At 63.0% G+C, this 230686-nt stretch carries 193 protein-coding genes, 8 tRNA genes and 1 pseudogene (1 of these 202 cut by a window edge); 122 read left to right on the top strand and 80 right to left on the bottom strand.

The features are described from left to right. The 3 genes in view from QD172_RS07020 to dctP are tightly spaced (at most 10 nt apart) and all read right to left on the bottom strand, a layout consistent with a single transcriptional unit that may run on beyond the window. Nucleotides 1-402: the 5' portion of a TRAP transporter large permease gene (locus QD172_RS07020; protein ID WP_077374881.1), read on the bottom strand. 876 nt of this gene lie to the left of the window's left edge; the window shows 402 of its 1278 coding nt (coding positions 1-402); the start codon lies at nt 400-402; the stop codon falls past the left edge of the window. 10 nt (nt 403-412) lie between these two features. Further along, nucleotides 413-994 carry a TRAP transporter small permease gene (locus QD172_RS07015; protein WP_077374878.1) on the bottom strand — a complete coding sequence of 194 codons (582 nt, stop codon included), beginning with the start codon at nt 992-994 and terminating at the stop codon, nt 413-415. After that, nucleotides 994-2220 (bottom strand): TRAP transporter substrate-binding protein DctP, encoded by a 1227-nt coding sequence (gene dctP / locus QD172_RS07010; protein ID WP_279855331.1) that lies wholly within the window; start codon nt 2218-2220, stop codon nt 994-996. The genes QD172_RS07015 and dctP overlap by 1 nt, the downstream gene beginning before the upstream one ends. 356 nt (nt 2221-2576) lie before the next feature. Here dctP and QD172_RS07005 point away from each other — a divergent pair, with 356 nt between their 5' ends. The 3 genes from QD172_RS07005 (at nt 2577) to trxC (ending at nt 6059) form a co-directional block, all read left to right on the top strand. After that, nucleotides 2577-4220 carry a choline dehydrogenase gene (locus tag QD172_RS07005; protein WP_077374875.1) on the top strand — a complete coding sequence of 548 codons (1644 nt, stop codon included), beginning with the start codon at nt 2577-2579 and terminating at the stop codon, nt 4218-4220. A gap of 155 nt (nt 4221-4375) precedes the next feature. Further along, nucleotides 4376-5365, top strand: coding sequence for a putative sulfate exporter family transporter (locus QD172_RS07000; protein ID WP_255303127.1), 990 nt, complete (start codon nt 4376-4378; stop codon nt 5363-5365). Between the two features lie 256 nt (nt 5366-5621). Continuing rightward, nucleotides 5622-6059, top strand: a complete 438-nt coding sequence (trxC, locus tag QD172_RS06995) for a thioredoxin TrxC (protein ID WP_043331344.1) — start codon at nt 5622-5624, stop codon at nt 6057-6059. Nucleotides 6060-6236: 177 nt separating this feature from the next. Here trxC and QD172_RS06990 read toward each other — a convergent pair whose 3' ends face one another. Further along, nucleotides 6237-7007, bottom strand: coding sequence for an SDR family oxidoreductase (locus QD172_RS06990; protein WP_279855330.1), 771 nt, complete (start codon nt 7005-7007; stop codon nt 6237-6239). 467 nt (nt 7008-7474) lie between these two features. Here QD172_RS06990 and QD172_RS06985 point away from each other — a divergent pair, with 467 nt between their 5' ends. Beyond that, nucleotides 7475-7840 carry a hypothetical protein gene (locus QD172_RS06985; protein WP_077374866.1) on the top strand — a complete coding sequence of 122 codons (366 nt, stop codon included), beginning with the start codon at nt 7475-7477 and terminating at the stop codon, nt 7838-7840. A gap of 164 nt (nt 7841-8004) precedes the next feature. Here QD172_RS06985 and QD172_RS06980 read toward each other — a convergent pair whose 3' ends face one another. The 6 genes from QD172_RS06980 to QD172_RS06955 form a co-directional block, all read right to left on the bottom strand. After that, nucleotides 8005-8340 carry a zinc ribbon domain-containing protein YjdM gene (locus tag QD172_RS06980; RefSeq protein ID WP_077374863.1) on the bottom strand — a complete coding sequence of 112 codons (336 nt, stop codon included), beginning with the start codon at nt 8338-8340 and terminating at the stop codon, nt 8005-8007. Between the two features lie 199 nt (nt 8341-8539). Then, entirely contained in the window at nt 8540-9451 is a 912-nt protein-coding gene (locus QD172_RS06975) for a hydroxymethylglutaryl-CoA lyase (protein WP_279855329.1), read from the bottom strand. 6 nt (nt 9452-9457) lie between these two features. After that, nucleotides 9458-11719 carry a biotin carboxylase N-terminal domain-containing protein gene (locus QD172_RS06970; RefSeq protein WP_279855328.1) on the bottom strand — a complete coding sequence of 754 codons (2262 nt, stop codon included), beginning with the start codon at nt 11717-11719 and terminating at the stop codon, nt 9458-9460. Between the two features lie 106 nt (nt 11720-11825). Continuing rightward, the gene (locus QD172_RS06965) at nt 11826-12644 is read right to left on the bottom strand and encodes an enoyl-CoA hydratase-related protein (RefSeq protein WP_279855327.1); all 819 of its coding nucleotides are present in this window, start codon (nt 12642-12644) and stop codon (nt 11826-11828) included. 83 nt (nt 12645-12727) lie between these two features. After that, on the bottom strand, nt 12728-14335 hold the full coding sequence (locus QD172_RS06960) for a carboxyl transferase domain-containing protein (RefSeq protein WP_077374851.1): 1608 nt from the start codon (nt 14333-14335) through the stop codon (nt 12728-12730). Nucleotides 14336-14377: 42 nt separating this feature from the next. Continuing rightward, entirely contained in the window at nt 14378-15547 is a 1170-nt protein-coding gene (locus tag QD172_RS06955; protein ID WP_077374848.1) for an isovaleryl-CoA dehydrogenase, read from the bottom strand. A gap of 396 nt (nt 15548-15943) precedes the next feature. Here QD172_RS06955 and QD172_RS06950 point away from each other — a divergent pair, with 396 nt between their 5' ends. From QD172_RS06950 to QD172_RS06940, 3 genes are all read left to right on the top strand, one after another. Then, the gene (locus QD172_RS06950; RefSeq protein WP_279855326.1) at nt 15944-16684 is read left to right on the top strand and encodes an ATP-binding cassette domain-containing protein; all 741 of its coding nucleotides are present in this window, start codon (nt 15944-15946) and stop codon (nt 16682-16684) included. Continuing rightward, nucleotides 16681-18258: a glycine betaine ABC transporter substrate-binding protein gene (locus QD172_RS06945; RefSeq protein ID WP_205632736.1), complete on the top strand. Its 1578-nt coding sequence runs from the start codon at nt 16681-16683 to the stop codon at nt 18256-18258. The genes QD172_RS06950 and QD172_RS06945 overlap by 4 nt, the downstream gene beginning before the upstream one ends. 181 nt (nt 18259-18439) lie before the next feature. Next, nucleotides 18440-18616: a hypothetical protein gene (locus QD172_RS06940; protein ID WP_279855325.1), complete on the top strand. Its 177-nt coding sequence runs from the start codon at nt 18440-18442 to the stop codon at nt 18614-18616. A gap of 197 nt (nt 18617-18813) precedes the next feature. Here QD172_RS06940 and QD172_RS06935 read toward each other — a convergent pair whose 3' ends face one another. The 7 genes from QD172_RS06935 to QD172_RS06905 all read right to left on the bottom strand — a co-directional run bounded on the left by QD172_RS06935 (nt 18814) and on the right by QD172_RS06905 (nt 25711). After that, nucleotides 18814-19671 (bottom strand): ABC transporter ATP-binding protein, encoded by an 858-nt coding sequence (locus QD172_RS06935; protein ID WP_279855324.1) that lies wholly within the window; start codon nt 19669-19671, stop codon nt 18814-18816. Continuing rightward, complete coding sequence (locus QD172_RS06930; protein WP_279855323.1) at nt 19668-20759, bottom strand: iron ABC transporter permease; 1092 nt, start codon at nt 20757-20759, stop codon at nt 19668-19670. The genes QD172_RS06935 and QD172_RS06930 overlap by 4 nt, the downstream gene beginning before the upstream one ends. Before the next feature lie 197 nt (nt 20760-20956). Beyond that, on the bottom strand, nt 20957-22261 hold the full coding sequence (locus tag QD172_RS06925) for a TRAP transporter large permease subunit (protein ID WP_077374839.1): 1305 nt from the start codon (nt 22259-22261) through the stop codon (nt 20957-20959). 1 nt (nt 22262) lies between these two features. Next, entirely contained in the window at nt 22263-22820 is a 558-nt protein-coding gene (locus tag QD172_RS06920) for a TRAP transporter small permease (RefSeq protein ID WP_077374836.1), read from the bottom strand. Between the two features lie 186 nt (nt 22821-23006). Further along, nucleotides 23007-24026, bottom strand: coding sequence for a TRAP transporter substrate-binding protein (locus QD172_RS06915; RefSeq protein WP_084208089.1), 1020 nt, complete (start codon nt 24024-24026; stop codon nt 23007-23009). A 224-nt stretch (nt 24027-24250) separates the two neighbouring features. Then, the gene (locus tag QD172_RS06910; RefSeq protein ID WP_176503108.1) at nt 24251-25162 is read right to left on the bottom strand and encodes a LysR family transcriptional regulator; all 912 of its coding nucleotides are present in this window, start codon (nt 25160-25162) and stop codon (nt 24251-24253) included. 108 nt (nt 25163-25270) lie between these two features. Next, nucleotides 25271-25711, bottom strand: coding sequence for a VOC family protein (locus QD172_RS06905; RefSeq protein WP_077374827.1), 441 nt, complete (start codon nt 25709-25711; stop codon nt 25271-25273). A 290-nt stretch (nt 25712-26001) separates the two neighbouring features. Here QD172_RS06905 and QD172_RS06900 point away from each other — a divergent pair, with 290 nt between their 5' ends. The 3 genes from QD172_RS06900 to QD172_RS06890 are packed head-to-tail and all read left to right on the top strand — an operon-like array spanning nt 26002 to nt 28477. Then, nucleotides 26002-26769 (top strand): 5-oxoprolinase subunit PxpA, encoded by a 768-nt coding sequence (locus QD172_RS06900; protein ID WP_084208091.1) that lies wholly within the window; start codon nt 26002-26004, stop codon nt 26767-26769. After that, complete coding sequence (locus tag QD172_RS06895; RefSeq protein WP_136938725.1) at nt 26769-27515, top strand: allophanate hydrolase subunit 1; 747 nt, start codon at nt 26769-26771, stop codon at nt 27513-27515. Before QD172_RS06900 ends, QD172_RS06895 begins: the two co-directional genes overlap by 1 nt. Further along, nucleotides 27512-28477 carry a biotin-dependent carboxyltransferase family protein gene (locus tag QD172_RS06890; RefSeq protein WP_279855322.1) on the top strand — a complete coding sequence of 322 codons (966 nt, stop codon included), beginning with the start codon at nt 27512-27514 and terminating at the stop codon, nt 28475-28477. Before QD172_RS06895 ends, QD172_RS06890 begins: the two co-directional genes overlap by 4 nt. Before the next feature lie 482 nt (nt 28478-28959). Here QD172_RS06890 and QD172_RS06885 read toward each other — a convergent pair whose 3' ends face one another. The 3 genes from QD172_RS06885 to QD172_RS06875 form a co-directional block, all read right to left on the bottom strand. Next, on the bottom strand, nt 28960-29934 hold the full coding sequence (locus tag QD172_RS06885) for a class I SAM-dependent methyltransferase (RefSeq protein ID WP_279855321.1): 975 nt from the start codon (nt 29932-29934) through the stop codon (nt 28960-28962). A 34-nt stretch (nt 29935-29968) separates the two neighbouring features. Continuing rightward, the gene (locus tag QD172_RS06880; protein WP_279855320.1) at nt 29969-31678 is read right to left on the bottom strand and encodes an AMP-binding protein; all 1710 of its coding nucleotides are present in this window, start codon (nt 31676-31678) and stop codon (nt 29969-29971) included. 181 nt (nt 31679-31859) lie between these two features. Then, nucleotides 31860-32297, bottom strand: coding sequence for a MerR family DNA-binding transcriptional regulator (locus tag QD172_RS06875; RefSeq protein ID WP_077375619.1), 438 nt, complete (start codon nt 32295-32297; stop codon nt 31860-31862). A 355-nt stretch (nt 32298-32652) separates the two neighbouring features. On the opposite strand from QD172_RS06875, the gene QD172_RS06870 reads away from it, so the two are divergent. From QD172_RS06870 to QD172_RS06840, 7 genes are all read left to right on the top strand, one after another. After that, nucleotides 32653-34233 (top strand): CoA-acylating methylmalonate-semialdehyde dehydrogenase, encoded by a 1581-nt coding sequence (locus QD172_RS06870; protein WP_279855319.1) that lies wholly within the window; start codon nt 32653-32655, stop codon nt 34231-34233. 98 nt (nt 34234-34331) lie between these two features. Continuing rightward, nucleotides 34332-35498: an acyl-CoA dehydrogenase family protein gene (locus QD172_RS06865; protein WP_136938721.1), complete on the top strand. Its 1167-nt coding sequence runs from the start codon at nt 34332-34334 to the stop codon at nt 35496-35498. Nucleotides 35499-35552: 54 nt separating this feature from the next. Next, the gene (locus QD172_RS06860; RefSeq protein ID WP_077374805.1) at nt 35553-36371 is read left to right on the top strand and encodes an enoyl-CoA hydratase; all 819 of its coding nucleotides are present in this window, start codon (nt 35553-35555) and stop codon (nt 36369-36371) included. Further along, nucleotides 36368-37552, top strand: coding sequence for an enoyl-CoA hydratase/isomerase family protein (locus QD172_RS06855; protein WP_077374801.1), 1185 nt, complete (start codon nt 36368-36370; stop codon nt 37550-37552). The genes QD172_RS06860 and QD172_RS06855 overlap by 4 nt, the downstream gene beginning before the upstream one ends. An 85-nt stretch (nt 37553-37637) precedes the next feature. Continuing rightward, a complete protein-coding gene (gene mmsB, locus QD172_RS06850; RefSeq protein ID WP_084208097.1) occupies nt 37638-38552 on the top strand; it encodes a 3-hydroxyisobutyrate dehydrogenase in 915 nt (304 codons plus the stop codon). A 63-nt stretch (nt 38553-38615) separates the two neighbouring features. Then, the gene (locus QD172_RS06845) at nt 38616-39029 is read left to right on the top strand and encodes a rhodanese-like domain-containing protein (protein WP_279855318.1); all 414 of its coding nucleotides are present in this window, start codon (nt 38616-38618) and stop codon (nt 39027-39029) included. A 167-nt stretch (nt 39030-39196) separates the two neighbouring features. Beyond that, complete coding sequence (locus QD172_RS06840; protein WP_279855317.1) at nt 39197-40582, top strand: MATE family efflux transporter; 1386 nt, start codon at nt 39197-39199, stop codon at nt 40580-40582. Between the two features lie 162 nt (nt 40583-40744). Here QD172_RS06840 and QD172_RS06835 read toward each other — a convergent pair whose 3' ends face one another. After that, nucleotides 40745-41032, bottom strand: coding sequence for a pyrimidine/purine nucleoside phosphorylase (locus QD172_RS06835; protein ID WP_077374792.1), 288 nt, complete (start codon nt 41030-41032; stop codon nt 40745-40747). Between the two features lie 76 nt (nt 41033-41108). Next, nucleotides 41109-41942: a pyruvate, water dikinase regulatory protein gene (locus tag QD172_RS06830; RefSeq protein ID WP_077374789.1), complete on the bottom strand. Its 834-nt coding sequence runs from the start codon at nt 41940-41942 to the stop codon at nt 41109-41111. 394 nt (nt 41943-42336) lie between these two features. Between QD172_RS06830 and ppsA the strand changes: the two genes are divergently transcribed. Both ppsA and QD172_RS06820 read left to right on the top strand, forming a co-directional pair. Beyond that, nucleotides 42337-44724 carry a phosphoenolpyruvate synthase gene (gene ppsA / locus QD172_RS06825; RefSeq protein ID WP_255304432.1) on the top strand — a complete coding sequence of 796 codons (2388 nt, stop codon included), beginning with the start codon at nt 42337-42339 and terminating at the stop codon, nt 44722-44724. A 462-nt stretch (nt 44725-45186) separates the two neighbouring features. Beyond that, a complete protein-coding gene (locus tag QD172_RS06820; protein ID WP_218015147.1) occupies nt 45187-46452 on the top strand; it encodes a dicarboxylate/amino acid:cation symporter in 1266 nt (421 codons plus the stop codon). Nucleotides 46453-46551: 99 nt separating this feature from the next. On the opposite strand, the gene rraA is transcribed toward QD172_RS06820, so the two are convergent. Beyond that, the gene (gene rraA / locus QD172_RS06815; RefSeq protein WP_077374783.1) at nt 46552-47052 is read right to left on the bottom strand and encodes a ribonuclease E activity regulator RraA; all 501 of its coding nucleotides are present in this window, start codon (nt 47050-47052) and stop codon (nt 46552-46554) included. 332 nt (nt 47053-47384) lie between these two features. On the opposite strand from rraA, the gene QD172_RS06810 reads away from it, so the two are divergent. Beyond that, nucleotides 47385-48005 carry a porin family protein gene (locus tag QD172_RS06810; RefSeq protein ID WP_077374780.1) on the top strand — a complete coding sequence of 207 codons (621 nt, stop codon included), beginning with the start codon at nt 47385-47387 and terminating at the stop codon, nt 48003-48005. A gap of 172 nt (nt 48006-48177) precedes the next feature. Here QD172_RS06810 and acnB read toward each other — a convergent pair whose 3' ends face one another. Beyond that, nucleotides 48178-50781 carry a bifunctional aconitate hydratase 2/2-methylisocitrate dehydratase gene (gene acnB / locus QD172_RS06805; RefSeq protein WP_077375609.1) on the bottom strand — a complete coding sequence of 868 codons (2604 nt, stop codon included), beginning with the start codon at nt 50779-50781 and terminating at the stop codon, nt 48178-48180. A 405-nt stretch (nt 50782-51186) separates the two neighbouring features. Between acnB and QD172_RS06800 the strand changes: the two genes are divergently transcribed. From QD172_RS06800 to QD172_RS06790, 3 genes are all read left to right on the top strand, one after another. Next, nucleotides 51187-51675, top strand: a complete 489-nt coding sequence (locus tag QD172_RS06800) for a DUF1289 domain-containing protein (RefSeq protein ID WP_084208100.1) — start codon at nt 51187-51189, stop codon at nt 51673-51675. A 70-nt stretch (nt 51676-51745) separates the two neighbouring features. Next, nucleotides 51746-52447: a tRNA-(ms[2]io[6]A)-hydroxylase gene (locus QD172_RS06795; RefSeq protein ID WP_279855440.1), complete on the top strand. Its 702-nt coding sequence runs from the start codon at nt 51746-51748 to the stop codon at nt 52445-52447. 94 nt (nt 52448-52541) lie between these two features. Next, a complete protein-coding gene (locus QD172_RS06790) occupies nt 52542-56456 on the top strand; it encodes an AAA family ATPase (protein ID WP_077374774.1) in 3915 nt (1304 codons plus the stop codon). A gap of 131 nt (nt 56457-56587) precedes the next feature. On the opposite strand, the gene QD172_RS06785 is transcribed toward QD172_RS06790, so the two are convergent. Together QD172_RS06785 and QD172_RS06780 are read right to left on the bottom strand one after the other, a co-directional pair. After that, the gene (locus QD172_RS06785) at nt 56588-57355 is read right to left on the bottom strand and encodes a UDP-2,3-diacylglucosamine diphosphatase (RefSeq protein ID WP_084209638.1); all 768 of its coding nucleotides are present in this window, start codon (nt 57353-57355) and stop codon (nt 56588-56590) included. A gap of 156 nt (nt 57356-57511) precedes the next feature. Next, a complete protein-coding gene (locus tag QD172_RS06780; RefSeq protein ID WP_043331309.1) occupies nt 57512-58006 on the bottom strand; it encodes a peptidylprolyl isomerase in 495 nt (164 codons plus the stop codon). Nucleotides 58007-58242: 236 nt separating this feature from the next. Here QD172_RS06780 and QD172_RS06775 point away from each other — a divergent pair, with 236 nt between their 5' ends. Further along, nucleotides 58243-59922, top strand: coding sequence for a glutamine--tRNA ligase/YqeY domain fusion protein (locus QD172_RS06775; protein ID WP_077374771.1), 1680 nt, complete (start codon nt 58243-58245; stop codon nt 59920-59922). Nucleotides 59923-60124: 202 nt separating this feature from the next. Then, nucleotides 60125-61507, top strand: a complete 1383-nt coding sequence (gene cysS, locus QD172_RS06770; protein ID WP_279855439.1) for a cysteine--tRNA ligase — start codon at nt 60125-60127, stop codon at nt 61505-61507. 104 nt (nt 61508-61611) lie between these two features. Here cysS and mtnN read toward each other — a convergent pair whose 3' ends face one another. The 3 genes from mtnN to QD172_RS06755 all read right to left on the bottom strand — a co-directional run bounded on the left by mtnN (nt 61612) and on the right by QD172_RS06755 (nt 63817). After that, nucleotides 61612-62322, bottom strand: a complete 711-nt coding sequence (mtnN, locus tag QD172_RS06765) for a 5'-methylthioadenosine/S-adenosylhomocysteine nucleosidase (RefSeq protein ID WP_279855316.1) — start codon at nt 62320-62322, stop codon at nt 61612-61614. A 79-nt stretch (nt 62323-62401) separates the two neighbouring features. Further along, entirely contained in the window at nt 62402-63271 is an 870-nt protein-coding gene (gene folD, locus QD172_RS06760; RefSeq protein WP_279855315.1) for a bifunctional methylenetetrahydrofolate dehydrogenase/methenyltetrahydrofolate cyclohydrolase FolD, read from the bottom strand. A gap of 276 nt (nt 63272-63547) precedes the next feature. Beyond that, the gene (locus tag QD172_RS06755) at nt 63548-63817 is read right to left on the bottom strand and encodes a hypothetical protein (RefSeq protein WP_279855314.1); all 270 of its coding nucleotides are present in this window, start codon (nt 63815-63817) and stop codon (nt 63548-63550) included. A gap of 131 nt (nt 63818-63948) precedes the next feature. Between QD172_RS06755 and QD172_RS06750 the strand changes: the two genes are divergently transcribed. From QD172_RS06750 to QD172_RS06705, 10 genes are all read left to right on the top strand, one after another. Further along, nucleotides 63949-64025, top strand: a tRNA-Pro gene (locus QD172_RS06750). 87 nt (nt 64026-64112) lie between these two features. Then, a tRNA-Arg gene (locus tag QD172_RS06745) sits at nt 64113-64189 on the top strand. A gap of 93 nt (nt 64190-64282) precedes the next feature. Next, nucleotides 64283-64357 (top strand) — tRNA-His (locus tag QD172_RS06740). 68 nt (nt 64358-64425) lie between these two features. Beyond that, a tRNA-His gene (locus tag QD172_RS06735) sits at nt 64426-64500 on the top strand. 314 nt (nt 64501-64814) lie between these two features. After that, on the top strand, nt 64815-66164 hold the full coding sequence (gene tig / locus QD172_RS06730; protein ID WP_077374765.1) for a trigger factor: 1350 nt from the start codon (nt 64815-64817) through the stop codon (nt 66162-66164). A gap of 136 nt (nt 66165-66300) precedes the next feature. Beyond that, nucleotides 66301-66921: an ATP-dependent Clp endopeptidase proteolytic subunit ClpP gene (gene clpP / locus QD172_RS06725; protein ID WP_065392597.1), complete on the top strand. Its 621-nt coding sequence runs from the start codon at nt 66301-66303 to the stop codon at nt 66919-66921. 84 nt (nt 66922-67005) lie between these two features. Beyond that, nucleotides 67006-68298 carry an ATP-dependent Clp protease ATP-binding subunit ClpX gene (gene clpX / locus QD172_RS06720; RefSeq protein WP_077374762.1) on the top strand — a complete coding sequence of 431 codons (1293 nt, stop codon included), beginning with the start codon at nt 67006-67008 and terminating at the stop codon, nt 68296-68298. Nucleotides 68299-68532: 234 nt separating this feature from the next. Further along, complete coding sequence (gene lon / locus QD172_RS06715) at nt 68533-70941, top strand: endopeptidase La (RefSeq protein ID WP_084208104.1); 2409 nt, start codon at nt 68533-68535, stop codon at nt 70939-70941. 178 nt (nt 70942-71119) lie between these two features. Beyond that, on the top strand, nt 71120-71392 hold the full coding sequence (locus QD172_RS06710) for an HU family DNA-binding protein (protein WP_065392603.1): 273 nt from the start codon (nt 71120-71122) through the stop codon (nt 71390-71392). Between the two features lie 259 nt (nt 71393-71651). Further along, entirely contained in the window at nt 71652-73466 is a 1815-nt protein-coding gene (locus QD172_RS06705) for a SurA N-terminal domain-containing protein (protein WP_279855313.1), read from the top strand. 191 nt (nt 73467-73657) lie between these two features. On the opposite strand, the gene QD172_RS06700 is transcribed toward QD172_RS06705, so the two are convergent. After that, entirely contained in the window at nt 73658-74614 is a 957-nt protein-coding gene (locus tag QD172_RS06700) for a LysR family transcriptional regulator (RefSeq protein WP_279855312.1), read from the bottom strand. A 263-nt stretch (nt 74615-74877) separates the two neighbouring features. On the opposite strand from QD172_RS06700, the gene QD172_RS06695 reads away from it, so the two are divergent. The 3 genes from QD172_RS06695 to QD172_RS06685 all read left to right on the top strand — a co-directional run bounded on the left by QD172_RS06695 (nt 74878) and on the right by QD172_RS06685 (nt 78876). Further along, nucleotides 74878-75876: an NADP-dependent oxidoreductase gene (locus QD172_RS06695; RefSeq protein WP_077374747.1), complete on the top strand. Its 999-nt coding sequence runs from the start codon at nt 74878-74880 to the stop codon at nt 75874-75876. Between the two features lie 380 nt (nt 75877-76256). After that, on the top strand, nt 76257-77408 hold the full coding sequence (locus QD172_RS06690) for an iron-containing alcohol dehydrogenase (protein WP_084208106.1): 1152 nt from the start codon (nt 76257-76259) through the stop codon (nt 77406-77408). 211 nt (nt 77409-77619) lie between these two features. Continuing rightward, on the top strand, nt 77620-78876 hold the full coding sequence (locus tag QD172_RS06685; RefSeq protein WP_279855311.1) for a CobW family GTP-binding protein: 1257 nt from the start codon (nt 77620-77622) through the stop codon (nt 78874-78876). Between the two features lie 29 nt (nt 78877-78905). On the opposite strand, the gene QD172_RS06680 is transcribed toward QD172_RS06685, so the two are convergent. Genes QD172_RS06680 through queC form a run of 4 tightly spaced genes read right to left on the bottom strand, consistent with a single transcriptional unit; the run spans nt 78906 to nt 81533 of the window. After that, complete coding sequence (locus tag QD172_RS06680; protein WP_084208108.1) at nt 78906-79193, bottom strand: YkgJ family cysteine cluster protein; 288 nt, start codon at nt 79191-79193, stop codon at nt 78906-78908. Beyond that, nucleotides 79190-80089, bottom strand: a complete 900-nt coding sequence (locus QD172_RS06675; RefSeq protein WP_176493420.1) for a 6-carboxytetrahydropterin synthase — start codon at nt 80087-80089, stop codon at nt 79190-79192. Before QD172_RS06675 ends, QD172_RS06680 begins: the two co-directional genes overlap by 4 nt. Nucleotides 80090-80097: 8 nt before the next feature. Further along, nucleotides 80098-80790: a 7-carboxy-7-deazaguanine synthase gene (gene queE, locus QD172_RS06670; RefSeq protein WP_141392331.1), complete on the bottom strand. Its 693-nt coding sequence runs from the start codon at nt 80788-80790 to the stop codon at nt 80098-80100. Then, nucleotides 80790-81533: a 7-cyano-7-deazaguanine synthase QueC gene (gene queC, locus QD172_RS06665; RefSeq protein WP_279855310.1), complete on the bottom strand. Its 744-nt coding sequence runs from the start codon at nt 81531-81533 to the stop codon at nt 80790-80792. Before queC ends, queE begins: the two co-directional genes overlap by 1 nt. Before the next feature lie 442 nt (nt 81534-81975). Here queC and QD172_RS06660 point away from each other — a divergent pair, with 442 nt between their 5' ends. Continuing rightward, nucleotides 81976-83700, top strand: a complete 1725-nt coding sequence (locus QD172_RS06660) for a GGDEF domain-containing phosphodiesterase (RefSeq protein ID WP_139345447.1) — start codon at nt 81976-81978, stop codon at nt 83698-83700. A gap of 131 nt (nt 83701-83831) precedes the next feature. Here the strand turns inward: QD172_RS06660 and QD172_RS06655 are convergent, their stop codons facing one another. Next, a complete protein-coding gene (locus QD172_RS06655) occupies nt 83832-84791 on the bottom strand; it encodes a LysR family transcriptional regulator (RefSeq protein WP_077374722.1) in 960 nt (319 codons plus the stop codon). Between the two features lie 436 nt (nt 84792-85227). Between QD172_RS06655 and QD172_RS06650 the strand changes: the two genes are divergently transcribed. The 4 genes from QD172_RS06650 (at nt 85228) to QD172_RS06635 (ending at nt 90164) form a co-directional block, all read left to right on the top strand. Beyond that, nucleotides 85228-86559: an MATE family efflux transporter gene (locus QD172_RS06650; protein WP_279855309.1), complete on the top strand. Its 1332-nt coding sequence runs from the start codon at nt 85228-85230 to the stop codon at nt 86557-86559. Nucleotides 86560-86881: 322 nt separating this feature from the next. Next, on the top strand, nt 86882-88141 hold the full coding sequence (locus tag QD172_RS06645) for a D-amino acid dehydrogenase (protein WP_279855308.1): 1260 nt from the start codon (nt 86882-86884) through the stop codon (nt 88139-88141). A 160-nt stretch (nt 88142-88301) separates the two neighbouring features. Continuing rightward, complete coding sequence (locus tag QD172_RS06640; protein WP_077374712.1) at nt 88302-88685, top strand: RidA family protein; 384 nt, start codon at nt 88302-88304, stop codon at nt 88683-88685. A 228-nt stretch (nt 88686-88913) separates the two neighbouring features. Beyond that, nucleotides 88914-90164 (top strand): LysR family transcriptional regulator, encoded by a 1251-nt coding sequence (locus QD172_RS06635; protein WP_279855307.1) that lies wholly within the window; start codon nt 88914-88916, stop codon nt 90162-90164. A gap of 116 nt (nt 90165-90280) precedes the next feature. Here the strand turns inward: QD172_RS06635 and QD172_RS06630 are convergent, their stop codons facing one another. The 3 genes from QD172_RS06630 to phhA all read right to left on the bottom strand — a co-directional run bounded on the left by QD172_RS06630 (nt 90281) and on the right by phhA (nt 92762). Then, nucleotides 90281-91474 (bottom strand): amino acid aminotransferase, encoded by a 1194-nt coding sequence (locus tag QD172_RS06630; protein WP_077374706.1) that lies wholly within the window; start codon nt 91472-91474, stop codon nt 90281-90283. A gap of 1 nt (nt 91475) precedes the next feature. Then, on the bottom strand, nt 91476-91814 hold the full coding sequence (locus QD172_RS06625; protein WP_077374704.1) for a 4a-hydroxytetrahydrobiopterin dehydratase: 339 nt from the start codon (nt 91812-91814) through the stop codon (nt 91476-91478). A gap of 66 nt (nt 91815-91880) precedes the next feature. Further along, nucleotides 91881-92762 (bottom strand): phenylalanine 4-monooxygenase, encoded by an 882-nt coding sequence (gene phhA / locus QD172_RS06620; RefSeq protein WP_176503094.1) that lies wholly within the window; start codon nt 92760-92762, stop codon nt 91881-91883. A 461-nt stretch (nt 92763-93223) separates the two neighbouring features. Between phhA and QD172_RS06615 the strand changes: the two genes are divergently transcribed. After that, nucleotides 93224-94783, top strand: coding sequence for a sigma-54-dependent transcriptional regulator (locus QD172_RS06615; protein ID WP_084208116.1), 1560 nt, complete (start codon nt 93224-93226; stop codon nt 94781-94783). 232 nt (nt 94784-95015) lie between these two features. Continuing rightward, the gene (locus tag QD172_RS06610; RefSeq protein WP_279855306.1) at nt 95016-95615 is read left to right on the top strand and encodes a MarR family transcriptional regulator; all 600 of its coding nucleotides are present in this window, start codon (nt 95016-95018) and stop codon (nt 95613-95615) included. A gap of 99 nt (nt 95616-95714) precedes the next feature. On the opposite strand, the gene cfa is transcribed toward QD172_RS06610, so the two are convergent. Further along, a complete protein-coding gene (cfa, locus tag QD172_RS06605; RefSeq protein ID WP_077374696.1) occupies nt 95715-96893 on the bottom strand; it encodes a cyclopropane fatty acyl phospholipid synthase in 1179 nt (392 codons plus the stop codon). 451 nt (nt 96894-97344) lie between these two features. Next, on the bottom strand, nt 97345-97722 hold the full coding sequence (locus tag QD172_RS06600) for a hypothetical protein (protein ID WP_077374692.1): 378 nt from the start codon (nt 97720-97722) through the stop codon (nt 97345-97347). A gap of 419 nt (nt 97723-98141) precedes the next feature. Between QD172_RS06600 and fdhA the strand changes: the two genes are divergently transcribed. Then, entirely contained in the window at nt 98142-99350 is a 1209-nt protein-coding gene (gene fdhA, locus QD172_RS06595) for a formaldehyde dehydrogenase, glutathione-independent (RefSeq protein WP_176493415.1), read from the top strand. 126 nt (nt 99351-99476) lie between these two features. Here the strand turns inward: fdhA and QD172_RS06590 are convergent, their stop codons facing one another. Continuing rightward, the gene (locus QD172_RS06590) at nt 99477-100853 is read right to left on the bottom strand and encodes a PLP-dependent aminotransferase family protein (protein ID WP_279855305.1); all 1377 of its coding nucleotides are present in this window, start codon (nt 100851-100853) and stop codon (nt 99477-99479) included. A gap of 166 nt (nt 100854-101019) precedes the next feature. Here QD172_RS06590 and QD172_RS06585 point away from each other — a divergent pair, with 166 nt between their 5' ends. Then, nucleotides 101020-101898: an EamA family transporter gene (locus tag QD172_RS06585; RefSeq protein ID WP_279855304.1), complete on the top strand. Its 879-nt coding sequence runs from the start codon at nt 101020-101022 to the stop codon at nt 101896-101898. A gap of 141 nt (nt 101899-102039) precedes the next feature. Continuing rightward, nucleotides 102040-103278 (top strand): acetylornithine deacetylase, encoded by a 1239-nt coding sequence (gene argE / locus QD172_RS06580; RefSeq protein ID WP_347882025.1) that lies wholly within the window; start codon nt 102040-102042, stop codon nt 103276-103278. Nucleotides 103279-103324: 46 nt separating this feature from the next. On the opposite strand, the gene QD172_RS06575 is transcribed toward argE, so the two are convergent. Then, nucleotides 103325-104263, bottom strand: coding sequence for a LysR family transcriptional regulator ArgP (locus tag QD172_RS06575; protein WP_077374680.1), 939 nt, complete (start codon nt 104261-104263; stop codon nt 103325-103327). 161 nt (nt 104264-104424) lie between these two features. Between QD172_RS06575 and QD172_RS06570 the strand changes: the two genes are divergently transcribed. After that, the gene (locus QD172_RS06570) at nt 104425-105030 is read left to right on the top strand and encodes a LysE/ArgO family amino acid transporter (protein ID WP_077374677.1); all 606 of its coding nucleotides are present in this window, start codon (nt 104425-104427) and stop codon (nt 105028-105030) included. 355 nt (nt 105031-105385) lie between these two features. Next, entirely contained in the window at nt 105386-106468 is a 1083-nt protein-coding gene (gene hppD / locus QD172_RS06565; protein ID WP_279855303.1) for a 4-hydroxyphenylpyruvate dioxygenase, read from the top strand. Nucleotides 106469-106638: 170 nt separating this feature from the next. Here hppD and QD172_RS06560 read toward each other — a convergent pair whose 3' ends face one another. Next, nucleotides 106639-107124, bottom strand: a complete 486-nt coding sequence (locus QD172_RS06560; protein WP_077374671.1) for an Lrp/AsnC family transcriptional regulator — start codon at nt 107122-107124, stop codon at nt 106639-106641. Between the two features lie 511 nt (nt 107125-107635). Here QD172_RS06560 and leuA point away from each other — a divergent pair. Then, nucleotides 107636-109360: a 2-isopropylmalate synthase gene (gene leuA, locus QD172_RS06555; RefSeq protein WP_084208120.1), complete on the top strand. Its 1725-nt coding sequence runs from the start codon at nt 107636-107638 to the stop codon at nt 109358-109360. Nucleotides 109361-109818: 458 nt separating this feature from the next. Further along, nucleotides 109819-111009: a sodium/glutamate symporter gene (gltS, locus tag QD172_RS06550; protein WP_279855302.1), complete on the top strand. Its 1191-nt coding sequence runs from the start codon at nt 109819-109821 to the stop codon at nt 111007-111009. A 144-nt stretch (nt 111010-111153) separates the two neighbouring features. Here gltS and QD172_RS06545 read toward each other — a convergent pair whose 3' ends face one another. Next, nucleotides 111154-112650, bottom strand: a complete 1497-nt coding sequence (locus tag QD172_RS06545) for an SLC13 family permease (RefSeq protein WP_279855301.1) — start codon at nt 112648-112650, stop codon at nt 111154-111156. A gap of 526 nt (nt 112651-113176) precedes the next feature. On the opposite strand from QD172_RS06545, the gene galE reads away from it, so the two are divergent. The 15 genes from galE (at nt 113177) to ihfA (ending at nt 130416) form a co-directional block, all read left to right on the top strand. Next, nucleotides 113177-114196, top strand: coding sequence for a UDP-glucose 4-epimerase GalE (galE, locus tag QD172_RS06540; protein WP_084208121.1), 1020 nt, complete (start codon nt 113177-113179; stop codon nt 114194-114196). Nucleotides 114197-114363: 167 nt separating this feature from the next. Then, nucleotides 114364-115194 carry a 3'(2'),5'-bisphosphate nucleotidase CysQ gene (cysQ, locus tag QD172_RS06535; protein ID WP_077374657.1) on the top strand — a complete coding sequence of 277 codons (831 nt, stop codon included), beginning with the start codon at nt 114364-114366 and terminating at the stop codon, nt 115192-115194. 25 nt (nt 115195-115219) lie between these two features. Further along, a complete protein-coding gene (locus QD172_RS06530; RefSeq protein WP_271302243.1) occupies nt 115220-117115 on the top strand; it encodes a phosphoethanolamine transferase in 1896 nt (631 codons plus the stop codon). A 1-nt stretch (nt 117116) separates the two neighbouring features. Then, nucleotides 117117-118469: a UDP-glucose/GDP-mannose dehydrogenase family protein gene (locus QD172_RS06525; protein WP_077374648.1), complete on the top strand. Its 1353-nt coding sequence runs from the start codon at nt 117117-117119 to the stop codon at nt 118467-118469. Then, on the top strand, nt 118466-119608 hold the full coding sequence (locus tag QD172_RS06520; RefSeq protein ID WP_077374646.1) for a glycosyltransferase family 4 protein: 1143 nt from the start codon (nt 118466-118468) through the stop codon (nt 119606-119608). The genes QD172_RS06525 and QD172_RS06520 overlap by 4 nt, the downstream gene beginning before the upstream one ends. Before the next feature lie 155 nt (nt 119609-119763). Then, the gene (locus QD172_RS06515; protein WP_077374644.1) at nt 119764-120276 is read left to right on the top strand and encodes a DUF2489 domain-containing protein; all 513 of its coding nucleotides are present in this window, start codon (nt 119764-119766) and stop codon (nt 120274-120276) included. Between the two features lie 111 nt (nt 120277-120387). Beyond that, nucleotides 120388-121542 (top strand): amidohydrolase, encoded by a 1155-nt coding sequence (locus QD172_RS06510; RefSeq protein ID WP_279855300.1) that lies wholly within the window; start codon nt 120388-120390, stop codon nt 121540-121542. Nucleotides 121543-121820: 278 nt separating this feature from the next. Continuing rightward, entirely contained in the window at nt 121821-122696 is an 876-nt protein-coding gene (locus QD172_RS06505) for an OmpA family protein (protein ID WP_065392602.1), read from the top strand. A gap of 346 nt (nt 122697-123042) precedes the next feature. Then, the gene (thrS, locus tag QD172_RS06500; RefSeq protein WP_084208127.1) at nt 123043-124941 is read left to right on the top strand and encodes a threonine--tRNA ligase; all 1899 of its coding nucleotides are present in this window, start codon (nt 123043-123045) and stop codon (nt 124939-124941) included. Nucleotides 124942-124975: 34 nt separating this feature from the next. Further along, nucleotides 124976-125515: a translation initiation factor IF-3 gene (gene infC / locus QD172_RS06495; RefSeq protein WP_077374638.1), complete on the top strand. Its 540-nt coding sequence runs from the start codon at nt 124976-124978 to the stop codon at nt 125513-125515. Between the two features lie 100 nt (nt 125516-125615). Further along, nucleotides 125616-125810, top strand: a complete 195-nt coding sequence (gene rpmI / locus QD172_RS06490) for a 50S ribosomal protein L35 (protein WP_043335648.1) — start codon at nt 125616-125618, stop codon at nt 125808-125810. Between the two features lie 45 nt (nt 125811-125855). Further along, nucleotides 125856-126209, top strand: a complete 354-nt coding sequence (gene rplT / locus QD172_RS06485; protein ID WP_043335644.1) for a 50S ribosomal protein L20 — start codon at nt 125856-125858, stop codon at nt 126207-126209. A gap of 357 nt (nt 126210-126566) precedes the next feature. After that, on the top strand, nt 126567-127586 hold the full coding sequence (gene pheS / locus QD172_RS06480) for a phenylalanine--tRNA ligase subunit alpha (protein WP_176493407.1): 1020 nt from the start codon (nt 126567-126569) through the stop codon (nt 127584-127586). A 56-nt stretch (nt 127587-127642) separates the two neighbouring features. Further along, a complete protein-coding gene (gene pheT / locus QD172_RS06475; RefSeq protein WP_279855299.1) occupies nt 127643-130027 on the top strand; it encodes a phenylalanine--tRNA ligase subunit beta in 2385 nt (794 codons plus the stop codon). A gap of 26 nt (nt 130028-130053) precedes the next feature. Continuing rightward, nucleotides 130054-130416 (top strand): integration host factor subunit alpha, encoded by a 363-nt coding sequence (gene ihfA, locus QD172_RS06470; protein ID WP_103751403.1) that lies wholly within the window; start codon nt 130054-130056, stop codon nt 130414-130416. A 138-nt stretch (nt 130417-130554) separates the two neighbouring features. Here ihfA and QD172_RS06465 read toward each other — a convergent pair whose 3' ends face one another. Together QD172_RS06465 and QD172_RS06460 are read right to left on the bottom strand one after the other, a co-directional pair. Then, nucleotides 130555-131949, bottom strand: coding sequence for a TrkH family potassium uptake protein (locus tag QD172_RS06465; RefSeq protein ID WP_240704230.1), 1395 nt, complete (start codon nt 131947-131949; stop codon nt 130555-130557). Continuing rightward, complete coding sequence (locus QD172_RS06460; protein ID WP_084208131.1) at nt 131946-132599, bottom strand: TrkA family potassium uptake protein; 654 nt, start codon at nt 132597-132599, stop codon at nt 131946-131948. Before QD172_RS06460 ends, QD172_RS06465 begins: the two co-directional genes overlap by 4 nt. Nucleotides 132600-133007: 408 nt before the next feature. Here QD172_RS06460 and QD172_RS06455 point away from each other — a divergent pair, with 408 nt between their 5' ends. Continuing rightward, the gene (locus QD172_RS06455) at nt 133008-134465 is read left to right on the top strand and encodes a sodium-dependent transporter (protein ID WP_077374627.1); all 1458 of its coding nucleotides are present in this window, start codon (nt 133008-133010) and stop codon (nt 134463-134465) included. 184 nt (nt 134466-134649) lie between these two features. On the opposite strand, the gene lapB is transcribed toward QD172_RS06455, so the two are convergent. From lapB to QD172_RS06440, 3 genes are all read right to left on the bottom strand, one after another. Further along, complete coding sequence (lapB, locus tag QD172_RS06450) at nt 134650-135828, bottom strand: lipopolysaccharide assembly protein LapB (protein ID WP_084208132.1); 1179 nt, start codon at nt 135826-135828, stop codon at nt 134650-134652. After that, nucleotides 135829-136134, bottom strand: coding sequence for a LapA family protein (locus QD172_RS06445; protein ID WP_077374623.1), 306 nt, complete (start codon nt 136132-136134; stop codon nt 135829-135831). Between the two features lie 119 nt (nt 136135-136253). After that, on the bottom strand, nt 136254-136550 hold the full coding sequence (locus QD172_RS06440) for an integration host factor subunit beta (RefSeq protein ID WP_077374621.1): 297 nt from the start codon (nt 136548-136550) through the stop codon (nt 136254-136256). 268 nt (nt 136551-136818) lie between these two features. On the opposite strand from QD172_RS06440, the gene QD172_RS06435 reads away from it, so the two are divergent. Both QD172_RS06435 and QD172_RS06430 read left to right on the top strand, forming a co-directional pair. Further along, nucleotides 136819-137094 carry a succinate dehydrogenase assembly factor 2 gene (locus tag QD172_RS06435; RefSeq protein ID WP_077374619.1) on the top strand — a complete coding sequence of 92 codons (276 nt, stop codon included), beginning with the start codon at nt 136819-136821 and terminating at the stop codon, nt 137092-137094. After that, complete coding sequence (locus tag QD172_RS06430) at nt 137054-137848, top strand: hypothetical protein (protein WP_279855297.1); 795 nt, start codon at nt 137054-137056, stop codon at nt 137846-137848. Before QD172_RS06435 ends, QD172_RS06430 begins: the two co-directional genes overlap by 41 nt. Here the strand turns inward: QD172_RS06430 and nadB are convergent, their stop codons facing one another. Further along, nucleotides 137849-139582, bottom strand: coding sequence for an L-aspartate oxidase (gene nadB, locus QD172_RS06425; RefSeq protein WP_279855296.1), 1734 nt, complete (start codon nt 139580-139582; stop codon nt 137849-137851). Beyond that, nucleotides 139579-140847 carry an FUSC family protein gene (locus QD172_RS06420; protein WP_279855295.1) on the bottom strand — a complete coding sequence of 423 codons (1269 nt, stop codon included), beginning with the start codon at nt 140845-140847 and terminating at the stop codon, nt 139579-139581. The genes nadB and QD172_RS06420 overlap by 4 nt, the downstream gene beginning before the upstream one ends. 440 nt (nt 140848-141287) lie before the next feature. On the opposite strand from QD172_RS06420, the gene QD172_RS06415 reads away from it, so the two are divergent. Continuing rightward, nucleotides 141288-142685, top strand: coding sequence for a class II fumarate hydratase (locus tag QD172_RS06415; RefSeq protein WP_279855294.1), 1398 nt, complete (start codon nt 141288-141290; stop codon nt 142683-142685). A gap of 140 nt (nt 142686-142825) precedes the next feature. Here QD172_RS06415 and glpD read toward each other — a convergent pair whose 3' ends face one another. After that, nucleotides 142826-144328 carry a glycerol-3-phosphate dehydrogenase gene (gene glpD, locus QD172_RS06410; protein ID WP_084208136.1) on the bottom strand — a complete coding sequence of 501 codons (1503 nt, stop codon included), beginning with the start codon at nt 144326-144328 and terminating at the stop codon, nt 142826-142828. A gap of 97 nt (nt 144329-144425) precedes the next feature. On the opposite strand from glpD, the gene QD172_RS06405 reads away from it, so the two are divergent. Then, on the top strand, nt 144426-144794 hold the full coding sequence (locus QD172_RS06405) for a hypothetical protein (protein ID WP_279855292.1): 369 nt from the start codon (nt 144426-144428) through the stop codon (nt 144792-144794). Nucleotides 144795-144874: 80 nt separating this feature from the next. Here QD172_RS06405 and QD172_RS06400 read toward each other — a convergent pair whose 3' ends face one another. Continuing rightward, complete coding sequence (locus tag QD172_RS06400) at nt 144875-145657, bottom strand: DeoR/GlpR family transcriptional regulator (RefSeq protein ID WP_279855291.1); 783 nt, start codon at nt 145655-145657, stop codon at nt 144875-144877. 420 nt (nt 145658-146077) lie between these two features. Between QD172_RS06400 and glpT the strand changes: the two genes are divergently transcribed. From glpT to QD172_RS06365, 7 genes are all read left to right on the top strand, one after another. Next, nucleotides 146078-147421: a glycerol-3-phosphate transporter gene (gene glpT, locus QD172_RS06395; RefSeq protein ID WP_077374603.1), complete on the top strand. Its 1344-nt coding sequence runs from the start codon at nt 146078-146080 to the stop codon at nt 147419-147421. An 88-nt stretch (nt 147422-147509) separates the two neighbouring features. Next, nucleotides 147510-149003 (top strand): glycerol kinase GlpK, encoded by a 1494-nt coding sequence (gene glpK, locus QD172_RS06390; protein WP_279855290.1) that lies wholly within the window; start codon nt 147510-147512, stop codon nt 149001-149003. A 1-nt stretch (nt 149004) separates the two neighbouring features. Then, on the top strand, nt 149005-149727 hold the full coding sequence (locus tag QD172_RS06385; protein WP_077374599.1) for an MIP/aquaporin family protein: 723 nt from the start codon (nt 149005-149007) through the stop codon (nt 149725-149727). A gap of 198 nt (nt 149728-149925) precedes the next feature. Further along, nucleotides 149926-150648: an aquaporin family protein gene (locus QD172_RS06380; RefSeq protein WP_279855289.1), complete on the top strand. Its 723-nt coding sequence runs from the start codon at nt 149926-149928 to the stop codon at nt 150646-150648. Between the two features lie 302 nt (nt 150649-150950). Next, nucleotides 150951-151027, top strand: a tRNA-Val gene (locus tag QD172_RS06375). Nucleotides 151028-151064: 37 nt separating this feature from the next. Further along, nucleotides 151065-151141 (top strand) — tRNA-Val (locus QD172_RS06370). A 40-nt stretch (nt 151142-151181) separates the two neighbouring features. Next, nucleotides 151182-151258, top strand: a tRNA-Val gene (locus QD172_RS06365). A 90-nt stretch (nt 151259-151348) separates the two neighbouring features. On the opposite strand, the gene QD172_RS06360 is transcribed toward QD172_RS06365, so the two are convergent. The 5 genes from QD172_RS06360 to QD172_RS06340 form a co-directional block, all read right to left on the bottom strand. Then, nucleotides 151349-152380: an alpha/beta hydrolase gene (locus QD172_RS06360; protein WP_279855288.1), complete on the bottom strand. Its 1032-nt coding sequence runs from the start codon at nt 152378-152380 to the stop codon at nt 151349-151351. 160 nt (nt 152381-152540) lie between these two features. Continuing rightward, the gene (locus QD172_RS06355) at nt 152541-153029 is read right to left on the bottom strand and encodes a GAF domain-containing protein (protein WP_077374593.1); all 489 of its coding nucleotides are present in this window, start codon (nt 153027-153029) and stop codon (nt 152541-152543) included. Nucleotides 153030-153233: 204 nt separating this feature from the next. After that, entirely contained in the window at nt 153234-154052 is an 819-nt protein-coding gene (locus QD172_RS06350; RefSeq protein ID WP_077375588.1) for a MetQ/NlpA family ABC transporter substrate-binding protein, read from the bottom strand. A gap of 160 nt (nt 154053-154212) precedes the next feature. Then, a complete protein-coding gene (locus tag QD172_RS06345; protein ID WP_077374591.1) occupies nt 154213-154866 on the bottom strand; it encodes a methionine ABC transporter permease in 654 nt (217 codons plus the stop codon). Continuing rightward, nucleotides 154847-155890 (bottom strand): methionine ABC transporter ATP-binding protein, encoded by a 1044-nt coding sequence (locus QD172_RS06340; RefSeq protein ID WP_279855287.1) that lies wholly within the window; start codon nt 155888-155890, stop codon nt 154847-154849. Before QD172_RS06340 ends, QD172_RS06345 begins: the two co-directional genes overlap by 20 nt. Before the next feature lie 622 nt (nt 155891-156512). Between QD172_RS06340 and QD172_RS06335 the strand changes: the two genes are divergently transcribed. The 6 genes from QD172_RS06335 (at nt 156513) to QD172_RS06310 (ending at nt 161882) form a co-directional block, all read left to right on the top strand. Beyond that, nucleotides 156513-157124, top strand: coding sequence for a riboflavin synthase subunit alpha (locus tag QD172_RS06335; protein WP_136938677.1), 612 nt, complete (start codon nt 156513-156515; stop codon nt 157122-157124). Between the two features lie 300 nt (nt 157125-157424). Further along, on the top strand, nt 157425-158726 hold the full coding sequence (locus QD172_RS06330) for an NCS2 family permease (RefSeq protein ID WP_279855286.1): 1302 nt from the start codon (nt 157425-157427) through the stop codon (nt 158724-158726). Then, a complete protein-coding gene (locus QD172_RS06325; protein ID WP_077374582.1) occupies nt 158726-159271 on the top strand; it encodes an adenine phosphoribosyltransferase in 546 nt (181 codons plus the stop codon). The genes QD172_RS06330 and QD172_RS06325 overlap by 1 nt, the downstream gene beginning before the upstream one ends. 171 nt (nt 159272-159442) lie before the next feature. After that, a complete protein-coding gene (gene gpt / locus QD172_RS06320) occupies nt 159443-159940 on the top strand; it encodes a xanthine phosphoribosyltransferase (RefSeq protein ID WP_077374580.1) in 498 nt (165 codons plus the stop codon). 1 nt (nt 159941) lies between these two features. After that, on the top strand, nt 159942-160655 hold the full coding sequence (gene ung / locus QD172_RS06315; RefSeq protein ID WP_141392391.1) for a uracil-DNA glycosylase: 714 nt from the start codon (nt 159942-159944) through the stop codon (nt 160653-160655). Nucleotides 160656-160691: 36 nt separating this feature from the next. After that, entirely contained in the window at nt 160692-161882 is a 1191-nt protein-coding gene (locus QD172_RS06310; protein WP_279855285.1) for a glycosyltransferase family 4 protein, read from the top strand. A gap of 63 nt (nt 161883-161945) precedes the next feature. Here QD172_RS06310 and QD172_RS06305 read toward each other — a convergent pair whose 3' ends face one another. After that, complete coding sequence (locus QD172_RS06305) at nt 161946-162881, bottom strand: glycosyltransferase family 8 protein (RefSeq protein WP_176504101.1); 936 nt, start codon at nt 162879-162881, stop codon at nt 161946-161948. Nucleotides 162882-163046: 165 nt separating this feature from the next. Here QD172_RS06305 and QD172_RS06300 point away from each other — a divergent pair, with 165 nt between their 5' ends. The 4 genes from QD172_RS06300 (at nt 163047) to QD172_RS06285 (ending at nt 167181) form a co-directional block, all read left to right on the top strand. Further along, complete coding sequence (locus tag QD172_RS06300; protein WP_167592976.1) at nt 163047-163667, top strand: sulfotransferase family 2 domain-containing protein; 621 nt, start codon at nt 163047-163049, stop codon at nt 163665-163667. Nucleotides 163668-163815: 148 nt separating this feature from the next. Next, a complete protein-coding gene (locus QD172_RS06295) occupies nt 163816-165024 on the top strand; it encodes a glycosyltransferase family 4 protein (RefSeq protein WP_279855284.1) in 1209 nt (402 codons plus the stop codon). Nucleotides 165025-165148: 124 nt separating this feature from the next. After that, a complete protein-coding gene (upp, locus tag QD172_RS06290; protein ID WP_077374565.1) occupies nt 165149-165778 on the top strand; it encodes a uracil phosphoribosyltransferase in 630 nt (209 codons plus the stop codon). A 122-nt stretch (nt 165779-165900) separates the two neighbouring features. Further along, complete coding sequence (locus tag QD172_RS06285; protein ID WP_279855282.1) at nt 165901-167181, top strand: uracil-xanthine permease family protein; 1281 nt, start codon at nt 165901-165903, stop codon at nt 167179-167181. A 145-nt stretch (nt 167182-167326) separates the two neighbouring features. Here QD172_RS06285 and QD172_RS06280 read toward each other — a convergent pair whose 3' ends face one another. Genes QD172_RS06280 through QD172_RS06270 form a run of 3 tightly spaced genes read right to left on the bottom strand, consistent with a single transcriptional unit; the run spans nt 167327 to nt 171844 of the window. Further along, nucleotides 167327-168013, bottom strand: coding sequence for a helix-turn-helix domain-containing protein (locus tag QD172_RS06280; protein ID WP_279855281.1), 687 nt, complete (start codon nt 168011-168013; stop codon nt 167327-167329). Nucleotides 168014-168053: 40 nt separating this feature from the next. Then, nucleotides 168054-170315: a cache domain-containing protein gene (locus QD172_RS06275; RefSeq protein WP_279855279.1), complete on the bottom strand. Its 2262-nt coding sequence runs from the start codon at nt 170313-170315 to the stop codon at nt 168054-168056. After that, nucleotides 170312-171844: a sigma-54 dependent transcriptional regulator gene (locus tag QD172_RS06270; protein ID WP_279855278.1), complete on the bottom strand. Its 1533-nt coding sequence runs from the start codon at nt 171842-171844 to the stop codon at nt 170312-170314. Before QD172_RS06270 ends, QD172_RS06275 begins: the two co-directional genes overlap by 4 nt. A 548-nt stretch (nt 171845-172392) precedes the next feature. On the opposite strand from QD172_RS06270, the gene QD172_RS06265 reads away from it, so the two are divergent. From QD172_RS06265 to QD172_RS06220, 10 genes are all read left to right on the top strand, one after another. Further along, a complete protein-coding gene (locus QD172_RS06265) occupies nt 172393-173322 on the top strand; it encodes a substrate-binding domain-containing protein (RefSeq protein ID WP_279855277.1) in 930 nt (309 codons plus the stop codon). Nucleotides 173323-173348: 26 nt separating this feature from the next. Next, nucleotides 173349-174023 carry an ABC transporter permease gene (locus QD172_RS06260; protein WP_205632739.1) on the top strand — a complete coding sequence of 225 codons (675 nt, stop codon included), beginning with the start codon at nt 173349-173351 and terminating at the stop codon, nt 174021-174023. A gap of 176 nt (nt 174024-174199) precedes the next feature. Then, complete coding sequence (locus QD172_RS06255; protein WP_279855276.1) at nt 174200-174892, top strand: ATP-binding cassette domain-containing protein; 693 nt, start codon at nt 174200-174202, stop codon at nt 174890-174892. A gap of 95 nt (nt 174893-174987) precedes the next feature. Then, nucleotides 174988-175737: a molybdenum cofactor guanylyltransferase MobA gene (gene mobA, locus QD172_RS06250; RefSeq protein ID WP_279855274.1), complete on the top strand. Its 750-nt coding sequence runs from the start codon at nt 174988-174990 to the stop codon at nt 175735-175737. A 464-nt stretch (nt 175738-176201) separates the two neighbouring features. Further along, nucleotides 176202-176825, top strand: coding sequence for a molybdopterin-guanine dinucleotide biosynthesis protein B (gene mobB, locus QD172_RS06245; protein ID WP_191237472.1), 624 nt, complete (start codon nt 176202-176204; stop codon nt 176823-176825). Nucleotides 176826-176860: 35 nt separating this feature from the next. Continuing rightward, a complete protein-coding gene (gene glp / locus QD172_RS06240; protein WP_279855273.1) occupies nt 176861-178231 on the top strand; it encodes a gephyrin-like molybdotransferase Glp in 1371 nt (456 codons plus the stop codon). A gap of 167 nt (nt 178232-178398) precedes the next feature. Then, nucleotides 178399-179214 (top strand): cyclic pyranopterin monophosphate synthase MoaC, encoded by an 816-nt coding sequence (gene moaC / locus QD172_RS06235; protein WP_279855272.1) that lies wholly within the window; start codon nt 178399-178401, stop codon nt 179212-179214. 1 nt (nt 179215) lies between these two features. After that, nucleotides 179216-179779: a molybdenum cofactor biosynthesis protein MoaE gene (locus QD172_RS06230; protein ID WP_077374541.1), complete on the top strand. Its 564-nt coding sequence runs from the start codon at nt 179216-179218 to the stop codon at nt 179777-179779. Then, the gene (gene moaA / locus QD172_RS06225) at nt 179776-180765 is read left to right on the top strand and encodes a GTP 3',8-cyclase MoaA (protein WP_084208155.1); all 990 of its coding nucleotides are present in this window, start codon (nt 179776-179778) and stop codon (nt 180763-180765) included. The genes QD172_RS06230 and moaA overlap by 4 nt, the downstream gene beginning before the upstream one ends. A 238-nt stretch (nt 180766-181003) precedes the next feature. Continuing rightward, entirely contained in the window at nt 181004-181291 is a 288-nt protein-coding gene (locus QD172_RS06220; protein WP_077374537.1) for a hypothetical protein, read from the top strand. A gap of 214 nt (nt 181292-181505) precedes the next feature. Here the strand turns inward: QD172_RS06220 and QD172_RS06215 are convergent, their stop codons facing one another. Next, the gene (locus tag QD172_RS06215) at nt 181506-183086 is read right to left on the bottom strand and encodes a ribonuclease J (protein ID WP_084209644.1); all 1581 of its coding nucleotides are present in this window, start codon (nt 183084-183086) and stop codon (nt 181506-181508) included. A gap of 363 nt (nt 183087-183449) precedes the next feature. Between QD172_RS06215 and purU the strand changes: the two genes are divergently transcribed. Continuing rightward, complete coding sequence (purU, locus tag QD172_RS06210; RefSeq protein WP_077374535.1) at nt 183450-184304, top strand: formyltetrahydrofolate deformylase; 855 nt, start codon at nt 183450-183452, stop codon at nt 184302-184304. A 117-nt stretch (nt 184305-184421) separates the two neighbouring features. On the opposite strand, the gene QD172_RS06205 is transcribed toward purU, so the two are convergent. After that, the gene (locus tag QD172_RS06205; protein ID WP_279855268.1) at nt 184422-185390 is read right to left on the bottom strand and encodes a LysR family transcriptional regulator; all 969 of its coding nucleotides are present in this window, start codon (nt 185388-185390) and stop codon (nt 184422-184424) included. A gap of 181 nt (nt 185391-185571) precedes the next feature. Here QD172_RS06205 and trpB point away from each other — a divergent pair, with 181 nt between their 5' ends. The 4 genes from trpB to QD172_RS06185 all read left to right on the top strand — a co-directional run bounded on the left by trpB (nt 185572) and on the right by QD172_RS06185 (nt 190791). Further along, on the top strand, nt 185572-186807 hold the full coding sequence (trpB, locus tag QD172_RS06200) for a tryptophan synthase subunit beta (RefSeq protein WP_077374435.1): 1236 nt from the start codon (nt 185572-185574) through the stop codon (nt 186805-186807). A 125-nt stretch (nt 186808-186932) separates the two neighbouring features. Next, nucleotides 186933-187772 (top strand): tryptophan synthase subunit alpha, encoded by an 840-nt coding sequence (gene trpA, locus QD172_RS06195; protein ID WP_084208158.1) that lies wholly within the window; start codon nt 186933-186935, stop codon nt 187770-187772. 470 nt (nt 187773-188242) lie between these two features. Continuing rightward, on the top strand, nt 188243-190618 hold the full coding sequence (locus QD172_RS06190) for an EAL domain-containing protein (RefSeq protein WP_279855266.1): 2376 nt from the start codon (nt 188243-188245) through the stop codon (nt 190616-190618). Between the two features lie 96 nt (nt 190619-190714). Further along, nucleotides 190715-190791: transfer RNA gene (locus QD172_RS06185), tRNA-Arg, on the top strand. Nucleotides 190792-191071: 280 nt separating this feature from the next. On the opposite strand, the gene QD172_RS06180 is transcribed toward QD172_RS06185, so the two are convergent. After that, a complete protein-coding gene (locus QD172_RS06180; RefSeq protein WP_164850279.1) occupies nt 191072-192241 on the bottom strand; it encodes a glycosyltransferase in 1170 nt (389 codons plus the stop codon). A 326-nt stretch (nt 192242-192567) separates the two neighbouring features. On the opposite strand from QD172_RS06180, the gene QD172_RS06175 reads away from it, so the two are divergent. Together QD172_RS06175 and QD172_RS06170 are read left to right on the top strand one after the other, a co-directional pair. After that, the gene (locus QD172_RS06175) at nt 192568-193425 is read left to right on the top strand and encodes a methyltransferase domain-containing protein (RefSeq protein ID WP_279855265.1); all 858 of its coding nucleotides are present in this window, start codon (nt 192568-192570) and stop codon (nt 193423-193425) included. A gap of 72 nt (nt 193426-193497) precedes the next feature. Beyond that, nucleotides 193498-194553, top strand: a complete 1056-nt coding sequence (locus QD172_RS06170) for a methyltransferase (RefSeq protein ID WP_279855264.1) — start codon at nt 193498-193500, stop codon at nt 194551-194553. A gap of 45 nt (nt 194554-194598) precedes the next feature. Here QD172_RS06170 and QD172_RS06165 read toward each other — a convergent pair whose 3' ends face one another. Continuing rightward, the gene (locus QD172_RS06165; RefSeq protein WP_077374288.1) at nt 194599-195138 is read right to left on the bottom strand and encodes a GreA/GreB family elongation factor; all 540 of its coding nucleotides are present in this window, start codon (nt 195136-195138) and stop codon (nt 194599-194601) included. Nucleotides 195139-195381: 243 nt separating this feature from the next. Here QD172_RS06165 and QD172_RS06160 point away from each other — a divergent pair, with 243 nt between their 5' ends. The 6 genes from QD172_RS06160 to cysN all read left to right on the top strand — a co-directional run bounded on the left by QD172_RS06160 (nt 195382) and on the right by cysN (nt 201367). Next, nucleotides 195382-196071: a hypothetical protein gene (locus tag QD172_RS06160; protein WP_176493333.1), complete on the top strand. Its 690-nt coding sequence runs from the start codon at nt 195382-195384 to the stop codon at nt 196069-196071. A 152-nt stretch (nt 196072-196223) separates the two neighbouring features. Next, a complete protein-coding gene (locus tag QD172_RS06155) occupies nt 196224-196862 on the top strand; it encodes an NUDIX domain-containing protein (RefSeq protein ID WP_077374282.1) in 639 nt (212 codons plus the stop codon). A 268-nt stretch (nt 196863-197130) separates the two neighbouring features. Continuing rightward, entirely contained in the window at nt 197131-197577 is a 447-nt protein-coding gene (locus tag QD172_RS06150; RefSeq protein WP_077374279.1) for a DUF1249 domain-containing protein, read from the top strand. Between the two features lie 234 nt (nt 197578-197811). After that, complete coding sequence (locus tag QD172_RS06145; RefSeq protein WP_279855262.1) at nt 197812-198546, top strand: metallophosphoesterase; 735 nt, start codon at nt 197812-197814, stop codon at nt 198544-198546. A gap of 279 nt (nt 198547-198825) precedes the next feature. After that, entirely contained in the window at nt 198826-199737 is a 912-nt protein-coding gene (gene cysD / locus QD172_RS06140) for a sulfate adenylyltransferase subunit CysD (RefSeq protein WP_084208199.1), read from the top strand. Nucleotides 199738-199915: 178 nt separating this feature from the next. Further along, nucleotides 199916-201367, top strand: a complete 1452-nt coding sequence (gene cysN, locus QD172_RS06135) for a sulfate adenylyltransferase subunit CysN (protein ID WP_084208200.1) — start codon at nt 199916-199918, stop codon at nt 201365-201367. Nucleotides 201368-201598: 231 nt separating this feature from the next. On the opposite strand, the gene QD172_RS06130 is transcribed toward cysN, so the two are convergent. Next, the gene (locus QD172_RS06130; protein ID WP_279855260.1) at nt 201599-202816 is read right to left on the bottom strand and encodes a globin domain-containing protein; all 1218 of its coding nucleotides are present in this window, start codon (nt 202814-202816) and stop codon (nt 201599-201601) included. Between the two features lie 257 nt (nt 202817-203073). On the opposite strand from QD172_RS06130, the gene norR reads away from it, so the two are divergent. Next, nucleotides 203074-204819, top strand: coding sequence for a nitric oxide reductase transcriptional regulator NorR (gene norR / locus QD172_RS06125; RefSeq protein ID WP_279855259.1), 1746 nt, complete (start codon nt 203074-203076; stop codon nt 204817-204819). Nucleotides 204820-204914: 95 nt separating this feature from the next. On the opposite strand, the gene cmoB is transcribed toward norR, so the two are convergent. Further along, nucleotides 204915-205943, bottom strand: coding sequence for a tRNA 5-methoxyuridine(34)/uridine 5-oxyacetic acid(34) synthase CmoB (gene cmoB, locus QD172_RS06120; RefSeq protein ID WP_279855258.1), 1029 nt, complete (start codon nt 205941-205943; stop codon nt 204915-204917). A gap of 31 nt (nt 205944-205974) precedes the next feature. Further along, nucleotides 205975-206721, bottom strand: coding sequence for a carboxy-S-adenosyl-L-methionine synthase CmoA (cmoA, locus tag QD172_RS06115; protein ID WP_279855257.1), 747 nt, complete (start codon nt 206719-206721; stop codon nt 205975-205977). A gap of 204 nt (nt 206722-206925) precedes the next feature. On the opposite strand from cmoA, the gene pgi reads away from it, so the two are divergent. The 6 genes from pgi (at nt 206926) to QD172_RS06085 (ending at nt 215700) form a co-directional block, all read left to right on the top strand. Beyond that, nucleotides 206926-208629, top strand: a complete 1704-nt coding sequence (gene pgi, locus QD172_RS06110; protein WP_279855256.1) for a glucose-6-phosphate isomerase — start codon at nt 206926-206928, stop codon at nt 208627-208629. A 139-nt stretch (nt 208630-208768) separates the two neighbouring features. Next, entirely contained in the window at nt 208769-209515 is a 747-nt protein-coding gene (locus QD172_RS06105) for a YqiA/YcfP family alpha/beta fold hydrolase (RefSeq protein WP_084208206.1), read from the top strand. A gap of 154 nt (nt 209516-209669) precedes the next feature. After that, nucleotides 209670-211550 carry a DNA topoisomerase IV subunit B gene (gene parE, locus QD172_RS06100; RefSeq protein ID WP_077374248.1) on the top strand — a complete coding sequence of 627 codons (1881 nt, stop codon included), beginning with the start codon at nt 209670-209672 and terminating at the stop codon, nt 211548-211550. Between the two features lie 125 nt (nt 211551-211675). After that, nucleotides 211676-213952, top strand: coding sequence for a DNA topoisomerase IV subunit A (gene parC / locus QD172_RS06095; protein ID WP_279855255.1), 2277 nt, complete (start codon nt 211676-211678; stop codon nt 213950-213952). A gap of 67 nt (nt 213953-214019) precedes the next feature. Further along, nucleotides 214020-215231: a phosphoserine phosphatase SerB gene (serB, locus tag QD172_RS06090; RefSeq protein WP_077374242.1), complete on the top strand. Its 1212-nt coding sequence runs from the start codon at nt 214020-214022 to the stop codon at nt 215229-215231. A gap of 220 nt (nt 215232-215451) precedes the next feature. Next, a complete protein-coding gene (locus QD172_RS06085) occupies nt 215452-215700 on the top strand; it encodes a TIGR02647 family protein (RefSeq protein WP_077374239.1) in 249 nt (82 codons plus the stop codon). 108 nt (nt 215701-215808) lie between these two features. Here QD172_RS06085 and QD172_RS06080 read toward each other — a convergent pair whose 3' ends face one another. Next, nucleotides 215809-216168 (bottom strand): 5-carboxymethyl-2-hydroxymuconate Delta-isomerase, encoded by a 360-nt coding sequence (locus QD172_RS06080; protein WP_077374236.1) that lies wholly within the window; start codon nt 216166-216168, stop codon nt 215809-215811. 174 nt (nt 216169-216342) lie between these two features. Further along, nucleotides 216343-217446 (bottom strand): EF-P beta-lysylation protein EpmB, encoded by a 1104-nt coding sequence (gene epmB, locus QD172_RS06075; RefSeq protein WP_279855254.1) that lies wholly within the window; start codon nt 217444-217446, stop codon nt 216343-216345. Between the two features lie 156 nt (nt 217447-217602). On the opposite strand from epmB, the gene efp reads away from it, so the two are divergent. Then, nucleotides 217603-218169, top strand: a complete 567-nt coding sequence (gene efp, locus QD172_RS06070; protein WP_077374233.1) for an elongation factor P — start codon at nt 217603-217605, stop codon at nt 218167-218169. A gap of 162 nt (nt 218170-218331) precedes the next feature. After that, complete coding sequence (gene epmA / locus QD172_RS06065; RefSeq protein WP_279855437.1) at nt 218332-219366, top strand: EF-P lysine aminoacylase EpmA; 1035 nt, start codon at nt 218332-218334, stop codon at nt 219364-219366. A gap of 484 nt (nt 219367-219850) precedes the next feature. Here the strand turns inward: epmA and asd are convergent, their stop codons facing one another. Continuing rightward, the gene (gene asd, locus QD172_RS06060) at nt 219851-220759 is read right to left on the bottom strand and encodes an archaetidylserine decarboxylase (RefSeq protein WP_279855253.1); all 909 of its coding nucleotides are present in this window, start codon (nt 220757-220759) and stop codon (nt 219851-219853) included. Between the two features lie 154 nt (nt 220760-220913). Continuing rightward, nucleotides 220914-221807 (bottom strand): rhodanese-like domain-containing protein, encoded by an 894-nt coding sequence (locus QD172_RS06055; RefSeq protein ID WP_077374227.1) that lies wholly within the window; start codon nt 221805-221807, stop codon nt 220914-220916. A 477-nt stretch (nt 221808-222284) separates the two neighbouring features. Here QD172_RS06055 and QD172_RS06050 point away from each other — a divergent pair, with 477 nt between their 5' ends. Continuing rightward, a complete protein-coding gene (locus QD172_RS06050) occupies nt 222285-223619 on the top strand; it encodes an NCS2 family permease (RefSeq protein ID WP_279855252.1) in 1335 nt (444 codons plus the stop codon). Nucleotides 223620-223719: 100 nt separating this feature from the next. Here the strand turns inward: QD172_RS06050 and QD172_RS06045 are convergent, their stop codons facing one another. The 7 genes and pseudogenes from QD172_RS06045 to QD172_RS06015 form a co-directional block, all read right to left on the bottom strand. Continuing rightward, on the bottom strand, nt 223720-224007 hold the full coding sequence (locus QD172_RS06045; protein WP_077374218.1) for a hypothetical protein: 288 nt from the start codon (nt 224005-224007) through the stop codon (nt 223720-223722). Nucleotides 224008-224226: 219 nt separating this feature from the next. After that, complete coding sequence (locus QD172_RS06040) at nt 224227-226434, bottom strand: EAL domain-containing protein (protein WP_279855251.1); 2208 nt, start codon at nt 226432-226434, stop codon at nt 224227-224229. A gap of 149 nt (nt 226435-226583) precedes the next feature. After that, complete coding sequence (gene nth, locus QD172_RS06035; protein WP_077374212.1) at nt 226584-227219, bottom strand: endonuclease III; 636 nt, start codon at nt 227217-227219, stop codon at nt 226584-226586. Between the two features lie 134 nt (nt 227220-227353). Further along, nucleotides 227354-228064 (bottom strand): electron transport complex subunit E, encoded by a 711-nt coding sequence (locus tag QD172_RS06030; RefSeq protein WP_084208213.1) that lies wholly within the window; start codon nt 228062-228064, stop codon nt 227354-227356. Then, entirely contained in the window at nt 228057-228836 is a 780-nt protein-coding gene (gene rsxG / locus QD172_RS06025) for an electron transport complex subunit RsxG (RefSeq protein WP_279855250.1), read from the bottom strand. The genes QD172_RS06030 and rsxG overlap by 8 nt, the downstream gene beginning before the upstream one ends. Beyond that, nucleotides 228833-229873: an electron transport complex subunit RsxD gene (rsxD, locus tag QD172_RS06020; RefSeq protein ID WP_279855249.1), complete on the bottom strand. Its 1041-nt coding sequence runs from the start codon at nt 229871-229873 to the stop codon at nt 228833-228835. The genes rsxG and rsxD overlap by 4 nt, the downstream gene beginning before the upstream one ends. Nucleotides 229874-229964: 91 nt before the next feature. Continuing rightward, nucleotides 229965-230686: pseudogene (locus QD172_RS06015) on the bottom strand (hypothetical protein); the annotation flags it as partial.

Raw genomic sequence — 230686 nt, 5'->3', positions numbered from 1 at the left:
ATAGCCATTCTTGACCATCTCGGGCTGCATGATCGAGCCGATGGTGGCGGTGGTGCCGGCGTTGGAGCCGGAAATCGCCGCGAACAGGCCACAGGCGCCGAGGGTCGACATGCCCATGCCGCCGCGCATCCAGCTCAGGGTCGAGTAGGCGAAGTCGGAGAGTCGCTTGGCGATCCCCGCCGCATTGATCAGGTCCCCCGTGAGGATGAACAGCGGCAGCGCCAGCAGGCCGAAGAAGCTCAGGCCCTGGAAGAGGGTGACCCCGACATTGGCCAGCGTGAAGTCGATCACTAGGCTGGTGCCGACCACCCACAGGCCGATGACGAGGAAGATGGGCACTCCCAGCAGGAAGAAGGCCGTCACGCCCGCCGTGATCAGGGAGATCCAGATGCTGTCAGTCATGATGACCTCCTCAGTCCATGATGGACGGTTGCAGGTTGAAGGACTCGCCGCGGCGATAGCGCGCCCAGTCGGCGTAGAGATTCTGCAGCACGCGATAGATGATCATCACCCACGCCAGCGGCGTGGCGAGGTAGAACCACCACTGCATGACGTTGTCGGTGCCCGGCACGATGGCGTAGTTGTCATAGGCCAGCGTCACCTGGGTGGTGGTGAAGTAGATCACCATCAGCCCGAAGCCGATCCACAGCACGGCATCCAGAATCAGACAGGCGAACTGGCCACCGCGCGGCAGCTTCATGCGGATCTCGTTGAGGCTCAGGTGAGTGCGCTTCTTGACGTTGAGCGAGGCGCCGAACCAGGTCAGCCACAGGAACAGCAGCACCGGAATACTGGTGCTCCAGGGGGCCTGCAGGCCGAAGAAGAAGCGCCGGATGACTTCGACGAAGATGATGCCGGCCATGCCGGAATAGGCGATCAGGATGACGACCTGTTCCAGATGGGCATCCAGCCACAGGAAGGGACGCGCCCAGGGCGCGGCCTTCTTGATGGCGGGGTGCTTGGTCGGTTGGCTGAAGATGGTGGTATCGCCCATTACCCCCTCCACCAGCGCTGCGGCTTGACGTTGACGGCGGCAGTGTCGCGGGAGATCTCACGCGCGACGGCATGGATTTCCTGATAGATGTCGAGACCGCCGGACCACTTGTTGAGGCGCTCACGCCATTGCTCCCACGGCTCGGGATTGAATTCCGGCGAGCACATCTGTTCGGCACGTGAGCGTTCGGCATCCGACAGCGGTGCCACGCGCACGTTGTTCTCGGCGAAGACGGTGCCGGGGGCGGGGTGCTCGGTGGCCCCGACGATCTCGAAGCGCCCGGCCTCGTTCATGCCCTGGGTGAAGATCTGCGCGCAGTAGGCGGACTCCATCACCTGGTCCTGCAGTTCTGCGCCGAGGCTGTCGAACTTGGGCAGGCTCATGCCGGTGTGCTCGGTGCCGGCGAAGAAGCGCAGGTCGACGGCCTGGGAGACCACCGGGGCCATGCCGGCGTAGGCCACGGCGCTCATCCAGGTCTCGGCGCCATCCAGCAGGCCCTGACGCAGGCCATCGAGAGTCTCTTCCCAGGCGACCGGCACCGGATTCAGGCCCAGCTGCTCCATGGCGATCCGGCCCATCTGGGTGCCGGTGACGCGGTTCTTGGTGCCCTTGAGCTGGTCGATGCTGGTGACCAGCGGTTTGTCCTGCCACTTGAGGCCGAGCATGATGCCGCGCAGGTCACAGTGGGTGAACAAAAACTGCAGGTTGTGGCGCTGGCGCAGGGGTTCACGCAGCAGCTGCTCGCTCTTCCTGTGATAGAAGAAGTGGAACATCGAGGCGACGGTGGGGAACAGATAGGCGAAGTCGAGCACGTTCAGGTAGGGCGCGCTGCCCGAGGAATTCTGGGTGGAGGCCGAGTAGATGTCGACGATGCCCTGCTGGGTCTTGGCCACGCAGTCCAGCTGGTTGCAGACCTCGTTGCTGCCCATGAATTCGACGCGGATGGCGCCGTTGGTGCGTTCCTCCAGATCCCGCGCGAAGAACAGCTGGCCGGACTTCTGGATATCGAGATTGCGCTCGTTGAAGCCCGAGGCACCGAAGCGCAGCTGGAACTTGGGCGCTGTCTTGTAGCGTTTCTGCTGCTCCTGATCGGCGGCGCGCGCCAGCGTGGACGCGGTAAGACCTGCGCCGAGGCCGGTGGCGGCCAGCAGGGTCGAGGTCAGGCCGAAGCGGCCCGAGATGTCGAGAAAGTCACGGCGTGACAACTTGTTGAGTGGCGTTGGCATGGTAGTGCTCCCGGTGTTGTGTTTGCTTTTGTGGTGGGATGCAGTCTGGGCTGAACGCAGTGGAATCTGGTGTTCCCTGGCGTCATGACACCTGTTGGCGTCTTTTTCTTGTGGTGTCTTTTCACACGTGACAAAAGCGAGCGTGTGACTGGGTTCCGCTTCGGTTCCGCTTCGGTCCCGGTTCGGTTCCGCTTCGGGGGGCGTTTCACATCCCTTGCCGGCGCGAGACAAATCTCAATGTAGGGCAGTTCTTGTGCTTTGGCAAAATAAACGAGACGTTTTGTTTCGTATTTGACGAAACATGCTTTCGATACCATGATTACGAGACAATATGTCTCAATATGGTTGAGAAAATAATGAAAACAACACGTTACGCCAATGCAGACGCCAAAGCCTTCTATGACTACATCGTGATCGGGGCGGGTTCCGCCGGTTGCGTACTGGCCAATCGTCTCACCGAAGACCCTTCCATCAAGGTGCTGCTGCTGGAAGCGGGTGGCTCGGACTGGAATCCGTGGATCCATGTGCCGGTCGGGTATTTCAAGACCATGCACAACCCCGCCACCGACTGGTGCTACCTGACCGACCCGGATGCCGGCATCAATGGTCGTCGGCTGCAATGGCCGCGCGGCAAGGTGCTGGGGGGGTCCAGTTCGCTCAATGGCCTGCTGTACATTCGTGGCCAGCGCGAGGACTACGACGACTGGGCCGCCGAGGGCAATCAAGGTTGGGACTATCAGTCGGTCCTGCCATATTTCCGCAAGTCGGAGTGCCAGGCGCGGGGGGCCAACCAGTGGCATGGGGCGGATGGCCCACTGCATGTCTCGGATCTGCGCCTCAAGCGAGAGATCGCCGAGCGCTTCATCCAGGCTGCGGTGGAGGCGGGGATTCCGCTCAACCAGGACGTCAATGGCGAGCGTCAGGAGGGGGTGGGCTATTTTCAGCAGACCACGTATCGGGGCCTGCGTTGCAGCACGGCCAAGGCATTCCTGCGTCCGGCGCTCACGCGCAGCAATCTGACGCTGGTCAAGCATGCTCACTGCCGTCGGGTATTGCTGGAAGGCAAGCGCGCGGTCGGGGTCGAGTACGAGGTGAAGGGCAATGTCTGCTCGGCGCGGGCGGAGCGCGAAGTGGTGCTGTCCAGCGGCGCCATCGGCAGTCCGCAGATCCTGCAGTGCTCCGGCATCGGGGACCCTGAGCATCTGGCCAGTGTCGGGGTGGAATGCCTGCATGCGCTGCCGGGCGTCGGGGAAAACCTGCAGGACCACCTGCAGGTGCGGCTGGTGTTCAAGACCCAGTGCCGCACCCTCAATGATGAAGTGCGCAGCCCGATCAAGAAGCTGGCGGTCGGCACCCAGTACCTCTTCACACGCACCGGCCCGCTGACCCTGGCGGCCAGCCAGGTGTGTGCCTTTACCCAGTCACGCGAGGGGCTGACACGCCCGGATATCCAGTTCCACATGCAGCCGCTGAGTGCCGACAAGCCCGCCGATGGCGTGCATCCGTTCTCGGCGTTCACCTCGTCCGTATGCCAGTTGCGTCCGCACAGCCGCGGCCATGTGCGCATCACCAGCGCGGATGCCAGCGTCTATCCCTCCATCCAGCCCAACTACCTCAGTGCCGAGGAAGATCGCCGCGTGGTGGTGGACGCCATCAAGGTGGCGCGGCGTATCGCCCGGGCGGCACCGCTGGCCGCCGTGATCAGCGAAGAGTACGTGCCCGGCGTGCAGTACGAGAGTGACGAGGAGTTGCTGGAGGCCGCGCGCCAGTTCAGCCAGACCATCTATCACCCGGCGGGGACCTGCAAGATGGGCCACGACCCGCTGGCGGTGGTGGATGACGCGCTGCGAGTGCATGGCCTGCACGGGTTGCGGGTGGTCGATGCCTCGATCATGCCGGTGATCGTCTCGGGCAACACCAATGCCCCGACCATCATGATCGCCGAGAAGGCCGCTGACATGATCAAGGCGGCTCAGCGCGAGATGGCGCAGGCGAGCTAGCAGGTACCGGCATCTGTCATCTTCCAGGGCAGGGCTCAGGCCCTGCCATCCTGCTTGCCTTTTCATGGGATATTCGCGTGGCCAATCACGACAGCTCATCACTTCACGACACATCGACACCGCCTACCCGTCTGTTGCGGAATCTGGAAGGGCGCGTGCGCATCATCATGCCGGGCCTGCTGATCTGCATCCTCATCGCGCTGGCGACCACCTTCATCGCCGATCATTACGGCGGCCCGACGCTGCTGTATGCCTTGCTGTTCGGCATGTCGCTGCACTTTCTCTCCGAGGACGGACCCTGCAAGGCGGGGATCGAGTTCGCCTCCAAGACGGTACTGCGCCTCGGCGTGGCGCTATTGGGCGTGCGCATCACGCTGGAGCAGGTCGCAAGTCTCGGTGTTGGCCCGGTGATCACGGTGGTGCTCGGGGTGGTGGCGACCATCGTGTTCGGCGCGCTGCTGGCGCGCGTGATGGGGCTGGACCGTGACATGGGGCTGTTGACCGGTGGCTCGGTGGCCATCTGCGGAGCCTCGGCGGCGCTGGCGCTGTCGGCGGTGATGCCGCGCAACGCCACCAGTGAGCGTCACACCATCATGACCGTGGTCGGGGTGACGACCCTCTCGACCGTGGCGATGATCACCTATCCGCTGATCGTGCGGCTGCTGGGGCTTGAGGATACCGAGGCCGGCATCTTCCTCGGCGGCACCATCCACGACGTGGCCCAGGTGGTGGGGGCGGGCTACATCATTTCCGAGCACACCGGCGATGTCTCCACCTTCGTCAAGCTGCTGCGCGTGGCGATGCTGGTACCGGCGGTGATGGTCTTCATGCTGCTGTTTCGCAGTGCACGCCAGGCCAATGGCGATGAGGGGGGCAAGGTGCCGATGTTCCCCACCTTCCTGATCGCCTTCGTGGCTCTGGTGCTGATCAACAGCCTCGGCTGGGTGCCGAGCGTCGCCGTGGAAGGCTTCACCGACCTCTCACGCTGGTGTCTGGTGGCGGCGATTGCCGCGCTGGGCGTCAAGACGTCGTTTCAGAAGCTGGCGGTGGTGGGCTGGAAGCCGGTGATCCTGATGGTGGTGGAAACCCTCTTCCTGCTGGTGCTGGTGACGCTGTGCATCAAGTTCGGGCTGGCCAGCGTGTGACCTGACGGCATGGGGCACACGGGGGATGAACGACACGGGCCCTGCCATGACTGGCAGGGCCCGTGTCGCCGATGAGGGAATATCCCGAGGGGGCAGATGCCAGCCCGTGAGCGGCTGATACAGCCAGCCAATCAGGGCGATAAGATGCTTCAATTGCTTATCGGTCCACGAGTCGTATGATCTGCGCTATCGGTACGCGTCTGACGCTGAGCCGTCAGCGCAGCGCGCCGCATCCCCATTTCTCTGGAGTCCGATCATGTCTGAATCCCTCGTGCTGGCCTGTCCGCAATGTCTCGCTCTCAATCGTGTGGCCACCGCGCGTCTGGATGACAACCCCAGCTGCGGCAAGTGCAGCGCCGCCGTACTGCCCAAGGAGCCGCTGGAACTGACCAGCGACAACTTCGAGGCCCTGGTAGTGCGCAGTGAAATGCCGGTGGTCATCGACTTCTGGGCCAGCTGGTGTGGCCCGTGCAAGATGATGGGGCCGATCTTCAATGAGGTCGCGGCGCAGATGGGCACCCGCGTGCGCTTCGCCAAGATCGACACCGAAGCCCAGCAGGCGCTGGCTGGTCGTTTCGGCATCCGCAGCATTCCGACGCTGCTGGTGATGAAGCAGGGCAAGGAGCTGGCGCGCGAATCCGGCGTGATGCAGGCCGGTCAGCTCAAGCAGTGGCTGGCACCGCACGCGGTGTGACCACGGCCCGCGCGAGAGAAGTCCGCAGTTGAGCGTTCAGGGAAACCCGGACGCAGCTCAAGAACTGACAACGCCTGACGTGCAATCGCGTCAGGCGTTGTCGTATCAGTCGGCGTTGTCGTCTCAGTCGGCCTTGTCGTATCAGTCGGCGTTGTCTTATCAGTCGGCGTTGTCTTATCAGTCGGCGTAAACCATCTTGCGGGTCATGCCGCCATCGACGACATGATTCTGACCGGTGATGAAGCCGGCCTTTTCCGAGATGAGGAAGGCCACCAGCGCGGCGATGTCATCGACATGGCCGACGCGTCCGACGGGATGCTGGGCGTGGTCTTCGTCACTCAGCGACTCCGCCTCACCGTCCTTCTGCAGGTGGCTTGCATCGATCCAGCCCGGACTGACCGCATTGACGCGAATCTCCGGCCCCAGGCTCATCGCCATGGCGTGGGTGAGGGCGACGACTCCGCCCTTGCTGGCGGCGTAGGCTTCGGTATCCGGCTCGGATTGCAGGGCGCGGCTGGAGGCCAGATTGACGATGCTGCCGCCGGTCTCGCGCAGATGGCGCGCGGCGTGCTTGGCGGTCAGGAAGCTGCTGGTCAGGCTGGTATCCAGTACCTGATGCCAGCGCTCAAGGGACAGTTCCTCGAGCTTGCCCTGGAAGGGGTCGGCGATCGCGGCGTTGTTGATCACGGCGTCCAGGCGCCCGAAGGCCTGGCAGGTGGCCGCGATGCTGGCGGCGACGGCGTCTTCATTGCGCACATCCACGGCCTCGACGCGCAGGCTGTCCGGCTCGCCGTGGGTCGCGGCGTGACTCGCCAGATACTGCTCGCCCGCCCGGGCGTCGATATCCACCACCGCGACTCGCCAGCCATGGGCGAGCAGGTAGTCACTGATGCCGCGTCCGATTCCCTGGGCACCGCCGGTGATATAGGCCACTTTGCGTGTCATCATCGTGAAGTCTCTTGCGTTCTGGGTGGGGAATGTCCTTCATGGTCTCTCGTCCTGCCGGGTCTGCCACGTCGTTTCCGACGTGGCGCCGGCCTTCGACATGGCGACCCTGACCTGTGTCCTGATCGAGAGGATGACAAGCGGGGCATGCGAAAGCATGACGTGACGAGACATTGCCATCATGCCAGCTACTGGTCGAGTGCCCCGTGGCAGACGCGACGACCTGATGAGACTGGCTGATTCTGTTGGTCTGTCCGCCTTGGCGACTTATCGCTTCGTCTAACAGCTGTCACACTTGGTACTGAAGTATTCGGAACTTCGCATTTACCCCCTCGCGAGTGGTGATCCGTCGTCTGGCCGTGTCAGGGGACGGGAACCCCTGCGCGACAGGATTGCCTGAAAGACGCCATCCCCGAATTTTCAGGAGCGCTGCCCATCACGGGAAATGGGCAGCGACATGAGGAACGAACATGAAGGATCACAGGCAACGCGGACTGATGGTGGGCGTGGCGATGCTGCTGGCGCTGGCGAGCGGCTGTGACGAGCTGGGTGCGCCGCGCCCTGCCAGTGTCACCACGCTGCTCGAGCACTCGGAGGCCTGGCAGGGCGAGCAGGTGGCCGTGCAGGGCAGGATACGCAGTGAGCAGGTGCCGGAGCGCTATTGGCTGGAAGGCGCCGGGCAGCAGCGTATCGAGCTGCATCCCCCCGAACGCATCGGTGCCTATCTCGGGCGCGAAGTCCAGATCAGCGGTCGTTTCGAATTCAAGGTGGGTGGGCAACGGCTGATCGAGATTTCCAACGTCACGCCCCTGGACAAGCCGACTCCCAAGCAGTGAGTGCTCACGGACCCCCGGCGAGAGCGGGTGTCTTGGAGCATCAGCGCATGAAGCCCCGCCAGAGCAGACTCTGGCGGGGCTTCATGGTTCATGGTTCATGGCTCTTTATTCAAGGTTCATGGCTCATGACGCTTCTCTGGTGTCGCCAGAGGCACTCGAACCGCTCAGGCCTTCTTCACGAACATGGACTTGAGCTTCATCGGGCCGACGCCATCCACCTTGCAGTCGATGTCGTGGTCCCCTTCGATCAGGCGGATGTTCTTGACCTTGGTCCCGACCTTGACCACGGAGGAGGTGCCCTTGATCTTCAGGTCCTTGATCACGGTGACGGTGTCGCCATCCACCAGCTCGTTGCCGTTGGCATCACGATAGACCGGCCCGGTGTCCTCGACGACGGCCTCCTTGGACCACTCGTGGGCACACTCCGGGCAGACGAACTGCATGCCGTCGTCGTAGGTGAATTCGGAATTGCAGGCCGGGCAGTTGGGGAGGGCGCTCATCTCGGTGTCCTGAAGTCTGTCCCGCTTGTGTCGTGCACCTGCGGGGGGCGCGGCGCTCAAGGCAAGGACATGCGATGGAAAGGCGCGCATCGGGCTCAAGCGGTGCGCGGAAGCCGGCAAGCCTACACCGATTGCGGGCAGATGGCCCGCTGCTGCGGCGCTTGGTCGCAATTCCGACGGCAACCTTCCCCGCTCGCCATCAGCCGTTCGCCATCAGGGCCTGGCCGACGCGTGAGCCATTGGGGCGCCCGAGCTTGCGGCTGATCCAGTCGCCGGTCGCGGCCAAGCGTGCCAGATCCACGCCAGTGTCGATGCCCATTCCCTGCAGCAGATAGACCACATCCTCGGTGGCGACATTGCCCGAGGCCCCCTTGGCATAGGGACAGCCCCCCAGCCCGGCCACCGAGCTGTCGATCACCGCGATGCCTTCTTCCATCACCGCGTAGAGGTTGGCAAGCGCTTGCCCATAGGTGTCGTGGAAGTGGGCGGCGAGGCGTTCGACCGGCACCTCGCGGCTGACGCGCTCCAGCATCTGCTTGGCCTTGAGCGGGGTGCCGGTGCCGATGGTGTCCCCCAGCGAGACTTCATGACAGCCCATGTCACGCAGCTCACGCGCGACCGCCGCGACCTGCTCAGGGGCGATCTCGCCCTCATAGGGGCAGCCCAGCACGCAGGACACGTAGCCGCGCACACGCACGCCGGCTGCCGCTGCACGCGCCATCACGGGGGCGAAGCGCTGGAGAGATTCCGCGATCGAGCAGTTGATGTTGCGCTGCGAGAAGGACTCGCTGGCCGCACCGAACACCGCCACCTCACGCACGCCACACTCAAGCGCCGTCTCCAGCCCCTTGAGATTGGGAGTGAGGGCGGAGTAAGTGGTCACTCCGCGGGTGTCATGCTCGGCCAGTGCCAGCATGATCTCGCGATGGTCCGCCATCTGGGGTACCCAGCGGGGGGAGACGAAACTGGCGGCTTCGACATGGCGCAGGCCCGAGTCGGCAAGGCGCCGGATCAGTTCCAGCTTGGTCGTCGTATCGACATGGCCGGGCTCGTTCTGCAGGCCATCACGCGCGCCGACCTCAACGATACGTACGCTGTCAGGAAAGTGCATGCTCACTCACTCCTTGGCGTCGTCAGCCGTGAATTCCAGCAGCACGTCACCCTGGGTGACGCTGTCGCCGGCACGGAAGTGGAACTGCGCGACCTGACCATCGGCGGGCGCATTCATGGTGTGCTCCATCTTCATGGCCTCCATCACCATCAAGGGCGTGCCGGCCGTCACCGCGACGCCAGCCTCGACCAGCTGGGCGACCACGGTGCCATTCATCGGGGCGTTGAGGGTCGCCTGGGTCTCATGCTGCGCGTGGTCGACGGCGTCCGCGCGGCGCCACAGCAGGCGCGACTCGGACGGGAGTGCGTCGCTGCTCTGCGCGCAGGTCAGCACCAGCAGCTCGCCGCCACGCGCCGGGGCGTGACTGGCCTGATAGCGACGACGGTGCCCGTCCAGCGTCACGGCGATGGCATTGCCGGCAAGACGCGACAGGTGGCCATCAAGGCTTGTCGTCTGGCGCTTCCCGTGAGAGTGGGTGCTCACTTCCATCTGCCAGCCCGAGGCAGGCACAGGGGCGTCGTTCACGCTCGCGGGCCCGCCCGAGGCACGCGGGCGGCGAGCGATGACCTGGGCCACCTTGTCGCTATGTTCTTCGCATTCGGCGTCCCCGGGCAGGCAGAACGCCAACGTCACCTGGTGGGGCGTGCCATTGCGCCAGCCATCACGGCGCTGCCAGGGGCTGGCGGGCTGGGTCGGCGCGGACGAGTCAGACGCGTCATCGCTGTCATTGAGGCGTGCCAGGGCCAGCAGGGCACTCGTCGCCAGCGTGCCGGGGTCCAGCTCAGGCGTCGGAAACAGACTGGCGTGGTGACGCTCGATGAAGCGGGTATCCAGATGGGCGGCGCGGAAATCCGGATGCGCCGCCAGTCGCGTCAGGAAGGCACGGTTGGTGGTGACACCACGGATCTCGAGCGCCGCCAGGGCACGCAGCAACGCATCGAGTGCCTGTTCACGGCTCGGGCCGAAGGTGATCAGCTTGGCCAGCATCGGGTCGTAATGCATCGAGACGTCATCGCCCTCGGCGACGCCGCTGTCCAGACGCACCTTGAGGGCCGTCGAGCCGGAGGCCTGTTGCGCGCTCTCGACCTCGGCACCGGCAAGTCCGGCGCCGATGAGATCCAGTCGGAAGCGTTCCAGCAGACCGGTGGCAGGCAGGAAGTCGTTGTCGGGGTCCTCGGCATAGAGCCGCGCCTCGAAGCTGTGACCCTTGAGCTCAAGCTCATCCTGCTGGCGGGGCAGTGGCTCGCCACGCGCGATGCGCAGTTGCCATTCGACCAGGTCCTCGCCGGTGATCATCTCGGTGACGGGATGCTCGACCTGCAGACGAGTATTCATCTCCATGAAGTAGAAGGCGCCATGGCTTTCGCTGCCGGGCTGCGGGGCATCGAGCAGGAATTCGATGGTACCGGCGCCGACGTAGCCGATTTCCCGTGCGGCGCGTACCGCGGCCTCGCCCATCTCGCGGCGCAGTGCCGGTGTCAGGCCGGGTGCCGGGGCTTCTTCCAGTACCTTCTGGTGACGACGCTGGACACTGCAATCGCGCTCGAACAGATAGACGCCACTGCCATGACTGTCACAGAACACCTGAACCTCGACGTGGCGCGGCTGGGTCAGATATTTCTCGAGCAGCATGCGCTCGTCGCCGAAGGCCGCGCGGGATTCGCGTCGGCAGCTGTCCAGTGCTGCCTGGAATTCCCGTGCCTGCTCGACCACGCGCATGCCCTTGCCGCCACCGCCGGCGCAGGCCTTGATCAAGACCGGGTAGCCCATGCGGTCGGCTTCGGACTGCAGTAGCGCGTCACTCTGGTCATCGCCGTGATAGCCGGGCACCAACGGCACGCTGGCGGCCTGCATGCGCGCCTTGGCGGCCGACTTGTCGCCCATGGCCGCGATGGCACTTTCCGGCGGGCCGACGAAGATCAGTCCGGCCTCGGCCAGGGCGCGCACGAAGCCGGCATTCTCGGACAGGAAACCATAGCCCGGGTGCACGGCATCGGCGCCACATTGGCGGGCTGCCGCGATGACCTTGTCGACATCCAGATAGCTCTCCCTGGCGCTGGCAGGGCCGAGGCGCACGGCTTCGTCGGCTTCCCGCACGTGCAGGGCATTGGCATCGGCATCGGAGTAGACCGCAACGGTCTGGATGCCCATGGCGCGAGCGGTGCGCATCACGCGGACCGCTATCTCACCTCGGTTGGCGATCAGCAGCTTGCGGATCTCACCGCAACCGGTGGGCAGTCGCTGTTCAGTATCGCGATTGACGTTCATGGCAAGATCCCGTGGCGAAGTGGAAAAAGGGGGCGGTCGCAAGGCGTGTCTCAGCAGAAGACCGAGGGTGGCTCAGGACGTTGTCCGCGAGTCGATGAAGGGCGCGTCATGATGATGCGCTGTCGTCGTCGGATGGCGCCCAGGGCGGGCGAGTCCCGGCGAAGAATGCCGCCAGTCCAGCCTGTCCCTGTTCACTGACCCTCAGCTGACTGATCACCTCACAGCAGCGTGTCTGACGCCGGGTGTCGTCGTCGGCGACGGCCACCTCGGCGAGCAGGGCCTTGGTGGCGCGGCTGGCCTCGGGCGAGGTCGCCAGCAGCGTGCTCACCATGTCGGCGACGCGCGCCTCCAGCAATTCATCACTGCACACGTCATGCACCAGCCCCAGCTGGTGGGCGGTGTGGGCATCGATGACTTCCGCGGTCAGTGCATAGCGGCGCATCTGGCGCATGCCGATGGCGCGCTGCACGTAGGGGCTGATCACCGCCGGTGCCAGGCCGATGCGCACCTCGGAGAGACTGAAGCGTGCGCGTTCGGCCGCCAGCACGATGTCGCAGCAGGCCGCCAGACCCACGGCGCCGCCGAAGGTGGCCCCCTGCACGCGGCACACGCTGGGGCAGGGCAGTTCATCGAGCAGCTGCATCAGGCGGGCAAGCTCCCGGGAATCGGCAAGGTTATCCTCGCGCGAATACTCGACCATGCGCTGCATCCACTTGAGGTCGGCCCCGGCCGAGAAGCTCTTGCCTTCGGAGGCCAGCACCATCACGCGTACCTCGCCCTGACTCGCCAGGGCGTGCAGGTGCGTCAGATGGCCGTTCAGCGCCTTGATCAACCGGTCATCGAAGGCGTTGTGCACCTCGGGGCGCGCCAGGGTCAGAGTGGCGACACCGCGCTTGTCGATCTCGAGTCGGCAGAATTCAGTCATCGTCACCTTGTCCAATCAGTTAGCCAATGGATCATCATTCATCCAATGAGTCGGCTGTCAGGGCGTCTCTCTGGTTGAGCGAATCACATGCGGAAGACACCGAAGCGACTCTCCTCTATCTCGGCATTCATCGCGGCGGCCAGTGACAGGCCGAGAATGTCGCGGGTCTGCAGCGGGTCGATCACGCCATCGTCCCAGAGTCTGGCGCTGGCATAGCAGGGGTGGCCCTGATGCTCGTATTGTTCGCGCACCGGTGCCTTGAAGTCCTCCTGTGCCTGTTGCGGCCAGTCGCGGCCCTCCCGCGCATGCTGCTCATACTTGACCTGGGCCAGCACGTTGGCCGCCTGCTCGCCGCCCATCACCGAGATGCGTGCGTTGGGCCACATGAACAGCAGGTTGGGGTCGTAGGCGCGGCCACACATGCCGTAGTTGCCGGCGCCGAAACTGCCGCCGATCAGCACCGTGAACTTGGGGACCCTGGCACAGGCCACCGCCGTCACCAGCTTGGCACCGTGCTTGGCGATGCCCTCGTGCTCGTAACGTGAGCCGACCATGAAGCCGGTGATGTTCTGCAGGAAGATCAGCGGAATCTTGCGCTGGGCGCACAGCTCGATGAAGTGGGCGCCCTTGACGGCACTTTCCGAGAACAGCACGCCGTTGTTGGCGATGATGCCCACCGGATGGCCGTGCAGGTGAGCGAAGCCGGTCACCAGTGTCTCGCCGTAGTAGCGCTTGAATTCATCGAAGTCCGAATCATCCACCAGCCGACCGATCACTTCGCGCACGTCATAGGGCTTCTTGAGGTCCGTGCCGACGATGCCGTAGAGCTCGTTGGGGTCCAGCCGAGGTGGGCGGGATTCGCGCAGCGCGAGCTGCCCCTTGCGCTGCCAGTTGAGGCGCGAGACGGCTCGCCGTGCCAGTTGCAGGGCGTGGGCGTCATTGTCGGCGAAGTGATCGGCCACGCCGCTGATCTTGCAGTGCACCTCGGCACCACCGAGTGCCTCGGCGCTGATGTCCTCGCCGGTGGCCGCCTTCACCAGCGGCGGGCCGGCGAGGAAGATGGTGCCTTGCTCGCGCACGATGATGGATTCATCGGCCATCGCCGGAACGTAGGCGCCACCGGCGGTGCATGAGCCCATCACCACGGCGATCTGCGGAATGCCTTCGGCGGAGAGCGTCGCCTGGTTGTAGAAGATGCGGCCGAAGTGATCCCGGTCCGGGAAGACCTCGTCCTGATGGGGCAGATGCGCGCCACCGGAGTCCACCAGGTAGAGGCAGGGCAGGCGATGCTTGCGGGCCACTTCCTGGGCGCGCAGGTGCTTCTTCACCGTCAGCGGAAAATAGGTGCCGCCCTTGACGGTGGCATCGTTGGCGACGATGACGCATTCCACACCGCTGACGCGGCCGATGCCGGTGACCAGCCCCGCGCCGGGCACCGGGCTGTCATAGACGTCATGCGCCGCCAGCGCCGACAGCTCCAGGAAGGGTGATCCCTCATCGATGAGGTGGTCGATACGTTCCCGCACGAACAGCTTGCCGCGCGATTCGTGGCGTTCGCGGGCCTTGTCGCCACCACCGGCGGCGACGCCGTCCAGCAGCTGGTGCAGGCGCTCGACCTCGGCCTGCATCGCGGCATGATTGGCACGGAACTGGTCGCTACGCGGATTGATCAGGGAGGTCAGAATGGCCATGCGGCAGCTCCATCAGCGAAGGGAAACGGATGGTGTGGGGCGTCATGCGCTTTCATTGAACAGCTCGCGGCCAATCAGCATGCGGCGTATCTCGCTGGTGCCGGCACCGATCTCGTAGAGCTTGGCATCGCGCAGCAGACGGCCGGTGGCGTACTCGTTGATGTAGCCATTGCCGCCCAGCAGCTGGATGGCATCCAGCGCCATCTGGGTGGCCTTCTCGGCGCAATAGAGAATGACGCCGGCGGCGTCCTTGCGCGAGGTCTGGCCGCGATCACAGGCGCCGGCCACGGCGTAGAGGTAGGCGCGGCAGGCATTCAGCGTGGTGTACATGTCGGCAATCTTGCCCTGCACCAGCTGGAACTCGCCGATCGCCTGGCCGAACTGACGGCGCTCATGCAGATAGGGCACCACGATGTCCATGCAGGCCTGCATGATGCCGATGGGGCCGGCGGCGAGCACGGTGCGCTCGAAGTCCAGCCCACGCATCAGGACCTTCACGCCGCGATTGACCTCGCCGAGCACGTTCTCGGCCGGCACCTGACAGTCCTGGAAGACCAGTTCGCAGGTGTTGGAGCCGCGCATGCCCAGCTTGTCGAGCTTCTGCGCGGTGGAGAAGCCGGGGAAGTCGCGTTCGATGATGAAGGCGGTGATGCCCTTGGAGCCGGCGTCCGGGTCGGTCTTGGCATAGACGACCAGTGTGTGGGCATCCGGGCCATTGGTGATCCACATCTTGTTGCCGTTGAGCACGTAGTGGTCACCGCGCTTCTCGGCCTTGAGCTTCATCGAGACCACGTCCGAGCCTGCGCCGGGCTCTGACATCGCCAGGGCACCGACATGCTCACCGCTCATCAGCCTGGGCAGGTAGCGCGCCTTCTGCTCCGCGCTGCCGTTGAGCTTGATCTGGTTGACGCACAGGTTGGAGTGGGCCCCATAGGACAGCGCCACCGAGGCACTGGCCCGCGAGATCTCTTCCATGGCGATGCAGTGCGCCAGATAGCCCATGCCACTGCCGCCATCTTCCTCGGGGACGGTGATGCCCAGCAGGCCCATGTCGCCGAACTTCTGCCACAGGTCATCGGGGAAGGCATTGCTGGCGTCGATCTCCGCGGCGCGTGGTGCGATCTCGTCGCGGGCAAAGGCATTGATCTGCTCACGCAGCAGGGTGTGTGTCTCGTCGAGTCCGAAATCCAGCGGCGTATAGAGGCTGTGCATGAGCGGGCATCCTTTGCAGCGATGAGATGAGAAGCGCTTCGAGCGTCTTGACTGTGCGTGCAGCCACGCGACAGGCGAGGCAGTGTGCATGGCCGGTGCAGGCGGTGGGAGATTCGTCAGTGACAGCCCGCCTGAGGTGGCTCTGGAATCACTCTAGAGTAAAGTTGACGTTAACGTAAAGGTTATCATCATGCGCTTTGACCAAGGTCGCAGGCAGTGTCAGCTGACGTGTGCTGGCTCTTGGGATCGCGCGGGCACTCACGCCGGCACTCACGCCGTGACCAGAGTCGCCTGACCTGCGTGTCACTGTTAATCTGAATGGCAGGCAAAAGGCCTGACCGACGGGCAGGCGCCGTCATCGTTGCCCACCTCTCACCTGCAAGAAGGATCTTCTCGATGAGTGATGCTCGCGCCCCGGCGGTTCGCTTTCGCGATCTGCACAAGGGCTTTTCGGGTCAGCGATTGTTCGAAGGCATCGACCTCGAACTGCCGCGTGATCGTATTACCGCGCTGGTCGGTGCCAGTGGCTGCGGGAAGTCCACCTTGCTGCAGCTGATCAACGGGCTGATACGTCCGGACAGCGGCGAGGTACAGGTCTTCGGCAAGGGGGTGGACTACGCCAATCTGCCCGCCATGCGCAGACGCATCGGCTACGCCGTCCAGCAGATCGGCCTGTTTCCGCACCTCAGCGTGCGCGACAACATCGCCATTCTGGCGGACCGCGAAGGTTGGACGGCGGACAGGGTCAAGGCGCGCATCACGCGGCTGTTCCAGATGATGGACCTGGATCTGGCGCTGTTGACGCGTTATCCGCATGAGATTTCCGGCGGGCAGGCGCAGCGGGTCGGCCTGTGTCGCGCGATGATGCTGGAGCCTCCGCTGCTGCTGCTCGATGAGGCCTTCTCGGCGGTGGACCCGATCACGCGCATCGAGGTGCATGCCCAGTTCCAGCGCATGCAGCAGGAAGAGCCGCGCAGCGTGGTGATGGTGACCCATGACATGAATGAGGCGCTGAGTCTGTCCGACCACATGGTGGTGATGGCACCCGGCGTGGTGCTGCAGGCTGCCAGTCCCGAGACGATCACCAGGGCGCCAGCGGATGAGCGCGTGGCCCGACTGCTGGAGGCACGCGCATGAAGACGCTGATGACGACTCCCGTCCTGCAACGTTCGCGCCGCGGGCTGTCCGGCGCGCTGATGATCGCCGGCCTGGCGCTGGCGAGTCTGGGGGCCCTGGTGAGCAGCCCGCTTGCCAGCGCGGAAGAGGAAGCCGCGGCATGGCCCGAGGACAAGCCCATCGTGGTGGGCTCCAAGGCGGATCGCGAAGGCCATCTGCTCGGCGAGATCTTCGCCCAGGTACTCGAGGATGCCGGCTTCACGGTCGAGCGTCGTCTCGGGCTGGGGCAGACCATCATCACCTATCAGGGGCTGGCGGAGGGGGAGCTGGATGTCTATCCCGAGTACACCGGCACCCTGGCGCACGCCATCCTCAATCTGGACAGCGTGCCGCCGCTCGACAAGCTCGATGCTCTGAGTCGTGAACGGGGGCTCAGGGTGCTCAAGCCATTGGGCTTCAACAATACCTATGCCGTGAGCATGCGGCGTGAGCAGGCCGAGTCGCTGGGCATCAGGACGATCGGTGATCTGGCGGATCACCCGGAGCTCTCGATCGCGATGTCGCATGAGTTCATCAAGCGCTCGGATGGCTGGCCGGGGCTGGCGGATGCCTACGCGCTGCCGCAGGTGCCCCGTGGCATCGAACACGGCATCGCCTATCAGGCGCTGCGCGAGAGCAAGATCGACGCCACCGATGCCTACTCCACCGAGGGTGACATCCAGCGCTTCGACTTCGTGCTGCTCGACGACGACCAGGGCTATTTCCCCGAGTATCTGGCGGTGCCCTTCGTGAATGCCGCCTTGCCGGAGAAGGCTGTCGCGGCGCTGGATCAGCTGGCGGGCAGTCTCGATGAGGACAGCATGCAGGCGCTGAATGCCGAGGTCTCCACCGAGGAGCAGAGCTTCGCCCAGGTGGCCAGCCGCTTCATTCAGGAACAGGGCATCACCACCGAGCAACGCGAAGTCAGTGGCGCCAAGTGGGACAAGCTCGGGACCAATCTCATCGAGCATCTGCAGTTGACGCTGTCCGCGCTGCTGCTGGCGTGTTTGGTCGGTCTGCCGTTGTCACTGCTGGTCTACCGCAATCCGAAGGTCTCGCGGGTCGTGCTCTACGTCACCGGCCTGCTGCAGACCATCCCCTCCATCGCGCTGCTGGCGTTGATGATTCCGCTGTTCGGGATCGGGGTGGTGCCGGCGGTGATCGCGCTGTTCGTCTACTCCCTGCTGCCGATCATCCGCGCGGCCATCACCGCACTGCTGACGGTGGACCCGCTGCTGGTCAAGGTGGCGCGCGGGATGGGGCTGACGCGCCGTGAGCAGCTGCGTCACGTCATCCTGCCGCTGGCGACGCCCAATCTGCTGACGGGGATCAAGACCGCCGCCATCATCAACATCGGTACCGCGACCCTGGCGGCCTTCATCGGCGCGGGCGGGCTGGGCGAACCCATCGTCACGGGACTTTCGCTCAACGACTATGATCTGGTGCTGTACGGCGCGATTCCGGCGGCGCTGCTGGCCATCTGCGCGGAGCTGTTGTTCGAGTTGTTCGAGCGCATGGTGATTCCGGCGCATATGCGCGGGCTCAAGGCGCGTTGATCTGGACCGGGGCCGGAAAAACCCAGACAGGCCCGTCGCGATTGTTGTACACGGTGTGCAGCAATCAAGGAAAGGCGTTGCGCAGGATTATCGTTGGCCGCCGATGTGAGTAGAGTGAACGCCATAGTGAAGACTCGCTGACAGGAGTCTTGTGTAGCGAACCTTGAATTGGAGACGTCTCATGCGTATCAAGAATCTGTTCCCGATCGCGCTGGTCGCGGCCACCCTGGCACTCGGCGGCTGTGGTCTGTTCGATCATGGTCATGGCGGCCACGGCGGCGGCCACGGCGGCGGTCATGGTGGCGGCCAGCAGCACGGCATGATCGACACCGGCTCTCAGGCCTCCCACCTGTCCTGAGTCTGCGTGAGGGCTGATGGCCCCGTGAAGAACCGCCTCCGACGCATGCGTCGGGGGCGGTTTTTTTTGTCTTCGCCAGAAGGCAAGAGGCGGCTGGCCAAGAGCGCTTGCGAACGCGGAGCGCCTGACAGAACGCAAAGCGCCAGAAGGGACGGGAAGAGCCGGCAGGGCTGGAAGAGCGGGAAGAGCTGGCAGGCCTAGAGTGCGTGAAGGGCCACGATGGCGGGCGGGCTGCCATCCTCTGGCCAGTCGACCCGTGCCTCGATGGCGTAGACCTCGCGCAGTCGCTCGGCGCTCAGTACCTCGCGCGGCGGGCCGCTGGCCGCCAGACGCCCGCGATCCAGCAGCCAGAGCTGGGCGGCATGCCGCGCGGCCAGGCTCAGGTCATGCAGCGCGACGATCACGATGCGCTGACGGTCGCGGGCATCGCGGCCAAGCCAGTCGAGCACCGCCAGCTGGAAGTGCAGGTCCAGGGCGCTGGTGGGTTCATCCAGCATCAGCAGCGCCGGCTCGCGTACCAGCGCCTGCGCGATGGCGACACGCTGGCGCTGTCCGCCGGAAAGCTGCCCGAGTCGTCGGGAGGCCAGCGGGGTCAGCTCCAGTGCACTGACCAGCGCCTCGCAGTGGCGCAGATTGGCCTGCTCGTCCAGATGGCCGGCCAGGCGTCTCGCCAGCAGCAACGACTCGAAGACCTCAAGCATCGCGCCGCCTTCACTGAGCTGCGGCAGGTAGCCGATACGTGCCGCGCGCTCGCGTGGCGTGAGGGACGCCAGTGCCTCCCCGTCGAGACACAGCTGGCCGCTGGCCGGCAGCAGCCCGGCGATCGTCTGCAACAGGGTCGATTTTCCGGCACCGTTCGGGCCGAGCAGGGCGGTCAGCTCGCCACGGTGTGCGCGCAGCGTGCCCGGCATGTCCAGCACCGGATGCCCCCCGCGCAGGACGCTGAGATCCTGAAGCACGAGCCCCTGGTCATCGAGAGCGCCTTCGACGCGAGACTGCGCGAGGCGGGCTGGCGCGTTGGATTCGGCGGTGGGCACGTCATGTCGCTGGTTCATCCGTCGTGTCCTCGGCGCTTGAGCGTCAGGCTGACGAAGAAGGGCAGACCGATCAACGCGGTGATCATGCCCAGTGGCAGCAGCACGCCGGGGATGAGCGAACGGCTGAGGATCGAGGTCAGCGACAGCAGCAGGGCGCCGATCAGCGCCGAGAGGGGCAGCAGGCGCTGTTGCTGCTCACCTACCAGCAGGCGGGCGATGTGGGGCGCGACCAGGCCGATGAAGCCGACGCTGCCGACGAACGAGACGGCGGTGGCGGTCAGAAGCGCCGTGCACATCAGGCCGCTCAGACGCAGGCGGCGCACGTCCACGCCCAGCGCACGGGCCTGGGCTTCCCCCAGGCTCAGGGCGGTCAGCTCGCTGCGTCGACGATGAAAGACCACCGCACACAGCGCGATCACCAGGCTCAACACGGCCAGGCGTGACCAGCTGCTGCGCTCGAGGCTGCCCATCGACCAGAAGATCAGCTGCTGCAATGCCTCGGGCGAGGCGACGAACTGCAGCACGCCCAGCAGGGCATTGAAGAAGAACATCAGCGCGATGCCCAGCAGTACCAGAGTCTGTACGCCGACGCCGGGCAGGCGCTGTGCGCTCCACAGCACCAGCGAGGCCCCCAGCGCGAAGAGGAAGGCATTCAGCGTGACCCCAAGCCCCGCGCCTGCGAGGCTCTGCCATGCGGGCAGCACCAGCTGCACGAGGTCGAGATGCAGGATCAGGCCAAGCCCGGCACCGACGCTGGCCGCCGCCGAGACTCCCAGCGTGAAGGGGTCGGCCAGCGGGTTGTGCAGCAGGGTCTGCATCTGGGCACCGGCCATGGCCAGGGAGGCGCCGACGGTCACCGCCATCAGCGCGATGGGCAGGCGCAGTTGCCAGAGGATGGCGTGGGCGAGCGGATCGTTCGCTTCGCTCTGCCACAGTGCGGGCAGCAGACGCGCCAGGGGCAGCTCGCCACTGCCCTGGCTGATATCCAGCAGGCAGGCGGCCAGGACCGCGAGGCCACTGGTCCAGAGCCACAGGGCCCCATGGCGCTTTCGACGGCGCCAGTCGGCGATGGGTGAGGTGACGGGCGAAGTCAGGGAGTCGGGCACGGTGAGGTCCGGCGGTGGCGTGTCAGTGTGAAGCACGGGCGGCAGCCTGAAGCGCTTGCGTGTCACAAGCCTAGCGACTTGGCGTGGGAAGGAGAAGCCACGAAAAAGACCTCCCCGAAGGGAGGTCTGGAAGAGGACGACGCCCCGGGAGGGGATCTGTCTGCCGTGACAGTGCGTCGGGGACGTGGAGGGCCGGATCAGCCGTTCATGGCCTGGGGCAGATAGAGCACGATTTCCGGGAAGAGGTGCATCAACACGATGGAGAAGATCATCAACAGGAAGAACGGCAGCGTCGCCTTGGTGATGGTGATGATGTCCTTGCCGGTCAGGCTCTGGATCACGAACAGGTTGAAGCCAACCGGCGGGGTGATCTGCGACATCTCGACCACGATGATCAGGTAGATACCGAACCAGATCAGGTCGAAACCGGCGGCTTCGATGACCGGCATGATGATGGAGGTCACCAGCAGGATCAGCGAGATGCCATCCAGGAAGCAGCCCAGGATCAGCAGGAACAGCGTCAGCACCACCAGCAGCATGGTCGGCGACAGCCCCAGGGTGGCGATGCCTTCGGCCAGCTGCATCGGAATCTGGGTGAAGCTCATCGCGGAGGACAGGAAGGAGGCACCGGCGATGATGAAGGCGATCATGCATGAGGTGCGCAGCGCCGCGAACAGCGATTCCTTGAAGGTGGCGGCGCTCATGTGGCCATTGAGTCGCGCGATGATCAGCGACAGCACCACGCCGACCGCCGCCGCTTCCGTTGGTGACGCCAGGCCACCGTAGATGCTGCCGAGGATGCCGCCGATGAGTGCCAGCAGCGGAATCAACTGGGCGCTGTTGCGCAGCTTGGCCATGAAGCTCATGTGCGGCTCATCATGGCCGGCACGGCCCTGCGGCTCGCCGACGACCTTCGACCAGATCGCCAGATAGCCCATGAACAGGGCCAGCAGCAGCATGCCCGGCAGGACACCGGCGATGAACAGGCGCGAGATGGACTGCTCGGTGACCACGCCGTAGACGATCATCATGATCGACGGCGGAATCAGCAGACCGAGGGTCGAGGCGCTGGCGAGGGTACCGATGGCCAGATTGCTGTCGTAGCCGCGACGCTCAAGCTCCGGCAGGGTCATCTTGCCGACGGTGGCACAGGTGGCGGCGGAGGAGCCGCACACGGCGGCGAACAGCCCGCTACCGATGATGTTGGAGTGCAGCAGGCGGCCCGGCAGGCGATTGAGCCACGGTGCCAGCGCGCGGAACATGTTGTCGGCGAGTCCGGAGCGGAACAGGATCTCGCCCATCCACACGAACATCGGCAGGGCGGTCAGGTCCCAGCCGTAGCTGGCACCCCAGAAGTCCGAGGCCAGGATCGGGCCGGTCTCGAAGCTGGAGAAGAAGGTCAGCACGATCCAGCCGGTGCCGATCAGCGAGAAGGCGACCCACACGCCGCCGCCGAGCAGCAAGGCGAGGGCCAGCAGAGTGACGAGGATGAGTGTCAGCATGTCATTCGGCTCCGTCTTCGGGCTCGGGCGCCACGTAGCGTGAGGGCGCGGTGAAGGCGGTGCGCAGCGTGGCGATCAGTGTCTCGAGAATCGCCAGGCACAGAAGGCCGGTACCGGCGACCAGCACGCTCTGGGGAATCCACAGCGGCAGGGCCAGCAGGCCGGAGGAAATGTCGTGGTACTCGAGGCTCTCGCCGACCAGCAGTACCAGTTCATGGGTGATCAATACGCTCAGGCTCAGTGCGATCAGCAGCGCCAGGCTCTCGACCCACACGCGCACGGCGGGCGGCAGGCGATTGATGACCAGCGTCACGCGGATGTGCGCGTGGTGCGTGAAGGTATAGGCGAGGCTCAGGAAGGTGGCGCCGACCAGCAGGAAGGCGGCCATTTCCGAGACGCCGGAGATCTCGAAGCCGAGACGTTCGGCACCGAACATCACCAGGATGGCGTCGATCAGGCGCAGGAAGACCTGCAGGCTGACCAGGGTGCAGATCAGCAGCATGCAAGCTGCCGCACCCCACGCGCCGAGGCGATAGAGTCTGTCGAGGAAGTAGGTCATGACATGCACTCACAGGGAAGGTGAGGGTGGCCACGCGATGCCGTGTCGGGGAGACCCGTGTCGCGTCTGCCAGCGGGCAGAGGCTGACAGGGGAGCGACGTGATCATCGCGTGGCGGGGTGACGATACCGGCCAGGTGCCGAGCGTTCAGTTGATGGGACGAACGCCCGGCGCTGGCAGGCGGGGCTCAGGCATCGAGATCGGCGCGATAACGCTCGAGCAGCTGCTGGCCTTCATCGCCGGCGCGTGATTTCCAGTCCTGGAACAGCTTGTCACCCGCGGCCTTGAGGTCTTCGGACAGCTTCTCGTCCGGCTCGGTGATGGTGAAGCCATTCTCGGTCAGCACCTTGGCGCTCTCGTCGGCATCGGCCTTGCTGGCTTTCCAGCCGCGGGTCTCGGCGGCCTTGGCGGCGTCCAGCACGGCCTGCTGGGTGCTCTCGTCGAGGCGATCGAAGGCGCGCTTGTTGACGAAGACGATGTTCTTCGGCAGCCACAGCTTGGCGTCGTTGTAGTGCTTGACGTAATCCCAGGCCGACATGGACTTGCCGGTGGAGCTGGAGGTGATCATCGCGTCGACACGGCCGGTGCTGAAGGCGGTGGGGATGTCGGCTTCTTCGGTCTCGGTGGGCTTGCCGCCGACGTTCTCGACGAAGCGCTGGGTGTTGATGTTGGGCGCGCGGATGCGCAGGCCCTTGAGTTGGGAGACGTCAGTCAGGTCGAAGTCGGTGTAGATGCCCTGGGCCGGCCAGGCGACCGCGTACAGCGGCATCAGGCCTTCCTTGGCGAACAGCGCGGTGATGTCCGGCTTGGAGGCCTGCCAGAGAGCGAAGGCTTCCTCGTAGCTGGAGGCGACGCCCGGCAGGGTGTCCAGCTCGTAGACCGGCGATTCGTTGGACAGGATCGACAGGAAGATCTCGCCGGCCTGGACGGTGCCGCGACGCACGGACGGCTTGATCTCGCCGTGGGAGATCAGCGAACCGCCGCTGTGCACGGTGATGCTCAGCTCGCCATCGGTGGCCGCGGTGACCTCCTCGGCGAACTGCTTGGTGTTCTTGGTGTGGAAGCTGGCATCGCCATACGGAGTGGCGAGGTTCCACTGTGCCGCGAGGGCCGAGCCACTGAAGGCCAGGGCACCGGCGGCTGCCAGTCCGATGAGGGTACTGGAGGTGGCAGATTTGCGGGTGAGGGAGTCGCTGGGCTTACGCATGTCTAGTTCCTCATTATTATTGAATGTTGTCGGCAGACGATTTCATTCTTCAAGTGACAGGCCATCCCGTCCAATCGTTAATTCTGATTCACAGTATCGATGAAATCTTTCATCGTGTCGTCGCATGAAAGCCTTTGGCGATATTGTTAGACCTTGGTCTGACGCTGATCTGATGCAGGGCGGGGCGCGATCAACCCTGACTCAGCGCATGGCAGGCGGCCTGATCAGGGATCGGCATGCGCGTGTTGCTGCGAGTAGGTCTCGGCACACTGGCGGCCGAGGCGTGCCACGCTGGCGCAGAAGTCGGGGTAATTGGCATTGCGCCAGATGGCCTCATAGACCATCGGCGGCAGCGGGGTCTCGAGTGGTAGACGCACCAGTTCGCCGTGATTGATCACGTCCTCGACGGTGGCGACCGGCAGGACACCGATGCCCAGTCCTTCACTGCTCATGCGCAGAATGGTCATCAGGGTGCTGGTGCAGTGCACCTTGGGTTGGGTGATGCCCTGTTCGGCGAGGTAGCTGACAAGCTCCGTATAGGGACGGGCCTGCTTGCTGAAGGAGATGAAGGGGGTTCTGGCGAAGCATTCGCCGTCCTGGGCCAGCTGCTCGGCGAGGGTCGGCGAGGCGAACATGCCCATCTCGAAGGTGCACAGCGGTGTCTGGGTCGCGTAGGGGCCCATGGCGGCGCTGTCCATCGCGAACAGCATGTCGAGGTCATTGTCGGCCAGGCGCTGATGCAGAAAGGGCGAGATGTCGACGGTCATTTCCAGCGTCAGCTTGGGGTAGCGCTCGGCCAGCTGGCGCATGAAGGCCGGGAACCAGCTGTTGGCGATGGTCTCGATGACGCCCAGACGCAGCGTGCCGGAAAAGGCGCCTTCCTCCTGAAACAGGCGCATGGCTTCTTCGCGCCCGCTCAACAGGCGTTCGGCATGCGCGAAGAATTCCCGACCGCGCAGGGTGGGCTGGATGGGGCGGGTGGCACGCTCGAGCAGCGATTCGCCGACGGCGGCCTCAAGACGGTTGATGCGGTCCGAGATGGAGGGCTGGGTGAGGTGCAGCTTGGTCGCGCCCTTGCGGAACGAGCCGAGCCGCACGACCCAGACAAAGGCCTCGAGTTCCTTGAAATCGAACATGACAGATGCCCCGTGAGAATCGTTGAGACCGACCATCTTGCCGCATGCCGTGCAGGGCGTCAGCTTTCATCACCGGGCATGCCCCGCACGAGACGCGGCGCGGGACCTTCACTTGCGAAACAGCTGGCTCTCGCGGTCCTTGAAGGCCTTGAACTCCAGCGCGTTGCCGGTGGGGTCGAGGAAGAACATCGTGGCCTGTTCACCGGGCTCGCCCTTGAAGCGCACATGAGGTGCGATCTCGAATGTCACGCCTTCGGCAGTGAGACGATCCGCCAGTGCCTGCCAGGCCTCCATCTCGAGTACCACCCCGAAGTGCGGCACCGGGACGCCATGCCCATCGACCGGATTGCGGTGCTGGGCGAGCGGGTTGTCAGGGTCGGCCAGTGCCGGGTTCAGGTGGCAGACGAACTGGTGGCCGTAGAGGTCGAAATCGACCCAGCTGTCCGAGGAGCGTCCCTCCGGACAGCCGAGGAATTCGCCATAGAAGCGCCGGGCTTCGGCGATGTCACGCACTTGAATCGCGAGGTGGAACGGATCACTGACGGCCATGTGGAAATTCCTGTTGTTGTGGGTGGTTCCGCCAGACAGGACGCGTCGGTCGCCTGAGTCAGGCCGGCATTCGGAGAGATGACGGCCCTTTCGTGGCTGTCCGGGGTGCCCCAGACAGAAGCATGTGGCGGTCTGACAGGCAAGCGGATGATTGACTGGGCTTTCATACCTTCTGGTAATGAAAGATTTCATCGATATAACGAATCACAAAATACGATTGGATACCGAGGCATGGCCTTACTTAGAGTGGAGGGATAACAACACACAAGATCATCCTGCGAGGTGTCTCAATGTCCCGTTCCGCTCCCTCCCTCCCTCTGCTCAATTGCGACATGGGCGAAAGCTTCGGCAACTGGAAGATCGGCCTCGATGACGAGGTCATGCCCTACGTCGATTGCGCCAACATCGCCTGTGGCTTCCACGCCTCTGACCCCACCATCATGCGCCGCACCGTGCGGCTGGCGGTCAAGCACGACGTGCGCATCGGCGCACATCCCGCCTATCCGGATCTGCAGGGCTTCGGGCGTCGCTCCATGGCCTGTTCGCCTGCGGAAGTCGAGGACATGCTGCTCTATCAGATCGGCGCGCTCGACGGTATCTGTCGCGCCGAAGGCACTCGCGTCCAGTATGTGAAGCCGCATGGTGCGCTCTACAACGACATGGCCGCTGACCCGACGCTACTGCGCGCCGTCATGCAGGCCGTGGTGCGCTATGACGCCAGCCTGCCGCTGATGGTGATGGCGACCGCCAATCCGGCACCGATGCAGGCACTGGCCGACGAGATGGGCATCACGCTGTGGTTCGAGGCCTTCGCCGACCGTGCCTACGACTCGCGCGGTCACCTGGTCTCGCGTCGTGAGCCCGGCGCCGTGCATCACGACAGCGAGGTGATCATCGCCCAGTCGGTGACGCTGGCGCGCGGTGAAGCCCTCACCGACAGCAGCGGCGGTGATCTGGTGCTCAGTGCCGACACCCTGTGCGTGCACGGTGACAACGCCGAGTCCGTGGCGGCGGTGCGTGCCATCCGTGACGCCTTCGATGCGCTGGCGGGTGCCTGATGGCTGGGGGGAATAGCCACGAACGTGGCTCGTCACCGCAACTGCGCCTCGAGACCGTCGGCATGGACTCGCTGATCATCCGGCTGTTCGACCGCATCGAGGAATCCAACATGGCCTGGATTCTGGCCGCTGACGGGGCCTTGCGTGAGGCCTTCGGCACGGCGCTGGTGGATCTGGTGCCGTCCTATACCACCTTGCTGCTGCACTATGACGTGGCGGCACTGGAAGAAGGCGAGGTGCGTGCCCGTATCCAGGCGGCCCTCGAGAACCTCGCTCCGCAGAGCGGTCAGCAGGGCCAGCTGCACGAGGTGCCCGTCTGGTACGACGACAGTGTCGGTCCGGAGCTTGCGCCGATCGCCGCGCGTCTCGGCATCAGTGTCGAGGCGTTGATCGAACGGCATGGCGCGCATGATTACTGCGTGTTCGCGCTTGGCTTCGCCCCCGGTTTCGCCTTCATGGGCGTGCTGGAGGAGGCATTGACCACACCGCGCCTCAAGACGCCGCGCCAGAAGATCGCCCCCGGCAGCGTCGGTATCGCCGACCGTCAGGCCGCGATCTACCCGTCCCGCTCTCCCGGTGGCTGGAACATCCTGGGCCGCACGCCCATCACGCTGTTCGGTCGCAACGAGGCCGGTGAGCCGTCCAGTCGCTTCATGCCCGGTGATCGCGTGCGTTTCGTTTCCGTGAGCCGAGAGGAATTCGTTCGTCTGGGCGGCGATGTCACCCCGCTGGAGGAGCGCGCATGAGTGCCGACAACGACAAGCGCGTGAGACTCGACGTCGAGCGCAGCGGTGCCCTGGCACTGGTACAGGACGCGGGACGCCTGGGTGTCCGCCATCTGGGCGTGACCCAGGGCGGCGCGGCGGACTGGGTGTCACTGGGCTGGGCCAACTGGCTGCTGGGCAATGCCCCGGATGCGCCGGGACTCGAGATCACCATGGGCGGCGGCCTGACCCTCAAGGTCGGGCAGGCGGGCACGCTGGCGCTGTGTGGCGCTGATCTGGCGGCGACACTGGATGGTGAGGCGTTGCTGCCCGGGCAGGCCTTCGCCGTGACGGCGGGGCAGGTGCTCAAGTTCGAGCGTCCGGTCGCCGGGCTGCGCGCCTATCTGGCCTTCCCGGGTGGGCTGGATGTCGCCCCGGTGCTGGGCAGTGCGGCCTGTACCGTGCGTGATGGTCTGGGCGGGCTGGATGGCGAAGGCCATGCACTGGCCAGCGGCGATGTGCTCACGGCGGCCGGCAATGAACTGTCGCTGCGCGAGTTGCCGGCGTCGGCACAGGCATGGCAGCAGTCGCTGCCCCCCGAGGAGGGCGAGGCGCTCGAACTGGCGCTGGTGGTAGGCGCCCAGATTGCCGAATTCAGCGGCGACAGCCTCTTTCGCGCCTTCAACCGCGACTGGGCAGTGGACGGACGCGCGGATCGCATGGGCGTGCGTCTGACCGGCCCGCGTCTGGAGCGTGACGGTGCCGGGATGGTCTCCGAAGGCATTCCGCTGGGCGCGGTACAGGTGCCCGCCGATGGCCAGCCGATCATCCTGCTCAATGATCGCCAGACCATCGGCGGCTATCCGCGCCTTGGCGCGCTGACGCCACTGGCCTGCGCGCAGCTCGCCCAATGCGTGCCGGGCACCAGGGTGCGGCTGGCGGCCGTGACGCCGGGACAGGCGCGCCAGGATCACCTCGCGGCACTGGCCGCCTGGCAGGCCTGAGGGCTCGCTGATCCAGTGCGCCATGCCGTGCCGATGAACTGACGGACGGCGTGTCGGATCAATGGCTCGCACCGGCAGGAATCGAGCTGACAGCACGAGCAGACAAAGCGAGCAGACAAAAAAAGGGCCTCCAGATGGAGGCCCTTTCGGTTTTCCCGTGAGGGAATCTTTGATGCAGTCGGCGCGGATTGATCAGATCAGCGCCTTGATGAACAGATTCCCGGAGAAACGGTGCGCGAGCATCGGGAAACTGTGCACTGGCACATGGAAATGAAAGACATGCTCCAGTGCGGTCATCATGGTGAGGAAGACCCTCTTGCATGACGACGGATAACGAACGGCTTATCCCCCGAACGGGACTGTACTGGCAAGAATAACGGTTGATGACAGTGGATGCCAGTCATTTACGAGCGGTGTTTTCTAATTTTTTTCACGCCGGTATCGGACTGGCCTCACGCGGGAAACCTCCAGGCTCATCACCGTCATGGATGGCGGCGCTTGCGCAGTCGCCACAGGTGCACTTCCAGCCAGCCGGCCTCCAGCGCCTCGGCCAGATTGTGCTGCATCGTCGGGAAATGCGGCCCGAAGATCAGCTCCGGTGTCAGCGCCTGGCTGGCACGCTGGACGGGCGAGAGTGGGGGCTGGCCGGGGGCGCCGGGGGAGGGTGTGCGCAGACGCCGCGCCTGCCAGGCGAGCACCTGAGGCGTCAGTTCGGCGTGCGCCTCGACCTCGAAACCACTGTTGGCCATCGCCTCGTGCAGTTCCTCGCAGCTGGCCAGGTGATCGGCGCGGGGTGTCAGTGCCCAGGGCACCGGCAGCTGCGGACGCTCATGGAAGGCTTGTGCCTGGACGCTGAGCACCGGCTCATGCAGCACCAGATAGCCGTCATCGTTGAGGCAGTCATGCCACTGACGCAACACGTCGGTCTTGTCGCTCAGATGGACCAGCAGGTGCTGGCTCAGGATGCGGTCGACATGTCGCCCCGTCAGGGCGGGATGCAGCTCGGGATAGCAGGCGTCACCCTCCAGCACTCGGATACGCTCGCGCAGGCCGGTGGCACGGTTGAGCGCGATGGCCAGCTGGCAGAGGCTCTCCGAGAGATCCAGGGTGGTGACGTGATGCCCGACGCTGGCATGTTGACTGACCAGCATGCGTGCCAGTCCGCCGAGCCCGGCACCGGGCTCGAGAATCGCGAGTGGCATGCCCTCGGGGGTCTCGAGAGCCGCCATCGCCAGCAACTCGCGGCTGCCGGCCGCGCCTCCCAGATGCAGCTGATCCAGCCCTGCCAGCACCGAGGGCGGCAGGACGGGCTCAGGATGCGCCTTGATCAATGCCTCGAGTGCCTCCTCCAGTGCCGCGTGATGCCGAGGGGGCGCGTAGTGCGCCACCTGGGCACAGGCCGTGCTCAGGTGGCGAGCGGAGGAGGCGTCATCGCCTCCCGGCGTGTCGTGACTCATGCGCTTGTTCTCCGTGGCCCTCCGAAGTGCCCGTTCATGCCTTGAGACCCAGCTCCGCCGTGGCGGTTTCGCGCATCTTGAATTTCTGGATCTTGCCGGTGACGGTCATCGGGAATTCCTCGACGAACTTGATATGGCGCGGCACCTTGAAGTGGGCGATTCTGCCCTGGCAGAACGCCTTGAGGCCTTCGGCATCCAGCTGCTCGCCTTCCTTGAGCTTGACCCAGGCCATCACTTCCTCGCCATAGCGCTCATCGGGCACGCCGATCACCTGCACGTCCGACACGGCAGGATGGGTGTAGAGGAAGTCCTCTATCTCGCGGGGATAGATGTTCTCGCCACCGCGGATGATCATGTCCTTGATGCGCCCGACGATGGTCACGTAACCGTCCTCATCGAGGGTGGCGAGATCACCGGTATGCATCCAGCGGCCACTGTCGATGGCCTTGGCGGTGGCGTCCGGGTTGTTCCAGTAGCCGAGCATCACGCTGTAACCGCGTGTGCACAGCTCGCCCTTCTCGCCGCGCGGGACCACCTGGCCTGTCTCGGGGTCGACGATCTTGATCTCCAGATGGGGATGCAGGGTGCCGACGGTGGAGACACGCTTGTCCAGCGGTGCCTCGCGGGTGGTCTGCAGACTCACCGGGCTGGTCTCGGTCATGCCATAGGCGATGGTGACCTCGCGCATGTGCATGCGCTCGATGACCTGGCGCATCACCTCGATGGGGCAGATGGAACCCGCCATGGTGCCGGTGCGCAGGCTGGAGAGATCAAACTCGTCAAAGCGCGGGTGCTCGAGTTCGGCGATGAACATCGTCGGTACGCCGAACATCGCGGTGGCGCCTTCCTCGCTGACCGCCTGCAGCGTGGCCAGCGGATCGAAACCCGCCTCGGGGTAGATGATCGTCGCCCCGTGGGTCAGGCAGCCCAGATTGCCCATCACCATGCCGAAGCAGTGATAGAGCGGCACCGGCATCACCAGTTTGTCGTGCTCCGTGAGATTCATGCGCTCGGCGACGAAGAAGCCATTGTTGAGGATGTTGTGATGCGAGAGCGTGGCCCCCTTGGGGGCCCCGGTGGTGCCGGAGGTGTACTGGATGTTGATCGGGTCATCGAAGGTCAGGCTGGCCTGCAGTTCTTGGAGTGTCTCGAGACTGACCTCTCCGGCGCCGCCCAGCACATCCTGCCAGTGGAGCATGCCGGGCAGGGCATCCTCGGCCTCGAAGCAGACCAGACGCCTGAGGTCCGGCAGCGCGCCATTGTGAATGCCATCACGGCCGCGGGCCTCCCTGGCCTCAGGGAACAGCTCCTCGAGGATCGAGACGTAGTCCGAGGCCTTGAAGCGTGCCTGGAAGATCAGCGTCGCCGCGCCGGACTGCTTGAGCGCATAGGCCAGCTCATGGCCGCGATAGCTCGGGTTGAGATTGACCAGCACCGCGCCGATCTTGGCGGTGGCGTACTGGATCAAGGTCCACTCGGCGCGATTGGGTGCCCAGATGCCGACCCTGTCGCCGCGCTCGATCCCCATCGCCAGCAGGCCGCGCGCCACGCGCTCGACCTCTGCATGCAGCTCGGCCCAGGTGTAGCGCAGCCCCTGATGACGGCTGACCAGAGCGTCGCGCTCGGGCCAGCGCGCGGTGATGCGATCGAGACAGTCACCGATGGTTTCCCCCATCAGGGGAGTGTCGGAGAGGGTGCTCAGATAGCTGAGAGACTGGCGTGTGGCAATGGCGTCCTGTGACATGGCGTTGTCCTGTGTCCCTGGTTGTTATTGGTGTGGCAAGGCGTATTCAGGGGGAGCCGCCCGGCGGGCGGTCACGCCGCCAGGGGGCGGCGGCGTGAATGTCATGGTGCTTGTTGTCGTTATCGGTCTTGCTGTCGTGATGCTCTCAAAGGTGTTGGAAGAGGGTGACGGGTGTCGCGCATCATCCGTGTGTCGTCAGGCGGGCCAGCGCTTCCCGCGCCCGCGTCTCGACATCGTCCAGCTCGCGCTGCATGGCGGTGAGGTCGCGCAGCTGGCGCTCCAGTCCTTCACGTTTCTCGGCCAGGATGTCGAGCAGCCTCGTGAGCTGCTTCTCGCCGCCGCCATCCGCGGCATCGTAGAGATCCACCACCTCGCGAATCTCGGCCAGCGAGAATCCCAGCCGCTTGCCGCGCAGCGTCAGCTTGAGGCGCACGCGGTCCTTGTCGTGATAGATGCGCGTTTGGCCGCGTCGCTGGGGATGCAGCAGGCCTTCCTGCTCATAGAAGCGGATGGTGCGTGTGGTCACGTCGAAATGACGTGCCAGCTCGCCGATGCTCCAGGTGCGTTGGGTCGGGCGAATGGCGTCGCTGGTGCTGGTGGCACTCAGCAGGCCTTCCATGCCGACGCCATCGTCCGGACTCTCGGAGGCTGTCGGGTTCTGGGTGTCAGGCGTTGAGGTAATCATCGTATCCGTCATGGGCACTGCCGCTCCGAATGCTGTGTGCGCCGAGGAGATGGCATGCCCCTCTGCGCAGTGGATGCCAGCGGCGTCTGGCCGTGAATTTTCTACAGACTAGCATTGTTTACGTTAACGTAAAGGGTAATAGTATTTGCAGCCAACCAAGCAGATGCTAGGTTGAGTCAGATCGCAATGTCGGCTTGCCGCTTTCGGCAAGATGGCTATGGCTGACGTCTCCGGCTCTGCTGACACGCCGTCCTTCACCCAATAACAACAGACACAGGAATGCCACGTCATGTCTTCGACTACCCTCACGTCCGCAAACGGCTCGCTTGAGTTGCTGTCACGACTGCGCGCCGTCGTCGCCGGTGACAGCGCACCACTGGTATTGCCACAGCTGATCAATGGCCAGTTTGTCGCAAGCTCCGCCGATCAGCACCTGAGCGTGACCAACCCGGCCACCAACGCTGAAGTGGCGCGTGTTCCACTGACGCCGCTCAGCGAACTGGACGAGGCGCTGGTGCATGCCGAGAAGGCCTTCCAGCGCTGGCGCAACACCCCGGTGCCGACCCGTGCCCGTCTGATGCTCAGCTATCAGCATCTGCTCAAGCAGCACCATGACGAGCTGGCCGAGATCATCTCCCATGAGCTGGGCAAGACCTTCGAGGACGCCAAGGGCGATGTCTGGCGCGGCATCGAGGTGGTCGAGCATGCCGCCAACATTCCGAGTCTGCTGATGGGCGAGACGGTGGAGAACGTCGCCACCGGCATCGACAGCTACTCCGTGACCCAGTCGCTGGGTGTCTGCCTGGGCATCACGCCGTTCAACTTCCCCGCCATGATACCGCTTTGGATGTTCCCGCTGTCCATCGCCTGCGGCAATGCCTTCGTGCTCAAGCCTTCCGAGCAGGTACCGCTGACCACGCTGCGTCTGGCGGAGCTGTTCATGGAAGCGGGAGCGCCCGAGGGCATCCTGACCGTGGTGCAGGGCGGGCGCGATCAGGTCAATCACCTGCTGGCCCACGAGACACCGCGCACCGTGAGCTTCGTCGGTTCGGTACCGGTGGGGCAGCACATCTATCGTACCGCCACCGACAACCTCAAGCGCGCCCAGTGCTTCGCGGGTGCCAAGAACCACATGGTGATCATGCCGGACGCTCCGGCGGACCAAGTGGTGAATGCGCTGGTCGGGGCCAGTGTCGGTGCGGCGGGTCAGCGCTGCATGGCGATCTCGGTGGCGGTCTTCGTCGGTGATTCGAAGGCCTTGATCGCTCGGGTGCGTGATGCGCTGGCCGAGGTGCGCCCCGGTGCCTGGAATGACAAGGGCGCCAGCTACGGACCGCTGATCTCGCCGCAGGCGCTGGAGCGCGTGACGGGCTGGATCGGGCAGGGCGTCGAGGAAGGGGCCGAGCTGCTGCTGGACGGTCGCGGCATCTCGGTGGCGGGCTATCCCGACGGCAACTGGCTGGGGCCGTGCCTGTTTTCCAAGGTGACGCCGGAGATGGTGCTCTATCGCGAGGAGATCTTCGGGCCGGTGCTGTGCTGCATGGAGGCGGCGGATCTGTCCGAGGCCATCGAGCTGATCAACAACAACCCCTACGGCAACGGCACTTCCATCTTCACGCGTTCCGGCGGGGCGGCGCGTCGCTTCCAGAATGAGATCGCGGTCGGTCAGGTCGGCATCAACGTGCCGATTCCGGTGCCGCTGCCGTTCTTCTCCTTCACCGGTTGGCGCGGCAGCTTCTTCGGCGATCTGCATGCCTATGGCAAGCAGGCGGTGCGCTTCTATACCGAGACCAAGACGGTGACGGCGCGCTGGTTCGATGATGCGCCGGCCGAGGGCAATCAGCCCAACTTCTCTATTCAGATGCGCTGAGGGCTCTCTTCACAAGACCGCTGATGGCTCTCTTCGCAAGCCCGCCGAGGACTCGGCGGGCCTGGAGATAAAGAACAAGGACAACAGGAGGCAGCTGCATGAACTTTTCGCTGACCGATGACCAGCGTGCCCTGCAGGAGGGCGCGCGTGCCTTCGCGGATGCCGAGCTTGCCCCGCATGCCGCCGAGTGGGACGCCACGGCCCATTTCCCCATCGAGACGCTGAAGAAGGCGGGTGAGGCGGGCTTCATGGGGCTCTATGTCCCCGAGGAGCATGGCGGTCTTGGCCTGCCGCGTCTGGACAGCTCCATCATTCTCGAGCAGCTGGCCACCGGCTGCATCTCGACCACCGCCTACATCACCATCCACAACATGGTCGGCTGGATGATCGCGAGCTTCGCCAGTGACGAGTGCCGCGAGCAGTGGGTGCCGGCGATGGTGGCGGGCGACAAGCTCGGCTCCTACTGTCTGACCGAGCCGGGCAGCGGCAGTGATGCCGCCAGTCTGCGCACCCGCGCCGAGCGTGACGGCGATGACTACTACCTGAGTGGCTCCAAGATGTTCATCTCCGGTGCCGGGGCGACGGACGTGCTGGTGGTGATGGCGCGCACCGGCGAGCCGGATAGCGGCGCGGCGGGTATCTCGGCCTTCGTGGTGCCAGCGGATGCCGACGGCATCAGCTACGGCAAGAAGGAAGACAAGATGGGCTGGAACAGCCAGCCGACCCGGCTGGTGAGCTTCGATCGCGTGCGGGTCCCGGCGGGCAATCGTCTGGGCGAGGAGGGCGAGGGCTTCCGTTTCGCGATGAAGGCGCTGGATGGCGGACGCATCAACATCGCCACCTGCTCGCTGGGCGCGGCCCAGAAGGCGCTGGAGCTGTCGCGGGATTATCTCGGCGAGCGCAAGCAGTTCGGGCGCGAGCTGGCGCAGTTCCAGGCCCTGCAGTTCAAGCTGGCCGACATGGCCACCGAACTGACCGCCGCACGCACCCTGGTGCGACTGGCGGCCTTCAAGCTCGATGAGGGTGACGGCGAGGCCAGCGCCCACTGTGCGATGGCCAAGCGCTTTGCCACCGACATGGGCTTCGAGGTCTGCAATCAGGCACTCCAGCTGCATGGCGGCTACGGTTATATCCGCGAGTACCCGTTGGAGCGGCTGGTGCGGGACACCCGTGTGCACCAGATTCTGGAAGGCACCAACGAGATCATGCGTCTGATCATCGCGCGCCGTCTTCTGACGCCGGGGATGATCGAGTCGCTGGCGTAACGGCGCCTCCACTTCAATTCGTCAGTGGTTACCACCTTTTCAGGGAGTTACGTGATGTCATCCAATCAAGGGCCATGCCTCGTTCTCGAGAAGGATCGTCATATCGCCCGTGTCACCATCAACAATCCGCCGGCCAACACCTGGACGGAGGCGTCCTTGATCGAGCTGGAGCAGTTGCTCGATGAGCTGGAGGGCGATGGCAGCGTCAGTGCGGTGGTGATTACCGGTGAGGGCGACAGGTTCTTCTCCGCCGGCGCCGATCTCAAGACCTTCGCCGACGGTGACAAGGGCGTGGCCGCCACCATGGCGCGCCGCTTCGGGCTGGCCTTCGAGCGGCTGGCCAACTTCCCCGGCGTGACGATCGCCGCCGTCAACGGCTACGCGATGGGCGGTGGGCTTGAATGCGCGCTGGCCTGCGATATCCGTATCGTCGAGCGTCAGGCGAAACTGGCGCTGCCGGAGGCCAAGGTCGGTCTGCTGCCGTGCGCGGGCGGCACCCAGCACCTGCCGTGGCTGGTCGGGGAGGGCTGGGCCAAGCGCATGATCCTGTGTGGTGAGCAGGTGGATGCCGAGACCGCCGGCCGCATCGGGCTGGCCGAAGAGGTGGTCGAGACCGGCCAGAGCTTGGAGCGCGCGCTGGCGATGGCCGAGAGCGTCGCCAACCAGAGCCCGAGTGCGGTGGCGCGCTGCAAGGCGTTGATCATGTCATCTCGCCATCGCGGCATGAGCGATGGCCTGCGCATGGAACGCGAGCTGTTCGTCGAGCTGTTCGATGACCCCAACCAGAAGGAGGGCGTGAGTGCCTTCCTGGAGAAGCGTGCACCGCAGTGGGTCTCGCATCAGAAAGAGGTGAAGGGAGGAGGGCGCTCATGAGCCAGATAGAAGGTGTCACTGCCAAGGCCGCGACCGATGTCGAGGCGCCCGTGGTGTTCGAGACGCGTCGCGCCCGCGACGGCAAGCAGCTGGGCATCATGCGCCTGAATGCGCCGCGCTCGCTGAATGCGCTGTCGCTGGCCATGATCGAGCGCATCGAGGCCCAGCTGGATGCCTGGGAGCTGGACAGCAGCATCGCCATGGTGTGGCTGGAAGGCGCCGGCGAGCGTGCGTTGTGTGCCGGTGGCGATATCGTGGCGCTCTATCAGGCGATGACCACCGCACCGGCAAGCGAAGGCGCAGACCCTCTTGAAGCGCTGGAGGATTTCTTCGCCACCCGCTACTTCACCGCGGAATACCGGCTCGATCACCGGCTGCATACCTTCCCCAAGCCGCTGCTGGTGTGGGGCGGCGGCATCGTGATGGGCGGCGGCATGGGGCTGTTCGCCGGCGGTTGCGAGCGCGTGGTCACCGAAAGCTCACGGCTGGCGATGCCGGAGGTCAGCATCGGTCTGTACCCGGATGTCGGGGCCAGCTGGCTGCTCAATCGCCTGCCGCGTGGCATCGGCGAGTATCTGGGAGTGACCGGCGCGCAGTTGAATGCCCGCGATGCGCTGGATCTCGGGCTTGCGACACGCCTGATTCCCGACGCGCAGCGCGAGGCGCTCAAGCAGGCGCTGTGCGAGGGGGAGTTCGGCCGTCACCCGTCGCGTCATCTGAGCCAGGTGCTGAGCGAGTTCGAGCGCCGTGAGCTGGCGCCGCCGGGACAGGTCATGCCGCTCTTTGATCATCTTCAGCAGCTGGTCGCCGGGCGCGAAGTGCTGAAGGCCTGTCAGCGGATCCTCGATGATCCCCAGGCGCGCAGTGACTGCAATGCATGGCTGAACGCCAATCGCGAGCGTCTGGAAGCCGGCTGCCCCAGTTCCCCGCATCTGGTATTTCGCATGCTGGCACGCCATCGCCACTCCTCGCTGGCGGAAGCCTTCCGCGACGAGCTGACCCTGTCGGTGCGCTGCTGCATGGGCACCGAGCTTGCCGAAGGAGTACGCGCCCTGCTGATCGACAAGGACAGGCAGCCGCAGTGGGCCTATGCCTCGATCGCGCAGGTCTCCGAGGAATACATCGACGGCTTCTTCGCGCCGCTGTGGGAAGAGGACGAGCATCCGCTGATGGATCTATAAGCGCGCTTTTCAGCACGGGCGGCAGGTGCGGACATGCCGCCGGACGCCAATGACAACAAGAACCTGTTCACAAGGAAGCATTGCCATGACATCCATCGGTTTCATCGGGCTCGGCAACATGGGCGGCCCCATGGCCCTCAATCTGGTCAAGGCCGGCCATGAGGTGAAGGTCTTCGATCTGGTCGAGTCGGCCATGAGCCAGCTGGTCGAGGCGGGTGCCTCACGCGCCGAGTCGCCACGCCAGGCGACAGAGGGCGTTGACGTCGTCATCAGCATGCTGCCGGCGGGGCAGCACGTGCGAAAGCTCTATCTGGGTGACAAGGAAGACGGCGAGGGTGGCCTCTTGGCGACACTCGACGCTTCGGTACTGGTGATCGACGCCTCGACCATCGCGCCGGATGATGCCCGGCTGGTCGCTCGCCATGCCGCCGAGCGTGGCATCACCTTCATGGACGCCCCGGTGTCGGGCGGGGTCGGTGGCGCACGTGCCGGCACCCTGAGCTTCATCGTCGGTGGTGAGGCCGACGGCTATGCGCGTGCCGTGCCGCTGCTGGAAGTGATGGGCAAGAATCTGTTCCATGCCGGCCCGGCCGGCAGCGGTCAGGTCGCCAAGATCTGCAACAACATGCTGCTGGGCATCCTGATGAGCGGCACCGCCGAGGCGCTGGCGCTGGGGGTCAAGAACGGACTGGACCCGGCCGTGCTCTCGGAGGTGATGAAGCAGTCCTCCGGCGGCAACTGGGCGCTCAACGTCTACAACCCCTGGCCCGGGGTGATGGAGGCGGCACCTGCGTCCAACGACTATCAGGGCGGCTTCCTGGTGGACCTGATGGCCAAGGATCTCGGCCTTGCCTGGGAAATGGCGCTGGGCTCGAAATCGGCAGTGCCAATGGGCTCCCAGGCGCGTAACCTGTTCGCCCAGCATGCCGCCCAGGGTGCGGGACGTCTCGATTTCTCGAGCATCCAGCGTTTCTATCGTTGCGGCGAGGCGGATGTGTGAGGTGTCACGCAGGCGGTGAGTGGCATGCATCATCAGGATGATATCATCTGCAAGGAGGACCCCATGATTCGACCGGTCAGTGAGCTGGTGGCAGCGGCCGAGAAGGAGATCGACACCCTGTCGCCTGAGGCGCTGCGTCAGGCGCTGGAGGAGTCTCGCGCAGGCGGTACACTCCTGATCCTGGTGGATATCCGCGATGTGCGTGAGCTGGAGCGGGAAGGCCGCATTCCCGGGGCCATCCATGCGCCACGCGGCATGCTGGAGTTCTGGGTCGACCCGGCTTCGCCCTATCACCGTGCCGATTTCGCCCGTGAGGGACGTTATGTGCTGTTCTGCGCCGGCGGACTGCGCTCGGCGCTGGCCACCAAGTCGCTCAAGGACATGGGATTCGGGCCGGTCGCCCATCTCGGGGGTGGCTTCGCGGCCTGGCGTGAGTCGGGAGGCGAAGTCATCTCGCCCTTCATGCAGGGCAACTAGTCCGGCTTGCAGCCCCCTGAGCCGCAAGGGAACTGCTCTCGCCGCGCGGATGTCTTACACTGTGCCCGTCCTGCACGACGGATTGCACGACAGATCGTACGATCGATAGCCCCCGATGGCCCCGCAGGCAGCTCGCCTGACGGGGCCGTTTACTGTCCGGAGCCTGCATGCCTGAGCCTGCCAACCCCACGTCCTCTTCCTCTGCCAGAAGCCCGTCCCCGCGTGGTCGGCGTGACCTGCTGCGTGATCCGATCGCCTCGACGCTTGCCCGCATGACGGGGCCGGTGATCGGCGGCATCGTCACCATGATGCTGTTCAACCTGGTGGATGCCTGGTTCATCGCCCAGCTGGGCACCGCGGAGCTGGCGGCGGTCACCTTCACCTTTCCGGTGACCTTTGCCGTCATCAGCATCGCCATCGGTCTGTCCATCGGCACCACCGCCGTGGTGGGGCGCAGGCTCGGGCGTGGCGAGTTCGAGACGGTCAAGGCGCGGGCCACGGATGCCAGTCTGCTGGGGCTGCTGCTGGGCGTCATGATGATCGTGGCGGGGCTTGTCAGCATCGGGCCGCTGTTCGGGCTGCTGGGGGCCGATGACACCCTGATGCCGCACATCCAGGACTACATGCAGGTGTGGTACTTCGGGGCGCCCTTCGTGTTGCTGCCACGCGTGCTGGGCAGCGTGCTGCGCGCCGAGGGCAATACCCTGGTGCCCTCGCTGGTGATGGCGGCGGCAGGGGGTCTCAATGCGCTGCTCGACCCGCTGCTGATCTTCGGCGTCGGCGACTGGCAGGGCATGGGGGTTGCGGGCGCGGCGCTGGCCACGGTGCTGTCGTGGCTGGCGATGACGCTGGGCTTGCTGGCATTGCCATTGTTGCGCGCGCGGCTGGATCTGCATCAGCTGTCGCTGACACGTCTGATCACCTCATGGCGAGAAGTGGGGGCCATCGGTTTGCCTGCGGCCATGACCAGCGTGATGACGCCGATCGCCACGGCGCTGGTCACGCGGATCGTCAGTCAGCATGGTCATGCCGCCGTCGCGGCCTATGGCATCGGTTCACGCATCGAGTCACTGGCGCTGATTCTGGTGCTGGCACTCTCGATGACGCTGTCACCCTTCATCAGCCAGAACGATGGTGCCGGGCAGCACCGGCGGGTATGGCGAGCCATCCACGGCATACTCGGCTTCATTCTCGTCTGGCAGCTGGTGGTCTGGTTGGGGCTCGGGCTAGGCGGTGAGTGGATCGCGGCGCGCTTCGCCGAGAGTCAGGAGGTCGCGGGACTGGTCAGCACCTATCTGTGGCTGATTCCCGCCGCCCTCGGGGCACAGGGCGTGATCATTCTCGCCAATTCCAGCCTCAATGCGCTGCACAAGCCGCGCCGCGCGATGATGCTCTCGCTGGTGCGTCTGTTCGCCTTGCTGGTGCCGCTGGCCTGGCTGGGCGGCGCCCTGTATGGCGTGATCGGTATCTTTGCCGGGGTAGCGACAAGTTACCTGTTGATGGGTGGTATCAGTTATCTGGCGCTGCGCTCGGTCCTCAGGCAGCGCGCCTGAGCCTGGTAGCGAGAGACAGTCGTCGTGACGAAAAAAAGCCGCCGTGGCCCGAGAGGGTACGGCGGCTTCTTCATGTCTGGCTTTCAGCGCCTTGGGCGGCTGTTTACCAGTGCCTCAGGCGGCTGTTTTTCCAGTGCCTTAGGCGGCTGTTTTCCCAGTGCCTTAGGCGTCTTCGTACTTGCACAGATAGGCGGATTCGACCGTAGTGCGCACTTCGAAGCTCTGGTTGGCTTCGACGATGAAGCTTTCCCCGGCGGCAAGCTGGTACCACTCTTCCGCACCCGGCAGCAGTACCTGCATGTCGCCGCTGATCAGGGTCATGTATTCGCGCTGGCTGGTGGAAAACACGAATTCGCCGATGGCCATCACGCCGACCGTGGCAGGCAGATCTGCGCTCTGGAAGGCGATGGAGGCCACCTGGCCGTCGAAGTAGTGGTTGGTGTGGAACATGGGGAGACTTCCTGCGTGAGTAGGGGGGTTGTTGTGGTCGATGTGTGTTGTTGGGGGCGTAACGTAGCGACGGGTATCAGCGTGGTGAGAAGCGGCGTGCCAGGCCGGTCTCGGCGATCATGCGCGTCGAGATCTCTTCGATCGAGAAGCGCGTGGTATCGATGTAGGGCACCTTGGAGCGGCGGAACAGCGCCTCGGTCTGCTCGACTTCCTGCAGACACTGGTCGATCGAGCAGTAGCGACTGTTGGGGCGACGCTCGGTACGGATGGCAGCCAGGCGGCGCGGGTCGATGGTCAGTCCGAACAGCTTGTGGCGATATTGCGCCAGTGACGCCGGCATCTTGAGGGTGCCGGATTCGTCGAGATCATCCTCGGTCAGCGGGTAGTTGGCCGCGCGGATGCCGAACTGCAAGGCCAGATACAGCGAGGTCGGGGTCTTGCCGCAGCGTGAGACGCCGATGAGGATGACGTCGGCCTTGTCGTACTGGTGGGTGCGCGCTCCATCATCGTTGTCGAGGGCAAAATGCACCGAATCGATGCGGTTCATGTAGACATCATCCTGACCGATGGAGTGGGTCTTGCCGACGCTGTAGGACGAGTGGGTATCCAGCTCCTCTTCCAGTGGCTTGAGGAAGGTGGAGAAGATGTCGACCTTGAAACCGGAGGATTCCGAGATGATGTCACGGATGTCCTGATCGACGATGGTGTCGATGATAATGGGGCGCTCACCGTCCGTGGCGTGGGCGCTCTCGATGGCCTTGACCAGCGCCGTGGCCTTCTCGGAGGAGTCGATGTAGGGCTTGGTCACCATGCGGATGTCGGTGTTCTCGAACTGGGCCAGCAGACTGCGTCCCAGTGTCTCGGCGGTGATACCGGTTCCATCGGAAATGAAGAAGGCGGTTCGGGTCATGACGGGCACTCGTGAAGAACGAATCGAAGACACAACCCGGCGCAGGGTGTCGTCTCGTGAAGTCCCAAGTGTCGGCGTTCACTGTCGTGCTTGCAATATCCGGCGGATGGCCAGTGGTGCGATATGGGAAATCTCGTGTTCCCGTTCTCCGGCAGAGTAGCCCATGACTACATTCCTGTAGCGGCCGTTTCTGGCTTGTCGACATGTTCGGCGACGATGGCGACAGAACGCCTGAAACAGTCTCAGGGTTGTAGTCCTCCTCCACTGACTAGCCGGTTAGACCAATGGCTAATACTAGAGAGAGCTTGTTAGGGTGGCGTCATTGCTGAACGGAAGGCGGTTCAACGTCCTCCATCGGTCATTCGTTTCCATCCATTGGTACCAGGGGGTTCCCTTGTCACAGCAAGCCACATCCGAATACGTCGTCGATTTCGATCAGCTCGGCATGAACGATGTTGATCGCGTTGGCGGCAAGAACGCCTCGCTCGGTGAGATGATCTCCAATCTGGCCGATGCCGGTGTCACCGTGCCCGGCGGCTTTGCGACTACCTCCTTTGCCTATCGCGAGTTCCTGGCTCACGAAGGCCTCGACAAGCGTATCAATGCCGCCCTCGATGCTCTCGATGTGGATGACGTGGTCGAACTGGCGCGCGTCGGTGCCGAGATTCGTCAGTGGATCATCGATACGCCGCTGCCGCCGGCCTTCGAGGCCGAGATGGAACGTGCCTATGCCGAGCTGCAGGCCAGGCACCCGAATTTGAAGGTTGCCGTGCGCTCCTCCGCCACCGCGGAAGACCTGCCGGACGCTTCCTTCGCCGGTCAGCAGGAAACCTTCCTCAACATCGAAGGCTTCGACAACATCAAGCGTGCGGTTCACGAGGTGTTCGCGTCACTGTTCAACGACCGCGCCATCTCCTACCGCGTGCACAAGGGCTTTGATCACTCGCTGGTCGCGCTGTCTGCCGGCGTGCAGAAGATGGTGCGCTCCGAGACGGCCGCTTCCGGCGTGATGTTCACCCTGGACACTGAATCCGGCTATCGCGACGCCGTCTTCGTCACCGGCTCCTGGGGCCTGGGCGAGACCGTGGTACAGGGCGCGGTCAACCCTGACGAGTTCTATGTCCACAAGACCACGCTGGCAGCGGGTCGCCCGGCGGTACTGCGCCGCAACCTGGGCTCCAAGCTGATCAAGATGGTCTACACCGACGACACCAGCGCCGGGCGTTCCGTGGCGACCGTCGACGTGCCGGTACCGGAGCGTCATCGCTTCTGCATCAGCGACGCCGATGTCGAGGCACTGGCGCGCCAGGCCATGATCATCGAGAAGCACTACCAGCGTCCGATGGACATCGAATGGGCGCGTGACGGCGATGACGGCAAGCTCTACATCGTCCAGGCGCGTCCGGAAACGGTCGTCAGCCAGGAAGAGGGCGGCAATCTCGAGCGCTTCCAGCTGCGCGAGAAGGGCCGCACCCTGGTGACCGGGCGTGCCATCGGTCAGCGTATCGGCCAGGGCGCGGTGCGCGTGATCGACAACCCGGAGCAGATGGACAAGGTGCAGGTCGGCGACGTGCTGGTCACCGACATGACCGACCCGGACTGGGAGCCGGTCATGAAGCGCGCTTCCGCCATCGTCACCAACCGTGGCGGCCGTACCTGCCACGCGGCGATCATCGCGCGTGAGCTGGGCATCCCGGCCGTCGTCGGCTGTGGCGATGCCACCTCGGTGCTCGCCGAAGGCCGCGAAGTGACGGTCTCCTGCGCCGAAGGCGATACCGGGCATGTCTATGACGGCATCCTCAACTTCGACCGCACCGTCACCAGCGTCAACGAGATGCCGGAGATTCCGTTCAAGATCATGATGAACGTCGGCAACCCGGACCGCGCCTTCAGCTTCTCGCGTCTGCCGAATGCCGGTGTGGGCCTGGCGCGTCTCGAGTTCATCATCAACCGCATGATCGGCGTGCACCCCAAGGCGCTGCTTGACTACGCCACCCTGCCCATCGACCTGCAGCAGACCATCGATGCGCGCACCGCCGGCTACGCAAGTCCGGTCGACTTCTATGTCGACAAGCTGGTCGAGGGCATCTCCACCCTGGCGGCCGCCTTCCACCCGCAGAAGGTCATCGTGCGCATGTCGGACTTCAAGTCCAACGAGTACGAGAACCTGATCGGCGGCAAGATGTACGAGCCGGGCGAAGAGAACCCGATGCTGGGCTTCCGTGGCGCCTCGCGCTACGTGTCCGACACCTTCCGCGACTGCTTCGATCTCGAATGCCGTGCCCTCAAGCGTGTGCGTGACGAGATGGGGCTGACCAACGTCGAGATCATGGTGCCCTTCGTGCGTACCACCGGCGAGGCGGAGCAGGTCATCAAGCTGCTGGGCGAGAATGGCCTGGTGCGTGGCGAGAACGGTCTGCGCGTCATCATGATGTGCGAGCTGCCGACCAACGCGCTGCTGGCGGATCAGTTCCTCGAGCACTTCGACGGCTTCTCCATCGGCTCCAACGACCTGACCCAGCTGACCCTGGGACTGGATCGCGACTCCGGCATCGTCGCTCACCTCTTTGATGAGCGTAATCCGGCGGTCAAGCAGCTGATGTCGATGGCGATCCGTGCCTGCAAGGCGCAGGGCAAGTACGTCGGCATCTGCGGCCAGGGGCCGTCGGATCATCCGGAGCTGGCCAAGTGGCTGATGGAAGAGGGCATCGACAGCGTCTCCCTCAACCCGGATTCCGTGCTGGAAACCTGGTTCATGCTGGCGGACAAGGAACTGGCCTGATCCCGCTCGCGAGCGGATGTGATGCCCAGCCTCGGTATCTGATCCCGTGAGAGGCCCTAGGCTGGCGCACTACCAGATGCTGGCGCCAGTCGCCGGCTGATCTAGCGCCCACTGCACATAATGTGCGGTGGGCGCTTTTCATTTTCTCGCCCGAAAACTGAATGGATGGTCAGCTCGCGACACTAGACCAATGGTGTAGAAACCGGCAGAAGCATGTCAGTTCGTAACAAATAGCAACAAAATGATCTCGAATCCGCGACTAAATGATGATCATCCTGCCTCGTGTGGAAAAGGCAGTCATTTATAATCCCAGCCACCCCGCTGACCACAATATCCATGGTGGCTATGAATCCATGATGACCATGCATCCATGGTGACCATGACGGCAGGCCTCACCGGTAGCCAGCAATGCGGTGGCACGCAACAACCGACCTTTCAGACACAATCCAAGGTAGTCGTAACGTGAAACAGTCTTTATGGAAGAACATCGGCGTCCAGGTAGTCATCGCCATGATACTGGGCGCTGGTGTAGGCGCTTACATGGGCGAGAGCGCCGCGATGTTCGCGCCACTCGGTGAGCTCTTCATTCACCTGATCAAGATGCTGGTGGTACCGCTGATCGCGGTCTCCATCGTGTCGGGAGCCGCCAATCTGGGCGATAGCCCTTCTGCCGGCAAGATCGGTCTCTCCACCTTCGCCTTCTTCATGCTCACCTCAGCCGTGGCGGTGATGCTGGCGCTGGTGATGGGGCATGTGTTCCAGCCGGGCAGTGGGGTGGATCTGGAAAGCGCCAAGGGCATGTTCTCCAACGCCTACGCCGACAAGGGCAGCGTGCCGGGCGTGATGGATACCATTCTGGGCATGGTGCCGACCAATATCTTCGGCGCACTCACCGATGCCAACATCCTGCAGATTCTGGTGTTCTGCCTGTTTCTCGGCATTGGCCTGTCCAAGACCGGCGAGCGTGGCAAGCCGCTGATCGAAGGCCTGAATACCGTCATCGAGGCCTTCGTGTGGATGATCAACGTGGTGATGCTGATCGCGCCGATCGGCGTCTTCGGTCTGATGGCGGATGCCGTCGGCACCTTCGGCTTCGATGTGCTGACCCTGGTGATGAAGCTGTTCCTCGTCTACATGGGCGCCATCCTCATCTATGGCTTCGTGTTCTACCCGCTGGTGGTCAAGTTCGGCTCTGACGTGCCGCTGGGTCGCTTCCTGTCGGTGATGAAGAAGCCGCAGGCCGTCGCGCTGTCCACGGCGTCCTCCATGGCGACCCTGCCGGTCAACATGGAAGTCTGCGAGAAGGAGCTGGGCCTGAAGAATGCCACGACGGCCTTCGTGCTGCCGCTGGGCGCGACCATCAACATGAGCGGCAACGCCATCTATTACGGGCTGGTGGCGATGTTCTTCGCCCAGGTCTTCAACGTCGATCTCGGCTTCTCCGCCTACGCCGCCATCGTGTTCACCGCAACCCTGGGTGCCATCGGTCAGGCTGGCGTGCCGGGGCCGTCGTTCCTGGTGGTTGCCGTGCTGCTGGCGGCCGGCATTCCCATCGAGGGCCTGCCGCTGCTGTTCGCGCTGGATCGTATCTTCGACATGACGCGTACCGCGCTCAACATCACCGGTGACGCGGCCTGCGCCGCCGTGGTGGATCGCTTCGCGCGTGCCGATGATGCGGTCGCCGAGCGCCAGGACACTGCAGCAGGTGAGCCGGTCAGCGTGCGCTGAGACAGACACGACTGACAGGAAAACGCCCCCGCAGCCAGAACGGTTGCGGGGGCGTTTTCATTGGGGGCTTGAACGGTTCGACCGGTGGTCGGGAACCGGTCAGGGCGTCGGCTGGGTGCGAATCAGCGCTTCCTTCGAGGTGACGATGCCGTTGTTGTCGGCATAGAGGAAGTCGCCCGGCACGATGGTGACACCGGCAAAGGTGACCGGGATGTCGCGCTGGCCTTCGCCACGCTTGATGCTGGGACGCGGGTAGCAGCCCAGTGCCTGCACGCCGAGCTGGGTGGCGTGGATCTCGTCGACATCACGGATGCAGCCATACATGATCACGCCGGCCCAGCCGCTCTTGGCGGCCTGCTCGGCAAGCATGTCGCCCAGCATGGCGCAGCGCATCGAGCCACCGGCATCGACGACCAGCACGCGCCCTGCACCGGGTTCCGCGACTGCCGCCTTGACCAGCGAGTTGTCCTCGAAGCACTTGATGGTCACGACTTCGCCGCCAAAGGACTCGACGCCGCCGTAGTTGATGAACAGGGGCTCGAGGACTTGCACATCAGGGAACTCATCGCAGAGATCGGGGGTGGAGATGGAGTGCGTCATGTCGGATTCCTTGTGCTGGGCGGCCCGGTGAGGGTCGCTTGGGGACGGAGCGCTGGCGATTGCTGCAATGCCACAACGTCGAGAATGCCCGATACGCCAAGGCTTTGCACCTGTGCGAAGGGCTAAGCGGGCCTCGGGCGCGTGCAAGCGAGGGACGGGAGGGTCACGAGGGCATGTTGCTGACTGGCGACGTGGGAAGTAGTGAAAACGCCACTCTTGAAACACCGTTCGATATCTACCACGATGCTCCTGCACCCATGGCAGGCGACGTTGAACCAGACTGCCTCTGGCAGGTATCCGCCTGTGCCGCCCATTGGATCAAGGAGCAACACATGAGCAAGTCACGTCTTCTGGCCGCCCCGTTGGCCACCGTTTCCTTCGCCGCTCTCGCTCTGGCGCTCAGTGGTCACGCCCAGGCGGCAGGCAATGCCACCGAAGGGCTCTATATCGGTGCCGGTACCGGTTTTTCCAGCCTGAAGAACGATGATTCCGATGAGGCCGGCGATTTCATCGACTCCGGCAGCGATGACTTCGACGTGGATGATGACGACAACGTCTACAAGGCCTTCGTGGGCTATCAGTACAACCCGTACTTCGCCACCGAAGCCTTCTATACGGATCTCGGGACCGTTCAGCTCAAGGGCAATGACTTCGGCAATACCGATCTCAAGTCCAAGGCCTACGGTGTCAACGTGGTGGGTATCCTGCCGATCGGCCAGTACTTCTCGCTGTTCGCCAAGGCGGGCATGGCCAAGTGGGAAACCGATGTCGACGGCAATCTGGGCGATTCCAGTGTCGACCTGAAGGACAATGACGGCTTCGACCCGGTCTATGGTGCCGGTGCCCAGGTCAATCTCGATCCGTTCCTGATCCGTGCCGAATACGAGCGTTATGACTTCGACAGCGACTATCAGGTAGATGCCTTCACGGCCTCTGTCGGTTACAAGTTCTAGGCCGAGCAGGTCGTCAGGCCGTCTCGGGCGGCGGGCGAAACGCTAGGCATGAAAAAACGGGCCGTCCCTGATGGGGCGGCCCGTTTCGTTGTCTCGCTGGCAGCTCTGGCGTGACCAGTGACGGCTGCGGTCCAGAGAGGCGCCGGACATTGGAGCCCGGCGCCTCGCCTGATCAGGCTTCCTGAGTGACCGGAATCACGTTGGAGGCGGCATTCTGGAACTCTTCGATCTCATGGAAGTTCAGGTAGCGATAGATCTCGCCGGCCATGGCATCGAATTCGCCCATGTAGCCCTGATACTCCTCGACGCTCGGCAGACGACCGATGACCGCGGCGATGGCGGCCAGTTCGGCAGACGCCAGGAAGACGTTGGCGCCGTCGCCCAGACGGTTCGGGAAGTTGCGCGTGGAGGTGGACACCACGGTGGACTTGGCAGCCACACGTGCCTGGTTACCCATGCACAGTGAGCAGCCTGGCATTTCCATGCGCGCGCCGGCACGGCCGTAGATGCCGTAATAGCCTTCGGCGGTCAGCTGGTGCTGGTCCATCTTGGTCGGCGGTGCCAGCCACAGCTTGGTCTTCAGGCTACCGGCCGGCTGCTTCTCGAGCAGCTTGCCGGCGGCACGGAAGTGACCGATGTTGGTCATGCACGAGCCGATGAAGACCTCGTCGATCTTCTGGCCGGCCACGTCGGACAGCAGACGCGCATCGTCCGGGTCGTTCGGGGCACACAACACCGGCTGATCGATCTCGTCGAGGTCGATCTCGATGATCTCGGCGTATTCCGCGTCCTTGTCGGCACGCATCTGGCTCGGGTTGGCCAGCCACTCTTCCATGCCGGCGATACGACGCTCGATGGTACGGGCATCGCCGTAACCGTTGGCGATCATCCACTTGAGCAGGGTGATGTTGGACGTCAGGTACTCGGTCACGCTCTCGTCGGACAGCGTGATGGTGCAGCCCGCGGCGGAGCGCTCGGCAGAGGCGTCAGACAGCTCGAAGGCCTGCTCTGCGGTGAGATCTTCCAGACCTTCGATTTCCAGAATGCGGCCGGAGAAGGCGTTCTTCTTGTTGGACTTGTCGACGGTCAGCAGGCCCTGCTTGATGGCGTACAGCGGGATGGCGTGGACCAGATCACGCAGGGTGATGCCCGGGCGACGCTTGCCCTTGAAGCGCACCAGCACGGATTCCGGCATGTCCAGCGGCATCACGCCAGTCGCGGCGGCGAAGGCCACCAGGCCAGAGCCTGCCGGGAAGGAGATGCCCATCGGGAAGCGGGTGTGGGAGTCACCACCGGTACCGACGGTGTCCGGCAGCAGCATGCGGTTCAGCCACGAGTGGATGATGCCGTCGCCCGGACGCAGCGACACGCCGCCGCGGTTCATGATGAAGTCCGGCAGGGTGTGGTGAGTCTCGACATCGACCGGCTTCGGGTAGGCGGCGGTGTGGCAGAAGGACTGCATCACCAGGTCGGCCTGGAAGCCCAGACATGCCAGATCCTTCAACTCGTCGCGAGTCATCGGGCCGGTGGTGTCCTGGGAGCCGACGGTGGTCATCTTCGGCTCGCAGTACATGCCCGGACGCACGCCTTCCATGTTGCAGGCCTTGCCGACCATCTTCTGCGCGAGGGTGAAGCCCTTGCCGGTATCCTTCGGCTGCTCCGGCAGACGGAAGACGTCAGAGGCGTCCAGTCCCAGCTCGGTACGTGCCTTGTCGGTCAGACCGCGACCGATGATCAGCGGGATACGGCCGCCAGCACGCACTTCGTCCAGCAGGACCTGCGTCTTGAGGGAGAAGGTGGAGATGACTTCGTCGGTGTCGTGACGGCAGACCTTGCCTTCGTACGGGTAGATGTCGATGACATCGCCCATGGCCATCTTCTCGACGTCCATTTCCACCGGCAGGGCACCGGCATCTTCCATGGTGTTGAAGAAGATCGGCGCGATCTTGTTGCCGAACACGAAGCCGCCAGCGCGCTTGTTGGGCACGTTCGGGATGTCGTCACCGAAGAACCACAGCACGGAGTTGGTGGCGGACTTGCGTGAGGAGCCGGTACCGACCACGTCGCCGACGTAGGCGACCGGGAAGCCCTTGGCCTTCACTTCCTCGATCTGGGCCAGCGGGCCGATGACGCCTTCTTCCTGCGGGATGATGCCATCACGCGGGTTCTTGAGCATCGCGTTGGCGTGCAGCGGGATGTCCGGACGTGACCAGGCGTCAGGCGCCGGGGACAGGTCGTCGGTGTTGGTCTCGCCCGGCACCTTGAAGACGGTCAGGGTGATCTTGTCCGCCAGGGCGGGCTTTGACAGGAACCATTCCGCGTCCGCCCAGGACTGCAGCACGGATTGCGCGACGGTGTTGCCGGCCTTGGCGCGCTCGGCGACATCGTGGAAGGCATCGAACATCAGCAGGGTGTGCTTGAGCTGTTCGCCGGCTTCCTTGGCCATGGACTCGTCGTCCAGCAGCTCGACCAGCGTGGCGATGTTGTAGCCGCCCTGCATGGTGCCGAGCAGCTTGGTGGCGTGGGTCTTGTCGATCAGCGGTGAAGAAGCTTCGCCACGCACGATGGCGGTCAGGAAGCCAGCCTTGACGTAAGCGGCTTCATCGACGCCCGGCGGGATGCGATTGGTGAACAGGTCGAGGATGAACTCTTCTTCACCGGCCTGCGGATTCTTGAGCAGTTCGACCAGATCAGCGGTCTGCTCTGCATTCAGCGGCTTCGCCGGGATGCCCTGCTGGGCGCGTTCTTCAACCTGTTGACGGTAGGCTTCAAGCACGTGGGAGACCCTCATCTGTAATCGTGTCGAGATGCGTGTGCCAGTCGTCACGCGAACCGGCAGAGACATCCCGAGGCTTCTTGCGGGTAATTCAAGCGTCTTATTGCGAGCGAATCAGGCGCTACGGGGCGAACGCGAGTCTACTCAACTTTGTCGACAATGTTAAGGAGCACCCCCGTGCGGGGGCTGAGACTTTGGTCGTCATCCAGGGCGCCATTTCGACCTTAACAGCTTGATATTGCATTTCTTTGTCGCGCTTCAGGCATGGCGCGGCACGCATCGCCCGATGTCGCGTCGAGGTGACTCGAGCCTTGCGGTCTCCGGGCACCGCTGTCGAGCTCAGCAGGCGCACGGTATGATGCTGTTATCCTTTTTCCTGAAATTTCGCCGCAAGCCGAGGGCAGCATGAGCCGTATTCTTTCTCCCTGCGTCGGGGTGTGTTCCACCACGGTGGGTGACAACGTCTGTCGTGGATGCCAGCGCCATGACCAGGAGATCCTCGACTGGTTCGGGTATGACAGTGAGCAGCGCACGCAGCGCATGCGCGAGCTGGATGCGCTGCGCAGTGACGTCGCCGGGCGCTGGCTGTACGTGCATGACGAGGCGGCGCTGGCGGAACAGTTGACGCGCCACCGGATTCGTTTTCGTGAGGATCAGTCGGCGCTGTCACGTGCGGTGGAGCTTCTGCGGGTGGGACGCACCAGGATCCGTGACCTCTCTGCCTATGGCATCACGCCGTGCAGTGGCGGCGAAGAACTTGAGCCGGAACAGCTTTTTTCGCGAATAAACGATGAAATCATGGTGGAAGCGGCAAAGCGGGCCAATAATGAAGTGAGTCCGGCAGGTCATCCTCCTGATGCAACGCAGGATGACGCTGGCAAGAGAAAAGACTGACATGATGGACGATGGCATGACCCTGATGACTGACCGCGAGCGTTTCGCGACGGATGAGCATGACGCTCGGATGGCCCATGAGCTTTCACGCGTCATCAAGGCGCCGCAGGGGCCGAGCAACGAGGATACCGATGCACTGCTGCCGGACTCCCTGCTGGCCTTTCTCGGTTGCCGCACACCGCACGCCTGGGTAGAGGCGGCGCTCGACAATTCTGAGCTGTTGCTGATCGACCACGCGCAGTGCGAGAAGAAGGCGGCCTCCACCGCGATGAGTCTGATGTACCGCTATGTGGACCACCCCTTGCTGCTGAGCAAGATGTCACAGCTGGCTCGAGAGGAGCTTCTGCACTTCGAGCAGGTGGTAGGACTGATGGAAAGGCGTGGAATCGTCTATCGTCATATCAAGGCTTCCCGATATGCAGAAGGACTGCGTCAGCAGGTGCGCAGGGAAGACCCTCAGCGGCTGGTGGATATCCTGCTGATCGGGGCATTGATCGAAGCGCGGTCCTGCGAGCGATTCGCGCGTCTGATCCCGTATCTTGAGCCCGAGCTTGCAAAGTTCTATCGCACTTTGGTTAAGTCTGAGGGACGCCATTATGAGGATTACCTCATGTTGGCCGAGCGTTACAGCAAGGAACCATTGGAATCCCGTCTTGCGGTACTGCGTGCGGTGGAGAAGGAGCTGATCGAGCGTCCTGATGTCAGCTTCCGTTTCCACAGCGGCATCCCCGTCATGAATCGGGTGGAAAACGCCTCAAGCCAGGTGAGTTGAGGCAGTACAGACACAAGGCAAGGCTCAAGAACAGGGGACCTCCGGCGCCATGGCTGGGCTGGCGTTTCGTTCGCGACTTTGAAATGGATGACACATGACGCAGGAAACATCTGGTCAAGCTCAATTGGCGCTGCTGGGGCATTTCCAGCTGACCCTGGGCGATGACACGCTGACGCAGTTCAGCTACGACAAGGTCAAGGCACTGTTGCTGCATCTTCTGCTGCATGATCAGGCCGTCTCGCGGGCGGGGCTGGCAGAGCTGCTATGGCCGGATCAGGGGCTGTCCTCGGGCCGCACCAACCTGCGCCATGCCCTGCATTGCCTGCGTCAGAGCCTGGGGGAGGAGGCCGACAATCTTCTGACGGTCTCACGTCAGACGATCGCGCTGTCGATACCGGATTACTGGGAACTGGATCTCGACGAGCTCAACGGCCTGTTGCTGGCGCCGCCCTCGGTGGCGACGCTCAACGAGGTGCTGGGACTCTACCGGGGCGATCTCGTCGAAGAGCTTGCCCTGACCCAGTGCCCGGAATTCCAGCGCTGGATGATCAAGGTACGCGGCGAATGGCGTCAGCGCGTCATCCAGTATGCCGAGCGAGTACTGGCGACCGATGAGCCGGTCCCGGACGACGTGCTGCGGACCCTGGTGAGCCGCTTCTCCGGATATGGCCCCTTCCATGAACGCCTGGTACGTCAGCTCGCGGAAGATGGTCAGTCGGCTGCGGCGCATGAGCAGTTCAATGCCTTCCTGCAACAGCTGGCACTCTCCGGTCAGCAGCCTGATCCGGGATTCCTGCAGCTGGCGCGTTACTGGTCCGATGGCAAGAGCGAGCAGATGGGCGCGCTCACGCCGCAGGGCGCCATTTCTCGCACGCTGTCGCTGGACAGCGCGCCGCTGCGTGAAGATGAGATCGACCACCGTCAGCTGTCGGTCATGGCGATTCGCCTCAGCGTCAAGGACAGTCATCGCGATCGCGTCTGGGCCCGCGCCAGTCTGACCCTGCAGATCGAGCTGCTGCGCTGGCTGGAGCAGCAATGCCACCACCTGGGCGGTTTCTGGCTGCCGGGTGCCACGGGTGGCGTCGGCCTGGCGTGCTTCGGCACGCATGGCCCGGCCCACCAGCTGGCAGAGCTTGTGGCGCTTTATGAGCACTGCAGCAAGGCGATGCCGGATGAGATCGAGCGGATCTGGGATGGCGAAGGCAAGCCGCCGGTCTTCTCGCTGTCGGCGGGCCTCCACTCCGGGCAGGTCATCTATCTGCCGGAGCGTCAGCTGGCCGACCCGCTTGGCCAGGTGACCCAGTATTCCCTGGAATTGATGACGGCGGCCGAAGGCAGCGAGCTGGTGATTTCCCAGGAGGCCAGTCAGCACATGCCTCCCGCACTGGATCTGCAGCCACGTCTCACGTCACGCCTGTTGGCAGCGGACGGACGGGTGCGTCTGCGCGCGTTGGTCCTGAGCAGCGGCGTGGGGCATCGTGAGGCGTCACTGCCGACATTGATCGGACGTGAAGGCGAGCTGCGCCGTCTGCGCGATGCGCTGGCGCGTGCCAGTATCGGGCTGCGTCAGAGCGTGCTGGTCAGCGGCAACTCCGGCATGGGCAAGTCGGCCCTGATGGTCAACTTCCGGCAGCTCGAACAGAGTCAGGACGTGGGCCTGTGCTGGATGCCGACGACTCGCCTCTCGCAGCTGGAACCCTACAGCGTGGTGCGCACCCTGATGCGCTGGCGCCTCGATGGTCATGTGGATCGTGATGGCGTCGAACAGGTATTTGAATCCTCCGAGGCCTTGCAGGCTCTCGATGAGGACGTGCGTCGCTCCTTCCATGCGGTGCTGGGGACCGCGGAGGAGGCCTCGGAAGATGAATCCCTGATCCAGAGCAGCGAGACGGTCGAGCGTGTGGTGCGTGTGCTGCATCTGGTGATCGAGAAATCGGCAAGCCTGCGCCCGCTGGTGATGATGATCGACGACCTGCAGTGGCTCGATGAACCGTCGCTCAAGGTGCTGGCGGGACTGCAGGCGCGCCTGCCCATCAACATCGGCTTCATGCTGGCGGCCAGTCACAACGGCCGCGACAGCCTTGCCGTCAAGCTCAACTGGGACCAGCATATCTCGCTAGGTCGCCTGGACCCGATGCAGGTCTCGCGTCTGCTGTCGCATCTGTCGCGTCGCTATCGTCTGCATCTCAGCCCGCGCATGCGCAGCCAGCTCATCGAGCGCTGCGATGGTGTGCCGCTCTACCTGCAGGAGATCTGTCGTCGTCTCGACATGGATCGCCGTGAGGGGCGTCCGGTGCAGCTCGACGAGCTGCCCAAGGGCTTGATCGGCCTGCTGTCCAGCCGTATCGACCAGCTGGAAGAAGGCCGCGATGTGGCCCACGCCGCCGCCGTGCTGGGACGTGTCTTCAAGCTGAGCTTCCTGCGCCAGAGCTGCGAATTCGAGGAAGGGCGCCTCAAGCGTTCCATCGAGAGCATGCAGCGCCTGGAGATCATCGAGGCCTGTGGCAACGATAGTGAATTCGACTATCAGTTCACCCACCAGCTGATCCAGGAAGCGGCCTATCTGTCCTGCCCGCGTGACGTGCGTCGCCGCATTCACCTGCAGGTCGTGGCCCTCATCGAGGACAAGCATCCTGCCTGGATCAGCCGTCACCCCGGCTATTTCGCCGTCCATCTGCGCAAGTCACAGAACTTCAGTCGTGCTGCGCGCTATTTCGAGCTGTCGGCACGTGAAGCGCTCAAGATCAGCGCCAACCGTACCGCGCTCAAGATGGCCGACAGTGGTCTGGCGTGTCTCAAGCATGTCGAAGGGCAGGAGGAGCGCGAGGTCAGCCTGCTGACCGTTCGCGGCCAGGCCGGCTTCGCGCTGGAAGGGCATGGTTCCCGCATCGCGCACGAGAGCTTCGTGCAGGCGCGCAATCTGCTCAACAGTCCGGCGCTGCTGGAAGATGATGAGCCGGATCTCGAGCAGGCCTTCATCGTGAAGTGGGGACTGTGGGTCGGTTGCAGTGAGCGCCATGCGCATGCGGATGCCTTCGCGCTGGCCTCGGGCCTGAGTGATCTGGCGGAAGAGCTGTCGGATGGCCGTTATCGTCGTCTGGCCGACTATGCGCGGGCACACTGCGAATTCTGGGCCGGTCGCGTACGCGTGGCAGGTGAGCATCTCGATGAGATCGATCCGGTCCACAATCCCATGGTGCTCGAATGGTTGCCGTTCAGTGATCACCCTCAGGTGGCAGCGGCATGTCTGCAGAGCTGGACGTCCTGCCTGCGCTTTGACTACGTGCAGGCCGAGCAGCAGGCCGAGGCGGCCATCCGCATGGCGGAGGCCATCGGTCAGCCGGGCTCGTTGGCCATGGCGTTGATGTTCTCCACCTCGCTCTATCGTCAGCTGGGCCATACCCATCTGGCCACCCAGCGTGCCGAGCGGGCGCTGGAGCTGACCCGCTCCGCGGATCTGCACCTCTGGCACATGGCGGCGCATGGCGTGCTTGGCTGGGCGCGGGCGATGAACGGCGACCGCGACGGGCTCGCGATGCTGCAGTCCAGCATCAACGAGTTCGCCGAGCTGACCGGGCGTGAGCGGCATCAGCGGCCCAATCTCTGGTACATGGATGCCGTGATGGCGCTGGGTGAGCATTCGGCGGCCGAAGAGTACATGGAGAAGGTGCTGCTGGTGGCTCAGGAGCGCAACTCCTTCTATCTGGCAGAGGTCAGCTACCTGGTGGCCGCGTTGCGTGCCGCTCAAGGTCTGCCGAGCGAGAAGGTGCGTTCCTTGATCGAGCAGGGCCTGGCCTACTCCATCGAGCAGGAAAATCCGCATCATGAAGCAATGGGACTCGCTGCCTGGTTGAGGCTGGTCGATGCGCAGGATGCCGAGCGCTGCGAGCGCCTCAAGGCACTGCTGGATGAGCTGCCGGCAACGGATGCACCCGCGGTACTGGGGTGGCATCAGCTGGTGGAGGCGGTGGAAGGGCGTGCGCGTCGCAAGGCGTCCTCGCCGGCCTGACGCGCACGCCCGGCGCTCCGGGCTGAGCAGACTCTGAACGGCGCCAGTCGCTTCGCAAGCCGAGGCTGGACAAGGAAAAGCCCCCGTTGCCACTCAAGGCAACGAGGGCTTTTCATGGGCGTTGCGAGCGATCAGCCGTGGGTGATCGCATCACACAGTGGCAATGCGAATTCCCGCAGGGTCGGTCCCTGGCCGCAGGCAATGATGTCGAAGGCGGTATCGGGGCGCCAGTCGCCCAGCACGATGCGGCGCGCCGCTTCGCCATCGATCTCGAGTTCATGTACCGCCGGGCGATGGGTGTGGCCGTGGATCAGGGTGCGCACGCCGTGCTCGCGCATCTCGCGAACCACTTCCTCGGGCGTGACGTCCATGATCGCCTCATCCTTCTCGCTATTGGTCTCGCCGGACTGCATGCGCAGTGACTGGGCCAGGGCCAGTCGCTGCTCCAGCGGCATGGCCAGAATCTGTGCCTGCCACTGAGGGTCGCGCGTCATGGCACGAAACTTCATGTAAGCCTCATCGCGGGTACACATGCTGTCGCCATGCATCAGCAGTACGCGCTCGCCGTCGAGCTCGATCACGCTCGGGTCGGGCAGCAGGGTCACGCCGGCCTCGGCCGCGAAGGTCTCGCCGATGAGGAAGTCGCGATTGCCGTGCATGAAGTAGAGCCTGGTGCCGCGGGCCGAGACGCGCTGCATGGCCTCGCTCATGCGCTGGGTGAAGTCGTCGCGATAATCATCGCCGACCCATACCTCGAAGATATCCCCCAGCAGGTAGAGGCGATCCACCGCAGGTTCGCAGGTCGCCAGGCGCGCCATGTAGTCGAGAAAGCCCTGGGCGATCTCGGGAGTCTCGGGCTGCAGGTGCAGGTCGGAGATGAACAGAGTGGTGGCAGTCATGGTCAGGTCCACGGGTCGGGGCGGGTGTCGTCATGCGCAGCAGGCGACGGAAGAGGCCGAGTGAGAGAGCAACGCAAACCGCCCGGCCTGACGCTCGATATCACGAGGCAAGGCCGGGCGGCAGGTACGCGGTGAGGCGCGATCAGCGGAAATCGCTTATTCGGTGATTTCGGCGCTGGTGATGATCACGTCTTCTGCCGGCACGTCGGCGTGGCCGTCGCGACGCGTGGTCTTGACCGCCTCGATCTTCTCGACCACGTCCATGCCTTCGACGACCTTGCCGAACACGCAGTAACCCCAGCCCTGGCTGGTCTTGCTGGTGAAGTTCAGGAAGTCGTTGTCATTGACGTTGATGAAGAACTGGGCGCTGGCGGAGTGAGGATCCATGGTACGTGCCATGGCCACGGTGCCGCGGTCGTTCTTGAGGCCATTGTCGGCTTCGTTCTCGATCACGCCGTTGGTCGGCTTCTGGTTGAAGTCGGTGTCAAAGCCACCGCCCTGAACCATGAAACCCGGGATGACGCGGTGGAAAAGGACGTTGCTGTAGTGGCCTTCACGCACGTATTGCTCGAAGTTGGCCGCAGTCTTCGGGGCCTTCTCGTGGTTGAGTTCGAGGGTGATGTCGCCGTAGTTGGTGTGAAGAACGATCATGCGAATTTCCCGGTCATCTGTCTTGCTCAAGTGTCAGGCAGGCGGGGCCTCATGGCATCGCCTGCGGGCGTCGCGCTATAATAGCGGCTTTGTATCCTGAGACGAAAGCCTGAGGGGGCGGCAGGCCCCGGAGACGCACGCCAGCGCGCGTCACGATCGCCTGCTACCCAGTGCCAGTCCCCGTGACGTCCCGGAACACGACGCCCAAGAACCACACAGAGGTGCAGCGAAACTTCATGAGTACCGAGACCCAGAGCGCCCCGAACTTCGTGTTGAACCAGATCCGCGAAGAACTCGACGCCGGCCGCGCCGAAAAGGTTGTCACGCGTTTCCCGCCGGAACCCAACGGCTTCCTGCACATCGGGCACGCCAAGTCGATCTGTCTGAACTTCGGTCTGGCGCAACAGCTGGGTGGCGACTGTCACCTGCGCTTCGATGACACCAACCCGGCCAAGGAAGAGCAGGCCTATATCGACGCCATCAAGGAAGACGTCGAGTGGTTGGGCTTCGAGTGGGCCGGCAAGGTGCGCTTCGCCTCCGATTATTTTGATCAGCTCTATGCCTGGGCCCAGCACCTGGTGCGCGAAGGCAAGGCCTATGTCGATGACCTCTCACCGGACGAGATCCGTGAATACCGTGGCACGCTCAAGGAGCCGGGACGTCCCAGCCCCTACCGTGAGCGTAGCCCCGAGGAGAATCTCGATCTCCTCGAGCGCATGAAGAAGGGCGAGTTCGGCGAGAGCGAGAAGGTGCTGCGTGCGCGCATCGACATGGCCGCGCCCAACATCAATCTGCGCGACCCGATCCTCTACCGCATCCGTCATGCCAGCCACCATCAGACCGGCGACAAGTGGAAGATCTATCCGTCCTATGATTTCACCCACGGTCAATCCGATGCACTGGAAGGCGTGACGCACTCCATCTGTACGCTGGAGTTTGAAGACCACCGCCCGCTGTACGAGTGGTTCCTCGCCAATCTGCCGGTGCCGAGCACGCCGCGTCAGATCGAGTTCGCGCGTCTGAACCTGGATTACACCGTCACTTCCAAGCGCAAGCTGAAGCTGCTGGTGGATGAAGGCGTGGTCGATGGCTGGGATGATCCGCGCATGCCGACCATCTCCGGCATGCGTCGTCGTGGCTATACCGCGGCTTCCATCCGCAAGTTCTGCGACATGATCGGCGTGAGCCGTGCTGACGGCGGCATGGTCGAGATCGGCATGCTGCACCACGCCATTCGCTCGGACCTGGAAGACAACGCGCTGCGTGCCATGTGCGTGCTCAACCCGCTCAAGGTGGTGCTGACCAACCTGCCGGAAGGCCATGAGGAAGTGTTCGAGGTCCCCGGCCATCCGGCGCGTGATGACATGGGCACGCGTCAGATTCCGCTGACCCGTGAGCTGTGGATCGACGCGGATGACTTCATGGAAGACGCGCCGAAGAAGTTCTTCCGTCTCGCGCCCGAGAAGGAAGTGCGTCTGCGCAACGGTTACGTCATCCGCTGTGATGAAGTGATCAAGGATGACGCCGGCGAGATCGTCGAGCTGCGGTGCAGTGTCGACCTCGATACCCTCGGCAAGAACCCGGAAGGCCGCAAGGTCAAGGGTGTCATCCACTGGGTCAGCGCCGAGCATGCAGTGCCGGTCGAGGTGCGTCAGTACGAGAATCTGTTCCTGGAAGCCGAGCCGGACCGTGACAAGGATGTCGATTTCCTTGAGCACCTCAATCCGCAGTCGCTGAGCATCGTCAAGGGCTTCGGTGAGCCGAGTCTGCGCGATGCCGCGCCGGAAACGCGCTACCAGTTCGAGCGTATCGGCTACTTCGTGGCGGATCGTCATGACTGCGTCGATGGCGCGCTGGTCTTCAACCGCACCGTCAGCCTTAAGGACGGTTGGGCCAAGGCACAGAAGAAGGGGTGATGGTCGGCGGGCTCCCGCGGGAGCCCTGTCGTCACGCTTTCGTGACCTGCTTCACGGCCCGCAGTCTGATCCTGTACCTTCTGTGACGAAGTTGCATGACCGGCCTGCGGGCCGTTCCATTTTGAAAGGCTGACAGGTGTCTGTCAGCAAAGTAGCCAAGGGCGATGACTGAATGATTCCACTCGAAGATGCCGCGAGCACACTGTCCATCTACAGTACCCTGAGCCGGACCAAGGCACCTTTCGTGCCACTGGAAGGCAACAAGGTGCGCATGTACGTCTGTGGTGTGACGGTCTATGACCTCTGTCACATCGGGCATGCGCGTGTGATGGTGGCCTTCGATGTCATCACGCGCTACCTGCGTGCGCGCGGGTATGACGTCACCTACGTGCGCAACATCACCGACATCGACGACAAGATCCTCAAGCGCGCCGACGAGAATGGCGAGGCCTTCGATGCGCTCACCGAGCGCATGATCCAGGCGATGCATGAAGATGAAGGGCGCCTGGGGATTCTGCGTCCTGACCTCGAGCCGCGTGCCACCGCGCACATCGCTGACATCATCGCGATGACCGAGACGCTGATCGACAAGGGCTATGCCTATGCGGCCAGCAACGGTGATGTCTACTACCGTGTGCGTCGTTTCGAGGGCTACGGCAAGCTCAACAATCGCCAGCTCGATGACATGCAGTCCGGTGCGCGAGTGGAGGTCGAGGAGGCCAAGGAAGACCCGCTCGACTTCGTGCTGTGGAAGGCTGCCAAGCCGGGCGAGGCCAGCTGGCCGTCTCCCTGGGGCGCGGGTCGTCCGGGCTGGCATATCGAGTGTTCCGCGATGTCGACCTGCTGCCTGGGCAACACCTTCGATATCCACGGCGGCGGGCCGGACCTGACCTTCCCGCATCACGAGAACGAGATCGCCCAGTCCGAAGCCGCCACTGGCCAGCAGTATGCCAATGTGTGGATGCATGCCGGCGCGGTGCGTGTCGGGCAGGACAAGATGTCAAAGTCGCTGGGCAACTTCTTCACGATTCGTGATGTGCTGGAGCAGCACAACCCGGAAGTGGTGCGTTATCTGCTGGTGGCCAGCCACTACCGCAGCGCGATCAGCTACGAGGCCAACTCGCTGGATGAAGCGCGTCGTTCGCTGGAGCGCTTCTACAATGCGCTGGAGAACGTCACGCCTGAGCAAGGCGAGGTGTCGGGCGACTGGCGGGCTCGCTTCGTGGCTGCCATGGATGACGACTTCAATACGGCCGGTGCGCTGTCGGTGCTGTTCGAGCTGGCCCGCGAGCTGAACCGTGCCAAGAAGGAGTCACCGCAGCAGGCGCCGGCGCTGGCCTTCGAGCTGACCGCGCTGGGCGGCCTGCTGGGGCTGTTCGGCCAGGACCCGGCGGTCTTCCTCAAGGGCGACACTGCTACATTGTCGTTGTCGGAAGACGAGATCCAGGCGCAGATCGAGGCGCGTGCTGCCGCCAAGAAGGCCAAGGATTTCGCGGGTGCGGACCGCATTCGTGACGAGCTGGCCGCTCAGGGCATCATCCTCAAGGACTCCCGTGAGGGAACGACCTGGGTGCTGGAAGGCTGACGTCACTAGCGTGATGCGATGTCAGCATGAAAAAACCGCCGTCCCGTGAGGGGCGGCGGTTTTTTGTGCGTTGTCGACCAGCACCGCTTTCGAATCGTCTGCGATCAGCTGGCGAGGCGCTTGACCATGGCCTCGACCATGCGCGAGGACTGACGTGCGGCGACTTGCAGGAATTCCTCGAAGGACTGGCTGTTGTTGTCCTTGCCGGCGATGTCGGACAGCGCACGGATGACCACGAATGGCATGTCGTAGACGAAGCAGGTCTGGGCGATGGCGGCGGCTTCCATCTCGGCGGCCAGCATGTCCGGGAAGCGTGAGCGAGTCAGCGCGACCAGTTCCGGGTCGGACATGAAGATGTCGCCGGTGCAGATCAGGCCTTCACGCGCCTTGATCTCTCCCTGGGCCTCGACGCACTCGCGCGCGACCTTGACCAGCTCAGGGGCTGACGGGTAGGCCGCCGGCATCTGCGGCACCTGTCCGTGCTCATAGCCGAAGACCACGGCATCGACATCGTGATGGCGCACTTCGCTGGAGATGACCACATCGCCGATCTCGAGATCAGACGCGAAACCACCGGCCGAGCCGGTATTGATGATGGCATCCGGCTGGTAGCGCTCGATCATCTGGCAGGCACCGACGGCGGCATTGACCTTGCCGATACCGGATTGCAGCAGCACGATCTTCATTCCGTGCAGCTGGCCGACATGGAAGGTAGAGCCGGCGTGGGTGCTGGTGGTGCTGTCTTCCAGGCGCTCGGCGAGAATGGCCACTTCCTCGGCCATGGCGCCGATGATGCCAAGAGTCTTGAGGGTCATGATGCGATCCTGAGTCAGACGCGATGAAGGCCCGTTCATGTCGGGCCTTCATCACGAGCTAGAGAGAAGGGCGAGGGGGTTACTCGGCGGTGAGGCGCGCGTCGTGCAGCTCGGCGGCGGACAGGGTGTTCTCAAGCAGCGAGGCCACGGTCATCGGGCCTACCCCGCCGGGGACCGGCGTGATCCAGCCGGCGCGCTCCGCGGCTGGCGCGAATTCCACATCGCCGACCAGCGAACCGTCCTCGAGACGATTGATGCCCACATCGATGACGATGGCGCCGTCCTTGATCCACTCCCCCTTGACCAGGCCCGGCTTGCCCACGCCGACCACGACCAGATCCGCCTGGCGGACCTTGCTCTCAAGGTCCTTGGTGAAGCGGTGGCAGACGGTGGTGGTGCAGCCAGCCAGCATCAGCTCCAGCGCCATCGGACGGCCGACGATGTTGGACGCGCCGACGATGGTGGCGTCCATGCCGCGCACCTGCAGGCCGCTCTCGGACAGCAGCGTCATGATGCCCTTGGGCGTGCAGGGACGCATCACCGGCAGGCGCTGTGCCAGACGACCGAGGTTGTAGGGATGGAAACCATCCACATCCTTGTCGGTGCGGATCCGTTCGAGGATCGGGCGTGAGTCGAGGTGCTCCGGCAGCGGCAGCTGGACCAGGATGCCATCAATGCTGGCATCGTCATTCAGCGAGTCGACCAGGGCTTCAAGTTCCTGTTGGGTCGTGTCAGCAGGTAGACGGTGCTGGGTGGAGAGGATGCCTGCCTTCTCGCAAGCGCGGTGCTTGTTGCGGACATAGACCTCGGATGCCGCGTCTTCGCCGACCAGCACGACGGCAAGCCCCGGGATTCGTTCACCGGCATCGCGGCGCGCTTCGACCTGGCGGCCGACCTGTTGGCGTACGCGTTCGGCAATGGCCTTGCCATCAATCAGTTGTGCTGCCATCAGCGATCATTCCTTCTCATAGGCAAAAATGCAGGAGGGGAGAAACCGGGGACAATTTTCGCATGCCCTGTCTGGCAGTCAACGCCGAATGACGACCTTGGTCGAAAGCAGGTGCAAGTATCGCCTCTTTTGGAGGCGTCTCGTGGGCAGGCAGCGGTGCTGATTGCCCACGAGTCTGGAACTCGACGTCGTGAGACCACAGCTGTCGGTTCTCTCAGCCAGTTCTCTCAGCCAGTTCTCTCTGTCAGACCTTTCTGTCAGTTTTCCAAGGATTCGTCAGACGAGGCGTTCGCGAGATGCCTGATCGAAGAAGAGAAATAGAAAGAGAAAAAGAAAGAGAAAAAGAAAGAGGTAGAGGTAGAAAGGGCGATCGACGTGATCAGCTTCGAGGAGAAGGAGAAGCTCAGACCCGATGGTCGGGCCACGGATGCCGCTCAGTGGAAGTGAGTCGTCACTGATCTCGCCCGGTGCCAGGATAGGGGGCGAGAGTGAGGTGCCCGTATGGAGGTGGTAGCGCACCCCGCGTGTATCACTGGATGCTGACATGACAGTGGCGTGACAGCAGGAAGGGAAACGATTCTTTTGGAAAGAATTCACGTAAGGGCTTGACCGCAGACGAAAGTTCGGTAGAATACGCCTCGCATCGACGGGGTTCGACGGTCGGTTGAAGACGGTTTCGGGATATAGCGCAGTCTGGTAGCGCGCCTGCTTTGGGAGCAGGATGTCGGGGGTTCGAATCCCTCTATCCCGACCATTTGAATGCAGCACCTCGCAAGACTTCGGTCTTTCGAGACACGCATTCAAGGCTTTGTCCGGAGGTTGACTCGCAACATCAGTTTCTGCGCCTATAGCTCAACCGGATAGAGCAACGGCCTTCTAAGCCGTAGGTTGCAGGTTCGAGTCCTGCTGGGCGTGCCATCACGATAACGATTGTTGTCATGATGGGAATCGGATTGCTCTTCATTGAGCCTGATGATGGCGACCAGACGATGTGAAGGTGTTCATGCAGTGGTGGGTGTAGCTCAGTGGTAGAGCCCCGGATTGTGACTCCGGTGGTCGTGGGTTCGAACCCCATCATCCACCCCATTGCATGTCAGCTTGAGCAGTATCAACGAGATGGAGACGGCAGGCTTTCTGTCCAATCTCCAGAAGTGGTGGGTGTAGCTCAGTGGTAGAGCCCCGGATTGTGACTCCGGTGGTCGTGGGTTCGAACCCCATCATCCACCCCACGTCTCGATGAATATCAGGATGCTGCCTGTCCCGCTTGGGCGGGCGGCATGCCGCAAAAGGGGGAGAAGGCCAATGGCTTTCTCCCCCTTTTTTCGTGTTTTTTCGCACTGCTTCGTCTGCGATCTGACCGGGTTGACGGGCGCTCCATGCGCCTGTCAGGCGGGAGGACGGAGCAGAAAAAGGCCTGGCTCCTTGAATATCTTGGACCAAGGCACCATATGGCAGGTCATATCCGCGCTTGCCAGCGCGTGGCGGGGTTTCTACAATCTTCGCCTTTATGATTCGAACGCCACCAGTGGGTAGAGGAACTTTCATGCAAGCTTCTGTCGCAACGACTTCTCCGATCGAGCGCAAGGTCACCATCACGGTGCCGGCTTCTGAAGTCGACCAGGCCGTCAACGCCCGTCTTCTGGAAACCGCCAAGACCGTTCGTCTGAACGGCTTCCGCAAGGGCCACGTGCCGATGGCAGTGGTGCAACAGCGTTACGGCAAGGACGTGCGCAACGAGATCGTTGGCGAGATCATGCGCCAGCATTACGTGACCGCCGTCACCGAAAACGAACTGAACCCGGCTGGCTGGCCGAAGATCGATGCCACCGTCGATGAAGCCGGCAAGGATCTGGAGTTCGTCGCGACTCTGGAAATCTACCCGGAAATCGAACTGAAGCCGATCGAAGGCGCTGAAATCGAGCGTCCGCAGGCCGAAGTGACCGACGCAGACGTCGAAGAGATGATCGAGACCCTGCGCAAGCAGAATGCCTCCTGGACCGACGTCGAGCGCGCAGCCGCTGACGGCGACCAGGTCAAGATCGATTTCGAAGGCTTCCTCGGTGAAGAAGCCTTCGAAGGCGGCAGCGCTGAAGGCCACGAGCTGGTGCTGGGTTCCAACAGCTTCATCCCGGGCTTCGAAGAACAGCTGGTCGGTGCTTCTGCTGGCGACGACAAGGAAATCAAGGTTTCCTTCCCGGCTGACTACCAGGCCGAGCACCTCGCCGGTCAGGAAGCGACCTTCAAGGTCAAGGTCCACGCCGTCAAGGCTCAGGAACTGCCGGAAGTGAACGAAGAGTTCATCGCCCAGTTCGGCCTGGAAGCTGCCGATGTCGAAAGCTTCAAGGTGGAAGTGAAGAAGAACATGCAGCGCGAGCTGAAGAACGCGATCGAGAATCGCGTCAAGCAGCAGGTGCTGGCTGAGCTGACCAAGGCCAATGACATCCTCGTTCCGCAGGCACTGGCGGATCAGGAAATCGACGGCCTGAAGCGTCAGGCAGCACAGCAGTTCGGTCTGGGCGAAGACTTCGACGTCTCCCAGCTGCCGGGTGAGCTGTTCCAGGACCAGGCCGTACAGCGCGTCAAGACTGGCCTGCTGCTCAGCGAAGTCGTCAGCAGCAACGAGATGGACGTCAGCGACGAAGAGCTCAACGCTCGCGTTGAAGAAATGGCCCAGCAGTATCAGGATCCGGCTCAGGTCACCGAGTACTATGGTTCCAACGAACAGGCTCGCAACCAGCTCAAGTCCGTCCTGCTCGAAGAGAAGGCCGTTGACAAGCTGCTGACACAGGCTCAGGTTAAGGACGTTACCATGTCCTACCAGGAAGCCCTGCAGGCAGCACAGCAGCAGGAAGAAGCCGAAGAAGAAGCGGCAGAAGCAGAAGAGCAGGCCTGATACCTGTCTGCTGACCTAGCGTGCTGACTTTCTGCATGTGATTCCAGGACCCGGCTACGGCCGGGTCTCTGGTCAGTGGGCAGGGTAAAGTGGCATGCTCAATGGATATCAATGTCATCGGATGAAGGAAGCCCCCATGAACGACTTCGACATCAAGAATGCAGGCGGTCTGGTTCCGATGGTTGTCGAGCAGAATGCTCGCGGCGAACGGGCCTATGACATCTATTCCCGCCTGCTGAAGGAACGGGTGATCTTCCTTGTGGGCCCGGTTGAGGATTACATGGCCAATCTGGTCGTGGCTCAGCTGTTGTTCCTCGAGTCTGAAAACCCGGACAAGGACATCCATCTGTACATCAACTCGCCGGGTGGCTCCGTGACTGCAGGGATGGCGATCTACGACACCATGCAGTTCATCAAGCCCGACGTGTCCACCGTATGCATCGGCCAGGCGGCCAGCATGGGGGCACTGTTGCTGGCAGGCGGTGCCGCTGACAAGCGTTACGCGCTGCCCAATTCTCGTGTGATGATTCACCAGCCGCTGGGTGGCTACCAGGGCCAGGCAACGGACATCGAGATCCACACCAAGGAAATCCTGACCATTCGCGAGAAGCTGAACCGCATTCTCGCGCACCATACGGGTCAGGACTTCGACACCATCGCCAACGATACGGACCGTGACAACTTCATGGCCGCCAATCAGGCGATGGAGTACGGCCTGATCGACGCCGTGCTGGAACGCCGTCCGGACGTGGAATGATCCACGCACACGGCTGACCTGACGTCGGTAAACATGCATTTCCGGTGACTCCCCGGGGAGTCACCGCCATTGAGAGGTACGCGAATGGCTGACGGCAAAGGCAAGGACGAGAACGGCAAACTGCTGTACTGCTCCTTCTGTGGCAAGAATCAGAATGAAGTGCGCAAGCTGATCGCGGGACCTTCCGTCTACATCTGCGACGAATGTGTCGATCTGTGCAATGACATCATTCGCGAAGAGGTCCTCGAAGCCGACGCCGAAGGTGATGATGATCGCCTGCCGGCGCCGCGTGAGATTCGCTCGACTCTCGACGACTACGTGATCGGTCAGGACCGCGCCAAGCGCGTGTTGTCCGTCGCGGTGTACAACCACTACAAGCGTCTGCGTGCCGGTCAGAAGGCAGCGGACGAAGTGGAGCTGGGCAAGTCCAACATTCTGCTCATCGGCCCGACCGGTAGCGGCAAGACGCTGCTGGCCGAGACGCTGGCACGCCTGTTGAACGTTCCCTTCACCATCGCGGATGCGACCACCCTGACCGAAGCGGGTTACGTCGGTGAGGATGTCGAGAACATCATCCAGAAGCTGTTGCAGAAGTGCGATTACGATGTCGAGAAGGCCGAACGCGGCATTGTCTACATCGATGAGATCGACAAGATCTCCCGCAAGTCTGACAACCCTTCCATCACCCGTGATGTCTCGGGTGAAGGTGTGCAGCAGGCACTGCTGAAGCTGATCGAGGGCACCACTGCCTCGGTGCCGCCGCAGGGCGGGCGCAAGCATCCTCAGCAGGAGTTCCTGCAGGTCAACACGGCCAACATCCTGTTCATCGTCGGCGGTGCATTCGCCGGTCTGGACAAGGTGATCCGTGAGCGCGCCGAGAAGGGGGGCATCGGCTTCAATGCCGAGGTCAAGAGCAAGCAGGACGAGAAGACGGTTGGTCGCGTACTGGCGGATGTCGAGCCGAGCGATCTGGTCAAGTTCGGTCTCATCCCCGAGTTCGTCGGGCGTCTGCCGGTCATCGCGACATTGACCGAGCTGGACGAGGACGCGCTGGTACAGATCCTGACCGAGCCGAAGAACTCGCTGGTCAAGCAGTACTCGCGCCTGTTCGAGATGGAGGATGTCGAGCTGGACCTGCGTGAAGACGCACTGCGTGCCGTGGCTCGCAAGGCCATCGAGCGTCGTACCGGCGCACGTGGTCTGCGCTCGATTCTCGAGGGCGTGCTGCTTGATACCATGTATGACATTCCCTCAGAAGAGAATGTCAGCAAGGTGGTAGTGGATGAGTCAGTGATTGCCGGCGACAGCAAGCCGCTGCTGATCTACTCCCAGAGCGAAGAGAAGAGTCAGGGCAAGGTGGCCGGCAAGGACGGCTGAAGCGTCCAGGCCTGAGTCGCACCAACGGGGGGCCGCAAGGCCCCCCGTTGCGTTTGCCTTCGTCACTCGCCTCTCTGGCAATGTTCCTCATGACTCGCGTGCGGCTTCATTCAGCGTTGAGTTACCGCCCATGCGTCTCAGGATCATTGCAAAATCATGACCTTGCCCCCATGGTCTCTGTATCAGAGAGCCGTGTGAGGCGGCCCACCCACAGAATACCGAGGAACGTCTGCCATGGAGCAGAACGATGATCAGACCCTGACACTTCCGCTGCTGCCGCTGCGGGATGTGGTGGTCTATCCCCAGATGGTGATTCCGCTGTTCGTCGGCCGGGAAAAGTCGATCCAGGCCCTCGAAGTGGCCATGGAAGGCGACAAGAAGATCCTGCTTGCGGCACAACGTGAAGCCAGCCAGGACGACCCGACTGCCGAGGATCTCTTCGCGATCGGGACCGTCGCCGACATCATGCAGTTGCTCAAGCTCCCCGATGGCACCGTCAAGGTGCTCATCGAGGGCAGCTCACGCGCCGATATCCAGGCGATTCGTCTGCATGACGACGGTCACAGCATCGCCGATGTCGTGCTGCGTGACAGTCAGCCGCTGTCCGAGCGCGAGCAGGAGACCCTGGTACGCGTTCTGCTCAACCAGTTCGAGCAGTACGTCAAGCTGTCCAAAAAGGTGCCCAATGAAGTGCTGGGCAGCCTGCAGGGCATCGAGGACCCGAGTCGCCTGGTGGATACCATCAGTGCCCACCTGTCACTGGGCATCGATGACAAGCAGGCGCTGCTCGAGATGGACAAGGTGCGCGACCGCATCGAGCACCTGATGACGCTGATCGAAGCCGAGATCGACCTGCTGCAGGTCGAGAAGCGCATTCGTACTCGCGTCAAGGAGCAGATGGAGAAGTCGCAGCGCGAGTACTATCTCAACGAGCAGATGAAGGCCATCCAGAAGGAAATGGGTGAGCTGGATGACGTGCCCAATGAGGTCGAGCAGTATGAGCGTCGCATCAAGGACGCCGGCATGCCCAAGGACGCCGAGGAAAAGGCCAATCAGGAGCTCAACAAGCTCAAGATGATGGGCCCGACGTCCGCCGAGGCGACGGTGGTGCGGACTTACCTGGACTGGCTGTGCGACGTGCCGTGGAAGAAGCGCACCCGCGTGCGTCACGACATTGATCACGCCGCCAGGGTGCTCGATGAGGACCATTACGGTCTCGACGAGGTCAAGGAACGCATCCTCGAGTATCTCGCCGTGCAGAAGCGCGTCAAGAAGCTCAAGGGGCCGGTGCTGTGTCTGGTAGGACCGCCGGGTGTCGGCAAGACGTCGTTGGGCAAGTCCATCGCTCGCGCCACCAATCGCCAGTACACTCGCATGGCGCTGGGTGGCGTGCGGGATGAATCCGAGATCCGTGGCCACCGTCGCACCTACATCGGCGCCTTGCCGGGCAAGATCATCCAGCGCATGACCAAGACCGGCGTCAAGAATCCGCTGGTGCTGCTCGACGAGATCGACAAGCTGGGCATGGATCACCGTGGTGATCCGGCCTCGGCGCTGCTTGAGGTGCTGGACCCGGAGCAGAACGACAAGTTCGCCGATCACTACCTCGAACTGGATTACGATCTGTCCGAGACCCTGTTCATCTGTACCTCGAACTCGATGAACATTCCGGGGCCGCTGCGTGATCGCATGGAGATCATCCGTCTGCCGGGGTACACCGAAGACGAGAAGCTGGCCATCGCGATGCGCTACCTGGCCCCCAAGCAGCTCAAGGCCAATGGCCTGAAGCCGGGCGAGCTGACCTTCAGTGAAGCCTCCGTGCTCGAGCTGATTCGTTACTATTCGCGTGAAGCCGGTGTGCGTGAGCTGGAACGCCAGATCGCCAAGGTCTGCCGCAAGATCGTGCGCGAGCGCGTGGTCGCCGAGGCCAAGGAAGGTGCGCTGTCTTCCATGCACCTCGAGGCCGAGCAGGTCGAGCATTATGCGGGTGTCCGCAAGTACAGCTTCGGTCTCGCGGATGCCGAGGACCAGATCGGGCGCGTGACGGGTCTGGCCTGGACGTCCGTCGGCGGTGAGCTGCTGACCATCGAGTCGGTGGTCACGCCCGGCAAGGGCCGTGTCAGCAAGACGGGCTCGCTGGGCGACGTGATGAAGGAGTCGGTCAGTGCAGCGCATACCGTCGTGCGCGCACGCGCCGAGTCCTTCGGTATCGAGGCTGAACGCTTCGAGAAGGAAGACCTGCACATTCACGTGCCGGAAGGTGCCACGCCGAAGGACGGCCCCAGTGCGGGGGCTGCCATGGTCACCGCGATGGTGTCCGCTTACTGTGGGCGCCCCGTGCGCTGTGATGTGGCGATGACCGGTGAGGTCAACCTGCGTGGCGAAGTCATGCCGATCGGCGGCCTCAAGGAGAAATTGCTGGCAGCGCGACGCGGTGGTATAAAGCTCGTATTGATTCCCGAAGAGAATCGCCGTGATCTCAAGGAGGTCCCGGACACCATCAAGGATGCATTGGACATTCGCCCCGTGCGTTGGATCGATGAAGTTCTTGAGGTGGCTCTGGCGGAAAAGTCTTCAAGTGAGCCGGATGAATCTCGACAGGACGATGCCAGTGGTCGTCAGTCAGTCATCAGTACACATTGATGGATATTTCTGGCCATGCCGTTGTCGAAACGGCGGCGTGGTGCGGTTTTGCGCGTGAGGTTGCTTGACAGTCGTTTGAGGGCGTTGCTATAAACTCCGCTTCGTCGCGATCGCGTTTAGCACCCGTAATTTTCGCGCTGATTTCTGGTAATTTTTTTGCAAATTCAAGGGGTGAAGAGTGAATAAATCCGAGCTGATCGAAGCCATTGCTGCATCTGCCGATATTCCGAAAGCAGCAGCTAGCCGTGCACTCGATGCGATGGTCGACACCGTCACTGATAGCCTGAAGAAAGGTGAGACCGTGGCACTGGTCGGGTTCGGCACCTTTACTGTCAAGGAGCGCGCTGCTCGTACTGGCCGTAACCCGCAGACTGGCGATCCGATCGAAATCAGTGCTGCCAAGGTGCCGAGCTTCAAGGCTGGCAAGGCACTGAAAGACGCCGTCAACTGAGGTCTGCCTGCTCTTGCAGGTACCCGGTGACGTGGTGCCGCCCTGTCAGGACGTCGTTGTCTGTCAGGTCGGCACCAGGAAATCGAAGCGCATCGCCTGGCGATGCGCTTTTTTTGTGACTGATATCATGGGCAATCTGCGGTGACCCTGCTTCTGCCGCTACCAAAGGCACCTGCATCTGTCGGCGTCATGCGTATAATCAACAGTCACTGATTCGCGGCCCTAGAGGCCATTTCCTTCCCTGTAGCTCGAGGCCCGCATGCTGCAACGAATTCGAGACCGGTCGCATGGCTGGGTGGCCAAGACGATCGTTGGCTTTATCGTCGTCACCTTTGCCTTCTTCGGCGTTGAGTCGATCATTGGTGCCTTCACTGGCAGCAGTGATGAGATCGCCAGCGTCAATGGCGACAAGATCAGCCGTCAGTCAGTTGAGACCGAAGTGCAACGTGCCATCCGTTCCGGACAGGTCGCTCCCGAACAGGAGCGTGAGGCACGCAATCAGATCATCACCCAGATGATCGATTCCCGTCTGCTGGACCAGTACGCCGAAGAGGGTGGATTGCACCTCTCAGAACAACAGCTCGATCAACTGATCGTCAGCTTCCCGGAATTCCAGGATGACCAGGGCCGCTTTGACGCCGACGTCTTCCGCAATCGTCTGGCCAGCGCCGGCTACTCGCCGACGTCCTTCCGCGAGCAGTTGCGCAGCGACACCCTGCGTCAGCAGCTGACCGATGGCTTTGCCGCCAGTGCCTTCGTGCTGCCGGGCGAAGAAGAGAAGCTCAGCCAGCTTCAGCGTCAGACGCGCAGTTTCCGTTACGCCACCCTGAGTCAGGCCGACCTCGAGTCGCCGGTCACCCTGAACGAGGATGAGCTGACCGCCTGGTATGACAGCCATCAGGACAACTATCGGCGTCCGGCTCAGGTCAAGCTGGCCTATGTGCTGCTGGATCAGAATGAGCTGGCCGACGGCGGCGAGATCAGTGAGGACACGCTCAAGGCCGAATATGCCGCCAAGCGTGCCGATGCACCGCGCGAGATCGCGCACATCATGGTCGAGAAGGGCGATGATGTGGCGGCTGCGCGTGCCAAGCTCGAAGGCGCACGTGACGCACTCGCCAACGGCGAAGACTTCGCCAAGGTGGCGGCCGAGGTCTCCGAAGACAGCTCCACGGCCGAGGATGGCGGTGAGCTGGGCGTGATCACCCGCGGTATCTTCGGCGAAGACTTCGATGACGCCGCCTTCGCGCTGGATGAAGGGCAGGTCTCGGACATCGTCGATACCGGCGACAGCCTGCACCTGATCAAGGTGACCGGGCTCGATATCGCGCCGTTCGACGAAATGCGTGATGAACTGCTCACCCAGGCGCGCAAGTCAGCCTCGCGTGACACCTTCAATGAGAAGGCGCAGCAGCTCAAGGATGAAAGCTTCGCGGCGGATGATCTGGCCAGCGTTGCCGAGGATCTGGATCTTCCGCTGGAGAAGACCGACTGGGTGGCACAGGACAATGACGACGAACTGCTGTCCGAGCCGGGTGTGATGGCGGCTGCCTTCGATGACGAAGTGCTCAAGGAAGGCTACAACAGCGATGTGATCGAACTCGACGACAGTCGCCGTCTGGTGCTGCGCGTGCTCGAGCAGCGTCCGGCCACGACGCTGGCCCTCGACGAGGTCAAGCAGCAGGTGCAGCGTGAAGCCAAGGCGGACAAGACCGCCAAGGCGCTTGAGGCATTGGCACAGACGCGCATCGAGGCGCTGCGTGAAGGCAAGTCGCTGGAAGGGATCGACTGGCGCGACGCAGACGACGTCAGCCGTCAGGGAGATTCCCAGCTGCCTGAGAATCTGGTCAAGCAGGCCTTCGCGCTGCCGCATCCCGAGGCAGACCAGCCGGTGTATGGCAAGGCAGCCCTCAAGGGCGGCATCGCCCTGATCGCGTTGACCGATGTAGGAGAGGCCGAGCCGGGTGACATGGATCAGTTCCTGTCGCGTCTGGCGATGCGCCTGCAGGCCCAGTCAGCCGTCGAGGGGCTGCAGGAATCCTTGCGCGAGAGTGCCGATATCGAGCGCAAGTGAGCACGGAGCAACGGACGTGAGTATCGTCACGTCTCACTCGAGGCATCGCCTCCCTTGAGAATCACGTCCTGACCTCTGCCACCAGAGACCGCCACCCCATGGGGTGGCGGTCTTTTTTTGGTTCAGTGTCGGGGCAATTTCTGGTGCAGTGTCGAGTCAATCCTGCGCACATCCCCGCTGTCACGACAGTGTCACGGCGTGAGGCGTTGACGCAGCCGATGGGAGAGTTCGCGGTGGCGGGCTTGAATGCCTGTCGAGAGAGATTGACGCAGCCAGCGATGCCCGGCGTCATGATGCAGGCGTTCGTGCCACACCAGCCAGTAGGAGAAGCGGTTGATGGCGATGGGCAGCGGGCGCAGCACCAGCGGTAGCTGATCCAGCATGCTGATGGCCAGGCAGCCCGGAACACATAGCAGCAGATCGCTATGGCCGGTGACACTGAAGGCGGCCAGGAAGTGGGGCTGGCGCATGACGACCTGCCGACTCAAGCCCAGCTCCGCCAGCTTGAGATCCACCGCACCACGCTCATCACCGCCCATGCTGATCAATTGATGGCTGGCGGCGACGAAGTCCTCCAGACTCAATGTCTCCTTCGCTGCCAGCGGGTGGTCCTTGCGCATCACGCAGACGAACTGGTCATCCCCGATCTCGCGCCCATGCACGCCGGCCGGCACCTTGGCGGTGGGCACGCACATCGCAAGCTCCGGCCCCCCTTCCTCCAGCTGTTGTTCGACATTGCCCCCATAGGCCTGGATGTCCAGACGGATGCCGGGCGCCTGGTCATGCAGCGGCGCTATCTGCGGTGCCACGAAGGCGTGCATGCCATAGTCGGTGGTGGCCAGCTGGAAGCGGCGTTGGCTGTCGGCTGGCGAGAATTCGGGGGGTGCCAGCAGTGCGCCCAGCTCCTGGAGCAGCCGCGCGAGAGGCTGTCTGAGCGCCTCGGCACGTGCCGTGGGGCGCAGGCCGCGTTGCGCACGCACGAACAGGGGATCGTCAAAGGCCTCGCGCAGCCGAGCCAGGGTACGTGAAACGGCAGGTTGACTCAGGTTGAGGCGCTCCGCGGCCCGAGACACGCTGCGCGTTTCCAGCAGCGCATGCAGCGCGACCAGCGTGTTGAGGTCATGGCGAGCGAGTTCAGCCAGATGCATGGCGGGAAGTTTCCGGTGGTGAAGAGGCCCCGGACGGGGATGAAGGTGCGTATTTTCAACCACGCATGATATCAGTCTCATGCATACCGGAATTCAGTTTCTGTCATTGGTGTGATATCGGGAGCGCGAGTAATCTGGTGGAACTTCGTCGCCGGGGAACGATTGCGGCGACCTGTCGTCACACGGTCAAGGCCTCGGGCCACCTGCCTGATGACGATTCTGATCACGTGACGTTTGACCAGATCATTCGCAAGGAGTATTTCATGCAGACACGCTATTACACGATCACCGACTATCCGAAAGGCACTCCGGAACGCGACCTGTTCACCTTGCGTGAAGAGGCGCTGAGCGAGCTTGGCGAAGGGGAAGTGCGCATTCGCAACCGCTGGTTGTCCGTCGATCCCTACATGCGTGGCCGCATGAGTGGCGCCAAGACCTATATTGACCCCTTCGAGCTCAATGAGCCGCTGCAGGGTGCGGCAGTCGGTGAGGTGATCGAGTCACGCGACTCTCGCTTCAAGACCGGGGACAAGGTGCGTCACATGGGCGGCTGGCGTGATATCGCGCAGCTGTCTGGCGACCAGGTCGAGCCGCTGCCGAGCATCGACGTGCCGGAGCAGGCCTACCTGGGCGTGCTGGGCATGCCGGGCATGACAGCCTGGACCGGTCTGAACATCATCGCCGAGATGAAAGAGGGCGACAACGTGCTGGTCAGCGCGGCCTCCGGTGCGGTCGGCTCGCTCGCCGTGCAGCTGGCCAAGGCCAAGGGCGGGACTGTCGTCGGCATCGCCGGCAGCCAGGAGAAACTGGATTGGCTGGAGGCGCGCGGCGTCAAGGCGGTCAGCTACAAGGGCAAGGATGCTGAGCAGCTGACGAAAGCGCTCAAGGAGGCCTGCCCGGACGGTTTCGATGTCTACTACGAGAACGTCGGTGGTGACTGCCTGGTGGCGGCGCTCAACAACCTGAACGTCGGTGCACGCATCGCCGTCTGCGGCATGATCTCCAGCTACAACGATACCGAGGTGGCGGCGGGCCCCTCCAATATCTCGATGATCCTGATTCGCCGGGCGCGCATGCAGGGCTTCATCGTCTTTGACCACTGGGACAACTACAGCCGCTTCCTCGAGGAAGTGGGGCCGCAGGTCGCCAAGGGCGATATCGACTACGAAGAGACGGTGGAAGAGGGACTGGAACAGACGCCGGACGCCTTCCTCAAGCTGTTCACAGGCGCCAACAAGGGCAAGATGCTGGTACGTCTGTAACCTGAGACGGCAGCACTGAAGCCCCGAACACCTGACCCCTCGCGTACGCGCGGTGCTCAGGCATTCACGAAAGGCTCGCCACGGCGAGCCTTTCGCGTTGGTGAAAGCCATTCGCGTGGGTGAGTGCCATTCGCTTTGGTGAGAAGCTGTCACGTCGCGATGCGATTGGTGATTCATACGAACCAAAGACGTGCGCACTGTGCTCTACTTTCGTCGTAGATGCTGCTCTAGAATGTGCGCAACATTCGTGGGGTGGTGACGTCTTCATTTCGTTTTCGTGTCACCAGGCCCTCACGCGACACCCTGCGTCAGGTGGCGCCTGATCATGGCGGCGTTCTGCATTGCCGCCGTGCCGCCCCTGACTCTGCGAGGAGAGCATCATGCAGGACTTTACCTATCAGAACCCGACCCGCGTGCACTTTGGTGCCGGCCAGATCGCCAAGGTGCGTGACGAGATTCCCGCCGATGCCCGCGTGCTGGTCACCTATGGGGGTGGCTCCATCAAGAAGAACGGCGTGATGGATCAGGTGGAAGCGGCACTGGAGGGCCATCAGTGGTGGAGCTTCGGCGGCATCGAGCCGAATCCGAGCTATCACACCCTGCTGGAAGCGCTGGAGGTCATCAAGCGCGAGAAGGTCGATTATCTGCTGGCAGTCGGGGGAGGCAGCGTCGCCGATGGCAGCAAGTTCCTCGCGCTGGCCGCCTGTCACGCCGGTGATCCGTGGGAGATTCTCGCCGAAGGCAAGCATCCCGAGACGGCATTGCCGCTGGGAGTGGTGCTGACCCTGCCGGCCACTGGCTCCGAGTCCAACGGCAATGCCGTAGTCACCAATTACGAGACCCACGACAAGCTGCCGATGTTCAGCGAACTGGCCTACCCGCGCTTCGCGGTGCTGGACCCGGCCACCACCCTGACCCTGCCGGAGCGCCAGAGCGTCAACGGTGTCGTCGATGCCTTCGTGCACGTCAGCGAGCAGTATTTGACCTACCCGGTCAACGCGCCGGTCCAGGATCGCTTCTCCGAGGGTCTGTTGCTGACCTTGATCGAGGAAGGCCCCAAGGTACTGAGCCAGCCGGATGACCTGGCCGTGCGCGCCAACATCATGTGGGCCGCCAACCTGGGCCTCAACGGGCTGATCGGGCGTGGTGTGCCGCAGGACTGGGCCACGCACATGATCGGTCACGAGATCACCGCACTGCACGGTGTCGATCATGGCCGCACCCTGACCATCGTGATGCCGGCACTGTGGGAAGAAATGTTCGAGGCCAAGCGTGCCAAGCTGGCGCAGTATGGTCGTCGTGTCTGGGGGCTGGACGGTGATGACGAAAGCGTCGCCCGCGCTGCCATTGACAAGACGCGTGAATTCTTCACCCGCATGGGCGCGCCGGTATCGTTGAGCGAAGCCGGCATCGGTGCCGACAGCATCGACCAGCTGGTCGACAACCTGGCACGTCATGGCTTCACTGCCATCGGCGAGCACGGTGACATCACGCCGGACGTGGCGCGTCGTATCCTGACCCGCGCTGCCTGATCACGCACGTCAGTCAGGGCGCAAGGCAAGCCTGAAACCCCTCGTCACCTCTGGTGGCGAGGGGTTTTGCGTATGTCCCCTTGGCGGCGGCTTGCCGATTGCCGGATTGCGTCATGTTGCAAGGCAGGATTCGCTTCACGAGACGTCGTCGCTGGGTTTATTTTGTTACTCTATAACCTTTTGCACGCCTTCATCCTGCGGAGAATTCAGCATGTCTCTGGCTTCACGCGGCGCCGATACCGGCGACGCCTCGACGGATTTAGCACGTCACACGCGGATACCGGTGCATCTGATCACCGGCTTTCTGGGAACCGGCAAGAGCAGCTTCATCCAGGCACTGGTCGCGGCCAAGCCGGCGGATGAGCATTGGGCGATCCTGGTCAATGAATTCGGGCAGGTAGGCATCGATCAGGCACTGTTTGCCGGACGCGAGGATGTCAGCGTCAAGGGGCTGCCCGGCGGGTGCCTGTGCTGTCAGCTGGCCTTCGTGCTGCATGCGGGACTGGTCAGCCTGATCCATCAGACCCGTCCTGATCGTCTGATCATCGAGCCCTCGGGGCTGGGGCATCCCGCAGGGTTGATCGATGTACTGCGCAGTGAAGGGCTGGCCTCCGCGCTTGAGCTCGAGGAAGTCATCACCCTGCTGGACCCGCGTGCACTGGACGATACCCGTACGCGTGAGCATGGCACTTTCCAGGATCAGCTGACGCTGGCGGGGGGCGTGGTGCTCAGCAAGCGGGATCTGGCGACTGATGAGCAGCTGGCGGCCGCGCATGAGTTTCTGGAAGGGATGTGGCCGCGCAAGCGCTGGGTGGGTGAGCTGGGCAGAGCCGACGGCGAAAGTCAGCCGGCCCAGGCACGCATGGACGGTCAGGAGGTCGCGCTGATCGATTGGCTGCTGCCAGCAGGGCGTGAATCCCATCGCCAGGGCGGCTTGCACGCCAGCGACGCCCATCACGTCAGCGAAGATCGTGAGAACCAGCCCGAGATCAGCATGCCGGCTGCCCATCGCGCTGCGCGGGATAGGGCGCGTCTGGCGCAGGAGACTTCCACCAGTGAAAAGACGTCAGCCTCAGGCGTGATGCCATTGCCCGGCGCACCGGTGATCGAGCAGGCCGAAGGGCTTGAGCATGCCAGTCTGGGATGGCGAATCGTGGCGGGCGAGGTGTTCGATCTTGATCAGCTGACCCGGTGGCTGGATGGACTGCCGCGCGACTGGCGGGTGAAGGGCATCTTTCACACGACGGAAGGCTGGCGCAGCTATAACCGTGCCAAGGGACGAGCCGAACTTGCGCCTTCCAGCTGGCGCGAGGACTCACGACTCGAGTTGATCGCGCCGCTGGAGCAGCAGGGGCAGGAGGGGATGGCGACTGCGTTGCCGCTGGCGGATTCCCGTCAGCTGAATGCCGCCTTGCTGGCCTGTCGCAGCGAGGGTGCCGCCAGGCCCTTCAATTTCTTCGGCGAGTGAGCTGAGATCTATCCCTCAGGGGGCGTCTCTCACGTCAGGCGCTCCCACTCGCCGATCAGGCGCAGGGCCTCTTCGCTTGAATTGCCACACAGCTCGATATCGAAGTCGAAGTTGCCACACACGGCCGGTCGTTGTGGCGTTCCGAACAGCTTGCACAGATTCTCGTCATCCAATTGCACGCAGCGCACGCCTGCCGGCTTGCCATTGGGCATGCCGGGAATCGGGCTCGAGATGGAAGGCGCGATGCAGCACCCCCCGCAGCCGGCGCGGCAGCCGGATGCGGGAGTGGCCGCGAAGTGGTGGGCGGTCTGCGTCATGATGTGGCGGGCATTTCCTCATGCTCAGGCAGCACCAGCGGCTGGCGGGCGGTCTCTGGCGTGTGCCGCGCGATGGCGCCCTTGTTGATCCCTTCATAGGCTTCGACGCGAATGCTGTCACCGCTGTCGAGAGCGATCTGGCGCGCCAGCCAGTCGGCGATCCACTCGATGGTGGTCGGTGTCGGCAGCAACCAGACCTGCTTGCGCGGCAGGCGAATGCGGAATCTGCCCTGCGGTGCCTCATAGCTGAACACCAGCTCACGGCCGGGACGGTCGATCAGATCGCCTTCTTCGGCCAGGTAGCGGTCATTGAGCTTCTCGGCCCACTCGGCTTCCAGTGCCGTGTCACGCACGCCATTGCGTTCGATGACCAGCGGGGAGCGGTGACCATGCGCGATACGCTGACAGTTGCCGCTGTGATGACGCAGGCCATGGCTGTAGGTGTAGGCAGCACCCTCGATGCACTCATCGCGCAGGCGCACGCGCAGCGCCTCGACGCGCGGCGGCAGACGGCGCGTCAGCAGCTTCTCGAAGTGGTTGGCCAGCACCAGGGTGGTGACCTCGGCCACCGGCAGCAGGCAGAAGGCCTGGCGCGGGCCGCGCACTTCCATGGCATAGGGCTGGGTGAAGCGCAGACACAGTCCTTCCGGGCAGTCCGTGACGCTCACGCCGTCGGCCTGACTGGGCACGATCAAGGTGTGATCGGCGTCCTGGTCGATCATGCGCTTGGCCCACGGCTTGACGTCGCCGAAGTCGAACAGCATGCCGTCATGGCCGACGGCGCCGTCCAGCTCCAGGTCCAGATGCTGACTGATGCCATGCAGGCCGCGGGTATTGCTCCACACCGAGGCATCCACCGCGGTGAGGGCCCTGACGAACAGGGTCTTGGAAGTCATTGCCGTCATCAATCGATACCACTGATCTTGTGAGTCTGCAGCGATAGCTGCCACTGGGGATTGGCCATGCAGTAACTGACGCACTGGTTCATCGGCGTATCCGTCGCCAGTACCTCGCGATAATGCTCGCGAGCGGCGGCTGGCGCGGGCAGGGCATCCAGGGCGGCGGTATCCAGTGGCTGCAGATAGAAGTGCGCGAAGTCCAGACTGACGAAGCGCTCCGGCAGCGCCTCCGGCTGCGGGTAGACGAGCTTGAGCTCATCGCCGCCGGTGAGGACCAGCTCGCTGGCACCCTTGGGGCTGACGCATAGCCAGTCGATGCCGGCGGGCGGCGCGACGGTGCCGTTGGTCTCCACCGCGATCTCGAAGCCGCGGGCGTGCATCGCGTCCACCAGTTCGCGGTCGAGCTGCAACAGTGGCTCACCGCCGGTGAAGACCACATAGGGCGTGGCGATGCCGGTGTGTTCCGGCCACAGGCTGGCCAGGAAGTCCGCCAGCTCGCTTGCCGTGCGGAACTTGCCGCCATTCTGGCCATTGGTGCCGACGAAATCGGTGTCGCAGAAGCGACAGACCGAGGTGTCGCGATCCTGCTCACGACCACTCCACAGATTGCAGCCCGCAAAGCGGCAGAACACGCTGGCGCGCCCTGCGCGAGCACCTTCGCCCTGCAGGGTGTAGAACGCTTCCTTTACCGTATACATCAGAGAGTGCCTGCGCCCTTGGCCGAATCGGCCGTGTCATACCCGAGCGGATCGCTCAGCCCATGGGCGGCAAAGGCAGCGAGGCGCTCACGGCAGCTGCCGCATTCCCCACAGGCCAGTTCACGGCCTTCATAGCAGGTCCAGGTCTGGGCGTAATCGAGCTGCATGGCGATGCCGGCGGCCAGAATCTCGTCCTTGCTGGCGTGCAGGAAGGGCGCGCGAATCTCCACCGGCGAGAAGTTGGCGATCGCGGCGACGGCATTCATCTTCTCGACGAATTCCGGACGGCAATCCGGGTAGAGCACGTGATCTCCGCCGTGGGCACCATAGAAGCACACGCCAGCCTCGATATTGACGGCCTTGGCGATCGCCAGGGACAGCAGGATCATGTTGCGATTGGGCACCACGGTCGAGGTCATGGAGTCCTCGTCGTAGTCGGCCTTGGGCATCGCCTGGTCACTGTTGGTCAGCGCGGAGTTGTCGATCAGTCCATGGATGGCGCGAATGTCGACGACTTCGTGGGCGACTCCCAATGATTCGCAGACCTGACGTGCGACGTCGAGCTCACGCGAGTGGCGCTGGCCGTAATGGAAGGAGAGGGCGTGTACCTCGAAGCCTTCCTTCAGCGCCTGGTGCAGGACGGTGTAGGAGTCCATGCCACCGGAGTAGATGACGACGGCGCGGGGGCGCTCTGCAGAGGAGGCAGGAGCGGATAAAGCGGAATTCGGGACGTTGAGAGTCATGACGGAGAATTTCTTTGACCGATGGATTCGGCGCCCGGGATCCGGTCCGGGCGAAACGGGCGCCTATCCTACTCTTCCCGCGGTGTTGATGCCACCAGGACGCTTTGAGGCCACCAGGACACTTTGATGCCCACCAGGACACTTTGAGGCCAGCAGGACATTCTGGATGGCCGGGAGGCGCGTACCGCATTGGCTCAGGAAAAGCGTCGAGACATCGCAAGCGTTGATGGGGCGAGAAAATAGCCTTGGTACCTGCCCCATGCCCTGACATAGACTCAGTGTATTAGCGAAAGATTGCAGTAATGGTGAAAGTGCAGGACATGCCGTTGAAGTGAGACATGGCATGTGAAGGACCGGAGGTGAGCTCGATGGCGGTAACGGTTGCACCGTCAGCGGGCGGGATAGCAAGACCCTTATTCATTGTGACTGCAGTGGGGTGAGCGTGCCTCTCGATATTCTGATCAAGTTGTTGTCCTCCATCGAAGAGCCGCTGTGGATCTTCGACCGCTTCGGCCAGCTCGCCTGGAGCTCACCCCGTGCCCGTCAGGCAGAACACCAGCCTGAACTGCCGAGAACCCTGTCGCATCTGCCGGAGCCCTGTGGGCTCAGCGGCCAGCCGGGGATGTGGATGATGGGGATCGACGGGGAGCTGGGCCACTGGCTGCTGGTGCAGCAGGCCAATCTTCCCTGGCGAATGGCGGTGTTCGATGAAGAACGACTCGTCGCCTATACCTGTGGCTGGAAGGAGCTGTTCGGTGAGGCGCGTCCGCGGCTTGAACCGGTCAGTGAGCGCCGCGTGCGCCTCAAGGCGCCGTTCTCGGGTCTGGCCGAAGCGCGCGCTGCCGGACTGGACGACAAGGTGCTGATCGCGCTGCGTCGACTGCAGCCGATCAACCTGCTGTCGCGTGATCGCTTCAATGCCCAGGTGGACGAGCTGCTGTCCGGTGAGGCGGTCGATGGCGGCATCATCTATCTCTCGCTGACCCATCTGGAGATCATCAACTCGGCGCATGGCGCGGAGCGTATCGACCCGCTGCTGGAGCGCGTGGCGGAAGCGATGTCGTTGCAATACCGCGATGCACTGGTCTGTCGTCCGCTGGGCAATGCCTTCGCGCTGTTCTTCACCGGCGATGAAGTCGCCCTGATCGCGCGGGCCAGCGAGCTGTGCGAGCAGCTGGTCACGCTGATGCGCCTGGATGGCAAGTCCTTGCCCGTCACCGCGCGGGTGGGCATCAGCCTGGCGCCTCAGCACGCGCGTCGCGCGCATCGGCTGCTGCACCTGGCTGAACTGGCCATGCTGCATGGCGAGCAGGACGATATCGATGTCTGCGGGGCCTGGCATGTCTTCTCGCCCGGTGCCCACATGCGTCACCTCAACGATTACCGACTGACCAGTGACCTGCGCGAGCATCTCGAAGAGCTCGATCTTGCCTTCCAGCCCCAGTTCGATCTGGTCAGTGGTCAGGCGGTCGGCGTGGAGGTGCTGGTGCGCTGGGACCATCCGGAGCTCGGGACCATCGGGCCTGGGCGCTTCATTCCGCTGGCGGAGCAGTACGGCTTGATCGGTACCGTCGGGGCTCGTGTCATGGATGCTGCTCTTAAGGCGACGCGGGATCTGGTGACCCCGGACGGCAAGCCGCTGTCGGTGGCGATCAACGTCTCGGCCCAGGAATTTCGTGACCCCGGCTTTCCCGAGCGAGTCTCACAGGCGCTCGCCTTGCACGACTTCGCCCCCGAGCGGCTGGAGCTGGAAATCACAGAGTCCTCACGGGTGCCGGATCTGGATCGCGTCGTCGAGCGCTTGACCGGCCTGATCGACCGAGGTGTCAGGCTTGCCATCGATGACTTCGGGACCGGCTTTGCCTCGCTGCTCTATGTCCGGGATCTACGCGCCTGTCGCCTCAAGGTGGACCAGCAGTTCGTCCGTAGCCTGGATCATGATGCGCGTGACCGCGCCATCGTCTCGCATGCCATCTCGTTGGCCGATAGCCTCGGCATGGAAGTGCTGGCCGAGGGCGTCGAGACGGTGGAGCAGGAACGCCTGCTGGTGGAGATGGGTTGCCATCTGGTGCAGGGCTTCCGTTACGCGCGGCCCAAGCGCCTGCCGGAGCTCAAGCAGTGGCTTGGCAACAAGCCCTGCATTCGCCCCTGTCCCGGGGCCGCCTGAGCTGACGGGTGCAAGCCCTGTCTGGCACAGGAAACGAAAACGCCCGTCATGCAGTCGCATGACGGGCGTTTTCGTTTTACCTTCGGTGCTTCATGCAGCAGAAGCGGGCGCCAGACAGGCAAGTGACGCGCTCAGCTGCAGGTCTTGCCGTAGCCGTACATGTTCTCGAAGCCCGGAATGCGCTGCTCCCACACCGGCGGAGTCCCGACGACTTCCTGCAGGCAATCACTGAAGCGACGCGTCTTCTGGGGGAGATACTGGCGATGCGGGTAGACCAGATGGATGGATGGCAGCGGCTTCATCGGCACGTCGGTAAGCAACGGGACCAGCTCGCCATTCAGTACCTCATCCTTGATGTTGATGGCGGAGATCATGCCATAGCAGGCACCGGACTTGATGGCTCCGATCAGCACGTCGGCATCATTGACCTTGAGGCGAGAATCCAGCGCCACCTTTTCCTCGACGCCACTTTCACTGCACACCCGCAGGCGGTCGAGAATGAAGCCATCGCGTGAATAGACGGCCGCCGGCAGCCCCGAGAGGTCCGCGGGGGTCTTCGGCATGCCGTGGCGTTCGATGAAGGCAGGCGATGCGCAGATCAGATGGCGATGCGCGGCCAGGGGGCGCGCGATCAAGTTGGAGTCTTCCAGTTCCGACATGCGGATGGCGAGATCATAGCCGCCACCGATCAGGTCGGTCAGGTGGTCTTCCAGACGGACTTCCACCTGGGTATCCGGATAGCGCTCCATGTAGAGGCGCACCGCCTGAGCCACGTAGGTGCGACCGAAGTGGCTGGGGCTGGTGATCTTGAGCACCCCTCGTGGCCCGTCCTGATAGGCGCCCGCGACATCATCGGTGTCTTCCAGCACTTCGCGCAGCCGCAAGGCATGCTGATGGATCTCGCGGCCGGCATCGGTCAGGGCCAGCGAGCGGGTCGAGCGGTTGAAGAGACGAATCTGCAACTCTTCTTCCAGACGACTGATCTGCTTGGAAACCACCGAGCGGTTGACCTGACGATGATCGGCTGCCTTGGAGAAGCTCTGTGCTTCCACGACATCCAGAAACAGCAACAAGCGGGATGCTTTATCCACGGTATGACCTCTCGTGATGCAACAGGAAAAGGCTGACGCAGCCGTCCTGCTCTTCAGGGTTGCGGCGCGCTTCAGCAGACAGGGACGCCGCCCGCAGATGGCAGGACAATCGGTAGGGACAGACCGGTCGCCCAGCGGGTCAGCATCGTCAACAGGCGAAGCTTAGCACGCCCAATGTTTCCGCTAATACTACGCATCAACGGATTTTCTCGCCTTCGTGTTGCCGTTACTGCATCAAAGACATGTCTGGCTGGCGGTATCTGCCTGACGGAGGAATCCCTAGAATCAACGTTCAAGCGCTGTCGTCGCGTAGCTCAAGCGCCCTCGTTCTCTTCTTCAGACCAGCGATGCCTGGCATCCTGGGAGTGATTGCATGTCTTCAACTCGTACTTCTTCGACATCCTCGCCTTCATCCTGTCCGAGTACCGGCGAGCTGATGTCCCGTCTCTGGCGTTCCACACTGCCGATGACCATCGGCATCATGGGATTGCTGGGCTTCAATCTGGTGGATGCCGCCTTCGTGTCGCGCCTGGGAACGGCGCCACTGGCGGCTCAGTCCTTCACCTTCCCGCTGACCTTCCTGATCATCGGGGTCCAGGTCGGCATGGGCATCGCCATTGCCGCCATCGTGTCACGCACGCTGGGGGCAGGGGAGGATGCTCGTGCCCGGCGGCTCGGCAGTGTGGTGGTGCTGGTCTCCGGCGGATTGCTGGCACTGTTGATGGTAGGACTATGGCTGATACGTGCGCCGGCCTTCCATCTGCTGGGCGCCAATGACCAGGAGCTCTCGCTGATCGAGCAGTACTGGGGCCCCTGGCTGGTGGCCAGCTGGGTGGGCGCCATGGCCTATGTGCTCTACAGCCTGTTTCGTGCCCACGGCAACACGCGGCTGCCCGGCGTGATGATGCTGGTGACCAGTCTGCTCAATCTGGCACTGGACCCTCTGCTGATCTTCGGTCTCGGCCCCGTGCCGGGGTTCGGGTTGGCGGGGGCAGCCTGGGCGACGCTGATCGCCTTCGTGATCGGCCTGATGGTGACGACCTTCAAGCTGCTGCAGGAAGAGTGGATCGCGGTGCAGGGGTTGGTTCAGGAATGGCGGGACTCCTGGCGTCAGCTGACGGGGATCGCGGCACCGGCCATCCTTTCGCAGATGATGCCGGCCGTGTCCGCCATGCTGGTCACGGCCATCGTGGCGACGCTGGGTCAGACCCAGGTGGCCGCTTGGGGGATCGCCTGCCGGCTCGAGACCTTTTCCTTGATCGTGGTGCTGGCGCTCACCATGTCATTGCCCCCCTGGTTGGGACGGTGCTACGGCGCAGGTCGCTGGCAGGAAGTGCGCCGACTGATGAATCTGGTCGCCAGGATCGTGATCATCTGGCAGCTGGTGCTGGGCATGGTGGTAGCGCTCCTCGCCGTCCCCTTGTCCCGGTTGCTGGTCGGCAATGAGGAGGTCGGCGCGGCGCTGGTCCTGCTGATCCCCTGGATGCTGCCAAGCTATGCCTTCCTGGGAATCTGCATGCTGGTGGTCTCGGCCGCCAATGCGCTGGGTTGGCCGCTACGGGCCACGCTCCTGTCCTTCCTGCGTCTCTTCGTGTGCTTCCTGCCAGCCGTCTGGCTGGGCGCTGAGCTCGATGGTCTGCGCGGCGTCGCGATCGGGGCGGCCATCGGCAATCTGCTGGCCGGTATCGTGGCCTGGCGTCTCTATCGTCAGGCGATCGGTGGGCTGGGCAAGCCCTCCCGAGGGCCTGTCGAGAGCGCCACCGCGTGATGCCGATGAGGGGGTGTTCGAGAGGGTGAGACTGCCAGGACGAGTCCTTGACGTAGCGCAAAAGCGGCCATTCTAAAAATGGCCGCTTTTTTGTGCGTAATTGCTGGTAGGTTGGCAAAATTAGCTATCAATCATCTGTATTGGAGGCCAATAACAGAATATTCGTGACGGATTTCACTCTTATACTGGGGTAATTGAGGTCAAGCCACTGAAGGCGGCGCTGCTGCTCGGGGCTGGATCAAGCGATACGTTTCGTGCGCGGCGCACGGAACCCCCCTTTCTTCCACCGCCGAGCGCGGTTGCAGTCACGGAGTAGAACAACATGAAGATTCTTGTGCTCGGAAGCGGTGTCGTCGGCGTGACCAGTGCCTACTATCTGGCGCGTCAGGGCCATGAGGTCACGGTCGTGGATCGTCAGGCCAGTCCGGCGATGGAAACCAGCTACGGCAATGCCGGCCAGGTGTCCTTCGGTTTTTCCTCTCCCTGGGCGGCACCGGGCATTCCGCAGAAAGCCGTCAAGTGGATGTTCCAGGAGCACGCGCCTCTCAAGATCCAGCCGCGCATGGACCCCCAGATGGCCAAGTTCATGGTCAAGATGTTCGCCAACTGCAATGCGGACCGTTATGCCGTGAACAAGGAGCGCATGGTTCGCGTCGCGGAATACAGTCGTCTGTGCATCAATTCGTTGCGTGAAGAGACAGGGCTGCGCTACGAGGACCGTCAGAAGGGCCTGCTGCAGCTGTTCCGCAACGAGGCCCAGGTCGAGGCCGTGCAGAAGGACATGAAAGTACTGGCCGGATGTGGCGTGCGTCACCAGCTGCTGGATGCCGAGGCCTGCGCCGCCGTCGAGCCGGCCCTGGCGCGCGTGCCGGGCAAGTTCATCGCCGGGTTGCACCTGCCGGACGATCAGACCGGTGATTGCCATCTGTTCACCAACCGGCTGGCGGATTACTGCCGTGACACCCTGGGCGTCATGTTCGTCTTCAATACCACGATCCAGCGCATCCAGCGTACTGGTAGCCGGATCGAGAAGGTGATCACCGACCGCGGCGAGATGAGCGCCGACAGTTATGTGATGTGCCTGGGCAGCTACTCGCCCTTCCTGGCACGTGATCTGGATCTGGATCTGCCGATCTACCCGGTCAAGGGCTACAGCCTGACCGTGCCGATCATCAATGCCGATGCCGCGCCGCAGTCCACGGTGATGGACGAGACCTTCAAGGTCGCGCTGACGCGCTTCGATGATCGCATCCGCGTGGGCGGTACGGCGGAGCTTGCGTCCTTCGACCTGTCCCTGCTCGAGAAGCGCCGTGCGACCATCAACATGGTGGTGCGTGATGTCTTCCCGGAAGCGGGCGACTATGCCAAGGCGGAATTCTGGGCCGGCCTGCGTCCGATGACCCCGGATTCCACGCCGATCATCGGTGGCACCAAGTATGACAACCTGTGGCTGAACACCGGACACGGCACGCTCGGCTGGACCATGAGCTGTGGCAGCGCCAGCCTGCTGGCGGACCTGGTCGGCGGGCGTACGCCCGGCATCGACCCGAACGGGCTGAACCTCGGTCGTTACGCTGCCTGAATACCATGTGCCGTCGTCAGGGCCTGCCGGTGTCGGCGGGCCGGATCGCTCCCGTTTCTCGTCTCGTGTCATCAGGGAGTCGCTGAGCACGCTGTCAGGTGACGCGTCTCCCCATACGCTTCATGACCTCTCTTTCATCACTCGATACAAGGAAGCCCGCATGACCAAGCAGATCATCTCCACTGACGCCGCACCTGCCGCTATCGGTCCCTATTCCCAGGCGGTGCGTACCGGCAACCTGGTGTTCCTGTCCGGCCAGATCCCGCTGGACCCGGCCACCATGGACGTGGTGGAGGGCGGGTTCGAGGCTCAGGCCGATCAGGTGTTCCGCAATCTCAAGGCGGTGTGTGAAGCGGCAGGCGGTAGCCTGGATCAGCTGGTCAAGGTCAACCTGTTCCTGACCGACCTCAGCAACTTCGGCGTGGTCAACACCTTGATGGAGCAGTACTTCAGCCAGCCGTATCCGGCGCGTGCTGCCGTCGGCGTCAAGGAGCTGCCCAAGGGCGTGCTGTTTGAAGCAGAAGGCGTACTGGCACTCTCGTGATGGCTCGCCCATTGCCGGTCTGAACGAATGACTGGCGCATCGATGCCTTGTCCCTCACTCCCCTCGCTGATTCATCAGCGGGGGGAGTGTCGTTTCAGGGGCATGACGTCTTGAAGGCTGGTGAAGCGTGACATTTGGCGCCAGCATGATTAGCGTAAGGCTAAATGAGCCGGCGCCCACTGCTGGCTCTCGGAGCATCGCGGACGAACCCCTTCAAGGAGCAACACCATGGCGCAGTCAGACACAGGCACACGTGAACCCGGCATACGGCTGCGTCAGCTGGAAATGCTGTGGGCGGTGATCGAGTGCGGATCGATGAAGGGTGGCGCGGCGCAGCTGGGCATCAGCGTGCCGGTGGTCTCGCGGGGCTTGGCACAGCTTGAGCAGACGCTGGGCTATTCGTTGTTCCTGCGTGAAGGTGGCCGGCTGGTGCCCACGCCGGAAGCCGAACGCCTGACCCCGTCACTGGCCCGGATGTTCACCGCGCAGTCCGAGCTCAGGCGACTGGCCTTCGGGCCGGGCAGTGGCAAGCGCCCGCGCCTGGTACTGGCAGTGACGCCGTCTCTGGAAGCCTTCAGCACCGGATGGCTTGAGCGCATCGCGGCCAGCGAGTCGTTGAGTGATTGGCTGCCGAGCCTTGAGGTGATGGAAGCCTCGACGCATGCCGCGGCGCTGGCCGAGGGGCGGATACACATGGCCGTCACGCTGGAAGCGCCGGAGGAGCCTCAGGGCGGCAAGCGTGCCAGGACAGCGGCCGCACGCGCGCGCGAACTCAAGCAGAGTCTGCGCGCACGGGCCCGTGAGGAGACCGTGCTGGTGGAGGGCGCCGAGGAGGGCGCCGGCATCCCTGCGGCGCAGGGCATCTCCTCAGGCATGCCGGAGCTGGGAGACGATGCCGCATTGTCGGAGGTCGGTATCACTCGCCAGGATGATCTGCTGTCCTCTCTGGACGACACGACAACGGCGGCACAGCCTCCCGTCGAGGCTGCCGACGAGCAGCGCGACGCTGCAGGCCAGACTGCGCTCAAGCTGCCACTGATATTGCTGTGGCCTTCACGCTGGCCACTGCTCGACAAGCCGCTGACGGTGGAACGCCTCAATGAGCGGCCGTTCGTGGAGCTGCCGGAAAGCAGCAGTCAGGGGCGGCTGGTCCGTGGACTTCTCAAGCGAGAGCGCGTGACGCCGGCGAGTCTGGTGGAGGTGGCCACGCCTGCCAGCGCCGGGCGTCTGGCGCGCTCAGGCAGTGCTGCCACCATCATCGATGCCCTGTCGGCGCATCAGGTACTCGAGGACGACGGAGGCGACCTGATCGGCATGCCGCTCTCGATGCGCAGCGAGCGCTATCTGGCGCTCAAGTGGCAGTGGCAGGCAACGCAGGACGATGAATCGCTGCATGAGGTGCAGGCCTTGCTGGTCAGCCTGCTGGAAGAGGCGGTGGCAGCGAGTCTTGCGACGCTGCCTGTCGAGCGCGAGGAATGACGGTCGCGGTGACAGCGAAGGCTGCCGACTGAGGGCGCCTGACAATGTCTCGCCCCAGCAATGAAAAACCCGCCAATCGGCGGGTTTTTCATCTTTCACGAAGCGTTCGGTCAGGCTCAGCCCTTGACGACGGTCGCGATGGCCTTGGCGACGTAGGGCAGATTCTCGCTGGAGAAGCCGGCCACGTTGGCGCGTCCGGAGCGCACCATGTAGATGCCGAACTCGTCACGCAGGCGATCGACCTGCTCCGGTGTCAGGCCGGTGTAGGAGAACATGCCGCGCTGCTCGGCGATGAAGGCGAACTGCTCATCCAGGCCATACGGCTTGAGCGCCTCGACGAACTCACGACGCAGGCCATTGATGCGCTCGCGCATCTCGGTCAGCTCGCTCTTCCACTCCGCGCGCAGCGTCTCGTCCTCGAGAATGTCGATGACTACCGCACCGCCATGTGCCGGCGGATTGGAGTAGTTCTCACGCGCGGTGATCGCGGCCTGGGAGCGCACGTCCAGCATGCTGTCCTCGTCCTTGGCGATCAGGATCAGGCAGCCGGTACGTTCGCAGTAGATGCCGAAGTTCTTGGAGCAGGAGCTGGTGATGATGGCCTCATCGACATTCTCGGCCAGCAGGCGCACGCCGTAGGCATCTTCTTCCAGACCATCACCGAAGCCCTGATAGGCGAAGTCGATCAGCGGCAGCAGCTTGCGTGACTGGACGACTTCCAGCACCTGGTCCCACTGCTCGCGACTCAGGTCGAACCCGGTCGGGTTGTGGCAGCAGGCGTGCAGCAGCACTACGTCGCCTTCCGGAATCGTCTTGAGGGTCGCCAGCATGCCGTCGAAGTCGAGGCGATTGTTCTCGTCGACATACGGGTAGCTGTGACGCGTCACGCCTGCGGCATCGAAGATGCCCAGGTGATTCGGCCAGGTCGGAGTGGACAGCCAGATATCACGACCCTTGAGGTTGCTGGCGATGAAGTCTGCCGCCAGACGCAGGGCACCGGTACCGCCGGGCGCCTGAGTGGCGCTGGCACGGTTGGCAGCCAGCACCGGCGACTCGGCGCCCAGCACCATCGGCAGCACGACCTTGCCGAAGCGCGGGTCACCGTGAGAGCCGATGTAGGTCTTGGTGACTTCGCTCTCGACCAGGCGGTCCTCGGCCTGCTTGACCGCACGCATGACCGGCGTATTGCCGTTGGCATCGCGATAGACACCCACGCCGAGGTCGACCTTCTGCGGGTTGGTGTCCTTGTTGAAGGCTTCGATCAGGCCGAGGATGGCATCCCCGGGTACACGCGCAATCTGCTCGAACATCTTATTTCGCTACCTCGTCGGTTCTGGCGGCCATGATGAAATCGTTCTTGTGCAGACCCTTCATCTCGTGGGACCACCAGGTCACGGTGACCTTGCCCCACTCGGTGAGAAGTGCCGGGTGATGCCCGACGTCCTCGGCAATCTCGCCTACGCGATTGGTGAATGCCAGTGCCTGCTTGAAGTTGCGGAACTTAAAGCATCGCTCCAATTGCATGATGCCATCGCGATTGAGCAACTGCCACTCGGGAATGGCGGTCTTGAGCGTCTCGATGTCGCTGTCACTGACCTTGGGGGCATCGAAACTGCAGGCTTCACAGGACTGTCTGGCGAGTTCGGTCATGTCACTATCTCCGGCTTGAGGAAAGAGGGTGGGGCGGGTGAAAAGAAGCGCAAGGCGCCGGTGCGATCAGCGTGGTGCGAAGCGCGGCGTCTTGAGACCGAGCGCCATGGCCTCGTGCACCAGCGCCATGATGTCGCGACTGGCGAGTTCATGCAGATCGTCCAGCGATTCCAGGACATAGTAGAGCGGCTGCAGGATGTCGATGCGATACGGAGTGCGCAGTGCCTCGATGGCATCGAAGGGCAGGTGCTCGGGGCGCTCGAGACTGTCTTCGAGCTCGCCCAGTGCATAGCAGGTCTCGCGTGGCGAGGAAATGATGCCGCCGCCGTAGAGGCGCAGCGCACGACTGCCATCGGGTTGAACCTCGCGCAGCATGCCGAATTCCACCGTCATCCAGTAGAGGCGGGCCAGGTAGACGCGCTCTTCCTTGCTGGCAGCGAGACCGAGTCGACCGTAGGTGGCGGTGAATTCCGCGAAGGCGGGGTGGGTAAGCATCGGGCAGTGACCGAAGATCTCGTGGAAGATGTCCGGTTCCTGCAGGTAATCGAGTTCTTCGGGACGGCGAATGAAGGTGGCAACCGGGAAGCGCCGCTCGGCGAGCAGTTCGAAGAAGCGGGTGAAGGGGATCAAGGCTGGTACTCGCGCGGTTCGCCAGCCGGTGGCGGCCTCGAGCACCCGGTCGATCTCATCCAGCTGGGGGATGCGATCCCGGGGCAGGTCAAGATGTTCAAGCCCTTGCAGGTACTCGCGGCAGACGCGTCCCTCGACCAGCGCCAGCTGGCGCGTCATCAGCGTCTGCCAGGTGGCATGCTCCTGATCGCTGTAATGGATCCTGCCCTGGCTATCCGGTTCATGCGCCACGTAGCGGGTGCCCTTGGCCTGAGCCTGCGAGCCGGGCGCAGATACCTGGGATGCCTGTGGCCAGTCACGACCCTGCGGTGCGTTCATGCAACCTCCCGAACGGTATGGCGGCGCTGCGTGGGCAGGCTGCCGTGTTGTCATCATGGCGGACATGTCAGTCCCTGCATGTCGATGACTACGCTAGGCCTTGTCGGACAGCTTTGACCAGTGCCACGGCCCGCTTTTGCACGGCAGATAACGGTGCGATGTCCCGTCTCTTGTCACATAATCCTGACACCTGTGCGGCTGATGGCCTCGATCAGTGCCATTCGGGCAGTTTTGCGTGCCGGCAATACTGTCTATTGTAAGGAATGCTTTACGAGGTTTTCGATAACGCTTACGTTAACGTCATCGATGTGCCGCATTGCCCTGCGGTAGCCCGAATGATGTCCTCGGGTCATCAGCGTTTCCCCTCCACGCTTGTGATCCTCAAGCGCCTGACCCTCAGAGCCGTGCCGTCAGAGCCACCCTGACAGCGGCGATATGCCAACGACAATGCCGAGAATGCCATGCGCCTCAAACTGACCTGTCAGAACCGGATCGGGATTCTGCGCGACATCCTGGCCCCCTTTGCCGATTACGGCCTCAACGTGTTGCGTGGTGAGGTCGGTGGGGAGGCCAACAACTCCATCTATCTGCATGTTCCCAACATGCTGCGCATGCAGCTCTCCACCCTGAAGCCAGCACTGGAGGAAATCCCCGGGGTCTTCAAGGTCACCCGGGTCAGCCTGATGCCCACCGAGCGGCGTCATCTGGAGCTCAATGCGCTGCTGTCATCGCTGTCTGATCCGGTGATGTCCATCGACATGGAGGGACGCGTGGTGGCGGCCAATCGTGCGGCCGGCAAGCTCTTGGGCGTCCGCATCGATGAGGTGCCGGGGCTGGCACTGACGCGTCACATCCAGGATGTCGACCTGCCGGAGCTGATCCGGCGCAACAATGCGCGCGTCAACGGCCTGCGTCTGCGTGTCGGAGAGGAAACCTTCCTGGCCGACATCGCGCCGCTGCATACCGAGAACGAGGACGTGGCCTCGCTGGCGGGGGCCGTGGTCACCCTGCATCGTGCGGACCGTCTGGGCTCGCGAATCTATCAGATCCAGCGTACCGAGGTGCGGGGGTTCGAGGCCATCTTCCAGGCAAGCCGTCAGCTGTCCGCCGTGGTCAAGGAGGCCAGGCGCATGGCGCCGCTGGATGCCCCGCTGTTGATCGAGGGCGAGACCGGCACCGGCAAGGAATTGCTGGCGCGCGCCTGCCATCTGGCCAGTCCGCGCGGGCAGGCACCGTTCATGGCACTCAATTGTGCGGGCCTGCCGGAGTCAATGGCCGAGACGGAGCTGTTCGGTTACGCCCCGGGCGCCTTCGAGGGGGCACGGCCGGAAGGCAAGCTGGGTCTGCTGGAGCTGACCAGTGGTGGCACCATCTTCCTCGATGAGGTCGGCGAGATGAGCCCGCGCATGCAGGTCAAGCTGCTGCGCTTTCTGCAGGATGGTGGCTTCAGGCGTGTCGGCAGCGATGAAGAGACCTTTCTGGATGTGCGCGTCATCTGCGCGACCCAGCAGGACCTGCCGGCGCTGAGCAGCGAAGGGCGCTTCCGCCACGACCTCTTCCATCGCCTGAATGTGCTGTGCGTGCAGATTCCGCCACTCAGGGAATGCCTGGATGGACTGGAGGAGCTGGCACATCACTTTCTCGAACGTGCCGTGCGCCAGATCGGAGCGCGTGTTCGCACTCTCTCACCGGAGGCGATGGCACGCCTGCGCGGCTATCACTGGCCCGGCAACGTGCGCCAGCTGGAAAACGTGCTGTTCCAGGCGGTCTCGCTGTGCGAGGGCGAGGTGATCGAGGCGCAGCATCTGCGCCTGATTGGCGAGGTGCGCGATGAAGGTCTGGACAGCATCGATCTGGCAGGCAGCCTCGGCGATATCCACGACGAGGTGGAGCGGCGCGTGCTGGCGCGTCTTTATCCGGAGTTCCCCTCCAGCCGACTGCTGGCCAAGCGTCTTGGTGTCTCGCACACCACCATTGCCAACAAGCTCAAGCGCCACGGGATCGGCTCGGAGGCGGACTAGCCGCGCGAGGATCACGCGAACGCTCACGCGGGCGCTCAGGCACGCAAACAGGCCAGCGCGCCATCGAAAAGGGGAGTGGCAGGATGCTGCCGAGCGCGTCCCGTCACGCGTGTTTTGATTTGCCCGCTAATAAAGCGTATGATTCCGCCATTCATTAGCAAGCTAAATTGACGTTGGCATCGCGGGGCTCATCCAGGGGGTGAGCCCCGTGGCGTGGAGACGGAGAATCATCATGCAACAAGGCACTGACGACGAAGTGGCGCTGCAGGCGATGAAAGCCTGTGATGATGCTCAACCCCTTCACGAGACCATCAAGCCCTCCCTGGGAGGCCTGCTCGGGCGTGTCCACCGCCTGTGGCGTACCTCGATCACGACCGCGGTCGAGCCATTGGGGATGACGGAAGCCCGCTGGACGGTGATGGTGCATCTGGAGAAGCTTGGCGAGGGCTGTACCCAGCAGATGCTGGCCAGCGAGCTGGGAATCGAGATGCCGTCGTTGACGCGCACGCTCAATCAGCTCGAGTGTCAGCAGCTGATTCGTCGTGAACCCCACGCCACGGATCGCCGTGCCCGCTGCCTGTGGTTCACCGAGGCGGGGCATGAATGCCTTGTGCAATTGGGTGAGCGCATCGCGCGAGTTCGCGAGGAGCTGTATGTCGGCTTCGAGGATGAATCGCTGGATCAGCTGGCCGGTATGCTTCAGGCGCTGGAGCGCAATGCCAGGCACAGCATCTCCCGCTCGCAGGCCGAGTCGGCAGGCAATGCCCCGGCATCACGGACAGGTGCCAGAGGGACGCGCTCCCGGTCACCGGCGCCGCATCATGAGTCATGAGTCATGGGGCATCAAGGGGCAAGTCGTCCCCTGGTGAGTCGCCTTGCCGGACGCCTGGCACGGTTGGAGAGTGCCAGGCGCACGGAGGGCGCAAGCGGATCAGCGTGGTGCGTCGTAACGCCCCGGATTGCCGTGGGTGAAGACCACCTGCCAGAGCTGAAGCTGGCGGGCGCGGAAGGCCCCGGCACAGGCACCCAGATAATACTCGAACATGCGCTTGTCCCGCGTCGTGTAGGTGTCGGCCAGTTCATGCCATCTGGCATCGAGGTTGGCACGCCATGCCATCAGCGTCGGGTCGTAGTCGGCACCGAAATTCTGCCAGTCCTCCATGATCAGGTGATGCTCGCTGGCCTGGATCAGTTGACTGGCACTGGGCAGCACGCCGTTGGGGAAGATATAGCGATTGACCCAGGGGTCCGCGGAGATGTCGCTCAGGTTGGAGCCGATGGTGTGCAGCACGAAGCGTCCGCCGGGGCGCAGCAGCTGCGCGACACGGGTGAAGTAGGTCGCGTAGTTCTTGTGGCCGACGTGCTCGAACATGCCGATGGACACGATGGCATCGAAGGTGCCGACCTCGTGACGGAATTGCTCGTCACGGTAATCCTTGAGCAGGATCTCCACTGGCAGGCCATGGCAATGTTCCCGCGCCAGCGCCGCCTGCTCGGCGGAAATGGTGATGCCGACGACTTCCACGCCATAGTGGCGCGCGGCGTAGGCGGCGAAGCTTCCCCAGCCACAGCCGATGTCCAGCACGCGCATGCCGGGTGTCAGCCCGAGCTTGCGACAGGCGAGATCCAGCTTGGCCTGCTGGGCCTGCTCCAGGTTCTCCGGCGCGATCGGCAATCCTTTCCAGTATCCGCAGCTGTAGCACAGGGTCGGGTCCAGCATGCGGGTGAAGAGGTCATTGCCGAAGTCGTAATGCACCTTGCCCACCACCTCGGCACGACGACGGCTCTGCAGATTGATGACTCCCGCCTGGAGGCGGTAGGCGATGCGCTCACCAAAGGTGTGGGCTCGCTCCCCCAGCCCATGCTTGAGCAGGCGATGGATCATCTCGTCGATCCGTTCGCAATCCCACCAGCCTTCCATGTAAGCCTCACCCAGCCCCAGACTGCCCTGATTCAGCACCCGCCGGAACAGATCCGGATGGCGGACGCAGATATCCCAGGGGTCAGGGCCATTCAGACTGACCCCGGAGCCAGAGAGCAGGCGCTCGACGATCTGTCGTTGACGGTTTTCGGGTAGTGCAACGGGGGCCAGGCGTTGTTCGATACTCATGGAAAAGCCTCCTTGACGGCGCTGGGCGCGTAGAGTCCTGATGGATTCGTCATGGCAAATGGCAGTGATCGATCGCCCCGGGCGTTGGGGCAGTCGAGCGTCTCGCATGGCAATGCTCGGGTGTCACGGCTGTCTGGTACGCAAAAGCTTCGCCTCCGCTCCCGCGTGCTGCGCTGTCCTGGGGGGATGGCAGGCGCCGAACTGGCGAGCGCTTTCGTCTCAGCATAGTCAAGAGTCGTCTAATGCGGCGCTGCAATATCCCGTCGTGGGCGGCAACCCGAGGTTGCGCGTTCCGAACGGCCGTCCGTCTCCGGGGTTTCGTGATGCATGAACGCAAGAAAGCCGCCCTCAGGGGCGGCTTTCTTGCGTTCATGCGTTCTTGTGCTCATGCGCTCTTGCATTCATGCACATGGCCTTGCTGTCAGCTCGGGCTGGCTGACGGGAAGGCGCCTCAGCGGCAGCGGATGGTCCAGGCGACCTTGTAGCCTTCACCTTCGTGGGTGGCGGCGGCCATCTCGGTATCTTCATTGATGGTGCCGCCTTCCAGCTGATCGTTGCCTTCGGCTGCCTTGGACATGCTGTCCTGCGGGCCGAAGACACGGGAATCAAGCACGTCGTACTTGTCGCGATCCTGCTCCTCGCAGACTTCCAGAGCGCGTTCCTTGACCTGAGCGATGGCATCGTCACGGTCCTCATCGACGGCGCTGACCTCGTAACGCGTGTCCTGCTTCTCGATCACGCTGGTGTTGCCACAGCCCGCAATGAAGGCGGTTCCGGCGATGGCGACGGTCATGCAGGCGGTGCGCAGGGCGTTGGATGTCATGGTCATGGTCTCTCCTTGGAATGAATCAGGCCAATGGCTCGCAGCGAGACGCCGTTCACGGAGCGAGGGCTGGCGCGAGCGATTGCCATGGCGAAATGGATTATCCATCGTGCTCTGCTGATTGACGTGGGGGCAGTGTCACTGGCTTCAAGTGTGGCGATGCATCGACGCATCCTGTCGGTCAGGCGCGACGACCTCGGTCATGCGCACTGCCACTTTGGTCGTGGCATGTCTCGCATGGGCATGTCGATGCCTCATCTGGACAGCTCACCCGTGGCAAGTGGCCTAGTCTGCAGGGGCCCTTCAGGTCGGACGCCACCGACAGGGGGCAGGTGGTCGGCGTATCGGCAAGTGACGGGAGATGTCGTCAGCGTGCCTGTCTGACGCCGTCCATGCACCAAATCCCATGCCAGCAGGAGCACGTCATGTCAGCCAATGCCAATCGCGGAGTCGTCTACCAGGGAGCGGGGAAGGTGAGTGTCGAATCACTGGACTATCCGACCCTGGCGCTGGGAAATCGCAAGTGTGAACACGGCGTCATTCTCAAGGTCGTCTCGACCAATATCTGTGGTAGCGATCAGCACATGGTGCGTGGCCGGACCACGGCGCCCCAGGGCCTGGTGCTGGGCCACGAGATCACCGGACTGGTCGTCGAGGCTGGCCGCGACGTGGAATTCATCAAGGTCGGCGACATCGTCTCGGTCCCGTTCAACATCGCCTGCGGGCGCTGCCGCAACTGCAAGGAAGGCAAGACGGGGATCTGCCTGAACGTCAATCCGGCGCGTCCCGGCGCCGCCTATGGCTATGTCGACATGGGCGGCTGGACTGGTGGTCAGACGGATTACGTCATGGTGCCCTATGCCGACTTCAACCTGCTCAAGTTCCCGGATGCCGATCAGGCGATGGAGAAGATCCGTGACCTGACGCTGCTCTCCGACATCTTCCCGACAGGCTTCCATGGCTGCGTGACTGCAGGGGTCGGGCCGGGCGCCACGGTCTACATCGCGGGGGCCGGGCCGGTGGGGCTGGCGGCGGCGGTGTCTGCCCAGCTGCTGGGGGCGGCCTGCGTCATCGTGGGCGACATGATTCCCGAGCGTTTGCAGCAGGCCGAGAGCTTCGGCTGCGAGACCATCGACCTGCGTCAGGAAGGCTCGATGGAGGACAAGGTCGAGGCGATTCTCGGCGAGCGCGAAGTGGATTGCTTCGTCGATTGCGTCGGCTTCGAGGCGCATGGCTGTGGATGTGATCATGGGCGTGAGCAGCCGGCGACGGTACTCAACTCGGCAATGGCGCTGACGCGTGCCGGCGGCCAGATCGGCATTCCCGGCCTCTATGTCACCGAAGATCCGGGCGCCGAGGATGAGGCCGCCAAGGTCGGTGCACTCTCCATGCGCTTCGGACTGGGCTGGGCCAAGTCTCACTCGTTGCACACGGGGCAATGTCCGGTGATGAAGTATCACCGCCCGCTGATGCAGGCGATCCTGTTCGGGCGCGTCAATATCGCCGATGCGGTCAACGTGCAGGTCATCAGTCTGGAAGAAGCGCCGCAGGGCTACGCGGACTTCGACGGTGGCGCTGCCAAGAAATTCGTCATCGACCCCCATGCCATGGTGCGCAACGGGCACGCTGCCTGATATCGGGCATGAGAGACCCTTCGTGACAGGAGGCTTTCGCTACAGACGACGCTGCCACGCCCTGTTGACCGGGGCGTGGCAGCGTCGTCTGCATTGTCTGACAGGCGCATGTGAGCACGACAACCTTCAGCGTTTGCAGTGATTCGCGATCAACGTCATCAGGCGGGCGAGTTCCTGCTCGATCCGCTCATCCGGTGCAAGGCCGATATTGAGACGCAGACAATTGCGATAGCGCGCAGATTCGGTAAACCAGGGGCCGATCCGGATATCAAGCTGTGCCTGCTCGGCGGCCTTGCCGAGGGCCCTGGCATCGAGGCCGGGCACCTCGATCCACAGCACCAGGCCACCTTGTGGTTGCGTCACGCGACTGCCCTCGGGCAGATGCTGACTCAGATAGTTGAGGTAGTGGGCCTTGTGCTGGATGAGCTGGTGACGGACACGTTTGAGGTGACTGGCATAGGCGCCGGAATCGATGAAGTCCGCGACGGCGCACTGTACCAGCGTCGGCACACCCAGCGCGCGCTTGAGATACGGCGGAAGGAATCGACCGGGCCGACACCAGCCCAGTCGGTAGCTCGGTGACAGGGTCTTGGAGACCGAACCACACCAGATGACGAAGCCACCTTCGTCGTGGCAGGCCGTTGGCAGTGGCGGCGCTTCGCGATGGGTGAGCTCGAGATAGACATCATCCTCGATCACCGGCACGCGGTAGTGATTGGCAAGCCTGGCCAGGCGCTGTTTCTGCGCGGGAGTGAGGGTGATGCCTTGGGGATTCATGTGAGTGGTGCAGAACAGCCCGGCCTGCAGCTGACCGTTGGCGAGATGCTGTTCGAACTGATCGAGATCGATGCCTTGTGCACTCGAGGGAATCTCGATGACGTCGAGGGACAGCTGCGAGAGCAGATCCAGCAGGCCGTTGTAGCACGGTGAGCTGACTGCCACCGTGTCGCCGGGTTGCGTGCAGACCTCAAGCGCCGTCCTGACCGCATCCATGCAGCCGTGAGTGATGACCAGCTCCTCACTGCCCAGCGCAAAGCCGGCCTGGGTGAAATGGCTCGCCAGGGCGCTCAACAGTGCGGGTTCGCCTTGCGCGGCGGGATACTGGGTGAGGGTATGCACGGCCCGCTTCATGGCGCGGCGCAGGCTGCGATCCAGTGCCTGCCGGGTCGCCTTGTCCAGCGCCAGATGCGCAGTGCCCAGCGGCCCGCACCACCTCTGCGTGCGATGGCGATGCGTGGCGGGCGTGATGACTCGGCTCTCGAAGGACTGCCAGGTGGGCGCGGGCATGACACGTGAGGGCTCGGCGATGAAGAACCCCGATTGTGGGCGAGCCATCAGCCAGCCCTGCGATTCCAGCTCCGCATAACAGCTGACCGCCGTCGACACGCTGATGCCGTGCTGGCGGGCAAACTGGCGCAGCGACAGCATGCGATCCCCGGTACTGAGTCTGCCGGCCTGAATATCCTGAATGCACTTCTCTGCCAGCTGTCGATAGCGTGCCATGAGCGAACTGTACTGGTGGAATGTCCAGAAACTGTATCTGTACGGCCTTGGTGCGGCAAGCGAGACTGGCCCTCGTATGCCGCACGTCATCACCGTGATGTTCCACGGTCACGGACAGCGGCGGTCATTGCCCGTCGTCAAGGGAACCTCGATCAGGAGACACGCCATGCAGGGACGCGATCTATTGCTCATCACCAGCGTGATGGCAATCTGGGGCTTCAACTTCTCGATGATCAAGCTGGGGGTCAGTGACATGGATCCCTTGCTGATCGCCGCGGCGCGCTTCGCGTGTGCCACCTTTCCGCTCATCTTCTTCATCCGCAAGCCGCAGGTGCCGTGGCGCTACCTGATGGCCTACGGGTTGGTGTTCGGTACCGGTATCTGGGGCATGGCCTCATGCTCGATCACCTTCGGACTGTCCTCTGGCATGGCGGCGGTCCTGTTGCAGACCGATGTGCTGACCACGGTGCTGGTCGGCGTGCTGCTCTACCGGGAGTTCATCTCGCCGCGCATGGCGGCAGGTATTCTGGTCTCGCTGGTGGGGCTGGTGGTCTCCGTCTTCACCACCAACGGCAACGTGACCCTGGCGGGACTTGCCTTCATCCTGCTGGCGGCGATCTGCTGGCCCCTGGCTGGCGTGATTCTGCGCAGCTCCGGCACGCGCACACCTTTCGCCTTCAACCTCTGGGGCATGCTGTTTGCGCCGCTACCGCTGATGGCGTTGAGCGTCGCGATGAATGGCTGGGGGGTGCTGAGTGCCACCTATCAACAGTGGGGGATGGATGCCTGGGTCTCGGTGCTGTTCCAGGCCTATCCGACGACCCTCTTTGGTTACTGGGTCTGGAACCGGATGCTGCTCAAGTATCCGATGAGTCAACTGGCCCCCATGACCTTGCTGGTCTCGGTGTTCGCGTTGCTCAGTGGTTACGCCATCTTTGATGAGCAGTTGTCGCTGGCACAGTGGCTCTCGTGCAGCATCTTCCTGTTCGGGATCGCGCTGGTGCTCTATCCCCCGCGTCGCAAGGCGCTTGCGGCCTGTGGCTGATCGCGGCACTCCTGGCCCGGTGCCTGGCGTGGCCTGGCGCTTGTTGTCAAAGGTGCGCTGCGCTATACCGGTGAGCACATGAGGCCAGCGCGTTGCGCATGGTGCTCTCCGCTCAGATGTCCCCGAACAGGAATGCCCCCCATGCACGCTTCCGCCACCAGCGCCGTCGATAACGCCAGCCTGATGCCTCAGCACGCCGACTTCTCCGATTGGCCGAACAGCCGTGAATGGCTGGCGCATCTGATCCATTTCGCGACCGTGTCACGTGACTCGAATCTGGCGTTGATCCATTGCCTGCGTGATGCTCTGGAAGTGGCCGGTGTCAGCGCCGAGGTCATTCATGATGATGGCGGTGACAAGGCCAATCTGCTCGCGGTGATCGGCCCTGACGTGGAGGGCGGTGTGGTGCTGTCCGGGCATACCGATGTGGTGCCGGTGGAGGGGCAGGCCTGGGACAGTGATCCCTTCACGCTGCGCGAGGCCGATGGCCGCCTGTATGGGCGGGGCTCATCCGACATGAAGGGCTTCATCGCCTGCTGCATGGCGGCGGTGCCGGCGCTGGTGAGTGCAGCGCGTGATGGCAAGCTTGAAAGGCCTGTGATTTTCGCCTTCTCGTATGATGAAGAAATCGGCTGTCTCGGCGCGCCGCGCATGATCGCGCGTCTGCGTGATCGCCTGCCGCGCCCGGCGGCGGTGCTGGTGGGGGAGCCGACCTTGATGAGCGTCGTCGATGCCCACAAGGGCATCACGGTCATCCGCACCACGGTGACCGGCAAGCCGTCGCATTCCAGTCAGGTCAATCTGGGGGTCAGCGCGATTCATCTGGCGGCACGCATGGTCACCTTCATCGAGGACCGCATGCAGGCGCGCATCGATTGTGGGCATCTCGACGAGCGTTTCGAGGTGCCGCATGCCAGCCTGCATGTCGGGCGCATCGAAGGCGGCACGGCCGTCAACATCACCGCAGGGCAGTGCATCTTCGATTGGGAGTTGCGCCATCTGCCGGGCGAGGATGTCGAGGCGATGCTGGCGGAGATCGATGCCTACGCGGAGCGTCTGCTCGTGCCCTATCGCGAGCGGGCGCCCGAGGTGGCGATCCACAGTGAGCGCACGGTGGAGACGGTGCCGGCGCTGGGGCAGGGCGAACGTGATCCGGCGATCCATCTCTGTCAGCGTCTGCTGGGGGAGGCGCGTGCCAGTCAGGCGGTGACCTATGCCACCGAAGCGGGCCAGTTCCAGCGCGAAGGCTGGCCGACGGTGGTCTGCGGGCCCGGCTCCATCAGCGTGGCCCATCAGGCCAACGAGTACATCGACATCCGCCAGCTGGCGGCCTGTGATCGCTTTCTCGCTCAGCTGGTGCGTGAGCAGCAGACGAGCTGAGTGCGAGGGGCTGGCGTGATGCGGACAGGGTCATGAGCTCACAGGATCACAGGGTCCCCGGGCGTGGCGGTTGCTGCTCCGGTATGGGCAGCAGCATGGCGCTGCAGTGACGCAGCAGGTGATCAGTGAGCTGTTCGAGGGTGCTGCCGCCATGGCGCCAGTGATGCCAGTAGAGCGGGATGTCCAGCGCGTGGTCCGGCGCGATATCGACCAGTTCACCGCTGTCCAGCAGGTGGCGCGCCTGCTGCTCGGGAATCATCCCATAGCCCATGCCACTCAAGGCCAGGTGAACGAAGCCTTCTGAGGAGGGACAGAGGTGATGCGGGAAAGGCTCGTCGAAGCCCATCTCGGCCAGTAGCCGATGCTGCAGACGGTCATCCCGGCCATAGACGATGGCGGGCATGCTGCGCAGTTTCTCGGCAGGCAGACGTGACGGGATGACGCCATCCTCTCCGGCGATGTGGCGGCGCACGAAATCCGGGCTGGCCAATGCGCGATACCGCATGCTGCCCAGCGGGTGTGAGCGAGCCCCCTGGACCGGGCGTGGGGTCGAGCAGATGCAGCCCGCCACCTCGCCATCGCGCATGCGCTTGAGGGCGACCTCCTGATCTTCCACCAGCATGTCCAGCAGCAGCTCGTGCGTCTGACAGAAGGCACCGGTGACCTGTGGCCACCAGGTGGCCAGCGAGTCGGCATTGATGGCGATGCGCAGGCGCTGCTCGCTGTCACCGAGAGCGGGAATCTGATCCAGCAGGTCATGCTCCAGCAGGCGCACCTGCTGCACATGATTGAGCAGACGCCGCCCCAGCGGAGTCGGCCCCAGGCGTGGCGTGCGCACCAGTACCGGCTGACCCAGACGGGCCTCCAGCAGCTTGATGCGCTGCGAGACCGCTGATTGTGTCAGGCCCAGCGCGCGTGCCCCGCGCTCGAAACCTGCCTGGTCGATGACGGCGGCCAGCGCCTCCAGCAGTTTGTAGTCCAGCATCAGAAATCCTTATGAGCCATTCCCTGAATCAATTTCCATGATGTATTCATCCTAGCGTACTCTGCCTGCGGCTGCAGCGCCGGGAAGTCCGGAAGCGCGCCGAAGACAGACAGGGGCGCAACGCGCTGAATCAGAGAGTCAAGCAAGGGAAGGGCAGTGTCATGTGGTGGTCAGTGTTCAATGGAGCAGGTGTCGGGGCCGGGCTGATCATCGCCATCGGTGCCCAGAATGCCTTCGTGCTGGGTCAGGGGCTCAAGCGCGAACATCAATGGTGGGTCGCGGGGCTCTGTGCGCTGTGTGATTGGCTGCTGATCGTGGCGGGGGTCTTGGGGCTGGGGGCCTTGATGCAGCAATCCCCCATGTTGATGAGCATCGCGCGTTGGGGAGGTGTCGCCTTCCTGCTCTGGCAAGCCGTCAAGGCGCTGGGGCGCATGCGCAGTGGTGGGCAGCTCACGGCGAGTACGGCGCTCAAGGCGAGCCTTGGCAAGGTGCTGATGGCGACTCTGGCGGTGACCTTGCTCAATCCGCAGGTCTATCTGGATACCTTGGTGATGCTGGGCGCCATCGGGGCACAACAGAGCTCGCCGGCGGGCTTCATCGCCGGAGCCAGCCTGGCCTCGATGGTCTGGTTCTTCGGGCTGGTGGCCTGTGCTGGCTGGCTGGCACCCCGCCTGACCAGTCCGCGTGCCTGGCAGGTCATCGAAGCCTTCATCGCGGCCATTCTGCTGGCCGTCGCCTGGCAGCTGGGCAGTGGCGCCTGGCTCTAGTGGCCAACGCAAGACGGGCATGTGGCAGTCTCAGGCGCGACGCGCCGATAGGTGTAAAGAAAGCATGACGCAGTGTCAGGCGCTCGCGGCAGTGAGAGCGCCCCGGGTGAGCAGTGTCGAGATGGCCGTCAGCACTATGGCAGAGTTTCGTTACATGTCTGGCGTGGGGGGAGGCAGGATACGGCACCAATGAGGGCGCAAGGTGCATGGGCAGGGCGGCAGGCAAGGCATAGATTCCCGATAACGGAATCGGGACATCACAGGTGATGTGCGGCGCGTTCGCCTGTCATGAAGGATGTCGCCCGCCTTTCTCTACCTTGCCTGCCTTGTCGGCAGCCTGACTCAGGAGTACCTCATGAACGCACCGGCGCGTATCGAACAGCACAATCCCATCGGCACGGACGGCTTCGAGTTCGTCGAGTTCACGGCCCCGGATGCCGCCGGGATCGATGCCCTGCGTGGGCTGTTCTGCCAGCTTGGCTTTACCGAGACGCGGCGTCATCGCTCCAAGCAGGTGTTCCTGTTCCAGCAGCATGGCATCAATGTGGTGCTCAACGCCGAGCCGAACAGCCCCGCGGCACGCTTCGCGGCGATTCATGGCCCGAGTGCCTGTGCGATGGCCTGGCGCGTGGCAGATGCCGAGCAGGCGCATCGCTACGCGCTGGCGCACGGCGCACGCAGTGTCGAGCACCCTGTCGGCCCGGGAGAGGTCGGTATCCCAGCGGTGGAGGGGATTGGCGGCTCGGTGCTGTATTTCGTGGATCATCACCGGGAACGCTCGATCTACGACACCGACTTCGTCGCCATCGAGGGGGCGGTGGAGAATGCCAACAGCGTCGGCCTGCATACGCTGGATCATCTGACGCACAATGTCGGACGCGGCCAGATGGATGTGTGGGCGGACTTCTATGCCCGTATCGCCAACTTCCGCGAGATCCGTTATTTCGATATCGAGGGCAAGATGACCGGGCTCTTCTCGCGAGCCATGACAGCGCCCTGCGGCAAGATGCACATCCCCATCAACGAGTCCGCCGACGACAACTCCCAGATCGCGGAATTCATCCGGGATTACAACGGGGAAGGCATCCAGCATCTGGCGATGGCGACGGATGACATCTATGCCACCGTCAAGGCGCTCAAGGCCAATGGCGTCAAGTTCCTGACCACACCCGAACCCTATTATGAAAAGGTCGATGCACGGGTGCCCAACCATGAAGAGAACGTCGAGGATCTCAAGGCCTTGAGCCTGCTGGTGGATGGCGCACCGGGTGAAGGAATCCTGTTGCAGATCTTCACCGAGACGGTGATCGGGCCGATCTTCTTCGAGATCATCCAGCGCAAGGGCAATGACGGTTTCGGTGAAGGCAATTTCAAGGCGCTGTTCGAATCCATCGAGGAAGACCAGATCCGTCGCGGGGTGCTGGAGGGCGAGCAGTGAGCTTCATCGCGAGCAGCGGGCGCTCACCAGAGCTGGCCCGCCGGAGTGACCAGCTAGCGTGGCCGTCAGCCTGAACCTTCCGCCTGATGAACCTTCCGCCTTGAAACGACGACGCCCCGCCGAGATTCGGCGGGGCGTCGTCGTTTGGTCAACTGGCCCTCATGGCGTCATCACATCGTCGGCACGCGCTGATGGTCGATCACCTGACGCAGCACGAAGCTTGAATGCACGCCGGTGACGCCCTCGATACGGGTGATCTGCTTGAGCAGCAGGTCGTGATAGTCATCCATGTCATTGACGACCACCTTGAGCTGGTAGTCGGCTTCCTGACCGGTGATCAGCAGGCACTCCATCACCTGGGGCAGCGCCGCGATGGTTTCCTCGAAGTTGGCGAAGCGCTCCGGGGTATGGCGGTCCATCGAGATATGCAGCAGCGCCATCAGGCTCAGGCCCAGCTTGCGGGCATCGACCTGTGCCCGATACCCCGTGATCATGCCGCTTTCTTCCAGGGCACGTACCCGGCGCAGGCAAGGTGACGGTGACAGGCCAATGCGCTCGGCGAGCTCCTGATTGCTGATGCGTCCCGACTGCTGGAGTTCGTCAAGAATCCGTCGATCGAAGCGGTCCAGTGTCGGGAGAGAAATGTTCTGGCTCATTTTTCGCAATCCATTGGCGGTGAAGGTGTGAATTATGAAATAAAATGCTTTCAAGATGGCGGTTTAGTGGGTTTTTCGCAATCATGCGCCCCGATATGAAGCATATACTGTAATCACTGTTCAGCGATTCAGATGTTCGACCATCAGGGTCGTGCGAGCAGGTGGACTGGCCACCCTGTCCAGCCCGCTTCCTGCGGAACCCGGCTCGCTTCTGATCGATGCGAGGCCGCTGAGAGGCATTCGACGGTGATCCCGCGATCTCTCCTTCCGCGCTGGCAACCGTGATCCGGAGCCACGTCCTGTCGCAGGTAGCGGCCATGTTCTCTACCTCCGACTTGCTTGCCCGTCGCACTGGCGGCAAGCTTTCGGATGCGAGGGCCTTGATGCCCTCGTCATCTCACATTTACTCAGGCGCCCCGATTGGGACACTGTTGAGCGGGAAAGGTGCCATCGAATCCGCATCCGGATGTCGAACGTTGCTTTCCACGCCCACCACGCCAAGGACACGACCATGACTGCTGCATCCACGCCAAGTGCTGCCTTCGACCACACCAAATATCGCCCCGTCACGCCTGTCGCGCTGACCGACCGCCAATGGCCGTCGCGTACCGTGACCCAGGCGCCGCTATGGGCCAGTGTCGACCTGCGCGATGGCAACCAGGCGCTGCTTGAGCCGATGACGGTCGAGCAGAAGAAGCTGATGTGGAAGCTGCTGGTCAAGATCGGCCTCAAGGAGATCGAAGTCGGTTTCCCGTCCGCCAGTCAGCTCGATTTCGACTTCGTGCGCTGGTTGATCGAGGAAGACCAGGTGCCGGAGGGTGTCAGCATCCAGGTGCTGGTGCAGGCGCGTGAGCACTTGATCGCCCGTACCTTCGAGTCACTGGTCGGGGCGCGCGATGCCGTGGTGCACGTCTACAACTCCACCTCCACCGTTCAGCGCGAGCGGGTGTTCGAGATGGATCGTGAGGGCATCAAGGCCATCGCCGTCGAAGGTGCGCAGCTGGTCAAGGACTACGCTGCGCGTTACCCGGACACCCACTGGGTGTTCCAGTACTCGCCGGAGAGCTTCACTTCCACCGAGATGGATTACGCCGTCGAGGTCTGTGAAGCGGTGATGGATGTCTGGCAGCCGACACCGGACAATCGCTGCATCCTCAACCTGCCGGCCACGGTGGAAGTGGGCCCGCCCAATCACTTCGCGGATCAGGTCGAGTACTTCATCAAGCACTTGAGCCGTCGTGACTGCGCGATCATCTCGCTGCATACCCACAACGACCGGGGCGGTGCCGCTGCCGCTGCCGAGCTCGGCCTGCTGGCCGGGGCGGATCGTATCGAGGGAACCTTGCTGGGCAATGGTGAGCGTACCGGCAACATGGACCTGATCACCATGGCGATGAACCTCTACAGCCAGGGGATCGACCCGGAGCTGGATCTCTCCAATCCCGACGAGATCATCCAGGTCTACACCGAGTGCACCAACCTGCCGGTGCATCCGCGTCACCCGTGGGTTGGGGAGCTGGTCTACACCGCTTTCTCCGGCAGCCATCAGGACGCGATTCGCAAGTGTCTCAAGAAGCAGCAGGCGGACGAGCCGTGGCAGGTCGCCTATCTGCCCATCGACCCGCAGGATCTGGGTCGCGACTTCCAGGCGGTGATTCGCGTCAACAGCCAGTCCGGCAAGGGCGGCATGGCCTTCCTGCTCGAACGCGATCACGGCATCAGCCTGCCGCGCTGGATGAGCCTCGAGCTCGCCCCGCACGTGCAGAAGGCCAGCGAGCAGGTCAGTGGTGAGCTGTCCAGCAACCAGATCCGCGCGATTCTCGATGCCAGCTTCAAGCGCGAGGCACCGCTGAGTCTCAAGGGCTATCGACTGGATCGTGAGGGGGCCGAGCAGCTCACCGCGACACTGATTGACGAGAAGGGTGAGCAGATCGCGCTGGCCGGTGAAGGCAACGGTGCCATCTCCGCCTTCATGGATGCCTGGCAGCGCCACACCGGTGCCACCGTCAGCGTGGTGGACTACGGCGAGCATGCGCTCGGGGAAGGCAGTGACGCCGTGGCGGTGGCCTTCGTGATGCTCAATCTCGATGGCAAGCGCGTCTGCGGCATGGCCGAGGATGGTGACACCGTGAGCGCGTCACTCAAGGCGGTGCTGTCGGCGGTCAATCGCGGCCTGGAAAGCAGTGCACGCAGTGAAGCGGAACGTGCCGAAGAGGCGGGTCCCGTCGCCGTCTGACGGCAATGAGCGACACGAGCGTCCACGAAAGGCGGAAATCCTTCTTGCAGTGACGGTCCACGAAGCCCTCGCCCCTTGCGGCGAGGGCTTCGTCGTTTCTCAAGGCCGATCACTCCCCAGCCCAGTCATGGCAAGGGATGAGCGCAATGTCAGTAGCTGATAACCCCGGCCTTGGCATGGCGAGCGGATATAGACTTTTGTCGGAAGTTGTCTGACGAGTCAATATCCGGACTTGCACCGGTGCCATCCCTGCGTATCATCGCTGCATCCGCGTAAATGATAACGATCTGGTGGTACAACGGATTCGAGAGCACAACAATTCCAAGCGGTGCAAGGGCAACCCCCCTGAGTGACGAGACAATGGATGTGTCCCCATCCCCTCGTCGGTCGGGATTCGCCGGTGCACCTCTCGTTCAGGAGGTCCGCTAGAACAACCCACAACTACTCATCGGTATCGCATGATTCAACTTGATGCTATCACTACCCTGCTGCTGGCGGCGCTTGTCCTCGTCGTCGGTCATCTGATTGTCGAGCGCGTACGCGTGCTGCGCGAGTTCAACATCCCCGAACCTGTGGTCGGCGGTCTCATCGCCACCCTCATCGTCACCGGCCTGCGTGGCCTGGGCTACGAGTTCCAGTTCTTCGCCGGTCTCCAGACCCCCTTCATGTTGCTGTTCTTCGGCTCGGTCGGCCTGTCGGCGGACGTCCGCATGATTCGTGCCGGCGGTAGCAAGCTGATCCTGTTCCTCGTGCTGGTCATCGGCCTGCTCATCCTGCAGAACCTGCTGGGTGTCGGTGTTGCCAGCCTGTTTGGCCTCGACCCGGTACTGGGGCTGCTCGGCGGTTCCATCACCATGTCCGGTGGTCACGGTACAGGGGCTGCCTGGGCCAACGTCTTCGCCGACGAATATGGCATCAATGGCGCGATGGAAGTCGCGATGGCCTGTGCCACCTTCGGGCTGGTGTTCGGGTCGCTGATCGGTGGACCGACGGCACGTTTCCTGATCAATCGCATGAAGCGTGAAGGACAGGACATCAATGCCCAGGTCAGCGATTCCGAGTATGACGAGACGGAAGTCCAGCACCCGCTGAATACCGCCAATGCTCTGAAAACACTCTTCATGTTGCTGCTCGGGGTCGTCAGCGGTCAGCAGCTGCAGACACTCACGGCGGATACGGCCTTCTCGCTGCCGACCTTCGTGTGGGTGCTGTTCAGCTGTATCGTCATCGGCAACGTGGTGCGCGCCTTCGGCGACAAGCACCTCAATACCCATGCCGTGGATGTGCTGGGCAACATCAGTCTGTCCATCTTCCTGGCACTGGCACTGATGACGCTCAAGCTCTGGGATCTGGCCAATCTGGCACTGCCGATTCTGGCCATCCTGCTGGCACAGGTCGCGCTGGTGTTCCTCTACACCACCCAGGTCACCTTCCGCCTGATGGGCAAGAACTACGACGCTGCGGTGCTGGTCGCGGGTAACTGTGGTTTCGGCATGGGCGCCACGCCGACGGCGATCGCCAACATGCAGGCGGTCACGCAGCACCACGGGCCGTCGCGTCTGGCCTTCATCATCGTGCCGGTGGTGGGTGGCTTCCTGATCGATATCGCCAACTCGCTGATCATCAAGGGCTTCCTCGGCTTCTTCTGAACATGACAGCAGGTGTCATGATGGGATGTCGCAGAATCTGCCTGGCATGAACGACAACGCCGGACTCCATGGGAGTCCGGCGTTGTCGTTTCGGGGAATCCCCCTTGCGGCGCGAGTGATGGGTCACGTCACGCTGTCAGGGAATCAGCTCCACAGTGCCACGATCAGGCCATAGGCCAGCAGCGTGACCACCACGGTGCCTGCCAGGTTCAGGAAGAAGCCGGCGCGCATCATGGTCTGGATCTTGAGGTGCCCGGTGGCGAACACGATGGCATTGGGTGGCGTGGCCACCGGCATCATGAAGGCGCAGCTGGCCGCGATGGCCGCCGGCACGGTGATCAGCAGCGGGTCGATGTCCAGCGACAGCGCAAGCGCGCCCAGCAGGGGCAGGAAGGCGGCGGCCGTCGCGGTATTGGACGTGACCTCTGTCAGGAAGATGATCACCAGTACCACGATGCCCACGAGCCCGATGAGCGGCAGCACGCTGAACATCGACAGCTGTGCGGCGATCCACTCCGCCAGACCCGAGCTCTTGATGACGCCCGCCAGTGCCAGTCCACCCCCGAACAGCAGCAATACGCCCCAGGGCAGGTCACGCGCGTCTTCCCACACCAGCAGGCGACGACCGCGTGAGGTGCCGGAGGGAATCGCGAACAGTCCGACGCCGATGGCCATGGCGATGCCGGTATCCGACAGCCACTCAAGGCCGCTCTGATTGATCAGCGGGCGGAACATCCACAGCAGGGCGGCTACCAGGAAGGCGATGCCGACACGTTTCTCGGCGCTGCTCATGACACCCAGTGCCTTGAGCTCACGCTTTATCATCTCGCCACTGTCCGAAGTCTCGGATGCGAAGGAGAAGGGCGTGCGCGTCAACCACCACCAGGTGATGGTGCACATCGCGATGGCCACCGGCAGGCCGACGACCATCCACTGGGCGAAGCCGATCTCGATGCCCTGGTCACTGGACAGGTAACCCGCCAGCAGGGCATTCGGCGGCGTACCGATCAGTGTCGCGATACCGCCAAGGCTGGCGGAGTAGGCGATGGCCAGCAGCAGGGCGGCGGCGTAGCGCTTCAGCTCCGGGTCGTCGCTGTCGCGCTCATCCCGGCCACTGGACATCAGGCTGACCACTGACATGCCGATGGGCAGCATCATGATGCTGGTCGCGGTATTGGATACCCACATGCTGATGAAGCCGGTAGCGATCATGAAACCGGCGATCTGACGGCGGGGTGAATGGCCGGCAAGCTTCAGCGTATGCAGGGCCACGCGGCGATGCAGGTCCCAGCGCTGCATGGCGATCCCGAGCAGGAAGCCACCGAGGAACAGGTAGATAGTCGGATTGGCATAGGCTGCCGTGGTGCTCTTGATGTCGTCGATGCCAAGTGCGGGCACCAGCACGATGGGCAACAGCGATGTCACCGGTATCGGCAATGCTTCGGTGGCCCACCAGGTCGCCATCAACAGCGCCAGGCCCACGCAGAGCCAGGCGGTGTCCGGCATGTCGCCCGGGGCAGGGGTCAGCCAGGTCAGCAGCAGCAGGAGCGGACCGAGTATCAGACCGATACGCGCCGCAAGTGGCGCTTGTGGCGGCGTGGAGGATTGATCAACGACGTGATCGGTAGGTTGCTCAGGCATGTCGACTCCAGAGAAGCCCGCTGGCGACAGGCTTCCTCATCATGTTGGTCATCGTGTTGTTGGTATGGGTCATGGTAGGTGATGGCACGTTGTCGTGTTGGCGTTGTTCACTGCACGGCATGCATTCGTTCCTGAACGGGAGGTCATGCACGTCGTGTCATGCTGCCTGCGTCGGTCGATCGCCGCCGAGAGTCGGTCAGGTGGGGCTTTCGGGCCGGCAGGCGGCGCCATTGTCTCAGCATTGCGCCACGGCTCAATAGCCTTCATTGCCTGTTTCGAAACTCCCGTGGGTGAAACCTTGACGCCGCGCAAGCGCGACGCTCGATCCGAGGCGCTCAGGTCGCGTGCGAGGCCTTGCGTGACGCCATCCTGCACGGGTCAGGTTGCTGTCTGGCGACAGACGCTGTCGTTGGCTGTGGACTTGTGAGCGCAAGGGCTGGAAGGTAGGGTTAGCAGCCATGAACGGGGCCGGCGCAGGTCAACTGCGCGGCCCACTGTCGCGTTACTTTCACAAGGAAGATGATGGATGATTCTGGTCACGGGTGGTGCAGGCTACATCGGGTCTCATACGGTATTGGCGCTCATGGAGGCCGGCCATCAGGTGCTGGTGCTGGACAACCTGTCCAATGCCAGCGAAGCCTCCCTCGCGCGCGTGGCGACGCTTGCCGGACGCGAAGTGCCGTTCGTCGAAGGGGATATCCGCAACGGCGCGCTGCTCGACAGCCTGTTCGAGCGTCATGATATCGAGGCCGTGGTCCACTTCGCCGGGCTCAAGGCGGTGGGCGAGAGCGTCGCCAAGCCGCTGGCCTACTACGACAACAACGTCAATGGCACCCTGGTGCTGTGTGACGCCATGGCGCGGGCCGGCGTCAAGCGTATCGTGTTCTCTTCCTCCGCCACCGTGTATGGCGATCCGGCGTCCACGCCGATCCGTGAAGACTTCCCGACGTCCGCGACCAACCCCTACGGCCGCTCCAAGCTGATGGTCGAGGAAGTGCTGCGTGACCTGTCCGTGGCGGATGACAGCTGGCGCATCGCGCTGCTGCGTTATTTCAATCCGGTGGGTGCCCACGAGTCCGGTACCATCGGTGAGGACCCCAACGGCATCCCCAACAACCTGGTGCCCTATATCAGCCAAGTGGCGGTGGGTCGCCTTGAAGAGCTGGCCGTGTTCGGTGATGACTATCCGACGCCGGATGGCACCGGGGTGCGTGACTACATCCATGTCGTCGACCTGGCCGATGGCCACCTCAAGGCGCTGGACTATCTGGCCGGTGATGCGCGTGATGGCGTCCACACCTACAACCTGGGCACCGGCACTGGCTATAGCGTGCTGGACATGGTCAAGGCCTTCGAGAAGGCCAGCGGTCGCCCGGTGCCTTATCGCATCGCGCCGCGGCGTTCCGGTGATATCGCCGAATGCTGGGCGGAGCCGGACAAGGCCTTCAAGGAATTGAAGTGGAAGGCGGAGCTGGGGCTGGATCGCATGATGGCTGACAGCTGGCGTTGGCAGTCACGCAACCCCAATGGCTATCGCAGCAACTGAAGCAGGCATAGCAGCACCGATTGAGATGGGCGTGCGAGTGAGCTCGCACCCCGTCATCAATGGCTTCCTGGAAGCGGCCGTGGGCAGAATCCGCGGCCGCTTTTGCGTATGATGGCCCCGAGCTGAAAGCCGCGTGCTGACTCCCTTGAATTATCTGCGAGACTTCCATGAATCAGTCTGATGTCACCCCTGATCTTGAACTTCTGACGGCCATCGAGACGCTCTGCCGTGAAGCGGGGCAGGCGATACTCGCCGTTGCGCAGGGCGGCGATCTCGAGACACGCGCCAAGGCCGATGACAGTCCGGTGACGGCCGCGGATCTTGCGGCACACCGTGTGCTGGTGGAGGGGCTGGCCCGCCTGACGCCGCAGATTCCGGTGCTCTCCGAGGAAAGCGACAAGGCGGATATCGTGGCGCGCCGTGACTGGCAGACCTTCTGGCTGGTGGACCCGCTGGATGGCACCCGCGAGTTCGTCAACGGCAGTGGCGAATACACCGTCAATGTCGCCTTGATCCAGGGGACGCGCAGCGTGCTGGGCGTGGTGGATGCGCCGGTGCTCAGGGCGACCTGGAGCGGGCTTGATGGCGTGGGCGCGTTTCGCGAGGACGCCAATGGACGAACGGCCATTCGCGTCAGCCCGGAGCCCGAGGTGTTGAGAGTCGTGGCCAGCAAGTCGCATCTCGATGCGCAGACGGCGGCGCTGATCGAGCGTCTGACGCCGGTCGAGACCGTCAGCTGCGGCAGTTCGCTGAAATTCTGTCGTATCGCCGAAGGCGACGCGGATCTCTACCCGCGCTATGCCCCGACCTGCGAGTGGGACACCGCCGCGGCGCAGGCCGTGCTGGAAGCGGCGGGCGGGTGTGTCTTCGATGCGCAGAGCCTGACCGATGGTCAGCCTGATGTCCTGCGTTACAACGCGCGTGACACCCTCAGAAATCCTTTCTTCATTGCCTGTGGCCAGTCTGACGGTCGCTGGCGCCAGGTGCTGGAGTGCTGACGCTTGCGCCTGAGCGAGATGACTCATGATGCGTGAAACCCATGACAATGAGCGGCCCGGGGCCGGTGGTGGCAAAGGCATGCTGCGCCGCGCGGGGCGTGCTCTCTTTGCCAGACGCGCCGATGGCGGTGTCGCCGGTGGGCTGATCAGCGCCGTGCTGCTGTCATCGCTGGCCAGTCTGGTGCCATTGATCTACCACGGGCTGCTCGAGGGTGGTCTGATCCTTATCGGCAACCTGCTGCTGTGGCCGTGTCTGCTGGCGGCAGCCCATCGCCCACGCTGGCGCTGGCCGGCACTTGGCCTGATGGCCGCACTGGGCGTCAATCTCTCGGCCAGTGTGGTCAGCGCCGTCTATTACGATTCGCGCTATGGCCTGGCCTTCGCGCTGAGTTCGCTGGATACCAGTCGCAGCGAGTCGATGGCGATGCTGTTCAAGTTCCCGCTGGCACTCATCGTGCCGCTGGGGTTCTTCCTGCTGGCCCTGTCACTGGCCAATCGCCATGGGGCGGGGTTGGCTCGCGCCCGGCTGGGGGGGCGCAGCGGAATCGCCTTCGTGCTCTGGATGCTGATGCTGCTGGCTGGTAGCTGGCAGTGGGGGCGTGCCAGCGTGCCGCTGGCCATCACCACGCTGTCGGTATCGCCGGGCTGGAACCTGGCCACCACCTCACATGCCTGGTGGGAAAAGGAGCGTTTCAAGGCACTGATGGCGGATGACTACGATTTCGGCAAGGTCACGCTCAGCCCTGAAGTGCCGGATGATGCGGTCTTCGTGCTGGTGATCGGTGAGTCCCAGCGGCGTGATCAGCTGTCGCTCTACGGGTATTCGCGTCCGACCACGCCCAATCTCGACGCCCGTCGTGATCAGCTGGTGGTCTTTGATCAGGCCATCGCGCCGGCGCCGCAGACGGTGCTGGCGGTGCCGATGCTTTCCAGTCTGATGGACCCGCGCACCTTCTCGCCGCGCTATCTGGATGCCAACCTGATTTCACTGGCCAATCAGGCCGGCATGCATACGGAGTGGCTGTCGCGTCAGGGGCTCGATATCACCTCCGAGCGCACCTGGATCACCGCCATCGCCCAGCGTGCCGACGTCGCCAGAACCATCATGACGGAGTACGACGACGGACTGCTGGATGCACTCGATGAGGCACTGGCGCGCAAGGTCAAAGGGCCGCGACTGATCGTGCTGCATCTGTACGGCAGCCATCCGCCGGCCAGCCTGCAGTACCCCGACTCGCTGCGTTACTTCCTGACACCGGACAGTACCTCGCCGCTGACCGATGCCTATGACGACAGCATCCGCTTCACGGACCAGGTGCTGGAGGGCGTCTTCCAACGTCTCGAGGGTCGCCACGCCGGCGTGCTCTACCTTTCCGATCATGGTCTTGAGCATGATCCGCTCAGCGATGCCTACGTGCATGGCGGTGATCGCCCCAGCCAGGCGCCTTATCGCATTCCCCTGTGGCTGTGGCAGGCGGGGCGTGGTCCCAATCCCGAGCGTGAGATGGTGCATCTGCGCGAGCATGCCCGTCAGCCGTTCGCCAGTTTTGATCTTCCCTATCTGGCCAGTGACTGGATGGGAATCCACTTCTCGGGGGACAAGCCATGTCTGTCACCCTGGTCGGCCTGCTATCAGCCGCGCGAGCGCCATCCAGTGCTGGATCAACTGGGGCGTCTGAACTTCTTCGAGGATCTGCCGTCGGACTTTCTTGCCCGGCCGCTGGCCCCCGGTGCCGAAGAACTGGAAGAGGCCGTGGAGGCCACGACGCGTCTGCTGGAAAGTCCGGATGGCTTGCTCGACAGCGCTTCGGATGGCGCGTCATCCGCTCGTGCACAATCTTCTGGCGTGACGGCGAGGGAAACCTCCGCGCCGATCACCCTGTCACCCCCTTCACTACCCTCAGAGACACCCAAGGACTGACATGAAAATCACTGTCTTCGGAACAGGTTACGTAGGTCTGGTCACCGGCACCTGTCTGGCGGATGTTGGCCATGACGTGATCTGCATGGACGTGGACGCCGCCAAGATCGAGCGCCTCAAGCAGGGTGAGATCCCCATCTTCGAGCCGGGACTCGAGAGCATGGTGACGCGCAACGTGGAGGCAGGGCGTCTCAACTTCACCACCGACGCCCGCGAGGCCGTCGCGCACGGCGTGCTGCAGTTCATCGCCGTGGGCACGCCGCCGGATGAAGACGGCAGTGCCGATCTCAAGTACGTGCTGGCCGTGGCGGGCACCATCGGTGAGCACATGGATGACTACAAGGTCATCATCGACAAGTCCACCGTGCCGGTGGGCACTGCGGATCGCGTGCATGCCCGGGTGGCAGAGGTGCTCAAGCACCGCGGCGTGAGTGTTGCGTTCGATGTCTGCTCCAACCCGGAATTCCTCAAGGAGGGCGCGGCGCTGGAGGACTTCACGCGCGGTGCCCGCATCGTGGTCGGCACCGATTCCGAGGCGGTGCGCGAGCGCATGCGCGAATGCTACGCCCCCTACAATCGCAACCATGAAAAGCTGATGTTCATGGATGTGCGTGCCGCCGAGCTGACCAAGTACGCCGCCAACGCGATGCTGGCCACCAAGATCAGCTTCATGAACGAGATCTCCAATCTGGCCGAGCGTCTCGGGGCGGATATCGAGGAAGTGCGTCGCGGGATCGGCAGTGATCCGCGCATCGGCTACCACTTCATCTACCCGGGCTGTGGCTACGGTGGCTCCTGCTTCCCGAAGGATGTCCAGGCACTGGCACGTACCGCCAGTCAGGTAGGCTATGAGGCCGAGCTGCTCACCGCGGTGGAATCCGTCAACAAGCGTCAGAAGGTCACGCTGTTCGAGAAGCTGTCACGCGCCTTCGATGGCGATCTCGCCGGCAAGACCATCGCCGTCTGGGGGCTGGCCTTCAAGCCGAACACCGATGACATGCGCGATGCGCCGAGCCGCACGCTGATGGAAGCGCTGTGGGCGGCGGGTGCCAAGGTGCAGGCCTATGACCCGGAAGCGATGAAGGAATGCCGTCGTATCTACGGTGAGCGCGATGACCTGGTGCTGGTCGCGGATCGCATCCAGGCGGTCAAGGGTGCGGATGCGCTGGTGGTGTGCACCGAGTGGAAGGAATTCCGCACGCTGGATGGCGAGTGGTTGAAGCAGCAGCTGGCCTTCCCGGTGGTGGTGGATGGCCGCAACCTCTTCGAGCCGTCCGCCATGAAGTCTGCCGGCCTGATGTATTACGCGGTCGGCCGTGGTGATTCCATGCATCAAGCCCCGGAGGCCTCGTGAGCGCGGGTCTCGCGAGGTCAGAAAAGCTGGCCGCGATTGCCATTCGTCAGGTCGAGAAGAGCACCGGTGCCAGTCGCAACGCCTTCGAGCAGGCGGACGCCCTGACCGCGCTGGGGTATCGCGTGGTGATTCTCGCCGAACGTGGCAAGCCTGAGCTGGCGCGGGAGCATGGCGCGGAGCTGGTGCGTCTGTGGCGCTGGCCGTTCAAGGGGGCCTATCGGCGCTTCTGGTTCAATCGTCGGGTTCAGGCATGGGCCCGTCGCCACACGCCGGACCTGCTGGTCAGCCATGGGGATTGCGAGAGCCCGGATACCGTCTATCTGCACAACTGCGTGCATCTGGCGTCACAGTGCATCCATGGCCGTGATCTGCCTGAGAATCATGAAGTGGCCGCGATCCATGATCACGTGCTCAATGGTGGCAAGTTCCGTCAGGTGGCGGTCAATTCGCGCATGATGGGCGATGATCTCGTCGAGCGCTACGCGATCTCGCCGGACAAGATCGAGATCAGCTACCCGGGCTATGACCCGGTGCAGTTCACGCCCGAGCGTGCACGTGCCGGCCGTGAAGCCCAGCGTGAGGCGCTTGGCGTCAGTGGGGAAGAGCAGTTGATCGGGCTGGTGACCTCAGGGAACTTCACCAAGCGCAATGTGGCCGGATTCGTCGCCATGGCCGCGCTGATGGAGCAGGCCAGCCCCGGACGCTATCGTTTTCTGGTGGTGGGCAAGGATGATGCTGCGCCCTACCAGCAGCAGGCGCAGGTGGCCGGCGTGGCTGAGCGCATGATCTGGCGTTCGACCATCGCCGAGGTCGAAACGCTCTATGGTGCGCTGGACCTGTTCGTTCTGCCGGCACATATCGAGGAATTCGGACGTGTCGCGCTGGAAGCCATGGCCTGTGGTACGCCGGTACTGCTCAATGCGCGTGTCGGCTCGGCCGAGTTGCTCGACGATCACCCCTCGCTGGTGATGGCCGCGCAATCCAGCCCGACGCAGTGGGCCGAGCGCTGTACCCATCTGCTGGAGAGCGACTCCGATGCGCTGAGCAGAACCCTGGCCGCACTTGCCACGGGCTACTCCCATCAGGCCCAGAACCTCAAGCTCAAGGCCAGTTTCGAGGCATTGATGGCGGGGCGCTGAGCGAATCACCTGCTGATCAGAAAGCCCTGTATTCCGCTGGATACGGGGCTTTTTTTCTGTCAGGCATCGCGCGGGGGTCCCTGGGGCATCGCGCCGCCTTGGGTGTCCCGTCCGCAGTCCCTATACTCGTCACTTGATTTCGGCAGGAGAATCGCATGTCCCTGAGTACCAGCATCATTCTGATCGTCATTGCACTCATCATCATCGCCGGTCTGACGGCGTATGCGCTCAAGTTGCGCCGTGAGGTGAGGAAGCGCGAGGCGTTGCGTGCAGAGGAGTTGACGCGTGCACGCGCCAATTGCCTGGAGAGTCTTGAAGCGATTGCCCGTGCCATGCAGGCCGGCCAGGTGGACCTCGTGGAAGGGGGGCTGCGCTGCAAGGTGTTGATCGAGATACTGGATACCTCGCTGGCAGAGGATGACGTCCTGGGGGCCTTTGGCACCCTGCACGGGCGAGTGTCCCACCTGCATACCCACTCGGCACGCAAGGCACTGAGCCCGCGTGAGCGGCTGGCAGAGGACAAGGAGCGCATCGCCGTCGAGGAAGAGATGGCCAAGCCTCTTCAGCAGGCAGCGCAATGCGTGCTGGAAAGCATGCCGGTGTGGTATCGCGAGTACCTGGGACGTGAACGGCCCGTGGCACCGACGGATCTGGGTCAGGCGCTATAGCGGCATCGGGTGCTGCGCACGGGCGGGGAGAGCATTCGCTTCGGACCCGCGGGTCACGAGCCGCAAGGCATCGTGTGAATTCGGGTGGTATCAGGCCATTGAGAGGCTGGCATGAACAATACGCTCCCGCTGCTGGGAACTGAACTGATCGAGCTGCGTCATGCGCTGCATCGGGCACCGGAGCTGTCCGGGCAGGAGGAAGCTACCTCGGCCCTGATCGCCGGCTGGATGGAAGAGGCAGGCGCCGAGGTGGTCACGGGATTGGGGGGGCATGGTCTGGCGGCCATCTTCCGCGGCGCCGCGCCCGGCCCGCGGGTCATGTTGCGTTGTGAGCTCGATGCGTTGCCCATCGATGAGGTGCCACGGGGAGACTGGTCATCCTGTCACCAGCATGTCGGCCATCTCTGTGGTCACGATGGGCACATGACGTGGCTGCTGGGAGTGGCGCAGCGCCTGGCCAGGCGCCCGGTAGCCAGGGGCGAGGTGGTATTGCTGTTCCAGCCCGCCGAGGAGACGGGAGAGGGTGCGCGTGCGGTGGTACGCACCAAGGCCTTCGAGACCATCAAGCCGGATTTCCTCTATGCCTGCCACAATCTGCCGGGGCGGCCGCTGGGAGAGGTCAGCGTCCGTGATGACGCCTTCACCTGTGCCTCGCGGGGCATGATCGTGCGGCTTTCCGGACTGTGCGCCCACGCAGCCCATCCCGAGAATGGGCGCAGTCCCGCCATGGCCATGTGTCGCATCATGCAGGGACTCTCTCGTCTGCCGCTGCAGTTCGCGGACGAGACGGGGCTTGCCATGGTCACTCTGGTGCACGCGCGGCTTGGGGAGGTCGCCTTCGGCACCGCGCCGGGGGATGTCGAGGTGATGGCGACCCTGCGCACGGAAAGCAACGACATGATGAAGGCCCTCGCCGAGGCGGCGGTCTCATTGGCTCGCAGTGAGGCGGAAGAGGACCATCTCGGCATCGAGGTGGACTGGTGCGATGCCTTTGAGGCGACCTGGAATTCGGCTGAGGCGAACGCGGTGATTCGTCGCGTGGCGGCGCAGGTGGAGCAGCCCTGTCATGAGCTGGATCAGGCACATCGCTGGTCGGAAGATTTCGGAGTGCTGGGGCGAGAATGCCATGCCGCCATGTTCACGCTGGGGGCCGGTGAAGCGCTCCCGGGACTCCATCATCCCCGCTATGATTTCCCGGATGACCTGATCTTGCCGGGTGTCGCGCTCTTCGAGGGACTGGTGCGTCACCACCTGAACGGTGCATGAATCGTGACTTTTACAGCGTCTCTTAAATGATACAGGTAGTGTCAAAGTTTTTCGACGTTGCAAAAAACACTGTTTTCCTTCAACGTATGCATGAGGATCGGTACCGTTTTCAAGGGAAACAGACCCGATCAGAGCTGGAAGGACGCACTCAGATGTGCTTTCTTCTAAAGGGATGAGGTATATAAAATTCCTTTCACCGTAACGAGTTCGGCTCTTATACTCGGAGCCGCTGCGTAACACCCCGTTACAAATAGCGCTGTGTAAAGAAGGAGTCTTACATGAAAAGATCTACGACTGGCCTGGTTCTGGGGTCTGCATTGGTTGTTGGCCTGTCTGGCTGTGCAAGCTCTGCTTCCCAGTCCTCATCCGCTGAGAAGCCGTGGTACAGCCAGCCGTTCGTCTGCGGTCTGGCCGGTGGCCTGATCGGTGGGGGGATTGGTTACGGCGTCTCTGGCGACAGCGACGAAGACACCGGCGCTTCTCTGGGTGCCGTGGGCGGCGCGACTGCCGGTGCACTGCTGTGTGCTGACGACGCTCCGAAGTCCATGGACGACGACGGCGATGGCGTGCCGAACGATCGTGACGAATGCCCGGGTACTCCGGCAGGCGTCGCAGTCGATGCGAAAGGCTGCCCGCTGGACACCGACGGTGACGGCGTTGCTGACTACAAGGACCAGTGCCCGGGTACCCCGGCCGGCGTCACTGTTGACGCGAAAGGCTGCCCGCTGGATTCCGATGGTGACGGCGTGCCGGACTACCAGGACCAGTGCCCGAACACTCCGGCAGGTGCCAAGGTCAACGCCCTGGGCTGTGTCGCTGACCTCGTGCTGCGCGACGTGAACTTCGAGTTCGACTCCGCCAAGCTGACCTCCGGCGCTGAGCAAGTGCTGAACGGTGTGGCTGCCAAGCTGGTGTCCAACGAGAACGTTCGTGTCCGTATCGAAGGTCACACTGATTCCGTGGGTTCTGACTCCTACAACAAGCAGCTCTCCCAGAAGCGTGCTGACTCCGTCAAGGCGTACCTGGCCTCTGAAGGTGTCGGTTCCAACCGCATGGAAACCATGGGTTACGGTGAAGAGCAGCCGGTTGCCAGTAACGACACCGCTGCAGGTCGTGCTGAAAACCGTCGCGTCGAGCTTGCTGAAGTCAAGTAAGCCCATCGCGGTAAGCTGAATCAGACGGGGCGCCTTCGGGCGCCCCGTCTGCGTTTCCCCCCTTCAGGATCATGTACCAGCTCATGGGTGTGTCTTTACGCTATTTGAGTGGGCTGCTAAGGTCTTGTCTCGATCATGGGCCATCGGTCCGTGCGTCCGTGATGTGTGGCCGGCGCGTCAGCGCTCTGCGCCATCACGGCAGCTTCCCCTGGCATCGTAGGCCGGGGACGGCAACCGTTCCGTCCATGATCCGTACCACCCCATCGAGCCGACGCCCCAGGCGCTCGGCTAAATTCGCTTCACGTGACCCTTGGTAAGGGCCACCACTGAATGCAAGGATTCCTTCATGCCTATCGTTACCCTGCCTGACGGCAGCCAGCGTACCTTCGATACTCCGATTTCCGTGATGCAGCTGGCCGAATCCATCGGTCCCGGCCTTGCCAAGGCGTGTGTCGCCGGCAAGATCAACGGCGTCGAAGTCGATGCCGCCGACATGATCACTGAAGATGCTGACGTCGCCATTCTCACGGCCCGTGATGCCGAAGGCCTGGACGTGATCCGTCACTCCTGCGCCCACTTGATCGGTCATGCCGTCAAGCAGCTCTATCCGGATGCCAAGATGGCCATCGGTCCGGTCATCGATGACGGTTTCTATTACGACATCGATTTCGGTCGCTCCGTGACGCCGGAAGACCTCGAGTCCATCGAGAAGCGCATGAAGCAGCTGATCGACAGCGAGTACGACGTGGTCCGCGAGTACGTCTCGCGTGACGAGGCCATGGCCGCTTTCGAGAAGCGTGAAGAGCCGTACAAGCAGGAAATCATCGAAGGCATTGGTGAGGGCGATACCATCCGCCTGTATCACCATGAAGAATACACCGACATGTGCCGTGGTCCGCACGTGCCGAACACGCGTCACCTGAAGCACTTCCAGCTGCTCAAGCTGGCAGGTGCCTACTGGCGTGGTGATTCCACCAAGCCGATGCTTACGCGTATCTATGGCACCGCCTGGCCGGACAAGAAGCAGCTCAAGGCCTACCTCAAGCGTCTCGAGGAAGCCGAGAAGCGCGACCACCGCAAGCTGGCCAAGAAGCTGGATCTCTTCCACATGCAGGAAGAGGCACCGGGCATGGTGTTCTGGCACCCGAATGGCTGGACCATGTATCAGGTGCTCGAGCAGTACATGCGCCGGATCCAGCGAGCCAACGGCTATCAGGAGATCAAGACGCCTCAGGTCGTCGATCTTTCGCTCTGGAAGAAGTCCGGGCACTGGGGGCATTACAACGAGCTGATGTTCACCACCGAGTCCGAGAAGCGCGAGTACGCCGTCAAGCCGATGAACTGCCCGTGCCACGTCCAGGTCTTCAATCAGGGGCTCAAGAGCTACCGCGACCTGCCGCTGCGTCTGGCCGAGTTCGGCTCCTGTCATCGCAACGAGCCTTCAGGCTCTCTGCACGGCCTGATGCGTGTGCGTGGTTTCACTCAGGACGATGCTCACATCTTCTGTACCGATGATCAGGTGCAGTCCGAGGCGGAAGACTTCATCCGACTGACGCTGGAAGTCTATCGTCAGTTCGGCTTCGAGGATGTCGAGCTCAAGCTCTCGACACGCCCCGAGTCGTTCATCGGTGAGCCGGAAGCCTGGGACAAGGCCGAGGCTGGCCTGCAGGCGGCACTGGATGCGACCGGCCTGCCGTGGGAGCTTCAGCCGGGCGAAGGCGCCTTCTATGGACCAAAGATTGAATTCTCCCTGCGAGATTGCCTGAATCGTGTCTGGCAATGTGGTACGCTACAGCTCGACTTCAATCTGCCTGAGCGTCTCAGTGCCCAGTTCGTCGATGAAAGCGGTGAGCGTCGCACTCCGGTCATGTTGCACCGTGCGATTCTCGGCTCCTTCGAGCGCTTCCTCGGCATACTGATCGAGCACCACGCTGGCGCGATGCCTTTCTGGCTCGCCCCGGAGCAGATTGTCGTGATGAACATCACGGATTCCCAGGCAGAATATGCCAAGGATCTGGTCTCTCGCCTCGAGAAACATGACATCCGTGTCAAAGCAGACTTGAGGAACGAGAAGATCGGCTTTAAAATCCGTGAGCATACTCTGCAGAAGGTTCCTTACCTCATCGTCGTCGGCGACAAGGAAGTGGAAGCTGATGCAGTAGCTGTCAGAACCCGTTCCGGTGAAGACCTCGGCACCATGAAAGTTTCAGAATTCATGGAACGCCTGAAGGAAGAACAGGTCTGACAGTAACGAATTTCAGCCAAACGGAGACGCAACGATCAAGCGGAATAATCAGCGCGGACGCCCCCAGGAAAAGCGGGCTCCCATCAATGACCGTATTCGTGCGGACGAAGTCCGCCTCATCGACGCAGATGGAGAGCAGGTCGGCGTAGTGCCGACGAAAGAAGCGCTCACCAAGGCCGAAGAGGCAGGGCTCGACCTCGTCCAGATTTCCAATGCCGATCCCATCGTCTGCAAGATCATGGATTACGGCAAGTTTCTTTTCGATGAGAAGAAACAGAAGAATCTTCAGAAGAAGAAGCAGAAGCAAATCCAGGTCAAGGAAGTCAAATTCCGTCCTGGTACCGATGAAGGTGATTATCAGGTCAAGCTGCGTAACCTGACTCGCTTCATCGAAGGCGGAGACAAGGGCAAGGTTACCTTGCGCTTCCGTGGTCGTGAAATGGCGCATCAGGACATCGGCCGCAAGCTGATGGAACGTATCGCCGGCGACCTCGGTGAACTCGTGACAGTCGAGTCCTTCCCGAAGATGGAAGGCCGTCAGATGATCATGATTCTCGCGCCGAAAAAGAAGTGATCCACAGGCAGTAGAACGGACACATCAGGGTCACGCTTGCGGGCGTGGCTCTTTTTGTCGGCCTTGGATTTTCTCAAGAAACCGAGCGGAGTTAATACTCATGCCGAAGATCAAGACTAACCGCGGCGCTGCCAAGCGCTTCAAGAAGACTGCCAACGGCTTCAAGCACAAGCAGTCCTTCCGTAGCCACATCCTGACCAAGAAGTCGACCAAGCGTAAGCGTCAGCTGCGTGGCATGAAGCAGGTTCACGCTGCAGACAAGGCGCTGATCCAGCGCATGCTGCCGAACCTGTAAGCCGTCCTTACCTCGGTCCAACTTTCTTAATATCAGGAGTACGCTATGTCCCGCGTCAAGCGTGGCGTCGTCGCACGTCGCCGTCACAAGAAGATCATGAAGCAGGCCAAGGGTTACTACGGAGCGCGTTCACGCGTCTTCCGCGTAGCCAAGCAGGCTGTCATCAAGGCCGGCCAGTACGCTTACCGTGACCGTCGTGTCCGCAAGCGTCAGTTCCGTGCCCTGTGGATCGCGCGTATCAACGCTGCGGCCCGCATCAATGGCATGTCTTACAGCCGCTTCATCGCTGGCCTGAAGAAGGCCAATATCGAGATCGACCGCAAGGTCCTCGCCGATATCGCGGTTCACGAAAAAGCTGCCTTTGCTGCCATCGTCGAGAAGGCCAAGGCTGCTCAGTAAGTGACCGGATCAGATGTCGCCCGGCACCGGCCAGCCACGCGAGTGGTGAGTCGAGGCGCGACTGTCGAATGCTTGCATTGGACAGCTCAGGTGGCATCGAGATGACGTGTTACGTCACAGGGGAAGAGCAGCCGCTCTTCCCCTGTTTTTGTTTGGCCTGCCGTCAGAGAATCGGCGGTGGGTCAGCAGTGACATGAACGGGATTGGCCGCGTTGTGGGCCGGTCTCTGGCAAGGGCGCGACCGTCTGTGTGACTCACCGCGGACGGAGCGTTCTCCCTGCCGACCCTCGGGTCGGCGCGACTTCCATTGACGTGGGCTCTACCACGTCGATGACTCAAGCGATCGGAGCTGAACGGATGGAACATCTTTCCACCCTGGTGGACGAAGCACGCACCGCGATCCAGGCGGCCGGAGACGTCCAGACCCTCGATGAGGTGCGGGTACGCTTTCTGGGCAAGAAGGGCGAGATCACCGCGCTGCTCAAGGGGTTGGGCAAACTGTCCCCCGAAGAGCGTCCCAAGGCCGGTGAGACCATCAACGAAGCCAAGCAGCTGCTGAACGGCGAGCTGGAAGCGCGTCGTACCGCGCTGGAAACGGCAGCGCTCAATGCACGACTGGCTGCTGAACGCGTCGACGTCACCTTGCCGGGACGCGGCGAGCCAGTGGGTGGCCTGCACCCGGTGACGCGCACGCTTGAGCGCATCGAGAGCTTCTTCGCGCACATCGGCTACGGGGTTGCCGAAGGCCCGGAGATCGAAGATGACCACCACAACTTCGAAGCGCTGAACATCCCGTCGCATCACCCGGCGCGTGCGATGCACGATACGTTCTACTTCGACGCCACGCGTCTGCTGCGTACGCATACCTCGCCGGTGCAGGTGCGCAGCATGAAGGCCAGTGAACCGCCGCTGCGCATCGTCTGCCCGGGGCGTGTCTATCGCTGCGACTCTGACCTGACCCATACCCCGATGTTCCATCAGGTCGAGGGGCTGCTGGTAGATGAGAACGTCAGCTTCGCTGACCTCAAGGGCACCGTCGAAGAGTTCCTGCATGCCTTCTTCGAGCGCGATGATCTGGAAGTCCGTTTCCGTCCGTCCTACTTCCCGTTCACCGAGCCGTCTGCCGAAGTCGACATCCAGTGCGTGATGTGTGCCGGTGACGGCTGTCGTGTCTGCTCCCACACCGGCTGGCTCGAGGTGATGGGCTGCGGCATGGTGCATCCGGAAGTCTTCCGTCACTCCGGTATCGATAGCGAACGCTTCCGCGGCTTCGCCTTCGGCATGGGCGCGGAGCGTCTGGCGATGCTGCGTTATGGCGTCAATGACCTGCGGTTGTTCTTCGAGAACGACCTGCGTTTCCTTCGCCAGTTCAGCTAGGCACTCATTCACGTATCGCGCCGTGAGGGCGTGAACTTACGGAACAGGACAGCAAGATGAAATTTTCCGAACAGTGGCTGCGTGAGTGGGTGTCGCCGGAACTGAACACCCAGCAGCTGGCCGATCAGGTCACCATGGCCGGCCTGGAAGTCGATGGTATCGAGCCCGTCGCCGGTGAGTTCACCGGTGTGGTCGTGGCCGAGGTCAAGGACAAGCAACCGCATCCTGAGGCTGATCGCCTCAACGTCTGTCAGGTGGATGATGGCAGTGGTGAGCTGGTGCAGGTCGTGTGTGGCGCGCCGAATGTCGCCGCCGGTCAGAAGGTGCTCTTCGCCCAGGTCGGCGCGAAGCTTCCGGGTGACTTCAAGATTCGCAAGGCCAAGCTGCGCGGTGTCGAATCCCGCGGCATGATCTGCGGTGCCTCCGAGCTGGGGCTGGAGGCGGAAGCCTCCGACGGCATCATGGTGCTGGCCGCGGACGCGCCGGTGGGCCGTGATGCCCGCGAATTCCTGAATCTTGATGACAATGCCATCGAGGTCGATCTGACCCCGAACCGTGGCGACTGCCTGAGCGTCAAGGGGCTGGCGCGCGAAGTCGGCGTGCTCAACCGTCTCGCCGTCACGGCGCCGAGCATCGCGCCGGTCGCCGCCCAGATCAATGACACCTTCCCTGTCACCGTCAGCGCGCCAGAGGCCTGCCCGCGCTATCTGGGACGTGTCGTGCGTGACGTCAATGTCGCCGCGACCTCTCCGCTGTGGCTTGAAGAGCGTCTGCGCCGCAGTGGTATCCGCAGCATCGACCCCGTCGTCGACGTCACCAACTACGTGCTGCTGGAGCTCGGTCAGCCGATGCACGCCTTCGATCTGGCGCGCCTGAACGGTGGCATCGAGGTGCGCATGGCGGCCGCTGAAGAGCCGCTGACGCTGCTCGACGGTCAGGAAGTCGCGCTACGTGACGACACCCTGGTCATCGCCGACGAGAAGGGCCCGCTGGCCATCGCTGGCGTGATGGGCGGCGAAGGCAGTGGCGTGAACGGCGAGACGCGCGACATCTTCTTCGAGTCGGCCTTCTTCGCGCCGTTGAGCGTGGCTGGCAAGGCGCGCAGCTATGGCCTGCACACCGACAGCTCGCATCGTTTCGAGCGGGGTGTGGACGCGCAGCTGCAGCGTGATGCCATCGAGCGGGCGACGGCTCTGCTGCTCGAGATCACCGGTGGCAAGCCGGGCCCGATCATCGAGGTCGCAAGCGACGCAGCGCTGCCCAAGGCCGCCGTCGTCAGCCTGAGCGGCGCCAGTGTCGAGCGCACGCTGGGCATGGCATTGCCGGATGCCGAGATCGTCGAGATTCTCGAGCGTCTGGGCATGCAGGTCGTGGCCGATGGCGAGAGCCAGTGGCAGGTGACGGTGCCGAGCTGGCGTTTCGATGTCAGCATCGAGGCTGACCTGATCGAGGAGCTGGCGCGCATCCACGGCTACAACAATCTGCCGGTCAGCCGCCCGAACGCGCGCCTGGCACCGGCCGTGGCCAATGAGACCACCCAGCCGCTGACCAGCCTGCGTCGTCAGCTGGTGGCGCGGGGCTATCAGGAAGCGATCAGCTACAGCTTCGTCGCCCCCGAGCTGCAGAAGACGCTGGACCCGCAAGGGGTGGCGCCGGCACTGGCCAACCCGATTTCCAGCGACATGGCCGTGATGCGCAGCTCGCTGCTGCCGGGGCTGGTCAAGGCACTGAGTCACAACCTCAATCGTCAGCAGTCGCGCGTGCGCCTGTTCGAGACCGGGCTTGTGTTCCGTGGTGAGCTGGACTCCCTCGAGCAGACACCGATGATCGGTGGCCTGATCACCGGTGCACGTCTGCCGGAAGGCTGGAATGGCGGTCGTGACAAGGTCGATTTCTTCGATCTCAAGGGCGATGTCGAGGCACTGCTGGCACTGGGCGGCAACCTGGATGCCTGGCGTTTCGAGGCTGCCGAGCATCCGGCGCTTCATCCGGGTCAGTCCGCTCAGCTGTTCTACAACGGCGAGCCGGCAGGCTGGATGGGGGCTTTGCACCCGGCGGCGCGTGCCGAACTCGGCCTGAAGGTCGAGGTGTTCGTGTTCGAGATCACGCTGGCCGCTGCCTGTGCGGGCCGTCTGCCGCGCTTCGCACCGCTCTCCAAGTATCCGGAAGTGCGTCGTGACCTGGCCTTCGTGGTCGAAGAGGGCGTGCACGTGCAGTCGCTGCTCGACGCCATCCGCTCGCAAGCCGGGGAATGGCTGACGGATCTGCGCCTGTTTGACGTCTATCAGGGCCAGGGGGTAGCCGATGGTCACAAGTCGCTCGCTCTGGGCTTGACCTGGCAGCATCCTTCGCGCACGCTGAATGATGAGGAAATCAATCAGTTAGTCGATGCGATCGTCGCCGATGGCCACACACGTTTCGGGGCGGCGCTGAGAGCATGAGTCGCCACTTGAACGAGGGAGCGGACATGGGAGCGTTGACCAAGGCGGAACTCGCCGAGCATCTCCATGCAGAGCTTGGCATGTCCAAGCGCGAAGCCAAGTCGATGGTCGAAGTCTTCTTCGATGAGATTCGTGGCTGCCTGCGTGAGAACGAACAGGTGAAGCTGTCCGGTTTCGGCAACTTCGATCTGCGTGACAAACGCGAGCGTCCGGGGCGCAATCCCAAGACAGGCGAGGAGATTCCGATCTCCGCGCGTCGCGTGGTGACCTTCCGTCCTGGCCAGAAACTCAAGGCTCGGGTGGATGAGTACGATGGCGAAGGCCATACCCATCAGCGCCTTGAGGAGCATGACGACCACGATGATCATCATGATGACGATGATCACTGAGGTCGCTGGTCGAAGCCGTTGCCGTTGAGCCATTGACAGCTTCGCCGCTCCTGTCGTTCGAGTGAAAAGCCCCGATGCCCTGCATCGGGGCTTTCGTCGTTCAGGGCGAGAGAAAGTGCGTCAGGCAAGTCGTGCTGCCTAGCCGATGGAGAGTTCGGTGCGTGCATAGCTGACGCCGGGACGGCTGCGGGTCGCCAGCAGGTAACCCAGTGCCAGCGGGCCGGTGCGTCCCAGCAACATGGTGATGATGATCAACCACTGTCCGGGAGCGGAAAGCTCCGGCGTCACCCCCAGGCTCAGTCCCACGGTGCCGAACGCCGAGACCGTCTCGAAGGCCAATGATCGGAAGTCGTGGTCGGGGTCGGTGATGGTCAGCCCGAACAGCATGCTGAAGATCAACAGCATGCCGGCCAAGGCCACGGCGATGGCCTTGAAGACAGTCTCGTCTCCGATACGGCGGCCATGCAGGGTCGGTGAGTGTCTCTGGCGCAGGAAGGCGCGAGTGGTCAGCAGCAGCACCACGAAGGTGGTGATCTTGATGCCACTGGCCGTCGAGCCACTCCCGCCACCGATGAACATCATCGCCATGGTCCAGAGGGTCGAGGCCTGTGTCATCGCGGAGGTATCGAACATGCTGAAGCCGGCGGTACGGGGCGTCACTGCCATGAAGGCTGCCGAGATGAAGCGTTCGCCATGATCACGCATGCCTGCCAGGGTATCGGGGTTGCCCCATTCAAGCGCCAGTATCACCACCAGGCTCAACAGGTTGAGTGCGATGGTGGCTTCCAGCACCAGGCGTGTCTGTACGGAGAAGCGTGAGGGGTGCAGCAGCACGCGCCACCCATGCTCACGCCTGCGCTCGCGCAGTTCGCCGATCACGGCAAAGCCGATGCCACCCGTCATGAAGAGCAGGCTGATGACGCTTGCGACCAGTGGGTTGCGGGATTCGCGCAACAGGCTGTCCGGCCACAGGGTGAAGCCGGCATTGTTGAAGGCCGAGACCGAGTGGAAGAGGCTCAGCCACATGCCGCGTCCCCAACCATGGCGTGGCACCCATTCGAGCGCCAGCAGCAGAGCGCCGCCCAGTTCAAGTGTCACCGCAAAGGCGGTGATGACCCTGAGCAGTCGGCCGATCTCGCGTGAGCTGCTGCGGTTGAGCGCTTCACGCAGCAGGCTGGTCTGATGCATCGGCAGTCGTTGCCCCAGCATCACCAGTGACAGGGCGGCGATGGTCATGAAACCGAGGCCGCCCAGCTGGATCAATACCAGCACGACGGCCTGCCCGGCGAAGGTGAACTCGCTGAGCGGGGTGACGGAAAGCCCGGTGACGGTCACCGCCGAGGTGGCGGTAAACAGTGCCGACAGCCAGCTGAGGCCCTCCTGATGCATGCCTGGCAGTTTCAGCAGGCAGGCCCCCAGCATGCTGAGTCCCAGAAAGCCGCCCAGCAGGATCTCCGGAGGCGACAGGTGGATGATGGGGCCACGTGGGCCACGGGTCAGGGGGCGAAGATAGCGTCGGTAGCGCTGCCTCACAGATGCGCCCCCAGCTTGCGCAGCGCGCTCAGTTCGCCGATCAGTACCAGATGATCGCCAGCGGACAGCCGTGTACTGCCGGAAGGCTTGCGATCGAGTGTCGCGCCCTTGCGCAAGGCGATCACGCTGATGTCCTCATCGATGGGGAGCTGATCGAGCTGTTGGCAGTCATCGCACAGACGCTCGCTGACCTCCAGCTCGACCACGAACTGGTGATCGCCCAGGTGGATGAAGTCGACCATGGCGTGATAGGCGAGGCTTTCCGCCACCCGCACGCCCAGGTCGTACTCCGGGTGGACGATGTGGTCCACGCCCAGACGGCTGAGCAGCTTGTGATGCGCATCCGAGGTCGCCTTGACCCACAGTTCCCTGGCACCGAGTTCCTTGGCCAGCAGCGCGCAGATCAGGCTCTGCTCCATCGAGTCAGCCAGATCGATCAACACGGCGTCGAACTGTTCGAGGCCAAGCTCACGCAGGGCATGCTCATCGGTCGGGTCGGCAATGACGGCCTGATTGAGCAGGTCCGCCATGGCATTGAGACGTTTCTCATCGAGATCCACGCCGAGCACTTCATGGTCGTGGCGCCTGAGCTCCCGCGCGACGGTACTGCCGAAATACCCCAGTCCGATCACCGCGAATTGACGATGCATGACGACTCCTTGTCTGCGCTGCTTGAGAGGGCGAGATACCTGTCAGCTCAGCGAATTCCGAGGTTCTGCCGCTAGCGCTTTCAGATGCGCTCATGGATGAGCTTACTCCAGTGACTCGTCGATGTCGGCTTCCGCACTGATCCTCGCCCGGCAGGGACTTCCCTTGCCAAGCGCCTGCTCTGATGGTCGTTTCAAATGTTACCAATTAGAAGTGGCTGATGTAGAGTGGATGGCGTCGCTTGGTAATGGCGCTATCGCAGACGTTTTGCGAGGTGCTTGTGGGGATTTTCCACAGGAATCGCGGACGAACATCCTTCTTATCAGTAAAATGGTCTACGTGAGCACCCGAGACGGCAAGGCGTTGCGTCGATCACCACTGGCTCACAACAATAACTCGTAAGGTATTCCATGACGGCAAGACAGCAACCCAAGAATCTCTGGATCAGTCGCTGGGGGTTCATCCTTGCAGCTACCGGTTCCGCGGTAGGGCTGGGCAATATCTGGAAGTTTCCCTATATCACCGGTGAATATGGCGGAGGCGCCTTCGTGCTGGTGTATCTGGCCTGCATTCTCGCCGTGGGCGTACCCGTGATGATGGCGGAGATCGCCTTCGGGCGTCGTGGTCGCGGCAGCCCCATCGAGGCGATCGCCAACCTGGCCCGGGAAGCGGGGGCCAGCCCGCTGTGGAAGGTCTTCGGTTGGATGGCGATGCTGGCCGGCTTCATGATCCTGTCGTTCTATGTCGTGGTCGCGGGGTGGTCCTTCAGCTACCTGTGGAAGATGGCCAGCGGGTCGCTGTCCGGACATGGCGTCGCTGAGCTGGGCGGTATCTTCGAGGCTGGCAACGCCAATCCCTGGGCACTGGGTGGCTGGGCGACGCTGGTGACGGTAGTGACGATGCTGATCGTCGGGCGTGGCGTGCAGGAGGGGGTCGAGAAGAGCGTGCGCTGGATGATGCCGGGCATGGTGATCATGCTGTTGATCATGATCGGTTACGCCCTGACCTCCGGCAACTTCTCGGCAGGCTTCCACTTCCTGTTCGACTTCGATGTCTCCCGATTGAGCAGTGAGGGCGTGCTGGCCGCGCTGGGGCATGCCTTCTTCACCCTGTCGCTGGCCTCCGGCGCCATCCTGACCTACGGCTCCTATCTGCCGTCAGGGACCTCCATCGCTCGCACCACCTTCACGGTCGCGATCGCCGATACGCTGGTGGCGCTGATGGCGGGACTCGCGATCTTCCCGATCATCTTCGCCAATGGCATGGACCCGTCCTCCGGTCCGGGGCTGATCTTCATGAGCCTGCCGGTGGCCTTCAACCAGATGCCCTTCGGTCAGTTGTTCGGGGTACTGTTCTTCGCCATGCTCTCCATTGCCGCCTTGACGTCCGCGATCTCGATGATCGAGGCCACCGTCGCCTGGCTGAGCGAGAACCGCAACATGAGTCGCACCAAGGCATCGTGGCTTGCCGGAAGCGTGTTGTGGCTGGTCGCGATGTTCGCGATGCTGTCCTTCAATCTGGGCGCGGACTGGACCCTGGCCGGCAAGCACTTCTTCGACTGGCTGGATTACCTGACCTCGCGCTGGATGATGCCGATCGGTGGCATCGCCATGGCGCTGCTGGCCGGCTTCGTCTTCAAGAGCAGCATGTTGCGCGATGAGCTGGATCTGAGTGAGGGAGGCTACCGTATTTGGCTGTTCATGATTCGCTATGTCAGCCCGATCTGCATCGTGGCGATCTTCATTGATGCGCTTGGCGTGGCGGCCCTGAGTCTAGAGGACTGGCCGTATTTCCTGGGGGCCATCGTGCTGGCCTGCGGGGCAGGAGAGACGCTGTCACCGCGTCTGCGTGGGCCTCGCGTCGCCTGACATACCAGAGAGTCGAGGGCTTTCAGGCCCTGAAATGACGAGACGCCCCCGTCGCGAAAGCGGCGGGGGCGTCTTGCCTTCTGCTCGGGCGTGCTTGGTCTGACGTGCTTGGTCTGACGGGCTTGAACTGACGGGCTTGAACTGACGGGCTGGTTCAGATGAGCGAGTCACGGAACGCGGGGGCTCATTCGCCCTCCAGTCCGGTGATCGGCTTGACGGTACCCCAGTGGCGACATTTCGGGCATTGCCACAGCAGCATCGAGGCCTCGAATCCGCAGCGGTGGCAGCGATGGCGAGGGCGTGCCTCGATCAGCTGCTGGGTATGGCGCTTGAGCAGGCTGAAGCGCTGGGTCTCGCGCTCATCGGCATCCAGCAGGTACAGGTCGAGCAGATAGTCGACGCCCCGCAGGCTGGGGTGACGATGCAATTGCTCGCTGGCGAAGCTGACGGCGGCCTCGACTCCTTCCCGGCGCTCGATCAACTGGGCGAGACTGACCACCGTGGTGGTATAGGGGCCGCGCTCGACTTCCTGCTGCAGATAGCGCACCAGTCCGCTTTCGTCGTCCAGCATGTGGAATGCCTTGCCGAGCGGTTCGAGAATGATGGGAGTGAAGCCGGTGTCCTGACGCGGAATGCGCTGCAGCAGGCGAATGCTCTGTTTGTAGTTGGCATGCTCGTATTCGATCTCGGCCAGCATCCAGTTGGCGCGCACACACTTCTCATCCGTGGAGAGTGCCTGCTTGAGGCGTTTGCGAGCCACCGCCTGACTGCCTTCGAGGATATCGAGGGCCGCCAGTTCGCAGTGCCAGTGGGCGGCGGCGCGTCGGATGCCACCTTCCTGACGCAGGATGGGGTGCGCGACCTCGAGGGCAGCCTCCCATTCTCGCTCACGCTCGAGCAGGTCGATCAGGAGGCGTCGGCCAGCGCGACGATGGTCATCGTGCTGGGCCTGCTTGAGGAGGGTTTCCAGCAGCTTCTCGGCGCGGTCGTAGACACCGCTGCGCATGAAGTCGCGGGCCAGTTCCAGCTGAACGCGTTCGCCCTGCTCGCTGTCGAGGGCCGGGCGTGCCAGCAGATTCTGGTGGATCTTGACGGCGCGGTCGACCTCCCCGCGACTGCGGTACAGGTTACCCAGCGCGATGTGGGTATCGACCGTGTCGCTGTTGACTTCCAAGGCCTGTACGAAGGTTTCGATGGCGCGATCAGGCTGCTCGTTGAGCAGATGATTGAGGCCGACGAAATAGTCGCGGGACAAGGTGGCAGGGGCGGGAGTTTGCGTAGTGGGGCGACGATCACGTCGCCCCAGCCAGAACCCGATGGCAATGGCGGCCATCAGCAGTCCCAGCAGTATCAGGTCAGGCATTTATGCCACTTCCTTGATCTCCTGGATGCGCAGCTGGTCCAGTTCCTTGCGTTGCTGCTGGTTGCGACGCTGCGCGCGGGTCAACAGCGTGCGCAGGCGCAGATACATGCCGGTCATGGCGATCATGCCGAGCACGACGCCGATGGCCAGTGAAAACAGCAGCCACATGGAAAGTGAGGCAGCCGGCAGCTCGAGCCAGATGAGGTCGAGAGGCACGGTTTGCTGGTTGTGAACGGCAAACAGGATGCCGACCAGCAGAACGATCAGCAGGATCACGGCCAGAACGAGACCTTTTAGCCAGCGCATAACGGTTTCCTTGTCATGAAATGCAGTCGTGAATCATCGCCTGGCGAGTGTATCACCGGGCAAGCCGTGAGTCTCGACGTCAGCCGTGCGGCCTGAGGCCAGGCCGATGCCTTGTGGGCTCAGTAGCCGAGCGCGCGGCTGGCATCGACCTGTTCGCGCAGTTCCTTGCCCGGTTTGAAGTGCGGGACGAACTTGCCGTCCAGCTGGACGGGCTCTCCGGTCTTCGGGTTGCGTCCCAGACGCGGCTCACGGTAGTGCAGCGAGAAGCTGCCGAACCCGCGAATCTCCACGCGCCCCCCGTGGGCCAGCGCATCAGTGACATCATCGAGGATGATGCGAACGGCGGCTTCTACATCCTTGAGCGACAACTCAGGCTGTCGCATGGCTATCTGTTCGATCAGCTCGGACTTGGTCATCGGATCTCTCCATGCCTGCACCCTTGCGGGAAGGGTGATCGTGATGCGGCTGTCAGATGACCTCTTGTCGTCTGACGGACCCCCGCATCCTTGTGATTGTTATCTCCTCAGCATAATGGGCAAATCCTGAGAAAACAACGCACTACGAACATCATTGCCCATCACGACATGGATTGCCAATTCCTATCGTGGCAAAGGGTCAACGGATGCTGCCAGACTCCCCCTCGGGTATACTGCCGGCATTGATGTGACGACTGAGGTTCGGGCAATGGATGAGATGATTCGCAAGCGCCTTCACTGGCACTCCCGCCGCGGCATGTGGGAACTCGATCTGCTGCTGTTGCCTTTTCTCGAGCAGCGCTTCGATGCGTTGAGTGAGCAGGACAAGGCCCTCTACGTGGAACTGCTCGCGGAAGAGGATCAGGATCTCTTCGTGTGGCTGATGAAGCGGGATCCGTGTGGCAATGAGGACTATCAGCGCCTGATCGACATGGTGATCGCCAATGCAGAACATGGCGAACGCGATCAGTTCAAGGGCCTCTGAACAGGCCCTGCATGCTCAGGCGATTCTGCGCCTGATACTGCTGGCGTGCAGCCTCGTGCTGATGACGTGGCTGTTCGCTCGCCTGGCAGGACCTTCCGGCCTGGATGCCTGGTGGGCCTGCCGCACCCATGATGCTCTGCCTTTCGAGGCGGAGCATTGTGCTTTCTGGGGCATGATGCCGCCTTTGAACATCCATTCGGCCGTCATGGCCATGCTGGCCACAGGCGGGGTCTTGCAGGGGGTGGAAGCCTGGTGGTGGTGGCATCGCCGTGACCGGCATCGGAAGGTATGGTGGCTGGCGCTCGGGGCGGAGCCCGTGGGGGAAAGGGCGGAGCGCTCGGGGCTGGCCGCCATGCCAGAGGCAGAGGCAGAGACGGAGACAGGTGAGGAGGGCGAACTGGCGCACGACGAAGCCGAAGAGGAAAGCCCTCGCTCACCGGCATCACTCGACGAGACGCGCAGGCGGCACCCCGAGATGCGCCTTTGCTGGTGGTGGGCGGACGCGAACTCCGGTGGCTGGCAGCGTGTCGGCGTCACGCGCCTGTGGTGTTCGCCGCGACTGGTGGGCCTGCGCCTCACGTGCCCCGGTGAGCGCTCACGTACTCTGTGGCTATGGCCAGACAGCGCACCTCCAGCACAGCTGCATCGGCTGCGACTGTGGCTGCTGTGGCCACCTCTTGCCCACGACATGCCACGACAGCCGCCTGCCATCGAGCCGCTGATGGCCCGTATCGCGACTGATCGCCGCCAATGATCATCTGAGGTGAATCACGCTGTCACGCGCGCGCGGTGCCGGCATGGGGTAATCGCGCACGAAGTGGAGCCCGCGTGATTCATGACGTTGGTGAGCGCTGATCAACAACAGCGGCGCCAGAGTCAGCGCCTGATACAGGGCCAGGTGAGTGACACCTGCGCTGGCCCCTGAATGCCTGCCTTGCCGGGAGAGTTCAGAGGAATGAGCGCGCTCTGACGAATGAGGGGGCTCACAGGCCAGCCAGGCCGCCATCTGATCCAGTGCCGCTTCCAGTCCCTGCTGGCTACGCTCGATGCCCGCCTGCAGGCTCATCAGGCGCCGCAACGCCGTGAGCCGCTCATCCGCTTCGCGATTCTCCAGGCACATCACGTGCTGCCAGAGTGCATGCCTGTCTTTCAGCCGGGTCAATAGTGCCTGCTGGCGGGGAGGCAGCTGTCCTCGTTCAGGCAGCATGCTCGTTGTGAGCGCCTGCGCCACTGGCCAGGTGTCGGGCGCCGATTCGCGCTCGGTGAGCGCCTCGCCGCAGGCGCGCGCCTGCACCAGGCATTCCAGCAATGAGTTGCTGGCCATGCGATTGGCCCCGTGAAGCCCTGTACAGGCCACTTCGCCGATGGCCCACAGTCCTGCCAGATCACTCGCGCCATTCAATTCGGTGGCGATTCCGCCGCAGCTGTAATGTGCTGCCGGTACCACGGGAATCGGGGCTCGGGTGATGTCGATGCCACGCTCCCGGCAATGCGCCAGAATGGTCGGGAAGTGATGATGGATGGCCGCGGATCCCAGCGCACTGATATCGAGATTGACGTGATCCAGCCCGTGAGCGCGCATCTCGGCGAGGATGGCGCGCGCCACCACGTCGCGTGGTGCCAGCTCCAGGCGAGGGTCGTGATCCAGCATGAAGCGATGGCCATCGGGGCGCTTCAACAGGCCACCTTCGCCGCGCACGGCTTCCGAGATCAGGAACGGTGTTCCGGCCGGGTCGTACAGACAGGTAGGGTGAAACTGCTGGAACTCCAGATTCATCAGGCTGGCACCGGCACGCACGGCCATCGCCATGCCATCCCCGACGCTGGCGCTGGGGCTGGTGGCATGCGCAAACAGGCCGCTGGCACCTCCCGTGGCCAATACCAGGTCGCGTACCGTCAGCAAGCGTTGCTGGCCGGTGCCATCGATGACCCGCAGTCCCGCGACCTGAGCCCTCTTTACCTCGATGTCCACGGCGAGCAGGTCATCGAGCACCTCGATGGCAGGATGTGACTCGACATGCTGACTGAGCGTATCCAGCAGCGCCCGCCCCGTGGCGTCGGCCGCATGGATGATGCGTCGCCGGCCGTGGCCGCCTTCCCGGGTGAGGTGATAGGGATAGCTGGCATCGGCTTCGGCTGGCGTGAAGGGGACGCCAAGCCCGATCAACCACTCGATGGCCTCGCGGGAATGTCCGACGGTAAAGCGCACCGCTCGCTCGTTGCACAGGCCGTCCCCCGCGATCAGCGTATCGGCGACATGCGATTCCACGTCATCTTCCGGGGCCAGTACCGCCGCGATGCCGCCCTGAGCCCAGCGGCTGGCGCCCTGGGCCTCCCGCGCCGGACGCAGCAGCGTCACGCGGCGCGAGCGCGACGCGGATGACGGCTGATTGGCCAGGCTGAGCGCAAGGGTCAGGCCGGCCGCACCGCCGCCCACGATCAGGACATCGTGGTCACTGGTGGCAGTGATGTCATGCGCTGTGCTCATGCGTCTTTCCTTGGCGTGTCACCGGGCGTGGCGGCGGGCGAGCGGGAATGGGCGTCATCCCGGGTGTCAGGTGACTTCGCCTCGGGTGTCGGGGGCGTGCCGTCGCTGTCAGAGTCCTTGGGGACGGCTGTCTCGCCCGGGGTCGGGTCCTCCGGCAGGAAGATCCGGCGGGCATCACTGATCAGGCCATGGCCCGGCAGGCGCCGTTGCAGGCGCTCGCTGGGCAGACGTTCCAGCAGGGACAGCCGCTCCCCCAGGGCTTCCGTCAGGCGCGCGAGTTCACGATTCAGCCACAGATAGCCTGCCGGGCTGAACAGTGCACGTCCTTTGCGGCTCTCGACATTGCGTACCTCGGCGTATCGCTGCAGGTCGAACGGGGTCACCGTCAGCTCGATGTGCTGGCCGGTACGCACCTGGAAGGCCAGCGTGCCGAGGGCGCGAGCCAGTCGGTGCTGGGCATCGCGCAGGCCCTCGAGTCCTTCGATGAACTCATGACCTTCTCGCGTGTTCCAGTGGGTTTCCTGCAGCAGCTCGATGGTCGAGATCATGCGCCGCTCGAACGACAGGATCTCCTCGATATCACCGCGCTGGATCCGGCCTTCACGCACCACGGCATCCACCAGTCCACGCTGCTTGACCAGCTGGGCGGAGGTGGCGCGCACCAGATTGAGCGTTTCCTCGATGCTGGAACGCTCTGCATTGGTGTGGTTGTGATAGAGCCGCGCCAGCTTGTCGAGGTTGTCGGCCAGCAGGAAGCGGAAGACATCCGTCGCCTTCTGGGGCAGCAGGACCAGGCTGACCACGATACTGATCAAGGTGCCCAGTACCACGTTGAAGACGCGCCACAGGGCGATTCCGAGATCATGATTGCCATCGCCCACCACCATCAGCAGGGTGACGCAGAACAGCAGCGAGCTGTAGCCATAGCGATTGCTGAAGGTGGCATTGAGCGCCAGCGCGATGCCGACCATGCTCCAGATGGGCACCACGCCGGGCAGCGGGTCCGCGACCAGTATCAGGATCAGCCCCCAGAGTCCCCCCAGCAGCGTGCCGAGCAGGCGCTGCGAGCCCTTGTCGAGCACGCCGCCGACGTGGGGCAGATTGCCCATCACCATCACGGTGCTGACCAGTGCCCAGGAGCTGTGCGGAAGATCGAACAGCTCGATGATGCTGAAACAGAGCGTCAGGGCGACGGTGACCCGCAGGATATGCAGGCGCTGGCGGTGCAGATAGGTGAAGTAGGGATTGTGCGATAGCCAGTTCATGCCGATTCCCCCTCGCGAATGACAAGACCGGGAGTGAGCAGGCGAGTCGCAGACATGGCGGGCATCAGCAGCAGAGAAGTGGACATCGGGTGCCAGGAGATTCCGTCGACAGAGAATGGAAGAGGATGTCGTGAGTGATGCCGCCGCGCACCGGCGCAGGCAGGGCGCGGCGGACCACCGAATCGCCGCACAGTGTAACCGACCCCCACGAGCTCGTCACAGCGCTTGGCATGCCAGAATCACGTTGTCATCAGCAGGTTAGTGGCAGGTCGTGAAGGGCAACGCGGAAATCTGATGATTGTTATTGATAATCACTACCATCAAGTGGCTTGATTGGATTCCCCCAAGGCCCCACGTGATCATGGGGGCAATCCATTCACGCCTACCGGCAGCGCCAGTCACACGAGCCGCTGCCTGGTGTCATCACAGGGAGTCATTGCATGAGCAGCCAGACCCGTCGCGAACAGGACAGCATGGGCGAACTCGAGGTGCCGGTCAGTGCACTCTACGGGGCGCAGACCCAGCGTGCGGTGGACAACTTCCCGGTCAGCGGCCAGCCTATGCCGGCACCGTTCATCCAGGCGGTGGCGCGCATCAAGCTTGCCGCGGCAGAGGTCAATCTCGACCTCGAGTTGCTGGATGAGGCGCGTGCCGGTGCCATCGTCAAGGCGGCGCGCCAGATCATCGATGGCGAGCATGCGGATCAGTTCCCGGTCGATGTCTTCCAGACCGGTTCCGGCACCTCGACCAACATGAACGTCAATGAAGTGCTGACGCATCTGGCCAATGCCCAGCTGGAAAGCGAGAACAGCGACCTCAAGGTCGGCGCCAATGACCACGTCAACATGGGGCAGTCCAGCAACGATGTCATCCCGACGGCGATTCACCTGTCGGCGGTCATTGCAGTCACCGATACCTTGCTGCCTGCGCTGCGTCATCTGCATGACGTGATCGCGAGCAAGGCGGCGGAGGTCGATGATGTCGTCAAGACCGGCCGCACTCACCTGATGGACGCGATGCCGATTCGTCTGAGCCAGGAGCTGGGGGCATGGCAATCCCAGGTGGCACAGGCCATCGAGCGCATCGAGGAGTCGCTGCCGCGTCTCGAGCGTCTCGCCCAGGGCGGCACGGCCGTCGGCAGTGGCATCAACGCGCATCCCGAGTTTGCCGAACGCATGGCCAAGCGCCTTTCGCTTCAGACCGGGCACGCCTTCCGTCCGGCCGACAGCTTCTTCGCGGCGCTGTCTTGTCAGGATTCCGCGGTCGAGCTTTCCGGCCACCTGCGGACCTACGCCGTGGCGATGATGAAGATCAGCAATGACCTGCGCTGGATGAACTCCGGGCCGCTGGCCGGGCTGGGCGAGATCGAGCTTGAGGCCTTGCAGCCGGGCAGCTCCATCATGCCGGGCAAGGTCAATCCGGTGATTCCGGAAGCCGCCGCCCAGGTGGCTGCCCAGGTGATGGGCAACGATGCCACCATCGGCATCGCCGGTCAGAGCGGCAACTTCCAGCTCAATGTCATGCTGCCGTTGATCGCCAACAATCTGCTGTCCTCGATCACGCTGAGCGCCAATGTCAGCCGCCTGCTGGCGGACAAGGCCATTGCCACCTTCACGGTGCGGCAGGACAACATCGAAGCGCCGCTGGCCAGGAACCCGATTCTGGTCACGGCACTCAATCCGGTGATCGGTTACAACGAGGCCGCGCGTATCGCCAAGGTGGCCTATCAGGCCGGCCGGCCGATCCTCGAGGTGGCCGAGGAGGAGACGGATCTCGACCGTGAGACGCTGGAGCGCCTGCTGGACCCGGCCAAGCTGACCGAGGGCGGCATCCAGTAAGCGTGCCCCCGCAAGGCTGACAGCAAGCGTCAGCAGGCAAGAGACAGCAGGCAAGAGTCTGCGAGTAAACGACAGAAAGCCCGCCCTCCAGTCAGGAGGGCGGGCTTTCTGATGTCGCGAGCAGATGAATCAGCGATGCGTCAGGCGGCGTGCGCCATCAGGCGTTCCTTGAGGTACTCGCCGATACGGGCCTTCTGCTCATCGCTCAGGCGCAGGGTCAGCTTGGTACGCCGCCACACCACATCCTGTACCTCATGTGCCCACTCACGCTCGACCAGGTAATCGATCTCGGCGGCGCTCAGGCCGGCACCGAAGTCTTCGCCAAGCTCGGCTTCGCTCTTCTTGCCGTCGAGGAAGTGCAGGCACAGGCTGCCATAGCTGGAAGCCAGGCGTCTGGCGCGAGCCTCTCCCAGGAACGGGAAGTCGCGGACCAGCTGGCGAGTGAAGGCTGCGCGGCTCTCGATGTCTCCCCCCGGCAAGGCCTTCTCGTGGGTCCACGGCTCACCCATGTTGGGCAGCAGCGGCTTCAGATCTTCCAGCGCGGATTCGGCCAGCTTGCGATAGGTGGTGATCTTGCCACCGAAGATGGACAGCATCGGCGCGCCGCTGTCATCCAGGTGCAAGGTGTAGTCGCGGGTCATCGCTGACGGGTCGGCTGACTCGTCATCACACAGCGGGCGTACGCCGGAGAAGGAGGAGATGACGTCATCGCGGCTCAGCTTGCGCTTGAAGTGATGGTTGACCACCTCGAGCATGTAGTCGGTTTCATCGCTGGAGCAGGCTACCTCGGAGGGGTCGCCCTTGTAGCGCACGTCCGTGGTGCCGACCAGGCTGAAGTCTTCCTGATAGGGCAGCACGAAGACGATGCGCTTGTCCTTGTTCTGCAGGATGAAGGCGCGATCATCGGTATTGAGGCGCGGCACGATCAGGTGGCTGCCCTGGATCATGCGGATGCCGTAGCGCGGCGTGCGCTCGGTGGCACCCTTGATGAAGGACTCCACCCACGGTCCGGCGGCATTCACCAATGTACGGGCGTGGCGGGTGAAGGTCTCACCGCTGTCGATGTTCTCCAGCGTCAGCTCCCAATGCCCGTTCACGTCGCGTGCCCCGACGCAGCGAGTGCGCGTCATGATCTCCGCGCCTTGCTCCTGAGCCTGAAGCGCGTTGGTGATGACCAGACGCGCATCATCCACCCAGCAGTCGGAATATTCGAAGCCCTGGGTGATCTCGCTGACCAAGGGGCTCTGCTCACCGAACTTGAGCCCCTTGGAGGCTGGCAGGGTCTCTCGCTTGCCGATGTGGTCATACAGGAACAGGCCGGCGCGGATCATCCAGGCCGGACGCAGATGTGGCTGGTGCGGCAGGATGAAGCGCAGGGGCCAGATGATGTGCGGTGCCTTCTTGAGCAGCACTTCACGCTCCTGCAGGGCTTCACGTACCAGCCGGAACTCGTAGTGTTCCAAGTAGCGCAGGCCGCCATGGATCAGCTTGCTGCTGGCGGAAGAGGTGGCGCTGGCCAGATCATTCTGCTCGCACAGTGCCACGCTCAGGCCGCGCCCGCTGGCGTCATTGGCGATACCGGCACCATTGATGCCACCGCCGATGATGAAGAGGTCGATAAGTGCGTCGTTGTCGCGGGACATGGGCTGCTCCTGCACGTGCCCGGCGCTACCGGGGAGATCGAGATGGGGCGGCACCGGTTCGGTGCGCGTGATAAGTTTCGAAAGTGAACATAGCTTAGTGAAAGTCGAACATCAAGGTGATTCTTGTGGCATCTTGATTTTCGAAAGTGCGCATAATGGGCTCGAACAAGCGACCCGGCATTGCACCATGTTCAACCTGTTGTCCTGCCTGAACATTTTTCACAGTGTCGATGCGGGATATGACAGTCGGATGAAGATCTGCCTCTTCGCCCATGCGCTCGAGGCACTGGCCGATGGGCTTTTCTGCAGCCTGCCGGCGCACCGCAAGGCGAGATGCCCGATGCAAGGGGAGCTTGCTGAGCAGGAGGATGAGAAGAGAGCCGAGGAGGAGCAGGCTAGAAGAAGAGAAAAAGAGAAGAAGAGAAGAAGAGCGGCAACCCACGCCACGGCAAGACGCACGGCTTGACGTGGGAAATGACTCAACGATGAGGAAGGAGGTGGCGAGACGACAGGCGTTCCGCGTGGCTGGGCGCTCTGCGCCGTGGATCAGGCGTTCCCGGCCTCGTCGGATACCGCAACATGCAAGGCCACTTCATGCTGGTGCATCAGTCTCAGAATGTTTTCCGGAGGCTGGATATCCGTGAACAGCGCATCCAGCTGGCTCAGGTTGCCCTGACGCACCACGGCATTGCGCTGGAACTTGGAGTGATCCGCGATCAGGAATACCTGGCGCGAGTTGTGGATGATCGCCTGGGCGACACGCACTTCCTGATAGTCGAACTCCAGCAGCGAGCCATCTTCATCGATGCCGCTGATGCCGATGATGCCGTAATCCACCTTGAACTGATTGATGAAGTCGATGGTCGCCTCGCCGATGATGCCGCCATCGCGGGAGCGCACCATGCCACCGGCGACGATGACATTGAAATCCTCCTTGTGCTGGAGAATGGCTGCCACGTTGAGGTTGTTGGTGATGACTTCCAGTCCGTGATGATCACACAGCGCCTCAGCGACCATCTCATTGCTGGTGCCGATGTTGATGAACAGCGAGGCGTGATCCGGTATCTCGTTGGCGAGGGTGCGAGCGATGCGCCGCTTGGCTTCCAGGTTCAGGGTCTTGCGCGTGCTGTAGGCAGTGTTCACCGTGCTGGATTCAAGTCCCGCCCCCCCATGGACACGCTTGAGGGCACCGGCTTCCGAGAGCTGGTTGAGATCACGGCGAATGGTCTGCGGCGTGACCTTGAAGTGACTCGCCAGCTGCTCGATGGAGGCATAGCCCTGACGCGTGATCAGTTCGACGATGGCGCGGTGGCGCTTGGGCTGCATCATCCTGTCCTCTTGCTCATGTCCGGTGAAAAGACGTCTGCTCTGAACCGTCGCGCAGGCAACGTGATCCTGCGTGCGGTTGCTGCTCGACCAGGTGCCCCGTAGATGGTGAGGCGGGGCGGTGTGCCATCCAGAATGTTCGTTTGATGTTCTTTTTGATACATGCTCGCGGTGACGCCAGTGGTAGCACTGATTGACCTGGTGGGTGCAAGCCGTTGAAGTTATATGAAATCATGCATAACTTACTGAATAGCAAGGATTGTCATGCTCGTGTAGACAAAGGTCTAGCGAATATCGGTGCTTTTCGCATTGTGACACCGATGTGAAGCCTGTACTTTCGCATTCGAACACCAAGCGCGTCTGTCAAGGCGTCGCTATGCCCGTGTAGAGGTCGGTGTCGTAAAATCAGGAGCGAGCAGCAGAATGTACGGTTTATTCAAATCCGCGGTGCACGCCACACCGCTTCACGACGCCAAGGTAGACGACACCTATAAGCGACTGAGATGGCAGATCTTTCTCGGTATCTTTCTAGGCTATGCCGGCTACTATCTGGTACGCAAGAACTTCTCCCTGGCCATGCCTTCCCTGGTGGAGCAGGGCTATTCCCGTGGTGATCTTGGTCTGGCCTTTGCCGGCGTGTCGATCGCCTATGGTATCTCCAAGTTCGTGATGGGGGCTGTCTCTGACCGCTCCAACCCGCGTTACTTCCTTCCTGCCGGTCTTCTGATGTCTGCCGGCATCATGTTCCTTTTCGGTTTCACTGACTGGGCAACCTCCAGCATCGGCATCATGTTCGTGCTGCTGTTCCTCAATGGGTGGGTGCAGGGCATGGGATGGCCGCCCTGCGGTCGCACCATGGTGCACTGGTGGTCACAGAGTGAGCGTGGCCAGATCGTCTCGGTGTGGAACGTGGCCCATAACGTCGGCGGCGGTCTTGTCGGTCCGCTGTTCATTCTTGGCATGGCCTGGTTCAACGACTGGCAGTCCGCGTTCTATGTGCCCGCCGCGCTGGCCGTCTTCGTGGCGATCTTCGCCCTGCTGACCATGCGAGACACGCCGCAGAGCTGTGGCTTGCCTCCCATCGAGAAGCACAAGAATGACTACCCGCCGGGATACGATGAAAGCCACGAACAGGAATTCTCCACGCGGGAGATCCTGGTCAAGTACGTGTTCAAGAATCGCATGCTCTGGTACATCGCGCTGGCGAATGTCTTCGTGTATCTGCTGCGTTACGGGGTCCTCGACTGGGCGCCGACCTACCTGCAGGAAGCCAAGAGCTTCAGCGTCGACAAGTCCTCCTGGGCGTATTTCCTGTATGAGTGGGCCGGTATCCCCGGCACGCTGCTGTGTGGTTGGTTGTCCGACAAGCTGTTCCGGGGCAACCGCGGTGCGACAGGGGTGTGCTTCATGGCGCTGGTCGCCGTCTTCACCACTGTCTATTGGTTGAATCCTGCCGGTAATCCGGGAATCGACATGCTGTGTCTGGTCGCCATCGGCTTCCTGATCTATGGCCCGGTCATGCTGATCGGTCTGCAGGCGCTTGAGCTGGTACCCAAGAAGGCGGCAGGGACCGCGGCTGGCTTCACCGGCCTGTTCGGTTACCTGGGCGGCTCTGTCGCTGCCAGTGCCTTGGTAGGCTATACGGTAGATGCCTATGGATGGGATGGTGGTTTCATGTTGTTGATTGGCTCGTGCGTGATGGCGGTCGTCCTGTTGTCATTGACGATCTTCGAGAGCGCTCGCATGTCGGCACGCACCGCCAGCTGATTCCCAGCGGAAACATGATCATTCAAATGGCCCGCTGAGCGTGGCATGGGCGGGCCATCTTGTAACGGACTACCGGGAGATATTGACGATGACCAACCACATTCTGTCCATTGACCAGGGAACCACCAGCTCGCGCGCCATCCTCTTCGATCGTGAAGGCGCGGTGACCGGACTGGCACAAGAAGAATTTGCGCAACACTTTCCGAACAGCGGCTGGGTCGAGCATCATGTCGATGATATCTGGGGATCGGTGAAGCGCACCGTGCATCAGGCGCTGATCAATACCAATATCGGCGCCGAGCAGGTCGCGGCCATCGGGATCACCAACCAGCGTGAGACCACGATCGTCTGGGACCGCAAGACCGGCGTGCCGGTCTACAACGCCATCGTCTGGCAGGACCGCCGGACCCACGAGTACTGCCGTGAGCTTTCCGATGCCGGCCATGGCGAGATGATTCAGCGCAAGACCGGCCTGCTGATTGACCCGTACTTCTCCGCGACCAAGCTGCGCTGGATTCTCGAGAACGTCGAAGGCGTGCGTGCGCGCGCCGAGAAGGGCGAACTGGCCTTCGGAACCGTCGACAGCTATCTGATCTGGAAGCTGACCGGTGGGGCCCGTCACGTGACCGATGCCACCAATGCCTCGCGCACCTGCCTGTTCAACATCGTTGATCAGTGCTGGGACAGAGAGCTGCTGGCGCTGTTCGGCATCCCGGAATGCCTGCTGCCGGAAGTGCTGGATTCCAGTGATGATTTCGGCACCACCGATCCGCAGCTGTTCGGGGCGGCAATGCCGATCCGTGGCGTGGCGGGCGATCAGCAGGCGGCGCTGGTCGGGCAGGCCTGTTTCACGCCGGGTATGAGCAAGAGCACCTATGGCACGGGCTGCTTCATGATCATGAACACCGGCGAGAAGATGGAGCTGTCCAGGAACCGTCTGCTCACCACCGTCGGTTATCGCCTCAACGGCAAGCCGACCTTCGCCATGGAAGGCAGCATCTTCGTGGCCGGCGCCACCGTGCAGTGGCTGCGTGATGGCCTGAAGCTGTTCTCCGATGCCTCCGAGACCGAGCCGCTGGCACGTGCGGCCAGCGCCGATCACGGCGTCTACATGGTGCCGGCCTTCACCGGCCTGGGAGCGCCACACTGGGACCCGCAGGCACGCGGCGCGATCCTGGGGCTGACCCGAGGTACCGGCATCACCGACATCGTCGCGGCCGGCCTGCAATCGGTGTGCTATCAGACCCGAGATCTGCAGGAGTGCATGCTGGATGACGTCACCATCAATTGCGCGAATCTGCGCGTGGATGGCGGCATGGTCAGCAACAACTGGGTGATGCAGTTCCTCTCCGACATGCTGGGCGTGAAGGTGGATCGCCCGCGCGTGCTGGAAACCACGGCGCTGGGTGTGGCGTATCTGGCCGGCCTGCATATCGGTTGGTATGAAAGCCTGGAGGAGATCAGCGAGCTGTGGCACTGCGAGCGCACCTTCGCGCCGGAGATGGCGGAAGAGCAGCGTGAGCGCCTCTATGCCGGTTGGCTGGAAGCCGTCGAGCGAGTGAAGAGCGACGGAGGTCACTGACATGTGGACTGACGTCATGACGGGCGAGTTTCTCGGTTGCCTGTTCCTGATCCTCTTCGGCGGCGGTGTGGTCGCCAACGTGGTACTCGCGGATACCAAGGGCAACGGCTCCGGGTGGATCGTGATCACCACCGGCTGGGGATTTGCGGTGATGATCGGGGTGTTCGTGGCCGTTTCCACCGGCTCGCCCCAGGCGGACCTCAATCCGGCGGTGACCCTCGCCAAGTACCTGCTCGGGGTGCATGCCACCCTCATTGATGTGGCGCGTCATGTCATCGCCCAGATGCTGGGCTGCTTCGCCGGTGCGGTGATGGTGTGGCTTGCCTATCTGCCGCATTGGAAGCGTACCGGCGACGCTGGCCTCAAGCGTGCGGTGTTCTGTACTGACCCCGCGGTCGAATGCCGGTTGGGCAACATGCTCAGTGAGGTGATCGGCACCGTGGTGCTGATCTTCGGCATCGGCGCCATCGTCGGTTCCGGCAAGATCAGTGCCGGCCTGCTGCCGTATCTGGTCGGCATGCTGGTGTGGGCCATCGGGCTGTCGCTGGGTGGCGCCACGGGCTATGCCATCAATCCGGCGCGTGATCTTGGTCCTCGCATCGCGCACTCGCTGCTGCCGATCCATGGCAAGGGTGCCTCCGGGTGGGGATATGCCTGGGTGCCCATCGCCGGGCCGCTGGCGGGGGCATTGATCGCGGCCAGCATGTGGAATCTGCTGCTGTAAGCCCTTCTGTCGCAAGTGGCTGGAGCCACCTCGTCAGCTGTGGCAATGTAACGCCTCCTTCGCCCCGTCACTCGACGGGGCGAAGTCTTTGTGCCCGTGTGCCGACATTCCTGTCTGGGGGAGCGATGCCGCGACCTCTCTCGGGGCTGGAAGACACAGTGGGTGGTGGATGGGGACAAGTGACGGAGGTCATCTGGCATGTGGACTGACGTCATGACGGGCGAATTTCTGGGTACCACGCTCATGATTCTGCTGGGCGGCGGAGTCGTCGCCAATGCGATGCTGCGCAAGACCAAGGGAGCCGGTTCCAGCTGGTTGATGATCAATGCCGGCTGGGGCTTTGCGGTGATGGTCGGGGTGCTGGTGTCGATCTCGACAGGCTCTCCCTACGGAGATCTCAATCCAGCGGTCACCCTCGCCAAGTATCTGCTGGGCGTGCATGCAAGCGTGCTCGAGGTGGCCAGGATGATGCTGGCGGAGATGCTGGGATGCTTCACCGGGGCCGTGCTGGTGTGGGCGGCGTATTATCCCCACTGGAAGGTGACCCGTGACCCGCTGCGCAAGCGTGCGGTCTTCTGTACCGATCCGGCAGTCGATTCCCGATTGGCGAATGTCGTCAGTGAGGCGATCGCGACGGTGGTACTCGTCTTCGCGATCGGCAGCATGGTCAACAGCGAGCTGATCACTGACCGGGTATTGCCGTATCTCATCGGGGCGCTGGTATGGGCCATCGGTCTGTCACTGGGTGGCCCGACCGGCAATGCGATGAACCCGGCGCGCGATCTTGCGCCACGTGTCGCGCATTGGCTTCTGCCGATTCCGGGCAAGGGCAGTTCTGACTGGGGGTATGCCTGGGTGCCGATCGCCGGCCCCTTGCTGGGGGCGGCTGTGGCCGCGGGACTGCGATGGGTATTGTTTTGACGCCCCGTTGCCTTGTGATGTCGCTTGCGCGGCGCTGAGGGCGTGAAGACGTGAGGGCGTAAAGAAGTGAGGCGGTGCCGGCATGGGCTGGCACCGCCTCGCGCGTTCTCGGGGGAGGATCGGTGACCCCGGTGAGACGCCTGAAAGAAGGCGCATACGGCGAGTATCGCGATGCTACTCAGGCGAGAAATTTTTTTATCATCAGGGGGTTGCATCAAAACGGAAGATAAGTAGAATACGTCCTCGCTGACAGGGCAAAGCGCTTCGCACCACAAACGCTTCCCTCATTCAGCTGCTGACACAGGACCATAGCTCAGTTGGTTAGAGCGCCACGTTGACATCGTGGAGGTCGGCGGTTCAAATCCGCCTGGTCCTACCAGCATCGGCATCGATGGCAACATCGCGCCACTTGATACAGGACCATAGCTCAGTTGGTTAGAGCGCCACGTTGACATCGTGGAGGTCGGCGGTTCAAATCCGCCTGGTCCTACCAAGCAGAAGCTTCAAGTGACAGTGATTCATCAGCCTCATCCAGGACCATAGCTCAGTTGGTTAGAGCGCCACGTTGACATCGTGGAGGTCGGCGGTTCAAATCCGCCTGGTCCTACCAGATTCCAGAAAACGCCCGGCTCATCGAGTCGGGCGTTTTCGTGTGCGCGTCAGACACGCCTGTCGAGAAGCGCTGGCGCTGGCCGTGCTGTCAGGCAAGCGTGGTGTCGAGGAAGTCACCGGCTTCCTTGAGGGCGGCGTTGGCAGCGCTGAGCAGCGGTGCGAAGCCGACGAACACATGCGGCATGTCCGGCCACAGGCTGAGCGTGACAGGTGAGCCGCAATCCTGTGCCTGCGCGGCGTAGCGACGACTGTCATCGAGCAGGATTTCCGCCTCGCCGCATTGGATCAGCGTCGGTGGCAGGTCAAACAGATTCCCCTCCAGCGGCGAGATGCGTGGATCGCTCATGTCGGTACCGTCCTGCACATAGGCCATGCTCACGAAGGGCAGCAGATTGGGGTCGAGGATCGGGTCCACCTCGGCCTTGCGCGACAGCGAGGCGCTGCCCCAGCTGAGGTCGGTGGCGGGCGAGAAGGCGATCACCGCGTCCGGCAGGCGTTCACCTCTGGATTTGAGCGCGTTGAGGGCCGAGAGCGTGAGGTTGCCGCCCGCGCTGTCTCCGGCCAGCAGCAGGTGGTCATCCGGAAACTCGCGGCACAGCCAGTGCCATGCGGCCAATACGTCTTCCAGGCCTGCCGGGAAGGGCGCCTCAGGGGCGAGGCGATAATCCAGCGTGTAGGTCTCGGCGCGCGCCGTGCGGCCCAGACGACTGGCCAGCGGGCGATGACCGGCGGGGGAGCCGGCGATCCAGCTACCCCCATGCACGTACAGCAGGCGGCGAGCAGGTGTCGGTGCGCCGTCTGGTGCGGGCAATACCTCACAGAGGCGCTCGCCGTTTCCTCCCGGCAGCATCTCGAGGCGTGGCGTCACGCCGGTGTCGAGAATGCTGGCATCGGCGGCGAAGTAGCCTTCCAGCAGGGTGCGCTTGGCGCCCAGGTCATTGCCGGTACGTGCCGTGAAGGCCTTGAGGCGCTCGAGATGCGCGATGACCTGCTCGAGCCCTGCGTGGGCGTCATCGTGATTCTGGAGGGAGCCTTGCGCATGCGGGGCAGGATGAGCGATCGATGCAGATGAGGAAGGCGCTGAGGAAGGCGCGTCATGTGATGGCGACTGGGATGACATGTTCTGCTCCTGTCGGGTCAGAGAGCTCTTAACGTGTCATCTCGCCAGGGGCTGTGCAAGGGGCTTTGCAAGAAAGGCCTGACCCGCCGCAACGCAGACCGCCCGCCATGCAGGAGGCATGGCGGGCGGCAGGACATGATGTCAGCACCTGATGGGCGTATCAGGCGGGCACGCTGTCGAAATCGCTGGAGGCGATGAAGATCTCGACCAGGCGTTCGATGCCGGCTTGATCCTCTTCATCGAAGCGCTCGGGGCTGGGGCTATCCAGGTCCAGCACGCCCCACAGCACTTGCTGGCCGTTCTGCTCGATGAGAACGGGGATGACCAGCTCGCTGCGCGACGCGGCGTCACAGGCGATATGGCCCGGGAAGGCATGCACATCCGCGATGCGCTGAGTGGTGCGCTGGGTCGCGGCAGCGCCACACACGCCCTTGGTGAAGGGGATCGGGTGGCAGGCCGGCTGACCCTGGAACGGTCCCAGGTGCAGGATCTGCGGCTGACGTTGCACATAGAAGCCTGCCCAGTTGAGGTCCGCCACCGTCATGTTGATGAAGGCAGCCGTCTGGGAGGCGTTGGTCAGCCAGTCGCGAGTGTCGAGCGTGGCGTCCAGCTGGCGGGCCAGCAGTGAGTAGTCGGGACGAGTGGCCATGTTGGCTCCTGAGTGGATGGCGGGTTGATGCCGGTGACGCAGGGATGCGGTCGCGGGTCGCCTGTTTCAAGCACGCCCTGCGCGCGCGCTCTTGCGCCGCGTCGGCATCTGGACGTGATGGGGGGATTCATCAATCAGATGCAAAAGCGCCGACCTCAGGGTCGGCGCTTTGCGTCATGCGGCTGTCAGCTTGCGCTCGAAGGCTTATTTCCAGCCCGGTACCGCAGCGCCCTTGAACAGCTCTTCGGCCTTGGCTTCGACTTCCGGTGTCTGGTAGGCCTTGACCAGCTTCTGCACCTTCTCGCTGTCTTCATCGCCCTGGCGCACGACGATCAGGTTGACGTACGGGGACTCGGCGCCTTCACGGATCAGCGCGTCTTCCGGTTTCAGGCCAGCCGGCTGAGCGAAGGTGTTGTTGATGAAGGCCAGGTCGACGTCCGGCAGGATGCGCGGCAGCTGGGCAGCCTCGATTTCCTTGAACTGATAGTCATGCGGGTTCTTGGCGACGTCGATCGGGGTCGCTTCGAGGTTGTCCTTGTCGGTCAGCTCGATCATGCCCAGGTCGTGCATCAGGATCAGGGAGCGGCCTTCGTTGGACGGGTCGTTCGGCAGCGCGATGGTCGCGCCGTCCGGCAGTTCGCTGATGTCTTCGTACTTCTCGGAATAGGCACCGATCGGGTACACGAAGGTCTTGCCGGCGCTGGCGAACTTGTAGCCGCGCTCACGCACCATGGATTCCATGTACGGCTGGTGCTGGTAGGCGTTGGCATCCAGCGAGCCATCGGCCAGAGCGGCGTTGGGAGACACATAGTCGGTGAACTCGGTGATCTCGACGTTCAGGTCGTACTTTTCCTTGGCGATCTCGGCTGCGACCTTCATCACCTCGGTTTCCGGACCTGCGACGGTACCCATCTTGAGGGTGTTCTCGTCGGACGCGTCGTTGCCGCAGCCTGCCAGCAGGGTGGCGCCGAGCAGGGTGGCAGCACCGGCAAGGCGCAGCGGGGAAGAAAGCGTGGTCAGCATGTTGCGCATCGATGTTCTCCTTGTGATCCGACGTGACCGGCGGGGTCCGCGGGATGTTATGAGTGACGGCTCATTGTGATGAGCCGTCACGATACCGAAAGCCGTGTGATTTGTAGATCGAACGCCACTGGTGGATCAGTCGCCGCTCATGGAGCGAGGCTTACTTGTGGTTCGACTTGCGCACCAGATGGTCGCCCAGGCTCTGGAAGCCCTGCACCATGACGACGAGGATGACCACGGTCACCAGCATCACCATCGGGTCGAAGCGGTTGTAGCCGTAGCGGATGCCGAGATCCCCCAGGCCGCCGCCACCGACGGTACCGGCCATGGCGGAATAGCTGATCAAGGTGACCACGGTGATGGTCAGACCATTGATGATGCCGCCGCGTGCTTCCGGCAGCAGGACCTTGGTGATGATCTGCATCGGCGTGGCACCCATGGCCTGAGCGGCTTCGACCAGCCCCGGGCCGACTTCATTCAAGGCGCCTTCGATCAGACGGGCGACGAAGGGAATCGAGGCGATGGTCAGCGGCACGATGGCGGCATTGGTGCCGATCGAGCTGCCGGCGATCAGGCGTGTCAGCGGGATGATCGCCACCATCAGGATGATGAAGGGCACCGAGCGGCCGATGTTGGTGATGATGCTCAGCACGCTGTTGAGCACCGGGCGCGCGAGAATCTGGCCCGGGCGCGAGGTGTAGAGTGCCACGCCCAGCGGAATGCCGAGTGCCGCGGAGATCAGGCCTGCCACCGCGACCATGTAGAGGGTCTCGAGGGTGGAGGACAGGACGAGTTCAAGCAGTGCGGGTGACATGGCCGAGCACCTCCACTTTCAGGTCGTGGGATTCGAGATAGTCCAGCGCCTGCTGGGTCTGGGCGCTGTCGCCCATCAGTTCGGCGATCATCAGGCCCAGGGTGCGGTCCTGAATGGATTCCACCTTGGCCTGCAGGATGCTGACGTCCACCTGACACTCACGCGCAAGGCGCGAGATCAGCGGCGTGGAGACGGCGTCGCCACTGAAGGCCAGACGGACCACCGGATGGGTGTGCGGGCCGGGAGTCGCCTCCAGGCGCTCGACCAGTGCGCGTGGCGGTTCGAGTTCCAGGAATTCATTGAGGAATTCGCGGCCCAGGCGGGTCTGCGGGGCGGTGAAGAAATCGCCGACCGCCGCCACTTCCACCAGCTCGCCGCCGCTGATCAATGCGACCTGATCACAGATGCTCTTGACCACTTCCATTTCATGGGTGATCAGCAGGATGGTCAGGCCCAGCTTGGCATTGATGTCCTTGAGCAGCTCGAGAATGGAGGCAGTGGTCTGGGGATCGAGCGCCGAGGTGGCTTCATCGCACAGCAGCACCTTGGGGCGGCTGGCGAGTGCGCGAGCGATGGCGACGCGCTGCTTCTGTCCGCCGGACAGCTGGGCAGGATACTGGCTTGCCTTGTCGCTCAGGCCGGTCAGTTCCAGCAGTGGCTCGACGCGCTGGCTGATCTCGGCCTTGGAGATTCCGGCCAGTTCCAGCGGCAGGGCCACGTTGGCGAAGACGGTGCGCGAGGACAGCAGGTTGAAGTGCTGGAAGATCATGCCGATCTGGTGGCGAGCACGACGCAGGGCGCTGTCGTCGAGTGCGGTCAGCTCCTGACCATCGACCACGACACTGCCCTCGGTGGGGCGTTCGAGCAGATTGACGCAGCGAATCAGGGTCGATTTTCCGGCACCGGACAGGCCGATGACACCGGTAATGGCGCCCTGGGGAACCATGAGACTGGCATCCTTGAGCGCGACCACGGCCTTGTCACCACTGCCGTAAGTCTTGGAGACGTTCTTGAGTGTGATCATGGGGGTCCGAATGGTTAAGGCACCAACCGGAATGCGGGCGAAGGTCTGCGGCAAGCCGCCTGTTCTGCGTGTGTCGTGCACTGCGCCGAGAAGGGCAAGGCACGCCTGGCAAGAGGAGAGTGATCCAGAGAGGAAAAAAAGACCACCCAAGATGGGTGGCCATCAACGCTGGACACACCCTTTTAGCAGAACTTGCACCCCGGGAGACAGACTCTCGAAGTGGGCGCCCGCAATCCGGGTACAAATCGGCGCCAAACAGATTTGAGGCGCATTCTATCAGTCACCCTCGGGGTGTCAACGACTTTGGTCTGGCGTTGACGGTTTATTCGAACTGTCGTTCGATATGGCAATTTGCCGATACTCGCTGTCAGAGATGTCTTACACGCAGGACGCCTTGCCAGCCCCGTGGCGCAAGGCCAACCCTTGACAGCAGGCCTGCTCATCTTCGCTTCGCTCGATGGCGTGAAGGAGGCGTGATGGCTGCCGGCATCGAGTCCGGCATGCTAGGATTTCCCATCGGCATGTCGGATCTCGTGGTGTCATCAGTGCCCGGGTGTCATGGCCTGTCATCATATTCATGGGTTCCCGCTCTGCGGGAAGCAGTGCAAGGATAAGGAAGCGCATGTTCACCGGTATCGTGCAAGGCATGGCGGAAGTGGTCGCCATTGAAGAGCGTCCGGAGTTTCGTACCCATCAGGTCCGGTTGCCGCAGGGGTTGGAGCAGGGGCTGGAAACCGGGGCGTCAGTGGCGCACAACGGTTGCTGCCTGACCGTGACGGCACTCGAGGGTCAGCTGGCCAGTTTCGATCTGATGCGTGAGACACTGCGACTGACCAACCTCGGCGAGCTCAAGGTGGGCAGTCGGGTCAACATCGAGCGGGCAGCGCGCTTCGGGGATGAAATCGGTGGCCACTCCATGTCCGGTCACGTCATGGCGATGGTCACCCTCGATGCCATTGAAGCCACGGCTGACAATCGCCGGATCTGGTTCCAGGCTCCCGCTGAGCTGATGCGTTTCCTGTTCGACAAGGGCTATGTGGGACTTGACGGTGTCAGTCTGACCATCGGGGAGGTCCAGGGCACGCGTTTCTGCGTCAATCTGATACCGGAAACCCTTGAGCGCACCCTGATGGGTGAGCGCGCGGTGGGGGATCGGGTCAATCTCGAGGTGGACCCCCAGACCCAGGCCATCGTCGAGACGGTGGAGCGAGTCATGGCCTCACGGCTGGCATGAGGCTTGCAGGCTTCCTGCGGGGTCAATTCGCTGGCAGGACGCCAGAACCCGTCTGACCGGTCAGGAAATATGCCTGCAATGCTCGATTCGCTGCAGACCTTTGGGTACCATGTTGCGCCTTTCGATGCCCTGCCACCGGCAGGGCATCGTGGTTCAGGCAGGCTGAACGAGGGGGAAGCCATGGTTGACCCCTGTGCAGCATACCTGTCCGAGTGAGTTCGTGTTGATCCGCTGTTCCCGAACGTCATCGACCACTGCGGCTTGCCGGACAGGCACTGCTCAAGGATAAGGGTTTCCCTCATGCTGGAACGTCTCTTCAAGCTCTCGGAGCACGGTACCAATGTGCGTACCGAAGTCATCGCCGGATTCACTTCCTTCCTGGCGATGGCCTATATCATCTTCGTTGCCCCCTCGATGCTGGCCTCCACCGGCATGGATCACGGCGCCGTCTTCGTGGCGACCTGTCTGGCAGCTGCCCTTGGCTGCCTGATCATGGGGCTCTACGCCAACTACCCGATCGCGCTGGCACCCGGCATGGGCCTGACGGCCTTCTTCACCTATACGGTGGCGGGGCAGATGGGCGTTCCCTGGCAGATCGCGCTGGGCGCGGTCTTCCTGTCCGGGGTGAGTTTCTTCCTGCTCTCCGCCTTCAAGATCCGGGAGTGGATCATCAACGCCATTCCGGCCTCACTGAAGACGGGCATCGCCGCGGGCATCGGCCTGTTCATGGCGATCATCGCGCTGCAGGGCAGCGGCATCGTCGTTGATGCACCGGGCACCCTGGTCACGTTGGGTGATCTGTCCTCGCCGGCAGCCCTGTATGCGCTGCTGTCATTCTTCCTGATCGTCGCGCTGTCCTACCGCAAGGTGATCGGCGCCGTGATGATCGGCATCCTGGTGGTGACGCTGCTGGCGACCCTGACCGGCAACAATGACTTCCATGGCCTTGCCTCGATGCCGCCTAGCATGCTGCCGACATTCGCACAGCTCGACATCGCCGGTGCCTTCAACCTGGGCATGGTGTCGATCATCTTCGCGTTCCTGTTCGTCGATCTGTTCGATACCTCGGGCACGTTGATCGCCGTGTCCCAGCAGGCGGGACTCACCAACGAGCGTGGCCACCTGCCGCGTCTCGGTCGTGCCCTGATGGCAGACTCCAGCGCGACCATGGCCGGTTCGGTGATGGGGACCTCGAATGTCACCAGCTATATCGAATCTGCCACCGGTGTGGCGGCAGGCGGACGCACAGGACTGACCGCGGTGGTCGTGGCGGGACTGTTTCTCGTCAGCCTGTTCCTGTCACCGCTGGCCACCTCCATCCCCGCCTTTGCCACCGCGGGTGCGCTGCTCTATGTCGCCTGCCTGATGACAGGTGGCCTGGCACGCATCGACTGGAGTGACATTACCGAAGCCGCGCCAGTGGTGATCGCCACCCTGGTGATGCCACTGACCTACTCGATTGCCAACGGGATCGCACTGGGCTTCATCAGCTACGCCGTGATCAAGCTGTTCTCTGGCCGCTATCGTGATCTGAGCCCGGGGCTGGTGATTCTCGCCGTCCTGTTTGCCTGCAAATACCTGTTCCTCGACGGAGCCCTTTAATGAGCATCTACAGCGACTACATCAAGTCTGTCATCCGCACCGTGCCGGATTGGCCCCAGCCGGGTGTCAACTTCCGTGACATCACGCCGGTGCTGCAGAATTCCGCCGCGTTCCGCAAGCTGATCGACTCCTTCGTGCACCGCTATCAGGAGATGGAGATCGACGCCATCGCCGCCATCGATGCACGCGGCTTCATCATCGGTGCACCGCTGGCCTATGAGCTGGGCTGCAGCTTCGTGCCGGTGCGCAAGAAGGGCAAGCTGCCGTTCAAGACCATCAGCGAGACCTACACGCTGGAATACGGTGAGTCCACCGTCGAACTGCATTCCGATGCCTTCCGTGAAGGCGATCGCATCCTGGTGATGGATGACTTGATCGCCACCGGTGGCACCATGCTGGCGGCCTGCAAGCTGATCGAGCGCACCGGCGGTATCGTGGTGGAGACCGCCGCGATCATCGACCTGCCGGAGCTGGGAGGTTCCGCCAAGATCCGCGAGGAAGGCCACAGCGTCTTCGCTGCCTGCAGCTTTACCGAAGCCGAGTAAGCCTGCGCAACGACGATGGCCCTGTCTTCTGGCAGGGCCATCGTCGTTGCAGACAACGTCCGATATCGTCGTCGCCGGCAGTGTCGTTTCACACCGGTGCGATCTGTCCCTTGTAGGGTGGCACGCCAGCCACCATGCTTTGTTCCTGTTCCGTCATTGCGAGTGACCCACATGTCTTCCGAACGCTATCACGACCATTTCATCGTCTCCTGGGACCAGCTGCACCGCGACGTGCGCGCGCTCTGTCATGACCTGATCGGTCGTGACTACAAGGGCATCATCGCCATCACCCGTGGTGGGTTGATCCCGGCTGGCCTGATCGCCCGTGAGCTGGGCATCCGCCATATCGACACCGTGTGCATCAAGAGCTACCACGACCACATGGAGCAGGGGGGGCTGGAAGTGGTCAAGGGCGTCGATCACGACGGTGACGGCTGGCTGCTGGTCGATGACCTCGTCGATACCGGCAACACCGCACGTGCCGTGCGCGACATGTTGCCCAAGGCCCATTTCGTGACCGTCTACGCCAAGCCGGAAGGCCGTCCGCTGGTCGATGACTTCATCACCGAAGTGCCGCAGAACTGCTGGATCCAGTTCCCGTGGGACATGGGAATCGCCTACGTCGAACCGATCTCCGAGCAACTCAAGAAGCAAGAGAGCGACAGCTGACATGCCGTTGGAGACTGCCACCTCCGGTAGCTCCCAGGTGCTGCCTGCCGACTGGCAGGCGCATCTCGGGCAGGAATTCCATGCCGAGTACATGCAGCGGCTCAAGGCCTTCCTGCGCGCCGAGAAAGATGCCGGCAAGGTGATCTACCCGCACTCGCAGGACTGGTTTCGCGCCTTCTGGCTGACCCCGCTGAGCAACGTCAAGGTCGTGATCCTGGGGCAGGACCCCTATCACGGGCCGGACCAGGCACATGGTCTGTGCTTCTCGGTACGCCCCGGCGTGCGCCCGCCGCCCTCACTGAAGAACATCTACAAGGAACTGGCTGCCGATGTCGGGGTCGAACCCGTGGATCACGGCTTCCTCGAAAGCTGGGCGGAGCAAGGGGTGTTGCTGCTCAATAGCGTGCTGACGGTCGAGCAGGGCAAGGCCGCCTCGCATCAGAAGCAAGGTTGGGAGCAGTTCACCGACCGCGCCATCGACGTGATCAACCAGCACTGCGAGGGTGTCGTCTTCCTGCTCTGGGGCAGTCATGCCCAGAAGAAGGCGGGGGCCGTGGATCGCCAGAAGCATCTGGTACTCCACGCTCCGCATCCGTCGCCTCTCGCAGCGCACCGCGGATTCTTCGGTTCTCGTCACTTCTCACAGGCCAATGCCTGGCTGGAGGCACGTGGCGATGTGCCGATAGATTGGCAGTTGCCACTGCTTGATACCTGAGAGTGAAGACGAGAAACCACATTGACGCATCCGACATTGCTAGGACCTCGCGCGGGTCATCTGATCAGTCTCAAGAACCTGGGAGGGGCCGAGCGCACCTTCACCAATTTCTATCGCATGGCCGCCAATGAGCGTGATCATCATGTGCTGTTGCAGACCCCCGAGATTCATCCGATGCTGCAGTCCGTATATGCGGACTTCCCAGGTCGCGTGCACGATATAAAGCGCTATCTCGGTATCAAGATCCCGCGTCAGCTCCCTTGGCTGCGGGATAACTGCCAGGCGCGATTGCTCGATGATGAAGAGATGCAGGCAATCGTGGTGTGGAACAAGTTGCGTCACCATCCTCTGCATTTTCCTGAGCACATCAGCCTCATCCATTACGAGCATGGCGCTGCCTGGTTCGTGGAGCCTACCCCCGAGGTCGAGGATTACCTCTCGAGGCTCGATGGCATCATCTGCAACTCCCATGCCGCCAGTCGCATGTTGCAATTGTCGCTCGGCATCCGTGACACCTTGCCCTGCAAGGTGGTGCGCAATTCCATCGTGCTGCCTGAGAAGGCCTCCACGCATCCGGCTTCGCGATTCAGAATCGGTTTTGCAGGACGCCTGACCGGCCTCAAGGCGCCAGTGATTGCCATCGAGGCGCTGCGAGATCTCAAGGTCAGTGTGCCCCATGCTGAGCTTTGGATCGCTGGTACGGGGACGCTGGAGGCGGCTCTCAAGTCATTGGTCATCGAGTGGGGGCTTGAAGACAGTGTCCGCTTCTGTGGCCTGCTCAGTGACATGAGTGAATTCTATTCTTCCCTCGATGCCTTCATCTGTCCTTCCTGGCGCGAGCCGTTCGGCAATGTGGTGCAGGAAGCCCTGGCGCATGGAGTGCCTGCGATCGTCGGCAATGTCGATGGATTGCCGGAGCAGATCACCTCCGGCCTCAATGGTGAGGTGCTGACACCCGGACGCCCGAAGGATGAGCTCGCCCGTTATGGAGAAGACTTCGTCCAGGGGCCGGACAGAGTCTATTCACCCGAGCGCGATGCCATCGTGCAGGCGCATGTCCTGGACTCGGCCGCCATTGCCGATGTCCTGCAGCGTTGGGCGGAAAGCCCGGAGCAGCGGAGAGAGATGGGGACGGTCGCCCGCGATATCATCGCACGAGATTTCTGTCAGCAACGGTACTGTCAGGGGATTGGTGACTTCATTGCCGAGGTAGTGGACAAGCGGTAATCAAGAGGCGGCCATGATGATGAATTGAATGGCATCTCCGAGAGATGCCATTCAAGGAAATCGTTATCGATGAGCGTCAAGCAACTCCTGGCTCATGGATCTTCTCTTGTGGTACTTGTATAACTTCTGCAATTCAATATAAGACAGAATGGATTTCTTGAGTGTCTTGTTGTTGACGATATTGCCAGAGGCCCATGGCGTCTTGGCTCTATAATAAAAGTAAACATCCTTCAATGGATGCAGTGAGCCATACTCCCAAGGCTTGCTGCCTTTTCCCATGTAGTGAATCATCTTGGGTTTCTTGATGGACTCCAGGAACTCATGTTCCGCTCTATGCTGTTCATCCATTCTTTTCTCAAGAATCTTGTAAGCAGGACGTTGAGCATTCCAGACCAACGGTAATTGTGTCCATTGGCCGTCGAGAATTTTATTCAGTGCGGATTGTTCAGGGTATAGACAGAGTTCGGGGTGTTTTCTCAAGAAATATAATGCCCTCTCGCCAATATTATATTCCTTCCAGCGAGGCATGTTGATCAACATCAAGCCGCAGTTGAAGTATTTGCCTTTCTCCAGACCCAATGATTTATAAGGAGATCGGCCAATATTCTCCACAGCGGCCAGCGTGAAGTCCTGAGTCGGCAGGTCATCCATGATCGTCGTGATATCGCCCACGACGATAGTATCGCAATCAATGCATACGATATGTTGAATGGAAGGGTCGATGACCTCACTCAGATATAATCTGAAATAGATGGAAAGCCCGTAACGTTTGACCTCCAGTCCTTCAAACTTGCTCTCGTGCAGGTAAGTAAAGGTGATCTGTGACTGGTAGGGTGCGATCATTGCGTGCAATCTGGAAATGGTGTCGGACGACAGTCCTCCATCACCAATGATGAAGCTCAGCGCTTCTGGCTTTTGACAGTTATCAAGTATGGACATGATAGTCGTGGCTAGATGAGGCGCATAGTTTTCATCGCACGATATAAAGATATGGAGCATGGCTGATGGTCACACCGTAAGTCTATTTCCATGTACTGTAACATTGCGCTGGCGCATGATCTACTTCTTCCTTTTTTTGACGGTATGTACACGAAAAATGCGTATTGTTTGCCTACTCTTGCGGCAAGGTGACGGATCATTCGCAATCTATGTATGAGGCTTGTCATGTGGTTGAAGCACGAATTCCCTTATCGTAAACACTTTGATCGCAACAAATGTATTTTCATACATATTCCCAAGGCCGCCGGGACCTCGGTTCTAGCCGCATTGGGAAAGAAGAGTGAAAAAGGCCGAGATCATGTTTCCTGGCAAACTTATAAAAAAGCAGATAGCAAGAAATTCAATAATTACTTCAAGTTCTCCTTTGTGCGAAATCCCTATGATCGCGCTTTTTCCGCATACCATTATATATTGAAGGGTGGGAATCAGGGGCCTGAGGACAGTCGCGTGGCAGCCTCACTCGCAAAGTATCGTGGCTTTGATGACTTTGTGGAAAACGGGCTCTGGCAAGGTGCTTTTCGCAGTCATCTGTTATTCCACTCTCAATCTTCTTTCATCATGTCGGCAGATGACAGGTTGATGGTGGATTTCCTGGGACATTTCGAGACGCTGGATCAGGACTTCAAGATTGTCGCTGAGAAGCTGGGTATCGATTCCTCCATTGCTCATCGCAACAAGGGGGATGTCCGCTGTCGTGTGGCTCAGGAAAGTATGGCGTCTGCCACGCGAGAGAAGTTGGCCATCCTATATGCACAGGACTTTGCCAATTTTGGGTATCCTTCTTGAGCAATGATTGTCGGAGGTTGGGTGTGGACTCATCCTCTCATGAGAGGGCAGGTGAGTCATCGGGGATGTCAGGCATGGCGCGGTGCTGATGTTTCCGTTGTGATAATGTTGGCTTCCGATAGGGACGCATTCACATAGAAGGAGCGCCATGGGAAGTCAGCCGAAGATAGGTCATCTCGTCAGCCTGAGAAATCTGGGCGGAGTGGAACGTCACTTTTCACGCTTCTTCACTACCATGCTGGAAGCCGGAAATGATTATCATGTCCTTCCGATGACCGATCGAATCCATCCTATCGTACAAGAAGAATTGAGTGATCATTTCTGGCGAATTCATTCCGTCAAGGGACCTCGTGGCATCAATCTTCCCAGGCAGATTCCATGGTTGCGTTCTACGTATCAGCGGAAATTGCTGAAATCATTGACGCTTGAGCAGTTGGTCATCTGGAATAAATATCGCAACTTCCCCATTGCTCTCCCAAATGACGTACCCATCGTGCATTTCGAGAGAGGCAGCGCCTGGTTCATCGAGCCGGCACCCGATATCCAGCGCTACGTGGAACGCTGGTCCGGCGTCATCTGCAATTCCCATGCATCACTGCGCATGCTCCAGCTGAAGCTAGGTCTATCAGAGGAGTGCCCGGCGCTTGTGGCACGCAATGCCATGTCGCTACCGCAGGTGACGGCAACCCATGACGGCGACGTCTTCCGGTTGGGGTTTGCCGGTCGACTGACGGCACTCAAGGCGCCTGTCGTGGCGCTCGAGACCATCAGATTGCTGCGGGACATCCATGCGAATGTGGAGCTGCATATCGCGGGAGACGGGCCTTTGCGACCCCCCTTGCAAGCACTGGTGACAAGGTGGGGGCTGGCCGATGTCGTGACGTTTCATAGCGCGGTCAAGGAGATGTCGGAATTCTATTGCACGCTGGATGCTTTCATCTGCCCTTCCTGGCGTGAGCCATTCGGTAACGTGGTGCAGGAAGCCTTGGCGCATGGCGTGCCGACCATCGTCGGCAATGTCGATGGGCTGCCGGAGCAGGTCATCGCGGGAGAGAATGGCGCCGTGCTTCCCACCATCAGATCCATAGGTGAACTTGCAGAGCATGATCTCGCTTTCGTCGGGCCAGAGGTCAGGGTCTATTCGCCTGACGAGGATGCCATCGTTGCGGCCAGGGTGATATCGCCAGTGGCAGCAGCAGAAGTGCTTGATAAATGGATCGCCAGTCCTGAGCTTCGGTGTGAAATGGGCCGACGTGCGCGTCAGATTCTGGCTGAGCGCTTCGATTACCCTGATTACTGTTCAGCCGTCGGCGATTTTCTTGACCGCCTCGCCCGTGACGATGTCGGGTGCGCTTAACATCAAAGTCCTGCTCGGCTAGAATACGCCCAATTTGCCAGCCTCTCTGCCTGCCATCGTCCCTCGCTGGCGGGGTAGTGCTGCGCAATCATGAGCACCATCTTCTGTCCCAAGAGGTATTTCCATGAGCGTCCATGCCATCAATCATCCACTGGTCCAGCACAAGCTCGGCCTGATGCGTGCAGCAGGCATCAGCACCAAGAGCTTCCGTGAGCTGGCCAGTGAGGTCGCCAAGCTGTTGACCTATGAGGCAACCCAGGACCTTGAGCTGGAAACTACCACCATTGACGCCTGGAGCGGCAACGAGCTGGACGTCCAGAGCATCAAGGGCAAGAAAGTGACCATCGTGCCGATCCTGCGTGCCGGTCTCGGCATGCTGGAAGGGGTGACGGACCTGATTCCCAGCGCGCGCATCAGCGTGGTGGGGCTGTACCGTGATGAGGAAACCCTCGAGCCGGTACCGTACTTCGAGAAGTTCGTCTCGGATCTCGATGAGCGTCTGGCGATCGTCATCGACCCGATGCTGGCGACAGGCGGTTCCATGATCGCCACGCTGGACATGCTGAAGGCCAAGGGCTGCCAGCAGATCAAGGTGATCGTGCTGGTCGCGGCACCGGAAGGCATCGCCAAGGTGCAGGAGTCCTATCCTGACATCGAGATCTTCACGGCTTCCGTCGATGATCGTCTTGATGAGAATGGCTACATCGTCCCGGGTCTTGGTGACGCCGGTGACAAGATCTTCGGCACGCGCTAAGCGCCTCGCCTGAGCTCTCGACGCCCTACGCCTTGCGTGGGGCGTTTTTGTATCTGCCTTACCTGTCTGAGCAGTCAGGATGAGGCCTTCCTTCGTCAGTTCATTGAATAGAATCTTCCGCCATGTCGTCTTCTCAAGCCCCGGACTCCGCTTCCTCTGCCTCTCATGATGCTCTCCAGACTCCTGAGAAGGAGCCTTTCACGCTGGCGACGCTGATCACGGGAGCACAGATGCTCTTCGTGGCCTTCGGTGCGCTGGTGCTGGTGCCGTTGCTGACTGGCCTTGATCCCAACGTCGCGCTGTTCACGGCAGGGGTCGGGACGCTGGTCTTCCAGAGCGTCACCAAGGCGAGCGTGCCGGTCTTTCTCGCCTCTTCATTCGCCTTCATCGCTCCCATCCAGAGTTCGGTCGCCAACTTCGGCATTCCCGCCACCATGGGGGGATTGTTCGTTGCCGGACTGGTCTATGTGCTGCTGGCGCAGTGCATTCGTCTCAAGGGCGTCGGTATCGTGCATCGCCTGTTGCCTGCCGTGGTGGTGGGGCCTGTCATCATGGTGATCGGACTGGCGCTGGCACCGACCGCCGTCCAGATGGCCACGGGGGAATTCAGTGACACCATTTCTCATGGACAGGCACTGACCCTCTCGCTGGTGAGTCTTGCCGTCACCTTGGTACTGTCGATCTTCGGTCGCGGACTGTGGCGCCTCATCCCGATTCTCGGCGGGATCATCACCGGCTATCTGCTGGGACTGGCCATGGGGGTGATCGACCTGTCGCCTGTGGCGGAGGCGGCGTGGCTGGCCCTGCCAAGCTTCACCGCTCCTACCTTCGAGTTCTCCGCCATCCTGTTCATGATTCCGGTCGCCATCGCGCCGGCCGTGGAGCATATCGGTGACATGGTGGCCATCGGCTCCGTGACGCGTCAGAACTATCTGAAGAAGCCGGGACTGCATCGGACACTGCTGGGAGATGGCCTGGCCACCAGCGCGGCCTCATTGTTCGGTGGACCGCCCAACACGACATACTCGGAAGTGACGGGCGCTGTCATGCTGACGCGCAATTTCAATCCGCGTGTCATGACCGTCGCGGCCTGCGTGGCCATCTCGCTTGCCTTCATCGGCAAGGTGGGGGCGGTACTGCAGACGATTCCCACCCCTGTCATGGGTGGCATCATGTGCCTGCTGTTCGGGTCGATCGCCGTGGTGGGGATGAACACCCTGGTGCGTGCCGGTGATTCGCTTACCGCGCCGCGCAATCTGGTGATCGCGTCCTTGATTCTGGTCTTCGGGATTGGCGGCATGCAGGTTGGTGGTGGCCAGTTCACGCTGCAGGGCGTCAGCCTGGCGGCCATTCTGGGGATCGTGCTCAATCTGGTGCTGCCCCCGGCGAAAGAGGGGGAGTGAACCCTCTCGGCCTGTCGAGTGAGCGGATGCCCAGGTGAATCGCGGTTCTGATGAATGCCCCTCTTTCGTGTCGCGGTACTGACAGGAAAGAGGGGCATTCTTGATTGATGCGTGGCTCGCTGGGAAGAAAGGGGGCTCCTTCGGTTTATCCCGCGCTCGCGATGCATGACCAGTGACAGGCTGTCAGGCTTTCCTCGTCCAGTGGTTCAGACCCATCAGCATCTTGCGCCTGGGCATGGTGGAGTCGGTAGCGCTCTCCGGCCTGCAGCCGCACGGCATCTCCGGATCTGAGGTGGATATCGAGCGCTTCTGCCGGCAGCTCGATGCGCAGTCGCCCGCGGGTGACGAGCAAGAGGCTGTCATGGCTTGCCTGCAGGCTGATGCTGTCATGGTCTTCAAGCCTCCCCAGCGTGACCTGCGGTTTCTGACGACGCTGCCCTGAGGCATCAGGCCAGTCGGGAATCTTGCGCAGTCGCGTGTCAGCGGGGCTTTCCTCGCATGGTGCATGCTCCTCACGGCGCAGCACTCGCGCAGGCGCCTCGGGGATCTCGTCGCTGAAGAAGTGACTGAGCGAGACGGGGAAGACATCGAGTATCTTGTTGAGCGAGCTGACAGAGGGGCTGACGGCATCCTGTTCGACCTGGGAAATGGTCGAGTTGGTCACGTTGGCGCGCTTGGCGAGTTCGCGTTGAGACAGGCCGTGGCGGGTGCGCAGGATGCGCAGGCGCTGGCCAAGCGTCGGCGACGTGTTCGCGTGACGGGCTTGTGGCTCACCGGTGGATGCCGTCGAGGTCTGGCGGGCTGGAGAGGGAGTCGAATTGGCCGATGGCATATGGCAAAGGCTCCGGTCGGTGGATGGCAGGGCAGGGGGATCAACTGGCACGGCTGCTGCCACCGGCGCTCAGGGTCTCGAGCAGGTGTCGGCCCTGGTTGTCTTCGTGGTGACGCCGCGCGATACAAGGCAGCCACAGGCAGAAGGTCGCGCCGCCCCCGGGCGTCTCTTCCAGCCACAGTCGTCCGCCCAGTTGCGTGATCAACCCGGACGAGACCGACAGACCGATGCCGGAGCCGTTGGCGCGCGTGGTGAAGAAAGGGATGAAGATGCGCTCCCTGAGGTGTTCCGGGACGCCATTGCCGTGATCGATGATCCGGATCTCGATGCCGGCCACGACCTCACCGCCGGGGACTCCTGTCATCACCGGCGAGTGATCCTCCTCCACACCGGCGAGCGTCGCGTCGCGATCGGCGCTGGTGATGCATAGCGTGTCCGGTCCGGGTGCCATCTCGATGGCATTGATGAGCAGGTTGACCAGCACCTGTGTCAGCTGGGCGCGGTCGGCCTCGATCTGACGTGTCGCCGAGAGCTCATGCGTCAATCTGTGTCCGTGATGATCCAGCGCATGGCGTACCAGTACTTCGACGCTATGGATGGCCTCATCTGGATGAATCTGGCTGAGGTTCGGGGGGCTCAGCGTGGTGGGGAGCGTCTCGCCCGGCAGGTCAGGCAGCTCTGCCTGTGCGCCGTGGTGGCTCGCCTGATGTGGGTCACGTGCATATTGGCGCAGGTTGTCGACCAGCGCGCGAATCCGTTCCACCTGATGGATGATGGTCGCGATTTCCTCGCGTACGGGGTCTGCCTGGTCGCCGAGAATGACTTCGATCAACTCGACATGCCCGAGGATGACGGCGGCGGGATTGTTGATCTCATGCCCGATGCCTGCCGTGAGTTCCCCGAGTGCTGCCAGCTTCTCGCGGGTCAACAGCTTCGCGCGTGCTTCGCGCAACAGGCGGACATGCTCCTCCAGTGCCTGGCTGCGCTCGCGCAGCGTGTTCGTCTGTGCGCTCAAGTCACGCGTGCGGTCCTCGACCTGGGCTTCCAGGGTATTGGCGGCCGCCTGAATCTCGCTGCGGTGCGCCTCCAGCCGCGCCAGCATGGTATCGAATTCCTGCGCCAGCTCATCCAGCTCATCACCACGACGCTGTTCTGGCCCAAGCGAGGCAAGCGGCCCGATGCGCAGCCCATCACTGGAGGGTGCATCGCGAACGGCATGCACCACATGGCGTATCTGGCGAATGGGGCGCATCAGGCGCTCGACCCCGCCCCAGACCAGTAGAACTCCCAACAGGCTGACCGCCAGCAGTACCAGGCTGATGTGGACCAATGTCTCCCGGTAGAGTCGCACGTAGGGTGCCTGGGGGTAGCCCGCATAGATCATGCCGATCCGCTGGCCGTCCAGAGAATCCAGAGGCGCATAGGCGGCAACGAACCAGTCGCGTACCACGAAGGCGCGATTGACGTAGCGCTGCCCCTCACCGATGACCTGACGGGTCACTTCGAGCGAGGCCTGCGTGCCGAGTGCGCGTTCACCGGTGCTGTCAGTCACGTTGGTGGCAATTCGGACATCGTCCAGAAACAGGGTGATGGTGCCTGTGCCATCCAGCGGCAGGGTCCCCGGGCCGTAGAGGAGATCGCGGATCTCATCCACCAGGTTCGGGTCACGATTGAGCAGCCGCCCGGCATCAAGCACGCCCACGAGCGTCCCGTGTGCATCCATGATCGGCACCAGTGCACGCAGCAGCATGCCGCGCGTTTCCTCACGCCGCGCGCTGGGTTGTGCATGAGGTGTCCGGCGCAGGGCCAGGCGGGCCCGCTCTGCCAGCAAGGGGTCGAGGGATGCCAGCGAATCGGCGCTGAGCATGTCGAGGCCATCCAGACTCTCGCCCTGGCGCAGACGCGGAACCAGGGCGGCGACACCGGGCGTCTGTCCGAGCTGCTCCGCTGGCAGCCAGCGGAGCCAATCGGCGTTGAGGGTCTCACGCAACGCCTTCAGACGAGGCGCCAGTGTCTCGGTCGATGGTGAGGACGGGCCTGGCAGCGTGGTGGACTGGCGCAGGTTGCGGCGCAGGGTTTCCAGGCCGTCACGAAGCCGCTGGTGCTGACGTTGCAGCGTGCGGCTTGCCACATCGAGATCGCTGCGCACGTTCATGTACAGCTGGCGGTCGGTGTAGGCGGTGGTCCAATAGGCGGTCAGGCCGACCAGCGCCAGCAGCAACAGCAGCAGCGGGGCCAGCGTCAGCACCAGCAAGCGGCGGCGCAGCGAGCCGGCAAGGTAATGGCGCAGGCGCTGGATCATGCAGGGTCATCAGCCGAGCGGTGAGACGAGTCGCGGTCTGGCATGGCGCTCTCGGTCTCGGCGCGCCAGTGGGTCAGCTTGCGATCCAGCGTCTTGCGCGAGATGCCCAGCTGACGTGCGGCAGCGGACTTGTTGTTGGCGTGATGCTCCAGTACTGCACGCAGATGCGCTTGTTCCACACGATCCAGCGACCACTCCAGCGGATAGCCGTGTGAAGCCTCGCTGTCGGCCTCCCCCCCCGCATGGGGAGCGGCAGCGTCGCCTGGTGCATCCGAAGCGCCGGGCATCGCGGCATGGCCAGATGTGAGAGAGGTGCCGGAGGCCGGGAGGGCATCGCCGGGCAGGCGGCCCAGCAGCAGCGCGCGCTCGATGACATTCTTCAATTCACGCACGTTGCCGGGCCAGGCATAGCGACACAGGCGTGCAAGGTCGGTGTGATCCCAGGGGACCTCGGGCAGTCCCAGTTCGCGCGACAGCTGTCGAGAGAAATGCAGGGCCAGGGCAGGAATGTCCGCGGGGCGATCCCGCAGCGCCGGCAGCTGCAAGCTGAGCACGTTCAAGCGGTAGTAGAGGTCTTCCCGGAAGCGACCCGCCGCGACCTCCGTCTCGAGCGTGCGATGGGTGGCGGCCACGATGCGCACATCGACGGCCTGCTCCTGCTCACCGCCCACTGGGCGCACGCGTCGGGTTTCCAGTACCCGCAACAGCCTGGACTGCATGGTCAGCGGCATCTCGCCGATTTCATCCAGGAACAGGGTGCCGCCATCGGCGAAGCTGAACAGCCCATCACGTCCGCGGTGGGCGCCGGTGAAGGCCCCCTTGAGGTGACCGAAAAGCTCGCTCTCCAGAAGTTCCGGACTGATGGCGCCACAGTTGACCGGTACGAAGGCACCGCGCCGTCCGGAGAGGCGGTGCAGGTCGCGTGCCGCCAGCTCCTTGCCGGTGCCGGATTCCCCGAGTATCAGCACGGGAGAGGGGGCCGGCGCGACGCGCGCGATGATCTGCGCGAGTTCCTGCATGCCGGGGGTCTCGCCCTGCAGGCTGGCCTCCTCACCCTGGTGGCGTGCATTGTCACGACGCAGCAGGAAGTTCTCGCGTGCCAGCTGGCGGCGTTCGAGGCAGCGGTCTATCGCGGCGTGCAGCTGTTCGAGGCGGAACGGCTTGATGATGAAATCACTGGCACCTGCGCGCAGGGCACGTACGGCGGTATCGAGATCGGCATAGGCCGTCATGAAGATGACGTCGCTGACCGATGACGGTGACAGGGCTTCTTCCCACTCAAGGCCATCACGTCCCGGCAGGCGGATGTCGAGCAGGATGAGATCAAAATGCAGGCGCGAGCGCAGCGATTCGGCCTGCTCGACGCTTTCGACGGCTTCGATCATCGCGAAGCGGGATGCCAGCGCCTTTTCCAGGTAACGCCGCATGCCCGGCTCGTCATCGACGATCAGGACCGATGCGGTCGGCAAAGCCTGGTCGTGCGTGGCGCGACGCGCCTCCCGTGCGGGAGAGGTGGCGTGGACGGTCATGGCGTTCCTCTATCATGCGTGGCGTGCATCGGGGCGATGGTCATTCGGGTATGGCGTGTCAGGGTGGCGTTCGTTCGCTCATTGTCGCGCGGCGCACGGTACTTTATCTAGCCGCCATTCCTCGATCTCGCCATTCTCTCGGCATTCGCTTTCGCCCGGCGCGGGCACAGTCACCACGGTGTCGGGTGAAGCGAGGTCCAGAGGCCCGCGCTTGAGGCCATCGCAGCAGCGAGAGTCAGGGCCGCGAGCGGGTGGCCAGCGCGAAGGAACAGTGTATCGTGTCGTCCCGCGCAGGCTCACGGGTGGGTCAAGATGACCCGCCTGTGGCAGGGCGGCGATATCCTGTCAGTATTCTCGCCGGCGCTCACCCGGGCATCCAGGCATTGCCAGCGGGCCATGTGCAGGACAAGTCACCAGGTGAATGGCGAGAGCGTGGCCTTGCGGGCACGCTGCTTGCAATGTCTTGCCGCGGGGAGATGGCCAGCCACCGCTGGAGGATCATCTCCCTCGTGAATCACCCCGATAATGACACGCCAGGGAGCTACCTCATGCCGCATCGCCACATCCTCTCCGCCCGCCATCTGCTGGGTGCCATCGCCGGTCTGTCTCTCGGCGCGCTGAGCCTGCAGCCCGCTCAGGCCGCGGATGACATCATCCGCCTCGCGACCACCACCAGTACCTACAATTCCGGCCTGCTGGACAATCTGTTGCCGGCATACGAACAGGCCAACGATGTCACTGTCCAGGTGATCGCCGTGGGGACCGGCAAGGCATTGCGCATGGGGCAGGATGGCGATGTGGATCTGGTGATGACGCATGCGCCGGGCGCGGAGCGCAAGTTCGTCGATGCCGGGTATGGCATCGAGCCACATGGCGTGATGTACAACGACTTCGTGCTGCTGGGACCCAAGGTGGATCCGGCCAATGTCGAGGGCATGTCCGACGTGGACGCGGCCCTGGCCAGAATTGCCGAGAGCAATGCCGGCTTCGTGTCACGCGGTGATGACTCCGGGACTCACAAGAAGGAGCTGTCGCTGTGGGCGAGCGCCGATGTCGTCCCCGATTTCTCGGCATACAAGGCCGTGGGGCAGGGGATGGGCAAGGTGCTGAGCATGGCCAGCGAGCTGCAGGATTACACCCTGAGTGACCGCGGCACCTGGCTTGCCATGCAGGACAAGCTCGACCTTTCCGTGCTGGTGGAGGGAGATGCGCGCCTGTTCAATCCCTACCAGGTGATTCTGGTCAACCCGGCCAATCATGAAGGTCTGAACACCGAAGGCGCCCGTGCGCTGGCTCAGTGGCTGATTTCCCGTGAGGGTCAGCAGGCGATCGATGACTTCCGTCTCAAGGGGCAGGCGCTGTTCCATGCCAGCCACGGTGAAACCGGTTTCGATGCCCAGAAGACAGCGGATGGCAGTGGTGCAGGTCAGGCAGCCGGCGGTGAGACTGCCACCCAGCAGGCGGCGCCGCGTTCGTGACGCTCTGGCATACCACGCAGGAGGCCATGGGCCTCCTGCTGAGCATGGACGCCGCACTCTGGGAAATCATCGGCGTCTCTTTCCGGGTCTCGCTGATGGCCATGCTGGTGGCTGTACCGCCGGCTCTGCTGATCGCCTTCGTGCTGGTGCGTTGCGCCTTCCCGGGGCGCTGGCTGTTGATCTCGCTGGTGAATACCCTGATGGCCGTGCCCACCGTGGTGGTGGGGCTGCTGCTGTTCATTCTGCTGTCACGGGCAGGCCCTCTGGGGGATTGGCATCTGCTGTTCACCCAGCCAGCGATGATTCTGGGCCAGATTCTGCTGGCGCTGCCGATATTGGTGGTGATGCTGCATGCAGCACTGGCTGGCGTGGACAGGCGTGCCTGGGAAACCGCATTGCAACTGGGGGCATCCCGGCCTGCGGCGTTGTGGCGGTTGGTGATGGAGGCGCGCTTCGGGGTGATGGCCGCGTTGGTGGCGGCGTTTGGTAGAATCATCGCGGAAGTGGGTTGCGCCATGATGGTGGGTGGTAACATTGCCGGCTTTACCCGCAACATCACGACCGCGATCGCCCTGGAGACCCTCAAGGGAGAATACGCTCAGGGGGTCGCCCTGGGCATGGTGCTGCTGGTATTGGCCCTGGTGCTCAATCTGCTGCTGGGGCTGCTGCGTGGCCGTGGTCAGCTGGCCGTACAGGTCTGAGTGGCGTGCCGTGGATCACCGCATCGCGCAAGTCTGAATTGTCGTCTGGAGTTTCGATGTCCCCCCTCAACTCTTCGCCCTCATCCTCCTCGCCGGGCGAATCTCCCCATGAGGCCGTGCTGACCTCGTCGTCAGAACCCGTGGCAGAGTCTGTGCCAGAGCCTGTGCCAGAGCCTGTGTCAGAGTCCCGAGCTGTCGCCGAGGAAAGCCTGCTGTGGGTGCGTGACCTGCAGTATCGTCTGCCTGACGCTCCCACGAGCCCTGGCCGCTTGCTGTGGCAGGTACCCTCTCTGGAGTGGACGCCAGACCCGGGGCGCGGCTGGGTGCATCTGAGCGGAGACAATGGCAGTGGCAAGACCACCTTGCTCAGGGTGCTGGCCGGCATGCAGCCTGCCAGTGGTGGAGAGCTTCGCTGGCAGAAGGGGGCCGCCGGCCAGATACGCTATCTGCACCAGCAACCCTATCTCTTTGATACCAGCGTGGCCGGCAACCTGGTGCTGGCGGCGCGCTGGCAGCCGCAACGGCGCTCTGCCGGCGAGCAGCGCGATCAGGTCGCGGCCATGCTGGAGTGGAGCGGTCTGAGCGAGCATGCCCGTCAGCCGGCACGCTCGCTGTCCGGTGGCGAGCGTGCACGTCTGGCACTGGCGCGCGCCTGGCTGTCGCGTCCTCCCGTCCTGCTGCTGGATGAGCCAGCGGCCAATCTCGACCAGGCCGCCGTGGAGCAGCTGGCCATCCGTCTCGAGCAGATGTCCCAGGCGGGTTGCGCGGTGATTCTGTCCTCGCATCAGGACAACGCGCTGAGTCATGGCTGTACGGCACGCTGGACGTTGGCGGAAGCTAGCCTGCACACTGAGCGCATGACTGGTTGAGCCCGACACGGGAAAGGTATCGTCGGTTCCCGTGTCTTGCGTGATCAGAGGAATTTTCTCGCGCGTCCGCCGCGCCTGCATCGAGACCCTCTTGCATGTCCAGACCCCACTCTGATGCCAACTCCGGCCCCTCTCGTGATGGCCAAACCTATCCCGGCGTGACACCTCTGCCGGCCAGTGGTGAACAGCTGGCGGCCTCGCTGACGCCGGCCAACATCACCGGTGTGATCCTGGCCGGCGGCCAGGCCCGGCGCATGGGCGGTGTCGACAAGGGGCTGGTCATGCTCAATGAGGTGCCCTTGATCGCGCATGTGCTGGCACGCCTCACGCCCCAGGTCGGTGAGCTGCTGATCAATGCCAATCGCTCGCATCAGGAATATGCCGCCTATGGTCATCCGCTGGTGGAAGACCGTGAGGCGGGCTATCACGGCCCTCTGATGGGCATGGCCAGTGCGCTGGCCGCCGCGCATACCGAGTGGGTGATGGTGGTGGCCTGCGACGTGCCGCATCTGCCCAATGACCTCGTGGATACCCTGAGCGTGGCGCTGATAGATCACGCCAACGGTGACAGGCTGGCCGGCTACCGTGTGCAGGGAGATGACACCTCGGCTGAGCCGGCGCTGCTGGCGGTGGCCGCCGATGCCGAGCGCTATCACCCTGTCATCTGCCTCCTGCACCGTGGCCTTTTGCCATCACTGGAAGCCGCTCTGGCGGCAGGTGAGCGCAAGATCGACCGCTGGTTCGCGCAACATGTCTGGCTGACGGTGCAAGCGGGCAAGGCCGAAGACTTCGCCAATCTCAATACGCTGGATGAGTGCAGAGCGATGGAATCCGGTCCCCGCTGAGACTGCCCACATCGATTGCCATTGCGGCGCGGCCGCTGCCGAGCCTGAGCCTGAGCCGCAGGACATTCAAGGCGTGTCATCCGACCCCATTCCGCTGGCCAGGCGAGTCATAATGATCCACGGTCAGTGCTCACCTGCCGTACATGTTGGAATTCAGCGGCGTATTGTCCTGCCGCGGCAGGCATGCCTGGCCTTGGACTTGCAGATTTACAGGCAAGCCTGTTGCGGCAGGCCACCCTTTTTTCATCATGTCGCCAGCGCTCCTCATGAGCGGCGCTGAGAGAAAAGGGCCCGACATGTGGGTCGATGCCATCAGAATCATCGAATCGTATCGGCCATCACGTCGTGAGCACGCCGGAAACCTCAAGAGAATCGTCATGCCCGAGTTGCCCACTGATGCCATGGGGCGCGAAGCGTCCACTGTCTCTCATTCTTGCTCTTCCGCTGATACCGGCGGCGGGGCGATGTCACCCGGTTGGGCGGCGAGACTTGCCGCCTCGGCCTGTCCGCTGTTGGGCATCGCCGCCTGGAGCGGCACGGGCAAGACCACCTTGCTGGAACAGTTGCTGCCGGCCTTGCGTGAGCGTGGTCTGCGAGTCGCCGTCATCAAGCACGCTCATCATGCCTTTGATGTGGATACGCCGGGCAAGGACAGTCATCGCCTGCGCTCGGCGGGGGCAACTCCCATGCTGGTTGCCTCTGCCCGGCGCTTTGCGCTGATGATGGAGACGCCCGATCAACAGGAGGCGGATCTGGAGCAGCTTGTCGCGCAGCTCGATGGGCTGGCGGTGGATCTGATTCTCGTCGAGGGGTTCAAGCAGTGGCCATTGCCCAAGCTTGAGCTACATCGCGCGGCCGTCGGCAAGCCGCTGCGGGCCTTGCATGATCCCTGGATACGGGCACTTGCCGTGCCAGGTTCAATGGATGAGCCAGTTGATGAGCCCGATGGCGAGTTCCCGGTGGCGCTTCCCGCGGATCTGACGCGGCTGGACCTCGATGATATCGATGCCTTGGCGGCCTGGGTGGCGGCCTGGCCGGTGCAATGGCGATTGAATGGCGGCCAGCCCCGTCAGGAGGTGGCCTCTTGAGTCTGTCGTGCTTTGACCCAAGATTCGGTGAGCGGATGCTGAGTGTCGACGAGGCGCTTGCAGTGCTGGGAGGCAGTCTGGCGAAGCTCGCGGCGACGCGGCCCACCCAGCGCGTGCCACTCGCCCAGGCCGTTGGACATGTTCTGGCTGAGCCGGTGATATCGCCATTGGACGTGCCTGCCCAGACAAATGCCGCGATGGACGGTATCGCGCTGGCCCACGCGTCGCTGGCTGCCGGCGCGCTGGATGAGGGGGATCGATGCCAGCTCCGAGTCATCGGTAGCTCGCTGGCAGGGCACCCCTGGACGGGGCGCGCCCTGGCTCCGGGGGAGGCATTGCGCATCACGACCGGTGCGGCCATGCCGGCGGGTGCTGACAGTGTGGTCATGCAGGAGCAGCTCGACTATTTCACGCCCGACGCCTCGCCTGATTCAATGCTTGATGCCGATAGCCAGGCGGGTGACGCCGAGACTGCCGAGCAGGTCGTGATTGACGGCGCCAGCAGCGTTCGCGCAGGGCAGAATGTGCGTCAGGCCGGCGAGGATATCGCCCGTGGTAGTGACGTGATCTCGGCGGGGCAATGGCTGTCGCCGGCGGCCATCGGGGTACTTGCATCGCTGGGACTGGCCGAACTCACCGTTCATCGTCCGCTGCGTGTGGCGATCTTCTCGACCGGTGATGAAGTGACGGCTCCGGGAGAGCCCTTGCCGCCCGGCGGCATCTATGATGCCAACCGTTTCAGCCTCACGGCTGCCTTGCATGCCGAGGGAGTCGAGGTGCTGGATCTCGGCATTCTGCGTGACCAGCGCGAGGCGTTGTGCATAGCCCTGCGAGATGCCGCGGCGCGGGCGGATCTGGTGATCACTTCCGGCGGCGTGTCGGTCGGCGAGGCAGATCATGTGCGCAGCGCGCTGGAGGCCTGTGGCCAGCTGGCGCTGTGGCGGATTGCCATGCGTCCCGGGCGCCCTCTGGCCTTTGGCGTACTGGCGGCAGAGGAAGGCCGGCAGGTGCCATTCTTCGGTCTGCCCGGCAATCCGGTCGCCACCATGGTGACCTATCTGCAGTTCGTGCTGCCGGCGTTGCGCATGCTGGGGGGGCTGGGGCCGCTGAGCCCGGCACCGGCAGACCATCCGGGGACCCTGGCATGCTGGCAGTCACCGCGTCTGCAGATGGTGGCAGGCGAGACGCTGCGCTCACGGCCTGAACGAGTCGATTATCATCGCGGCCGGGTGACGCTCGATGACCAGGGGCGTCAGGTCGTGACTACTACTGGCCGCCAGGGATCGGGGATTCTGACTTCGATGCTGGCCGCGCAGTGTCTGATCGAGATCCCGGCAGGCTGCGCCTCCCTCCAGGCCGGCGACCCGGTCATGGTGCAATGGCTGGGGACGCGTGGCCTGTCATGATGGCCAGCCAGGCCGAGCGATCGAACGCGGAGTTCGGCGGGTCGTCCGACATCCTCGGGCCGCCGACAGACCACGAAACAGGATCTACCGGGCTGTCGTGACGACCGCCCATGCTTACAGAGGTAACCGCCACCCCCGGCGGACCTGATACGGATACGAGACAGCTAATGAGCCTTACCCATCTCAACGCCCGCGGCGAAGCCCATATGGTCGATGTCGCGGACAAGCAGGAAACCCGGCGCGAGGCCCGTGCCAGTGCGCGGGTCAGCATGCTGCCTGCCACGCTGGCCCTGTTGGCGGAGGGCGGCCTGCCCAAGGGAGATGTGCTGGCCACGGCGCGTATCGCCGGCATCCAGGCAGCCAAGCGCACCCATGAGCTGATCCCGCTCTGCCATGCCTTGATGCTCTCCAAGGTCACGGTCGACTTCACGCTGGATGAAGTGAACAGCTGTGTCGAGATACAGGTGTTCTGTCGCCTCAACGGGCGCACAGGTGTCGAGATGGAAGCGCTGACGGCTGCCTCCGTGGCAGCACTGACCCTGTATGACATGTGCAAGGCGGTGGACAAGGGCATCGTGATCGGCGACATCCAGCTGGAAACCAAGACGGGTGGCAAGAGCGGTGACTGGCAGCGTGAGGCCATGCAGGAGGAGGCGCCAGCCCCGACGGGAGTGCCGGCCGCCCTGGCAGTCGCATCCGAGGACGTGTCGCCTGTCACGGAGGTGAACGGCAATCTGCGCATCCTGTTTCTGGCCGAGCTGCGTGAGCGTCTCGACCTTGAGTCACTCTCGCTCAACCCTGCCACCCTGACCGATACCACGGTCGGTGGGCTCAAGCGCACCCTGGCACTGCGTGATCCGCAGCTGGAAGCGCTCAATGACTCGCGCGTGCTGTGCGCCGTGAACCAGGACATGGTGCGTGATGATCATCCTCTGAAGGCCGGTGATGAAGTCGCTTTCTTCCCGCCCGTCACGGGAGGCTGAGATGACGACACCCCTTGCGACTGCCGATCGGGCCTTTTCGGTCAGCATCCAGTCAGCGGATTTCGATATTCGCGCCGAGCAGGCGGCCCTGACCCATGCTCGGGGGGATATCGGTGCGGTGGTGACCTTTACCGGGCTGGTGCGTGATTTCAATGAACGCCCCGATGTCCAGGCACTGACACTGGAGCATTATCCCGGCATGACGGAGCGCAGCTTGCAGGCGTTGCTGGTGGAAGCGCAGGAACGTTTCGCGCTGACAGGGGCGCGTATCATCCATCGCATCGGGCGCCTGGCGCCCATGGACAATATCGTGCTGGTGCTGGTGGCGAGCGCGCATCGTCAGGCCGCCTTTGCCGGTTGTGACTTTCTGATGGACAACCTCAAGTCGCGTGCGCCTTTCTGGAAAAAGGAGCATACCGCCTCTGGCGATTACTGGGTGCAGGAGCGCTCCAGTGATCGCGATGCTCTGGAGCGCTGGCACTCTTCGGCAGAAGGCGCTCGGACACACTCTGCCAAGCAGGATTCCCTGACTCCTGTGACACCTCAGACCCTGGGAGATGGTTGATGGAAACCCTGGTCGATGATTTCGGGCGTCGCATTCGCTATGTGCGTCTCTCCGTGACGGATCGCTGTGACTTTCGCTGTGTCTATTGCATGAGCGAGGAGATGACATTTCTACCGCGAGACGAGGTATTGAGTCTCGAGGAAATCGCCCTGCTGGCACGTGCCTTCGTGGAGCTTGGGGTCGAAAAGATTCGCCTGACCGGTGGTGAGCCATTGGTCAGACGCGATATCGGTACTCTGGTGGAAGATATCGGCGCGCTTGACGGGCTGAAGGATTTCTCCATGACCACCAATGGGGCGGGCCTGGTCAAGCATGCCGCTCGTCTCAAGGCCGCCGGCATGCAGCGCCTCAACATCAGTCTTGATTCTCTGGACTCTGAGCGCTTCAAGGCCCTGACGCGTACGGGGGATCTCGACAAGGTGATCGCCGGTATCCGGGCCGCGCGGGCAGAAGGCTTTCGCATCAAGCTCAATGCTGTCGTGCTCAAGGGGCGCAATGATCATGAGGTCGTTTCTCTGGTCGACTTCGCGCGCCAGGAAGGGCTGGATATCAGCTTCATCGAGGAAATGCCGCTTGGGCAGGTGTCCGATCACGGGCGTGAGGAGACGTTCTGTTCCAGCGATGAAGTGCAGGCACGGATAGAGGAGCATCACGCGCTCATACCGACGCTGGAAGACAGTCTGGGACCGGCCCGGTATTTCCGCATGGCAGACAGTGAAACGCGCGTAGGCTTCATCTCGCCGCACAGTCACAACTTCTGCTCGACCTGCAATCGTGTTCGAGTGACGGTAGAAGGGCGTCTGCTGCTATGTCTGGGCAATGAGCACTCGCTGGATCTGCGTGCCATCATGCGCCGCGACCCCGGCAATATCGAACCTCTCAAGGCGGCCATCATCGAGGCGATGCATCTCAAGCCGGAGCGTCACCACTTCACGACCGATGGTGATGTCCAGATCGTCCGCTTCATGAACATGACCGGCGGCTGACGAAATCGCCATCTGAATCTCTTGGCTGGCTTGGGATATCCACTCGACAACACGATGAACCTTCACAAGAACCCTGCCTTCGAGCAGGGTTCTTGTTGGGCGGTGCTGTGGCAACACTGCCTTGCTTTTGACAAGGCTTGTCAGCTTTCAATTAAGGCTTATACTTTGCTGCAACATCCAATCAACTATCGTGTCCCTCATTGGATTCCAGTTTCGCCCGCATGGTGGAGGTAGCAAGATGACCGCAGAATCCCTGGAAAAGATCGCTCGCAACAAGAATGTCGCACGTGCAGCGGCACGCCAGTTGTCCATGGAACAACTGCACAAGCTTTCTGAAGTCATCAATGAAGTCATTGAGCAGAAAGCCGAGGAAGATGAACAGCGTCGCGAAGAAGAAATCGCCAAGGAGCGCAAGCTTGCCGAGATTCGTGATGCGATGATCGAAGCGGGTCTTTCCGTCGATGATCTGGTCAGTGACCAGCCGAAGCGTCGCGGTCGTCCGCCGAAGAACAAGTCAGCACAGTAAGCGTTGCCCGGCACGGGGCCCCAGTGGATGAGGTGGATCACACTGGCGGTCATGACGGTAGAGTGGGACGTCTCTGCTGATGGATGTTCCAGCGTGCATTCAGGCATGAAAAAGCCCGATCGGTATTTTTCCGATCGGGCTTTTTCATGCTTCAAGGCAGGTGAAAGGCCGGGGGAATGGCAGTAGCCTGACAGCCTTGCCTGTCATGGCGTCTTCAGCTGTCACCCATGGTCATCACATGCAGAAAGAGCACCGGCTCGTGACGCAGATGATTGCGTAGCCAACGATTGATTCTGCTGTTCAATTGCTGTTTCACGGTGTCGATGTCGGTGGTCTCGAGTCCGGCCAGGGTGTCATCGAGCCACTCGGCGAAGCTGTCTTCATCCAGTCTGGCCGTACCACTGACGTCCAGCATCAGGCGGCCGATACGCACCCAACCGGCTTCCTGCAGCGTCAGGGGCAAGGCGAGCGATACGCTGCCATGGCGTCCGAGACGCGCTCGTGCACGACGGTCCATCGAGTCAAGTGGCCGCACCTTGTCGTGCTCGATGATCCGCTCCTGCAACGTCAGACGCTTTTCCACGGACAGCCCCTGAGCATCGAGACGAATCACGTCACCATTGACGGGAATCAGCGGTGCCTCGATGCCCAGGGACTGTGCTACCTGGGTGTGCGCCAGCTGGTGACGGTATTCGCCGTGCACCGGCAGCAACCGCGTGGGTTTCAGCCAGCCGTAGAAGGTGCGCAGCTCCTCTTGGGCGGGATGGCCTGAGGCATGCAGATCCGGGAACTGCTTCTCTTCCATGATGCCGACGCCCAGGCGGGTCAGGGCATTGTGCAGCTTGCCGATCGCCAGTTCATTGCCGGGAATGGCCTTGGAGGAGAAGATGACCGTGTCGCCCGCCGCCAGCTCGAAATCAGGGTGGCGCGAGTTGGCCAGGCGTGAGAGTGCCGCGCGTGGCTCGCCCTGGCTGCCGGTCGCGATCACCATCACCTCTTCCGGCGGCAGATAGCCCAGGTCCTTTACCGGCACCAGCGGCGGGAAATCTTCCAGATAGCCCAGTCCGCGTGCCACCCGCACCATGCGTTCCATCGAGCGGCCCAGCAGCGTGACCCGACGGCCATTGCGAGCCGCCGCACGACCCAGTGCCAGGATGCGCGCCAGGTTGCTCGCGAAGCAGGTCACCACGACCCGCCCACGGCAGCCGGCCAGCGTCTTCTCCAGCGCACGCGCCACCTCGCCCTCACTGCGTGAGTGGCCGGGCAGAGGGGCATTGGTGGAGTCGCCGACCACGAGATCGACCGGCGCCAGCGCCTGATAGCGCTCCGGGTCAGTGGGTTCACCGATCAGCGGCTCCGGGTCAAGCTTCCAGTCACCGGTGTGCATCACGCGATATTCCGGTGTGACGATCAGCAACGAGCAGCTCTCGGGAATCGAGTGGGTCAACGGCAGCAGGCGCAAGGCGAAGGGCCCGGACTCGAAGCCTTCATCGACCTCGATGATCTGCAGGCTGGACGTCTCGAGTTCGCGTTCCGCGAACTTGGCCCGCAGCAGGCCCGCGGCCAGTGGTGTGGCGATGATCGGACAGCGCCATTTCGGCCACAGCCAGGCAACGGCACCGATATGGTCTTCGTGACCATGGGTAATCACCAGCATCTCCGGGCAGATGCCCAGGCTTGCCAGCGATTCGGTGTCGGGTACCTGCAAGGGGCCTTCAGGAAGATCCTGGCGAATCATCATGCCGCAATCCACGGCGATCCAGTGATCCTGGTAACCATACAGCGTCAGATTCATGCCGATCTCGCCACAGCCGCCCAGCGGCAGAAGATGCAGCGGTGGACGTTGTCTCTGACGGACTTGAACGCGGGGTTTCAACATGGATGTCATGCCATCAGTAAAATGTCACTCAACTATACGGGAATCCCGCAAAGCGCCACAAATGACGGTACTTCTCGTCGGCCACCCCGAGGGGCGAAACCGAGGTCGAATTGACAATTCATTCACTCTCGTTGAAGGGCGCTGCTTCGTCGCGTGTGATCGGCTACAATGGCGCACCTTTTGCCGGGAGCCATGGCGTCGATGGCCGGACTCCCGAGCGAGTCGGTAGTCGTTACCGGCTGAATATCATTCCCCGCTTTCACAATGGTTGAACATACGATGTCACACGCCTATCGCCTGGTGGTGTCCTGCCCTGATCAGGTGGGAATTGTTGCCCGAGTCTCTACCTTCATCGCCGAGCAAGGCGGTTGGATCACCGAAGCCAATCAGCATTCCGATCTGGGTGCGGGTCGATTCTTCATGCGCTATGAGATCAACCCCGAGTCCATCGGCCTCAGCGCCGCTGAACTCAGCAAGCGCTTCGCGCCGATCGGGGAAGAGTTCGGGATGGAGTGGCGGGTGCATGACACGGCCGCTCGCAAGCGTGTCGTGCTGATGGTGTCCAAGGATTCCCATTGCCTGGTGGACCTGTTGCACCGCTGGCAGTCGGGGGATCTGGAATGCGATATCCCCTGTGTCATCTCCAATCACGAAGACATGCGCTCACTGGTCGAATGGCACGGCATTCCGTTCCACCATGTGCCGGTGGACAAGAATGACAAGGCGCCGGCATTTGCCGAGGTCGAACGACTGGTGGAAGAGGCCGAGGCCGACAGCATCGTGCTGGCGCGTTACATGCAGATCATCCCGCCGAGCCTCTGCGAGCGCTATGCCGGCCGCCTGATCAACATCCACCACAGCTTCCTGCCGTCCTTCATCGGTGCCAAGCCGTACCATCAGGCCTTCGGCCGCGGCGTGAAGCTGATCGGCGCTACCTGTCACTACGTGACCGAGGAGCTGGATGCCGGCCCGATCATCGAGCAGGACATCCATCGAGTCACCCATTGCCACACTGCGGAAGACCTGGTGCGCATCGGGCGTGACGTGGAGCAGAAGGTACTGTCGCGTGGCCTGCGCTGGCACCTGGAAGACCGCGTGCTGATCCACGGCAACAAGACCATCGTCTTTGCCTGATCCGCGCTCTGGGCTGACTGCCTGAGCCAAGCGGCTGAACCGAGACCGGCACCTGAAAGGGTGCCGGTCTTCTTGTTTCCTGCACCTGCCCGCAGGACGGCGTGGCGCAGGTGCCTGTCATGGGTTGCGAGAGGTGACAGGCGGAGTATTCAGCTCCCGTGCCAGCCAGTCGGCGAGGGCTTTTGCATGAGGGTGTCGTGCCCGTGTGCGACCGCTCTCGGGCAGCGTCAGCGTCAGGCAGGCGCGTGTCTCGACGAAGCCCCACGGCGCGATCAGGCGTCTGCTGCGCAGGTCCTCCTCGACCAGATAATCCGGCGTGATGCCCACGCCCAATCCCACCAGCGTCGCTTCCAGCAGATAGTTGAGGTGCTCGAAGCCTTGCGCGTAGTGCAGTTGATCGCTGGACAGGCCCTGGCGTGAGCACCAGTCCGGCCAGGCCTGCGGGCGCGAGCGGGTGTGCAGCAGCGGCAAGGTCAGCAGAGTCTGTGGTGCGGGAGTCGCGGTGGTCTCGCCCAGCCAGTCAGTGTCCGGACGCAGCACCGGGCCGATGCGCTCCGTGCCGAGAATTCGCGTTTCCTGATGCTCAGCCTGGGTGAAGGGGGGAGTCTGAAAGCGCAGCACGCCATCCACGCCAGAGCGCAGGCCTTCGTTGTCGTCACTGGCAGTCAGATGCAGTTCAAGCTCCGGAAGGGCTGCCTTGAGGGCACCCAGCCGCGGAATGAACCAGCGGGCGAGGAAGGAGCCCGGGCAGCTGAGCACGAAGGGCGCGCGGGCATCACTGCGGGAAAGGTCCGCACAGATCCGTGCCAGGCCGCTCAAGTGATGGCGTGTGGCAGCCGCCAGCTCATGACCCGCCGGCGTCAGCTTCAGCCCGCGGCCAGCACGGTCGAACAGCTGTGTCCCCAGCGTTTCCTCAAGCTGGCGAATCTGACGACTGACGGCGCCGTGGGTCACGTGCAGCGCCTCGGCGGCACGCGACGCGCTCTCGAAGCGAGCCGCCACATCGAAGGCGCGCAAGGCATTCAGCGAGGGCAATGCCTCCAGAGAGGCGGGAGAGGATGAATCGGGCGCAGTCAGGCGGGCCATCGGATGTCTCCTGCTGAGTGTCCTGTGAGATAAACTCACACATCTTGGCGAATATATCGTTTTTCATCCCGCGTGCCGAGCGCTAGGATGGTCAGCATACTGTCGGGTGCACCACGCAGGCCAAGAACGCAGACGCCGCACCAGCGTGCCCCGCCACTGACATGACTTCGAGGAGATTTGCATGAGCCAGTCGACTGCTACCCTGCGTCAAGGCCCGGATGCCAAGGGCTTCTTTGGTGACTTCGGCGGCCGATTCGTCGCCGAGACGCTGATGCCGCTGATTCTGCACCTGCAGCGCGAGTATGAAGCCGCCAAGCAGGATCCGGCCTTCGCCGAGGAACTGGCCGGTCTCTCCGCGGATTATGTCGGGCGTCAGAGCCCGCTGTATTACGCCGAGCGCCTGACCGAGCATCTCGGAGGTGCCAAGGTCTATCTCAAGCGGGAAGATCTGATGCACACCGGCGCTCACAAGATCAACAATGCGCTGGGCCAGGTGCTGCTGGCACGCCGCATGGGCAAGCAGCGCATCATCGCCGAGACCGGTGCCGGCATGCACGGCGTGGCGACGGCCACCGTGGCGGCGCGTTTCGGTCTGGACTGCGTGATCTACATGGGCTCCACCGACATTCACCGTCAGCAGCCCAACGTTCAGCGCATGCAGTTGCTGGGCGCCAAGGTGATCCCGGTCACTGCCGGTGATGGCACGTTGAAGGATGCCATGAACGAGGCGCTGCGTGACTGGGTCACCAACGTCGACGATACCTTCTACATCATCGGTACTGTCGCGGGCCCACATCCGTATCCGCAGCTGGTGCGTGACTTCCAGTCCATCATCGGTCAGGAAACCCGCGTCCAGCTGCAGGAGAAGGAAGGCCGTCTGCCGGACTCGCTGGTCGCCTGCATCGGCGGGGGGTCCAACGCTATGGGGTTGTTCCATCCGTTCCTGGACGAGCAAAGCGTCGAGATCATCGGGGTCGAGGCTGCCGGTGAAGGTCTGGACACGCCGCGCCACGCCGCCAGTCTCAAGGGTGGCCTGCCGGGCGTGCTGCACGGTAACCGCACCTTCCTGCTGCAGGATGACGAGGGGCAGATCGGTGATGCGCACTCCATCTCCGCAGGGCTCGACTATCCGGGTATCGGACCGGAACACGCCTGGTTGCACGATATCAAGCGTGCCGAGTATGTCGCCGCGACCGACCAGGAAGCACTGGACGCCTTCAAGATGCTGTGTCGCCTGGAAGGCATCATCCCGGCGCTGGAGTCTTCCCACGCGCTGGCGGAAGTCATCAAGCGTGCACCGGGCCTGCCGAAGGACCATCTGATGGTGGTCAATCTGAGCGGCCGCGGTGACAAGGACATGGCCACCGTCACCCATCATCTGGCGGACGAGCTGGGCCTGAATCCTGACGGCGAGTAACGCCGCGCCTGTCGCGCAATGCCCGGCGATGGAGGGGTCAGACGCTGACCGGGTCCATCCGCCCCATGTCTTCTTCGCCTGCAGGTGAATCGCTGCCTGCAGGTCAGCAAATTCGGAGTCTATTGATGAGCACTTCCGCTACTGACACCACTTCCAGCAGCCGTCTTGACCGCCGTTTCGCTGCCGTACGCAGCGAGAATCGCGCAGCGCTGGTGACCTACATCACCGCGGGTGACCCCGGCTATGATGCCAGCCTCGCGACCTTCCTCGGCATGGCCGAGGCCGGTGCCGATGTCATCGAGCTGGGCATGCCGTTCACCGACCCGATGGCCGATGGTCTGGCGATCCAGCATGCCACCCAGCGTGCCCTGAAGGCCGGCCAGACGATGGACCGTACCCTGGCGATGGTCACGGAATTCCGCAAGCAGGATCAGGACACGCCCATCGTGCTGATGGGTTACTACAACCCGATCTATCGTCGCGGTGTGGCCACCTTCCTCGAGCAGGCAAGCCAGGCCGGTGTCGATGGCCTGATCGTGGTCGACCTGCCGCCGGAGCACGACGATGAGCTGTGTGAGCCGGCCAATGCCGCCGGTATCAGCTTCATTCGCCTCGCGACACCGACGACTGACAGCGCGCGCCTGCCGGGCGTGTTGGCCAATACCTCAGGCTTCCTCTACTACGTCTCCAGCAATGGCGTGACCGGTGGCGCGGCACCGACTGCCGAGAAGGTCGAGGCCGAAGTGGGCCGTATCCGTGAGCACACCGAGATTCCCGTCGCGGTCGGTTTCGGTATCCGTACCGCAGAGCAGGCGGCGCGTATCGGTCGTTTCGCCGACGGAGTCGTGGTCGGCTCGGCCCTGATCGATCTGCAGGCCAACGCCGAGACACCGGAGCAGGGCACCCAAGCGGTACATGCCTTGACCCGTGAACTGGCGGATGCGCTGAAGACGGCGCGCCACTGAGGATTCGCTCAGGGGTAGCCAGCTCGCCTCTTGCCCTCGGGTAGTGACACAGCCACGCCTCGACCTCTGGTCGGGGCGTGGCTGTTTTCGTTCGTCTGTTTTCGTTCGGTCGTATCTGTCCGGCTGTGTCATCACGTTGTGCTGTCCTTCGAGCATTGCGCGGGAGGGTCTCGCGCGCTCTCGGATCCCACCACGCCAGAGAAGACCATCCTGCCGCGAAGGCTCGACATGGCAGTGCCTGCCTCGCGCTCGAGGCAGAGGATTCGTGAGATTTCGCCTTCATTCAACGCAGATTGAGGGTTACTTATACTCAAGGACAAGTGACACTTGACCAGCAGGATGAGAGGAGAGTCGGTGCCAAGGCGCCCGGCACTTCAGGAAGGAAAGATCGAGTGCGACCGACATGCTGACTGTTCCAGAAGCCATGAACCTTCAGGCAGCATCGGCAGGGAGATTGAAACGACATGTCCATGAATCCATCAGCGTCCTCCGCCGCGGCCACCTCCGCTGCTTCGGTTGACGGCCTGGAAGGCAGCAATTGCTTGCATCAGCTGTTGCAGCATACTTCCAATGGAGTGTGTGGATACGACCTTCAAGGGCGTGTGCAGTGGGTCAATCCGGCCTTCGAGGAGCTGACGGGATACCGGGCAGAAGACCTGGCCGGTCAGGTGCTCAGTGAATTTCTGACGGGTGAGGATTCCGACAGGACGGTGATCGCCAGAATGCATCAGCAGTGCGAGCTGGGTGAGCCCAGTGACGAGGAGCTGCTCCATCACGATGCGAATGGACGACCGCTGCGCCTTCGTCTGCGCTGCATACCGCTCATGGCCGCCGACGGCACCCTGACCGGTTATCTCGGCGTGCATACCGATGTGACCCAGGCGCATCTGGCGCTGGAGCTCAGCCATTCCCAGCTCAGATTGCTTGAGTCCGTCACGGCTGGCCAGCCGCTGGACAAGACCCTGCTGGACCTGTGTCAGGCCATCGAGGCCGTCGCGACTCGCGTGCGTTCCTCGCTGCTGCTTCTGGATGAGACAGGCACACGAATCATCGGAGGGAAGGCGCCGAGCCTGCCCCCCAGCTTCATGCAGTTCACCTCCGGCCTGCGTATCGGGGAGGGGGTGGGCACCTGTGGTACGGCGATGTGGCGGCGTGAGCAGGTGCTGACCCCCGCCATCGGCGAGGACCCCGCCTGGGAGGGCTTCCGTCAGCATCCCCACGCGCTGGGACTGGATGCCTGTCTCTCCATGCCCATCCTCGATGATGCAGGCAATCCGCTGGGAAGTTTCGCCTTCTATGCCACGTCCGGCGATGTCTTCAACGATAGCCATCTCGGCTTGCTGAAGGTCGCCGTCAACGTGGCTCGATTGGCGATCGAACGCCATCGGCGTGATGAGCAGCTCACCTATCAGGCGCTGCATGATGCATTGACGGGCCTGCCCAATCGTCGGCTGTTGCGTCGCAAGCTCGGAGCCTTCGCGGACCTCGCTCTGGAAGAAGCGCGCGTCGGGGCGTTGATGTTCCTGGATCTGGATCATTTCAAGCGCCTGAACGATGTACTGGGGCATGACGCGGGAGATCGTGCCCTGATCCAGATCGCCGCCCGGCTGGAGCAGTTGCTGGAGCCGGGCGATGTGCTCGCGCGCCAGGGCGGGGATGAGTTCATCGTGCTGCTGGCGCCTCGCTTCGGTGGCATGGAGGACGCCAGGGCCCGAGCGATGCACGTCGGCGAGGGATTGCTGGCACGTCTGCGGGTACCGGTTGAGCTGGAAGGGCGTGCGCATCAGTTGTCCGGCTCACTGGGCATCACGCTGTATCCGCGTCCGGATGAGGCGGACGAGGGGTATCAGACGCTTTCCGGGGCGGCAGAAGACGAGGGAGACGATTGGGGCCATCTGCTGCACGAGGCGGACATCGCGCTCTATGAGAGCAAGGGGGCCGGGCGTGCACGCATGTGCTTCTTCTCACCGGACATGCGCAATCGCATCATCGCCGCCACCCAGATGGAGCAATCCCTGCGCAGTGCGCTTTCCCGTCAGCATCTGGAAGTCCATCTCCAACCGCAATTCTCCCTGCAGCCGGATGCCTCGCTTGAGCATCAACTGCCCAGGCTCTGTGGTCTTGAGGCGTTGCTGCGCTGGAATGACCCGTTGCTGGGGAATGTCTCGCCCGCGACCTTCATCCCGATCGCGGAAGAATCAGGGCTGATCGTCGAGCTGGGCCATTGGGTGCTGGGGCAAGCCTGTGCGGTGTTGGAAGACATGGCGACACGCGGACATCAGCTGCCGATCGCGGTGAATGTCAGTCAGGTACAGTTTCGCAGCGCGGAATTCGTGCCGCAGGTCGCAGCCCTGCTCAAGCGCCATGCCTTCGCGCCGGACATGTTGCGCATGGAGATCACCGAGAGCCTGGCGGCGGAAGATGAGGCCGACATGCTGGAGAAGGTCGACCAGCTGGCGGCGCTGGGGCTGACGTTCTCCATCGACGATTTCGGGATCGGCTACTCCAATCTTGCACGCCTGCGCCGCATGCCGCTCAGTGAGCTGAAGATCGACCGCAGCTTCATCAAGGATCTGCGTCTCATCGATGACGATGGGCTGACAGCGCCTGCACCTGGCGAGACTCCCGGACAGGAAGTCTGCCATGCCAACGAGATCGTGCGTGCGATGCTGGTGATGGCGCGCGCCCTGTCGCTGGAAGTGGTGGCCGAGGGAGTGGAGACCTCCGAGCAGTTCGAGGTGCTGCGTCAGCTGGGCTGTCAGCGTGTCCAGGGCTACCTGTTGGGGCGCCCCCGTCCCATGAAGGACGTGCTCGATGAGATCGAAGCCGGAGTGCTCGGTGCATGAGGCCGATGATGCTCTTGCCTGGCGTGAGGAGGGCGGCACGCGCGGGCCGAACGGGTTTATCTTGCCACTTCAATGGCTTATACTGCGCAGCGCTACGCCCCCTTAGCTCAGCTGGATAGAGCGGCCCCCTCCTAAGGGGCAGGTCGCAGGTTCGACTCCTGCAGGGGGCGCCAAGCCCTTCATTCATCCCCGCGTCATTCTTCCTGAATCTCTCGTCACTCTCTGTACAGGGTGTCTTTCTGCTGTCTCTCGCTTGCCTGCCCTCTGGCTTCCGGGCCGGGTCACATCCTGCGCGCCCATGCGCCATCAGCTTTCAGGATGAGCCAGCTCCCCGGCTTGAGCAGCACGGCGCCTCATGCATGGCACGTCATTTATGATGCCCTGACCTGTTGCCCGGAGAATGGCAGTCGTGCCGGGCGGGGCAGGGCATCTCGTCATTCCATCGCGTTGTGTTCAGTCGCGATGTGCTGCCTCGGCATCCGTTGGCAGGGCCAGAAATTCCTGCATGATACGGGTGTCGCGGAAACGTTCGATCAACTCCGGATCCTCGGCGAGTGACGGCGGGTTCTCGAGCCCTTCGCGGATCTTGGCTGCCAGGCCTTCAATGCTGTTCTCGGAGATCAGCCGCGCCTGATCATGGATCAGCACATTGCGGACCCCACCGGGGACATCCGGCGCGACACATGGCGTGCCGCAGCACATGCTTTCCACCAGCACGATTCCGAAGGCTTCACTGCGCGAGCTGAGAATGAACAGACGGGCATGCTTCATCCACGGGTAGGGATTGACCCGGCTGCCGATGAGATGGACCCGGTCGCCCACCCCGAGCTCGCGAATCAGGTTCTCCACACTCTCGCGCTTGGGCCCATCGCCGACGATGACCAGGTCTTCCTCGATATCCGCGGCGAGATAGGCCTTGATCAGGACATCCTGGCGCTTCACGTCCGACAGGCGACATACCTGCACGACATAGGGGCGTGATGGCAGCTCCACGGGCTCATCCGCCATCTGCGCGATGGCATCGAGATCGCAGACGTTGCCGATGGTGGCGAGGCGTCGAGGCGTGACAGCGTGTTGCGAGAGCAGTCGCTCGAGTTGCTCGCGGACATTGTCGGTATTGCAGATGATCTGCTTGTCGGCGTACAGGCGCTTGAGCAGGAATTTCTGACGCCAGCCCTGGCGGATGTCACCGGGCCAGGACACGGTGACCTGCCACAGGCGCGGGTCCTTGAGTGACCAGACCGTCTCGAAGGCGCCCTGGCCGCGCATGATCACCCGGTCGACGGGGCCATGGCGTGTTTCCAGGGTACGGATGAATCGCCGCAGGTAGGCGCCACCGTAATAGCCGCGCCAGACGAATCCAGAGCCCTTGATCAGAGGGTTGAGCACTGCGCGGGTGAAGAGGTCATACACCAGGCCAATGCCGGTCTTGCGGAATGCCTTGTCGAAGTCGATCTGGTGGACATGTACGCCCGGGTCCGGGATGAGTTCGAGTTCACCCTTGAGCACGAGCACATGCACCTCGTGACCTTCGCGGCACAGGACATTGGCCAGATTGACGGTGTTTCGCTGGATCCCGCCGATGTTGAGCTTGCGTACCACAAGCAGGACGCGTTGTTTCATGGTGGCCATCTGTCCGAAAAGATGTGGGATGAGCCATCAACTCCCAGCGGTGCCAGTGACGGAAGACTGCCGGGGATCCGGCGCTCGGTCTGAGGCAAGGGGAGCGGGATGAGCGGAGGGTGCCATGTTACGTGGATTCAATGAGCGGGGGAATGCCGCCTGCCCGGCCGGATGTCAGGGCTCTGCGCCGCAGTCTGCTTGCATTCTGGCTTTGATGGAGTAGCCTACCTGCCGCCTTGTCCCGCGCGGCGCCTTTCGGCGTCTGCACTGCCGACTGTCGTCCAGTCGTGACCTCCGATTCCTTCACGTTCGAGATCCTGTCTGCCATGTCTGATGCTTCCAACCCGCCTGTCCGAGGGGAGTCCCGTGTCCGTCGTGCCACGGCGGATCGTCATTTCGATGGGCTGGCGGAAAAGTTCGAGCGCGGCTTCTATACCACCGAGCGTGGCAGGGTGCGTCTGGCGCTGACTCGCCAGTTGATGGAGGAGCGTTTCGCCCATCTGCCGGCCACCCAAGTGCTCGAGATCGGGGCCGGACTTGGTCAGATGGCGCACTGGTGGTTGTCGCGTGGCCATCAGCTGACGCTGGTCGAGCCTTCCGGTGAGATGCGTGAGCGCGCCATGCAGCGACTGTCCTCTCCGGAGGAGGATGCGGCCCCGCTGACGCAGGACACCCTGACAGAGCGCCTGACCTGGGATGGACGTGATCTACAGGGGTTCGCCGCCGCCGCCCACCGACAATGGCCGGTGGTGGTCTGCCATGCCGTTCTTGAGTGGCTGGTCTCCCCGCGTGAAGGGTTTCTGCTGCTGGCACAGCTGCTGGCACCGGGTGGCGTGATGTCATTGAGCGTCTTCAATCGCGACGCTCTGGCATTCTCCAACGTCACCAAGGGCAACTTCGACAAGGTGCTGGACGGGCGGTTGGCCGGATGGGGGACGGGCAAGCGTCTGACGCCCATCTCGCCGCTGCGTGATGTCGAGATTCGCCAGTGGGCCGAGGAGGCCGGGCTTGAGGTGCGCGAGCTGACAGGGCTGCGAGTCTTCCATGATTATCTGCGCTCGCGCGACCCGCTGAGTGAGGGGGACATGCAGAAACTGCTGGCCCTCGAGTGCCAGCACTGGCGCACGCCCCCCTTCGTCCATCTCGGACGCTATCTGCACTATGAGCTGGTGCGCCCTGCCTGAGGTGTCACGGCGCAGGCTTCTGCGCCGTCTTGCTGTTCATCATCTGCCGTTTCCTATCTTTTCGGAGTCTTCATGTCTGCTCAAACCCCCGCCTGCCAGTTGCTTGAACGCCAGGACAGTGATTTCCGTGATTGGCTGTGGGTCGCTGCACCGCGTGATGACTGGTGGCTGTCATCGGACCGCCAGCGGCGTGTCTGGGGGCATGACACCGGCATCGTGAATGCCGCGCGGGAGGCCGGGCACCAGGTCAGCCATGCGGTGGCCTTTGCCGAAGCCCGCGCGGATACCACGATTGGCGAGGCGGCGGGTGCCTTGCTGTTCTGGCCCAAGGCGCATGCGCTGGGCGAGTGGTGGCTGGTGGCGCTGTGCCATGTATTGCCGGCAGGTACGCCGATCAAGGTGGTGGGCGAGGTCAACGGTGGCATCAAGCGCGCTGAGCGCATCCTCAAGGCACTGGGAATGACGGCCCGCAAGGACGATACCGCGCGTCGTTGCCAGCTGTGGTCATCCGCCACGCGTGAGTTGACGGCCGAACAGGCCGCCAGCAGTGAATCGCCACTGGCAGTGGCTGGACAATGGACAGAAGGCTGGGGCGAATTCGAGGCGCTGGAGCTGCGCCTGACCAGCCATCCGGGCCTCTACGGCAATGCCAAGCTGGACCCGGGTACCGCGCTGCTGCTGGAGAACCTGCCGACCCGTGGCTACAAGCGGGCGCTGGATATCGGGGCGGGTGACGGCATCATCAGCTGCTGGCTGGCGCGTCACGGTGCGCGCGTGATGGCAGGCGATGTCAGTGCCTTCGCGGTGGAGGCGACCCGTCGCAGTCTGGCGCTCAACAGGCTTGAGGCGGACGTACGCCTGAGCGATGTCTTCGCGGCGTTCGAGGGCGAGCGGTTCGAGGCCATCGTGGCCAATCCGCCGTTCCATCATGAGCGCGATATCGATTACGGACCGGCGGCGCGTCTGATCAGCCAGGCGCCGGATCACCTGGTGCCGGGTGGTACCCTGACGCTGGTGGCCAATGCCTTCCTGCCCTATCCGGATCTGTTGCAGGCGGCCTTCGGCGAATTCGAGGTGCTGGCCGAAACGCGCCAGTTCAAGGTCTATCGTGCACGCAAGGCGCGCTGATCCTCTGCGGCCTGATTCCCTGCGACCTGATGCCGAGCCCGCCGCTTACGCCTCCGGCGACTGATAGCGGATGGCCGTGATGATGTAGGTGGTCTCGCCGCCCGGCGCTGCCACGCTCACGTCATCATCCAGCCCCTTGCCCAGCAGTGCCCGGGCGAGGGGGGCATCGACGCTGATCCAGCGGCGCGCGTTGTCGGTCTCATCAGGGCCGACGATGCGTATCTCCATCTCCTCTCCCTGTTCATCCTCCAGCGTCACGAAGGCCGCGAAATACACGCGCTCCAGATCCGCGGGCAGGCGGTCGACGATGGTCAGTTCATCCAGACGCTTTTCCAGATAGGCGATCTTGGCGATGGTCTGATTCAGTGCCTTCTTGTTGTAGGTGTAATCCGCATTCTCGCTGCGATCCCCCATGGCGGCGGCCTCGCCCGTCTTGCGCGACAGCTCCGGTCGCCTGACGCGCCTCAGGTGGTCGGCCAGCGCCTTCATCTTCGCGTGGCCCTGCGGGGTGATCACGTTGCTCTTCTTTTCCTGACGCGGATCGGTCTTGGGATCGCGCCAGCGCGTCATGTTACGACCTTGCATGTCTTTCTCCACAGCCTGCGAAAATGAAGGGCAAGCGCCCGCAAAGGGCGCTGTCTTGCGTTGAGGCCTGCGACCAAGGGGGGTTGGCGGCAGATTCAAACGTTCGTTACAGTCTTGGCATGCCGTTCACGTTCTCGTGATATCGCCATTGCGGCAATTCGCCAGCACGCCTGCCAGGGCGCAGGTCTCAAGGGGCATTGCCGTATCATCCCGCCAACAATAATGAATTTCAGGGAGCTGTCCATGCCAACCCCGTCATCGCTACGCCGTACTCGTCGCGCCACGCATCGTGTCTACCAGCTGATGCTCTCAGGAGGCATGGCGCTGGGCATCACGCTGGCCGGCATGACCGGCGTCCAGGCCGCCGAAGGAGATGATGCCGTCTTCGGACTCATGAAACGCTGGGCCCAGGTCAACTATCAATCCTCCGGGGACGCTCAGGAAACCGGCATGGAGGCCTTGGGCAAGGAAGTGCGCGCGCTGGCGGACCAATACCCGGACAACGCCCATGTGCTGACCTGGGAGGGTATCATCCTGGCGTCGTGGGCCAAGGCGCGAGGGGGACTGGGGGCGCTGGATCTGGCCAAGGAAGCCAAGGCCACCCTGGAGCAGGCCATCAAGCTCGACCCCCGGGGCGACAATGCCTCTGCCTACGTGACGCTCGGGGCGCTGTATGACAAGGCGCCGGGTTGGCCGGTCGGCTTTGGCGATGATGACAAGGCGGGGGAGGTGCTGCGTCAGGGGCTGGCCGTCAATCCTCAGGGCATGGATACCAATTTCTACTATGCCGACTATCTGGCCTCCGAGGGCAGGAAGGCCGAGGCACTCAAGCATGCACGGCTCGCGCTCAAGGGCCCGGCTCGGCCCAATCGTGAGCTGGCCGATCAGGAGCTGAAGCGCGAGATCAAGGCATTGATCACACGACTGGAGTGAGTGTCGCGCACGCGGCTTCAGGACAACGGTGACCGTTCGGCGGCACTGGACGAGGGGCACTTCCTTCGGACAGTGCCGCTTTCACGTCCAGTGGGCGGGCTGGCCAGCGCAGGGCGAGGTCGGGATAATGCGACTTCAGCCAAGGAGGATGCATGAGTGATACACCAGAGCACGTGGCAGGGCAGCAGGTCTTTGCGCATGACGATGTCGAACGGGTCGAGACCAGGGTGCTGCAGGACGGTTTCTTTCGCCTGGAGCAGCGCGAGCTTCGCCATCGGCGTTTCAACGGTGGCTGGAGTGATGTGATCCAGCGCGAGGTGCATGTTCGCCATGATGCCGTCGGTGTGCTGCCCTATGACCCGGTGACGGATCGTGTGGTCTTCGTCGAGCAGATCCGGGCCGGCATGCTCGAGGACGAGCGCACCCCCTGGAGTCTGGAGCCCATCGCCGGCCTGGTGGACAAGCAGGAAAGTGCGGCGGAGGTCGCGCGGCGTGAGGCGGTCGAGGAGGCCGGTTGCGAGTTGAAGGAGCTGATCGAGCTCTACCGCTATTACCCCAGCCCCGGCGCCTGCACCGAAGAGGTCACCCTGTTCATCGGGCTATGCGACAGCAGCGGACTGGGCGGGGTGCATGGGCTGGCGGAAGAGAACGAGGATATTCGCGTGCATGTGCTCGATTTCCAGGCGGCCCTGTCGCTTCTGGAGCAGGGCAGGCTTGGCAATGCCATGGCGATCATGGCCATGCAGTGGCTGTTGCGGGAGCGTGCTGCACTGCGGGTGATGCACGCCTGAGACAGCGAAGGCGTTGCTTGGCAATCCCCCGTGGCTCACGCAGGGTTCCTCAACCTGCCCACCAGAACTGCTATTCTAGAGGCTTGCTGCCACCGGCAGGCCGGCAGTCGATCAATGCCTGCGTCAGTGCCGAGCGTCGAAACCTCGCTGCCGGGCGCTCTCACGGCGCTTGATCTGTCGCGCTTTGCCCGCATCATGCCATGCACGATACAGGGTGTGCCCTGCTAGACAGCACGCCAATGTTCTGAGATTCGCAAGGAGTTTGCCCATGCAGGTCAAGAAAGCCTATGTGGCCGACCTAAAAGCACTCCATGCCGAGTGCGGGTCCAATTATCTGCGCCTCACGCGCATCCTCGGCAAGGCCGAGGCAGGTGACAGCTTCGCCTTTCCCCTGGCGGGCAATCAGGGCCACTTCGGTACCCTGTTGCTCGAGGTGGTCGAGTGCGCGCCCTATACCACCATGGTCACGGTTGCCCAGACTGGCGTGCTGGATCACATCATCGATTCCCCGCGGATGAGCGTGCATCTCTATCACGATGTACGCATGGCCGAAGTCACCGACTTCCAGCGTCAACGGCATTTCTCGGGGCGCAACCGCTATCCGAACCCTCGCATGCACCAGCCGGATGAAAAGCTTCAGCTCAATCGTTTCCTCGGCGAGTGGTTGAGCCATGCTCAGGCTTTCGGGCAAGCCGATGTGCCTGAGTTGCCATGACGAGGCTGCCATGACGAGGCTGCCGTGACGAGGTTCTCGTGACGAGGCTGCCGTGACGAGGCTGTCGTGAGGCCCGCCGGGATGGGGGAGCGAGGGCAGCGCCAGCGTCATGATCAGAAAGAGAATTCGCGTTGCGGATTCCACGCCTGACCGGCTGTCCGCTTGACTGCCTGAAAGAACCGCGATGGCCCGGCCATCGCGGTTCTGTTCTTTTTTCCGTTGTTCGAGAGACCCATGCGACTGATCCAGATAAGTGACTGTCATCTGCGTGCCGACCCTGACGCGCGCTCACGACTGGGCTTCCCCTTGCGCCAGCTGGAGGCCGTGATGGCGCATGCCTCAAGCCTGCGTCCCGACATCCTGCTGGTGACCGGGGATGTCAGCCAGGATGAGAGCCCTGCTTCCTACCGTCTGGCGGGGGAGCTGTTCGATGCCCTGGGGTGTCCGTGGTTCTGGTTCGCCGGCAATCATGACCACCCGGATTTCATGCAGGAGCTGCGTCCTTTCCATCAAGAGCTTGATCTTGGTGACTGGCGTCTGCTGTGTCTGGACTCGCGCATCTCTGGACAGGCAGGGGGCGAGCTTGGCCGCGAGCAGCTGGCGGCGCTGTCGCTGTCGCTCGAGGAGGATACGAGGCCGACGCTGCTGGCGATGCATCATCATCCAGTGCCGATCGACTCGGACTGGATGGATCAGCTGGGCCTGGCCGACCGTGATGCCCTGTGGGACACCCTGAGTCATCACTCGCAGGTGCGGGCCATCCTGTGCGGCCATATCCATCAGGCTTTCGCCACCCGGCGCCCGAGCGGGCAGGGCAGTGTCGCCGTCTATGGCGTGCCCTCCACGTCAGACCAGTTCGCGCCGCTCAGCCATGATTTCGCCGTCGATGAAGCGGCGCGGCCAGGCTTCAGGGTCGTGGATCTCGACGGAGAGCGCCTCGAGACCTGGGTGGAGCGTGTCAGCCTGTGAGCGCCTTCGCGCTCCCGCTCGCGGCGTTTCGCCATCGGTGTGGGGCTGACGTGTCCCGGGGCAGCGGAGGTCATGTATTCATTTTTGATCTTAAAAGATATTTTCTGATTCTTTGACGTTATCAAGGCGGCGCGGGTACCGTATCGGTATCCAGCATGCTCCGTGGGGGGGTGAGAGAGTGAGAGTCATCTCGATCGACACGACCCGCGGGCACGCCCACTGATTGTCACGGGCCGCCTTCCAGGGCGACTCCCAGCGCTCACGAGGTTGCCGCACGCGATGCTTACCCCCGAACGTCAGACCCACCTCAAGCAGCTCGAGGCCGAGTCCATCCACATCATTCGTGAAGTGGCGGCCGAGTTCTCCAATCCGGTCATGCTCTACTCCATCGGCAAGGACTCCGCCGTGATGCTGCACCTGGCGCGCAAGGCCTTCGCGCCGGGCGTGCCGCCGTTCCCCCTGATGCACGTCAACACCACCTGGAAATTCCAGGAGATGATCAAGTTCCGCGATGAGATGGCCGCGGAAGTCGGCATGGAATTGATCGAGCACATCAATCAGGAAGGTGTCGAGGCGAACATCAACCCGTTCGAGCACGGCAGCGCCAAGTACACCGATATCATGAAGACCCAGTCGCTGAAGCAGGCGCTGGACAAGCATGGATTCGATGCGGCCTTCGGCGGTGCGCGTCGTGACGAGGAAGCCTCACGCGCCAAGGAACGCGTCTACTCCTTCCGTGACCAGTACCACCGCTGGGACCCCAAGAATCAGCGCCCGGAGCTGTGGAACATCTACAACTCCAAGATCAACAAGGGCGAGTCCATCCGCGTCTTCCCGCTCTCCAACTGGACCGAGCTGGACATCTGGCAGTACATCTACCTCGAGTCCATCAAGATCGTGCCGCTCTACTACTCCGCCGTGCGTCCGGTGGTGAAGCGTGATGGCCTCGACATCATGGTCGATGACGACCGTCTGCCGCTCAAGGACGGCGAAGTGCCGGAGATGAAGTCCGTGCGCTTCCGCACCCTGGGCTGCTATCCGCTGACCGGCGCCGTGGAATCCACCGCCGCGACCCTGCCGGAAATCATCCAGGAAATGCTGCTGACCCGTACCAGCGAGCGCTCCGGTCGTGCCATCGATCACGATCAGGCAGGCTCGATGGAGAAGAAGAAGCGCGAAGGGTATTTCTAGTCGCCAATTCTCGCTAGGCCCATTGCCTCACGAGGCCCCATCCTGTTGATTCCGCCTCGTGCTTGATGACCTGAACGAACAATTCGCCTGATGAATCGGCTCGCAGCCTCACGAGGCACTGGCTCGTGATACTGGCTCGCCAGCTCATCAGGCCCATGACAGCGGCAAGGAGAAGAGTGTGTCCCACGCGTCAGACAAGATTTCCGCGGATATCGAAGCCTACCTGCAAGAACACGAGCGCAAGGACCTGCTGCGCTTCATCACCTGCGGTAGCGTCGATGACGGCAAGTCGACCCTGATCGGTCGTCTGCTGTTCGATTCCAAGCTGATCTACGAAGACCAGCTGGCCTCCATCACCCAGGCCTCCAAGACCAGCGGCACCACCGGTGACGAGGTCGATCTGGCCCTGCTGGTCGATGGCCTGCAGTCCGAGCGCGAGCAGGGCATCACCATCGATGTCGCCTATCGCTTCTTCTCGACCGACAAGCGCAAGTTCATCATCGCCGATACCCCGGGGCATGAGCAGTACACCCGCAACATGGCCACCGGTGCCTCGTCCGCGAGCCTGGCGATCATTCTGATCGATGCGCGCTACGGCGTGCAGACCCAGACCCGTCGTCACAGCTTCATCGCCGACCTGCTGGGTATCCAGCATCTGGTGATCGCGGTCAACAAGATGGATCTGGTCGACTACTCCGAGGCGCGCTTCAACGAGATCGTCGCCGAGTATCAGGAATTCGCCGACAAGTTGAATGCACCGGATATCCGCTTCGTGCCGATGTCCGCGCTCAAGGGCGACAACGTCGTCAATCGCAGCCCGTCACTTGACTGGTACACCGTCGATGGTCAGGCCGGACCGTCGCTGCTGGAGGTGCTGGAAACCGTCGAGCTGACTCGCGATCAGAACCTCAGCGATCTGCGCTTCCCGGTGCAGTACGTCAATCGTCCCAATCTGGATTTTCGTGGCTACTGCGGCACGCTGGCGGCCGGTGTCGTGCGTCCGGGTGACAGCGTCAAGGTGCTGCCGTCCGGCAAGATCTCGACCATCGAGCGCATCGTCACCTTCGATGGCGACCTCGAGATCGCCTATCCGGGCCAGGCCATCACACTGACGCTTGACGACGAGATCGACATCTCGCGCGGTGACTGGCTGGTGGCGGCAGACGCCGAACTGCCGCTCTCCAATGCGCTGGAAGCGGATGTCGTCTGGATGCATGAGAAGCCGCTGCAGCCGGGCCGTCAGTACGATATCAAGCTGGCGACCCGTGATCTGACCGGGCAGGTCAGTGCCATCGATTACCTCTACGACGTCAACACGCTGGAGCATCACGAGGGCGACAGCCTGGCACTGAACGCCATCGGCCGCGTCCAGCTCGAGCTGACCCAGTCGGTGCCGGTGGACGATTACCGTTCAAGCCCGGGCACCGGCAGCTTCATCGTCATCGATCGTCTGAGCAACGTGACCGTCGGCGCGGGCATGATTCGTGGCGTGGGCCGCTCCGGCACGCAGGCAACCACGCAGCAGACCGATTGGGCCGCGTTTGAAGCCGATCTCAACGCGCTGGTACGCAAGCACTTCCCGCACTGGGAAGCCCGCGACGTGCGCGAGCTGCTGGGCCGTGGCAACTGAGTCTTTGCAACTGAGCCGTGGCAAATGAGCCTTGGCAAATGAGCCTTGGCAACATGAGTCGCGGTAACGGAGTCGGGCTGGCACGGTCGACTCCGTCGCATGACCCGATAACAACAACGCTGGACACGCGATAACAACACGGCCTGCTGGATATGAAGCCGGAGAACGCAGAAGCCCCCATGGCCGCAAGGCGATGGGGGCTTTTTGCATGGTGCGGGTCACGTCAGCGCATCAGGCGGCAGCGGCGTCGATGGCAAGTGGTGCGGAGGGGCCGAAGTGCTCGTGATGGCACTGGGTGAGCGGTACGCCGATGCGATTGAGGTGCTGGATCATGCTCTGCATGAAGCCATGCGGACCGATCACGAAGGCCTGCAGGGACTCGGCACTGGCACCTGTCGCGGCAATCTGACGTGCCAGCCAGTCGCGCTCGATGATGCCCAGGTGCGCATGCGTCGGCAGAGTGTCAGCCTTCTCGTAGCAGACCTGATAATGCAGCTTCTCAGGATGCTGCGCGACCAGTGATTGCAGCGTGGTGTCGAAGGCATGTACCTCGGGATTGCGGGCCGCATGCAGATAGATCACCTGACGGCCCGCCGCGAGCGCTGCCTCCAGCAGCGAGAGCATCGGTGTCTGGCCGACCCCGGCAGACAGCAGCAGTACCGGGGCCTCGGGGCTCTGGGGCGCGGCATGCTCGAAGGTCAGCTCGCCGGCCGGCGGCAGCAGATCGATCTCGTCACCCACGTTCAGCGCATGCAGATACTGGCTGGACTGGCCGTGGTCTTCACGCTTGACCGAGATACGGCAGAAGCGCTCGTCCGGCGCGTGTGACAGGCTGTAGTGGCGATGGATCAAGCCCTGCGGCGTCGTCAGGCGCATGCCGATGTACTGGCCCGGCAGGAAGGAGAACATCGGACCTTCCACCGGTGCCAGGTACAGCGAGCGAATCTCGCGGCTCTCGTCCTCCGTGCGCACGATGCGAAAGCGGCGCAGCCCCTGCCAGCCGCCGCGAGTGGCAGCGAAGCTGTCGTAGCGGCCCTGCTCGGCGGCGATCAGCACGGCGGCCAGCTCTCCGTAGAGGGCGCCCCAGGCGTCGGCGATCTCCGGCGTGACGGCGTCTCCCAGCACCTCACCGATGGCGGCCATCAGGCACTCGCCGACGATGGGGTAGTGCTCGGGCAGGATATTGAGCGAGACGTGCTTGCTGACCACGGGCGCGAGCAGGCGGTCCACCGCCTCACGCGAGTGGCGTGCGCCGACATAGGCGAGCACGGCGCCGGCCAGTGCACGGGCTTGACCACCACTGGTCTGGTGCGTCTGATTGAACAGCGGCTTCACTTCGGGATAGCGCTCGAACATCAACGGATAGAAGCGCGCGGTAATGGCGTTGAGGTGCTCGGCGACGACGGGAGCGGTGGCGGCGATCAAGTCTTCCTGGGCGTTGGTCAGCATGACGATACCTCGTGATGAATGTCGCCATGACGAGAGCAAGGGCCATGCCAACTCGTCAGGCCAGTATCCATGCGCCCTCGAGAGCGGTGATGTGAAAAATACACGACGTGAGAATGTGTCAAGATGACATCTTGCGTGTCATGATGACATCATCTGTCGCCATGACGATGTCTTGCGACACGCCGTCGCGTGAGCCGCGTGCTCATCATCCAGTACCTCGCCCGCCATTTCCGGTTGACTGACGTCAGGAATCCCGCATGCCCGAGACTCCCTTGCCACGCAATGATACGCCCCTTGCCGCCCTGAACGCCTGGCTTGCTGCCTGGTTGACGGAAGAGGAGGGTGGCAAGCGGCGTGCCTTGCCATGGACCCGTCTGCTGGCCGCGATCATGCAGCGTCTGCCCGGTGAGGCCGCGACGCTGATGCGCTATCTGCCGGAGCGTGACGAGTTGCTGCCGCTGGCCACGCATGGGCTACCTGCCGAGGTGCGCGGCCGGCGCTTTGCGTTGTCAGAGCATCCGCGGCTCAAGGCGATTGCCGAGCACACCGGTGTCTATCGCTTCGCGGTGGACAGTGACCTGCCGGACCCCTTCGATGGCCTGCTGGGGGAAGTGCATGGGCCGGATCTGCTGGTGCACGACTGTGCGGGTATCGCGCTGCGCGAAGGGGACAGGTTGCTGGGCGTGATGACCTTCGATGCGCTGACACCCGGCGTGTTGGCCCCGCTGGAAGCGCTGGAGATTCGGCAGATCGGCGATGCCGAGCTGGCAGACGTCCTGGCGCAGGAGTATCAGGAGCATCAGGAGCTTCATGACCTGCTGACGCTACCCACCTGCTGTCTGGCACTGGCATCACGGCTTGAGCGTGGGGCCGCTCCGCTGACCGGCATGGCAGCGCTTGCGCCGGGCATGACACCGCAGGCCCAGAGGACCTGTCCGCAGCGCGGGCCAGCGATGGCGAGACTGGAGGCACAGCTGGAAGCGGTGGCCGATACCGACATGACGGTGCTGGTGATGGGCGAGACCGGGGTGGGCAAGGAGGGCGTGGTCCAGCGGTTGCACGATGCGTCGCGTCGCGCCAGTCGGCCCCTGGTGCGCATCAACTGTGCCGCGCTGGCACCGGAACTGGTCGAGAGTGCGCTGTTCGGGCATCGGCGAGGGGCCTTCTCCGGCGCGTCCCATGATCACCGTGGCCATTTCGTGATGGCCGATGGTGGCACCCTGCTGCTGGACGAGATCGGTGAGCTGCCACTGGCGCTGCAGCCCAAGCTGCTGCGGGTGCTGCAGGAAGGTGAATTGCAGCCGCTGGGCAGCGATCGCGTGGTCAGGGTGGACGTGCGCGTCATCGCGGCGACCAATCGTGATCTCGAGGCCGAAGTCGCCGCCGGGCATTTCCGCGAAGATCTCTACCACCGCCTGAGCGTCTATCCGCTCAGGGTACCGCCGCTGCGTGAGCGCGGACGAGCGGATCTGCTGGCGCTGGCGGGAACCTTTCTCGAGCACAACCGCACGCGCCTCGGGCTGGGCAATCTGCGCCTGACGCCGGCGGCGGAGCGTCTGCTGTGTGACTACCCGTGGCCCGGCAACGTGCGTGAGCTGGAGCACTGCCTGAGTCGTGCCGCCCTGCATGCGCGGCTGGCGCAGGGGGCTCATCCGACGCGCCTGCGCGCCGATGGGCGTCAGCTGGTGGTGATCACGCCGGAGTTGCTGGGGCTGGAGGCGAGTGCCGAGGTGGCGCACGAGCAGGCCGGTGGCATTGCCCTCCACGCCGCACAGGAGGGGCATGGCACGATTCAGGCGGGGGGAGCGAACCCGGCGCAGCGTCATGTCCTGCAGGACATCGATGAAGCGCTGGGGTTGCGTGACGCCACCGAGGCGTTTCAGCGCGAGCACATCTCGCGGGTCTGGCTGGCGAGTGATCGCAACTGGGCAGAGGCCGCGCGCAGGCTCAAGGTCGATCGCGGCAATCTGTATCGACAGGCCCGGCGGTTGGGCATCGTGTGACGCGAGAGACGAAAACGGCGGTGCTCGATGAGCGCCGCCGCCGGGTGTCGTCTGCCCTGGCGCAGACATCGCTGGGAGAGAAGGTGCTGCGCAGATCAGGCGCGCGTGGCGATCAGCACCGCACGCCGTGGTGCCGGATGGCCTTCACGGGTCAGGCGTGGGTCGTCAGGGTCGAGGAAGTCGCTCAGCGAGTGATAGGTCATCCACTCGGTCGAGCGTTGCTCATCCAGCGTGGTCACCGCTTCATCGACGATGCGCACGTCCTTGAAACCGGCGCGCTCACACCAGTGGGCCAGCGCCCGGGAGGACGGCAGGAAGTAGACGTTGGGCATCGCGGCGTAGCGCTCGCCGGGCATCAGTACCGTCGTCACGTCACCTTCCACCACCAGGGTTTCCAGCACCAGTTCGCCGCCGGGGCGCAGGGCATCGCGCAGCTGGAAGAGGTGGTCCATCGGCGAGGGGCGATGATAGAGCACCCCCATCGAGAACACGGTGTCGAAGGCGGCCATCTTCGCGGGGACGTCCTCGATGCCCACCGGCAGGAAGTGCAGGTTGCGCCCCTGGGGGTGATCCGCGCCGATGAAGTGACGCACGGCATGGAACTGGCAGTAGAAGCGCGGGGAAGGGTCGATCACCAGCGTGAAGGCGGCACCAGCGCCGACCATGCGCCAGCCGTGGTAACCATTGCCGCCCCCGACATCCAGCACGCGACGGTGAGTGAGATCCGACAGATGCGGCGCGAGGCGCTGCCACTTCCAGTCGGAGCGCCATTCGGTATCGATATGGATCTCGTCGAGCTGATAGGGGCCCTTGCGCCACGGCATCATGGCGCGCAGCAGATTCTCGCTCTGGCGTTGCTGGCCCGTGCTCAGGCCTGTCGGGAAGCGAGCGCCCACACGGTCGGCATCCAGCTGCACCTCGCGCTCGTCAGGTAGCGTCGGCAGCTTCTCCAGTGCCCCGTGCCAGGCCTTCAGGTCAGCATGGCGCTTGCGGTCCAGACCCTTGGCCAGTTGCTCGGGCAGGGCGCCCAGCCAGCGGGCGAAGCCGTCACCGACGGCGCCTGGCTCACAGGCAAGCTCGGTGAAGGCGCGGTAAAGATCACGATCGTAGGGGGAAATGCTCATGCGCTGGGTCGGGTCCGTGCAGGCGTAGCGGTCATTCGGCGGCTTTGAAAGCGACCATCGAGGCAAAGTTCAGGTATTGCAGCCAGGTGTGGCTGCGCGCGAAGCCGGCGCGTGCCAGGCGCGCATGGTGAGTGGCGAGACTGTCGGGCTTCATCACGTCCTCCAGCGCTTCGCGTTTCTGCGAGATCTCGAGGTCGGAGTAGCCGTTGGCGCGCTTGAAGTCATGATAGCGCTCGATCAACCAGGCGTTCTCGACCGGGTCGTCGCTGATGATCTTCTCGGACAGGATCAACACGCCGCCGGGCTCCAGCGCCGCAAACAGCTTGTCGATCACGGCGTCGCGGTCCTGCGGCGGCAGAAACTGCAGGGTGAAGTTGACCACGATCATTCCGGCAGGCTGGTACTCCAGGGTGCGGATATCGGCTTCACTGACGTTGATGCGATGGTCCGGGAAGGCGACGGCGAGCTCGCGGCTGGCGCGCTCGACCATCGGCCGGGACAGATCGACGGCTTCGATCTCGATGTCCTGGGCCGCCATCTCACGTGCCAGTGCCATGCTGGCAGCCCCCAGCGAGCAGCCCAGATCATAGACGCGTGCGCCAGGGCGCAGGTGAGCGCGGGCCATCAGCCCCAGCATGGCGATGATCTGACCGTACCCCGGCACCGAACGGCGCAGCATGTCCGGGAAGCAGCTGACGACCTGTTCGTCGAAGGAGAAGCTGGCAACACGGTCAAGGGGTGTCGTAAATATCGCGTCACGGTAAGATGCATCACTCATGGATCAAGGCTTCATCGGGCAGAGGGCCTGGGCGACATGCCATTGGCCGGGGAGCGGCTGGGCTGAGTGCCCTGCTGGGCCCGCCATTCTACGCATTCGAGGTGCCTGACGCACCCGCCGCGGCTTACCGATGATGCCTCCATCAACCGATTTCTGACCGGGCCACGCAGGGCCGGTCGCGACACTTCAAGGAGAGAGGTGGCCATGTCCACTCCATCGTCTGCACGTTCTGCCCGCCGTAACAGTCAGGCCTGGCAGGCCCTCGCGCGTCATCATCAGGAGCAGATGGCCGATGTGCACCTGAAGGACCTGTTCGCCGAGGATGCGGCGCAAGGGCGCGATCGAGTGACGACCTTCACCCGTTCTGCCGCGGGCCTGCGCCTGGATCTCTCCAAGCAGCGGCTCAAGCAGGAGACCCTGGAGCTGCTGCTGGAGCTGGCGCGGGAAACCGGTGTCGAGCAGGGCATCAAGCGTCTGCTGGCCGGTGAGCACGTCAATCGCTCGGAAGATCGCCCGGCCCTGCACGCGGCCCTGCGTCTGCCACGCTCAGCAAGGCTCGAGGTGGATGGCGAGGATGTGGTACCTGCCATCCACGAGAGCCTCGAGCGGCTCGCCGAGATGGTCGAGACCTTCCATAGCGGGCAGTGGCGTGGTGCCACCGGCAAGCCGATCACCGATGTGGTCAATCTGGGGGTCGGTGGCTCGGACCTGGGGCCGCTGATGGTCTCGAGCGCGCTGAGCGATTGCCGTCCCAAGGGTGTCCATGAGGTCGGCGTGCACTTCGCCTCGACCATGGATGGCTCACAGCTGGCGGACTACCTGCAGTCCTTCAGTCCGGAAACCACCTTGTTCATCCTGTCGTCCAAGTCATTCTCCACCATCGACACGCTGTCCAATGCCCGCACCGCCCGCGACTGGCTCAAATCACGCCTCGACCCGCAAGGCCGTCTGGAAGGGCTGATCAATCGCCAGCACTTCATCGGCGCATCCGCCAAGCCGGAGAAGATGAGCGAGTGGGGTATCGCACCGGAACATCAGCTGCTGTTCTGGGACTGGGTCGGCGGGCGCTACTCGCTGTGGGGCACCATCGGGCTGCCCATCGCGCTCAATGTCGGCATGGACAACTTCCGTCGCCTGCTGGCGGGGGCGCATGAGCTGGATGAGCATTTCCGCACCGCACCGCTGGAAGACAATCTGCCGGTATTGCTGGCGCTGGCGGGTATCTGGAACAACAACTTCCTCGATATTCGCGCCCACTCCATCCTGCCCTACGACGGCCGCCTGGAATACTTCGCAAGCTACCTCGAGCAGCTGGAAATGGAATCCAACGGCAAGTCGGTCACCAACGATGGCGAGATGGTTGATTACTCCACCTGCCCGGTGCTGTGGGGCCAGCTGGGCCCGAACGCCCAGCATGCCTTCTATCAGCTGCTGCATCAGGGTACCCAGGCAGTGGAATGTGACTTCATCGCGCCGATGCGTCGCTATGACCATGTCGAGGACGCCGAGACCCGTGCCCACCTCAAGGCGCAGCACCGTCTGACACTGGCCAACTGCTTTGCCCAGTCGCGCGTGCTGATGCTGGGCGATGACGCGATACCGGGTGACGAGGCCCAGCCGAATCACAAGCGTTATCGTGGCAATCAGCCCTCGACCACCCTGCTGCTGGAAGCGCTGACGCCGGAAACCCTGGGGGCCCTGATCGCGCTTTACGAGCAGAAGGTCTTCGTCCAGGCCACCATCTGGGACATCAATCCGTTCGATCAGTGGGGCGTGGAGCTGGGCAAGCAGATCGCCACCGCGACGGAAGCGACCATGACCACGGGAGAAGGCTTCGAGCAGCTGGACGCTTCCAGTCGTGCCTTGATCGAGTCCGTGTGGGCCGCCCAGGGGCAGGACCCGCGCTGACGGGGAATCACGCAGGCGATCATCCTCTGTTGATTTATACAGTATTCTCGCTATCCTATATGGGAATCAATCGTTTACACTAGACACCTTGCCGCGAACCGAGCGTGAGCCGTTCGGTTCGCGCGTGTCGGGAGCGCTGATGAGCCGTCCCCATTACCCTGCGCAGGCAGGCGTTGTCGTTCCTCCGGTCAGGGGCGTGTTGTACCTGCATGGTTTCAACTCGGCCAGTTGCTCGCCCAAGGCGCAGTTGATGAAGCGTGCGGCCGCCGAATTCGGTCTGCCCTGCGTCGCGCCTGACATCCCACCTCAACCCGCTGCCGGGCAGGCGGTGGTGGAGGAGGCCTATCAGGCGCTCTGCGCGCAGTTGGATCTCGACCCGGCTGACCCTGCCTGTGACGACGCCATCGTGGTGATCGGCAGCTCCATGGGTGGCTTTCTGAGCACCTGGCTTGCCGCGCGTGAGGCTGCGCGACTCGATGGACCCCAGGGCTGCGAGCAGAGCGTATGGCGTCAGGGGCCGCGCACGGTATTGATCAACCCAGCCGTGCGCCCGGTCAGGCTCGTCACGGCATGGCTGGGGTCGACCCACGCCAACCCCTATACCGGCGAGTCCTTCACCGTCACCGAAGCATTCGGTCCGGCGCTGGCCGCACTGGAAGCGATCCCCGTCACGCCGCAGCGCACCCTCGTGCTGCTTGCCACGGCGGACGAGACATTGGACGTCAACGATGCCGCAAGCCTCTATCAGGATTGCCGGCTGATCCTCACGCCGGGAGGGGATCATGGATTTGCCAGACTGGCGGAGTACCTGCCTGCCATCATGGCGCATGCCGGCCATCGTCTGGCCCCGTCGCTTGCGACATCCTTCCACGTCGCACCCTGCTAACGTGTCGAGGACGGTTGGGCGTGCGGGCCGGACAGGAAGATGAATCCGTCATCGGATCGTTCGGCCAGCGGCGACTCTCTTCAGAAAATCAGGCAGAGGCATCGCCATCCGTGATGCGTCTGCCGGACGTCAACACCAAGGACACAAGGCTGCGATGAGTCAGTACAGCGCCAGTTCCATCGAGGTTCTCTCCGGCCTCGAACCGGTCCGCAAGCGGCCCGGCATGTATACCGATACCACTCGGCCCAACCACCTGGTCCAGGAAGTCATCGACAACTCCGTCGATGAGGCGCTGGCGGGTCACGCGAAGGAAGTGCGCGTGAAGCTGCTGGAAGACGGCGGTATCGAGGTGGCGGATGATGGTCGTGGCATGCCCACTGACATCCACCCCGAGCATGGTGTGACCGGGATCGAGCTGATCCTCACCAAGCTGCACGCGGGGGGCAAGTTCTCCCAGGACAGCTATCGCTTCTCGGGCGGGCTGCACGGCGTGGGGGTCTCGGTGGTCAACGCCCTGTCGACACGCCTTGAGGTGGAAGTCTGCCGTGAGGGTCTGCGTCAGCGCATTGCCTTCGAGAATGGCGAGAAGGTCGAGGAGCTGAGTCAGATCGGTACCGTCGGCAAGCGCAATACCGGCACTCTGGTGCGTTTCTGGCCGGACGAGAGCTACTTCGACAGTCCGCGTCTGGCGATGGCGCGCCTGCGTCACCTGCTGCGCGCCAAGGCGGTATTGTGCCCGGGGCTCAAGGTCGTGCTGACCGAGACGGATGGCAGCGAGACGGCCTGGCATTACGAGGATGGCCTGCGCGACTATCTGCTCGGCGCCACCGATGGTTTCGAGCGACTGCCGGAATCGCCGTTCGTCGGTCATTTCGAGGATGAGGAGCATGGCGTCGACTGGGCCATCCAGTGGCTGCCGGAAGGCGGCGAGCTGGTGCAGGAGCCCTACGTCAATCTGATCCCCACGCCGCTGGGCGGCACCCACGTCAATGGCCTGCGTTCCGGCCTGCTCGAGGCACTCAAGGAATTCTGTGACTACCGCAGTCTGCTGCCGCGTGGCGTCAAGCTGAGTGCGGATGACCTGTGGGAGCGCGCCGCCTTCGTGCTGTCGGTGAAGATGCTCGATCCACAGTTCGCCGGCCAGACCAAGGAGCGCCTGTCCTCGCGCAGTGTCGCGGCCTTCGTCTCCGGCGTGGTCAAGGACGCCTTCTCGCTGTGGCTCAATCATCATGTCGACCAGGCCGAAGCGCTGGCGGAACTGGTGATCTCGGCGGCCCAGCGCCGTCTGAAAAGCGCCAAGAAGGTCGCGCGCAAGAAGGTCACTTCCGGGCCTGCGCTACCGGGCAAGCTCTCGGACTGCTCAAGCTCCGACCCTGCCGACAGTGAGCTGTTTCTGGTCGAGGGGGACTCGGCTGGCGGCAGCGCCAAGCAGGGTCGCAACCGCGAGACCCAGGCGATCCTGCCGCTGCGCGGCAAGATCCTCAATACCTGGGAAGTCGAGTCGCATGACATCTACTCCTCCCAGGAAGTCCACGACATCGCGGTCGCCATCGGGCTGGACCCGGGCTCGGATGATCTCACCAAGCTGCGCTACCACAAGGTCTGCATCCTGGCGGATGCCGACTCCGATGGCCTGCACATCGCCACGCTGCTGTGCGCGCTGTTCGTGCGGCACTTCCCGGCGCTGGTGGATGCCGGGCGCGTCTTCGTCGCCATGCCGCCGCTGTATCGCATCGACCTGGGCAAGGAAGTCCATTACGCCCTGGACGAGAGCGAGAAGGCGCACATCCTCAAGCAGCTCGAGAGCAAGCGTGGCACGCCCAACGTGCAGCGCTTCAAGGGGCTGGGTGAGATGAACCCGCTGCAGCTGCGCGAGACCACCATGGCGCCGGACACTCGCCGCCTGGTGCAGCTGACGCGCAGCGCGGATGACGGCACCCACGAGATGCTCGACATGCTGCTGGCCAAGAAGCGCGCCAGTGATCGCAAGAGCTGGCTCGAGGACTACGGCAACATGGCCGACATCGAGGTCTGATCATCGGCTGAGTTTCGAGAGCAGCTGAACTTCGAATGCCAGACAAGCTGCGCGACAGCATTCTTTCGGGAGCGCCAGAGTCTTGCGCTCCCCGGTTTTACGCTCGTAATCAAGGTCAAGCGCCCATGAGCATGGATATCCAGGTTGCGGAGGGTGACGTCGAACGTCTGGCCCTGCGCGACTACACCGAAAAGGCGTACCTCGACTACTCGATGTACGTGATTCTTGACCGCGCCCTGCCGCATGTCGGTGATGGCATGAAGCCGGTGCAGCGCCGCATCGTCTATGCCATGCGCGAACTGTCATTGACGGCCAATGCCAAGTACAAGAAGTCGGCGCGTACCGTCGGCGATGTGCTGGGCAAGTTCCACCCCCACGGTGACAGCGCCTGTTACGAGGCGATGGTGCTGATGGCGCAGCCGTTCAGCTATCGCTATCCGCTGGTGGATGGGCAGGGCAACTGGGGTAGCCAGGATGACCCCAAGTCCTTCGCGGCCATGCGTTACACCGAATCGCGTCTGTCGAAATATTCCGAGGTGCTGCTGTCCGAGCTCTCCCAGGGCACCGTCGACTGGGTGCCCAACTTCGATGGCACCATGAACGAGCCCAAGGTGCTGCCGGCGCGTCTGCCCAATGTGCTGCTCAACGGCACCACCGGCATCGCGGTGGGCATGGCGACCGACATTCCGCCGCACAACGTGCATGAAGTCGTGGCCGCCACACGCCACCTGCTGCGCAACCCGGACTCCGACAGCGATCAGCTGATGGACTTCCTGCCGGCACCGGATTTCCCCACCGAGGCGGAGATCATCACGCCGCGCACCGACCTCGCCAAGCTCTATCGCACCGGTCGTGGCAGCGTGAAGATGCGCGCCCGCTATGTGCTGGAAGAAGGCGATATCGTGATCACGGCGCTGCCGTATCAGGTCTCCGGCGCCAAGGTGATCGAGCAGATCGCCGCCCAGATGCAGGCCAAGAAGCTGCCGATGGTCGCGGACCTGCGCGATGAGTCCGACCACGAGAACCCGACGCGCCTGCTGATTCAGCCGCGCTCCAATCGGGTCGATATCGAAGGCCTGATGGCGCACCTGTTCGCCACCACGGATCTCGAGAAGAACGCGCGCGTCAACATGAACGTCATCGACCTCAAGGGTCGCCCGCGCGTGATGGCGCTGCACGAGATGCTGGCCGAGTGGCTGCGTTATCGTCGTGCCACCGTGCGTCGCCGTCTCGAGCATCGCCTGGCCAAGGTCGAGGACCGTCTGCATATCCTCGAGGGGCTGCTGACGGCTTACCTGAATCTCGACGAGGTGATTCGCATCATCCGCGAGGAGGAAGACCCCAAGGCCAGCCTGATCGAGACCTTCCAGCTTTCCGAGCGTCAGGCCGAGGCGATCCTCGAGCTGCGTCTGCGTCACCTGGCACGTCTTGAAGAGATGAAGCTGCGGGGCGAGCAGGACGAGCTCAAGCGCGAGCGCAAGCACCTCAAGCATCTGCTGGGCAATGACGAGGCCCTGACCGATCTGATCGACAGTGAGCTCGAGCAGGCTGCCACTGACTTCGGCGATGCACGTCGCTCGCCGCTGGTCGAACGCGGCGAGGCCAAGGCGCTGTCGGAAGTCGAGCTGATGGGTGCCGACCCGATCACCGTCGCGCTGTCCGAGAAGGGCTGGATCCGTGCCGCCAAGGGACATGATATCGACCCCGAAGGCCTGTCCTACAAGGCCGGCGATCGCTTCCATCTGGCGGCGCGCGGCAAGACCAATCAGCCGCTGGTGCTGCTGGATGATACCGGGCGTGCCTACACGCTGGCCGCGCACAATCTGCCCAGTGCGCGCGGGCAGGGCGAGCCGATCACCGGGCGCATGAATCCGGCGGCGGGGGCTTCGATGGTCGGGCTGCTGCTCGACGCGCCCTCGGCGCGCTATCTGCTGGCCTCCGATGGTGGCTATGGCTTCGTGACCACGCTCGAGCAGCTGACCGGCAAGAACAAGTCCGGCAAGGCCGCGCTGACCTTGCCGCGCGGCTGTGCGGTACTGCCGCCGGTGGCTATCCCCGAGGTGCCTGAGACGGCGCAGGGGGATGCCGCGCCGCCGGAAGTGGCGGTGGTGTCCAACGAAGGGCGTCTGCTGGTCTTCCCGCTCGCCGAGTTGCCGGAAATGTCCAAGGGCAAGGGCAACAAGATGCTGTCGATTCCGGGCGAACGCGCCGCCAATCGTGAGGAATTCGTGCGCTCGCTGGTGGTCGTGCCTGCCGGGGCCACGCTGGTGGTGCACGCCGGCAAGCGCAAGACGCTGCTCAAGGGGGCGGATCTTGACTACTATCGTGGCGAGCGTGGCCGACGCGGCAGCAAGTTGCCCAAGGGCTTCCAGAAGGTCGATCGTCTGGCCGTAGACAGTTGATGATGCCAGTGGCGAGCTGCCCTGGAGGTAACCTCTTGATGATTCATTGCTCAGGAACGATTTTCCGATGACACAACGTATCTTGATCCGCGCCACCGGTGCGGCTCGTCCGGGACAGCTGGCAGGGCTCGGTCAGGCGCTGGCCCGCAGTGGCGCACGTCTGCTGGATATCAATCAGAGCGTGACCTTCGGGCTTGTGTCGCTGGAAGCGCTGGTGGCACTGGAGGCGCAGTCCGAACTGGAAGCGGCGCTGAGTGCTGCCGGGGAACAGCTGGGACTGGATGTGCAGGCCGTGCAGGTCGGCGCCGAGGAATATGCACGCTGGAGCCATCAGCTGGAGCGCCCGCGCTGGATTCTGACGCTGCTGGCGCCGCGGCTGCCGGCGGGCATTCTCGCCGAGGTCGGCGGCCTGACGGCGGAATTCGGTATCACCGTCGAGCTCATGCATCGCCTGTCGGGGCGTGAACCGCTGGATGGCGAGTCACCGGCCGAAGGCGCCTGTGTCGAGTGCTGGCTGCGCCTGCCGGAGCACGAGACCGACATCAATGCGCTGCGCGAGAAGGCGCTGGCGCTGGGCGCGCTGCATGGTGTCGATATCGCGATCCAGGAAGACGATATCTGGCGTCGTCATCGCCGCCTGATCTGCTTCGACATGGATTCGACCCTGATCAAGACCGAGGTGATCGATGAGCTGGCGCGTCGTCATGGGGTCGGCGAGGAAGTCTCGCAAGTCACCGAGCGTGCCATGCGCGGTGAGCTGGACTTCCAGGAAAGCTTCCGTGAGCGAATGAGCAAGCTCAAGGGGCTGGACGAGTCGGTGCTGGCGGAGATCGCCGCCAACCTGCCGCTGATGGATGGGGTCGAGCGTCTGATGGCCAATCTCAAGGCGCTGGGCTATCGCACCGCGATTCTCTCCGGTGGCTTCACCTACTTCGCGCGTCACCTCCAGCAGCTGCTGGGCTTCGATGAGATCCACGCCAACGAGCTGGTGATCGTCGATGGCAAGGTGACCGGTGAGGTGCGTGAGCCTATCGTCGATGCCGAGCGCAAGGCGCTGCTGCTGCGCGAGATCGCCGAGCGTCACGGCCTGCGCATGGAGCAGACCATCGCCGTCGGGGATGGTGCCAACGACCTCAAGATGCTTGCTGAAGCAGGGCTGGGCATCGCCTTCCGCGCCAAGCCGCTGGTACGTGAACAGGCGCGTCAGTCGATCTCGACGCTGGGGCTTGATGCCGTGCTCTATCTGATGGGCTACCGCCAGCAGGACCTCAAGCACTGAGTCTGCAGTGAGTGCCTGACGGTGCCTCATCGAAAACGCCCTCACCGCGGTTGCGGTGGGGGCGTTTCGATGCTCGGGGCGGATGGGACGGGGTCTAGTCCCAAAGCAGCAGGGTGGTTTTGTGCACGGTGACTAGACTGGTGACAGGCGCCGACGACTCGGAGTCTGTCTGTTGTCGCCCTCCCAAAACGCCATTCGCCACGCCGTCAGGAGTTTGCCCATGCCGTCACCCTATGACGATGAACTGCACCTGCTGTGTCTGTTCCCGCATGACGCCGCCCTCAAGGGCTTGAAGATTCGCCACGATGCCAGTCCTGACATGGTCGCTGCGGCAGAACGTCTGCACGCCAAGGGCCTGACCACGCTGCCCGATGGTGGCTATCTGACCTCCGTGGGTCGTGAGGCTGCCGAGCATGCCCATCGTCTGAACGATCTGCTGCACGTCCCCCAGGCCATGACAGGGACCTGAACACCGCGCATGAGCCCCGGATACGGCGATATCCGGGGACAGGTGCAATAACGCAAGACGCCCCGCGGCAGCCTGCCGGCGGGGCGTCTTGCGTTATTGCCTGAGGGGTCAGGCCTTGTGCTTGCGGTAGGTCGCGCGCGTGATCTCGACGATCTCCACGCTGACCTCGCGAGCGGCCTCGCAGTGCGGCTTGAGGGCTTCCATCAGGATGTCCGCCAGACGCGACTTGTCGTCATCGCTTCGGCCTTCCAGCTGGTGGCAGTGAAGGTTGACGAAGCCATGCTTGTGCGCCAGTGGTGCCTGATTGCCCGCCAGGCGCCAGTGACGCCAGCTTTCCGCGCGCACCTTGATGTCGCTTTCCTTGAACAGGCCGCTTTGCATGGCGGCGGCATGCAGGTCATCCATGATCGCGTCCATGTCGAGGCTGGGGGCCAGACTGTCGGCATAATCAATGACGAGATGAGGCATGTGATGGGCTCCTTGAGCGTGGCCACGCCTCTTGGGGCGTGTGCCGATGGTGATGATGGCCAGCGATTCTAGCGAAATGGGGCCGCGATGGTAGCAGATTTTCGCAAGCGCACCGCGCATGGCGCAGTGCTGACCTCAAGGTCTGATCTCATCGGTGGATTTCATCGGTGGATTTCAGCTGCGGGCAATCAGCGTGGCTCTCGTCGGGTCCGGATGGTCATCATGGCCGACAGTCTGGGCGTGGTCTGCGAGGTGGCCCGGGGAGTGAGCGCCACTCAGAGGCGTCTTGGAGCGGCGCCCGGGGATTTCGCGTACCAGACGTGGCATCAGGAAGCCGGGCAGATGCTCCAGCAGTGCCTCCATCAGGGCGCAGGCGTCTTCATCGCTGACCGCGAAGTGGGCGGCGCCCTGGACGGGGTCGAAGGCATGCAGGTAGTAGGGCAGCACCCCGCACTCGAACAGTCGCTCGGCGAGGGACGTCTGCGTTTCCACCGAGTCATTGACGCCGCGCAGGATGACGCTCTGGTTGAGCAGGGTGACCCCGGCTGCCTTGAGGCGTGTCATGGCCGCGGCGACCTCCGCGTCCAGCTCGTTGGCGTGGTTGCTGTGGATGACCAGCACCTTCTGCAGTCGCGTCGCCTTCAGCCAGTCCAGCAGCTCGGCATTGATGCGATCCGGTATCACCACCGGCAGGCGGGTGTGGATACGCAGACGCTTGAGATGCGGTATCTCGCCCAATGATTCCACCAGCCAGGCCAGTCGCCTGTCGGGAGACACGAGCGGGTCGCCACCCGAGAGGATGACCTCGTGGATGCGCTCATCGGCGCGCAGGTAGTCGAGAATGTCCTGCCATTGCGCGCGGCTGGGCTGGTGGTCTTCATAGGGAAAATGGCGCCGGAAACAATAGCGGCAATTGATCGCGCAGCCACCGCTGGCCATCAGCAGCACTCGGTTGGTGTACTTGTGGATCAGTCCCGGGAGCGGGGTGTGCTCCGCTTCTTCCAGCGGGTCGGTGACATAGCCGTCGAGCACGTCCGTCTCGCTGTCCAGTGGCAGCACCTGACGCAGCAGCGGGTCATTCGGGTCTTCGGGGCGGATGCGGCTGGCATAGGCCTCGGGAACGCGGATCGAGAACAGGGCATGGCCGTCGCTGGCGCCGGGAAGCCATTCGTGATCCAGTCCCAGGCGGTCCAGCAGCGCCTCGGGAGAGCGAATGACGTCGCGCAGCTGTGCACGCCAGTCACCGCGCGGACTCGAGTGGAGTGCGAGGGGCGTCACATCGTGACTTTCGCACGTCTCATGCGTGATGGTATGCAAGGATGGCGAGGTTCGGGTTATCATGCGCATCACTTCTTAGTCATGGTTGCTGCCCGTGAGGCGGCAATCTGGAATTCATGGCGGGCAAGACCCGTTAACGAGTCGAGAGCGAGCAAGATGGCCAATTATTCTACCAACGAATTCAAGTCCGGTCTGAAAGTGATGCTGGACAATGACCCCTGTGCCATCGTTGACAATGAGCTGGTCAAGCCGGGCAAGGGGCAGGCCTTCAATCGCGTCAAGCTGCGCAACCTGAAGACCGGTCGTGTGTGGGAGCGGACGTTCAAGTCCGGTGAGAGCATCGAAGCTGCCGACGTCATGGAAGTCGACATGGAATACCTCTACACCGACGGGGAAATGTGGCACTTCATGCGTACCGATGGCTCCTTCGAGCAGTATGCCGTCGATGGCAAGGCGCTGGGCGACAACATCAAGTGGCTGAAAGAGCAGGTCGTCTACACCATCACGCTGTGGAATGACAACGCGATCGCGGTGACTCCGCCGAACTTCATCGAGCTGGAAGTCGTCGAGACGGATCCGGGCCTCAAGGGTGACACCGCCAACGGTGGCTCCAAGCCGGCGACGCTGTCTTCCGGTGCCGTGGTGCGTGTCCCGCTGTTCATCAACCAGGGCGAAGTGCTCAAGGTCGATACGCGCAGCGCCGAGTACGTCTCGCGCGCCTGAGCCTTTTCGCTCACGTCGTGACCCCTCTGATGCCTCGCCTCGTGCGGGGCATCATCGTTTGTGCCGGTCAATCCTGCAGGCTGGCCACTGTTCCTTGCTGATCCACTCGTCGAGCTCGCCATGTCAGACGTCGATATTCCCTCTGATTCTCCCCAGCCCCCCTTGCCGCAAGACTGGGCGCCCACTGCGACGCGAGAGCGACTCGTGCAGCGCGCACGACTGATCAATGAGGTGCGGGCCTTCTTCGCCGAGCGTGAGGTGCTGGAGGTGGAGACGCCGGTGCTGGGGCAGGCCGGCTCGACCGACGTGAGGCTGGCCTCGTTGTCATCGTCGTTGCAACTGCCCGGTGAGCGTGAACGGGTGCCGATGTGGCTGCAGACCTCGCCGGAATTCCACATGAAGCGTCTGCTGGCGGCCGGCAGCGGGCCGATCTTCCAGATCGCGCGTGCCTTCCGCGATGGTGAGGTCAGTCGTCGCCACAACCCCGAGTTCTGCATGCTGGAGTGGTATCGCCCCGGCATGAGTCTCGAGGGCCTGAGGGAAGAAACCTGTGAGCTGATCCAGCGCGTGATGGCGCTCGGGGCGCAGCTGACCGGCAAGTCGTCGCTGCTGGACACCTCTGATGCATCAGACGCCTCAGGGGCTGGTCCTGCCGTCACGGCCTACCGTGATCTCTTCCGGCGAGTGCTGTCACTGGACCCGTTCAGTGCCTCTCTGGACGAGGTACGCGCGGCATGCGGGCGTGAGTGCGCTGTCGATGCCAGTGACTGGTCCCATGAGACCTGCCTGGATGCGCTGATGAGTCTGGTGATCGAGCCGACATTGGGGCAGGGCGCCGTGGAGCTGGTAACGGACTATCCCGCGGCCCAGGCGGCGCTGGCACGCAAGCATCGGGATGCTGAAGGGGATTGGGTAGCCTCGCGTTTCGAGGCGTATGTCGCAGGGATCGAGTTGGCCAACGGTTACGATGAGCTGACCGATGCCGCCGAGCAGGCATCGCGCTTCGCGGCTGACAATGCCGAGCGTCATGCGGCAGGCCTGCCGCAGGTCGCGGCAGACCAGCGCCTGGTGGCCGCCTTGCACGCCGGGATGCCGGCAGGCAGTGGTGTGGCGCTGGGGCTGGATCGTCTGATCATGCTGGCACTGGGTGAGCGTGATATTGCCGCAGTGGTTGCCTTTCCGGCAGCACGTGCTTGAGGTGTCACGTTGCTCGCAAGCAATTGCGTTTATCTTTGACACGCTAGGGACATCTGAGTCGTCTAGACTGCAGGTATCAGACAGGGAGTCTGATGTCGTCATACCGGCGTCGTAGCGGGGCAGACATTCCCTCTGGGTACCTGCTCCATCGATCGGCACGGGGTGAGGCGATTCACATGACCGAAGGAGTGGCTGTCGGGCGCCTTTCATCGGGCATGGTGACAAGGTGTCGACAGGGGTCTCGCATGAGCTTCTCGGAGCCGCTCATGAGAGATTCCGGCAGTAGAGCCTCAAGAGAACTACGCCATTCAGGGAGGAAGACTCGCAGTTGGACGAACAGGCATGTCCAGGCACGTTGGCGAGATGCTGACGTGCAAGGATGCCAGAGGGGGCCGGTTGATACTGGTGCCTCAGTTGAAAAGGGAAGCCTGGCGGCTTCCCTTTTTTATGTGTCATCCATTGCCTTCGGCAGCGCTTCTGCCTGTCATTCGCTGTCTGGCGCGAAGGTTTTTTCATCGCCGAGGGCCGACTCGTCAACGACCTGCGACTCGCAGGAGGCTGGCCGCATGCCGAGTGACTGCCCCATGCTGACCTTCTGGCCCGGCATCAGGGTGTCATCGAACTCGACGTTGTCCGGGAAGCACATCACCACGGTGGAGCCGAGCTGGAAGCGACCCATCTCGGCGCCCCGTGCCAGCTCGATGAGTTGATCGAAGCGGGTCGTCTCGACATCGCCGGACAGTGGCGTGACCTGGCCGCTCCACACGGTCTTGATCGCCGCGACGATCATCGCGCCGACCAGCACCATGGCCATCGGGCCGTGTTCGGTCTCGAAGATGCAGACCAGGCGCTCATTGCGGGCGAAGAGGCCCGGCACATGCGTGGCGGTGGCTACATTGACCGAGAACAGGCGTCCCGGCACGTAGGCCATCTCCACCAGGCGGCCCGCCAGGGGCATGTGGACGCGGTGATAGTCCTTCGGTGACAGATAGACGGTAGCGAAGCGACCATTGCGGAAGGGGGCGGCACGCTCCTCGCTGCCACCCAGCAGCTGGGTCAGCGAGAAGGCCTGACCCTTGGCCTGCACCAGGGTGCCGTGGCTGATGGCCCCGAACTGCGACAGCACACCATCGGCAGGCGAGACGAGTCCTTCCTCGATGGGGCGGGCCTCTTGCTTGAGGGCGCGGGTGAAGAAGTCGTTGAAGCAGGCGTAGGCGCGCGGATTCTCCTCGAGCGCCTCGTTCATGTTGACGTCGTAGGCCTTGATGAAACGTTCGATGAAGGTGTTCTTGACCCACGGGTTCTCGCAGGCGGCGATGCGCCCGATGAGGCGTGAGATCAGGTGCTGGGGTAACGGGTATTGGCTCAGAGAGAACAGCTTGGCACGATCCACGATGTTGATCCTTGCAGAAAAGAGAAGCCCGCCCCGAAGGGCGGGCGCTGACCAACGAGATGGCGGCCAGCAGGCTGGCAGCACCTTAGCCCATCGTCATTGGCCGCTCAAGCGCGGGGGCAGGCAGGGGCAGCAGCGAGCCCCCTCCGGCCGCTCAGCGTTCTATCGGCGTGTCCTCGCGATTGCCCCATTCCTTCCAGGAACCGGGATAGGCGCGAATGTCCTCGAACCCCAGTGCACGCCCCACCAGCCAGGTCAGGCCTGAGCGGTGATGGCTCTGGCAGTGCGTCACCACATGCTGCTCGGGACTGATGCCCCGCGCGCCCAGCTCGGTGATCAGCTCGGCATAGTCACGAATGCGCAGGTCGCGCTCGCGGTCCATGGCCTCGGTCCACTCGAAGTGCACGGCGCCCGGGATATGGCCAAGGCGCGCGTTCTGGCCTTTTTCTCCGCGATACTCCTCCAGTGAACGGGCATCCCACACCACGACCTTCTCCTCGGGGGCCTCGGCGGACAGGCGCTCGAGAATGTCCTCGCGGGTCGCCATCACGCTGGTATCGACATAGGCGGCGTGATATTCACTGGCCTGCCATTCGCTGGCAGCCTCACTCAGGGCAAGTCCTTCACCCTGCCAGGCATGCAGACCGCCGTTGAGATAACTGAAGCGCGTATGGCCCAGCAGCGCGAGGGTCCACAGCAGACGACCTGCCCAGCCACCGCCTTCGTCGTCATAGGCGACGACATGGCTGTCCCGCGTGATGCCCAGCTCGGACATGATGTCGGACAGCGCCTGTGGGCTCGGCACGCCGGGGATCTCGTCCTCGTTGCTGCCGACCAGGCGCTTGAAGTCGAGCAGGCGTGCACCGGGCACATGACTGGCATGACTCTCGGCCTTGAGCGGAACATCGACGATCACGATGTCCGGGTGGTCAAGCAGCGGCAGCAGCTGCGCAGGCTCGACGATCAAGGGCAGCAGGTTCTGCTCGGAGCTGAACGAGGCGGAGGCCGTCGGGTCGCAAGACGTTGACTGGGAAGAGGAGGGTGACATGGCGTGGTCCTTGCTTCATCGATGGGGATGATCCTTGTGAGCATCATGGCATGCTGGCGGCCAGTGGCGTCAAGTCGCGGCTTGCGGGGCAGATGGCGGACGCCAGGCGGTAGATGGCAGGCACCGCCATGCGCCGCTACAGCGGTCCTGGCGAGAAACGCTCAATTCGTGCTGACTTTGCGTCTATAATGCTGCCCGTCACATGCCGGGCGAAGAATGTGACGCGCAAGTGGTGGCGAGCGCTGGTCGTCATGCACAGCGTCATGCACGGAGACGGTGCGTCATTCGCAGTGCCTTGCGCTGGTGCCATGCTCTGGCGCATCCGTGCCTTGTGCTGCGGCGTCTGTCCGTCCCTGCCTGTCAGGGACGAATCGCCACATCCGGCAGTGTCCTGCAAAGCACACAGCCTCTGAAACGCCTGCAGTGAAATCCGTCTTGTCTCCAACCAATCGCGACCTAGTCCACGGGAGTCTCACCTTGTTCGAGCGCCTCTTTTCACTTCGCGCCGAAGGCACCACGACGCGCACGGAAGTGCTGGCAGGCATTGCCACCTTCCTGGCTTCGATGTACATCATCGTGGTCAATCCCGGCATTCTGTCCGCTACGGGCATGCCGTTCAGTGCCGCACTGACCGCCACCGTGCTGGTCAGCTTCTTCGGCAGCCTGATGATGGGACTGTACGCCCGCAATCCGATCCTGGTGGCACCGGGCATGGGCATCAATGCCCTGTTCGCCTACACCATGGTGCTGGGGACCGGCATGCGCTGGGAGGTCGCGCTGGGGTGCGTCTTCTGGGCGGGTGTCATCTTCGCCATCCTGGCGCTGTTCAACGTGCGACGTCTGGTCATCGATGCGATTCCCGCTCAGCTGCGCTATGCGATTGCCTGCGGTATCGGCCTGTTCATCACCCTGATCGGGCTGGTGAATGCCAAGCTGATCGTATCCAACCCCGTCACCGTGGTCAGCGTCGCCCCCATGACGCCCTCGCTGGTGATCTTCATGATCGGGCTGGCGCTGACGGCGGTTCTGGTCGCCAGACGTATCCATGGCGCCTTGATCATCGGCATCGTGGCGACCACCCTGATGGCGGCCACCATCGGCCGTCTGTGGGGGGACGGGACTGCCTACTTCCCGCCCGAGATCGCGCAGCCGACGCTGGTCAACTTCACCGGCATCTTCGCGGCACCTGATTTCAGCGGCCTGCTGGCACTGGATTTCATGAGCTCGCTGAAGATCGCCTACGTGCCCTTCATCTTCGTCATCCTGTTCACGGTGTTCTTCGATGCCCTGTCCACCTTCATGGCGGTCGCTGAGGCGGGCAATCTGAAGGATGAGAATGGTGACCCGCGCAACATCCGTCGCTCGATGATGGTCGATGCCTTCTCGGCGCTGGTCTCCGCACCGCTGGGCACCAGCCCTGCCAACGCCTATATCGAATCGGCGGCCGGTATCAGCCAGGGTGGGCGCACCGGTCTCGTCGCCGTGGTCGTGGCACTGTGCTTCCTGCCGTTCCTGTTCCTGGCGCCGTTGCTGTCGCTGGTGCCTGCCATCGCCACCGCGCCGGCGCTGATTCTGGTCGGCGTGTTCATGATGGAGCCGATTCGCAAGATTCACTGGCACCAGTTCGATGATGCGATTCCGGCCTTCATCGCCATGGTGATGATCCCGCTGACCTACTCCATCACCCACGGGATCGTGTTCGGCTTCCTGAGCTTCGTGATCATCAAGCTGGGGGTCGGCAAGGCGCGGGAGATTCGCCCGACCATGTGGGTGCTGTTCGCGCTGTCGATCCTGCTGTTGCTGGAAGGCTGAGGGGACGCGATTGCGTCGGACGCCTTCTCTCGGTCGAGAACGAAAAAATCCCGCCAGTCTTGGACTGGCGGGATTTTTTGTGGCCGACGAGGTGGCGCGATCAGGCGATCATCCAGCCCAGGAAGGTCAGTCCGAGGAACACCAGCAGGATGCCGCCGATGATCGAACCTCTGAGCAGTGACGTGACGCCCTTGAACAGCAGATACAGCCCGAACACCAGGCCCAGCAGACTGAACAGGGAGGTGCTCATGCCCAGCTCACCGGCCAGACCACTGAAGAAGCCCTTGAGGGCGTCGTCGAAATTGGCGAAGAAGCCGCTCAGGCCCTCCACGATGAAGCGGATGGCGGCGCCAAGCTGAGTGCCGATCCAGTTGAAGAAGTCTTCCATTGCGCACGGTATCCGGACAGAAAAGAGGCCACAGTGTGCCATGAATGCGGCGTGGACGCTGTCGTGCTGTTGCACTGCGGCATGTGGGCCCGAGCGTCACTCCTCACTCACCCGCTCACTTTTACTCTCACTCGCACTCTCACTCCAAGTCTCACTCGCACTCTCACTCCAAGTCCCACTCCCACTCTCACTCCAAGTCCCACTCCCACTCCTGCACCATCAGGTGTCCAGGTACCTGGCGGTGAAATCGTCGATCCCCATGGGCTTGTCCATCAGGTAGCCCTGCAGGGCGTCGCAGCCCATCTCCAGCAGCAGCTCTCGCTGTCTGGAGGTCTCAACGCCTTCCGCCACCACGCACATGCCCAGTTCATGCCCCAGCTGCACCATGAAGTTCACCATTCGGCGGTTCATCTCGTCGTTCTCGAGATCATTGACGAAGCTGCGATCCACCTTGAGCTCATCGAAGGGCAGGTGCTTGATGTAGGTCAGAGAGGAGAAGCCGGTGCCGAAATCATCCAGTGACAGCCGCAGTCCCAGCGAGCGCAATTCATGCATGCGTGCCACCGTGGCTGGCATGTCGGTCGCGAAGACATTCTCGGTCAGTTCCAGTTGCAGGTATTCAGGGGAGAGGGGGTGCTGGCCGAGCGTTCTGGCGACATTGCTGACGTAGTGCGGTGATTCCAGCTGTTTGACGCTGACATTGACAGATAGATAGAGCTCGGCGAAACCGGTGCCGTTCTGCCAGCCCGCCAGCAGCTTGCAGGCCTGTTCCAGTACCCAGTCGCCGAGGCTGTCGATCAGCTGGCTCTTCTCGGCCAGCGGGATGAATTCATAGGGGGAGATGTTGCCGAACCGAGGATGTCGCCAGCGCAACAGGCATTCAGCGCCGACCAGCTTGAGCCCTCTGTCGAATTGCGGCTGAAGCTCCATGTAAAGCTCTTCGTGCTCGATGGCGCGACGCAGGTCATTTTCCAGCTGCACGGCCCGCTCAAGCTCCACGCGCATACTGGGGTCAAAGCGCACGGTCTGGTTGCGTCCGGCTTCCTTGGCGCGATACATCGCGATATCGGCGCGGCGGATGAGCTCCTCCGCACTCAGGGCGCGATCATGGAACATGATGCTGCCCAGACTGGCCGAGCTGTGATGATCCAGTGGCTGCGACTGCGGGTCGGAGAGCGTATAGGGCTGGTTGAGCGCCTGCTGCAGACGCTCCATCAGCTCATCCAGCTCACGACAGGCTGCCTGCGGGTCATGGCTCAAGGGCTGTACCAGGATGACGAACTCGTCCCCGCCAAAGCGCGCGACAAGATCCGTCTCCCGCACCTGGCCGGTCAGACGGTGGGCCACTTCGATCAACAGATGGTCGCCGGTGGTATGCCCTAGCAGGTCATTGATCTTCTTGAAGTGATCCAGGTCGATGAAGATGAGCGCCCCGTGAGTGTCTCTGGCGTCCGTGATGATGATCGCCTGCTGCAGCGCATCAATCAGCGTGGCGCGATTGGCCAGCTTGGTGAGAGGGTCGAAGCGACTGTGCTGATGCAGCAGGGCTTCTGATTCGACGATGCGCGTGATGTCGGTGATGGAACCGATCATGCGCAGGGGAGTGCCGTCGTGATCACGTTCGATCACGTCACCCTTGTCGATGACCCAGACGACATTCCCGTCCCGTGTCAGCATGCGATGGCGATGGTAGTAGGGTGTCCCGCCTTCCAGGCAGTCCTGGATGGCGACCATGACTTCCGGCGTGTCCTCGGGATGCAGCAGACTGGCGAATTCCTCGAGGCTGTTGTGCAGCTCGTCGTGGGGGACGTTCAGGATCTCGGACCAGCGCCGATTATGCGTCACGGAGCTGTTGGTGATGTTCCAGTCCCAGAAGCCTTCCAGCGAGGTGTCATAGATATGATCGATATGACGGCTCTTGCGCTCATGCTCACGGACTTCCGCGGTGATGTTGTGCGCCAGCACGGCGACCAGCGGCTTGCCATGAATGTCATGGAAGGGCTGCTTGATGGAGCGGAAATGATTGATCTCGCCGGTGGTGCCGTCGGTGGCATCCTCGAAGACCTGCTCACGCTCGAACTTGCTGAGCACCTGCTCCACGCTGCGGCGGAAGAAGCGGCTCTGCTCGGTATTGCCGGTGTAATGACTGTCGTCGCGTCCGATGATGTCTTCGAGCGTGGTGCCGTAGAAGTCGGTCAGGGTGCGATTGGCGAAGCGAAACAGCCCCTTGGCATCCTTGATGAACAGGATGTCGGGATGGGTGTCGACCAGCGTGCGCAGCAGATGGTTCTCGGCTTGCAGCGCCTCGAGACGTGACGACATGGCCTGCAGTCGTGCATGCAGGCTGTCGTCGTCAGACGCTAGGGTCTCGGTGGAGACTTCTGAATGCGAAGGGTGGCGTCCCTCGGCATCGGAAGGTGCGGCCATGGCGGGTTCCCGGGGCGATGGAGATAGCCTCCAGTCTACGTTGCCGCTCGGTTGAATAGGCAGGGAGGCGGGGTCCTCGCTCAGTCAACGTTCACGCCTGCCGGCCACGCATGGTCAAGCCCCCCGATAACGTCTGATGTTCTGATGTGTTAGAGGTCTACCTTGTCCTTGTACTCGCAGAGGTCCTCGATCACGCAGCTGCCGCAGCGTGGTTTGCGTGCCACGCAGGTGTAGCGGCCATGCAGGATCAGCCAGTGATGGGCGTCGACCAGAAACTCCTTCGGTACATGGCGCATCAGCTTGTGCTCGACCTCCAGCACGTTCTTGCCCGGCGCGATTCGCGTGCGATTGGAGACGCGGAAGATGTGCGTGTCCACCGCCATGGTCGGCTGACCGAAGGCGGTGTTGAGCACCACGTTGGCGGTCTTGCGGCCCACGCCGGGCAACGCTTCCAGTGCCTCGCGAGTCTGCGGCACCTCACTTCCATGCTGCTCGATCAGCATGCGGCAGGTCTTGATGACGTTCTCGGCCTTGGTATTGAAAAGCCCGATCGTCTTGATGTACTCCTTCAGTCCCTCGACGCCCAGCGCCAGAATGCTCTCCGGGGTATTGGCGACCGGATACAGCCTGGCGGTGGCCTTGTTGACACCCACATCCGTGGCCTGGGCCGAGAGCAGGACCGCGATCAACAGCTCGAAGGGCGTCGACCACTCAAGCTCCGTGCGTGGCTCTGGATTCTCGTTGCGCAGGCGGGTGAAGATCTCGAGACGTTTCTGGGCGTTCATGGCAGCTCGGTGTCAGGTCGGCGAGGTTCGGTCAGTGTCTGTCTGGAGGAACACAGCTGGCCTCCAGACAGGGAAAAGTAGACAGGGGAAACAGACAGAATAAAGCAGGCAGGCCCGGGGCTCAGGCCCGCGTATCAGGAAATCGTGCCGGTGACGCGCACGCGACGCGAGGCCTTGGGCGCATCCACGGCTGCTGCCTTGCGGCGCTGCTCGAGGCGCTCATCGATGGTCTTCTTGCCCGCGATGATCAGTCCCATGCAGAAGAAGGCGCCGGGCGGCAGCACCAGGAACAGGAAGGAGTAGTCCGGGAACAGCGTCAGCTTCCAGTCGGCGGCCACCGGCCCGAGCAGCAGCTCCATGCCCGCAAACAGCGTGCCCTGACCGAACAGCTCGCGCATGCCGCCCAGCAGTACCAGCACGGCCATGAAGCCCAGCCCCATCATCAGCCCATCGGTGGCCGCCGGCAGCACCGGGTGCTTGGCGGCGAAGGCATCGGCACGCCCGAGAATCGCGCAGTTGGTGACGATCAGCGGAATGAAGATGCCCAGAATCTGGTAGAGCTCATAGGTATACGCCTTCATCAACAGCTCAGCGCAGGTCACGAAGGAGGCGATGATCATCACGAAGGCCGGCAGGCGTACCGCCGACGGCACCAGATTGCGGATCAGTGACACCGCCACGTTGGAGCCGACCAACACCAGCAGGGTGGCAAGTCCCAGGCCGATGGCATTGACGACGCTGGCGGTGACGGCCAGCAGCGGACACAGGCCCAGCAGCTGTACCAGCGCCGGGTTGTTGTCCCACAGGCCGTCGCGGCTGATCTTGCCAAGTGAGATATCACTCATGAGGTTCATCTCCGCCGTGTTCAGAAGTCGCTGATGGCGCAAGCGTGCCGTCAGCGGAGGGAGCGTGTGCGGTGTCCTGTGCCTTGGCGGCGCGGCGTGTCGCGGTCAGCGTCTCGCTGTCGCCGGCCAGCAGCGCCGTGCGATGCGCCATGAAGTAGATCAGAGCCTGACGCACGGCCCCCACGACTGCACGCGGGGTGATGGTCGCGCCGGTGAACTGGTCGAAGTCTCCGCCATCCTTCTGCACCTTCCATTCCACCGAGCTGAGCGTCTGGTCGTCGAACTCATGGATCCATCCGGACTTGCGGGCTTCGATCTTGTCGCCCAGTCCCGGGGTCTCGGCGTGCTTGACGGCGCGCACGCCGGCCACGCTGCCATCTGCCCGGATACCGACCAGCAGGCGGATATCGCCGCTGTAGCCCTTGCCGGTGACCACCGGCAGCAGCACTGCGACGGTCTTGCCATCCCGAGTGGCGCGCCAGCCGGTGTCGGCGCTTTCCAGTCCCAGCACCTGGGAGGGCGGCAGGACGAAGGCATCGTCGAGCAGGTCATTGTCGTGCAGTGACGGCGGGATGATCTCGGCAAGCGCGGCGCTCTGGGCGGCACGCTCGTTGTCCGCGATGGTGTCGGCGGTGGTCATCTGGGTGACGGCCACCACGCCGGCGGTGACGATGGCGAACACCGCCAGGCCCGAGGCGGCCCGCGCGATGTTGTGCTTCAGGCCTCGCGCGGCCTGGGCTTGCTGTTCGGGCTGATCCGGCGTCAGGCTCATGCCTTGTCCTCCAGCTTGATGCCGCGACGGGCCTTCTTGTGGCCATAGCTGCGGGGCTGCGTGTAGTAATCGATGAACGGTACGCTGAAGTTCATCAGCAGCACCGCAAAGGCGATGGCATCCGGATAGGCACCGAAGGTGCGAATCAGATAGATCAGCACGCCGATACCCGCGCCGTAGTAGAGCTTGCCCTTGTTGGAGGTCGCCGCCGTGACGGGGTCGGTGGCGATGAAGAAGGCACCGAAGATCGCCGCGCCGCATAGCAGGTGGAATAGCGGGCTTGCATGCTGATCGCCCTCCATCAAGAAGAAGATGCCCGAGATCACGCTCAGGCTGCCCAGCATCGCCACCGGGATATGCCAGGTGATCAGGCGACGTGCCAGCAGCACCAGGCCGCCGAAGCCCCAGGCGATGGCGGTCTGCTGCCAGGCCAGCAGGTTGGCGGCGGGCAGCAGGCTCGGATCGGCCCAGAACTCGCTGCTGGAAAGCTCGCCCTTGTTGCGGAAGGCGTCCAGCGGTGTGGCGCCGGTCAGGGCATCCGGCGTGGCGATCATGCCGAAGAACTGCCTGAGGCTGTCGGCGAAGCCGAGCGTGAAGCCATCGGGGGCCGACCAGCGCGACATCTCGACCGGGAAGGAGATCAGCAGCAGCGCATAGGCGACCATCGCCGGATTGAACGGATTCTGGCCCAGGCCGCCGTAGAGCTGCTTGGCGACCACGATGGCCGCGACCACGCCGGTCAGTACCAGCCACCAGGGGGCCAGCGGCGGCAGCGAGACGGCCAGCAGCACGCAGGTGACGAGCGCCGAGTTGTCCTTGAGGAAGAAGCTGACCGGCCGTCCGCGCAGCTTGAGCAACAGCGCCTCGAGCGCGATGCCGGTCAGGCAGGCGAAGACAAGATTGAACAGCACGCCCCAGCCATAGTGCCAGCAGAGTACGGCGATGCCCGGCAGCGTGGCAGCCAGCACCCAGGCCATCACGCGCGAGGTGGCGGTGGGGCCGTGGGCATGGGGAGAGCTTGCGTGCATCAGGCTCATGAGGCGTTCAGATCCTTGCGGTAAATGGACAATGACGTGTGGCGTGCGGTGCAGCGGCCTGCCAAGGGGGCGGTGAAGGAACGCGCGTCACTCATTGCGCGTCCACCAGTGCCTGTACCTCGGCCAGCGACTCGCGGGCGTGTTCCAGATTGCGACGCGTACGGTCGACCTTGGTGGCCAGTCGCTGGCGGCTTTCGTCATCCGCCTCGCTCAGTGCCGCCTCTGCCTTGCGATGGGCCGCCTCGGCCGCCTTGACCGCGATGGTGACCTGCTTGTGACGCTTGGCGAGGTTCTCGGCGCGCGATGCCTCGATCTCGGCCTGGGAGAGCGTCACGTTGCTGGCCATGCTGCCACGACCCACCGACCCCGCGGCAGCCTTGGGGGCCTCGGGAATCAATTCACCCGCGCCCTTGGCGGCAGGCGGCGCGCCAGTGCCGTCAGCTTGCGCGCTGGTCAGGCGAACCTCGGCGGCGCGCAGGTTTTCCTGTGCGGTGGCCAGCAGGGTCTGCAGGTCCTCGATATCGCCTTCACCGCTTTCGCTGGCGCGGGCCAGCGCCTTCTCGGCCTTCTTGACCGCGATATTGGCCGCGGCACGCGCCGTCTTGAGCGCCTTGAGATCGGCAGCCGGCGCTGCGGCTGCAGGGGCAGCTGGCTCGCTGGCGTCGCTGGCGGCCTTGAGGTCGGCTTCGGCCTTGGCAAGTCGCGCCCTGGAGTCCGTGACGCTGGCCTCCAGCGCCGCAATGTCACCCTCACCGCTATCCTGTGCCGTCTTGAGGGCCTTCTCGGCCTTCTTGACGGCGATGTTGGCGGCGG

The sequence above is a fragment of the Cobetia sp. 10Alg 146 genome (assembly GCF_029846385.1).
Lineage (GTDB): Bacteria > Pseudomonadota > Gammaproteobacteria > Pseudomonadales > Halomonadaceae > Cobetia > Cobetia marina.
The sequence above is the reverse complement of the archived record's forward strand: the minus strand, read 5'-3'. Positions and strand labels throughout refer to the sequence as shown.

Excerpts from the sequence above, each read along its gene's own strand:
- QD172_RS06880 (WP_279855320.1), bottom strand. The coding sequence starts at position 31,678 with ATGTCACAGGACGCCATTGCCACACGCCAGTCTCTCAGCTATCTGAGC.
- QD172_RS06950 (WP_279855326.1), top strand. The coding sequence starts at position 15,944 with ATGAGTGATGCTCGCGCCCCGGCGGTTCGCTTTCGCGATCTGCACAAG.
- glpD (WP_084208136.1), bottom strand. The coding sequence starts at position 144,328 with ATGTCCCGCGACAACGACGCACTTATCGACCTCTTCATCATCGGCGGT.
- QD172_RS06625 (WP_077374704.1), bottom strand. The coding sequence starts at position 91,814 with ATGACCGAACTCGCCAGACAGTCCTGTGAAGCCTGCAGTTTCGATGCC.
- QD172_RS06455 (WP_077374627.1), top strand. The coding sequence starts at position 133,008 with ATGACGGCAAGACAGCAACCCAAGAATCTCTGGATCAGTCGCTGGGGG.
- serB (WP_077374242.1), top strand. The coding sequence starts at position 214,020 with ATGACACAACGTATCTTGATCCGCGCCACCGGTGCGGCTCGTCCGGGA.
- nadB (WP_279855296.1), bottom strand. The coding sequence starts at position 139,582 with ATGAGCACAGCGCATGACATCACTGCCACCAGTGACCACGATGTCCTG.
- trxC (WP_043331344.1), top strand. The coding sequence starts at position 5,622 with ATGTCTGAATCCCTCGTGCTGGCCTGTCCGCAATGTCTCGCTCTCAAT.
- QD172_RS06800 (WP_084208100.1), top strand. The coding sequence starts at position 51,187 with ATGAGCCGTATTCTTTCTCCCTGCGTCGGGGTGTGTTCCACCACGGTG.
- QD172_RS06220 (WP_077374537.1), top strand. The coding sequence starts at position 181,004 with ATGACCGCAGAATCCCTGGAAAAGATCGCTCGCAACAAGAATGTCGCA.
- QD172_RS07005 (WP_077374875.1), top strand. The coding sequence starts at position 2,577 with ATGAAAACAACACGTTACGCCAATGCAGACGCCAAAGCCTTCTATGAC.
- tig (WP_077374765.1), top strand. The coding sequence starts at position 64,815 with ATGCAAGCTTCTGTCGCAACGACTTCTCCGATCGAGCGCAAGGTCACC.
- QD172_RS06545 (WP_279855301.1), bottom strand. The coding sequence starts at position 112,650 with ATGCCTGAGCAACCTACCGATCACGTCGTTGATCAATCCTCCACGCCG.
- QD172_RS06145 (WP_279855262.1), top strand. The coding sequence starts at position 197,812 with ATGCGACTGATCCAGATAAGTGACTGTCATCTGCGTGCCGACCCTGAC.
- QD172_RS06030 (WP_084208213.1), bottom strand. The coding sequence starts at position 228,064 with ATGAGTGATATCTCACTTGGCAAGATCAGCCGCGACGGCCTGTGGGAC.
- QD172_RS06975 (WP_279855329.1), bottom strand. The coding sequence starts at position 9,451 with ATGCACTTTCCTGACAGCGTACGTATCGTTGAGGTCGGCGCGCGTGAT.
- QD172_RS06600 (WP_077374692.1), bottom strand. The coding sequence starts at position 97,722 with ATGACCATGACATCCAACGCCCTGCGCACCGCCTGCATGACCGTCGCC.
- mobA (WP_279855274.1), top strand. The coding sequence starts at position 174,988 with ATGTCCAGACCCCACTCTGATGCCAACTCCGGCCCCTCTCGTGATGGC.
- QD172_RS06830 (WP_077374789.1), bottom strand. The coding sequence starts at position 41,942 with ATGACCCGAACCGCCTTCTTCATTTCCGATGGAACCGGTATCACCGCC.
- QD172_RS06175 (WP_279855265.1), top strand. The coding sequence starts at position 192,568 with ATGTCTGATGCTTCCAACCCGCCTGTCCGAGGGGAGTCCCGTGTCCGT.
- QD172_RS06685 (WP_279855311.1), top strand. The coding sequence starts at position 77,620 with ATGTCTCTGGCTTCACGCGGCGCCGATACCGGCGACGCCTCGACGGAT.
- QD172_RS06790 (WP_077374774.1), top strand. The coding sequence starts at position 52,542 with ATGACGCAGGAAACATCTGGTCAAGCTCAATTGGCGCTGCTGGGGCAT.
- efp (WP_077374233.1), top strand. The coding sequence starts at position 217,603 with ATGGCCAATTATTCTACCAACGAATTCAAGTCCGGTCTGAAAGTGATG.
- QD172_RS06945 (WP_205632736.1), top strand. The coding sequence starts at position 16,681 with ATGAAGACGCTGATGACGACTCCCGTCCTGCAACGTTCGCGCCGCGGG.
- QD172_RS06810 (WP_077374780.1), top strand. The coding sequence starts at position 47,385 with ATGAGCAAGTCACGTCTTCTGGCCGCCCCGTTGGCCACCGTTTCCTTC.
- QD172_RS06795 (WP_279855440.1), top strand. The coding sequence starts at position 51,746 with ATGGCCCATGAGCTTTCACGCGTCATCAAGGCGCCGCAGGGGCCGAGC.
- QD172_RS06350 (WP_077375588.1), bottom strand. The coding sequence starts at position 154,052 with ATGCTGACCACGCTTTCTTCCCCGCTGCGCCTTGCCGGTGCTGCCACC.
- QD172_RS06165 (WP_077374288.1), bottom strand. The coding sequence starts at position 195,138 with ATGCAAGGTCGTAACATGACGCGCTGGCGCGATCCCAAGACCGATCCG.
- pheT (WP_279855299.1), top strand. The coding sequence starts at position 127,643 with ATGAAATTTTCCGAACAGTGGCTGCGTGAGTGGGTGTCGCCGGAACTG.
- QD172_RS06230 (WP_077374541.1), top strand. The coding sequence starts at position 179,216 with ATGACGACACCCCTTGCGACTGCCGATCGGGCCTTTTCGGTCAGCATC.
- QD172_RS06700 (WP_279855312.1), bottom strand. The coding sequence starts at position 74,614 with ATGCATCTGGCTGAACTCGCTCGCCATGACCTCAACACGCTGGTCGCG.
- QD172_RS06920 (WP_077374836.1), bottom strand. The coding sequence starts at position 22,820 with ATGACCTACTTCCTCGACAGACTCTATCGCCTCGGCGCGTGGGGTGCG.
- QD172_RS06695 (WP_077374747.1), top strand. The coding sequence starts at position 74,878 with ATGCAGACACGCTATTACACGATCACCGACTATCCGAAAGGCACTCCG.
- parC (WP_279855255.1), top strand. The coding sequence starts at position 211,676 with ATGAGCATGGATATCCAGGTTGCGGAGGGTGACGTCGAACGTCTGGCC.
- rraA (WP_077374783.1), bottom strand. The coding sequence starts at position 47,052 with ATGACGCACTCCATCTCCACCCCCGATCTCTGCGATGAGTTCCCTGAT.
- dctP (WP_279855331.1), bottom strand. The coding sequence starts at position 2,220 with ATGCCAACGCCACTCAACAAGTTGTCACGCCGTGACTTTCTCGACATC.
- QD172_RS06835 (WP_077374792.1), bottom strand. The coding sequence starts at position 41,032 with ATGTTCCACACCAACCACTACTTCGACGGCCAGGTGGCCTCCATCGCC.
- QD172_RS06895 (WP_136938725.1), top strand. The coding sequence starts at position 26,769 with ATGGCTGGGGGGAATAGCCACGAACGTGGCTCGTCACCGCAACTGCGC.
- clpP (WP_065392597.1), top strand. The coding sequence starts at position 66,301 with ATGAACGACTTCGACATCAAGAATGCAGGCGGTCTGGTTCCGATGGTT.
- glpT (WP_077374603.1), top strand. The coding sequence starts at position 146,078 with ATGTACGGTTTATTCAAATCCGCGGTGCACGCCACACCGCTTCACGAC.
- QD172_RS06295 (WP_279855284.1), top strand. The coding sequence starts at position 163,816 with ATGGGAAGTCAGCCGAAGATAGGTCATCTCGTCAGCCTGAGAAATCTG.
- QD172_RS06460 (WP_084208131.1), bottom strand. The coding sequence starts at position 132,599 with ATGCATCGTCAATTCGCGGTGATCGGACTGGGGTATTTCGGCAGTACC.
- QD172_RS06990 (WP_279855330.1), bottom strand. The coding sequence starts at position 7,007 with ATGATGACACGCAAAGTGGCCTATATCACCGGCGGTGCCCAGGGAATC.
- nth (WP_077374212.1), bottom strand. The coding sequence starts at position 227,219 with ATGAACGCCCAGAAACGTCTCGAGATCTTCACCCGCCTGCGCAACGAG.
- QD172_RS06360 (WP_279855288.1), bottom strand. The coding sequence starts at position 152,380 with ATGTCATCCCAGTCGCCATCACATGACGCGCCTTCCTCAGCGCCTTCC.
- QD172_RS06400 (WP_279855291.1), bottom strand. The coding sequence starts at position 145,657 with ATGATGCAGCCCAAGCGCCACCGCGCCATCGTCGAACTGATCACGCGT.
- QD172_RS06575 (WP_077374680.1), bottom strand. The coding sequence starts at position 104,263 with ATGCTGGACTACAAACTGCTGGAGGCGCTGGCCGCCGTCATCGACCAG.
- fdhA (WP_176493415.1), top strand. The coding sequence starts at position 98,142 with ATGTCAGCCAATGCCAATCGCGGAGTCGTCTACCAGGGAGCGGGGAAG.
- QD172_RS06190 (WP_279855266.1), top strand. The coding sequence starts at position 188,243 with ATGAATCCATCAGCGTCCTCCGCCGCGGCCACCTCCGCTGCTTCGGTT.
- QD172_RS06860 (WP_077374805.1), top strand. The coding sequence starts at position 35,553 with ATGTCATCCAATCAAGGGCCATGCCTCGTTCTCGAGAAGGATCGTCAT.
- QD172_RS07015 (WP_077374878.1), bottom strand. The coding sequence starts at position 994 with ATGGGCGATACCACCATCTTCAGCCAACCGACCAAGCACCCCGCCATC.
- QD172_RS06615 (WP_084208116.1), top strand. The coding sequence starts at position 93,224 with ATGCGCCTCAAACTGACCTGTCAGAACCGGATCGGGATTCTGCGCGAC.
- QD172_RS06380 (WP_279855289.1), top strand. The coding sequence starts at position 149,926 with ATGTGGACTGACGTCATGACGGGCGAATTTCTGGGTACCACGCTCATG.
- QD172_RS06045 (WP_077374218.1), bottom strand. The coding sequence starts at position 224,007 with ATGGAAGACTTCTTCAACTGGATCGGCACTCAGCTTGGCGCCGCCATC.
- cysQ (WP_077374657.1), top strand. The coding sequence starts at position 114,364 with ATGAATCAGTCTGATGTCACCCCTGATCTTGAACTTCTGACGGCCATC.
- QD172_RS06260 (WP_205632739.1), top strand. The coding sequence starts at position 173,349 with ATGGGCCTCCTGCTGAGCATGGACGCCGCACTCTGGGAAATCATCGGC.
- queE (WP_141392331.1), bottom strand. The coding sequence starts at position 80,790 with ATGTATACGGTAAAGGAAGCGTTCTACACCCTGCAGGGCGAAGGTGCT.
- cmoB (WP_279855258.1), bottom strand. The coding sequence starts at position 205,943 with ATGAGCATTTCCCCCTACGATCGTGATCTTTACCGCGCCTTCACCGAG.
- rsxG (WP_279855250.1), bottom strand. The coding sequence starts at position 228,836 with ATGAGCCTGACGCCGGATCAGCCCGAACAGCAAGCCCAGGCCGCGCGA.
- QD172_RS06445 (WP_077374623.1), bottom strand. The coding sequence starts at position 136,134 with ATGCGCTGGCTAAAAGGTCTCGTTCTGGCCGTGATCCTGCTGATCGTT.
- QD172_RS06970 (WP_279855328.1), bottom strand. The coding sequence starts at position 11,719 with ATGAACGTCAATCGCGATACTGAACAGCGACTGCCCACCGGTTGCGGT.
- QD172_RS06965 (WP_279855327.1), bottom strand. The coding sequence starts at position 12,644 with ATGACTGAATTCTGCCGACTCGAGATCGACAAGCGCGGTGTCGCCACT.
- QD172_RS06845 (WP_279855318.1), top strand. The coding sequence starts at position 38,616 with ATGATTCGACCGGTCAGTGAGCTGGTGGCAGCGGCCGAGAAGGAGATC.
- phhA (WP_176503094.1), bottom strand. The coding sequence starts at position 92,762 with ATGAACGCACCGCAGGGTCGTGACTGGCCACAGGCATCCCAGGTATCT.
- QD172_RS06630 (WP_077374706.1), bottom strand. The coding sequence starts at position 91,474 with ATGTTCGAGCAGATTGCGCGTGTACCCGGGGATGCCATCCTCGGCCTG.
- QD172_RS06080 (WP_077374236.1), bottom strand. The coding sequence starts at position 216,168 with ATGCCTCATCTCGTCATTGATTATGCCGACAGTCTGGCCCCCAGCCTC.
- lon (WP_084208104.1), top strand. The coding sequence starts at position 68,533 with ATGGAGCAGAACGATGATCAGACCCTGACACTTCCGCTGCTGCCGCTG.
- QD172_RS06690 (WP_084208106.1), top strand. The coding sequence starts at position 76,257 with ATGCAGGACTTTACCTATCAGAACCCGACCCGCGTGCACTTTGGTGCC.
- QD172_RS06280 (WP_279855281.1), bottom strand. The coding sequence starts at position 168,013 with ATGCCATCGGCCAATTCGACTCCCTCTCCAGCCCGCCAGACCTCGACG.
- rpmI (WP_043335648.1), top strand. The coding sequence starts at position 125,616 with ATGCCGAAGATCAAGACTAACCGCGGCGCTGCCAAGCGCTTCAAGAAG.
- QD172_RS06940 (WP_279855325.1), top strand. The coding sequence starts at position 18,440 with ATGCGTATCAAGAATCTGTTCCCGATCGCGCTGGTCGCGGCCACCCTG.
- QD172_RS06985 (WP_077374866.1), top strand. The coding sequence starts at position 7,475 with ATGAAGGATCACAGGCAACGCGGACTGATGGTGGGCGTGGCGATGCTG.
- leuA (WP_084208120.1), top strand. The coding sequence starts at position 107,636 with ATGACTGCTGCATCCACGCCAAGTGCTGCCTTCGACCACACCAAATAT.
- QD172_RS06875 (WP_077375619.1), bottom strand. The coding sequence starts at position 32,297 with ATGGAAGGCCTGCTGAGTGCCACCAGCACCAGCGACGCCATTCGCCCG.
- norR (WP_279855259.1), top strand. The coding sequence starts at position 203,074 with ATGCCCGAGACTCCCTTGCCACGCAATGATACGCCCCTTGCCGCCCTG.
- QD172_RS06330 (WP_279855286.1), top strand. The coding sequence starts at position 157,425 with ATGCTGGAACGTCTCTTCAAGCTCTCGGAGCACGGTACCAATGTGCGT.
- mmsB (WP_084208097.1), top strand. The coding sequence starts at position 37,638 with ATGACATCCATCGGTTTCATCGGGCTCGGCAACATGGGCGGCCCCATG.
- QD172_RS06170 (WP_279855264.1), top strand. The coding sequence starts at position 193,498 with ATGTCTGCTCAAACCCCCGCCTGCCAGTTGCTTGAACGCCAGGACAGT.
- QD172_RS06300 (WP_167592976.1), top strand. The coding sequence starts at position 163,047 with ATGTGGTTGAAGCACGAATTCCCTTATCGTAAACACTTTGATCGCAAC.
- gpt (WP_077374580.1), top strand. The coding sequence starts at position 159,443 with ATGTCTTCCGAACGCTATCACGACCATTTCATCGTCTCCTGGGACCAG.
- QD172_RS06355 (WP_077374593.1), bottom strand. The coding sequence starts at position 153,029 with ATGGCCACTCGTCCCGACTACTCACTGCTGGCCCGCCAGCTGGACGCC.
- glp (WP_279855273.1), top strand. The coding sequence starts at position 176,861 with ATGCTGAGTGTCGACGAGGCGCTTGCAGTGCTGGGAGGCAGTCTGGCG.
- QD172_RS06935 (WP_279855324.1), bottom strand. The coding sequence starts at position 19,671 with ATGAACCAGCGACATGACGTGCCCACCGCCGAATCCAACGCGCCAGCC.
- upp (WP_077374565.1), top strand. The coding sequence starts at position 165,149 with ATGAGCGTCCATGCCATCAATCATCCACTGGTCCAGCACAAGCTCGGC.
- QD172_RS06155 (WP_077374282.1), top strand. The coding sequence starts at position 196,224 with ATGAGTGATACACCAGAGCACGTGGCAGGGCAGCAGGTCTTTGCGCAT.
- QD172_RS06515 (WP_077374644.1), top strand. The coding sequence starts at position 119,764 with ATGTCCCTGAGTACCAGCATCATTCTGATCGTCATTGCACTCATCATC.
- QD172_RS06420 (WP_279855295.1), bottom strand. The coding sequence starts at position 140,847 with ATGAACTGGCTATCGCACAATCCCTACTTCACCTATCTGCACCGCCAG.
- QD172_RS06915 (WP_084208089.1), bottom strand. The coding sequence starts at position 24,026 with ATGCGTAAGCCCAGCGACTCCCTCACCCGCAAATCTGCCACCTCCAGT.
- QD172_RS06865 (WP_136938721.1), top strand. The coding sequence starts at position 34,332 with ATGAACTTTTCGCTGACCGATGACCAGCGTGCCCTGCAGGAGGGCGCG.
- QD172_RS06955 (WP_077374848.1), bottom strand. The coding sequence starts at position 15,547 with ATGCACAGCCTCTATACGCCGCTGGATTTCGGACTCGACGAGACACAC.
- QD172_RS06325 (WP_077374582.1), top strand. The coding sequence starts at position 158,726 with ATGAGCATCTACAGCGACTACATCAAGTCTGTCATCCGCACCGTGCCG.
- QD172_RS06560 (WP_077374671.1), bottom strand. The coding sequence starts at position 107,124 with ATGAGCCAGAACATTTCTCTCCCGACACTGGACCGCTTCGATCGACGG.
- QD172_RS06960 (WP_077374851.1), bottom strand. The coding sequence starts at position 14,335 with ATGGCCATTCTGACCTCCCTGATCAATCCGCGTAGCGACCAGTTCCGT.
- pgi (WP_279855256.1), top strand. The coding sequence starts at position 206,926 with ATGTCCACTCCATCGTCTGCACGTTCTGCCCGCCGTAACAGTCAGGCC.
- cysD (WP_084208199.1), top strand. The coding sequence starts at position 198,826 with ATGCTTACCCCCGAACGTCAGACCCACCTCAAGCAGCTCGAGGCCGAG.
- QD172_RS06435 (WP_077374619.1), top strand. The coding sequence starts at position 136,819 with ATGGATGAGATGATTCGCAAGCGCCTTCACTGGCACTCCCGCCGCGGC.
- QD172_RS06680 (WP_084208108.1), bottom strand. The coding sequence starts at position 79,193 with ATGACGCAGACCGCCCACCACTTCGCGGCCACTCCCGCATCCGGCTGC.
- QD172_RS06755 (WP_279855314.1), bottom strand. The coding sequence starts at position 63,817 with ATGTCAGCATCCAGTGATACACGCGGGGTGCGCTACCACCTCCATACG.
- mtnN (WP_279855316.1), bottom strand. The coding sequence starts at position 62,322 with ATGACCCTCAAGACTCTTGGCATCATCGGCGCCATGGCCGAGGAAGTG.
- QD172_RS06180 (WP_164850279.1), bottom strand. The coding sequence starts at position 192,241 with ATGAAACAACGCGTCCTGCTTGTGGTACGCAAGCTCAACATCGGCGGG.
- queC (WP_279855310.1), bottom strand. The coding sequence starts at position 81,533 with ATGACTCTCAACGTCCCGAATTCCGCTTTATCCGCTCCTGCCTCCTCT.
- rsxD (WP_279855249.1), bottom strand. The coding sequence starts at position 229,873 with ATGAGCCTGATGCACGCAAGCTCTCCCCATGCCCACGGCCCCACCGCC.
- QD172_RS06205 (WP_279855268.1), bottom strand. The coding sequence starts at position 185,390 with ATGGCCCGCCTGACTGCGCCCGATTCATCCTCTCCCGCCTCTCTGGAG.
- glpK (WP_279855290.1), top strand. The coding sequence starts at position 147,510 with ATGACCAACCACATTCTGTCCATTGACCAGGGAACCACCAGCTCGCGC.
- QD172_RS06610 (WP_279855306.1), top strand. The coding sequence starts at position 95,016 with ATGCAACAAGGCACTGACGACGAAGTGGCGCTGCAGGCGATGAAAGCC.
- QD172_RS06910 (WP_176503108.1), bottom strand. The coding sequence starts at position 25,162 with ATGTTCGATTTCAAGGAACTCGAGGCCTTTGTCTGGGTCGTGCGGCTC.
- ung (WP_141392391.1), top strand. The coding sequence starts at position 159,942 with ATGCCGTTGGAGACTGCCACCTCCGGTAGCTCCCAGGTGCTGCCTGCC.
- QD172_RS06215 (WP_084209644.1), bottom strand. The coding sequence starts at position 183,086 with ATGAATCTGACGCTGTATGGTTACCAGGATCACTGGATCGCCGTGGAT.
- thrS (WP_084208127.1), top strand. The coding sequence starts at position 123,043 with ATGCCTATCGTTACCCTGCCTGACGGCAGCCAGCGTACCTTCGATACT.
- hppD (WP_279855303.1), top strand. The coding sequence starts at position 105,386 with ATGAACGCACCGGCGCGTATCGAACAGCACAATCCCATCGGCACGGAC.
- QD172_RS06855 (WP_077374801.1), top strand. The coding sequence starts at position 36,368 with ATGAGCCAGATAGAAGGTGTCACTGCCAAGGCCGCGACCGATGTCGAG.
- galE (WP_084208121.1), top strand. The coding sequence starts at position 113,177 with ATGATTCTGGTCACGGGTGGTGCAGGCTACATCGGGTCTCATACGGTA.
- folD (WP_279855315.1), bottom strand. The coding sequence starts at position 63,271 with ATGGCAGCACAACTGATTGATGGCAAGGCCATTGCCGAACGCGTACGC.
- QD172_RS06590 (WP_279855305.1), bottom strand. The coding sequence starts at position 100,853 with ATGGCACGCTATCGACAGCTGGCAGAGAAGTGCATTCAGGATATTCAG.
- QD172_RS06900 (WP_084208091.1), top strand. The coding sequence starts at position 26,002 with ATGTCCCGTTCCGCTCCCTCCCTCCCTCTGCTCAATTGCGACATGGGC.
- QD172_RS06340 (WP_279855287.1), bottom strand. The coding sequence starts at position 155,890 with ATGATCACACTCAAGAACGTCTCCAAGACTTACGGCAGTGGTGACAAG.
- QD172_RS06285 (WP_279855282.1), top strand. The coding sequence starts at position 165,901 with ATGTCGTCTTCTCAAGCCCCGGACTCCGCTTCCTCTGCCTCTCATGAT.
- cfa (WP_077374696.1), bottom strand. The coding sequence starts at position 96,893 with ATGAGTATCGAACAACGCCTGGCCCCCGTTGCACTACCCGAAAACCGT.
- QD172_RS06040 (WP_279855251.1), bottom strand. The coding sequence starts at position 226,434 with ATGGCCGCACCTTCCGATGCCGAGGGACGCCACCCTTCGCATTCAGAA.
- QD172_RS06305 (WP_176504101.1), bottom strand. The coding sequence starts at position 162,881 with ATGCTCCATATCTTTATATCGTGCGATGAAAACTATGCGCCTCATCTA.
- QD172_RS06275 (WP_279855279.1), bottom strand. The coding sequence starts at position 170,315 with ATGATCCAGCGCCTGCGCCATTACCTTGCCGGCTCGCTGCGCCGCCGC.
- QD172_RS06870 (WP_279855319.1), top strand. The coding sequence starts at position 32,653 with ATGTCTTCGACTACCCTCACGTCCGCAAACGGCTCGCTTGAGTTGCTG.
- QD172_RS06650 (WP_279855309.1), top strand. The coding sequence starts at position 85,228 with ATGTCCCGTCTCTGGCGTTCCACACTGCCGATGACCATCGGCATCATG.
- QD172_RS06415 (WP_279855294.1), top strand. The coding sequence starts at position 141,288 with ATGAGCAGCCAGACCCGTCGCGAACAGGACAGCATGGGCGAACTCGAG.
- gltS (WP_279855302.1), top strand. The coding sequence starts at position 109,819 with ATGATTCAACTTGATGCTATCACTACCCTGCTGCTGGCGGCGCTTGTC.
- pheS (WP_176493407.1), top strand. The coding sequence starts at position 126,567 with ATGGAACATCTTTCCACCCTGGTGGACGAAGCACGCACCGCGATCCAG.
- QD172_RS06890 (WP_279855322.1), top strand. The coding sequence starts at position 27,512 with ATGAGTGCCGACAACGACAAGCGCGTGAGACTCGACGTCGAGCGCAGC.
- QD172_RS06925 (WP_077374839.1), bottom strand. The coding sequence starts at position 22,261 with ATGCTGACACTCATCCTCGTCACTCTGCTGGCCCTCGCCTTGCTGCTC.
- QD172_RS06345 (WP_077374591.1), bottom strand. The coding sequence starts at position 154,866 with ATGTCACCCGCACTGCTTGAACTCGTCCTGTCCTCCACCCTCGAGACC.
- parE (WP_077374248.1), top strand. The coding sequence starts at position 209,670 with ATGAGTCAGTACAGCGCCAGTTCCATCGAGGTTCTCTCCGGCCTCGAA.
- QD172_RS06505 (WP_065392602.1), top strand. The coding sequence starts at position 121,821 with ATGAAAAGATCTACGACTGGCCTGGTTCTGGGGTCTGCATTGGTTGTT.
- argE (WP_347882025.1), top strand. The coding sequence starts at position 102,040 with ATGCACGCTTCCGCCACCAGCGCCGTCGATAACGCCAGCCTGATGCCT.
- QD172_RS06130 (WP_279855260.1), bottom strand. The coding sequence starts at position 202,816 with ATGCTGACCAACGCCCAGGAAGACTTGATCGCCGCCACCGCTCCCGTC.
- QD172_RS06085 (WP_077374239.1), top strand. The coding sequence starts at position 215,452 with ATGCCGTCACCCTATGACGATGAACTGCACCTGCTGTGTCTGTTCCCG.
- QD172_RS06635 (WP_279855307.1), top strand. The coding sequence starts at position 88,914 with ATGGCGCAGTCAGACACAGGCACACGTGAACCCGGCATACGGCTGCGT.
- QD172_RS06530 (WP_271302243.1), top strand. The coding sequence starts at position 115,220 with ATGATGCGTGAAACCCATGACAATGAGCGGCCCGGGGCCGGTGGTGGC.
- QD172_RS06270 (WP_279855278.1), bottom strand. The coding sequence starts at position 171,844 with ATGACCGTCCACGCCACCTCTCCCGCACGGGAGGCGCGTCGCGCCACG.
- cmoA (WP_279855257.1), bottom strand. The coding sequence starts at position 206,721 with ATGAGTGATGCATCTTACCGTGACGCGATATTTACGACACCCCTTGAC.
- purU (WP_077374535.1), top strand. The coding sequence starts at position 183,450 with ATGTCACACGCCTATCGCCTGGTGGTGTCCTGCCCTGATCAGGTGGGA.
- QD172_RS06430 (WP_279855297.1), top strand. The coding sequence starts at position 137,054 with ATGCAGAACATGGCGAACGCGATCAGTTCAAGGGCCTCTGAACAGGCC.
- mobB (WP_191237472.1), top strand. The coding sequence starts at position 176,202 with ATGTCACCCGGTTGGGCGGCGAGACTTGCCGCCTCGGCCTGTCCGCTG.
- QD172_RS06570 (WP_077374677.1), top strand. The coding sequence starts at position 104,425 with ATGTGGTGGTCAGTGTTCAATGGAGCAGGTGTCGGGGCCGGGCTGATC.
- moaC (WP_279855272.1), top strand. The coding sequence starts at position 178,399 with ATGAGCCTTACCCATCTCAACGCCCGCGGCGAAGCCCATATGGTCGAT.
- trpA (WP_084208158.1), top strand. The coding sequence starts at position 186,933 with ATGAGCACTTCCGCTACTGACACCACTTCCAGCAGCCGTCTTGACCGC.
- QD172_RS06335 (WP_136938677.1), top strand. The coding sequence starts at position 156,513 with ATGTTCACCGGTATCGTGCAAGGCATGGCGGAAGTGGTCGCCATTGAA.
- QD172_RS06265 (WP_279855277.1), top strand. The coding sequence starts at position 172,393 with ATGCCGCATCGCCACATCCTCTCCGCCCGCCATCTGCTGGGTGCCATC.
- QD172_RS06585 (WP_279855304.1), top strand. The coding sequence starts at position 101,020 with ATGCAGGGACGCGATCTATTGCTCATCACCAGCGTGATGGCAATCTGG.
- QD172_RS06840 (WP_279855317.1), top strand. The coding sequence starts at position 39,197 with ATGCCTGAGCCTGCCAACCCCACGTCCTCTTCCTCTGCCAGAAGCCCG.
- QD172_RS06440 (WP_077374621.1), bottom strand. The coding sequence starts at position 136,550 with ATGACCAAGTCCGAGCTGATCGAACAGATAGCCATGCGACAGCCTGAG.
- QD172_RS06775 (WP_077374771.1), top strand. The coding sequence starts at position 58,243 with ATGAGTACCGAGACCCAGAGCGCCCCGAACTTCGTGTTGAACCAGATC.
- QD172_RS06785 (WP_084209638.1), bottom strand. The coding sequence starts at position 57,355 with ATGACTGCCACCACTCTGTTCATCTCCGACCTGCACCTGCAGCCCGAG.
- QD172_RS06645 (WP_279855308.1), top strand. The coding sequence starts at position 86,882 with ATGAAGATTCTTGTGCTCGGAAGCGGTGTCGTCGGCGTGACCAGTGCC.
- trpB (WP_077374435.1), top strand. The coding sequence starts at position 185,572 with ATGAGCCAGTCGACTGCTACCCTGCGTCAAGGCCCGGATGCCAAGGGC.
- QD172_RS06385 (WP_077374599.1), top strand. The coding sequence starts at position 149,005 with ATGTGGACTGACGTCATGACGGGCGAGTTTCTCGGTTGCCTGTTCCTG.
- rplT (WP_043335644.1), top strand. The coding sequence starts at position 125,856 with ATGTCCCGCGTCAAGCGTGGCGTCGTCGCACGTCGCCGTCACAAGAAG.
- QD172_RS06640 (WP_077374712.1), top strand. The coding sequence starts at position 88,302 with ATGACCAAGCAGATCATCTCCACTGACGCCGCACCTGCCGCTATCGGT.
- QD172_RS06160 (WP_176493333.1), top strand. The coding sequence starts at position 195,382 with ATGCCAACCCCGTCATCGCTACGCCGTACTCGTCGCGCCACGCATCGT.
- QD172_RS06905 (WP_077374827.1), bottom strand. The coding sequence starts at position 25,711 with ATGGCCGTCAGTGATCCGTTCCACCTCGCGATTCAAGTGCGTGACATC.
- lapB (WP_084208132.1), bottom strand. The coding sequence starts at position 135,828 with ATGCCTGACCTGATACTGCTGGGACTGCTGATGGCCGCCATTGCCATC.
- QD172_RS06885 (WP_279855321.1), bottom strand. The coding sequence starts at position 29,934 with ATGAGTCACGACACGCCGGGAGGCGATGACGCCTCCTCCGCTCGCCAC.
- clpX (WP_077374762.1), top strand. The coding sequence starts at position 67,006 with ATGGCTGACGGCAAAGGCAAGGACGAGAACGGCAAACTGCTGTACTGC.
- QD172_RS06510 (WP_279855300.1), top strand. The coding sequence starts at position 120,388 with ATGAACAATACGCTCCCGCTGCTGGGAACTGAACTGATCGAGCTGCGT.
- QD172_RS06055 (WP_077374227.1), bottom strand. The coding sequence starts at position 221,807 with ATGTCACCCTCCTCTTCCCAGTCAACGTCTTGCGACCCGACGGCCTCC.
- QD172_RS06150 (WP_077374279.1), top strand. The coding sequence starts at position 197,131 with ATGCAGGTCAAGAAAGCCTATGTGGCCGACCTAAAAGCACTCCATGCC.
- QD172_RS06105 (WP_084208206.1), top strand. The coding sequence starts at position 208,769 with ATGAGCCGTCCCCATTACCCTGCGCAGGCAGGCGTTGTCGTTCCTCCG.
- QD172_RS06525 (WP_077374648.1), top strand. The coding sequence starts at position 117,117 with ATGAAAATCACTGTCTTCGGAACAGGTTACGTAGGTCTGGTCACCGGC.
- QD172_RS06980 (WP_077374863.1), bottom strand. The coding sequence starts at position 8,340 with ATGAGCGCCCTCCCCAACTGCCCGGCCTGCAATTCCGAATTCACCTAC.
- QD172_RS06705 (WP_279855313.1), top strand. The coding sequence starts at position 71,652 with ATGCTGCAACGAATTCGAGACCGGTCGCATGGCTGGGTGGCCAAGACG.
- ihfA (WP_103751403.1), top strand. The coding sequence starts at position 130,054 with ATGGGAGCGTTGACCAAGGCGGAACTCGCCGAGCATCTCCATGCAGAG.
- QD172_RS06780 (WP_043331309.1), bottom strand. The coding sequence starts at position 58,006 with ATGATCGTTCTTCACACCAACTACGGCGACATCACCCTCGAACTCAAC.
- QD172_RS06675 (WP_176493420.1), bottom strand. The coding sequence starts at position 80,089 with ATGACTTCCAAGACCCTGTTCGTCAGGGCCCTCACCGCGGTGGATGCC.